Source organism: Taklimakanibacter albus (genome assembly GCF_016595235.1).
GTDB classification, from domain to species: Bacteria; Pseudomonadota; Alphaproteobacteria; order Rhizobiales; family Aestuariivirgaceae; genus Taklimakanibacter; species Taklimakanibacter albus.
This window is the reverse complement of the sequence record NZ_JAENHL010000006.1, coordinates 621,321-842,646: the sequence shown is the minus strand read 5'-3', so window position 1 is coordinate 842,646 and position 221,326 is coordinate 621,321. Positions and strand designations below refer to the sequence as shown.

The following is a 221,326-nucleotide window of genomic DNA, read 5'->3' as shown; positions in this document are numbered from 1 at the left end:
AACCGTCTATTACGGCCAGCTCGCCCGCGAGCAGCTCGGCATCGCAACGCAACCGATCCAGATCACCGGCGGCCAGCCTTCGGCGGCCGCACAGGCGCGCGTCGATGATGACGAAGTCATGCGTGCCTTCCAGATGGTGGCGCAGACCGGTCGCACCCGTGAGCTCAACATGTTCATGTGGTCGCTGTCGAGCCGCTTCAAGTCGACCGACGAGATGAGCGCGGTCGCCCGCAACGTGTCGACGGCCGGCGGCCCCGCCGCCGCGGTCAGGTTCGCCAAGCTCTCCGGCCAAAAAGGCATCGATATCGACTATTGGGGTTATCCGACCAAGGCGCTGCCCGATTGGCGCCAGATCGGCCCGCCGGTCGAACGCGCGATGGTCTTCGGCCTGTCGCGCCAGGAAAGCGAATTCGATCCCAAAGCCGGCAGCCATGTCGGCGCGCAAGGCCTGATGCAGCTGATGCCGGGAACGGCGAAGCTCGTCGCCAAGCAATATCGCCTCAGCTATTCGGCCGATAAGCTCACCGGCGACCCGGCCTATAACGTGAAGCTCGGCGCCGCGCATCTGGGCGACCTCATCGAGGAATTCGGCGGGTCCTATATCCTGACGCTTGCCGCCTACAATGCCGGCCCGCGCCGCTCGCGCGAATGGGTCGAGGCGCATGGCGATCCCCGCTCCGGCACCGTCGATCCCATCGACTGGGTCGAAATGATCCCCTTCACCGAGACGCGCAACTACGTGCAGAAGGTGATGCAGAACGTGCATGTCTATCGCTCGCGCCTGGCGCCGAAGACGATGCATGCGATGACGGCCGATCTCCGCCGCGGCTCGCCCGGTGCGATCACGCTGGCAAATTCCGGGGAACCAGGCTCGGCCAATTGCTCAGGCGGCAGCATCGTCGAACTGATCACCGGCTGCGATTGAGCCGTGGGGGCGCCCGCTTCCCATCGCGATATCCACTTCACCTCGGCGGATGGGCTCGCTCTCTATGGGCGCGACTATCCGGCGCAAAGCGACGCCACGCCGCTTCTCTGCCTCTCGGGCCTCACCCGCAATGTCCGTGATTTCGAGCCCCTGGCGCAGTGGCTCGGCGGACAGCGGCGCCTCATCACCATGGATTATCGCGGTCGCGGCCGCTCGGCCTATGCGCCCGATCCCTCGACCTACCGGCCCGATGTCGAGCTCGCCGACGCGTTGCGCCTTCTGGATGAGCTCGCGGTCGACCAGGTGAGTGTCGTCGGCACGTCGCGCGGCGGCATCATCGCGATGATCATGGCGGCGCAATATCCGCAGCGGCTCAAGGGCGTTCTCCTCAACGATGTCGGTCCCGTCATCGAAAAGGCTTCGCTGCTCCGCATAAGAAGCTATCTCGGCAAGGCCCTGTCCTTCGCGACCTGGGACGAAGCCGCCGATGCGTTGAAAAAGAACCATCCGGGCTTCGAGACATTGAGCGCCACCGAGTGGCTTGCCTATGCCAGGCGCGTCTATATCGAGAAAGGCGGGCGCATCACCAATGACTATGATCTGCGCCTCGCTGAGGCCTTTCCCACCGACGAGCAGATCCAACAGGCCGAGTCGCCGGATCTCTGGCCCCTCTTCGACACTTTGCTGACCTTGCCGGTGACGGTGCTGCGCGCCGAGCATTCCGATCTGTTGAGCGACGCGACGGTCGCGCAGATGAAGCGGCGTCACCCTCTTCTCGCAGCTCACACGATCAAGGACCGCGGCCATGTGCCGTTCCTCGACGAGCCGGACGCCCAGGCGGCGATCAAAGCCTGGCTTAAAGTGGTTTAGGTCACCGACCTAACCTTCAACGACTTCGCTGATCTGCACGATGGGGGCGATGTCCGTATAGCGGGCGACGTCCGCGGCGATCTCCGCGCGGTGGGGACCCAACGCCTCCTGGAATGTCGCCAGACTCGGCGAGTAGACGTGGCACGCCGCGACGAACTGCGGCGCGCTTCCAGGTTCGCGACCCGCAAGGCCCTTATCGATCTCGTAGCGCAGGCAGGCATCGCCGAGCCGTTCCTGGATCAGTGGCATATGGCGGGTGCGGTAGTAGTCGTGATCGAACTTCGAACCGCCATCGGCCGGATAGTAAACACTCATCTTGATCATGGTCGGGCCCCTGCCTGAACGCCTCTCCGAGCGTTCGAGGGGCCTTTCTAGTTCACCGAGTCGTAAAGCGCATCCAGATTTTAGCTGAAGCGAGTTTGACGAGAGCAAGGTAGTTTTCGCTGTGCGTTTCGAAGCGGGTGGCGACGGCACGGAAGCGCGGCTTGCTCAGTAGCAGCGGCATGAGTGCGCGACCTAGTCTTTACGGGTTCGCGTCCCCGATTCCGTCTCACCTGCCTTGTTACGAACGCCGCCGGTGCCATAGAGCCGATGGAATTCGTCTTCCTTGCCTTCGGCGAGGAGCCGAGACTGGTTGATCCATTCCTCACGCGCGATACGGCCGCCGAATTTCAGATGATCGTCGACCCAGGCGACCTCTTCGGGCGTCCAGGCGGCGATCTGATCGAAATGGAAGAAACCGAGGCTGTGCAAAGTCTTTTCGTTCTTGGGTCCGACACCGCTGATGCGCTGCAGATTGTCGGGTGTGCCGCCGCGTGCCGCGGCCATGCCGGTCGGCCGCGCCGGCGTACCGGCCAGAGCCTGAGCCTCAGCCACGATGGCGGCAGTTTCGGCTTTCACGTCGGGCGCCGGCGGCACGGGCGCTGTCACGCTAGTGAATTGCGAGGGACCGCTGGCGACGGCTGCGGCCGGCTCGCCGGCGAAGAGCCGGCGCAACAGGCACCCCAATATGCAGCCGACGAGAAAGGCGAGGAGGATCCAAAGGGCCAGTTCGATAACGAGATGTGACATGATCAGCTTCTCTCTTCACGTGAGCAACTGATCCAGCCGACGACCAGCCCGAGCCCCAGCGCCACCAGCAGCCAGACCCAGTTTTCCTTCGCCAGGAATATCGTATCGCTAAAATTCCAGAAATCCACCATGTGGCGGCCCCTTCCTATTTCACGATCTTGATCTCGATGCGCCGGTTGAGCGCACGCCCCGAGTCCGTGTTGTTGTCGGCGACGGGACTCTTCTCGCCATAGCCCACTGCCGAGAGACGCTCACGTGCGATGCCGAAACCGGCAAGCGCATTGGCAACGGCCACGGCGCGTCGTTCGCTGAGCGCCTGGTTGTAGCCGGGCGAGCCGACATTGTCGGTGTAGCCGCCAACCTCGAGGCGATCTTCGGGACAGGTCGCGGCGATCGCGGCAAGGTCCTTGATGATGGCCGCGGCAGCCTCGGTCACCGCCGATTTATCACTGTCGAAGTGAAGCGGCCGCGCCTGCAAGGTCTTGGCGAAATCATCGACGCAATTGACCTTGGGCGGCGGCGGTGGTTCCGGCGGCGGCGGCGGCTCCGGTGGCGGCGGCGGCTCCGGTGGCGCTGGCGGTTCCTTGACCAGAATCTCGAAGCGCGTCTGGTCCGACGCGGCGCGGCCATGCTTGTCGGTGGCGACGACACTCACGTCATAGCTGCCGGGCTTCAGCGCCTCGGGGATTGCGAGCGACCAGTTGCCTTTGTCGGTCGCCAAACCCGAATCCTTGCCGAGTGTCCAGCTCTTACCGTTGAAGGTGACGGCGAGGCTCGTGGCGTCACCTTCGGGCCAGGTGCCGGAGATGCTGCGCGGGCTCTCGATCATCGCATAGAGATTGACGGTCGGCGCCGCGGGTCCCAGCGCGTCGATGACGAGCTCGTCCTTCGTCGTGTCCGTCACGATCTTGCCGTTGGCGTCGGTCGTCTCGACCGCGACATCATAAGTGCCGTCCTTCAAGGGATTGGGCAGCTTCAGGCTCCATTGGCCGGCCGATGCCGTCAGCTCCTCATTGGTGCCGAGCACATAACTCTCACCCGCAACCCCGACCTTGAGCGATGTCGTGGCGCCTGTCGCAAAGGTGCCGGTGATGGTCGGACGCGCGGCCATCGCCACGAGGGGCGTCACGGTCGGGGCAACTGCCTCAGGGGGCGGCGGAGGCGGTGGCGGCGGATTGGTCGTGGTGTCGGCGGGGATCACCAGCGCCCCTTTGCCCGGATCGGCCGAGACATTGCCGAAAACGTCCACGGCTTCGACGATCACATCGTAAGTCCCCGGCGCCAGCTTCTCCTGGGGCTCGAGGGACCAGGCATCCGCTTTGGCCGTCAGAGCGGGATCATTGCCGAGCGTATAGCTGCGTCCGCCGACCGTTGCGCGCAAGAGCTTCGTGTCGCCCGGCGCGAAAGTCCCGGTCACCGGGAACCCCGTCGACTTGTTGACGGTGGGCGCCGCGGGCGGCGTGGCGTCGATCTCGAGCTCTGCCACCGTCTCGTCCTTGCTGACCTTGCCCTTGGCATCCGTCACGGTCACCACGACGTCGTAGTAGCCATCCTTGAGCGGTGCAGACGGCCGCAACTTCCAATTGCCAAAACCGTCAGAGGACAGTTCGGCATCACGGCCCTGCTCATAGGACTTGCCGCCGACCGCCACCGCCAGCTTGTCACCTTGCCGCTCGCCCCAGGTGCCCGAAATGAGCGGTGTCGGATTGTTGCCGGCATATTTGGCGACCGTCGGGGACGGCACCTCGGCCGCGATGGTCACGGCTTCCGGAAGGTTCAGGCTGGCGCTGTTGCCGGCTTGATCGGTCGCCTCGATGGTCAGGTCATAGACGCCTTCCGGCAACGGCTCGGGCAAGGCCAGTGTCCACGTGCCGGCAGACGACGTCAGGTCGGGATCACTGCCAAGCGTATGGGTCTTACCGGCAAGCCCGACCTTCAGCGACGTGGCATCGCCCTCGGCCCAGGTGCCCGACAGGCTCTGCGGCGACACGGCGCTCTTGAAGGGCGAGAAGACCGGTGCCGGCGGCGGCGCCGTGTCGATCACGACCTTGGCGGGTGAAGCGATCTTGGAACTGTTGCCGGCGCCGTCATCGACTTCGACCGAAACGTCATAGGAGCCGTCTTTCAGGGGCTCACCTGGCATCAGCGCCCAGTTGCCGGCGCCATCCGACTTGAGATCCGCGTCGGTGCCCAGAACATAGGTCCGCTGGGGCAGGATCACTTTCAGGCTTTTGGCGAAGATTTCCGGCCAAGTACCTTTAATTTCAGGACGATTGTTGTTTGTCACGATTGGAGCGAGGGTCGGCGGGGCGAGCACGACTTTGGCCGGGGAGACATCTACCCGGCGCACGCCCTCGGTACCGGCAACGGCCTTTGCCGCCTCCTCGATGGCGCGCAGGCCGGGCGCATCGCCCTCCAGGCGCGCGTCACGGCCGTCGACGCTCAGCTTGGCCCAGTCGGCCTTGAGATTGGCGAGGTTGGCGCCGGCGGCCTCGGTGAGCTTGCGCTCGATCGGCGCGCTGTTCAGCCAGAGCGCGGCCAAAAATGGCAATGCCGCCAGAGGCAGCCCATAAAGCCATTTGCGCGGGTTGCATTTCATCCGTCCTACCCCTTGCCTAGCGCGGCTCCACCCCATCGGACTTATTGTTTGCCTACGAAATCAATAGGCTTGGCGCGATTCATGTCACCGGTCCGTCAGGAATTTATGGCACCGGCAGAGGTGCAAAACAACGAGATTTCCCGGACGGGAGGCAGCTGGCTCAAAACTGTCGCCAAAAACTATTCCCCAACGGAATACACAGCCGGCATGGCCTGTAACCGTCGGACGGAACGTCACTGTTGCATGTTTGCCGCAGTCGCGGGCTTCTTCCGTTCCCTGCCTTGTTCCGGACGCAAGGCACTGATAGATGGGCTAGAAAGGGCTGGAATTCCGTCGAGGCGAGACCTTCTTTTGTCCAATAAACTCAATAAACTGGCTGTAGCGCTGCCTGTCATGGTGCTTCTGGCGGCCTGCAGCGGTCAGCAGAATGCCCTGGAAGACCGGGTCATCAACGTCGAATCGGACGCCATTCCCACGTCAGCCTCACCGACGGCCGACATGTCGGGCCTGCTCCGCCAGACCAGCCCAAGCTATGTCACGCTCACCGTCTCGCAATCCCGCCGTAAGGGAAAACCCGGCGATGGTGATGCGGGCCAGGCCGTAACCTCCGGTAGCGGCTTCATCGTGGACGATGTCGGGCATGTCCTGACCGCCGGTCACGTCGCCGTCCAGTCGGGCTATACCGTAACGGCACGCGGCGCCGACGGCCGCCTCTATGCCGGCAAGGTCGTCGCCATCAAGCCGAGCAACGACATGGCGCTCATCTCGCTCAAGGGCCTCACCGGCAAGCCGGTCGACCCTGCCGCCACCCCCTGCATGCCGCGTGGCGCCCCGGTCTTCTCGCTCGGCAAACCGCATGCGCAAGGCGATACCGCGCGCCTCGGCCAGGTCGAGTCGATGAGCTTCGGCCGGGCCGTCAGCTATAATGGCTTCGGCTACCCGGATGCGATGGTGCTCAGGATGAACACCAAGAAGGGTGAAAGCGGCGGACCGGTCTTCAACGGCTCAGGCCAGTTGACCGGCATGGTCGTCAGCACGTTGTCGGACGGCAACGGCCGGCCGCTGAACCTCGCCCATGCCGTCCCGAGCTCGAGCCTCGCCGACTTCCTGTGCACACAGGTCTCCTGCTCGGCGCGCTGGCAGTCGCTCGCCAGGCAGTCGACCCAGAGCTGCCGCTCGGCCAGCTAAAATTATCCTTGCATCGATGGGCGTAGCGGTGAAATCACGTCACCGACGCCGAGCGGATTTTCCCCTGTTTCGCAATTTTTGCGAAAATCCCTGTAGATCCCTGCAAATCCGCTGATATTCCGCTGTTAATCCGCTGCAGATTTACAGCGGAATATCAGCGGAATTCTTAAGGTATCAAAATCGTCGTGCCGGTGGTCGCGCGCGATTCCAGATCGCGATGTGCCTGGGCCACATCCGCCAGCTTGTAGCGCTGGTTGACCGGGATCTTCACCTTGCCGCTCTTCACGATCTCGATCAGATCGCGCGAGGCTGCCGCCAGCTCCGCGTCATCGGCCATGTAGGTCATCACGGTCGGGCGCGTGACATAAAGCGAGCCTTTGGCCGCCAGAAGGCCGAGGTCAAAGGACTTCACCGGCCCGGACGCATTGCCGAAGCAGACCAGAAGGCCGCGCGGCCTCAGGCAATCGAGCGACGTCATGAAGGTGGCCTGTCCGACACCGTCATAGACGACAGGGACCCCGGCGCCCTTGGTGATCTCCTTCACCCGCGCCACCACGTCATCGGTACGGTAGTTGATCACATGGGCGCAGCCATGCGCCTTGGCGACGGCAATCTTGTCATCCGAGCCCACCGTTCCGATCACCTTGACGCCGAGCGCCTTCGCCCATTGGGTGAAAATCACGCCGACGCCGCCGGCGGCGGCATGAAACAGGATCGTCTCGCCGCGCTTGACCTTGTAGACCGAGCGCAGCAAGGCTCTGACGGTCAACCCCTTCAGCATCATGCCGGCAGCGGTTTCGTCGCTGATCGACTTGGGCAGCTTGGCGACGCGGCTCGCGGGCACGTTGCGGTGACGGGCATAGGCTCCCCGGGGCCCTACGCCATAGGCGACCCGGTCTCCGACCTTCAGCCCCTTCACGCCCTCGCCCACAGCCTCGATGACGCCGGCCCCCTCCATGCCGATGCCGGCAGGCAAGGGCAGCGCATAGAGGCCGGAGCGGTGATAGGTATCGATGTAGTTCAGACCGATCGCCGTCTGACGCAACCGGATTTCGCCCTTGCCGGGTGACGGAACGTCGACGTCCACCAGATGCATGACCTCCGGTCCGCCATTTTCAGCGATCTGTATGGCTTTCGTCCGCACTTTTCACCTCTCCATGTTTGTTGAATCCTGCGAAAATTCCAATTCGACATTTTCGCAAGCTGCCCTTAAAGGCAATCGGCAACGGCGCCCAATTCCCTCCATTCCACCCAAGCGGTATGAAATGTCAAATCCTTCAATGCCTTCCGGTTCGACAGAAGACAGGAACTTTGACTCCGAGCTCGAATATACCTTCGGCTATTTCCCTTTCCTGAAGCCCGACAACCTGCTGCTCACCTGCCTCCTGCAAGGCCTCCGCCCGCCGGCCGAGATCACCGGGCTCGACAGCCCGAGCCACGGCATGACCTATTGCGAGCTGGGCTGCGGACAGGGCGTGACGCTCAACATCCTCGCCACGGGCGATGAAGGCGGGCGCTATTACGGGATCGACTATAATCCGGCCCAGATCGCCAATGCCCGCGCGCTGGCGGAGGGCGCCGGTCTCGGCAATGTGGAGTTCATCGAGGACAGCTTCGCCAATCTGCATCAGCGCGAGCTGCCGGACTTCGACTTCATCGTGCTGCACGGCATCTATTCGTGGATATCGCCGGCGCTGCGCCAGGACATCATCGACTTCATCCACCGCAAGCTGAAGCCCGGCGGTCTCTGCTTCATCTCCTACAATTGTACCGTCGCACGTGGCTCGGACCTCGCCTTCCGTCAGTTGTTGCAGGCCGGTCTCAGGCGCGAAGCCAATCCCTCGCCGGAGGGGGTAGCCAAGAGCCTCGAGATGGCCAACGAACTTGCCGCCAAAGGCTCGCGTTATTTCAACCAGAACGCCGGAACGGCGCATCGCCTCGAAGACGCCAAGCAGCGCAATCCGACCTATGTCTTCCACGAATATTTCAACCCGCATTGGAGCCCGTTCTTCTTCCATGAGGTCGCGGCCGACATGGCGAAGGCCGAACTCGGGTTTGTGGGCTCCATCAACATGGCGTCCAACAACCTGGATCTCGCCATTCCCGCCACTCTGCGCGGTGCTTTCGAGAGCATGACGACAATTGCCGATCAGGAGTTGCTGAAAGGCATTTGGGCGAACCAGACCTTCCGCCGCGATCTCTATGTCAAGGGAACGCCCGAACGGCTGCCGCTCGATGAGCAGGTCGCCGCGCTCAAGGCCCTGCATTTCGGCCTTTCGCGTTCCCGCGCGGATTGCACGCTGAAAGTCGCGGTGCCCGCCGGCTCCGCCAATCTTCCCGACAGACCTTTCGTCGCTCTCCTCGACGCTCTTGCCAAGGGTCCCGTCTCGGGTGCCGCGTTGCGCAATCTGTTGCCCGAAGGCCCGATCGGCGATCGCGACTTTGTCCGAGCGCTGATCATTCTCGCCGGCGCGGAGTATCTGGACCTCTATGCCAATCCGCAGGCGCTCGCCGCCGCGAAGCCGCGCTTTGACCGGCTGAATGGCGCGATCGCGCGGTGCGTGGCGAAGGGGCAGGATCTGTTCTATGCCGGCACGGCCAAGAACAGATCGGCGCTCAAGCTGAGCCCGATCAACTACTACCTCTACCGGGCACATCAGACCGGCCCGGACGACCGCGCGAGCAAGGCCTACAGGCTGCTCAAGGAGGCCGGGCGCCCGGTGTTCTACAAGGGCCAGCCGGTCAAGGATCGAAAGATAGCCGAGCTCGTCATCGCCGAACACGAAAAGAACTTCACCCAGAAACTCCTGCCAAGACTCTGAACTCATGAACTTCAACGCCAACAAGATCATCAAAGGCATCGAAGCCCCGCCCATCGCCGAAGCGATGAGCTGGATCAGCTCGGTGCCGAGCAACCGCCCGCTCATCAATCTCTGCCAGGCGGTGCCCAGCTATCCGCCGGCCGAGAGCCTCACCGATGAAATCGGCCGGCTCGCCAAGCGGCCGGAAACCAGCCTCTATTCCGACATTCTCGGCATCGCCCCGCTGCGCCAGGAGCTCGCCCAGAGCCTGTCGGCCGACTACCAGGCGTCGATCGCGGCCGAGAACATCGCGATCACCGCGGGATGCAATCAGGCCTTCGCGACAACGATGATGGCGCTGGCCGAGTCCGGCGACAATGTCATCCTGCCCGTCCCCTATTATTTCAATCACCATATGTGGCTCGAGATGCTCGGCATCCAGCCGCGTTATTTGCAGGCCATCAATTCGGGAAGCACGACACCGGTTGCCGCCGATGCGGCGCCGCTCATCGATGAGCGGACCCGGGCGATCATACTGTGCAGCCCCAACAACCCCACGGGCGGCATCTATCCGGCGAAGACGATCGAGGAGTTCCACGCGCTCGCCAAAGCGCGCGGCATCGCGCTCGTCGTCGATGAGACCTATAAGGATTTCCGCGCCGATCCGGCGCCGCCGCACGGCCTCTTCAAGCTGAAGGACTGGGGCGACAACTTCATCCATCTTTACAGCTTTTCGAAAGTCTACGCGCTGACCGGCTACCGCGTCGGCTCGGTGACCGCGGGTCCCGCTTTCCTCGCCGAGTTGGAGAAGATCCTCGACTGCATCACCATTTGCGCGCCCACCATCTCGCAAGGTGCCGCGCTCTACGGTCTGCGCTCTCTCGAGGACTGGAAGAACCAGAAACTCGCCACGGCGAAGGAAAAGGCCGCAGCCCTCCGCCAGGTCTTCACGCATCCGGGCCTCAGTTACAAGCTGCTGAGCGTCGGCGCCTTCTTCGCCTATATCCAGCATCCCTTCAGCGATGATGCGAAGACGGTCGCCAAGCGGCTCGCCCAGAAGCATGATCTCCTGGCTCTGCCGGGCAGCATGTTCGGCCCGGGCCAGGAGCAGTATCTGCGCCTCGCCTTCGCCAATGTCGAGGCGGGCGTCATGCCCGACGTCGTCGCCCGGCTGATCGAAAGCCAGAGCTGACAAGCAAACACGGATGGAGGAGCTGGACTGACATGAAAATCGGCTTCAATCTCCTCCTCTGGACCGGCCATGTGGGAGATGAGCATCGGCCCCTTCTGCGCGCGATCAGGAAAGCCGGATATGACGGTGTCGAGGTCCCTATGTTCCATGGCGATCCCGATCACTACGCTAGGCTTGGCGGCATGCTCGACGAAATCGGGCTCGAGCGCACCGCCGTCTCCATCATGCCCTCACTGGACAAGAGCCCTCTGAGCAGCGACTCGCAAGCTCGCAAGGCCGCCCTCGATCACGCAAAATGGTTCATCGACTGCTGTGCGGCGCTCGGCGCGCCGATGATCGGCGGGCCCATCCATTCGGTTCATGGCCACTTCACCGGCAATGGGCCGACCGCGGCCGAGCGCAAGCGCGGCATCAGCTTCCATCGCAAGGCCGGCGACTATGCCGCGCGCAAGAATGTCCTGCTGGCGCTCGAAGCGCTCAACCGTTTCGAATGCTACTTTCTGACCACCATGCAGGGCCTCGCCGACTATCTCGACGAGGTCGATCATCCGGCTGTCGGCGGCATGTATGACACCTTCCATGCCAATATCGAGGAAGCCGATCCCATCAAGGCGATCCGCACCATCCGCCCCCATATGTTCCATGTGCACATATCGGAGAATGATCGGGGCATCCCGGGCAAGGGCCATATCGACTGGGCCTCGACCTACAAGGCCCTGAAGGCCAGCAAATATGACGGCTGGCTCACCATCGAGGCCTTCGGGAGATCGCTGCCGGCGCTGGCCGCGGCGACCCGCGTCTGGCGTGATTTCTTCCCCAGTCCGGAAAGCGTCTATCGCGACGGGATCAAGCACATCCGTAAAGGCTGGGCCAGCGCCTGATGACTTTCTTTGGCGCATCGGCTTATCCGAAAAGTCTGCAACTTTTCGGGCCGATGCGTCAGGGTTCGAAAGCGAAGACACGTTTCCAGTCACGCTTCATATCCGCCACTGTCCAGCCTTTGGCATTGGCCTCGTCGAGCGCCTTGTCGAGCTTGCCGATATGCGACTGGCGGTCATAGGCCCATTCACGCTCCGCATCGGTGTGATGGACGAGGCCCATGAAACGGAGGCCGGCGCCCGCCGCCGTCCATTCCAGCATCTGCTGGTCGCCGTCGGAATTACCGAAGGCGAAGACCGGGCGCCTGCCGATGAAGCGGTTGATGCCGACCGGCTTACCCGGACCATCATCGATGAATTCGACCTTGGCCTCCTTCATCAGAGTCGGCTTGCCGTCGGCGCTCATCTCGAATTTCACGACACCGGACGAGCCCACCACCTGCTCGGGCGGAATGCCGTAGATCTTCTCGGTCCAGGGCCGCATGAACTCGATGCCGCCGCCGGACACGATGAAGGTCTTGAAGCCTTGGGCGCGCAAATAGAAGGTGAGCTCCAGCATCGGCTGATAGACGAGATCGGTATAAGGACGCTTGAAGCGAGGGTGTTGCGCGCCGGCCAGCCAGTCGGTCACCGTCTTGGTGAAGCTTTCCGTGGTCATGCCGGTATGGCTCACCGCCATGATCTCGAGAAGCCCCTTCTCACCCGACGCGACGAGGCCCTTGAGGTCGCCGGCCAACAGGCTCTTGAAGGGCTCTTCGGTTTTCCATTCAGGATGCTCCGGCGCCAACGCCTTCACCCGGTCGACGGCAAAAGCGAACTGGAAATAGATCGGCTGCTCGGACCATAGAGTCCCGTCATTGTCGAAGACGGCGATGCGCTCGGGGACCGGCACGAAATCCACCGCTCCTTCGACCGTCACGCGCTTCACGAAATCGAGGATCGCCTGCTTCGCCGGGCCGTCGTTCCATGACGGCAAGGGATCGGTCTGCGCCGTGGCGCTGGTCGCCGCAAGCGCGCTTGCGGCGGCTGTCATCACAAAGCGGCGCCGGGTGAAACCAGGCATCATGGACGGATCCTCCAGCGTTTATGACTTGTCCGCGTGGCTGTGCTTCTTGAGCCGGAAGGCGAAACCGACCAGCATGCCGCCAAAGACGATCGCATAAGCCCCGATGACCCAGATGAGCGCCAGGGCGCCCGCCCCCGGCATGATCAGGATCGCCAGGCCGAAAAGCACCGAAAGCGCGCCCGACAGAATGAGCCACCATTCATTGTCGATCTCCTTGCGGATCTTGATGGCGCCGATGATCTCGAAGATGCCATGGATGAGCGCCCAGGCGCCGATGAACATCGTCAGCACCAGAGCCGTGATGCCGGTCCAGAAGAAAGTGAGGAGGCCCGCGGCGACACCGAGAATTCCGATCAGGATCAGCCACCATCTGGATTCGGCATTGCCGCCTTTGATGGCGGCGAGAATGGCGAACAGCCCGTCGAATAAAGCATAGAAGCCGTAAAGGATGACGAGCGAGATCAAGGTGATGCCCGGCCAGGCGAAGGCCAGCAGACCGAACAGGATGGCCGCGATGCCGCGCAGCAGCAACAGCCACCAGTTTCTGGCCAGCGCATGCAGCCCCATGACCGGAATTGTCAAAGTGGAGTCGTCTTGCTTCGCCATCAGCGCCTCTCCTCGATTGAATGGTCATTCACGGCAAGCACATCACCTTCAGGCTACGCGCCGGATGCAGCGGAAGCCCAGATGACAGGTCGATGTATCGATGGGCTGCGCCATGCGCGCCGCCGGCCGGTAGCGGCGACAGTAATTCGGCGCGCAGAGATAAGAGCCGCCCTTCATGACCTTGCGCGGAATCTTCACCTGCGCCTGATCGGCGGCGATGCTCTCTTCACGCACACCGCCGCGCGGATTGTCGAGTGTGCAGCATGGGCTGTCGATGCGGTCATGCGTCTGATACCAGTCCGCCGTCCACTCCCAGACATTGCCGGCCATTTCGTGGAGACCATAGCCATTGGCAGGAAACGAGCCGACCGGCGCCGTCCATTCATACCCGTCCTCGATCTTGTTCTGCCAAGGAAACTCGCCCTGCCAGGTATTGGCCATGAAGCTTCCATCCGGCATGAGGTCGTCACCCCAGCAATAGTCCGCGCCATCGAGACCGCCGCGCGCGGCGAACTCCCATTCCGCCTCGGTCGGAATCTCCTTGCCGGCCCAGGCCGCATAGGCTTCCACGTCCTCATAGGCGACATGGACCACCGGATGAGCGCCCAGCGTCTTGATGCTGCTGGCGGGTCCACGCGGATGACGCCAATCGGCGCCACGCACATAGATCCACCAATTATAGTGATTGCCGAGATCGACGCGCTGCGCCGGCTTTTTGAACATCACCGACGATGGCGCCAGAAGTTCCGGCTTGGCGCCCGGATAGTCACGCGGATCGGCGGGTCTCTCCGCCGAGGTCACATAGCCCGTCGCCGCGACAAAGCGGGCGAAATCGTCATTGGTGACGGCACAGGCATCGATCCAGAAGCCGCCGACGCTCACTTTGTGGACGGGCGCTTCTTCAGGGTAATGACGGTCCGATCCCATGAGGAACGTGCCGCCCGGAATCCACCTCATTCCGTCGAAGGGCGCGTCTGACATGCCTTCAGGGTCGGCCGAGCCGACGGCCTCGTCAAGCGCGCTCAATCGTCGACCTCCTCCCAGCTCTTGTCCGGGTTGAAGCGCGTGATCTGCTCGGCAAGCTTCGCTGTATCGGGGCCCAGATCCTTCTCGTAGATCGTACCGTGATGACTTACGACGAAGGTCTTGATCCCGGTCTCACCATATCTCACCGGCCAGGCGACGAGCGCGTAGCCTGCGATCATATTGCCGTTGATCACATAGTCATACTGGCCGCCGGCAATGTTCTTGCCCTGGCCTTTGAGGATGCGGTAGCGATAGCCGTAATAACCTTGATCGGCTTGCGCCCCCTGAAGCTTTGCTTCGACGACGAAGGGGCCGGCGGGACTTTCCTCGTCACCGGTGCTCGGCCAATAGAGGCCGTCATGCTCGCCTTCGCTGCTCATCAGCTTCTGGGCGAATTCCAGGACATTGTCGCCGTCGCGATCATCGCTCGCATAGTCCTGCTGAGCCTCGATATAGTTACGGCAATTCCCGATCGCTTCCAGCTCGTTCTCGCCGACACGGCGGGCCAGGACCTCTTCGAGGCCGCCGACCGTGTCGAACTGCCAGCCCTTGTCGCTCTTCACCAGCGGAAAGGGAAACGGCCACAACAGATGGCCGAGCACGATCACCCGCTTGTCCGGCGCCGGCTCCTCGACGCCGACGCGCTCCTTGGCGGCCGCCTGCAACTCCGACAAGCGTGAATCGAAGTCCTCGGTCTTGGCGATCTCATCGGCATTGAGGCCGATGAGATGAGCGAGCCCAGGGATGTCCTTGGCGCTCATCTTCGTCTTGAACGCATCGACGGCCTCGGACGCTTCCTTGAAGGTCTCAGGCTCCGCCCCGATGAAGCGCTCGATCGATTTGGTTGCAGCCCAAGCCACGGAGAGGCTCGCCGTGCCGACCACAAGGGCGGCGGTGAGAAGCGAGAGGAGAGATTTGCGATACATAAGTATCCTCCTGGAGAAACAGGGCATGTCTTCCCGGCACATCAACGCCGCCTAATGCGGTGGCCACCGCCAAATCCCCCTCTTCCGCCGCCACCGCCACGGCTGATGCCGCCGCGTTGCGAGAAGGAACGCGCTTCGCGGCCACGGCCATAATCGCCGAGGCCCGACATCTGCCGCGGTCGTTTGTCGATCTTGGCGGCGGGACGGTTCGCCGGGCGATTGGCGCCGGCGCCCTTGTTGCGGGCCGGCCGGTTGATCTTTGCGGTCTGGCCGCCGAGATTGCCGGCGCCCTTGCCAGGCAGATTCTTGGCGGACTTGCCGGGGAGATTGCCGCCTTTGCCGGCCAGGTTTCCGGCGCCTTTCTGCTTCAGGCCTTGCTGGACGTCGCGCCGGACATCGCGGCCGGTGATCTTGCCGCCGCCCGGCAGGTTGGAGAGTTTCGAGCGATCGAGATTGGGCTTGCGATCGAGACGATCCAGCTTGTTCTGCTTCAGATTATTGGCAATCGAGTCGCGATCGAAATTGAACTTCTTGTTATCCCAATTGATGTTGTTGATCTTGTTCTTGTCCCATCTGAAGTTGTTGATATCGATGTCGTTGATGTCGATATCGACGTCGCCGCCCCAGGAATGCCAATTGTCCCAGTCGACGACCGCGCCGAAGACGGCGCCGGTGACGAAACCCGCCCAATAGGGCGCGTAGGGATAATAATAGGACGGGTACGGATCGCCGTAATAGATCGGTGCCGCTGCGACATAGGTGGGGCTCGTCAGGATCACCGGATCATATTGCGGCACATAGGTGACTTCCTTCTTCGCCGGCTTGATGACGATATTGTCCTTCTGCTTCTCGACGATGACCTTGTCGTCGCTCTTGATCACGCCATTGGCCACCGCCGTGTCGCGCAATTGCTGGATCGCGATCAGAACGTCCTTCTGCTGGTTGACGACCGCATCGCCCATCGCCTGGGTCCAGTCGAGGTCGTCATTCATCATCTTGACGATCTGCGGATAGTTGAGGAGCGAGACGACGCTGCCATCCCAGGAGGAATCGGGCTTGAGATCGGGCTTCGCCTTGACGTCGCCCAGATAACGCTGCGCCTGGACGATCTGCAGCGGGTAGAGGGATCCGGCCATGACCAAAGCGACGAGATCATCCGGATAGAGCGCGACACGCGCCACCAGCGTTTCGAGCTCGTCCTCGGAGAGGAGCTTGGGTTGATTGGCGGCCGGCTGTGTCGCCGCCGCCTGGTCGCCGGTCGTCTGCGCCAGACTGCGATCCCCGGGCTGAAGCGTGATGAAGGCTGAGACGGCGACGGCCGCGCCAAGAAATTTGATCCAACCGCGCAAGGGCATGTTCGGAGCCTCCTGAAAAGACGCCATTTCTCTTGGCGACGGCAGGAACGCCGCGCGGGGTGAATTTTGTCCTGAAAATGCGAGAGGCGGATAGTTGGACCAAGGCCCTACATCATCTCACGCCGAGCTCTTGAAAGGCCCACTCCGCTGGAAAATTTCGGGTTGCAAAGCGCTCAAATTGGGCGAACATGACAGTTTGATGACATAACATTTCCATAAAAATCATGTGGTTATAGCAGACTCGATATGGATCTTTCCGCACAAATGGCCCCCTTCGTCACCCTCATCAACCTTGCCGGGCTTATCGCCCTGCTGCTGTGGGGCGTCCACATGGTGCAGTCAGGCCTGCAAAAGGCTTTCGGGCCCAGCCTGAAGACCGTTCTGGGCTCGGCCTTGAAGAACCGCCTGCGAGCCTTTGCGGCGGGCGTCGGCATCACGACCTTGCTCCAAAGCAGCACCGCCGTCGGCCTCATGGCGGCAAGCTTCGTCGCCTATGGGATAGTGCCCCTGTCGTCGGCGCTGGCGGTCATGCTGGGCGCGAATGTCGGCACCACTCTCATCGTTCAAGTGCTGTCCTTCGACATCGCCCAGGCGGCCCCTGCCCTGATCCTGGTCGGCCTGATCCTCTTCCGCTCCTTTCCGACCACACGCGGCCACGACCTCGGGCGGGTCGCCATCGGCCTGGGCCTGATGCTCATCGCTCTGCACGGCCTGATCGTCGAGCTCGAGAAGATCGACAGCACGCAGACCTTCCAAGCCATCGCGAAGCTGATCAGCGACCAGCCGGCGCTTGCTCTGATCATAGCCACGATACTGACCTGGCTCGCCCATTCCAGTGTCGCGGTGATGCTGCTGGTGATGTCGCTCGCGAGCCAGGGCATAGTGCAGGTCGAGACCGCGCTCGCCTTCGTCCTCGGCGCCAATCTGGGTACCGCCCTCAATCCCTGGCTTGAATCCCGGCATGGCGACAATCCATCGGCGCTCCGTCTGCCGGTCGGCAATCTGATCAATCGCGCCGCCGCCGTGGCGATCGCCTTCCCCCTGACATCATGGCTGGCGCCGATGGTCCTGATGATCGATGACGACAAGGGACGCGCGGTCGCAAATTTCCATACGGCCTTCAATCTCGTGAACGCGCTCGTCGTGCTGCCGTTTTTGACGCCCTTCGAAAGCCTGCTGCGCCGCCTGATGCCCGACCGGCCCGACAAAGAGGCTCCCGGCACGCCGCGTTATCTGGACAAGGCAGCCTGCGCCATGCCGCTGATGGCCCTCGTCAATGCCTCACGCGAAGCGCTTCGCATGGTGGATGTGCTCCATGCGATGATCGCCGGAACGCGCGCCGTCCTCGAGGAAGGGGCCAAGTCGAAGGAGAAGGTCGCCGAGGTGAAGGAGCTCGATGACGCGCTCGACAAGCTGAACGCGGCCATCAAGACCTATCTGACCGAGATAGATCATCAGCAGCTGAGCGAAGCCGATCGCAAGCGCCTGAGCGAGGTTTTCACCTTCATCACCAATATCGAGCACGCCGGAGACGTCATCGACCACAGCATCCTCAAGCAGGCCACCAAGCGGATCAAGCGCGGCGTCACCTTCTCACCTGAGGGTTTCGCGGAGATCCGCGGCATGATGGAACGGCTGTCCTGGAATCTCCAGGCCGCAAGCACGGTCTTCATGACCGAAGACGCCGAAACCGCGCGCAAGCTCGCCGACGAAAAAGCGCGCTTCCGAAGCCTGGAGAGCTCGGCGACGGATGCGCATTTCGCGCGGTTGCGCGCGGGCAAGAAGGAGACCCAGGCGACGACGAGCATGCATCTCGATCTCGTCAGGGACCTGAAGCTCATCAACGCCCATCTCGTCGCGGCGGCGGCCTATCCGGTCCTGGAAGAGAAAGGCAAGCTTCTTTCAAGCCGCGTGGCCGACGCGTAGATCATCCGGAACGGATCAGAAGCGAAGACAGCAGAATAACCAGATCCGACTGCCGATGCGTCCCCGTCTTCACGAAGACCGCATCGAGATGAGATTTGACCGTTTCCCGTGACAGCTTCAGTTCGCTCGCCGTTTCCTGAATCGTCTTCCCGCTCAGGAGAGAACGCGCCACGCGCGACTGGGCCGGCGTGAGATCGAAGATATTGTTCAGAATGTCCGCATTGGGGTGCCGGACGGGATTGGGCAGGTTGGCGACGACCACCGCCTCTGCCCGGCCGAATATGTCATGGGCATTCTTGCGAATGGGAAGAACGTGGATGACCGCGGGGGGCAGATCGTCCTCCGGCCTGTAGGCAATGAACGAGCGAGAGGTCCCCGGACCATCACGGTCGATCGATCTTATCGCGTTCCTGAACAGGCGGTCGGCCTTGCGATCCCTGAACTGGACCGTGTTGAAGGCGCCGTGAGATACATACTGCCGCAACTCGTCCACGAGATTGTTCTCCGCGAGTTGGCGGCACGCGCCATCGACGGCGAAGGCAGGCAGTCCGATTTCAGCGAGGCTCGCAATGGCCGCTCGCATTCTTTCAAAACTCACGCGCGCCGAGATGGCGGCGGAACGCGCCAGATGCGGCCGCAATTCGTCGAGCGCTGAAACACCGGCCGGCGTGACGGGGCCTTTGTCGAAGTACTTCTCACAGGAGAAGACGAGCATGTCACCATTGATCAGGGGCACAAAGGTTCCCGTCCCCCAGCCGAAGCCCGTGGGCCGGAGGCCCAGACGGTACATGGGGTGGGTCTCGATCTCCTCGAGGGACAGGACGTCGGTATCGGTGATGAAGCCCGGATGGTTCTTCGCCAGCATCCGGCTGGCGCGCGGATTCTGGCTCAGTTCCATGACGCCGGCCTTGACGCAATCCTCATAGGTTCGAAGCAGGCAATCGGAAGCGATAAAATGGGTTTTCGCGCGCGCGGCGAGAAACATCGTGCTGCCGGCGCAGTCCGCGGTGGCGCTGATGAGATCGAGCACGCGCAGCCATTTCTCCGGAATGAAGGCCGCTTCGTAGATCTCGTCGACTATGCTGGCGAAGCGGCTGTCCAACCCCATCCCCGTCCTGTGCCGCATCAAGCCAACAACAAACCGGCGCGTCACGCAAGCGGCACGCTCGATTCACAGGATAGGATAAGAGACCGGGACGGTCGGCGCGTCACAGCATCGGATAATAAGTGAAGGCCGCCGCATTGGAGCCTGCAGGGCTCAACAGCTCTTCCAGCTTGTCCAGTGCCTTGGCGATCATCCCTGGTTGATTTTCGGCCTCCAGGTCCCGTTTGATTCCGACCAGAACCTCGTTGGTGGTGTCGAGGCGGCGCGCCAGGATCGCCGACACATAAAGCAGCGCCGCCACATTCTCCGTCAGCAGCGTGGACGCCTTGGCGACATGGAACTCACACCGTTCCACCGCCCGCACATCGGCGGTATGCGGCTTGTCCAGAATGATGGCGAGCTCGCCGAACACCACCCCCGGTTCGGAGACGGTGGCGATGCGATGGCCGTCCCTGACGATCTCGACGACGCCATGCCGGAGGATGTACAGCTGCCCGGTCGTTGAACCGGCGGCCAGGACGGTCTGTCCAGCCTCCACTGTCAACACCGGCAGAGCGGCCAGGCTTTTCTTGAACTCGGCAAGGTCCGGAATGAGCGCCATCGGGTGGATTCTTTCCTGGTTGTGAAGGCCGGCGATCCAACACCAAATCTTACCCGATGGCAATCGCGGACAGATTGCACCCTTGGGCGAGCACGCGACCGACGCGGTCTGCCGATCAGAAAAACGGGCGCACCTCGACCGGCGCCCGACACGCTATAGTGGCCTTGCGCCCCCATGCGACCGCCTCGTCCAGGTCTGCGACGTCCAGCACCCAGAAGCCGCCTATATGCTCCTTGGTCTCCAGATAGGGCCCGTCGGTGACGATCACCTTGCCATCGGATTTCGCCCGGATCGACCGCGCGCGGCGTGCCGGCTGCAGGCCGCCGACGAAAACCGTGACGCCGGCGGCCTTCATCTCGTCGTTGAGCACGTCGATATCCCGGTGCATCGCCTCGTCCTCGGCGGCGAACGGGTCGTAATCGTCCGGATGGTGAATGGCGACCAGATATTGCGGCATGGCTTCTCCTGTAGCTGTGTTTCGGCGGGCCGGTTACCCTACCTTCACTGACCAGACGAAGGACCGGACCGGAAATCGACAATTCGACCAAGAACTTTTTTGGCCCTGCTGCGTACCGCAGAAAATACCCGGCAATAGGTCGCGAAAAATGACCGCAATTGCGATAGCCTGGGCGTATGCGTGCACGGCCTTCTTCTCGACTATTGATTGTCAACGCGCTGGGGCAAGTGTTGCTCTTTCTTTTCGAACCCAAACGAGGCGGGCTCGTCGGGGAACCGTATTGGGCAACGCCGGGGGGAGCGCTCGATGAGGGCGAGAGCTACGCGGAAGCGGCCTGCCGGGAACTGCGGGAAGAGACCGGCCTCCTTGTCAATGATCCGGGGCCCGAGGTCGCTCAACGGACAGCAATATTCCCGTTGATCAATGGCGAATTTGTGCGGGCCGATGAACGCTTCTTCCTGATACGTGTGGAGGATCTGTCCGTTTCCAATGATCAATGGACCGAGGTGGAGCACAGGGTCATGACCGCACACCGCTGGTTCTCTGCTGCTGAGCTGGCCACAGCCTCAGATCCGATCTTTCCGGAGAACCTCGCCGACATGCTCAGAGATGCCGGCGCATGGGAGCGCAAAGCATGAGAAACATCCCATCCCTTGGGACACTCTGAATTTTTCTGGATATTGGCGGAGACGGAGACCGCCCAATACTTCATCTAAGTCCTTGATATCATTATACCGATAGATGTTCTGAAATGTTCTATCCCCACATTAATCCCATCAGCGCCAACCGGATGGCGCATGCGTAGCCAGCCATTGATTCCTGTGCATGACAGGTTGTCGCACCCTGGCCGCGAAGTCTCGAATTTCACCTTGCTTGGGCGCCGCGCTTTGCCTTCTGTACGGTGAGCTGCCAAGATGTCGCTATGATGAAACCCCTCCTCGTTCTTGCAGCCCTCGTGCTCCTTATCCCAGGCCCCGCCGCTCATGCCGCCGCGGCCTCTGGCAAGGCCACTATCATTGACGGCGATACCATCAGCGTCATGATGGACGGTGGCACAGTGTTTGCGAGGCCTATCGTCGTCCGCATTCATGGTATCGACGCACCCGAGACTGGTCAGAAATGCCAGCTTCCGAAAGGCACCTGGGATTGCTCGCGGGCCGCCATAAAAGCCCTGGCAGCCATGGCTGAGGGCAAAGTGGTGGTTTGCGATCCAAGAGGGCGGGACGATTACGGGCGGCTGATCGGCAAATGCTCCACCAAGGGTGAGCCCGACATCGGCGCCAAGCTCGTCGCGTCCGGCTTGGCCTGGGCGTTCATCAAATACTCGACAGATTACAGCCATCTTGAGGAGACGCCTCGCGCCAAGAGGATCGGTATCTGGCAGTCAAAGACGCAGCCGCCCTGGGAATACCGCGCCAGGCGCTGGGAGACCGCGGCGCAGATCGTCCCAACGAAGGATTGCCCGATCAAGGGGAACGTCAGCGCCAAGGGCGAGCGGATCTATCACGCGCCATGGTCACGGCACTATGCCCGCACCCGCGTCGAGCCGGCCAAGGGCGAACGATGGTTTTGCACTGAGGCGGAGGCAATAGCGGCAGGCTGGCGGGCGCCGTACCGATGAAGAAACAAGAACCCATTCGCGGGAGGAGATACCTAGTGTTTAGTCGAGTTATCTGGCTGACTATATTCGCTGTCTCTATATCAGTTTCAGCGCATGCTCAGAAACTGGTGTGCAAGTCAGTGAAGCGACACGCCTGCGCACTCGAAAAGTGTGAAACCATAGATCTGGTACAACGTGTGTTACTCGACTTACATCAGGGTATTGAAATCTGTGATGACAACTCCTGCCAGATGTTTGCGGGGGAGTTCGAAATTAGTCCTGTCATTAGCACAGCAGTTTTGAAGACCCCACGTGGCCAGCAGTATTACGCAACCTATCAGCCTCAGTTCGGGTTATTGTCGGTTGCTGTGCCGCTTTATGCGGGAAGCTTTGGAATAGTGGTCAGTCAATGCGAGCCGGCCGGCTAACAGTTTCGAAGAGACTCCGATGGGCAAGCTTCCACGAGAATAGACACATCGAAGGGCGAGAGGTGGTTTTGCACTGAGGCGGAAGCCATTGCCGCCCGATGGCGGGCACCGCATCGAGGACAACCGGCCGAGGATAGGCAGCGTGCCGCATCACTATTTGTGGTCGGTTACCGCCTATCAGCCGACAGACGACAGAATGATTCGATGGGCAAGGTTGGTGAGAACGAAGACGGCTCACACGACGTTCATGTTGGCCGACTGTATGGCGTCTCTCAGCCCTCTTACGTCCAGAGCTTGAGCCCAGACGATGGGACGAAAGTCAGGCCCCTACCCGATCTCTAGGCTGTCGAGTTGATCAAGTATCCAGGTCATTTCCTTGAGAAGTTTTTGCTCGGCGTTCTCAGCGGCCTTCATACGCCTATAGCTTTCTGAAGCATCCAGCCCGGCCGCCCTTAATTTATCAGCCTCATGGCCATGAACAACAATGCTTAAATGGGCTTGTTCCGCTCGGCTTCGTACCTCGCTTAAGCGCCGCATGAGGTGGTCCTTTCTGCCCATCGACACCTAACTCCAGTAAGCGTTCCTAGTTTCTCCCGTCCGGACAAACCGAGTCTACGCATCCTAAGACCGTCGGAACACAGGGTTAGACTTTCTCACTAGACAACTCGCGCGGACCTGCGCAAAATTTATCGCTTTCGGAAACATCGCCCTCGTTACCGAAGCGGGGCATTCGCCTCTCAAACGAAGCTCGGTCTCCCCCGGAAGGAGGCCGGGCTTTTGCATCTGCGACTGCGCCTCAGAAAAGAGGCTCGCCAGGACGAACCGAGCGAGCCTAGTTTTTGAGGGAGGGCATTGAATGCAAGCATTCTATCAACCCACAGCGTTCACGAAGGTTCCGATTAGATCCTTAAACGCAGAAAGCCCCGAGCGTGCTCAGGGCTTCCCACAAATCGCGAGAACAGAAGCCTCGCGAGGTACTACGAATTGCTAGCGAACCACGGCGACGACCCTACGGTCGCCGTCCACGATGTAAACGTGGTCGTTGAGATAAACATATTTATGCTTCTTGAACCGGGGCTCAGCCACGACGATGGAATCGGGAACGTCGTAGTATTCCACATCGCCCGGCACCACGACGCCCACCTTCACATCGCCGTCGTACTTGTGGGACTTATACTTCTTCACCTTCACCTCATCCTGAAATTTCAGGCTGATTTCTGGGGCGATTACGAAGTCGTCCGCCAGGGCGAGCGGCGCGCCAAAGAGCAAAGTGGACGCAATGAGCATTGCTGGAATCGTACGCATGAGCATGTCCTTTCTGATCCTCGAGACGAAAGTAAATAAGCTGGCTCGTCGAGGTATCGGGCCATAGGCTTTCCTAACGTCTTCTCCATGCGACTGTTCCTGCGTGGAGTATCTTGATCGAAAGGACGGAAGAAGTCAGAGAGTGCCCACATTGCGCGCATCCGAAAGAGCAAGCTGGCGTCAGTTTCCGCCAGATGCAGGACGGCAAAGGTACCTTGAGTGTCGCCTAACGGCCCCAACCGCGCATCAGCTTCATACCGGCCCGCCAGGCTTGCACCAAGGATGATTAAACGTCCCTGACCTGACGGGCCGTGCTTTGCGCAAGTTACAAATTCATCCACGCCGGGAATTGTTCCAACTAGATGTGCAGGGCGCGTCTAAGCAAGCGATCAGGGTCGCGTTCCCCCCTCTCTGCTTCCTGCAGGATCCGGGCCGCGAGTATTTCCTGATTGTTGGGCCGACGCGAGTTCCAGCACCGAAGCAAGAAGGGTGATTTCCGTCGGCTGGTAAGATGCTGACATTGACACCTCCATTCGAAAGAGACCCACCGGGGAATGCTGGCAACTGCCGGCCAGGAGTTCAAGTGAAAGTTCCACGGCACTTTTGTGACTTCCCTCCGGAAACTTTTTCCCTCACGCCGCGTTGCGGAGAAGCCGGGGCGGGGAGTGTACATGCCGAAACGCTTAAGGAAAAAAGCGAACCATTCTGACGAAATAGTAAAACGGGCAAAGGCATTTGCGGCCTCATCTGACGGCCTGGTCGCTGAGCTCTATCTAATCCACGCTGGAATCTGCGAGGCGAACCAGAAGGCGCGGCGCGATCGAAAGCGCCGTAAAAAGTGAGCGGCCATTGGTGCTGATTATCGCGCCGAAGGGTCCAGCTTCCCGCCCAGAGCAGCCCTCAACAGCGCTTCTTCGTCGTGAATGCCATCCGCCGCCGCCCGAAGAAGCCTTGCAGCCACCAAGTCGAGATCAACCGACGTCAACGCCCCATGTTGCTCCAGCGCCTTCTTCGCCCGGTCGTACACGTGGCTCAGTTGCTGCATTCCCGCTGGATCGAAGAATAGGCGTGGCATTGGTGACGGTTTCCAGTTGAGGGAACTTTCCTTGCGCGGTGCGAGAGCGCTGTCAAGAGGTGAAGACGGATATGAGCAAGGCCGCGCCGCGTGAGAGCCTGAGACGCCCGATGAATTGCAATGATGATGGGGCGGATGCGGCCCGCCATTATAAATCTGCCGTCCCTAGCCGGCGAACCGCATCCGTCGTGGTGCGAAGGGGGCACAACAGCCCAAATCTGGCCGATGGCCTCGGCGAATATCGAACGCCTCTTGCGGGCAAATAGAAAGTTACAAATCAAAGAAAAACCCGCCGAAGCGGGTTTTAGTAGTTGGGGCTGCCAATGGGGTTGGCAACGAATGGATAATTCCGGCGCTGCAAAAATGTTCCGGGACAACGATTTACTTCCCGCTGCTGGCGCCCTCAAGCTTCGTCGCCGCCTCGCGGGATGTGCCCCGCCCTCGGAAGTCGAAAATGAATGGAACTATCTGTGGCTCTCGCAACTTCCCTGCGATACCTGCGATAGAAGGAGTTTCTCAATGGCAGTGAACAAACCTCCTGGCGACAACGCCCGAAAGGGTGCAGTCCGAAAGCGCTCTCAGCTAAAAACAAAGATCGAAGGGGAGGAGCACTGGACCAAACGTGACAAAGGATCGGGAGAGTTCATGGCCCAGAAAAAGGACCGAGAAGCGCCACCCTATAAAGGGGTGCGGAAGGAGTGAAGACCCAAAAGTGCGCCTTGATGTCCGGTCGTCGCTCCACTCAGGGCCTCAAGCTTTGCAGGGCGCTCCGGTGACTACCTCCGTCAAGCAGTCGAACCATGCAGGGGATGCTTCGGCGTTTTGCCATTATTCTTGAACCGAGAGTTCCCATTTACTTCGTCCTCCCTCTTCTCCACCTTTTCCTCATGTTGACGAGCTTCAACCGCAATGGCGGCGAACTTTACCCGAAGCTCAGCCAGTTCCTTATCTGTCAGGCACTCCAGATCAATCATGGAGTTTTTCGCTCCAGATACTGCGCGAATGATTTCATCGAGCTTGATCTGCGCCGCTAGTCCATCACGGTTCTGACTGTTTTGAATAACGAAAACCATCAGGAACGTCGTTATCGTTGTGCCCGTGTTCACCAGAAGCTGCCAGCCGGTCGAATAGTCCAGGAAGGGCCCTGCAGCCGCCCACGCAGCAAGAGCCACCAATGCCACGCCGAATGTTACGGGACTCCCTGCCGCCCACGCTACCTTGCCGGCGAATCTGGCAAACGTATCTGACCAGCTGGATCTACAGGTTTTGGGTTGAGCAGACATGATGGGCATTGCTCCTCTGGCGGAACTGGGTGGTCAATAATTGAAATACCCACCACCTAGTTCCTCTGTCTCTGCAGAGCGGCAAGGTCGCGCAAAAAAGGCTCGCCAACCTTTTCAGATTGGCGAGCGAGTTTTCAGGGGAGATACTTTACATGGCTCCAATCAACGAAGTTCCGCAGGCTGAGTTCCCTCGTTGAGCCTTTTTCAGGCTGCTTCCTTTTGAGCCGCCGCGGGATTTGCAGTTTCTGCCAACCCACTCAACTTCTCGTCAGCCGCCTTCTCTTCCTCAAGGCTTTCCGTCAGCAGAGTGGCAGCATCCGGCATGTTCAGTTCATTTGCCCACGCGATGAGAGTGCCATATCGAGCGATTTCATAGTGCTCGACGGCCTGAGCGCTAGCTATCAGACCTGCGTCCATCACGCTGTCATCGTCCGCCTCTTCCATAACGTGGTCGCCTTCAGCGGAAAGGCCTTCAAGGGCTTCGCATTTCTTGGCGCGAGGCGTCTTCTCGAGCATCTTGAAGACCTGCTCGATACGAGCAGCCTGCTCGGCAGTTTCTTCGGCATGAGAAGTGAAGGCATCCGCCAGTTCCTCACTGGTCGCCTTCTTGGCCATTTTGGGAAGAATTTTGGTGAGCTTCTTTTCCGCATAATACATGTCGCGGAGCGTGTCTTCGAACAATGCACCGAGTGTATCCAATGCCATGGTGGGTACTCCTAAAAAGATGAGGGGACTACGGAGCACTAATCTCACTGCGGCCAATTGGTTCCTTACGCATGATTGATGCCGGAGACGAGCTGGAACTTGAGCCCGAGCACGCCGTTCAAGGTGGCATGACAAGCGAAATCACCGCGGCGCTAGAATGCGCTTTAAACACAGATATGGACGCCCAGAATTATCTGGTGGGCCAAGGGGTAGCTCGCGAAGCAGCCATTGAGCTGATCAAGGAAGCGGGAACCCCACAGAGCACCGAAAGTATTTCCGAGTGGGCAGACAGGGTGCTGGGACGGCCAGGGGCGCTTACGAAATGGAAACAGGAGCTAGACGAGCACCATACTTCGGGCGTTCCAACATTTGAGCCTCCTCCACGTCCTGAGATAGCTTAACGGCCGACGCCGGATCCAAGGAAATGGAACATATAAGGGGCCTGAGGTTTGGACCGATAGAACCGAGTGCTGTCCACGTTTGCGTGGATATGCAGAAGCTGTTTGCTACTGATACCCCGTGGGCCTCTGATGCGGTGGCAATTGCCCTCCCCGCCGCTAGAGAAATAACAGCCGCGAAGCCGCGCCAAACGATTTTTACTCGGTTCCTGTGCCCCCGAGAGCCCGGAGAGGTCGCGGGCCAATGGCAACGGCTGTATGCACACTGCCCCGAGATGACGCGATTGGATCCCCGTCTATTCGCAATCGTATCTGAATTGTCACGCTTGAGCCCGGAGGCAATTACAATCGACCGGCACGTATTCTCGATTTTTGCCAGCGAACAATTCCGCTTAGAGCTTCTCGCGCGCCATCCCAGGACTTTGATTTTCTCAGGAGTGGAGGCTGATGTTTGCGTCCTGGCGTCGATCTTCTCTGCTATCGACGTCGGTTACCGCGTCGTTGTAGTGGAAGAAGCTGTGGCAAGTCCCAATAAAGTCGGCCACCAGGCAGCGATTGAAGGGATACTCCCTCGCTTCGATCAGCAGATAGAACTGGTTGGGGTGAATGAGCTTCTGACTAGCTGGGGATGACCCTAATCGCTTGTCGGCAAATCGGGAGACAATTGTAGCGGCTCGTCAGACAATGGGACGGCGATGTATGAATGACGAGCCGCACCCACTGACTTAAAGCCAGAAGGCTTGAACCACTTACCTCGGACGACTTAGTAATTCTATTGGCCCTTAGGTCATCGGTTGGAACTCCGGCAGCTGCATTTAGGTTTAGATTGGGTGCACGCCCCAACTTCATATGACGCCGCATGCCTTTGTGGCCGGATTCAATTCCGCATAAACGAAAAGCCGCGTGTGCATTATTGTCACTGCACCATGTGTCAGCGCGCGACAGGCTCACCTGCGGCGGTATTGGGGTGGGTTAAGAAGACCGCCGTGTTGTGGGGCAAAGAACATCCTACCGAATATCGTTCCTCTCCTGTCGCGGTCCGTTCCTTTTGCGGCGTCTGTGGCTCACCGATATGCCTGGCATATGATGGTTCGGATGAAGTCGGCATCCACTTGGGGTGTGTTTCACTTAGCAAGGAACTTCCTCCCTACTATCATTACGGCATTGAAGGCAGATTGCCTTGGTTTGACGCGGGAAAAGAATTGGAAGGCACGGTCACTAGTGAAAAATGGTGATTCGACTTTGTTTGAAGCGGCGCCGATCTACCCATACCGAGAGGATCGAATATGGCAGCCAACGACAATAATAGTGCCGGCGAATGGGTGGTCACCTTTCTCCCAAACCGGTTCCTAGCCGCTCTTGACCGCTACATGCTGGAAGAGACGAAATTTGAAAGTCGGTCAGTGGCTCTGCGCAACGCCTTCCAAGATTGGTGCATTCATATGGGATACGTTTCGCCCAATGAGACGGACCCGGATTTGAACTAAATATGGCCGCTCACTTTCTGCCCTTCGCCTTGTTCGCCTGATAGATCGCCCAATATTCCAACGTGCTCCGCATGTCCCGTTCGAGCCTCTCCTCTATGGCCGCCTTGCATTGTTCTAGCGAAGGATAAATGTCTAGCCTTCGAGTATGAGCGGAAGCGACATAAACTCGTAATTCTCCATCCCCCTCGCGCACGAGCGTAAAGTTGATCAACGGCCCGATTTCGAGCGTGTGGCCCTCGCAGCTTCCCCGACCCCAGCGAGTCCATTTTCCATTTCCCACCATTATCTCCTATGCATTGGTGTCCTGGGCCACCAATCGTCTTTGTAGTCGCCAGTGCGGAACAGAACTTCAGCCCGATAGATGCCTCGGCAACTCCGGTGCTTGCACCGTGCCGCACATGCAATTTGCTTCATCGTGGTTTCGGGCGCCCACGTCTTCAGTAGCTGATGGACGTCCATCAACCGCTTGTGTCCGCAGCCCACGCACTCCAAGACCATGTTCAAATTGAACTGCTGCACCTGAGCGAGCGTTACCTCGTCACGGGCGATGTTGACCCCAGTCGGCCACCTCGGTGCCATCTTCTGTCAATTGAGCAGGCGCCCGCTGATTGCTGGATCTCGATGAGTTGCCGTGCCGGGCATGTCGGCCAATATCCTGTCCACAAGGTCGCTCGCGTCTTTAGCGTCTGCGTCGTGCTGTCGGAACAGCTTCGTGGCGGTAGCAAAGAGGTCGTTGTACGCCTCATCGTCTTCAATCATAAGGCCGCGCTCAAACTGATAGATATTCATGACGGCGCTTAGAATGTCCTCGGGCTTCGGGGGGCCTAGCTTCGGAAACTGCTCATCCTTGATGGCTTGGCGATAATCCAGGTTCATGGCGACCTCCTACGCAGTCAGGCATTTGAACATTTCGCTTCGGAAGACTGTCGGCTGGTTCCGGCGCATAGCGGCGGCTACCTCTTCCTCTGAGGCTGACCAATCATGAAAAAGCGCCAGGCACGCATAGATGTCCTGACCATCGGCGCCGCTCAGTTCCAAGTCATCGGCGGACCTAATGCCGGCCTCTATGAGAAGGTCCCTGCCCTCCTGCATCTGCAAGCGCTGATGAGCGATACGAGCAGCCCTCACTAACCCAGCAACGCGGCCTTGGTCATGGCGCCTATCGAGTTCCCGCAAAATGTCGCTGAGCGCAGCCACAGCATTGGCCGGAAGTCGCTCAACAGCTTCTTGGATGGTGGTCCAGTCTTTCAATACTTCCGGTGGAGCTTCGTCGGCTTCCAGCTCGTCGTAGGTGCCCACAGGGTTGGCCCCCGGTCCTTCGAGGCGGTTGAATATCGCGGCCGTGATGAATTCGGGCGACGCCTGGGTTTCCATACGCATTACGCTCTCCAGCATGTTCCTTGTTTGTTCTAAGATGCTCTGGCAGGATGAGGAGAGTCAACAGGCGAGATTTCCTATTATGTGCGGCCGGATCTTCGACCCGAATGAAGTCAGCGAAACTAAGCTCAATCCGGCTCGGCGCCGGCCGGGCGATTACTGGATCTGGCGTATCCCGCGCCGGTACAATGTGCCGCCCACGACGCCTATCCCGACGATGACTTCAAAGGATGGCGTCCGCACGGTCGAGCCGATGCGCTGGGGGCTCATTCCCTCTTGGTCGAAGGACATGAAGGGCGGCTTCAGCACCTTCAATGCGCGCTCTGATACCGTCGACAGCAAGCCGTCGTTCCGCGGTGCATGGAAGGCTGGCCGGCGCTGCCTGGTGCTTGTCGGTGGCTTCTATGAATGGCGCCGTGCTGGCGTGGCCGACAAACAACCGTTCGCCATCGCCATGGGCAATCATCAGATCATGCCGCTTGCCGGCCTCTGGGAGAGCTGGAAAAACCCGGTGAATGGTGAATGGCTGAAAAGCTGCACCATCATCACCACGGGACCGAACGAGCTGATGGAGCCGATCCACGACCGTATGCCGGTCATCCTGGATGAGGACGATTGGCCGAAATGGCTTGGCGAGGAGCCGACCAACGACAATGAGCTGAAGGCGCTGCTAAAGCCCTTCCCTGTCTCGCGCATGACCGCGTGGCCCGTAGACAAAAAGGTAGGCAACGTTAGGAACGACTGGCCGGAGTTGATCGAGCGGGCGCCGACGCAAGCCTAAATCATCTAATGCTGTGGAGCGTTTTGGTTTTGCGCTTGCGCTGCCGTTGCGCCAGCGCCTCAGTATGCCGCCTCTCGACGTGACTTGGCGGGGGCTCGATATGACCAACGAACCACCTGATGGCATAAACTCTGTGCTTAGTCCCACAGCGCCCGCAGCAACGCTTCCGCGCCTCTATAGTCTTGACGAAATCATAGAGATGTTTCCTCCGACCGCGCGGCCTGGGAGGCGATTGATGGCCGAGCGAGCCAGAGCTGTTGGCTGCTTCCGGAAAATCGGGCGACAAATGGTGTTCACCCGAGACGACGTGGAAGAATTGATAGAAGCCCTCAGACGGCGGCCACGAAACACGCCTCCTCGGTATCACGTCAAACCGCCAAAAGCGGGGTCAAGTTACGAGGCTACCCGGGCGTTGCTTCTGGCCAGAGCGGCAGCCAAGAAGCATAAGCGGCCGAAGAAGAGTCAAGCGCTGTGAGGAGCAAAGCGCGCTTCACGATGAAAGAAATCACGACGTTGATAAAGGCGGCTCAGAGAGAGGGCGCTCGCCTGGTGATTGAACTAAATGAGACGGGGAAGTTTCGCGTCATCGTCAATGACACATACAATCAAACTGAGTTAGATCACGAAATTGACTTTGGCCCTTATCCCAAGCAATCATCGAGCGTAAGCGATGCTTCCGATGCGGCCGACGAGCAGTGGCTAGCATCGTTAGCAAGCAAGCCTCTCGGCAAACGAGAGCGCGGAGTTCTGATTCAACTTGTTGCTCATGGAGCAGGCGTGCCCGTCCATTGGAATAATATAAAGAATTGCGGGTTTCAGACAGCGAATCAATTGGAGGCTCGCGGCTTCTTGGACGTTGTGTACGAAGGCGATAAGGGCGGTACTCTTGCCGTGACCGAAGCTGGCATAAATGCTTGGGAGAAGCTCGCCAAAGAACTCTGAGCGTGCAAAGCTGTGCCCGGGGCAAGCGTCACCTTCCCCATACCCACGCCGTAAGCTCCCCCAACAACCTTGCCACTGATCTTATCTTGGCTAGCAACTCGCGCGCCATCGACGTTGCGCGGCTCGATGACAAGGGCTGTCAGGAGCAGGAGCGGCGGGACAGTTCCGTGGCATCATCGCGCCAATAGCCGCCGCCACGCAAGCGAGTGTCGGTCACCCACGATGAGACATTGGCATAGGCGGCATATCCGACCGTCTCCCGCGTCCCACCGATCTGGACCATGAAGCGGCCTGCGTCCGGCGCCAGGGCGTCGAAGTGGCGGATGATGGCGCGCATGTGTTCGACAGGATCGACGGGAGCGGCCTGGCCGATGACGGCCGGCATTGTGGTGGCAGCGATGAGAGGCGCGGCCTTGGCGATGAACAGGCGACGGGAAAGCGGGCTGTCGGTCATGCTCAAGCCCTCGCTAGGAGGCGCTTAAGCGCGCGCTTCTGCTCCCATTCCTCATAGGCTTCGGTGCCCACAAGGGGGCCCTCCTCCTGGACCCGGAATGCATGGTCCTCAATCTGCACGTACCCCAGGCTGTGGCGAATGGTGATCCGATAATTTCCATTGCGCACGTTGTTCATGGCCCTGGCGAGCTCACCCGCGAGGCGCTCGCATTCCTTGATCGGATCAGGCGGGAGCGGAATGCGCGCGACTGGTGGCAGCCCTTCGGCCTCCACCGCTTTGACGGTCACGATGACAGTTGCGGCCGGGACCATGCCATTGACGGCAGCGGCCCCGGCCGCCTTCAACACTTTACGCTTACTGACCATAACTTGCCTCCTGCAGGCACTTCCATGTCCTGCCTCTTGAAATGTCGCTGACGGTGCTGTGGCTGACCTTGAACAGGCGAGCGGTTGCCTGATACGTGGCGCCGGTCCTGACGTGGGCAAGGATGGCGCGCGCCTTGGTTTCGGTGATCCAGTTGCGGCCGGCGGCGGCAAAAGGTTGCTCATGGCTCGGGGAGAAATCGGGAGGCACGGCGGCGCGCCGGCCGCCAACACTGGTAAATGTGCCGTCCAGGCTCGCCCGGATCTGCGCTTCGGTGAAGTCGCTCATGTCGAAACCTCTTTGCCGTAGGGCTCAATGCCCATCGAGCGAGCGAGGAGCGTGATGGCTTCGCTTGCCGCGCTGCATCCGTCAGTGCGCATTCGCGTCCGATGGATGCAAAGCTTGATGATGGCGCCTATGGGCCCATGGCCTTCGGCGGCCAGCATGATCCGCTCCATGTCGCGAAGCCGCGCGGGCTTTCCGGTGCCAAAGCTCGGCAGCATGGAGCCCTCGTCGTCATCCCAAGCGGCCATAGCGGCGAACCAGCGGGGATAGAGAGCGAGCAACCTTTCATCGGCCGCGCTCATCAATGTGTGCGGCTGAATGCTCTGCCATGGCGCGCTGGCGTCGACCTCTCTCAGAAGCGGATAGCTCATGCCTCCGCCTCCAATGCCCGCGCGCGATGCTCGAAAAAGCGCGGGTCGATAATGCGCACAATCCCCGTCACGTAGCCAAGGACATGAGCGCAGAACCATTCATAGGTCACCACGTCGCGTGGCGTATAAAGGGGATTGTCGCGCATAAGCCATAGCTCGCTGCGCTTCACGCTCCCGGATGACTGTACCCGGTAAAGATTGCCGTCTACGATATAGAGCCCCTCGCCCTCATATCGATCTGCGGGAACGGCTATGATGAAGTCGCCCACATTGACCGTGGGAGCCATGTTGTCAGAAATGACCGGCGACATGCGGGCGCGGCGATCAAGCTCCGGCCGAAACACCTCATAAACCGCCTGATTGTACCAGTTGATACGCTTGATCATTAAGCCTGCACTCCTTCGTCGTCGCATTGCGCGCCTTCGTCCTCGCACTGCACTTCGCGGTCATCCGCGCCGCCCCTAGCCCACACGTTTTGCGAAAACTCACTGGTGCGCTCCGGCTCGCCTCGATAAAGCTCGGGCCTCTGCTTGCGCACGATCTGAAGCGTGACGGATGAGCCGCCCTTGGGACCAATGAAAATAACCTCGGGAGCACCTAGCGAGGGCTCCGCGTCGGCTTCGTCCAGCTCCCGGTCGTCGCCGTTGGAAACTTTGTCGGGCCTGTTCTCGTCGCCGTTCAGCACGGCTTCATAGTCGGTCCAAGCAAGCGACGGCTCCATGTCGGGGTCCGGCGCCAGCAAGTCGAGAACAGCAATCAGTCGCTCAACCTCCTCCTCAATCGCGTGATATTCGGCGGCGCTGATCAATGCCCGCTTCGGGGCGAAGCTCCGCTTGCGCTTACGCATGTCACGCCTCCGCTGATTGAGCCGCGACAAGGCGACGGACATTGCGCATGAGCCTGACGACGCGGGCTTGCGCCACGGCGTGGCTACGGAACGGTGACAGCAAGTCTTCGCGCTCGATGACCTCGAATTGAGCCGCCGCGCCCGCGAGCGTTTCGGCGCGCGTCCCGATGACCTGCATGAACAGCCGCCAATGGTCACGCCACTCACGTATGTATCGCCGCTCAAAACGGTCATGCTCGCGCCATGCCTGCTTTACCGCGCGCTCGTGCTTGGCGAGGCGCCTGAGGAGGCGCCGGCAATTTGCCTGACAGTCAGGCGATGAGGGACCATTCCCCTCGTCGGCGCCTTCCATCGGGTGGTCGCCGCTCGCCATGCGGGTCAGTTCTTCGCGGCTCCAGGAGTACGGGCCGTTCACGAAAGCGCCGTTGCTCGGCAAGACAGGGAAATACCCATTGTAGTCGATCTGCTCATAGAACTCAGAGGGAAGCGCAGGCGCACGGCTCTTTGCCTCGGCCGCATAGACCCTCAGGCGCTTCTCCATGCGCTTCAGCTTCCGGCCCTGGTCCTTCCAGAGCTGGCAGCGGCCGACAAGCTCGCCATCGTTCGGCCGTCCTATCTCGCGGCCGACAAAGGCTGCGGCTGGCACGGAAGCGCCGACAAGGGCGAAGGCGATGCCGCGCAAGATCGATCGACGGGACATAGCTGGAGCGCTGGAAGAAACGCGCATAGTCGTTCTCCTGGTGAGAGGCGTTGCAATTCGGAAGTGGTGGAAGCGGGCTGGCGCACCCGTCTTGTTAGGGCGGCTGCTCCTCGGGGCATCCGGCCCGCGAATGCTGTTCAAGCTCCCGCCACTTGTCGCGGTCGTAGAGCCGAATGTCGGTCAGGATTTCATGGGCGCGAGCCGGGGCCATCTGGCGGCGGTTGCCGTCCTTGTCTTCGAAAGCGAGGGCGTGCGAGGCCGGGTCAATGTGCACGGTGAGATCAGCCACCCGGTAGCCTTGCTCGAAAATCGGAATGTACGCCGTCACCTCCATGGCTCAGGCCGCCCTGATCGAGCGGGCCGACAGCTCGTTGAAGCGGGACAGCTCGGAAGCGGTCAGGCGGGTTTTGCGGGAAAGCTCCTCAAGCTCGCGCTCTGCGGGGGTGGCGCTGTTCATCGCCGCATTCCATTCCGCGATATAGCGGGCGCGCTCGGCCTTGGCTTCTTCGGGGGAGAGAGGCGGGAGAGGAGAGGAGCGGGTAACCATGATTTCCAGTTCCGCAGGTTAGGTGATTGAAAATCGATCTCTTGTGACCTAATATCGGTCACTATAGCATGATTTGTCAACTAAAATAGTTCACTTGTGATATAAAATAGGTCAAATAGATGATTTCTGGGGCTCAAGTGCGGATGGCGCGCGGCTATTTGAAGTGGTCGGCCAAGGAGCTTGCGGAGCGCGCGGGCGTGGCGGAATCAACCGTCAAGAGGATTGAGGCCGAGGACGGGTTTCCATCGGCGCGCGGCTCAAACATCGAGGCGGTTCACCGCGTCCTTGTTGAGGCCGGCATAGTTTTCATCCCCGAGAACGGCGGCGGCGCTGGTGTGCGCCTGAAGAAGGCGTGACGCTCGGAACTCCGGCACGGGAACTTTGAAAAGAAATCCCCTGCGAGTGACTGAAGGGCGTATGGTGCCTTATCGCCAAAATTGGCCTCAGGCATTGGCGACTGAGAGCATTAAGACTCCCGCCTGAATTAAACGGGAGTGGCTTTGTGGCTATCTCAGACTTTTCACCCGACGATATGCAGATAATCTTGCTGGCGAATGAGCGCGTGATTTTCGCGCTGAAGCTCACCGATAGCGAGGAACACATGGTCATCAAGACCCGCATCAGTTCACTGATTGTTGAATGCGCGGAAGGTGGCGAACGCGATCTGCAGAAGCTCATTGATTGCGCTCACGATGGGTTGGCTAAGGACCAGGCGACTTAATCCCCGTGCGCCGAAGAGTTCGCGATAACGGCTTCGTTCCGCGCAGCTTGCAACTATGTTGGTGCAGCGTCAGTTGGCGCTAAAATGCAGAGGCGTCTTACCAGCAAAGAATTACGCGAAGCCGCAAGCCAGGCCGTTACCCTCGCTTTGTCATCAGGAGAGGAGGCTAAGGAGGGATTGTTGCAATTGGCGGCGCGGCTGTTAGCGGAGGCCGAGATTCTCGATCAGAAAGACGACCGGTGATTGAGAGCAGATAGGCACATCCCGAGCAGCGTTTAGAGGGTTCCAAATCGCAGAAAGCCCGAGCTGTAACCCAGGACCTTCCACGGTCGCGAGCGTCCATTCCGCCGAGGATGCCTGCTGCCTACAGCGGCTAAGGCTAATTCGAGGCCTCTGACGAGGCGGCTCCGGGCTACTAGCGGTTCCGTAATGGGATAAATGTGGGGATAAAAACGCATCAGCAGTTCACGCAGCGAGGAAAATCAACCGCTTGGCGGAGTTGTTTGGCTCCTATGTTATCCGCCTAACCGGGAGTTATCCCCTTCACAAATCTGCTCTTCGGTGAACGTTAGTGATTGGCGCCTTCACTAAAAGTGCTAAAGCGGAAACCATGCCCAATAAAATCGCCCGGCCATCCTTTCGGAAGCCGGGCGTTCTCTTACACCATGGTCCACAGGTGGCCTGCCAGAGTCGCACCAAGAGGGTCTGGAACCAGTTTCCTGGCGGGCCGCTGTAGCATTCCTAGAATGCGCTTAACCTGCAGATCGTTCCAACTCACGCTGCGATGGTGAGCGCTAACAGTCGCTCGGGGTCCCGCTCACCCTTGCCGGCTGCATAGAGGATGCGCATAGCAAGAACCGCTCTATCCATTCTGTTATGCGCGCCAGTCTCTAAGCATGCGCGGTCAAGAACCGCGGTGAGCAATTTGATTTCATCAGGCTTATAGATCGCGGACATTGACGACCCACTCTAGAGAGGTCCGGTCGTCGCTTTCGACTTGGCTCTGGCTATGACGCGGACAGGTTACTACCAAGCAGAAGCCGAGCTATAGGTGCGTTGGGAGCATCACACGCACTAATAACCCCCGATGATTGGCAAAACTTCCCCCGTTATGTAGCTCGAACAGGATGGCGCTGCGAGAAAAACGAATGCCGGTGCAATCTCTTCGGGCTGGGCCGCACGCTTCATGGGGGTGTCCGAGCCGAACTTACGCACTTCTTTAGCCGGCTTGTCAGCTGGATTTAATGGTGTCCAGACCGGGCCGGGCGCTACCACATTAACGCGAATACCCCGGCCTATTAGCTGGCCTGCAAGCGATCTGGCGAAGGCGTGGATTCCCCCTTTCGTCATCGAGTAGTCAAGCAGGTGCTTGCTGCCTCTGATCCCCGTCACCGATCCCGTCATGACGATGGAATTTCCAGCCTTGAGGTGAGGGACCGCTGCCCGAGCCATGAAAAAATAGCCATGAAGGTTGGTTCGGATGGTGTGATCAAAGTGCTCATCGCTGAGTTTCTCGATCTCGTACTCATGTTCTTGGAATGCCGCGTTATTTACCAATACATCCAGCTTCCCCAATTCGCGAACCGTTTGCGCAACAGCCTTTTCACAAAACTTGGATTGGCGTACGTCGCCCGGCAAAAGAACGCAGCGTCGTCCTTCGCTTTCCACAGCTTCCTGTGTGGCGACCGCGTCGGCGTGTTCATCGAGATAAACTATGGCCACATCAGCGCCTTCGCGAGCGAAGAGGACAGCGACGGCACGACCGATTCCGGAATCTCCGCCGGTGATAAGAGCGACCATGTTCCTAAGCTTGTTTGAGCCCTCATACCCTGGCGCTTCGAAGCGTGGCGGGTATTTTAGATCTCGCTCAAGACCCGGTTTATTGAGATGCTGTGCCGGCATCTTATTGGGATAGGCGCGCTTACCTGTCTGAACCCCTCGCTTTGACGCTTTCTTGACGCCTCGCTTTTTGTCGCGCTTGTCAACACTGTTCTGGATACGACGAGCAGTCCTAACTGCTGAATTGGCGCTACGCGTATTGGAAACCATTTTATCCACCCGCCCTGAAGACAACCTTGATGTTAAGGCCCGCCTCAAGCCAGTGGGCCGTTGTGAGCTATCAACCCTTGTTGCGCGACACGGTTCCTTCCGCGCACTTCAGCGAGACTCCTCCTGATTTGTGTCTGATTTCTCCCGTTCGTCGGACGGACCTACTTGTTTTATTTTTTGGAGAGGGCTCTTTCTGCGTTTTCCGCCTCGTCAGGGCGAACTGAGTTCTTCTCACTCCGCCTCTAAGGGGGGCGGTTCTGGTGGCGGAAGCCCCTTCTCATGATGTTCGGCAAGGATTTGCTTGCGGCGCTGCTTTGTAGGAAGTCCGCCCGTAATACGTTCGGACCATTCCACAAGCGACTCTCCCATCGAAGGAGTGCCCATTTCGGCAACGAGATCCAATGCCGCCTCGCGTGAGAAGCCCTTGCTTATCAGAGCTTGGAGCGCTTCGGGGTTCTGGATCGCCTCCCCCCACTCACTGGACCCGGCACTGTCGGATACCGCCTCAGAAGACGCAGGAGAAGCCATGCGTCCCGGTGCTTGGTCAATCTCTTCACCGCCTGATTCCAACTCTTTTGATTTCTCCTGGCTGAGGAGGATACGATCTGGCAGGGCATCCACCGCTTCCTCTGCGTTGAGGTCCTCACCAGTGGCACCCTCCGCGAGCACACGCGTGGCAGCGTCTTGCTTCGCCTTTGGATCTGTCGGAATGGGCTCAGTGGCTCGCGTTGCCGTGAGTCCCTTCACTCCCTCCCGCTCTCCCACCCTCGCGGTCTCGGCAAATTGGGCTAGTGCTTCTGGGCGCTCGTCTTTGCTCATGATTATCTCCCGGGAAATTCGAGGAGCTAACAGCTCAGCAGGCCCTATGTTCCTGCAGCGTCGCCCTTACTCCCGCCGCGCAAGGGAACTTTCGGGCGCAGATCGTTGTTCGTATCGCATGAGAATATCCGAGCCCCCTGCGAAATCCGAACTTCCGGCGTCCCCAATGACATCGGATCACCCCACCCAACCAGTCGTTGAGACCGCTACTGAGGCGCGCCAGGCCATCAAGGTAGGGACGATGAGGTATGTCCTTGGCTTTGGCTTGGTCGGTGCCGCGATTGGGCTTATGGCGGCATGGTTCGTCTTGGGAAGCTAGCCGAACAACTGGGTTTGCGCCGAAGCCTGGATTGAGTAATCAAACAAAAGGCCCGTGGCGCAAACCACGGGCCTTTCATCTCTCCGCTCTTACTTCTTTGGGGCTTGACCGGGTGGGTCGTCACCAGAGCGCGAACTCCGCCACTTGTCGAATTCCTCGGAGAACTTCTTGCGTCGCTCCTGCCGCCATTCGTCATAGTCGGAATCAAGCTTCTTGATCTGCTCACCTCGCCAGTGATGATAGTCGGAAAGCCCCTCCTCCTCATCGTCGCGCCCACCTTCGCCATTGCGAGCGTTTTGGCCGTACCGGTAGCCAGATCCGCGGCCGGGGCCACCGCGATAATCCTCGTACTCTCCGGTCCCACTCCGGCCACCCCAGCGCCCCGAAGAGCGTGCGCCCTCTTCGGGATAGCCGAAGCCGCCTTCCGAGCCGCCATAGTTGCGTTCGCCCCAGCCACCGCCACGTGTCAGGCCACCACCACGGAATTGCTCCTGTTCCCGATCCTGCCGGCCAAGTCCGTAGCGAGCTGAGCCGTACTCGCCAGAGCCTTCTCTGCCATATCCGCGTTCGCCATAGGCACTACGGCCATAGCGACTGCCGTTCTCTTCGTCGTCATCAACAAAGCGCCCGCGCGCATCGCGCGGATGGTCACCTTCATCAAAGTCACGACGGGCATCACGTCTATTCCTCATGGGTATATGTCCTTTATAAACAACCGTCCTTGTCGCCAACTCTGACTCGCCTGCCGCGTTCCTCTTGCGCGATTAGGTTTCACCGAGAGTAGGCCAATTGATCGGCGCGGGCAGTTCCAGGATGCCGACCATGGCGAGAGCCGCTATGCTGCATTCGGCAAAAACAAACCCGCCATTGCAGGCGGGTTTAGTATGGGCAGTTGCACCTATCAGGAGCTGGGCAGTTTGGCGCTTTTGACTAGCAGCGCTCGGTTGCATGGGCGCGGCGCCGGCTTTCTGCGGCGACAGGAGGGCAGACGGGCCGCTGACCTTCGGAGGGCGTCCAAAGGCTGAAGCAGCCTATAGGCGAGCGGAGGACCCGCCAAGGGGGCAATAGGTCCGCCGCGCCAGCCCTACAATCCTGTGTTAGGAAACGGCCCCGTTTCGGACTGAAAAGCAGCGCGGCTGGCAGCGCATCAACGTTCAGTGATGCCGACCCTTGGCAAATGCGGGCTCGAAAGCAATCAGGACCCAATCGTCAAGTCCTTCTCTCCAGGCCCAATCAGCCGGCATTATCTCATTTAGCGCGAGCGCCACGCGCACCGCTTCCGCGCTCATAGGGCCGCGTTCTCCACCGTTGGCTCGAATATACCAGGCATCCGCCATTAAAGGCCTCCTCTAGGCTCGATCTCGGGGGGGGCCCAGCGCGACCAACAGCCCGGCGGGAGAAAAGGTTCCTCCACTCAGCCACGCGGAGTTAAAAGGAAACGTCGGTATAATTGATGTTCAACGCCTTCCCATTCTTGAAGAAAATACGGAAGGCCTTGCGGTTGCAGTATTCCCTGTCGCCGCTCTTAAAGTCCCACACACGACCGACAACCCCCAACGCTTGTTTCGTGTCGGCTAATCTGGTGTACATTTCGTGGCCGGCGGCTGAGGTTTCGTAAACTTCATAGATCAAGCTTATCGATGAATTTCCGGCGTAATCGCTCTCCATTCCCAAATCTTCATAGTTGCACTTTGCCTTCGTTTTAGACGACGGATATTTCAGTCGCAGCTTCTCCTGCTCCGCATCGAGATCGAGTGTCGCTACATCAAAGTTGGTTACAAAATACTCGCCATTTCTCACCCCGAACAGGGTGTGCTGGCCTGCGATGACGGACGCCTCGATTTCGGCAAGAAGATTGTCGAGCTCTTCGGCCGGCCCAGCCTTTGCCGGGAAAATTCCAGCGGCAAGAAGAGACAGAGCCGCAATGATTGCCGCAGTTGATGATGTTCTAGAAGACACCTTTCTTTACTCCGTGTACTCGTCAGGAAAGTCGGGTCGACCTTCTACGGCGTCCTGTACCAGCCCCGCCCCGCCCTATGAAGGTAGACATGCTTCGCCTTGCCGTTGAGCGGGAATTTTATACCCAGAGCGCCATCCTTGAAGCAAGCAACGCCAAATTCGAAAGACAGAAACGCGCCGGGCTTTGTAGGATCGAGCCCATCTTTGCGCATCTTCTCCATGGTGGCCTTGGTCGGCTTCATTGTGCTCGCCATTTGGCGAGCCTTGCCTAGAAATTTATCCCAATCCGCGCGATTACACTTTTCTTCTGTGACGTTGTTCATGACGGCTATGCCGAGCCGGATGTTCAGCCCCCAGTACTTCGTATCAATGAAGCGAGATTCCGCCATCGCGGTCGCAGGGGCCAGCGTCATCAATAGGGCGACTACAAGCTTCTTCATCGCTGAGCCCCCTGAGCGGCTATCCGAATCGTATCGCACGTTGGCATCGCCTAGCCGGCATGTCTCCACCCAAATGGGAGGTCGGTGGGGCTGAAGAAGGGGACTATCCTCCTCAGCGAAAAACAAACCCGCCACGCGGGCGGGTTTGAGTATGGGCAGTTGCACCAGTTAGGGGCTGGGCGGCTCGATAACGCGCTCGCTCTCAGATGGTTCCTCACTCGGTCGTCACCGCTGTTAGTGAAGGTGCAGGCTGGTGGCGCCGATGGGATGGATGAGGGGATGAGCCGAAATTCTTGGGCCCACGGGTGTGGAATCTCAATGAGTTGCAGCGAGCATTGGGCGGACGAGAGGTCCGCCCTACGGGGAAAGGCCCCCCTCTCCCATCAAGAGGCTGGGTTGGGCTAGCGGGATGCCTTTGGGGTAGTTAGTGTACCCGCATGGAGATTCTCTTCCCGGCGCCAATCGGGTCTATCCTCAGATGCAAAGGCGCTGGAAGCGCGCGGCGTGGTCTTCGTGCCAGAGAATGGCGGGCCGGCAGGCGTCCGGTTTCGTGAGCCCTAGGCGGGTATATGCTGTACTGTTCTGTTAGTGACCCACGAATCGCGGTGTGCTAATCGCTTTATCCGAGGTTTGGCCATGAACATTAATGACGCCTGCGACTACATAATCATAAAGCTGACGGAGGACGGCGCCTTTCTCAACGCGCTGAAGCTCCACAAGCTGTTGTACTATTGCCAAGCTTGGAGTCTCGCTTTCGGGCGGGGCGCGCTGTTTCCTAACAATCATTTTCAGGCATGGGTTCATGGCCCAGTCAGCCGAGCAATCTACGACCGTTTCAATAGCACCAAATACATGTATTCGCCCGTTTCGATGGCAGACGTTCGAGGCGGTTTCGATCCACGTGCTTTGGCCGACGCCGACAGAGCGCACATTGATTCAATCCTCGAGGTTTATGGCCCCCTTTCCGGTGATCAACTCGAAGAGATGACTCACAGAGAACTACCCTGGATCGAAGCGAGGGAAGGCGTGGCGCCCGGCGCACGTAGCGAGAAAACAATCAGCAACGATACAATGCGTCAATACTATGCCGCCCGCCAACAGGCCGTCGCCTAGACCTGTCCTTGATCACTCGGTCCCGGCCAAGTCTCCTCGCCCCAATCCCGGATTTGTGCCTCCAAAAATCAAATGGCGATTTTCATTTCGTCATTGGCGTCAGATTAGCTATTTCGGCGTTGATCAGTGTGACAAGCCTTGGTTCGTGTCGCTTTTAGAACGGCTGAGTGAAGTCTCAAACCTCTACGTCGATGATGCCCTATCGGGCGCATATGGTAGGGGATTGAGATGTCATCACATTGATTGGGCGGCAAAGAACATCCCAATTTCTAGAGCTGAAATCAATTGGGTCACCGACGCCTTAAGTGAAGATGTCGAGTTTCTGCAGTTTTCAGTATCGAGGGCGAGAGGCCGCGTCGTTGGCTTTTTTGATGAGGACCAAGTTTTCAATGTGGTCCTCTTGGACCCAATGCACAACATCCAGCCTTCTCGAAAGCTGAACTACCAAGTAAGGGCCACGTACATCGGGCAATCCGAGATAACAAAGCTATCGGTTACTTTTCAAAACCTAATCATCAAGTGTCCGCACCTTAATTCGGAACAACAGAACGACCTGCTGGACTCCTTGAAAGCGCTAAACCTTCAGTACTTTGACGCCGCGGTGCATCTATCAATCTCGGAGGGGCACCTGAAGAAGGCTTATGATTTTGCTCGAATCGGCGCAATTGACGATCTAGGGGAATTGCTACAACTAACAATTGATGGCCTATCATCGTAAACGTAGGCCAGGGCCGGCAGGCGTGCGATTCCGGGAAGGCTAGGCGCTGGCGTTGACTTCATCCCCGAGAACGGGGGCAGCGCCGGGGTGAGGCTGAAGAAGAACTCGGCGCAACCGAATCGGGATGTGACTATTCAGCCACACCTTCCAACATTTGAGCCGGTGTCGTTGACTTTATGGCACGCTCACCGATACTCAAAATCGTGGGCTAAGATTCCTTCGCCCGACTTGGGGGACAAAGTGAAAAAGCTGCTTCTTGCGAGTGCCGCTATTCTGTTCGCGTCTTCGGCTGCCCAGAGCGCCGATGTCATGGAGCCGACCGCCTATGACTGGACGGGGCCCTATGTCGGCCTGCAGGCCGGCTACGGCTGGGGCGAGAATGATGTAAAGGCGACGCAACTCGATACCAGCGAGATCGATGTCGGTCGGCAGGCCGTGGGCGTGTTTCCCGAACGTGACGGTTCCATCGACATGGACGGCTTCATCGGCGGTTTGCATGCCGGCTACAATTGGCAGATGGACAGCCTGGTGCTCGGCGTCGAAGGCGACATCGAATACGCCGATCTGGATGGCGACACCGACATCGTGGGCGCGAACGATTTCAAGATCGGCGAGGCAAGCCAGGAGATTGACTGGCTGGGGTCACTCAGGCTTCGCGCTGGCTTCGCCTTCGATCGTGCTCTCATTTACGCGACGGGCGGTCTTGCTGTCGGCGGCGTCGAAGTCGAGGGTTCTCTCCCCAATGCTCTCAATTCTGAAGATGCGAGCAATAATGACACGGAATGGGGCTGGACCATCGGCGGAGGCGTCGAATATGCCCTCACGGACGATCTGAGTGCGCGCCTTGAATATCGCTATACCGATCTCGGCGATACCGATGTCGATTTCTTCGATAATGGGGCTATCGAGAAGCTAAAATTCGAGAACACGTTCCACGCTGTCCGCGCCGGCCTGAGCTGGCATTTCTGATCTCATCGAAAAGGTGGTTGCCGGCAACTCACGACAAGTCGCTCCAGGAAAATAAGGATTAGACTTCTGGTAACTTGCCTGGAAATTGGTCTCATTTTCGCCCAGTCCCTCGAATGGTATGGGGCGCAATGGATCAGGAAGTAAGGAAAACGGTAACTCGGCCGGCCGGATCGGAAAGCAAGTCGCCGGCTGCCCCTCCTGACGGCTCGGCCGATGCAGTCATGCTTGCGGAGCTGCGGGCATGGATTGAGGTTCTTAAATCTCCCCTTCGAACGTAAGTCGGAGACCGCCACAGCCCATCCGCCAAGACAAGCAGAGACTACCGCCCTGCGCGATTATTGAAGCTGCTGACGGCCTCGTTGTATTCGTTCAGCGCCTCTTCGTTTTCGCGGCGGGCCTTGTCTATTGCTTCTTGCGCTTCACGATTGTTGCAATTGGTGAAGTCTTCTATTTCAGATCGGTAGCTATCCATCTCCGACCTGCAGGAACGAAACTCGTATTCGTCCGCGAAAGCGTCGTATCGCTCGGCGCAATAGGGCGCAGATGGTTTCGAGCAAAAGGCTATCGCAGAGCCAACGCCCTGAAAGAGCAACACTAAAATCAGAACGATTAAACGCATGCCGTCCCCGCCGCCGTCACTGTACTCAATAAGAGGTCGAAGTGAAGGCCCGGTGGCGCTGTAGGATAGATGAGGGGATTTTCGCTTGGCCAAAAGTTTGGCTTTTGACCCAAGGGTTCGGTAAGAATCTCTCTAAGCGTAACCCGCCCTCTGAAACGATTCGTCATGACCGGCCTGCCACCTGCCAAAGTCGGACCTCATTACCGTGCCCCTTGGCGGCGGCACGATCCAGAGGGGATTTTCGTACATGGATCGCTCGATGACCTTTGCGGACACCCCAAGTACCAGAAGGCAAAGACTGCCTTCGACATGTCAGGCGCTGCCGCCCTGGTCGCGGCAATGTGGCGAGAGGAAGTCATTGACCGGATTGCGGATGCCATGGTCGCAGCAAACCTGCCATGCCGTATTCTCAGCCCTCATCCTGAGTTTGACTCTGGCGACGGGCCAGTTACGGCGAGCGACCCCATTCGCAACGCAATTCCAATAGCTTACGACGCCCAGCTAGCTGACAGCCTGGGATGCGCCATTGACGATGAGATCTACCTAGCCGCCCGTCCGGGGAGGACAAAACTTAAGACTATTCAAAGGTTTCTGTGGCAGCCTCGATTTTCAGGCCCTGTTCACACTGACTGCGCCTATATACTAACCGACGATGTATGCAGCATGTGTGGCACTTTTGCCGCACTTCGCAGTTATATCGTTGAGCATGGTGGAAGGGTGGTTGCCGTCACCTGCCTAGCTCATGGTAAAGGCAATCACGTCAAGTTCCCGATTGGACAGGCCACACTCGGGATGATAAGAAAACACTACGGGCCTGATATTGACGGCTTTTGGAAGCAGGAAATAGGCCATGAAATCGACGCTCTTACAGAGGCTGAGGGACTTCGGCTTGTTCACTGGTTCGACAAAAATTGCGCGCGCGGAGGATCAGCCGGCGCTTTACAGCGACTCGGAGATGAGCTTGCTCAAGCAGCGGAAAACAGAGGCGATTACGCAGGCGCGTGAAGCCGCGAAGTCCCATGGCCGTCAGCTCCATCCGAAGATTGCCGCCGCCCGCAAGGCTGGCTCAAACGTCTGACGTCTGACGGTTCGCGCCTCCCTCTTTTCAGATTCACGAATAGCTGGAGTCGCCCCCTACCTTGGGGGCCCTCTGGAATGCCGTTTCCCGCTGTAACGGTAGAACAAGGACGGCGATTTAGAGATTTTGGCCACCCAGATAGCCCCCGACAAGATCGGCCGTTCTAGAGGCGTTTTTTAGATGGGCACCTTTTGCCCCCTTCACCGGGGTGCAGAAAAGCGGTGCGGCTGGCGATCTGCGTCGAGATTGCCCCCAATGCTGGACTGACAAAAAGCGCTGGCTTACGCGCGCGTACTGCTCCGAAAACTCTGGGGGGGGGGGCGGTGCTGAAGTCCTGTCATTTCCTGTCACTTCCTGGCGCCGCTGCCCTCTGTTCTGAGGGGCTAAGCTACTGATCTGGACCGGCTTTCGCGGGAACCTCCTCCCGGCCGATTTCGACAGCGGGGGCGGGGTCGGCGGCTTCGCGAGATGACTGCAGGCCGCTCCACCGTTAAACATGGGCAACCAATTGAAAAGCCACCAATTCTCAGGACTGACTTGTCCGGTCCTCACGCGCATGTACTGGTCGCAAGAGGCTCAATTGGCCCTTCCAGCGCGACACCTCGCAAGAACGGGCGCGGCCTGGCGGTCCAAAAGCTCAACCTTCGCAAGCAACTGCTCGTCGGTCAGGTCCTCCAGGGGGTCGCGCTCAACCTTCAGCTCCTTGGGCAGAATGTCCGCCACCACCTTCAGGAAGGCGGCCGGCTTCGTCTCTATGACGCGCTGAATGGCGGCGGCGCCATCGCGCTCCCACGCCTGCAGGAGGTCGTCAAGGAATGCCTCCCCGAGCTTGCTCCTAGCGCCCTTCGGCCGGCCCTTCGGGTTACCGCTCTGGCCTGGCTTGAATGGGGTGCCGCGCTGTTCTTGCGCTGTATTAACAGCGTGGGCGCCCTGCTCGGGCTTTGGCTTCTGAGCGCTCATAGGGCGTCCTCCATCAGGACCCGGCTGACAGCGACCGGCTCGCCCTCGCCCATGGCCTCCGTGAGTTTGGTGGCGCTCTTGATCAGGGCGGCAACGTGCTTCCGGCCGGCTATGGCCTCCTTGGTGTGGAGGCCGCTGCTGTAGGCGCCATTGGCAGGGCCGCGAGGCGCGCCACCGCGAGCACCATGGAAGCGGCAGACCTTCCAGCCTGTCACGGCCGGCGCGCGGCAGGGCTTCGCGGTGCGCTTAGAGGTCGCCCGGCAACGCGGGCTAAGATGCATCGGCAGGGGCTTGTTCATGCGGTTGCCTCGCCTTCTTCCGATGCGCCCCCCGCCCCTCCGCCGTGGGTCACGTCGCCCACGATGGCCTGGCCGCCCTCGTTCACGGTCACATGCTTGACGACGATTTTCTGTTTTCCGTCGCTCCGGTATTGCTTCAGCGTCTGCATCTGAGCGGCATAGGTGCGGGCGAGCTTGTTTACGGTGCGGTCGTAGAAATCGCAGGAACGCAGTTCGCTCGCTCTTCCCAGCCGGGACGCGAACATCATGGTCAAGTATTGGACTGCCGCCATTTGGGTCAGCATCATTGTTTCTGCCGGATCCTTTGGCTTCATCGCGGCAACGAATTGAACGATGAAATTGACCCGGTCCTCGTCAATCTTTCCGTCATTGATGGCATAGCCGGCGACCATGCCCAGATAGCCCAGCACCATGCCGCGATCCGGCATCGCCAGGCCCTTCGTAAAAAGGGCAATGGCGCTGGCCTCGTCACCGTCGTGGTGCAGGTCCAAATGGCCTTTGCCGTCTTTCAGCTGATACCCGATGCGAGGCAGCATTTCCGGTGGAACAGGGCTAGGAGCCTGCTGTTGCGCAGGAGCCTGTTTCCGGCGTAGCTTCACGACCGATGAGCGAGTGTTATTTGGCATTCCTGTCTCCTGGAGGCAAAGCGCCGAGATGATGCCGGCTGAACCCTGGCAATGGGCTTTCACCATTGGCGTGTATGCGGCCCTCTATGTCGTGATTGGCCTCGGTGAAGGCTGGCTTATGCGGGCCATTCAGACGACAATCATTCTCGCGGTGATCGGCGCTGAACTGCTCTGGAAATGGACGCCCAATGGCAATGGGTATGTCACTGGAATTGTTGCCATCGGCGCCGCGTGGCTCTTGACCGTGCCCCCCGTCAAGCTTCTGGACTGGTACAGATATGGCTCGCGCAAAAGGACGCAAACCCTCCCTGTTGCCACGAGGAGTGATGAAGCCTTCACAATGCCTCAGGTTGTTCCTGGTCATAGCAATCCAGAAGCGGTCAAGGCTGAACTGCGCAGTATGCTCGAAATGGACAAATGCTAGCTGATCCATTTAGGGGAAGACCATCTTGCCGTTGGCGTCGATATAAGGTTTGCCTGGCCCGCGCGTGGCACCGAACAAATTCATTTCCATCGGCGTTCGCTTTCCGTTTGGAATTGGGCTCGAGCCGAAATCGCCTTTCCCCGTTTGATTGACGGCCTGATCCAGCGCCAGGGCGCGACGAAGCATCACCTTCACTTGCTCCGCTCTCTTTGTCTGCAGTGCGGACTGTTGCGCTTGTTTGCCAGCAAGCACCAGTTTCGTTGTCCGATCAGCCACCTTCTCGGCATTCTTCGCGGCGGCATATTTCACGCCGGATGCAATCGCAACTGTCCCCGCGCCCACGAAGGGATCGACGGCTAGGCCGGCGCCGCCGCCTGCGATGGCAGGCAAGAACGCTCCCTTTGCTGTCTTTGTGCCGATGCCAATGCCAAGGCGCCCGAATTGAGCCGCAAGGTTCTGCGTAGAAGTCCCTCGGACTATATCCTTGAAGGCATCCAACTCCACTTGCGTGAAGCCCGCTCGTGCCTTCGGATTGTTCAGAATTTTGCGGAACTCGACGCGCAAGCCGTTCTCGAAACCTGAGGCGGCGTTTCTGGCCCGCTCGATTGCCTCCTCCACGGTGCGCGCCTTGATATTGCGTTGAGCCGTGGCGCGCGCTTCCCTCATCAATGGCGCGACCTGATTTGCCGGCACGCTGCCATTTGTGATGAGCGGCGAGCGAGTGGCAAAGTTGTCCAGGGCGTCGACAATCATGCCGCCGAATTTGCGCTCACGCACATCTGCGCTTCTCAGGAGCTGGCTTGCATTCTCGCGGATCGCGGTGAAGTCACCGAAATCGGGCGACGTCCCTACCTGTTCAAACACATAATCCAGTGTGTCGGCCGCCTCCTTCGCGGTCCGCCCCCTAAAGCCAGCTTGACGAAGATTGCTCGCGAGGTTGCGGGCCATCATCTCGTAGCTGTTGGCATCGTAAGTGATACCGGCAGAGCGAAGCCTGTCATAGAGCATATCGGCCTGAGCCTTTACCGCCTGGCGCGTCGGCGCGCCTTGAGCTGCGAGCTTAGCCACATTCCCGCTACGTCCAGCGGCGACAATGCCGCCAAAGAGGCCGGCTCCAGCCCGCGCCCAGGGCTCAGCCTCAGTTCCCTTTGTGACTTGCCCGGCCGTTTCGCTTAGGAAGGCCGGCACGACTGTCATGGCTGCCTTCCGCAACGGACCGCCGGGACCGAACGAACCAGCAAGATACTCGCCAGCCGTGTTGGAGTATTCGCCAAGTGTGCTCTTTGGCTGACGATCAAGGGCGGACGCGGGCTTTTCCCCGGTGACGAGATCGGTGATGGTTGGCGCCGGACGGAAAAGCTCTTTGGCGTCTTCCCACATCTCCGGCGACGTCTTCGGCTTTTCACCGAAAGTGAAGTGCTCTTTGATCCACTCTCGCTGAGGCGTAAGGCCGAGTGCGTCGGCCGCCCTCTCGCCCAACCAGTCACCGAACTGCGCGGCATCGCCCGGCATGCCCGCAATCTGGGTCGCACCCCGAACTGCGCCAACGCCCAGGCTCTTGACCGCATCCTCGGCATAGTCGCCAAGGTTCATCGCGCCGCGCTCCCGATCCATGAAGATCTGTGCGGCCTGGGCTGCCACGGCCCTGTCTGTTGTTTGAACCTCGATTATTCTGCCGTCTGGCAGTTGGACCTCCATTATCCCGCCGGCACCGTCGCGCTCACTAACGCCGCTGTTCTGATATTTTTCCCAAGGTCCTCTCTGCCCCTGCTCAGCCATGCGTTGACGAGCGCCAGCGAGAGCCAGGGCTTTACGCTGGTCGAGGGAATGGCCCTGCCCACCGAACTGGCCGGCCAGTCGGGATTTGAAATCGTCGTAGGGCATATCCGAATAATGTTTCCGATGGATGCCCTGCAGAAGCTGCTCGTCGTTCATGTCGCTGTACTGGGGATATTTCGCCCGAATTTGCGACACAGCGGCGCTAAGCCCGTCCGCCGGCTCTTCATCCAACACAAAGCCAGGTGGCAGCGAAGCACTTGAGCCGCCCCGTTGCGTAGGCGTCATGCCGAGTTCGGACGCCATTTCTTCAACGGTCGCGTCCTGCTCTTGGGGCGAGAGCTGAAAGAAATTGTCGCTTACAGTGACGGGCCGGCCCTGAATAGTGATGGTGCGTCCTCGTCCCCGCGAGCCCGGGGCGCCGCCGCCGCTCGGTTCCTCATCGAGCACGAAGCCAGGGGGCAGTGTCGCGCGCGATCCAGATTGCTGATTTTGAGGGATCAAATCAGCAAATGGATTGGCCTGGTACTTTTCCCACGGCCCTCTTTGCGCCCGCAGCTGCTCGGCCGTCACCCCTTCAGACGCCACGTAGGCGTCAATGTCGCTTTCGGGTGCGTTCTGATCAATCATGCGCTGAACGTTGCGTTTGATTTTGGGAATGTCGGGCGTGGCGCCGCCAGTCTGAGGATAGTACCGCCGCATGACGCTCTTCATCGTGTCGTCAGAAGTGTCCGCAGGAAATTCCACGATACTGCCATCGGGCGCCTGAACCTCGATCACCTTGCCAGCCTTAGGCTGTGGCGGTGGCGACACGAGACGAAAGGGCCCTTTTGGCCTGCCCGATCCGATCGGCAACAGGTCACCTTTGCCGCCTCTCTGAGGGATCAAATCCGAAAACGGATGTGCCGGGCTTTGGCCCGGCAAAGCTACCAATTTATATCCCATGTTGAAATCTCCGTTGCTTGATGTCGTCTAGTTCCACGTCGCACCTTCCAAAGTCAGGCCCAATTCCTCCCAAGCGAAGCCAGCATGAGGTGCGAGAAAGTTGTGAGCCTGAGTGATGCCGTTTTTAATTTCAGTCGTGAGGTGCTGAATGCGGTCTTTCGTCAAGGCGCTTTCTGGAAGGTCGGCTATTGCGCTCGCGGCCTCGAGTGCAAAAAACAGAGTGATGAGACAGTCCAAGGCATTGCCAGGCTGAGTAGCGAGCAGATCGGCGCGCCCCTGATACAATGCGTCCGCGAGCACCCGTTTGCGCTCGGCATCAATGGGCGCGTTTATCCAGTTCTGGATAACCTGCAGGCCATGAGCATGTGCCAGAAAGTGATTGTATCCGGGGTCAACGTTCGCAGCGTCGGACGGATTTTCCATCGCTTCATCGGCCATGGCGTGAGCCCTCTATTCTGGACTTAAGAAATTCGGGACCCGAATGTGTTGTTGCGAGGGGCGAAATTTTTTGTGAGGTCATCATGCCGCCGGTCTCCCGTTCGGAGGGACAGAAGGGCGGCGATTTTTGAAGTCAACGACCACGGGCGAGCTCGCTACGGCGCCATGTGGTGGCGCGCTCCGCTCGCCCTCTGCCGGCGCGGTGGATGGAGGCTCCCCACCTGGTAACTTATATACTGTCCGCCCTGAGAGCCACTCAGAGACCGTTTTCGGCTCCGAGCGTCCGCCCTGAGGGCCACTTTCGGCCTTTTCGAAGGGGGTGCGTCCGCCCTGGAGGCCACTATGTCCGCCCTGAGAGCCACCTATGGCCCTGGGGGCGGACCGCGTTTTGTTTTTCCGGTGCGCTCTCTTCGCCTGCGGCTCGCCCTCCCAGCGGGTGAAATCTTTCGTGGGCAGCGCGCCAGTCATGTCGCATTTGTGCTCAGTGAGACGCCAGCGCGTGGCGCGGCCGGCCGGACCATCCTCGCTGACTTTCTGACCGAAACCGCCCGGCGCCGCGACCTGGATGAAGCCGCGCGCCACCAGTTCCTTGAGAGCGTCGGCCGCCGTCGCCCTGCCGATATTCACCAGCTTGGCAACTTCACGCGCCGACAACGATATGCGGCCATTGTTGCTGCCATTGTAGCGGCGGACAACTTCGATGAAGACGGCGCGGGGAACGGGGTTCATGGTGCGCCATGCCAGCGTGTCCATCATCCAATGCGGCAGGGCGGCGAAGCGCGAGACGCCATCCGAACGGCCCGTACGGCGGTTTAGCTTCCTGCTCATGCCGCCACCTCACCAGTAAGCACCATGGACGAAACTTCGAATTTGATGCGCTCAAGCGCTTCGGGCGTTGACAATTCGACGCCCTCCACAGGCCCGCGCCAGCGCCTAAAGGAAAGGGGGCAATGCCCCCCATCCGATACAGTCAATTTCGCGAGCCGACCGATGTCACCAGAAAGGCGCGGCACCGTGCCATCGTCGCTCCACATCTCGAGCCGGCCGCCAATGCCTTGGCTGTCGAGCACACGCGCGGCTGACAGCAAGGGCTCGGTGCTGCCGGTGATGATCCGCCAGCCATCAGGGGCAGGCCGGTTCATATAGCCGTCGAAGAGAAGGCCGCGAGCGCCAGCACGTCGACATTTGACATAGAGACGTAGCGCACCCATTAGGCCGCCTCCCTCTGCTCGTCCTCGCATTCGACCGTCAGGGAGACGTTCGAGCGCAAGACGTAACGCGCGTGATGGCCGGCGAACTGGCCACTGTGATTTTCCGTCACGGTCTCGATGTTCAGGCCCTTGCCGCGCAGCTTGTGGACGTAACCGGACCAGCGCGGGCCGGGCGTGTCGATCGGTGTGCAGCCCGTCGCGCCGGCAAGGTGGAGCTGCTGAAGCGCCCAGGCGTCCCTTCCCTTGACGGTGAACGCAAGGCCGTCAGGCAAGATGCGGGCGCGAATGACAAGGGTGTTGGCCTTCTTCCCCATTAGCGCGCCTCCGAAAAGAGAAGCGCGTCGATGGCCGCCGCATGATGGCGGGAGACGCGAGCCCGGCAGCAGATCCAGCGCACCCGCAACGGAGGGTGCTGATCGGTCTTGAAAGCGTGTGGAGTGGAGAGTATAGGGGTCATACCAGAATATTCCTTTTGCCCCGCTCGTTGCCCCAAGCTCGACGCGGGGCTTTTTCTTTTTGAGCTTGAGGATTGCGGGGAGATCAGGCGGCCAGCTTGGCGACCGGCAGCGCGCTCATGAACGCATGAGCGTCATTGGCGAGGATGATGACTCGGCGCCGTGTGATCTGGCGAGCGGTCAGCCGACCTTCCTTAATTTCGCGTCGCACAGCCGTTTTGCAGATTCCCGACCATTCAGCGAACTCATCCAGGGAAAAAGCACCACGTCGAGAGAGATCGAGGCTGGTGCGCTGTTCCGGCATTCCAATGTCCATGATATTGCTCCTTTGAAACGCAAATCAGTGCGTATCAAAGTGCATCGATGGCGAAGACTCCGCACCGTCAGACCCTAAGATTGTTGAGAGGGGGGTCTAACAGCTACCGCCAAGAAGGCAGACGGTCCCGAAGCTTAGTTACCTCGTCGTCGCCCATGGACTTTACGATTTCTCTCAAGGGACTTTGAAAGCTCTCATAGACAATGTCCGAGCCTTGCTCCCAACTCGCGGCCTGCCCCGCATCTTCCCAGGCAGCGCGAAGTAATCTGAGGAACTCACTGTCCTCACCTGTTGGCGGTCGCTCGCCGGTTACGGAAGCCCAAAACTCGACAAATACGCGAACAAATTCACGCTTATCTCGTTGACCGGTATTGGTCCGCTCCGACGCAACTCGATCTCTCTTAGCTGCCGCCGCCACCGTAAGGTGACTTAGAGCGCTGCGCGTCGACCAGAGCGCTTCAGCATATTTGGACCCGATCTCAATAGCCTGATTGACTCCCATTGGCGTCGCAGCTGCCGTCGCCCCGTGAATAATCACCTGTACTAGCGAGTACTCAAGTTCGGCCGCCTTCGTCACTGGAACGCTTTGTCCATCCCTGTCGATTGGCCCAAGCGCTCTGAACATGTCATCAAGGAGCGGACACAGTTTTTCGCATATTGCTTCGAGACGCGGCCATTGAGCAGATGCTTTTATGACTTCGTCTTGTTCATGCCTTGCCCTTGCGGCCTCGAAAACTGCGACCTCTAAGGCTCGTCTGCCGAACTCCTTCAGCCCATCCCGAACGTTTTCTCGCCGATGCACGCATTCAATCTCACGATCTATTCGGAAACAGACGTTATCGACGTCATCGACCTTATCGATTGGTGACCATGTTCTGCTGGGAAGCTGAGCTTCACGGCGTGCCTGAATGCCGCGGTTCTTCGATTGATGGCTCATCACCGCTTGGCACCCTGCGTCAGTGGTATCACTTTGCCGTCATCCGCCTTGGGCTCAACAAAGTTTGCCCATGCGGCCATTACTATCGCGCGCTTGTCCAGCATTTCACCGCGTCGGTAAGCCGCTTCGGCCTCATCTTCGATCCCATGGGCAAGGACGAGTTCGCAAACGTCACCAGGGAAACTCGTAGTCTCACCGGCCCAATCGCGGAATGCTGAGCGGAAGCCGTGAACGGTGATGTCCTCTCGTCCCATCCGACGCAACAGCATCAGCATGCTCATATTGCTCATGTGCTTATTGATTTCGTTGCCTGGAAAGAGATAGTCGCCCCACCTCAACTCCAAGAGCTTCTTCACAATCTCGACAGCGCGCGGGCAAAGGGGAACGCGGTGCTTCTTGCCCATCTTCATGCGCTCTGCGGGAACGGTCCATATCTTCTTGGCAAGATCGATCTCCGGAAACGTGCCCCCCAGGACTTCGCCAGTTCGAAGGACGGTCAAAATCGTCAGCTCGAGCGCATAGGCAGCAAGAGTGTCATTTTGCACCTGGCGCTCGCGTAATTCGGCCATGAAGGCAGGCATGTCGTCATAGTGCAAGGCGGCGTGGTGGCCGCGAGCCCCTCGTTTGCGCTTCGGCAGGAGCCCCTTGAGATTGTCTTTCCAGGCGGCTGGGTTTGGCCCAGAGCGATATTTGTGCGAGGTGGCATAGCTCAGGACGTTCTCAATGCGCCCCCTGAGGCGCCGGCCGGTCTCGGGCACTCGCTCCCATTGCGGCCTAAGCACTGCCAGTACGTCGGTCACCTCGATCTGATGCACAAACTTTTGCCCAAGCGGAGCCGCCAGCTCCTTCAGGGTGTATTTCCACTGCTTGGCGTGCTTCGCGTTCTTCCAGCTCGACTGCATGTCTCTCAGATACTCGTCCACCACCTGGGAGAAGGTGCGGCGCTTGTCCGTCTTCTGGCGCTCCTCGGCCTTTGCGGCGTGAGGATCTATGCCGGCGGCAATGTTGTCGCGCGCGGCTTGGGCGGCTTCCCTCGCCCCCTTCAAGGAGACCCGTCCGGGAGCGGCGGAACCAAATCCCATTTCCTTGAGCTTCCCGAGCCACCGATAGCGAAAGACCCATTGTCTCGTCCCGGCCTTGGTGACGACGAGATAGAGGTTGCCGCCGTCCGAATAGCGGCCCGGCTCCTTGAATGCTTCGACTTGCTTTGCAGAGAGCTTGTTGATGCTGTGCATAGGAGTGAAATCCGCCGCTGAATTTATCCCACCGCCTATCCTACCAGCGTTCGTGAGTGTCCCCAACCTCGGCTGAGCCTAGATGTGTCAGGATGATAGGAAAACCCTCGGAGAAATCGCGAGTTTTGAGCCTTGATGAAGCTAAGTGAGTTTCGATGAGATGAAAGTTGGCGGAGACGGAGGGATTCGAACCCTCGATACGCCTTTACAAACGTATAACGGTTTAGCAAACCGCCGCCTTCAGCCGCTCGGCCACGTCTCCTGCGCGGGCCACCTCTTGCCCGTATTTGGCCCGGCTGTGAAGGGAAATTTTGCGAGGAAATAAGTCACATCGAAGTGACATGGGCCCTCAGGCCAATTGCTTGGGGGCGGGAACCGTGCGACATTGGCAGAGTTAAGTGAATCTTATCGGGCGCCATGGCAATGGCGTTCCGTCGGACAGCGTAGTCAGGAGAATAAAATGCGCCGGATTATTTTGAGTATCGCTTTCGCCGGTGCGGTTTTCGGCCCCGCTCTCGCGGCCGAGAATTTCATTCCCGGCGGCCACACTTATTCGCCCGACAACATCCCCCTGCCCCAGCTCAACACCGAGCAGGACAATATCAACCGGCAAGCCGACATCATCCAGTCGGACATCTATACCAAGCAGCGCGAGCAAAAGCTGCTCGACAGCCAGTTCCGCCGCTTCACCAGCGAGCAGGAGCTGCATGGCGACGATTTCTCGCTCGACTACTGAGGCCGACTCGCTTCCTTACAGACCGTCACGGAACTTGATCGCCGCGTGACTGCCGTCGCAGAACGGCTTGTTCTTCGATTCGCCGCAGCGGCATAAGGTTACGCGGTTGCGCAGCTCATACTTGCCGCCGTCCGCAGCGACCACTTCGATTCCGCCACGCAGCCACAGCGGACCGCTGCAGCGCTGCTCCGGGTCCTCCACCAAGCCAATCGATACAGGCAAATCAGGCTCGACCGGCTTGCCGGTCTTCTTGTCCCAGGCGACCAGGCGCCCGGCCGGGCAATTGCCGACCTGACGGATGAAATCAACGCGGACGTTGGGCTTGTCCGTCTCCATCACTTGATTCCACACCTGTCCCTTGGGGTCGCAGAACCGGCCGAAGGCACACAGGCTTTCGGCGTCGGTCAGCAGCATCTCGGGTCCCTCGAAGCGCTGCGCCTGTTCGACATAGAGCGTACGGCTCGCCGTCTCCTCGCCATCAAACCCGACCTTGGCGTGCGATCCGTCGCAAAAAGGCTTCTGCTCGGAGTGGCCGCAGCGGCATAATTCGTAGCTCTCGGATACCGTGAAAGCCTTACCTTCGCGCCAGCTCTCCGAGCCGCCCACCTCATCCGCGACGATGGTCTGCTGAGCGAGCGGCACGGCGCCGCTGACTACATAAGGTCCGTCTTCGATGACGACGACTTGCGGCCTGGCTTTCGGCTGGGTCATGGCCTCCAGGCTATGGAGGGCGCCGAAGGCGATCAAGTTATATTTTGAGGGGGTTCAGTGGAGGCTGATCCAGTCACGCGCCTGGCGTTGCGCCTCGGCGATCTGAGCGATGCTCATCTCGCGTGAGATCTCGCAGCGGCAGCGCCGCGCCTCGGGGCTGCCTTTCAGCGCCGCGATATTGAACCACTTATGCGCCGTGACATAGTTCCGTTCGACCTCGCGGCCGAGGCAATACATCATGCCGAGATGATAAAGCATCTCCGCGGATGAGCCTTTCTCCACCGCCGATGCCGGCAGCGCTGTAGAGCGTATCATGCTCCCGTCCCTCTGTTTGACTGTCCCTGCCGATCCTCTTTGTGATCGTGCCAGGACCAAGATGACTCCGCGCCCGCCAAAAGGGCGTTAAGCGACAGGCTTAACAGGGGTTGAAGGCACTTCGTTCAAAGTCCCTTAAAATCAAGTCATTACAGAGTGTTAGACGAAATTTCAAAAGTCGCTTGTTTACAGGGCGCTAACCAGGCGGCGGTTTCGTCAGGGCGTGACCGGAACGGCGACGCGCACCACCAGCGGATAATGATCGGATCCCGCCCCATTGCCGATACGCACCTTTTCCAGCCCCTTCACTTCAGGACTGGCGAAGATGTGGTCGATGGCGAGCTGCGGCATCTGGAAATTGGCGGGCCAGGTCGGCAGCCAGCCATCGAGGCGGCGCAAAGTGCTTCTCTGCTCGAACGTGGAAAGCAGGCGCGAGGACGGCGTCGCGTTGAAATCGCCCATGACGACGCGAGGGCCCTCCAGCTTGCGGATGAGATCGGCCAACTCATTCAGCTGCGTGAGCTGGGCACGCATATAGGGAAAGCGGATCGTATGGGTGCCGATCACGGTCAGCCCGCCGAGCTCCTTGCCAAAGGAGGCGCGCACCATTGGCGGACCAACCCACGAGGCATGGCTTTCGAAATCGGCGATCGGGAACTTCGACACCACCGCCATGTAGCAGTGATCGAGATGGCGGCAGTCGTCCTGATAGGGCCATTGCGGCTTCAACTTGTCGAGCAAGGCGCGCTTTTCGTTGCCGAATTCGAGCAGCACCAGGATATCGGGATCGTTGCGCTGCACCTCCGCGGCGATCGCGTCCACATCGGCGTTTTCGAGCCAGGTGTTGAAGGACATGACGCGGAGAACACGATGCTCGGCCGGCGGCTTCACCTCGGGCGCTGGATAGGAAGCAGCCGTCAGATGCGGCATGATGCCGATGACGAGAAGCCCGATCACCGTAATGGCGATGCCGGTCAGGACACGCGCGAAAGGCATGAAAAAGGCGATGCCGAAGGCGATCGCGACCAGCCAGAACTGGTAGGAGAATTGTGCGAAGACGTCGAAGGCGATCCACAGATTGCCGAACCAGCCGCCCAGCACGCCGGCCAGGCCCAGCACAGCGAAGACAAAACAGGCGAAACGTCCGCGCCGGCGCTTTCTCGGGGGAGCCTCTGGGGAAGAATCATCTTCCAATTCCTCAGGCTCGAGTTCCGGCGCAATGCGGCCGGTTTCCGTGTCTACAGTCAAATCCCTAAGGCCTCAGATTCTACAGCAGCCGGCTCTCCAGCGGCAAAAGCTGCTCGGGTGTAGCAAAACCCGGAAGCGCTTCAAAGCGCTTCTTCCAGTCGGCGACCTTGGGATAAGCCTGAACATCCATGCCGGCTTCCGCAGCGAAGCGGATCACGCCATAGGCATCGATGTCGGCAATGGTGGGCTTGCGGCCGGCGAGCCATTCCGACTTGGACAGTTCGTGCTCGAGCACGTTCAGGGCCGAGCGCGCCTCGCCGTCATACATGACCTTCACCTCGTCGCCGAACTGGCGCAGGCCCCGGGCACGCTGACGCAAACGATAGATCGGGGCTGCCAGCTTGTCCCAGATCCAGAACATCCATTCACGCACGCGCTGCTGCTCGAAATCCGTCTTGCCGTCGAATTTGCCGAGCTTGCCGGCCAGATATTCGAGGATCGCCGCCGACTGGCTGAGGAAGATCTGCCCGTCGCGCAGGCACGGGACCTGGCCGTAGCGGTTTTTGACCAGGTAATCGGGCTGCTTGTGCGCCCCCTCCCGCAGATTGACATGGATGTAGGAAAAGGGATGGCGGCACAGCGACAGCATCAGGGCCACCGTATAAGTGGGGCCTGACATGGCGAAACCGTGCAGGGTGAAACGCTCCTTGTTGCCGGCGACCAGAGCTTCTGGCTTTGGGCGCGGCGACGGCTTTACCGGGCGGCGCGCCGACGTCTTGGATACAGGCTTCCTTACGGCCGCTTTCTTTACGACCTTCTTCGCAGCTTTGGCCATTCAGTCCTCCGATGGCGCGGGCCCCAGACCACGCGCCCCCCTTCTTAATCCGGGTACGGACTATAGCGCCAATCTTCGCGAATCGGAACTCTCTGATAAGTTATTGGTAAATCAATGAAAATTCTTAAGGCTATGGTTAAATCCCAAGCTTCTTGCGCAGAATTTCGTTAACGGCCTGGGGATTCGCCTTGCCGCCGGTGGTCTTCATGACCTGGCCGACGAACCAGCCCAGCATGGTTGGCTTGGCCTTCACCTGCTCGACCTTGTCAGGATTGGCGGCGATGATCTCGTCCACCGCCTTTTCGATGGCGCCGGTATCGGTGACCTGTTTCAGGCCGCGCTTCTCGACGATCTCGGCCGGGTCGCCGCCCTCTGTCCAGACGATCTCGAAAATGTCCTTACCAATCTTGCCGGAGATCGTGCCGGCCCCGATCAGGTCGACGATGGCGCCCAGCTGACCGGCAGAAACCGGTGTATTTTCAATGGCTTTGCCTTCCTTATTCAAGCGTCCGAAGAGCTCGTTGATCACCCAGTTGGCGGCCATTTTGCCGTCACGACCCCGGGCGACCTCCTCGAAATAGGCGGCGGACGCGCTTTCGGCGATCAGCACGTCGGCGTCATAGACCGACAGCCCATAGTCTTTGACGAAGCGGTCACGCTTCCCGTCCGGAAGCTCCGGCAGGCTCTGCCTGATACGTTCGATCCAATCTGCATCGAGCTCGAGCGGCAGGAGGTCGGGATCGGGGAAATAGCGATAGTCATGCGCCTCCTCCTTGGAGCGCATCGATCGCGTCTCACCTTTCCTCGCGTCAAAAAGGCGGGTCTCCTGATCGATCTTGCCACCGTCCTCGAGGACGCCGATCTGGCGCTTCGCCTCATAGACGATGGCCTGCCCCATGAAGCGGATGGAATTGACGTTCTTGATCTCGCAGCGCGTACCGAAGGCCGCGCCGGGTCGGCGCACCGAGACGTTGATGTCGGCCCGGAGGCTGCCCTCTTCCATGTTGCCGTCACAGGTGCCGAGATAACGCATGATCTGGCGCAGCTTGGTCACATAGGCCTTGGCCTCGTCGGGCGAACGCATATCGGGCTTCGACACGATCTCCATCAGCGCCACGCCGGACCGGTTCAGATCGACGAAGCTCATATTGGGATGCTGGTCGTGCAGGCTCTTGCCGGCGTCCTGCTCGAGATGCAGCCGCTCGATGCCGACATCGACGGACTGGCCCTCATCGAGGTCGATGCGGACGACGCCCTCGCCCACCACCGGCTGCTTGTACTGCGAGATCTGATAGCCCTGCGGCAGGTCGGGATAGAAATAGTTCTTGCGGTCGAAGACCGAGCGCCGGTTGATCTCGGCCTTGAGGCCGAGGCCCGTCTTCACCGCCTGCTCGACGCAGAATTCGTTGATCACCGGCAGCATGCCGGGCATCGCCGCGTCGACGAGGGAGACGTGGTCATTGGGCTCGCCCCCATATTCAGCCGAGGCGCCGGAAAACAGCTTGGACTTGGAGAGAACCTGGGCATGAACCTCCATGCCGATGACGATCTCCCAATCCCCGGTGGCGCCCTTCAGCCAGTCCTTCTTGTCGGCGATGCGCAATTCTGAATTCATAGGCCACACTCCATTTCGGGAAGCTTGGTACTGGGTTGGGAGGCCGGGTTCAAGGCCCCCAAATCCCTCCGCCATCAAGGGTTCCCGCCGTGATGATGGCCTGTTTTATATGAAGACAAATATTTTAATTGGATAAAATATTTATTGCGAGATCGGCTGGGCGCGATTAGACACGGAAGCAGCATCTTTCCAGACGAGACAGGTACAGTTCATGATCGCATACAAGGCCGGCGGAACGCGCGTCGAGCTCACCCCTCTCACCGTGAAGCCTCAGATCCTCGACGGCAATCCGCTCGAAGCGAGCCGGCGCATCATCGACGCGCCCGCCGGCGGCCCGGTGCGCAGCGGCATCTATGAAGTGAGCCGGGGCAAATTCGTCATCACTTTCGCCTTCCATGAGCTGGCGACAGTGCTCGAAGGCACGGTCGAGCTCACCGATGAGGCGGGCAACAGCGTGACCTATGGGCCGGGCGATTCCTGGTTCTGCCAGAAGGGCGAGAAAGTCACCTGGAACGTGACCAGCGAGCGCCTGCGCAAATGTTTCATGGCGGTCGATCCAGATCACGTCAATCGCGACGGCGGCTTGATCGAGCCGCTCGCCTACAAGGGCCCCGATGCTCAGGGCGCCATCCCGGTGATCGGATAAGACATGAGCGCCGACTTCCAGAACAGCCTGATCGAAAAATCGCTGTGGGTGGCGACAGTCGGCGCGGCACCCGACTTTCCCGTCCTTGAGGGCGATGCCTCCTGCGATGTGGCGATCATCGGGGCCGGCATTCTCGGTCTGTCGACGGCCCTTCATATCGCCGCGCGGGGCGGCTCGGTTATCGTGCTGGATGCGGCCACGCCGGGCTGGGGCGGTGGCGGGCGCAATGGCGGCCAGGTCAATCCGGGCCTCAAGCTCGATCCCGAAGAACTCGTCAGCCATTTCGGACCGACGGCCGGCCCGGCACTCGCCGAATTCGCCACCGTCACGGCGGATGAAACCTTCGAGACGCTCGTCAAGTTCGACATCGGCTGCGATCACACGCGGCAAGGCTGGCTGCAGCTCGCCCATGCCCCGCAGGCAATGGCCGGGCTGGAACGGCGCGCCAGGCAATGGCAGGCGCGCGGTATTGCGGTGGAGGTGCTTTCCGCCGGCGAGGCGCAGAAGCTCAGCGGAAGTGCTGCCTATGCCGGCGGCATCCTCAATCCCAAAGGCGGCAGCCTGCATCCCCTGAAGCTGGTGCGCGGCCTCGCCCAGGCGGCGCTCACGCGCGGCGCGCGGATCTTCCGCGACAGCCGGGTCATGAAGATCGAACAGGCCAAGGGCCAACATTCCCTCGCCACCGCGAGAGGCCGGGTCAGCGCCCGGCGCGTGCTTGTTTCGACCGATGCCTATACGGATGGCCTCGTGCCCGGCCTCGCCCAAAGCGTGCTGCCGGTCAGCACGTTCCAAATCGCCAGCGAACCGTTGAGCGCCGATCTGGCGCGCAGCATCCTGCCCGGCGGCCAGCATGTCTCCGATACCCATCGCTCGCTCTATTACTTCCGCAAGGACGCGCAAGGCCGCTTCCTGATCGGCGGCCGCGGCGCCTATGGCCCCACAGGAGCAGCCGGCGCCTATGCCGAGCTCAAGCATGTCGCGGCCAGGATCTATCCGGCGCTGGCCAATTGCCAATGGGCCTATCGCTGGGGCGGCATGGTCGCGGTCACTGAAGACCACCTCTTCCATGTCACCGAGCCCGCGCCCGGAGTCCTCACCGCGATCGGCTGCAATGGCCGTGGCGTGGCGCTCAGCGTTTCGCTCGGAAAGCGCCTCGCCGAGCAGCTCATCACCGGCTCGCCGGCGAGCGTGCCCTTCCCGGTCGAGCGCCTGCGGCCCGTCGCACTGCATGGCCTGAAGAAGGCCATGCTACCCGTCATCGCCAAGACCTATTCGGTTCTCGACCATCTCGACAAGGGCAGCGTGCTGCGCCGCAAGGCGTGATCGGCCTATTGCGGGACTCTGTCCGTCATGGTCATTTGCGGGGATCATAATAAGAGGAACCTTGAGTGACAGGACTTCGCGGCAAACAGAAGACGATGCGGCGTCAGCATATTCTCGACGCCACATTGAAACTCCTGTCGAAGAAGATGTTCTCCGACATCAGCCTGCAGGACATCGCGGCCGAGGCCGACGTCACAGTGCCGACGATCTATAATTATTTCGGCTCCAAGAGCGCCGTCATCCTCGAGCTGGTGCTCAGCCGGCAGGAGGAACTGTCCGAGCGCATGGACGCCTTCATCACCAAGCGCAGCCACCGCGACGCCCAGCGCGCCCTCACCGATTGGGTAAAGCTCGTCACCGACGGTTCCTTCGACACGCTTGATCGCGACGTATGGCGCTCGCTCTATCAGGAGCGTGTTCGGGATGACGATCTGGGCCCGCTCTTCGGCAAGCTCAGCTCCTTCTATGTCGACAGGTCGGTGCAGTTTCTCGACACGCTGAAGCAGAAGCAGCTCATCCACGCCGAAACCGACACGAAGGCCGCCGCCAAGCTGCTCGATGCGGTCTGCGAGCATTATTTCCGCTTGGCCATCTTCTACAATGCACAAAGCCGGTCAGGCCATGGTGACGAGATCAAGGCCATCGTGAAGGAGCTTTATCGCGGCCTGGGGTCTTCCAAATTTTTAGTCTCATAAAAAATTTTATTGCACTAAAATATGGACATGATTAAATCCCGGCGACATTCGCAAGGGAGACCGTCATGGATATGAACATCAGGAGCCGGGTCGATTGGGAGCAGCCCTTCCCGCCGGAGGAATTTGCCGAGCGTCGCGCCAAGGTGAAGAAGGCGCTCGAACAGGCCGGTTATGACGGCATCGTCATTACCGCGCCGCGCGACTATCACTACCTCACCGGCCATGATCATATCTGGCAGTATCGTCACGCGGTGGTCGGGCTCTATTTCGACACCGCCAGCGGCTCCTATGTCTTCTTCGACAATACCAGCCACAAGGTGCTGATCTCCAATACGCCCGAGATCAAGGACATCTGGTATCATTCGCGCAGCATTCCGGCGACCGAGCAGACCAAGGAGCTCGCAGGCAAGATCCTGGCTCATGGCTGGGGACGCGGCAAGATCGCGATCCAGAGCTGGGGTTATGGCGGCCATCCCGACCATGTCCGCGCGATCGGCAAATATCTGGCCGAGGCCGGCGCGACCGTCGTCGAGGATTCTGACATCATCGAGGATGTCCGGCTCTATAAGTCGCCGCGCGAGGTCGCGGTGGTGCGCGAAGCCGCCAAGATCACCCTCGCGACGATGGAGAAGGCACGCGACTTCTTGCGGGTCGGTGTCGCCGAGACCGAGATCGACGCGGTCATCTGCTATGAGTTGATGAAACGCGGCGGCGGCCATCCGGGCATCCGCACCATGATCGGCAGCGGCCCGCGTTCCGGCTGCCATCACGCCCCCGCCTCGCATCGCCGGCTCAAGAGCGGCGACGTCGTGCATCTCGATTTCAGCGCCAGCCTGCATCGCTATCACGTCAATCTCAGCCGCAGCTTCGCCATGGGCGAGATCGACAAACGCTGGCACGATCTGTTCGACCGCTCGGCCGGCTGCAGCGACGCCATCGTCAAAGGCGTCAGGCCGGGGGATCCGTTCAGCAAGGTCCAGGAAGCAGCGGATGCCTTCATCGCCAAATCGGGTGTCGACCGGGCCAAATATGAATGGTTCATCGGCGGCTACACGCTCGGCATCGCCTTCCCGCCCGACTGGGTGCATCGCCACCGTCCCAATCCGTTCGAGCCGACCAATGATCCGGTCATGAAGCCCGGCATGGTGTTCAACTTCGAGGTCCAGTACGACGTGTTCGAGGACTGGCCCGGCGGTTCGGGCGCAGGCTGGATCGATTCTTACCTCATGACCGACAAGGGCCTCGAAATCCTCACCGAGATGCCGCGTAATCTGGTAGTGGTCGGCAAATAACGACCCGGAGGCTGCCATGGCAGGTGACGACGAACAAGCCATCCGCAAGGTCGTCGACACCTGGATGACGGCGAGCCAGGCCGGCGACATCGACACCGTGCTGGGACTCATGACAGACGACGTCGTCTTCATGGTTCCCGGGCACGAGCCCTTCGGCAAGGAAGCATTTGCGGCGGCCGCCAGCAGCCTCAAGGGCATGCGCATCGAAGGCCGCAACGACATAAGCGAGATCAAGGTACTGGGCGACTGGGCCTATTTGCGCAACCATATCGACATCGCGATGACCCTGCCCGACGGGACCACCACCCGCCGGGCAGGCTACACGCTGACGATCCTCACCAAAGGGTCTGACGGGCGCTGGCGCCTCACGCGGGACGCCAATCTGCTGACGGAAAAAACATAGCGCACCCTTTCATTCCGAGCGGATGAATGGCAGCTTGCCGCGATGTCTCGCATCATCCTTCTCAATGGCGTGGGCAGCGCCGGCAAAAGCTCGATCGCCCGCGCCCTCCAGGACATCACCGTCCAGCCCTTCCTGCATGTTACGATGGACAGTTTCCTCGACATGCTGCCCGCCACCTATTGGGGGCATCCGGACGGTTTCATTTTCGAGACCGCTCTCGAGGACGAGGCGCCAGTGGTCGCCATCAAGACCGGGGCTTTCGGAATGCAGCTGATGCGCGGCATGCGGCGCGCCATGGCCGGGCTGGCAGCGGAAGGCAACAATCTGATCATCGACGATGTCATGCTTGGATCGGACTCAGAGGATTACAGAACTCAATTTGTCGACCATGAGATATCCCTTGTTGGGGTGATGGCCCCGCTTGGCGTTCTCGAGCAACGCGAGCGCGACCGCAAAGACCGGATGATCGGGCTTGCCCGCTGGCAATTCACCCGCGTCCATCAAGGCGTCGACTACGATCTCACCATCGATTCGAGCGTTGCAACGCCCGCGCAATGTGCCGCCAAGATCAAGGAAACATTCAGCCTATAACTCGACAATACAAATCCGCCACAATGTCGGACGAAAGATTCCTTACCTTTCGAGACACGACGTTGCGCTCACCGTTCTTCCGCTGGCTCCTGCTACCGCTTCTGGCCCTCGTCATTCTGACGACGGGCGCCTTCCTCTATGCGCCTTACCTGCCTACGCTTCTCGCCGAAGGTTTCCCCAAGCCCGAATGGCCGGCGCGCGGGACCTTCGCGGAATTGCCGGGCATCGCCGGAGCCGACGATCTGGGCGAGCCGGAGCAGACGAGGCTCAGCCCTGCCCTCGCCAAGCTCATGGCCGACAGCCGCGGCAAAGCCCTTCTCGTCTATCAGGGCGGCAAGCTGAAGATCGAATATTATGCGCCGGGTTTTTCGCGCGACACGCGGTTCAATTCCTATTCGCTGGTAAAGAGCCTGGTCGGCGTGCTGACATTGAGTGCCATCACCCGTGGTGAGCTGCCGGCGCTCGACACGCCGCTGCCGAAACTTGGGCTCGCCCCGCGCGAGCTTCTCGACATGAAGAGCGGCATCGTCTTCGAGACCGATGAAATGAAACACGCCTCCGGCCAGCCCGAGAAGGACCTGGAGGCGACGATCTCCAATCCCTTCGGTCCCATGGCCAGGCTGCATGTGAGCGGCCTCAAGGACTTCGAGCCGGCGCTCCATATCGATCCCACGAAACGCGGCCTGTTCAGCTACCAGAATGTGAATACGGCACTGCTGGGCGCGCTCCTCGGCGCTCCCGACCAGCGGCTGTCACGCGAGATCTGGCAACCGGCCGGCGCCCAGGGTGCCACGTGGCGGCGTTATGGTCCCGACCTCGATATCTCGGCCTATTGTTGCCTTTACGCCAAAGCACGCGACTGGGTGCACGCCGCCCGCTACGTCATGAACAACGGCACGCCGAGCCAGCCCTTGCTGAGCGCCGAGTTCCATCAGGCTTTTCTGGGCCGGGATCTCACCGATGATCAGGTCCGCCAGGGGCTTTACCGGCTCCATGCCTGGCACAATATCCTCGACCGGCCAGGTGAGGCTCTCCAGGGCCAATTCACCTATTTCATGGGCAATGGCGGCCAGGCCGTCTATCTGATGCCGGAAAAGGACCTGATCGTCGTGCGCTTCGGCGCCGAGCCGCAATTGCTCCATTCGACGCTCTATGAAGCGTGGAAACAGATCAGCGGCCGTTGATCCGTCCGCCTATTTGCGCAGTTCCCGCTCGACCGACCGGGCAAAGATGAAGGCGGCGACGCCGAGGCCGCCCACAATGGCGAGAAAAGTGTAATCCTGGCGCGTGCCGCCGATGGCGGCGGCAGAGAACCATTTCTGCCAGATCACGAGGGCGAAGATGGCGGCGAGGGCCAGCGTGGAGAATCTGGCTCCCCAGAGCATGGCGACCAGGACGAACCTGCCCAGTGGCGACATATCACTCATGACTTTTCCCCTCGCGGCCTGCCGTGCTAACCGGGAGGTTCTACCCTCTTCCATATGAATTGAGCCATGGCGAAATCCAAGACCGACCTCAAGAGCCTCAAACCGGCGACCCGCCTCGTTTCCACCGCCCGCGACTATTCCGAACATGGCATCGTCTCGCCGGCCGTCTATCACGCCTCGACCATACTCTATCCGACCTATCAGGCGCTGAAGGAACAGAAGCAGACCTATCAATACGGGCGGCGCGGCACGCCGACCTCGCGCTCGGTCGAGACCGCCATCGCGACGCTCGAGAATGGTTTCGCCAGCAAGGTCACGCCTTCCGGCCTTTCCGCCATCACCACCACGCTGCTGTCCTTCCTGAAGCCCGGCGATCACATCCTCATCCCCGACAGCATCTATGCGCCGGGACGCGCTTTCTGCGACAAAATGCTGAAGAACTGGGGCGTCGCCGTCGAATATTACGATCCGCTGCTGGGCGGCGCGGTGTCAGCCTTCATGCGGGCGACGACACGCATCGTCTATTGTGAAAGCCCCGGCTCGCAAACGATGGAAGTGCAGGACATTCCGGCGATTGCCCAGGGGGCGCACAAAGCCGGCGCCCTCGTCGTCGTCGACAACACCTGGTCGGGCGGCCACTACTTCAATGTCTTTGCCCATGGCGGCGACATCTCGATCCACGCGGCGACGAAATATATCGTCGGCCATTCCGACGTCATGATGGGCGCCGTCACCTGCAACGAGGAAACATGGCCGCGCTTCAAGGATGGTTATGAGACGCTGGGCCAGTTCGCCGGCCCCGACGACATGTATCTGACGCTCCGGGGCCTGCGCACCATCGATATCCGTCTCGAGCGCCATATGAAAAGCGCCGTCAACATTGCCGACTGGCTCAAGGGCCGTCCCGAGGTGGATGAAGTGCTCTATCCGGCCCTGCCCGGGGCGCCCGGCCATGAAATCTGGAAGCGCGACTTCACCGGCGCCAGCGGGCTGTTCTCGGTGGTGCTCAAGCCACAGAGCGATGCGGCGCTCGCCGCCTTCCTCGATGGCCTCGAGCTCTTCGGCATGGGCTATTCCTGGGGCGGCTTCGAAAGCCTCTGCGTGCCCTTCAAACCCAACCGCACAGCGAGGCCTTGGACGCGCCAGGGCACCTGCCTGCGCTTCCATATCGGGCTCGAGGATCCCGACGATCTCAAGGCCGATCTCGCGGCAGGCTTCGAGCGCCTCAAGGCGGCGTCTTGAATTCGGGCCCGGCGGGGCCATTTCTCCGGAAGCCGAAAGGAAGTTCGCCCATGCGCCTCTATGCCAAGCTTGTCGCCCTTGCCGTCGCGGGATGTGCCGTCATCGCCCCGCTCGCCGCGCAGGAAGCGGACGATCCGGAGCTCATCTTCAAGAAGACGACGGTGTGGCGCATGCTGTCGCCCGACGCCAAGCTCGCGACCTATGCGCTCGATGACCCGCTGGTCGAAGGTGTCGCCTGCCATTTCACCGTGCCGGAAATCGGCGGCTGGACCGGCTGGGCCGGCTTCGCCGAGGAACGTTCGGAAGCCTCGCTCTCCTGCAAGCAGATCGGCCCCATCACTTTCAAAGGCAAATTCGCCCAGGGCGATGACGTCTACCGGATGCGCCGCTCGATGTTCTTCAAGAAATTCCACATCTCGCGCGGCTGCGACGCCAAGCGCAATGTGCTCGTCTATCTGAGCTACACCGACAAGCTCATCGAAGGCAGCCCGCAGAATTCGACCACCACCGTGGCGGTCATGCCCTGGGGCTCGCTGCCGGCGCCCAAATGCGGAGACTTCCTGGAGTAGCCCATCGGCGCCTTGCCTTTGCCCAACTGATCGATAGAGTGAGCGCATCTTGGACGGCAATCCAATGCGCACACTCCGCTCAGGCCTGAGCGTCATTCTTGTTCTGTTCGCGAGCCTGACCGCGAGCGCCGAAGTGATTCAGCCCCGCCAGGAGCCTCAGCTCCGGCTCGAGACCGAGGGGCATACGGCGCTTGTCCGCGGTATCTCCGTTACGCCCGATGGCAAACTGCTGATTACCGGATCAGCCGACAAGACGGCCCGTCTTTGGTCCCTCCCGACAGGGCGGCTTGTCAGAGTCATTCGCCCGCCCATCGGCGGAGGGGTGTTCGGTCAGGTTGATGCGGTCGCCATTGCGCCGGACGGGAAGACGATCGCGCTCGCCGGAGATGCACGTTGCGAGTTCGACGCCGCCCTTTGTCAATTCATCGACCTGTACAACTCTTCTGACGGGACCCTTCGCAAGCGTCTGGGCCCGTTTCGGGCCATCGTCTACGAACTGGCATTCTCTCCCGATGGCAATCGCCTCGCGGCGGCCGCGGGAAAGCAGGGTCTGTTCATCTGGGAAAATCCGCTTGGCGAGCAGCCCCAACTCGCTACGGCCGCAGACGCGGCCTATTCTGCCGTCTTCAATTCGACCGGGACGCAACTGGCGACCGGAGCTGCCGATGGCGCGGTCACGCTCTATGGTACCAACCTGTCGGAGCGTGTACGACGTTCACAAGGCCGCAGCGGAGCAACCTTCGCCAAGCTCGCCTTTTCGCCGGACGGAGGTACCCTCGCCGTCGGTTATGAGAGCATGTCGAAGATCGATCTCTATCGAGTACCCGATCTCTTTCGCACCCACGAGGTGGATACCTCCTTCTCCCACCGCGATCTGACCAATGTCGCTTTCTCCGCGGATGGCCTCTTTCTGTATGCTGGCGGCAATTACGACGTGGCGGGATACAGGCATCCTGTCGTCCGGTGGACACAAGCGGGGCGCGGAGCGCCCCAGCAGGTCATGGAAGGTCCGAATGGGGCGATCACGGAGCTGGCAGGCCTGCCACGGGGCGGATTCGCCTTCGCAAGCTCCGACGGCTCGATCGGCGCCTATTCGGCGACGAATGAACCAGTGTTCTACCGTGACGCCGGCGTACCCAATATGAGTCTCAAAATCTCCAATCTCTTTGTCATCGCACCAGACGGCAAAGCCGTGCGATTCGGCCTCAAATTTGGGGATGTCGATCCGGTCAATTTCGATGCCGCTTCCCTGCTGCTCAAAACTCAAGCCACCGCTCCAGCCGACTACATTCAAGCCGATACCAAGTCGCTGGACGTCGGTGACTGGAGTAACGGCATCCCCACGCTCAATGGCAAGAAGCTGCTCGCCAGTGATCGGGAGCACTCCAGAACCCTCGCCATCGCACCCGATCACAAACGATTCTACCTCAGCACCATCTGGTCGTTGTACGGCTTCAGTGACACGGGCGCGGTACTGTGGAATCACGACACCGACAGCCCTGTCCATGGCTTGAATCTGTCCGCCGACGGGACGCTCCTGATCGCAGCGGTGGCAGATGGAACTCTTCGCTGGTATCGCGCGGCGACCGGAGAATTGCTGCTCAGCCTCTTTGTCTATGTTCCCGACCGGCGCTGGATCGCCTGGACGCCGTCCGGCTATTACGCCGCCTCTCCCGGCGGCGAGTCCCTGATCGGCTGGCATGTGAACGGGAAATCCTGGACAGCGCCGACCGATTTCTTTCCAGCCGCCCTGTTCCGCGAGAAGTTCTACCGCCCGGATATCGTGCGTCTGGTCCTCCAGACGCTGGATGAGGCGAAAGCCGTCAGCACGGCAAATGAGGCCGCGAAACGCAAGGATGATGACGCCACCTTGCCGGCCGTCGTGGAGATCATGGCCGACCCGCGCGGCCTGGAAGCAACGGGGCCGGAGCTTTCACTGAAATACCGCTTGCGCTCGCCCTCAGGCCGCCCTGTGACACGCCTCGAGCTGCGCGTCGATGGCCAGCTCGTCCAGCCGCGTGCCATGCAGGAAATCGACGAAACCCTGACGCTCGACAGCGATCTTACAATGACGGTTCCCCTGCCGCCGCGCGATGCGTCGATCTCGCTGACCGCCTTCATCCAGGACCAGCCGAGCGCCACCGTCTCCGTTCCGGTGCATTGGACCGGCGAAACACAATCGGGACCGAAGCCGAAGCTCTACGCACTCCTGGTCGGGGTCAGCAACTATGACGAGCCCCAGCTCAAATTAAATTACGCCGCCAAGGACGCCATGGACATGGATGCGGCGCTCAAACGTCAGAAAGGGCGCTTCTTCGATGACGTGCAGACCGTCCTGCTGTTGGACGACAAGGCTGACGAAGACGAAATCGAGATCCAGCTGACGCGGCTGCGCAAGGCCGTCGGTCCCAATGACTATGCCTTGGTCTTCATGGCCGGACACGGGGTGACCGACGCTCAAGGCGGATTCCATTTCCTCCCGGCCAATGCCAGCCTTGCGGAAGACGAGCTTGCCGCCCGCTCCCTCGATGGCATCATCATCCGCAACATGTTGCGCACGATGCAGGGCAAGGTGCTGTTCTTCATGGATGCGTGCAACGCCGGCAACGGTGTCGGCAACGACCAGTCGCTTGCCGACATGACGGGCTTCGCCAATGAATTCGCCCTGTCGAACGGCGTGGTGATGTATGCCTCATCGACCGGAAGACAGTTCTCCTATGAGAATGCGCAGTGGAACAATGGCGCGTTCACCAAGTCGCTCATCGCGACGCTGGACGACGCGAAGGCCTTCGGCGCGGATGGCAGGCTTTCGATCTTCGAGCTGGCCGAGGAACTCAGCACCCGGGTGAGCGACCTCACCAACGGGCTTCAGACGCCGGTCATGACCAAAAGCGCCGCTATCCCTGTTTTCTACCTGGCCTCAGCGCCGTAGCGGTTCGGGCCTTAATGTCCGGCCTTGAGCTCGATTGCGCCGATGCCGACAGCGACATTGAGGCCCTCTTCACCTGAAACGCTCAAAGGCTGAAGCGCAATGGACTTCTCGAAGCCCCCCACCAAAACATTGGCTCCGAGGCCGACGCCGATCGCCACATCGGCGGTGGCGCCCACATAGGTGCCGATCAGCGCATTCGGCTTGAGCTTCCCCGGCGCGAACACCACCCAGGTGATGTAGCTCTTCTCGGTCACTCCGATATCGATGCCGACCTTGGTGACGGTGCCATGATAGGCCGATTCAGCCCCGCCCTCGGCCGGCGCGAAATTGCATTTCATGTCCTTGGACGATCCGAAGATCAGGCCGACGCCACCATCGACCGTGCATTTGAGCACGCCGACATTCACGCCGCTCGCGGCGAGCGCCGAGCCCGCCGCCGCGTGGATGAAACCGGCGGCAAGCACGATGGCTAGAACTCCTTTGACCGTCATCGATTGGACCCCTGCTTGAGTTAAGGCTGAGCTCCCGTATCTCTTAGCATCCAAAGCGAGAATGTTGGAAGTGCGAACCGGGCCAGCATGATGCCGCGAAAGTTTAATCAATTTTGCGAGCGTCATGTCGAGCTTGCATCCTGCCCCAATTTCCGCCCTCATACGCCGATCCGATTTGCTACGTCCTGCGGCACGCCTGGTGGTTCATATGATCAATCTATACCGCATCGCATTCGCCGTCCTTGTGACGATTGCCGGCATGGGGCCCGTCACGGCGAAGCCGGTATCGCCGCTCGATGTCTTCTATACGGTGCGCGCCGAAGATCTCGCCGGCGCGCCGGGCACGCTCATCCGCCTGGCGCCGATCGACATTCTGTCGGTCTATCGCGCCAAGGCCTATCGCATCCTCTATGTCTCGCGAAACCTCAAAGGTGAGAAGATCGGCGTCTCCGGCATGATGGTGGTGTCGACGCTGCCGGGCCGCGGTGCGACACGGCCTGTCGTGGCCTGGGCGCATGCGACGACCGGCATCGCCCATAAATGCGCGCCTTCGCGGCGCTCCGATCCGCTCGCCATTCCCGGCATCAAGGACATGATCGCCGGAGGTTATACGGTTGTCGCCACCGATTATCCCGGTCTCGGAACGCCGGGGCCGGTGCCCTATCTGATCGGGCTCGGCGAGGCGCAGTCGGTGCTCGATTCGGTCAAAGCGATCCGCAGCTTGCCCGAGGCGCAAGCGGGCGACGCGTTCGTCCTCTGGGGACATTCGCAAGGCGGCCATGCCGTCCTCTTCGCGGCCAGTCTCGCCAAGACCTATGCCGCGGATCTCAAGTTGCTCGGCGTCGCCGCGGCGGCGCCCGCGACCAATCTCGCCGCCTTGCTGCATGCCGACGTCAACACGATCCCGGGCCGTATCCTCGCGGCGATGACGCTGTTGTCCTGGTCGCGCAATTTCGGCTTCCCGCTCGACGGCCTTCTCACCGAGGACACGGTCGAGGTGATGGAGCATATCGACAAAACCTGCATCGACAGCCTGTCTGGGAAACTCGATGCGCTGTCGGCGGAACAGGATCTCGGCGCCAAGTATCTGAACTATGATCCAGGCTCGCGTCAGCCCTGGCGCGGCCTCCTCGCCGACAACAATCCGTTTTATGGGCTGATCACCGTTCCCGCCTTCATCGCGCAAGGCGCGGACGACACGCTGGTGCGGCCGGAGGTCACGACGGGTTTCGTCGACTCCTTGTGCCGAAGCGACAAGTCCGTGCGTTATGTGACGATGCCCAGGGTCGATCACGGCGCCATCGCCGACAAAAGCGCGGCGCAGGCCGTCGCCTGGATGGATGAGCGGTTCAGAGGCGTTCGCGCCGTCAATAGCTGCCCGAGATAGCGCCTCGCCGCAGCGCTGATCAATTAGCTAAGCCATTGAAAAGATTTGGCGACCCCGGAGGGATTCGAACCCCCGACCCACAGCTTAGAAGGCTGTTGCTCTATCCAACTGAGCTACGGGGTCATGCCGCGAAAGGCTTTTCTGAAGCTATGAGCCTTATCGGCTCTATAATGGACGCCTTGCCTTCCGGCAACGGCCCGCGTTGCGGAACTTTGCCGAGAAGCAGTTCGTTTGCGTGTCGGAGGGGGAGGAGGACATGGTGTATCGGCTGATCCTTGCCTCAATCATGGTGCTTGGCTTCTCGCTGCCGGCGGGAGCGGATATGTCCGAGAACGAATGCGCGCGACGGTTCAACGCGTGCGCCAATGCCTGCGCCGCCCTCGAAAGCGATGCCAATGACGGCTGCCTGGGACGTTGCCTGGTGGATAATGGCTGCGAGATCGATGACGACAAGTCGGCCGGGAACGGAACTCCCCGCGGTACGCTTCCGGGTGATGAATTGCCGCAAAGCTCTCTGCCGGGTGATCGCCTGCCTACGAGCCGCCTGCCCGACAGCAGGATGTAAGGCGTATCACTGAACAGGCGGTCGCCCGCTTGCAAAAGCCATTAGCTGTCCGCGACTTAACGTTAATGTGAGTGGCCTCGGCCTTGCTTCGCTGAACCAGCGGAGCACTGCATCATGTTTCATAACAAGACACTTGCGGACAGCCTCAGCGAGAAACGGAACTCGTTCAACCTGATCCGCCTCGCCGCGGCGCTGAGCGTCCTCATTTCGCATGCCTATGTCCTCGTGGGGCAAAGCGAGATGCAGCCGCTGCGTGACTGGACCTCCTATACGATCGGCCAGCATGCCGTGAACATCTTCTTCGTCCTGTCGGGCCTGATGCTGACCCAGAGCCTCATCCGCGATCCCAATCTCTGGAACTTCGTAACAGCCCGCATCCTGCGCATCTTCCCGGCTCTCTTCGGCTTCGGCCTGTTCTTCTCGTTCCTGCTTGGTCCGTTGCTCACCACCGTCGAGCTCGGCGCGTATTTCTCTGATGCCCACACCTATTCCTACCCGATCGATCTGCTCTTCCGTTTCCATGAAGCCCAGCCGCCACACGGGATATTCACCGGCCTCCCGGTGCCCGGGGTTGTCAACGACTCGCTCTGGACCATCCGCTACGAGCTCCTGGCCTATGCCGCGCTCGTCATCATGTTCGTTCTGGGGGTCGCCAAGACGAGGCTCGGGTCCCTGCTCTGCCTGGCCGGCATGATGGCCGCTCTCGCGGTGATCAATGCCGGCTGGACCGGCGGGCTCCATACGCCCCTGGAGCAGCTCTGCCGCTATGCGGTCTGCTTCCTGATCGGCGTCAATCTGTTCCACGGGAAAGATCAAATCACCACCCGATGGTGGCCGCTGCTGGCGACATTCGCCTTCGCCTATCTCGTCTCCGGCACAGCGTTCGCCCCCTTGGGCGCGATCCTGCTCGCCGCGCATCTGACGATCTCCATCGGCAGCCGCAGCTTCGGCGCGCTCACCCGCTGGACGAGCAAGGACGATATTTCCTATGGCACCTATATTTATGGCTGGCCGACACAGCAGGTTCTCCTCACCTTCTTCCCCACCTTGACCCCAATCGTGTTCGCCATAGCCTCAATGGCGATCACGCCGATCTTCGGCGCCTTGTCCTGGATCCTGGTGGAGAAGCCCGCGCTTGGGCTCAAGAAAAGACTACGCCGGCCGACAGCTGTGGCCCGTATCGGCGCCGAGGCCTATCATTGAACCCGCTCAGTGGGTCCAGTTTTCGTTGCGGCCCCATTTGAAATTGTCGGCATAGGACTTACGGTGCGTCCGCGCCGGCGCCTCGGGCTCCAGCCAATAAGCGATGCCATTGCGCTCGGCATAGGCGACAGCCTGTTCCTTGCTCTCGAAAGTGAGCCGCAGCTGCTGCTTCATATCACCGGAAGAGGTCCAGCCCATCAACGGATCCGCCGTCAGGCGCGTCTCCGGCTCATATTCGAGCAGCCAGATGTCGGCCTTGCCTTTGCCGGACTGCATGGCGTTGCGGGCGGGCTTGTAGATCTTCGCGGTCATGCCGTTACCTTCATCTCTCCGACGCATGGTGGCGGTGGTCGGGGTGGCCAGATTCGAACTGACGACCCCCTGCGCCCAAGGCAGGTGCGCTACCAGACTGCGCTACACCCCGACATCGCCTATGCTCCGCAGGGGCTTAGCGAAATAGGCTCAAAGGGGCAAGTGATCATCCACCGGCCCCCAAAACAGGGGTCACCAGGCGGTCGCCGGGCTCCAGCCCGAGCCGGCGGGCCGAGCCTGCCTTGACCTCGAGGACGGCGTAAACTGGCATTCCGGGGGTGATGATCTCCTCCGAATAGGGAACCGTATTGCGGGCGATATAGAGGACCGCCCCCTTGTCGTCGGTGAAGATCATGTCGAGCGACAGGGGGGTGTTCTTCATCCACATCGAGACGCTGCGGGTCTCCTTGAAGTCGAACAGCATGCCGCGATTGTCGGCCAGCTCGGTGCGGAACATCAGCCCCTTGGCGCGGTGTTCGGGCGTCTCGGCAAGCTCGACGGTGAGATCGGCCTTGGTCGCCCCGTCCTTGCCCTGAATCGTCAAGGCGATCAGCGGCATGCCGGAAGGTGTCTGGGCAAAAGCGGCGTTCACCGCCGCGATCACGAAGAGGAAAGCGATAACGACGGTACGCATGGGACCTATCCGCGCTGCAGCTAGTTAGTGTGGCGCGGTCCGTTGTCGAGAGTAAGGCGAACCTCGGCCGCCATCTGGCCCTTGGGGCCGGCGCCGAAGCGCACATAGATCCATTGGTCGGGATGGAGTTCGGCGATCGCCGTCTTACGCAGGGTCTCCATATGAATGAAGATATCCGGCGAGCCGTCGCCTTCGCTGACAAAGCCAAAGCCGCGTGCGCGGTTGAACCACTTGACGCGCGCCCTGACCCAGCCGCTCGAGGCCGATACATTCACATGGGTGCGGCTCGGTCGCTCAACCGGATGGATAGCCGTAGAGGTATCCACATTCAAGACGCGCAACGCCTGATAGCCCTTCTGGCGCTCGACGGCCTCACAGAAGACACGTGTGCCTTCGAGCGGCGCGTCGAAACCGTCGCGCTTCAGACAGCTCAGATGCAGCAGCACATCCGGCATGCCGTTGTCGGGGATGATGAAGCCATAACCCCGACCGACGTCGAACCACTTCACGAAGCCGCTGATCTGGAAAATTCTTACATTGATATCAGGGGCCTGATGCTCAAGCTCCCTGTCTGCCTCGAAGGGCTCGCTAACCGCCATGACCGCATACCCGAACTAATGGCAGCCCTCAGTCATACCCCGCTGCCATGACTTAGATTGAGCGACTCTTTTGCAATTGTACAGAGAGCGGGCACGCAAGAGATGTGGAAAACACGAGAATGCGCTTGCGCGATCATTCCTTCGCATCCGCGCGCGCAGTTCTGCGATGCGAAAAAGCCCTGAAAACAAACACTGAATCGCATCATGTGGCGAATAACGCGGCGGCTGTGCCAGCGACGACGATCACAGCTCGATGCATCTCGAAGCGCTCGCAATGATCGCGCCCGCACGAGGCACGCACACGTGAATCGCGCAGATTCAGGCAAAAGTGATTCGTTCAGTGCCGCCAGAGACGCTCGGCGGCAGCACTCAGAACAGCGCCAAGCTCGCCCGAGATCACCAGATCGGCGAGCGCGTCGATGCCGGTCGGCTCGCGGTTGATGATGACCAGCTTGGCGCGGTTGCTCTTCGCCATCACCGGAAAACTCGCGGCGGGAAAGACTTGCAGCGATGAGCCCATGGCAAGAAACAGATCGGCGTCGAAGGTCGCGGCGCGCGCCCGCGCCATCTCGTCTTCGGGCATGGGCTGACCGAAGGAAATGGTCGCCGTCTTCACGATGCCGGCGCAAGCAGAGCAATAAGGTGGGCGGCTTTCGGCCAGGATGCGGGCGCGCGCCCATTCGAGCTCATAACGCTCGCCGCAGCTCAGGCACTTCACGTAGGAGCCGTTGCCGTGAAGCTCGATGATCGCGGCTTCGGGCACGCCCGACACACGGTGCAGATCATCGATGTTCTGCGTGATGACATGGCTCACCTTGCCGGCGTGATAAAGCCTGGCGATGAACTTGTGACTAGGCCCCGGTGCAGCCTGGGCCACGGCTTCGTAGATCTTGAAATAGCGCCGCCAGGCTTCGAGCCGCATTTCCTCCGAGGCCAGATAATCGTTGAACTCGATCGGCTTGTATCTGGTCCAGAAGCCGCCGGGGGAACGGAAATCGGGAATGCCGCATTCCGTCGAGATGCCAGCGCCCGTGAAGACGACGGCGCGGCGCGACGACTGGATCATTTCGGCAAGCTCGTCTATGTCATCTTCCATCATCGGCTCCCCAGGCAAAGAGGTTCAGGCAATGAAGTATCTCCACACCATGATCCGGGTCTCCAATCTGGACCAATCGCTTGATTTCTTCATCAACAAACTCGGCTTCGTCGAGCAGCGCCGCTACGAGAATGAAAAGGGCCGCTTCACCTTGATCTTCGTTGCCGCGCCGGAAAGCCCGGACGCTCCGGTCGAGCTCACTTACAATTGGGATCCGGAAGCTTACACGGGCGGACGCAATTTCGGTCATCTCGCTATCGAGGTCGATGATGTCTATGCCTATTGCGACAAACTGCAGAAGCAAGGCATCACCATCAATCGTCCGCCGCGTGACGGCCGCATGGCCTTCATCAAGACGCCGGACGGCATCTCGATCGAGATCCTGAACAAGGGTGGCGCCCTGCCCGTCGCCGAGCCCTGGGCCTCGATGCCCAATACCGGCAGCTGGTAATTGTCATTCTTTTGGCGCGTGATCTTGTCGGAAAACCGGTACCCACTTTTCCGGATCACGCGCTAGGGCATCAAGAGGCCGCCATTCACCTCGATGACCTGGCCGGTCACGTAGCCCGACGCCTGATCGCTCGCGAGATAGACGAAGGTGCCGGCGCAATCCTCCGCCGTGCCGAGGCGTCCGAGCGGCACCAGCCTGCGGGTGGCTTCGAGCTTGTCGGGTGTCGAATGGCGGTCATGGAAGGCCGTGTGGATGGTGCCGGGCGACACGGCGTTCACCCGGATATTACTGGGCGCCAATTCCTTCGCCATCGATTTGGTGATCGCCGACACGAAGCCCTTGGTGCCGGCATAGACGCCGGAACCGGCGGCGCCACCGGAGCGCGCCGCGATCGATGAGACATTGATGATGTTGCCGGAACGCTGCGCCTCGAACAGCGGTATCGCGGCGCGGCAACAATCGACCAATTGGCGCACATTCAGTTCCAGAACCTGATCGTACAGCGCATCGTCGAATTCGGCGATGCGGCGGCGCTCGACCATGCCGCCGGCATTGTTGATCAGCACGTCGATGCCGCCGAGACGCTTTTGCGCCTCCTCGATGAGCCGCCATGGCGCCTTGCGCTCGAGGAGATCGAGCTTGAAGGTCTCTATTCCTTGATTGGCGAAGGCGGCCGCCTCCTTCTCACCCGAATGATACTGCGCGAAGAGCCTGGCGCCCATTTGGGCCAAAGCGAGCGTCGCCGCGCCGCCGATGCCGGTCACGCCGCCGGTGATGACAATACGCTTGTTCTTGAGATCGCTGAACACCGGGACGCCCTCGCTTGGCTGAAAATGATCGAGGTTCGCTCATATGCGGGCCCGGCCGGCTTGTAAATCCAACCCCATTACTCAATCATAGGTTGATTCAAATTGCCGATCCGATGCGGGGCGCCCCGGGATTGGCTGCACTTCTGCGAGCCCTATTGGGGCAAAGGCTGCACGAGGAACCCGTCCCTTTTGGACGACACATGTCGGGTAAGGGGGAGTGTCAGACCAGACTTCCGTAGACCATGGGTTTACAATCACGTCATCAAGACATGCAGGATCATGCCGCATGAAACGCCGACAATGGCGCCGATCAGGATACCGATCGGTGGTGTCAGGATGAAGCTGCCCGCAAGGCCGCCAAAGGCCGCTCCGAGCGTCAAGCCCAGAACAAATCGATTATGCACCCAAATCCTCCCGGAACGGCACGCCGACACACGCCGCTAGATCGCAATCGCTGGTCCGACTTCACATTCGATTTTGTGTATTTTTTGGCGCGCCCTCAGGGGGCGGAGCGGGCTGGCTTCTAGTCCATTTCCCGGCTCGACGCAAAGCCTTTCTTTGACCCGCGGTCAAAGAAAAGGAAAACAGGCCAGCTTACGGTTATCCATCCGTTGCTTCAGGAATGAAACAAGCTTTTTCTTCGTGTGCCTTGGAGAGGAGTCCTGTACTTTTTTGAGCGTACATTTTTGGCAGCATCCGGTCAGCCGCCAGATCCTGGCGCCAATGTAAGCTTCGCGCCTTTCAGCCGTTTCGGCAGCAGCGGCGAGGACACTTCCGTTCCGAAATGACGCCTGCGGCCAAAGGCCAGGCGCAACAGCACATTGGTGTAGAGGCCTGGCCCACTCGAATAGATGCGCCACCCGCCATCGACGGCGATCGCGCCCGCCTTGACCCGGTCCCACTCCGCGCTCGCCGCATAACGATCCGGGAAGCCCGCGTCGCTGCTGCTGAAATACGTGTTGCGCTGGCGCAGCGACGCGGTGCCGAGATGCTCGGTCACCGCGACGGGATTGACCTTGAGAAGCGCATCCCACAGCGCGTCCGCCTCGCCCAGCACGGCCATCGCCTCGCCATAACGCAGATGCGCGTGTGTATACATGAGACCGATCTCGCGGCCGAAATTCGCCGCCGACTCGGCGCGACGGAAAATGCGCTCCGGTCCGCCGCGATAGGTCACCGGCCGGTCCATCAGCCGCGCGCCATCGGGGAACAGCAGATGCTTGCGGATGATTTCCAGATGATGCGCGGTCTGCTCGGGCGTGAAGAGTCCGGCGATGATCGCGCGCTTCATCGGCAGCAGTGAATAAATGAGGCCGGTCCGCTTGTCGCTCGGATGGATCAGAATTTCCGGCTTGTCATGGCCCGGCTCGAAGATCGCATAGCCGGCGACGGTTCCATCGACGACGAGATGGCGATTGAAGTCGGCGCGGATCTCCTCCGACAGGGCTTGCAGCTTCTCCGCCTCATCGCCGCGCCCGGCCCGGCGCAGCACCTCGGCATAGCGCCTGAGTTGCTGGAACAGCAGCGCCACGGTCCAGCCGCTCACCATCCAGTCGCGCAGCTTCGGATCGGCGGGCTGGAGGGAGTCGTTCCAGTCACCCTCGCCATAACGGATGAGGCTCGTTCCCGGAATGAAGCGCTCGCGCACCGTGGCGATGAGCTTGGTGATGTGGCGGGCGACCGGATCCTTGCGCGCGGTGCGCACGAAAGTGTCCTCGTCGCGCCACGCGACCGGCTCGTCGAGGAAAGCCAGATCATTGGTCCATTCGAGATAATCGCAAAGCGCCTTCAACGGCCAGACGATAACGTCGCCATGGGCGTGTTTGTCCTGGATGTTCGAATAGGGCTCGAGCATGAACCATTGCGGCCAGTCGCCCCGCTTTTCATATTGCTGGGCGAAGACCAGTCTCAGGATTTCCTTCACCGGCCGGTCATGGTCGAGCGACAGCAGGAATTCGACCGGCCCCTGGCAGACATCGCGCGTGCCCCAGGCCGCGCCCGTATATTGCTCGAGCCCATGCGGCACGCTCAGATGGATCATCGCATTGTGGGCGATCCACGGGAAAGTGGTGTCGAGGCTCTTGGCATCGGGATCGTCGCTTTCGATGCGCAGGCCGCGCGTGACATGCCGCCAATAGCGCCGGGCCGGAACGAGCAGGCTTTCTTCATCGGGACCCGCAGCGAATTTTTCCGCCAGGTCTCTGGCCGCCGCGACATCGGTCAGCGAGCCGGTGACGGCGAAACACAGCTCGTTCGTGGCACGCGTCCGTAATGCGACATAGGCGCCGCCGCGGGCTTTGCCGTCGGCGTAAAGCAAGTCATCGCCCCCCACGGCCTCGACCGCACCGGGCGTGCTGGTTACCAGGTGATAGACGCTCTCAGGATAACGCTGGCCCCACAGGAATTGCGGGTCGGGCCTGAAGCTGAAGCGCTTGTTTTCAGCGTCGATTTCGACCCGCCCGGCATGGGCGAGTTCACGTTCACCCAATACGAGATGGCCGAAGACCAGGAATCGGCAGACCTTGCCTTCGACGCTGACGCGCCATTGCATCGCAGGGTCGTCACCCGCGGCCACCGCATGAACCGTGACGGTGCGCGAGCCCAGCCGGTAGATCCAGCGGCAGTCGCTCAGGCCGATCTCGAAGACCGAGGGGACCGAGAGCAGCCGCCACCCCTCGCCCAGATCGACCAGGATGCGCAGGCCGCTGGCACGCGTGATGTTGTAGGGATCGCGCGAGATCGAGAAGAGCTTGTGGAAGGAGGTATTGCCGATGGTGAGCTGGGCGCCGAAGATGCCGTGCATCCAGCCGGTGGCGCAAAGCGTCGTCTCGTCGAGCAGCATGCCCTGCCCGCTGCGCAGGAGCGTACCGTGCCGGCGCGGGACGAGATGCTCTTTGGCGGCGAGGACGACATGGCGGTTATGGATGCCGTCGGGCACGAAAAAAGACAGGAACTCGCCGCCCTGATGTTCCTCATGCAGGCGCTGGCCATAACGCGCCGCGATCTCACCGGCGCTCATCCGATCGGCGGTGACGGGTGCCGCATCCTGCACGATGCCGCGCACGGGTTCCACGACGGCGACAGCCACCGGCTTGAAGCTCGCCTGGGCATGGCGCACGTGATCGAGTTTCGCCAGGTCGGTCTTGCCGGACGCCTCGGCATGATCCGGCTCATAGAGCCCGAAGAACGTCCATTTGGCGGAGCCGCCCGCCGCGATCGTCGCTCCATGCGACTGAAGCGCGACGCATGCCGCCTCATGCTGCAGCCTGCGGCTTGGCAGGCCTTGCGGAAAATCGAGACTGCCGCGGTCGCGATAGAGAGGACCGAATATCTGGAGCGCGTCGGTGGCGTAACCCTCGGCGCCGTCGAGGCAGCCTTGCAGGACCCAGGGAAAGCGCCCGTTCTGCTGGGCGAGATTCTGCCGGCTCATCACCACTGGTCCGAGATCGGGCGTGGGCTCGACATGATGATCAATATATTGTGAGACATAGGCTTCATTGTTGGAGATGAAGCCGCGATCGCCCAACCCCAGATCCTGGATCAGGAAGGCGTCACAGACGAGTTTGCTCTTGCCGCTGTTCGCGACCTCGATCTGCCACAACCAGATATTGCTCTTGGGCGCGAGCCAGAGCGTCGCGCGATGGCTTACGCCCGCCGTCTCGCCCTCCCAGACGAAACGGTCATCGGCGCCACCGACCCGGCATCTGGCCCCGGGGCCGGCGATCTCGATGGTCTCACCGCCGATCCGCAGCAGGAGACGTCCGATACCGCCGGCAATGGGCGAGCCCGGCACCTGGTTCAGCATAATACGGCCGCGCTCGCTCACATGCTCGATGGCGAAGAGGCAGCCATTGGGAAGCATGCTGACGGTGAGGCCGGTCTTATTGGATATCTGCCGCAAGCCCAGATCACCGTCGCGCGGGAGGGTGAAGGTGCGAACGGCGTCCTGTGTCATGCAAAGTCTCCCAAATCACAACCAACTCCCGCAAGAAGGAACGCGGAGCGGAATGTTTTGTCAATCACAGGGCCAAGTGGGGAAAGCTGACGCAACGGCGGCACCATATGCTCGGGCAGCTGCGCGTGATATGCTTGCCCGAGTTCCCGAGGCCGCGGAGCGACGATCATGATCGATGCCCCTATCATCGCTGAGATCCGGCTGCTGCATCTGTCCGGACTGTCATGGCAGGAAGCCTGCCATCACGTGATGTCGCCGGCGGGCAAGCCGCCTGCTTTGATCGAGCAGACCGCCACCTGGCTGGCAGAGACCTATTTCGATAACTGCACCGCTTACCGGGACAGTGATGGCCGACCAATGCCGCGTTGGATGTTCGATCCGGCGGCGGATCGTCCCGACGCTCTAGAATAGAGGCAACTGGCTATTTTCATTCACCACGCTTTGTTTCGGTTTTGCACCAAAGGGCGGCGAGACGTCCATGCGCTCGGCTGGATGTGGCTTGAGCAGCGCCTTCAGCTCGTCGTCCGAGGCGGCCTCTTCACCCAGCCATTTCGCCCAATCGGCACGCCCGATGATCACCGGCATGCGGTCGTGAACGCGGCCCACCAGCTCGTTCGGCGCGGTCGTGATGATCGTATAGGTCCTGAGCACGCCGCCGATCGGATTCTTCCACTCGTCCCACAGGCCGGCGAGCATCATGAGCTTCGCCTCGCGCAGGAAGAAGAAGTGTTTCCGCTCATAGAAGCCTTCGGCCGGAATCAGGCACCTCCGCCCCTTCCGCCAGGCGCCGCGATATGTCGCCGTCTCGCTGATCCGCTCGCAGCGCGCATTGTAGGTCGAATACTCAAGAAGGTCGGATTCGGACCAGGCCGGGATCAGGCCCCAGCGCATCTCCTCGGCAATCCGCTCGCCATTTTCGCAGATGATGACCGGTGCGAATTTTCCGGGCGTCCGGTCCCCGCTCAGCGCCTCGCGCCAAAAGCGGCCGCGAAGCTGCTTGAGCTTGATCTCGCTCACTTCCTCGACGTTCGGATCCCTGACGCGTCCACACATGGCTTACTCATAAACTTACCAAACGTTAAGTTCTTGATATGTTCTAATCGTAGTTCATGGGCCACGTCAAATGACAAATGGTCCGGAGACGGGCCGGGCTTGTGTGGAACTGTGCGGATGGGAAAAAGAGTGGCGCGCCCTACGGGAATCGAACCCGTCTTTACAACGTGAAAGGCTGTCGTCCTAACCGATAGACGAAGGGCGCGCGGAATGGCGGCTCTATAAGGGGCTTCGCGCGGAAGCGCAAGACGTGAAATTAATCTTTGAAATCAACGAAATCAGCCGGTGATCCGGGCCACGTCCTCGACATGGAGCGAGGGCACGCGCTCACGGCCCCAGTCGTCGACCACCAGGCGACCGGCGACATGGAGCGGGTGCTGGCGCTCGGTGAGGAGCAATTCGCCCATATCGGTGCCCAGCGCCCGGAAAGCGATGGCCTTGATGCGGGTTCCGTCGGAGGCGGCGAGCGTCAGGCGGACATGGTCGCTGCCGGCGCTGTCGGCATAGACCACGCGATGCGCCGGCAGCACGAAGACCGGCGCCGGATTGCCGGCTCCATAAGGCCCCGCCTGCTCGACCAGCTCGATGAGATCGAGCGTGGCGCCCGAGGCGGTCAAGGCGCCATCGACATCGAGATAACGCTGGTCGGCGAGCTGCAGGGCGTAAGCCAGATGGGTCTCGAGAAAGGCGCGGAAATCGCCCAGCCTGGACCTTTCGATGGTGAGGCCCGCCGCCATCGCATGGCCACCACCCTTGATGAGGATGCCGGCATCGAGTGCGGCGCGCACGGCCTTCCCTAGATCGACGCCCGCGATCGAGCGGCCGGAGCCGCTGGCTTTCAGGCCTTCCTTCTCGAAGCCGAGCACGATGCTCGGCCGGTTGAAACGTTCCTTGAGCCGCGCCGCGGCGAGGCCCAGGACGCCCGGATGCCAGCCCTCACCCGCGACGACGATCGCCGGGCTCGTCCGCTCAGCGCCCAGCGAGGCGTCGGCCTCGCGCAGGGCCTGGTCGAGCACGCTGAGCTCGATCGTCTGGCGCTCGCGGTTTAGCCGTTCGAGCTCAGAAGCGATGATGGCGCAGCGCCCACGGTCCTGGCTCGTCAGCAGCTCGAAAGCGAGATTGGCATGGCCGATGCGGCCCGCCGCATTGAGGCGTGGTCCCAAAAGGAACGCCAACGCATAGGCGTCGGGCCGGCGCTTGAGACGGGCGACGTCGGACAGAGCGGCGAGGCCTGGATTCTCGCGGCGCGCCATGATGCGCAGGCCTTGCGTGACATAAGCACGGTTGAGGCCGGTGAGCGGCACGACATCGCAGACCGTCGCCAGCGCCACCAGCTCGAGCCATTGCAACATGTTGGGCTCGGGGCGCGCCGGTCCGTACCAGCCGCGCTGGCGCAGGATGCGGTTGACGACACTCACCAGGATCATGGCGACGCCACAGGCGCAGAGATAGCCGAAGCCCGATATGTCGTCCTGGCGGTTCGGGTTGATGACCGCCGTCGCATCTGGCAGCGTGGCGCCGGCCTGATGGTGATCGACGATGACGACGTCCATGCCGAGCGCCTTGGCCTTGGCCAGGGGATCATGCGAGAGCACGCCGCAATCGAGGGTCAGCAGCAGCTGCGTGCCCTGCTCCTTGAGCGACCTGACCGCCGCCTCGCTCGGCCCATAGCCTTCGGTGATGCGGTCGGGGATATGAACGATGTTGCCGGCGCCGACGCTCGCCAGGAAACGCGTGACGAGCGCGGCGGACGAGACGCCGTCAACGTCATAGTCGCTGATCGTGCCGATGCGCTCACCCGTCATGATGGCCTGCGCCAGACGGTCGGCGCCCTTCTCCATGTCGACCAAGGCCTGAGGCTGCGGCATCAGGCGGCGGATCGTCGGGTTCAGATAGTTTTCGACATCCTCGAGGCCGACCGATCGCGCGGCGAGGACGCGGCCCAGGAGCTCCGGCAGGTCGTTTTTCTCGGAGATGGCTTGCGCATCGCGGCTCTGGAAAGCGCGCGGCCGCCATAGACGGCCGGTGACGGAGCGGCTGACGCCGAGAAAAGGAGGCGATGAATTGTTGGCCGTCCGGCTATCGAGCAAAAGAGACATGATCCTTCATTGGACACCGATTCGGCCGCGCCTTCGATGGCATCGACCGGACCGGAAAGAGGTTCCATACCCACCCCCGGAAGGGCCCGCAAGCGCGGGAACCTTACCCGCCTCCAGCCATTGATATTCAAACGGAAAGATGAAGCGGGAGGCGTGATGATCCGCAAGCTCAAATCAGGCGAATACCGTCTCTATTCGCGCAAGAAGGATCCGAAGACCGGACGGCGGCGCAATCTCGGCACGTTCAAAAGCCGCGCCGCCGCGGAAAAGCACGAACGCGAGGTGCAATATTTCAAGCACCACTGATCCCGATTACGGGAACAGCGCGACCTGCTCCAGACCTTGGCTTTCCGGCAGACCGAACATCAGGTTGAAGTTCTGAATCGCCTGGCCGGCCGAACCCTTCACCAGATTGTCGAGCGTCGAAATCAGGATAACGCGGCCAGGTACGCGATCGGCATAGACGCCGAGCATCACATTGTTCGAGCCGCGCACATATTGCGTCGAGGGCATGACGCCCTTGGGCGCCATGAAGACAAAGGGTTCGTCCTTGTAATGCTTCTCCAGCGCGGCGACGCAATCTGCCGCCGTGGCGCCGCCTTTCAGCTTCGCATAGCTGGTGCAGAGCTCACCGCGGCTCATCGGAATGAGATGCGGGGTGAAGTTGACGATCACCTGCGCACCCCCGGCGCGCGAAATCTCCTGCTCGATCTCCGGCGAGTGCCGGTGGCTCGCCACGCCATAGGGCGAGAGCCCCTCGCCCGCCTCGCAGAACAGCACATTCTGCTTGAGTGAGCGGCCGGCGCCCGAGACGCCCGATTTGGCGTCGATGATCAGATCCGACGCATCGATGAGCCCTGCCTTGACCAGCGGCAGCAGCATGATGAGCACTGCGGTCGGGTAGCAGCCCGGACAGGCGACGAGCCGCGCCGTCTTGATGTCGTCGCGGTAATGCTCGGTGAGGCCGTAGACCGCGTCCTTCTGCAGATCGAGCGCCTGATGCGCACCGCCATACCACTTCTCATAGACGGCGGCGTCACGCAGCCGGAAGTCGGCCGACATGTCGATGACCTTGAGATGTTTCGGCAGCTCGCGGATGACCGCCTGGCTCGTCGCATGCGGCAGGCCGCAGAAGACCGCCTCGACTTTCGACCAGTCGGCTTCCTCATTCTTGATGAGCGTCGGCAGCTTCAAATGCGCCAGATGCGGGAAGACCTCGGCCATCGCCTTGCCGGCATGCGAATTGGCGGTGAGCACCGCGATCTCCATGCCCGGATGACAGGCGGCCAGGCGCACCAGATCGGAACCGGTATAACCCGAAGCACCGATAACGCCGATCTTGATCCTGGCCATGAGTCTCGTCTCCTCGCGATAAATCGAAGCGCTCCTTTAAGCCACGCGCGCGCATTGTAAAGATTGCTGCGCGAACAGCTCCAAGCAACATCTCATATATTTCTTACAACTCTTTGAAATACAGATGTTAAATTCATGTCACGGGGCGACGCAGGCGGCCTCGGACGGCGGTGAGCCCGATCAGGGTCAGAAGCGTGAAGCCGGCGCCGGCGAGGAAGGTGCCTTGCGGCCCCGTCCAATCCCACAGCGCACCGGCGAGAATGCTGGCGAAAAGCAGCGCCACACCCGTGATCAGGTTGAACATGCCGAAGGCGGTGCCACGCAATTCGGGCGGCGCCGTCTCGGCGATCAGCGCCGCCAGCAGGCCTTGCGTGAAGCCCATATGCAGGCCCCATAGCACGACGCCCACCGCGAGCCCGATCATGCCCCGCGCATAGGCCAGCGCGATATCGGCGGCCAGGAGCAGTAGCAGACCGACGATGAGCAAGGTGATCTTGTCCATGCGGTCGGCGAGGATGCCGACCGGATAGGCCGAGAGCGAATAAGCAAGGCTCATGATGACCAGGACGATCGGAATGAAGACCAGCGGCAGATCGAGCGACTGGGCGCGCAGCACCAGAAAGGCCTCGCTGAACCGCGCCAAGGTGAAGACCGCGGCGATGACGACGACCCACCAATAGCTGGCACCCAGGCGGCGCAATTCGTCGCGATGCAGCGGCATGCGCACCTGGCGCAGATCCTTCGGCCGCTCCGGCTCCTTGACCGCGACGATGATGAGACCGGCGGACAGGAAGGCCGGGATGACCGCGATCCAGAACACCATCTGGAAGTCATTGGCGGTCAGCCACATCACGGCGATGGCGAGGAGCGGGCCGATGAAGGCGCCCAGCGTATCGAGCGACTGGCGCAGGCCGAAAGCGGCGCCGCGCAGATGCGGCGGCGCCAGGTCGGCGACGAGTGCATCGCGCGGGGCGCCGCGGATGCCCTTGCCGATGCGGTCGATGAAGCGCGCGGCGACGAGCCAGCCGACTGAAGGCGCCAAGGGAAAGATCGGCTTGGTCAAAGCCGCGAGACCGTACCCCAGGGCGCCCAGCGCCTTGCGCTTGCCGAGCCAGTCACTCAGGGCACCTGAGAATATCTTGGTGATCGAAGCCGTCGCCTCGGCAATGCCTTCGATCACCCCGACGGTCAGCGCCGAGGTACCGAGCACGGTCACCAGATAGATCGGCAGCAGCGCGTGGATCATCTCGGACGAGATGTCCATCAGCATCGAGACGAAGCCCAGAACCCATATTCCGGCCGGTATGGCTTGCCGGCGCGCCGGGTTCGTCTCGGTCATTTCAGCATCCGCATTATGTGGCATCACCTTAGCAAAGCCGCCCTCGCCTGCAAGATTGCGTCGGTCAGGAGGCACGTGTAGGACAGGCCATGGGAGGAAGGCGCCATGCGCCTCGAACTGACGTGACGCAGCGGTTCTTGGCACGCCCTGTCGCATGGGCCGCGTTGCTGCTCGTCCTGGCGGCGGCAGTGATCGCCTATTTCGGCAGCACGTTCGCGACAAAGACCTATTTCGACCAGGCGGCCTCGCGTGGCCAGACGACCCTGCGGCTCGCGGTCGCCGTGCTGCGCGGCCAGATGAGCCGCTATCAGTCGTTGCCCGCCTTGATCGCCGATCACTACGACATCCAGGCTCTCCTCGCGGATCCCGACAATCCGGCTCGACGTACCAAGGCCGACGCCTATCTGAAGGAGATCAACGTCCTTCTCGCCTCCTCCGACATCTATGTCATCAAGCCGGGCGGCGAGACCATCGCTGCCAGCAACTATGACGGGCCGGTGAGCTTCGTCGGCGAGAATTTCAGCTACCGGCCCTATTACCAGGACGCGATCCAAGGCCGGCAAGGCCGCTTCTTCGCGCTCGGCACGACGTCCCTCAAGCGCGGCTATTATTTCTCCTCGCCGGTCACCATCCGCGACGAGATCAAGGGGGTCGTCGTCTTCAAGGTCGATATCGACGCCATCGAAGCCTCCTGGAAGGGCGACGATTACGAGATCCTCGTCTCCGATCCGGAAGGCATCATCTTCATGACCGACCAGCTGGACTGGCTCTATTCGAGCCTGAAGCCGCTGACGGCCGACCGGCTGGCGCGCACCGAGGCGTCGCGCCGCTATGCCAATGCCACCTTGCGCGAATTGCCGATCACCCAGACGAGCATCAGCGGCGGCCACCAGCTGATGACCATCACCATGGGCGGCCAGGCGCGCGAATATCTGGTGCTCGCCGAGCCGATGCCGGAAGCCGGCTGGACGGTGAGCGTGCTGCTCGACACCGCACCGGTGCATGCCCAGGCGATGACCAGCGTCACCGCCGCCCTCCTGCTTCTGGGCCTCGCGGTGCTCGCCGCCGCCATCCTGCTGCAGCGGCGCGCCCGGCTGCGTGAGCGGCTCGAATTGCAGCGCAGCGCCCAGGCCGAGCTCGAAGAGCGCGTGGCCTTGCGCACCGCCGACCTGGCGCTCGTCAACCAGCAGCTCGGGACCGAGGTCGCCGAGCGGCGCGCCACCGAGCAGCAATTGCGCCAGACCCAGTCGGACCTGATCCAGGCCGGCAAGCTCGCGGCACTCGGCCAGATGTCGGCGGCGCTCTCGCATGAGCTCAACCAGCCGCTCACCGCGGTGAAGACTTATGCCGACAACGCCGCGATCCTGATCGAGCGCAACCGGACGGAAGAAGCGCGCGACAATGTCTCGCGCATATCGAGCCTCGCCGACCGCATGGCCTCGATCAGCCGGCATTTGCGCAATTTCGCCCGCAAGCCCAACGAGCAGCTAGGCCCGGTGGCGCTCGCCGATGTGGTGAAGGACACGCTCGAGATCGTCGCCTGGCGGCTCAAGGCGGCGCAGACAGAGGTTGCCGTCGATCTCGGGTCTCGGCCCCTCATCGTCCAGGCCGGCCAGATCCGCCTGCAGCAGGTGTTGGTCAATCTCATCTCCAACGCGGCTGACGCGGTCGAAGGTCAGGCCGTCAGACTCATCACGCTGACAGCCCGCCGCCAGGACGACAAGGTCACGATCGCGGTGGCCGATAATGGCCCCGGCATACCCGACGCGATCGCGCCGCGTATCTTCGATCCCTTCTTTACCACCAAGGGTGTGGGCAAGGGACTGGGGCTCGGACTTTCCATCTCTTACAACATAATCAAAGACTTCGGCGGTAATCTTGCGGTTATGAATCAGCTTGAAGGCGGCGCTCTGTTCACCATCACCCTCGATGCGGCCTCCCCGTCTCGACGCGAGGCGGCGGAATGAAGCCTGCGGTCGTGTTGCTCGTCGACGACGAGGAGGAACTGCGCCGGTCGACCGCCCAGTCGCTCGATCTCGCCGGTTTCCCGGTACGTGATTTCGGCACCGCCGAGGCGGCGCTCGATCTCATCACGCAAGGCTTCAACGGCGTGCTCATCACCGACATCCGTATGCCCGGCATGGACGGCATGACCTTGATGAGCCGGGTGCGCGACATCGATCCCGACATCCCCGTCATCCTCGCCACCGGCCATGGCGATGTGCAGCTCGCCGTCAAGGCGATGCGCGAAGGCGCTTATGACTTCATCGAGAAGCCGTTCAATGCTCAGGCGCTGGCCGATGTCGCGGCGCGCGCCATCGACCGCCGCCGGCTGGTACTGGAGAACCGCCGCCTGCGCGCCGTCGCCGGCAAGCGCGACGATATCGAAGCGCGGCTCCCTGGCCGCACCCAGGCGATCATCGATCTGCGCTACCGCCTGCGCGCCGTGGCGCCGACCGACGCCGATGTGCTCATCATCGGCGACACCGGCACCGGCAAGGAAGTGGCGGCGCGCGCCCTGCATGATCTCAGCGGCCGCGCCACCAAGCCCTTCGTCGTCATCAATTGCGCGGCTCTTCCTGTCCATCTGATCGAGAGCGAGCTTTTCGGCCATGAGGCGGGCTCGTTTCCCGGCGCGCTCAAGGCCCGCTACGGCAAATTCGAGCATGGGCGGGGCGGCACCGTTCTCCTCGACGAGATCGGCTCGATGCCGCTCGACCTCCAGGCCAAATTCCTGCGCGTCATCCAGGATCGCGTCATCACGCGGCTCGGCTCCAATGAAGCGGTGCCGCTCGATGTGCGCTTCATAGCCACCAGCAAGGCGGATCTCGAGGAGGAAGTGGCGGCCGGACGCTTCCGCGCCGATCTTCTCTACCGTCTCAATGTCGTGACGCTGCGCCTGCCCGCGCTGTCGGCGCGCCGGGCCGACGTGCCCCTGCTCTTCCTGCAGCTCGCCAGCGAGGCGGCGGCACGCTATCGCCGTGACGACGTGCCGGTACCGCCGCAGATTCTGGCCGACATTGCGCGGCGCGACTGGCCAGGCAATGTGCGCGAGCTGCGCAACGCCGCCGACCGCTTCGTGCTGGGCCTTGGCCTGTCGCCCGCCGATGAGGAAACATCCGCGGCGCCCGCGGCGCGTCTCGCCGACCGCGTCGCCCAATTCGAACGCGGCGTCATCGTGGGCGCCCTGGTGGCGAGCGGCGGCAATCTCAAGCCGGTCTACGAATCGCTCGGCATCTCACGCAAGACGCTCTACGAGAAGATGCAGAAATACGGCCTCGACAAGCGTGAGCTGGGGGTGAGCGAACCGGCCGATCCGGAGGCCGATGTGTGAAAGCCCACACAGTCTTGGGCACGGATGTTACCGTTTCCACCCATCTGACGATCAAAACAGTGGCAAGTTCCTGTCATCGGGCCTCTCCCTGATTGCCATCAGCCGCCGCCCGGGTTTAATGCGGGGTCATGTCCGGGCAATCGAAAGCACCGGATCCGTAGAATAATCGACTTCAAATGGGAGGACTTCATGAGAAAGCTTCTTGCTGCCTTTGCCGCCGCGACCATGCTCGCTCTGGCGAGCGGTGCCCAGGCGCAGACCTATCCCGACCGCCCCATCACCATGGTGGTTCCCTTCGCCGCCGGCGGCCCCACCGACACGGTGACCCGTCTCGTCGCCGAAGCGATGTCGAAGGATCTCGGCCAGCAGATCGTGGTGGAGAATGTCGGCGGCGCCGGCGGCACGCTGGGCGCGGCACGCGTCGCCAAAGCGGATCCCGATGGCTACACGCTGCTGTTGCATCATATCGGCATGGCGACCAGCGCCACACTCTATCGCAAGCTGCCCTATGACACGCTGCAGGCCTTCGACTATGTCGGCCTCGTTACCGACGTGCCGATGACGATCGTGGCGCGCAAGGATTTCGAGCCCGCCGACATCAAGAGCCTGCTCGACTATGTCAAGGCCAACAAAGACAAGGTCACGCTCGCCAATGCCGGCATCGGGGCCGCCTCGCATCTGTGCGGCATGATGTTCATGAGTGCCATCCAGACCCCGCTGGTCACCGTCCCCTATAAGGGCACCGGCCCGGCGATGACCGACCTTCTCGGCGGCCAGGTCGACATGATGTGCGACCAGACCACCAATACGACCAAGCAGATCAAGGCCGGTACCATCAAGGCCTATGCGGTGACCTCGGCCAAGCGCCTCGACGTCCTTCCCGATCTGCCGACCGCCGAGGAAGCGGGGCTCGCCGGCTTCCAGGTCGGTATCTGGCACGGCATCTATGCGCCCAAGGGCACGCCGGCGGAGATCACCGAGCGCCTGTCGAAATCGCTGCAGCTGGCGCTCAAGGATGCCAATGTCGCCGCCCGCTTCGCCGAGCTGGGCACGGCGCCCTCGACCGAGGCCGAAGCGACGCCCGCCGCGCTCAAGGCCAAGCTCGAAAGCGAGATCGCGCGCTGGAAGCCGGTGATCGAAGCGGCCGGCCAATTTGCCGATTAGGGTGAGTGAGAGATAGGGGTACCGGAAACGGTGCCCCTTTTTCTTACTGTCGATACTCAAGCGTGAGGACCCACGCCATGAAATCCATTCGCATCGATTCCACCAACGGCCTGTGCGGCGCCTTCTTCATCGCCTGCGGCCTGTTCTTCGCCTATCAGTCCTGGATCCTGGATATGGGCACGGCGTTGCGCATGGGCCCCGGCTATTTCCCGTTGCTGCTCGCCGCTGTCCTGGTCCTGCTCGGCATCTTCGTGCTCGTCCAGGCGACACGCGTCCAGGGCGAGCCGATCGGGCCTCTCGCCTGGCGCGGCATGCTCCTGATCCTGCCGGCGCCAATCTTCTTCGGCCTCACCGTCAGAGGCCTGGGCTTCGTGCCCGCCATCTTCATCACCGCCTTCACCGCATCCTTCGCCAGTGTCAGGATGAAGCCGCTCGCCGCTCTCACCCTGTCGGTCGGCGTCACGTTCTTCTCCTATCTCGTCTTCAGTAAGGGATTGAACCTACCTTTCCGACCCTTTGGTCCATGGCTCGGCTTCTGAGGGAGACAGGAAGATGGAACTCATCGACAATCTGATCCTCGGCTTCACCACCGCCTCGACGCTGTGGAACCTGCTTTTCTGCCTCATCGGGGTGCTGCTCGGCACCTTGATCGGCGTGTTGCCCGGCATCGGCGCCACCGCCACCATCGCCATGCTGTTGCCGATCACCTTCCAGATCGGCGATCCGGTCTCGGCCCTCATCATGCTGGCCGGCGTCTATTACGGCGCCCAATATGGTGGCTCGACCACCGCCATCCTGATCAACATGCCGGGCGAGTCCTCCTCCGCCGTCACCGCCATCGACGGCTACCAGATGGCGCGCAATGGGCGTGCCGGGGCAGCGCTCGCCACAGCGGCGATCGGTTCCTTCTTCGCCGGTACCGTGTCGACCTTCCTGATCGCGCTGTTTGCGATCCCGTTGACCGCCATAGCGCTCAAATTCGGCGCCGCCGAGTTTGTCTCACTGATGGTCGTCGGCCTCATCTCCTCGATCGCGCTCGCCCATGGGTCGGTCATCAAGGCGATGGGCATGGTGGTGCTGGGCCTCCTCCTCGGCCTCGTCGGCACCGACGTCATCAGCGGCGCGCCGCGCTTCAATCTCGGCATCAGGGAATATGCCGACGGGCTCAATTTCGTGGCCGTCGCAGTCGGCGTCTTCGGCATCGCCGAGATCCTGCGCAATCTCGAAAACGAGCATGACCGCTCGGTGCTGATCAAGAAGGTGCACGGCTTGATGCCAACGCGCGAGGATTTCCGCCGCATGGCGGCGCCGATCCTGCGCGGCACGGCGCTCGGCTCCGTGCTCGGCATCCTGCCGGGCGCCGGCGCCATCCTCGGCTCCTTCGCCTCCTACACGGTCGAGAAACGCATGTCCGCCCATCCGGAGGAATTCGGCAAGGGCGCCATCGAAGGCGTCGCCGGTCCGGAATCCGCCAATAATGCCGGGGCGCAGACCTCCTTCATCCCGATGCTCACTTTGGGCATCCCGACCAATCCGGTGATGGCGCTGATGGCCGGCGCGATGATCATCCAGGGCATCGTGCCGGGCCCCAATGTGGCGACCGAGCAGCCCTCGCTCTTCTGGGGCATCATCGCCTCGATGTGGATAGGCAACCTCCTGCTCATCGTCCTCAACCTGCCCCTGATCGGCCTGTGGGTGAAGCTGCTGACGGTGCCTTATTACATCCTCTTTCCGATCATCATGGCTTTCTGCTCGATCGGCGTCTACAGCGTGAACTCCAATGTCTACGACCTCTATGTCGTCGCCTTCTTCGGCATCTTCGGCTATGCGCTGATGAAAATGCGCTGCGAGCCGGCGCCGCTGCTGCTCGGCTTCGTGCTGGGCCCGCTGCTCGAAGAAAATCTGCGCCGCGCGATGATCCTGTCGAAGGGCGATCCCACGACCTTCATCACCCGCCCGATCAGCGCCACCCTTCTCGTCCTGGCTGCGGCGGTGCTCGTCATCGTCTTCCTGCCGGCCGTGAAGAAGAAGCGCGCCGAGGTCTTTGTCGAGGAGAGCGCGTAACGGTCAGGCCGGAGACGCTCTCGAATCTGTGCTAGGATAGGCCGGATGAAACAGACCTGGCGCTGGTTCGGCCCCGATGATCCCGTGACACTCGCCCATGCCCGTCAGGCGGGCGCCACCGGAATCGTGTCGGCCCTTCATCATCTCAATGACGGCCGCGCCTGGCCTGAAGATGAAGTCTTGAAACGCAAGTCCGAGATCGAAGCCTCGGGCCTCAGCTGGGATGTCGTCGAAAGCATCATCGTGCATGAGGACATCAAGACGCGCAGCGGCCGCTTTCGCGATCTCATCGCCAATTACAAGGCCTCGCTCGGAGCGGTCGCGGCGGCGGGCATCAAGACGGTCTGCTACAATTTCATGGCGATCACCGACTGGACGCGCACCGATCTCGATTTTCCAATGCCGCATGGCGGCACGGCGCTGCGCTTCGACATCGTGGATTTCTGTGCCTATGACGTGCTGGTCCTGAAGCGTCAGGGTGCCGAGAACGATCATCCGCCGCAACGGATAGCGGCGGCGCGGCAAAGACTGGCACCGATGAGCGAAAGTCAGCTGGCGCGGCTCGAGGCCAATCTCATCGGCTGGGTGCCGGCGCGCGAATTCATCTTCGACCGCGAGAGTTTCCGCACGGCTCTCGCCCGCTACCACGACCTTACCGTCGAGGGCCTGCGCGCCAATCTCATTGCGTTCCTGCGCGAGATCGCGCCTGTCGCCGAAGAGGCCGGTGTGCGCCTGGCGATCCATCCCGATGATCCGCCTTTCCCGATCTTCGGCCTGCCGCGCGCTGTCTCCACTGCCGCCCATGCCCGGGCCTTGCTCGAGGGTTGTCCCTCACCCGCCAACGGGCTCACGCTCTGCACCGGCTCCTATGGCGCCTCCGCCCAGAACGACCTGGTCGCTATGGCGAAGGACTTCGGCAAGGACATCCACTTCGCTCACCTGCGCAACGTCAGCAAGGAACCGGACGGGTCCTTCCACGAGGCCGAACATCTCGACGGCGACACCGATATGGTCAAGGTCGTCGCCACCCTCCTCGGCGAGGAGAAACGGCGGCGCGCCGAGGGCCGTTCCGACTGGGAGATCCCGATGCGGCCCGATCACGGCCATGCCATCGTCGATGACATCGGCAAGAAAGTGAATCCCGGCTATTCCTGCATCGGTCGCCTCAAGGGCGTGGCTGAGCTACGCGGCATCATGCGCACGCTCGATCGTCTCGACTGAACATGAAAAAAGGGATGGTGTTTCCACCATCCCTTTTCGCTTGCAGCCAGTAGGCTCGCTGAGCGCTTAGCGCTTCGAGAACTGGAACGAACGACGGGCTTTGGCGCGGCCGTACTTCTTGCGCTCGACGGCGCGCGGGTCGCGGGTCAGGAAGCCGTTCTTCTTGAGGATCGCACGCAGCTCCGGCTCGAAATAGGTCAGAGCGCGGGAGAGGCCGTGACGGACCGCACCGGCCTGGCCGGAGAGACCGCCGCCGACGACGGTGCAGTCGACATCGACCTGGTCGCGGCGCAGAGCGGCGACCATCGGCTGCTGGACGAGCATCTGCAGCACCGGGCGGGCGAAATAGAGATGGATCGCCTTGCCGTTGATGGTGATCTTGCCGGCGCCACGCTTCACCCACACGCGGGCGATCGCGTCCTTGCGGCGGCCGGTGGCGTAAGCGCGGCCCTGGGCGTCGAGCTTGGGCTTGGCGGGCGCGGAAGCGGCCTGCGCCTGGATGGCGACCTGGCCCAGCGCTTCGCCGAGATTCGAAAGAGTTGTCTGTTCAGCCATGGTCTTAGCCTCTCAGCGTGTTCTTGGGATTGAGCGAAGCGATGTCGAGCTTCGTCGGGTTCTGAGCCTCATGCGGATGAGCCTCGCCCTTGTAGATGCGCAGATTGGACATCTGCTGGCGCTTCAGCGGGCCGCCGGGAAGCATGCGCTTCACCGCCGCCTCGAGGACGCGGTCCGGGAACTTGCCGTCGAGGATCTTCTCGGCCTTGCGTTCCTTGATGCCGCCCGGGAAACCGGTATGCCAATAGTAGGTCTTGTCCTTGCGCTTATTGCCCGTGAGGACCACTTTCTCGGCATTCACGACGATGATATTATCACCGCAATCCATATGGGGCGTGAAAGTGGGCTTGTGCTTGCCGCGCAGGCGATTGGCGATGATCGTGGCGAGACGCCCGACGATCAGCCCATTCGCGTCGATCAGCACCCACTTTTTCTCGATTTCCTTGGCTTTCGCCGAATAGGTCTTCATCTGGAGGGTTCCAATGCTTGTTCAGATGGCGCGGAAATACCGATATCGCGCGCCGAGGTCAAGAAAAACCTGCGATTTCAGCCAGATTCGTGATGCGGTATCATAATACCTGAAAATGTTGTTTTGCTGCCACAGTTTAAGCATCTCATGTGCTACCCCCTTTTCCTAACTGCTTGTATTTCATAAGATTCGAGACCTAGAGGGTGCGTCTGATGGTTCGTTTCGCTGTAGTTCTGCTGTTTGCCGGGGTTCTGGCTGCTGGTTCCGCTTGGGCCCAGACGCCCAAGGACCAGGATCAGCTTCCGCAAAGCGAGGAACAAAGCCAGACACCGAAGCCGCAAGCGCCGGCCCAGGGGACCGAGCAGACCCCGGTTCAGCCTCCTGCCGCGGGGGCAGGTGAGGATCTGACGGAGCCCCCGCCTCCCGACACCGGCGATGAGACCGATACCGAAGACTCCTCCCCCGATGATCTGAGTTTCGGCGAAATACCTGACGTGACGGTCATCGAGCTCACCGTCGACATCGCCCGGCGCTCGATCGACGCGCTGGCTCTGGTGCGCGACAAGTACAAGGACGCCAATCTCGAAAATTACGAAAGCCTGCAGGACTTCGTCGACCAGACGGACGAAGGCAAACGTTTCGAGGCCGACCTCAAGGCGGCGGGTTTCAACACCGTCGATGAGTGGAACGTCGCCGTCACCAGCGTCAGCTTCGCCTATTCGGCCATCACCGACAATCTCACCGATGACCTCACCAATCAGATCGCCGAGATCGAGAAAGACACCGCCCTCGCCCAGGACATGAAAGACCGCATGATCAAGGGCCTCAAGGCGATGATCCCGTCGGAGAACAACAAGAACGTGGTGCAGAAGCTGATCGACGACCCGGCCTATTCCGAGAAGCTCAAGCTGCTCGCTGAAGAAGGCGAATGAGCGATATCCTGCTTCAGGAGCGCCAGGCCGGCATTGCGCGGCTAACGCTCAACGATCCCAAGACCCGCAACAGCCTCAGCGAGGCGATGATGGCGGAGCTTGTAGTCGCCCTCGACGATCTCCGGCGCGACGACACGGCGCGCGTCATCGTCATTGCCGCCGAAGGCCCCGCTTTCTGCTCGGGCCACAATCTCAAGGAGATCACCGCGCATCGCCAGGATGACGATCGCGGCGCCGCTTATTTCACCAAGCTGATGGCGCAATGCGCCACGCTCATGCAGGGGATCGTGCATCACCCGTTGCCGGTGATCGCCGAGATCCAGGCGGTGGCAAGCGCCGCCGGCTGCCAGCTCGTTGCCAGCTGCGATCTCGCCATCGCCGCGGAACCGGTGCGTTTCGCCACACCCGGCGTCAATATCGGCCTCTTCTGCTCGACACCGATGGTCGCCCTGTCGCGCAACGTGACGGCCAAGCACGCGATGGAGATGCTGCTCACCGGTGATCTGATCGATGCCGAGGATGCCCGGCGCATCGGCCTCATCAACCGCATCGTGCCCAGCCAGTTCCTGCGTCAGAGCGTCGATGAGCTGGCGGCGAAGATCGCGAGCAAGTCCAAGGCGGTCACGAAGATCGGCAAGGAAGCCTTCTACCGCCAGCGCGAGATGACGCTTCCCGATGCCTATGACTATGCCGCGCGCGTAATGGTCGAGAACCTGCTCATCCGGGACGCCGAGGAAGGCATTGGCGCCTTTGTCGACAAGCGCCCGCCCGAGTGGCAAGATCGCTAGCCTATCATGGATCACGACAACTATTCGGCGGACTATATCCGCGACATCCTGCGCAGCGTCAAAACCATCGCTCTGGTCGGCGCCTCCAGCAACGACGTGCGTCCCTCCTATTTCGTGCTGAAATACCTGCTCGACAAAGGTTATGACGTGACGCCGGTCAATCCCGGCCTCGCCGGCCAGGAGATTCTCGGGCGCCGCGTCTATGGCACGCTCAAGGACATTCCCTACCCCATCGACATGGTGGACATCTTCCGCAATTCGCAGGCCGCCGGTGTCGTCACCGACGAGGCGCTGGCGCTGACCCCGTTGCCCAAAGTGATCTGGATGCAGCTCAACGTGCGCAATGACGAGGCGGCGGCACGCGCCGAGACCGCCGGACTCAAAGTGGTGATGAACCGCTGCCCCAAGATGGAATATGGCAAGCTCTCCGGCGAATGGAGCTGGGTTGGCGGCAATTCCGGCCTCATCTCGTCCCGCCGTCAGCGCCTCCATGAAAGCGGCAAAGTGCAAAGCCTAGGGCTGGGCCTCGGCATCAAGCGTTAGGCGCGCCTTCCGCCTATTCGCCCGCCGGCCGAGCAGGAAGGGCAGCACCGCCACGGCGATGGCGAGCCCCCACAGAACCAGGCTGATCCAGCTCTTGAAGAAGATCGAGATGTCGCCGCCGCTGATCGCCAGTGCGTTGCGCATATTGATCTCCATCACATCGCCCAGCACGAAGCCCAATATGATCGGCGCCATGTCGAAGCCAAGCTTGCGCAGGAGCCAGCCCATCAAACCGATGGCGAGCATCAGATAGAGCGACAGTGTCGAAGCATTGGTGGAATAGACACCGACGATCGACAGCACCAGAATGCCGGGCACCAGCAGCCAGTTCGGAATGGTGAGCACACGAGCGAACAGATTGACCAGCGGCAGATTGAGCGCCAGCAGGAAGAAGTTGCCGATGAACAGCGACGCCACCAGGCCGCCCACCATTTCAGGATGCTGGCTCATGAGCAGCGGGCCGGGCTGGATATTGTAGAGCATCAAGGCGCCGAGCATGACCGCCGTGGTGCCGGAACCCGGCACGCCCAAGGTCAGCATCGGCACGAAGGCGCCACAGGCAGTGGCGTTGTTGGCCGCCTCCGGTGCCGCGAGGCCGCGCACATCGCCCTTGCCGAAGGTCCCATCGCGGTCGGAAATGCGCTTCTCCGTCGTATAGGAGATGGCGCTCGCGACCGAGGCACCGGTCCCCGGCAGGACGCCGATGACGAAACCGATGGCCGACCCGCGCAAGGTGGGCACGACGCATTTGCGCAGGTCGTCGAGGCGCGCCATCATCCGGCCGAGCTTGCGGATCATCGTCACGCCGGCGCTCTGATTCTCCAGGATGATAAGCGCCTCCGAGATCGAAAACAGACCGATCACCAGCACGACGAATTCGATGCCGTCGCCAAGCTCCGGCTCGTTGAAGCTGAAGCGATAGGCGCCCGATGTGGCGTCGAGGCCGACGGTCGCCAGCATCAGCCCCAGAACGCAGCCGATCAGCGTCTTGACCGGCTGGCTGCCGACCATGGCGCCGAGCGTCGCCAGCGCGAAGATCATGAGAACGAAGTATTCTGCCGGTCCGAAGCCGATGGCGAGGCTCGACAGGATCGGGGCGAAGAGCGCCAGCCCGATGGCGCCGATCACGCCGCCGACAAAGGACGAGATGCCGCTGATGGCGAGCGCCTCGCCCGCGCGCCCTTGCTTGGCCAGCGGATAGCCGTCGAGCGCCGTCATGACGGCGCCGGCATCGCCCGGCACATTGAGCAGGATCGAGGAGATGCGGCCGCCATATTCGGCACCGCAATAGACCGCCGCCAGGAGGATCATCGTGCTCTCGGGTGGCAGGCCCATCGTATAAGCGATGGGCAGCAGCAGCGCGATGCCGTTGATCGGGCCGATCGCCGGGAGAGCGCCGATCAGCGTGCCGAGAAAACAACCGATCAGACCGATGAGCAGATTCTGCCAGGTGAGGGCTATGGCGAAGCCACCCCAGAGATAATCGAGATTCATAGCCACCCCTCTTCAGGCGAAGAGCCAGCCCGGCGGCAGATAGACCGCGAGCAATTTGACGAAGACGATCCACCATAAAAGCGCATGCCCGATGCCGCCGATCAGGCTGGCGCGCACCGATGCGCCGAAGATCCAGGCGACACCTGCGGTGAGCACGAAGATCGACACTACGAAGCCAGCCGGCTCGAGCAGCAGCACCGACAGGAGCACGAGGCCCGGCACGGCGAGTATGCGCAGCAGGAGCACGCCGTGCGGAAATTCCTCAGCTCCGCCAGGACGGCGCCAGTACAGGAGCGCCAGCAGCGCAAGCGCACCGGCGAGCGCCACGGGAAAGACACGTGGCCCCAAGGGATCCGATGCGAAGGCATAGTGGATGGTGGCGCCGCCCAGACCGAAGGCGAGCGCCAGGATCAGAAGGGCGGCCGCGCCGATACGGCCGGCCACCCCGTCTTTGGTCGCGGGCGTTGTCATGACGACGTCAGAGGCCGGCTTCCTTGGCGAGCACCTTGAAGCGCGCCACATCCGCCTTCACCTTGGCATCGAAATCCTGCCCGAACATGTTGAACTCGAACAGGCCGCGCGCCTGGCGCTCGGCCAGGAACTCAGGTGTCGCCGACAGTTTCTTGAAACCTTCCACCCACCAGTCATAGTCGGCTGCGGTCACGTCCTTGCCCATGTAGTAGCCACGCCAGACGATCCAATCGATGTCGATGCCCTGCTCGCGCGCCGTCGGAATCTGCGCTAGGTCGCCCGGGAGTCGTTCAGGCGCCATGACCGCGAGAATGCGTACCTTGCCGGCCTTGTGATGCTGACCCATCTCCGCCGCATCGCCGGAGCCCACCTTGATATGGCCGCCTTCCAGCGCCGTCAGCACCGCGCCGCCGCCTTCCAGCGCCACATAACGCATGGCTTTCGGGTCCTGCTCGGCGGCTTTGGCGAGGAGCGACGCCTTCATCCAGTCCTGCGAGCCGACGGCCCCACCACCACCAATGGCGAAATCGGCAGGCGTTGCCTTATAGGCCGCCACCAGTTCGCCCAGCGTCTTGTAGGGCGACTCTGCCGCGACTACGAGCACGCCATAGTCGGCGCCGAGCGCCCCCAGCCATTTCACCGCACTCTCGTCATACTGGCCGAATTTGCCCTGCGCGATCAGCAAGGCGGAGCCCGACGACGCGGCGGTGATCAGATTGCCGTCGGTGCCGCGTTTGCCGATCACATGATTATAGGCGACCGCACCCACGCCGCCTTCCATATAGGTGACCTGCATGGGTGTGCCGATGATCTTCGAGGCGAGCAGCGAATTGGCGGCAAGCCGGCAGGTGAGATCGAAGCCACCACCCGGCTTGGCACCGGCCAGGCATTCGGGCTTGGTGGGTTCCGCCATGGCAGCTCCATTGGCCACAATAAAGGCCAGCAGCGCCGCCGCGGCGGCGCGCGTCACATTCAACATCATCTATTTCCTCCCAGAACGAGATCGAGACTTCACGCCGACGTTGCAAAGCGACGACATCGCCAGCGCCGCCAATTGAGATTGGCGCGCCTGCAACAGCACTCGGGAGTGCTCATCGCTTCATCGGACTGATATTGGTCCACCGCTTTTCTTCGTGGTGGCGGACGGTAGCATCCTCGCACATGAAACTGTCACGGCGCTGTCACGGCGGCGGCTCGGCGCAAAAAGATGCCGCTTGAAGCGCAAAATCACGCATGCGAAATCTCCCCTATGCGCATTCTGCTCGTCGAGGATACGCTGGATGTCGGCGAGGCGATCGCCCGCCGCTTCAAAGCGATCGGCCATTCCGTCGACTGGGAAACCAGTGGCGCGGCAGCGGCGGACATTCTCGATTCGACCGGCTACGACCTCATCATTCTCGATGTCATGTTGCCGGAGCTCGACGGCTTCGAGATATTGCGGCGGCTGCGCCGCGCCAAGAGCCCTGCCCCGGTGCTCGTCCTCACCGCACGCTCCGAGATCGAGGACCGGGTCGAAGCGCTCGATCTCGGCGCCGACGACTATCTGGTGAAACCCTTCGACTTCCGTGAGCTGGAAGCCAGGGCGCGCGTCCTGATGCGCAGGCATGCTGGCGAGCCGACCAATATCATTCAATGCGGTGACATCATCCTCGACCGCGCCAGCCGGTCGGCGCGTGTCGGCCGGCGCGAGATTCAGCTGAAACGGCGGGAAATCTCGCTGCTCGAGATCCTCGCCAGCCGGCCGGGCCGCGTCTTCAGCAAGGACGAATTGCTGCAGAGCCTGTTCGGCTTCGATGAGGATGTCAGCCCGAACGCCGTCGAGCTCTATATCGGCCGGCTGCGCAAGAAGCTCGATTGCGCCAAGGCGCGCATCGTCACGTTGCGCGGCGTCGGCTACCAGCTGGTTCCCGATGACACGGAATGACTCATCCCTGTTCACCCGTCTGGCGGTGCTAGTCTCGCTCGTACTGTGTGTCGGCGCCACGGCGCTTGCGATCGCGGCCTGGTATTACGCCCGCGCCGCCGCCGATGATGCCTATGACCGCGTGCTGAAGGGCGCCGCGCTGCAGATGGCCGACAGCCTCACCGTCGATGGCGGCGAGATGATCGTCGACCTGCCGGCTTCGGCCTTCGAACTGCTCGGCCTCGCCGAGCGCGACCGGCTGTTCTACCGGATCGTCGATCCGGAGGGCAAAACGCTCACCGGCTATGCCGACCTCGCGAACGGCAGCGATCTATCCGCCGTGCGCTCTGAGCCGATCGTCCAAAATGGCAGCTATTCGGGTGATCCGGTCCGCATCGTCGTCGTGGCGCGCGCGTTCTCCGATCCGGCCTTGTCGGGCTGGGCCCATGTGATCGTCGCCCAGACGACGGAGGCGCGCCGGGCGCTCGCCGCCGAGTTGACCACCCGCGCGGTCCTCCTCGTCCTGATCATGAGCGTGATGGCGCTCGCCGGCACGGCGCTTGCCATCCGTTACGCGCTGCGGCCGGTCTGGCGGCTCGGCGCCGCGCTCAACAGTCGTGACTCGCAGGATCTCAAACCGATCGAGGTCGACATGCCGCGCGAGATGCGTCCCTTTGTCGGCTCGATCAATCATTTCATGGGCCGGCTCGAAAGGCGGGTGTCGCAGCTCGAGCGTTTCATCGCCGACGCCGCCCATCAGATCAGAACGCCGCTGACCGCATTGACGGCGCAGGTCGATCTCCTCGGCCAGGATAAGCTGGGCGCGGGGGCCCGCCAGCATCTCGAGCGCGTACAGCAGCGCGCCGAAGAGCTCGCCCGCCTCACCAATCAGCTTCTTAGCCATGCGATGGTCATCCACCGCGCCGACGCGGTCCGGCTGGCGCCTGTCAATCTCGTCGACATTGCGCGGCGCGCCTTCCGCGCCGCCGTGCCGATTACGCTCTCACCTGACATCATCGTATCCTTCGAAGCCGATGAGAGCGATCCGAAAGTGCTGGGCGATGCGGTCAGCCTGCGTGAGGCCATCGTCAATGTCATCGACAACGCGCTGCGTCACGGCACGCTGTCTCGCCTCGAAGTCAAGGTGTCGAGCGAGGCGGGTAATGCCGTGATCGAGGTGGAAGACGATGGCCCCGGTATTCCCCGCGAAGCCTGGGAAAGCGTCACCCAGCGCTTCGCAACGCCCAAACAGAACGGCGGCACCGCCGGCCTCGGCTTCTCCATCGCCGCCGAAGTGGCCTCGGCCCATGGCGGCACGCTTGGCTTCCGTGAACGCAACGAACGCGGCTTCGTCGTCGTTCTGAAGCTGCCGCTCCTCACCGGCGAAGGAGACTGATCATGCGGCACCTGATCTTCCTCCTGGTCCTGTTCATGAGTGCGCCGGCGACGGCACAGGCCATCGGCAAAAAGCCCGTCATTTTTCCGGCCCTGTCAACGGCAAGCGCTACACTCGACATCCATGCCGCGACCGATCTCCCAGCGATGGAGCCGTTGCTGCGCGATTTCCAGCAAGCCGCTCCCGACATCACGATCAACTATTTCGAGTACGTCACCAACGATCTCTACAAGGCGGCTGACGAAGCTTGCCGCGCAGGCCACCCGATAGGCGACATCCTGCTCTCCTCCTCGGTCGACCAGTTGATGAAGCTCGCCAATGACGGTTGCGCCGGCGCCCATCGCTCGCCTGAGACGAAGCGCACGGCGCGCTGGGCGAATTGGCGTGATGAGGTATTCGGTTTCACCTATGAGCCGTCGATCTTCGTCTACGATTCACGCATGGTGCCGCCCGAGGACGTGCCACGCTCGCACGCCGATCTGGCCGAGCTCCTGCGCCGGCGCATCGATTTTTATCGCGGGCGCATCGGCACCTATGACATCAGACTGTCCGGCATCGGCTATCTTCTCGCCTACAGCGATGCGCGCCAGACCACCACCGTCTATGGCCGCCTGCTCGAAAGCATGAGCCGGGCCGATGTCGTCACCCGCTGCTGCAACAGTGAGATCCTCGAGCTGATCACCGGCGGGCAACTCTATATCGGCTACAATATCCTCGGCTCCTATGCCTATGCCGCCATGCTCAAGAACCCTCATCTCAGGATCGTCGTACCGCAGGATTATACGCTGGTGCTGCGCCGTGGCGCCCTGATCTCGAAGGATGCACCGAACCTCGCTGCGGCGAAGCGATTCCTCGATTATCTCTTGTCGGAGCGCGGGCAGCGCGTCTCGCGCGAGAAGGCGTTCTTCTTCGCCGAGGACGGCACCTTGCCCAAGGGGGTCGATGGGCCCGAGACTCTCAAGGAGTCGGGCGTGGCGCGCCCGATCAGGATCGGCCCCTCTCTCCTCGCCGCGCAGGACCAGGCGCAGCGGCTGCGTTTCATCGCCGATTGGGCGGATGTCCTGTTCGGCTCGGCGCGGCGGCCGGATGATCCTCCCAAATAGGATACCCTTCGCCCCGGCCGGAAGGGAGGTGCCGGCCGGGGGAAGGTTTCGCCGTCCGCTAGACGCCAGATGCCATGGTGGAATAGCTGAGGCGCCTACTCTCTATTCGCGCGTCGGAAATCACATTTTGACGAACTTGCCGCCCTTGATTTCCACCTTCTGGACGCTCGCATCATAGTTGGACTTGAGCGCACCCATGCGCACTTCACAGCCCTTGCTGCAGTCATAAGTGCCACTGGCGCTCGCCTTCAGAACCACCTTCGCCGCTTTGCCGCCCATCGGCGTCAGCATGAAAGTGTGGCTCGTCTTGTCGGCATTGGTGACGGTGAGCGCGCTGGCGGAACTGATGGAAGCGGCCAGGGCCAGGCCGGTCAAAGCGAGGATACGCATATTCATGTCACAACTCCTTTTTGATGATGCAGTGATGTTGGATCGATGTCAGGCCGAGACGAATTTGCCGCCCTTGATCCAGATCTTGTGGACCTTGCCGTCGAAATGCGTCTTGGCCACGCCGAGTTGCAGCTCGCAGCCTTTGGTGCAGCTTATGTGGCCGGTATGCCGCGCCTTGATGACGAATTCATGCGTCTTGCCGCCGTTGGGCGTCGCCATGATGGCGTGGTTGGCTTTGTCGGTGTTGACGATGCTCAGGGCATTCGCCGATGTCACGGTCGCCGCGAGCGCAAGCGTCGCCGCAACGAGAAGATGGGCTCTCATGGCTGGTCTCCAATGAAATGATGTTGGTTCAGGGGCGAACGCAACAAGAGCCGAGGCGGTGGAAAGCGGGCCTGCCTGTCGCGCACAACTACTCATGGCGGCTCGATGAGAGCCACTTTGTACGGGTGGTTTTGGGCGCCCCCCGCTCTTTCCTTTTGTGCTGTTTTCACCTCATCCGAGTCATCGACCGGATGGTGAAACGCTAGTCCCGAAGCCTGAGGCCCACCAGTTAAATCGAGGTAATCCATAAACATTGTGGCGCCCGCGTCACTCGGCTAACTTGCCGGCCCTGGAGCTTCACAGGAGACCATGATGACCGACAAGACACCGGGCTTTGATACTCTCGCCATTCATGCGGGAGCGCAGCCCGACCCGGCGACGGGCGCGCGCGCGACCCCCATCTATCAGACGACGGCTTATGTGTTCGAAGACGTGAAACACGCCGCCGATCTGTTCGCGCTCAGAGCCTTCGGCAACATCTATACGCGGATCATGAATCCGACGCAGGCCGTGCTCGAATCCAAGGTCGCGGCCCTCGAGGGCGGCACCGCGGCGCTCGCCGTCGCCTCCGGCCATGCGGCGCAGATGCTCATCTTCCACGCCATGATGCAGCCGGGTGATGAATTCGTCGCGGTGCGCCAGCTCTATGGCGGGTCGATCAACCAGTTCGCCCATTCCTTCAAGTCCTTCGGCTGGCATGTGGTGTGGGCGGATGCCGATAATCTCGCCTCGATCGAAAAGGCGCTGTCGCCCAAGACCAAGGCGATCTTCATCGAGTCGATCGCCAATCCGGGCGGCCTCATCACCGACATCGCGGCAATCGCCAAGATCGCCCAGAAAGCCGGTGTGCCGCTGATCGTCGACAACACCCTGGCGACACCCTATCTGTGCAAGCCTTTTGATCACGGTGCCAATATCATCGTGCATTCGCTGACCAAGTTCATGGGCGGTCACGGCAATTCGATGGGCGGCGTCATCGTCGATGGCGGCAATTTCGACTGGTCGAGAAGCGGCCGTTATCCGCTGCTCACCGAGCCCAACGACTCCTATCATGGCCTCAAGCTGCACGAGACCTTCGGCAATATCGCTTTCGCCATCGCCTGCCGGGTACTGGGCCTGCGCGATCTCGGTCCCGCCATCGCGCCGCTCAATTCCTTCCTCATCCTGACCGGCATGGAGACCTTGTCATTGCGCATGCGCAAGCATTGCGACAATGCACTCGCCGTCGCCAAATGGCTGAGCACCCATCCGCAGGTCTCGTGGGTGAATTATGCCGGCCTCCCCGGTCATAAGCATCATGAGCTCGCCAAGAGATATTGCCCCAAGGGTGCCGGCTCGATCTTCACCTTCGGCTTGAAGGGCGGCTATGAAGCAGGTGTGAAGGCGGTGTCGAGCACGAAGCTTTTCTCACATCTCGCCAATCTCGGCGACACGCGTTCGCTCATCATCCATCCGGCCTCGACGACGCACAGTCAGCTGTCGCCCGATCAGCTGAAACAGGCCGGTGCCGGACCCGATGTGGTACGCCTGTCGATCGGCATCGAAGATGTCGAGGACATCATCGCCGATCTCGATCAGGCGCTTTCCTGACTAAGCTGAAACCCTCTTACAGCTGGATCACGATCACTTCAGGCCTTAATGGCCTGAAGTGATAAACGTGATCGAAGTCTTGGGTTAGCGCGTGATCGGACGGAAAACCGGCGTCCACTTTTCCTGATCACGCGCTGGTGAGAGGGCTTCATGCATCACCCAGATGGCGGAGGCGAAGACGATCATCGCGCCGCCTTGGTGGGCAAGCCCCAGATGCAAAGGCACCTGCGCCAGAAGCGTCCAGATGCCGAGGCCGACCTGCAGCAGAACGGCGATGAGCACGGCATAGGCCGCCTTGCTCTGCACCCGCCAGGCATAAAGCGCCGCACACAGCGCCACGACATAGGCGATGAGGCGGTGATCGAACTGCACCGTCATGGCGTTCTCGAAAAAGTTGCGCCACACGGGCTGCATGATCAGAAGGCCCTTGGGCATCCACTGGCCATCCATCAAAGGCCAGGTATTGTAGCCCATGCCGGCATCGAGGCCGGCGACGAAGCCGCCGGCGGCGACCTGCAGCAGGATCAGCGCCGCCAGGCCGAATGCGGCCCAGCCTCTTCTGTCCTGTGGCGGATGGCGCGGCGTGTGGCCGACGCCCAGCGCCGTCCACACGATGGCGCCCAGGATCACGGTGGCAAGGGTGAGATGGGCGGCGAGACGGTATTGGCTCACATCGACCCGGTCGACGAGCCCGGACTTCACCATGTACCAGCCGAGCGCGCCCTGCAGCCCGCCGAGGAGGATGAGCGTCACGAGGCGCGGCGTCAGGCGCGGCTCGATGCGGCGCGTCGCCCAGAAAAACAGGAACGGCACGATCATCACAAGACCGATGAAGCGTCCGAGAAAGCGATGCGCCCATTCCCACCAATAGATGAATTTGAACTCCTCGAGCGACATGCCATGATTGACGAGGCTGTATTGGGGGATGAGCTTGTATTTCTCGAAGGCCGCCAGCCAATCGGCCTCGGTGAGCGGCGGAATGGCGCCGAGCAAGGGCTGCCATTCGGTGATCGACAGGCCGGAATCGGTGAGCCGCGTGGCGCCGCCGACGATCACCATGATGAACACCAGGAAAGCGGCGAACCATAGCCAGGCGCGGATATAGGGGCGCGCCCTGCGCTGGCGCTCGGTCATCTCGATCATGGGAGCGGGATAGCGCCGGGGGCCCTCGCCCTCAAGGCTCCAAACGCCGCAGGACCTTGCGCCCGGCGCGCGGGCCGAATAGGTCATTCGGCATGACCCTCAGGCAGCGCAAGTTCATCGGCATGGTCGCCATCGTGACCTTCCTCATCGTCTATTGCCTTATCGCCATGGCGATCGGCGGCATGGTGGCGGTGGGCCTGCCGCTGCCGCTCGAGATCGGCTTCTTCGTCCTTGCCGGCATCGGCTGGCTGCCGGTGGTGATGATCATCATCCGCTGGATGTCACGGCCGGCTTAGCCGCATCGGCCCAAAGAGCCTAAAGATCGAGTTCCCAATATTGGCCGACGAGTTTGTGGCCGAAGCTTTCATGCGGCTCTTCGCTGACCAAGCGGAAGCCGGCTTTTTCGTAAATGTGCCGCGCCGCCGCGAGCAGGTCATTCGTCCATAAGGTCATGCGGCGGTAGCCCGCTGCCCGGGCGAAATTCAGCGCCTCTTCCACCAGCCGCCGTCCGAGGCCTTCGCCGCGCGTGTCGGGCTCCACATAGAGAAGGCGCAATTTGGCGGTCTCGGCATCGGCCTCGACAACGAAGACCGATCCCACCACCCGCCCGTCCTTGTCGGCCACACGGCAGAATTCACGTGCCGGCTTGAACTCCCGGATGAACTTCGCGACGATCTCGGCGACCAGCGCCTCGAAGTCTTCGTTCCAGCCATATTCCTGTCCGTAGAGCGCGCCGTGGCGATGGATGATCCAGCCGAAGTCGCCAACCGTCGGCGGACGCAGGATGGCCGGCTCTCGGTGTTTCGCTTCCTGGCCGAGCACCTCCTCGATGACCGCCATGGCCTGGATGAGCCGCTCCCGGTCGACGGAAGACAGGCCTTCAAGCTGGCGGCCGACGGCTGCGGCGCTTGCCTCATTGAGCGGCCGGAATGTCGCCTCGCCTTTCTCGGACAAGGCCAGATTGATCTGCCGTCCATCCGCCGCCGAGCGTTCACGCGTGATGTAACCCGATCTGGCGAAGTCCTTGAGAATACGGCTCAAATAGCCGGCATCGACGCCCAGCCCGGCAATCAGGTCGCTGGCGGTGATCTCCTTGTGCTGGGCGAGCTCGTAGAGAATGCGCGCCTCGGTCAGGCCAAAGCGGCTGGCATGGAGATGCTCGTCGAGAAGCCCTGTCCATTTCGTGTAATTGCGGTTGAAGCGCCGCACCGCGGTGACTGCGTCCTGCATGGACACAGAGTGGTGCATATAGTTGACTTTGTCAACTATCTATCAGGCGACCGCAACCCGCTTGAAGCCGTTCCACAGCGCAAAGGCGCTGCCCGACAGGAGCACGTCGACATAGCGCAGCTTCTGGTACCCGCCATTGAGGGATAACCGCGGCAGAGCGGTCAGATGATCCTTGTGGGCCGGGAAGATCAGGCCCTTGCGGGTGGTGACCGCGGCGGCGAAGCCCGCCTCGCGGATGAGGTCGAAGTCGCGGGGGCCCGCCGAGCCCGGATCGCCATAAGGATAGGCGAAGACTTCCGGCACCCGGCCGATTTCGTCGGCGATGCGGCTGCGCGACAAGGTGGCTTCGGCCAGCGCCTCATCGGCCGGTAGCCGGGCCACGGCGAAATGATTGATCGTGTGTGCGCCGATCGTGCAGAGCGGATCCGCCGCGATCTTGCGGACGTCGTCCCAGGTCATCGCCTCGCTGCGGCACTGCACGTCGAGATCGACGCCATGATGGGTACAGAACTGCCTGATCCATTCGCGCTGCCGGTGCTCTTCCATATTTCTGACCGGCCAATAGAGGCGTTTGAAGGCGGCCTGCTTGCTGGCATCGCTGCGGGTGTCGAGCTCGAAACCGCTGCCGTCGAGAACGCCTGAGACCTGGAGAGCGCCGGCAATGACAGCTTCGAGGCCGCGCCACCAGAGCTCACAGGTTCCATCGATGATCTTGGGGGCGACGAAGATGGTGAACGGACAGCCATGGCGCCGGAAGACCGGCCAGGCATGAACGAAATTGTCCTCATAGCCGTCATCCAGGGTGAATACCGCGAAGGGCCGCTCGGCCGGCGCCTCACCACTGAGGCGTGCGGCGGCCTCCGTCAGCGAGACGAGTTCATACCCTTCCTTAACGACATGGGCGATAACCATGTCGAGGAAAGCTGGGGTGATTTCGAGGCCGGAATTGGGGGCGAAACCATGGCGGGCGACTGCTGTCGGGCGCACATGATGCAGCATGAATATTGCACCCATGCCTCCCAATGCTGAACGCAAGGCGCGCGATGCTCCAGAATAATACAGGACATCAAGACTTGTTTTCAGAGCGGCGGACAACGGCATTACCCAGGGAACAACGGCTACAATTTCTCGTGACTACAGAACTATCAGCCAAAACTTGACGAACATTTGCTAGCCGTAAGGCAAAATTCGCACCAACAGGAGTTCCGTTTGAACATAGCGTCCCTCGCTCCTTTCGGGGATAAAGCGCGCCGGGTCCCTGCCCCGGCGGCGGCGAGGCCGTCGATGTTCCGTGTCGAGATCAATTCGACCCGCGATGTTCGGGCTCTGGAAACGGAGTGGCTGCGCTTTCAGGATCAAGCGGCCGGCACCTTCTTCCAGACCTATCAGTGGTGCAGCGCCTGGCTCGCAACCGCGGGCGCCGCCCAAAATGCCACGCCGTTGATCGTCACCGGGCGCGATCCGTCCGGCGCCCTCCTGTTCATCCTGCCCTTCTGCGTGCGCAGGCGCCAAGGCTGCCGCGTCCTCGAATGGATGGGCGGCCAGCAGATGACATATGGCTACGGCCTCTATGACCGCGCCTTCCTGCGCGACGCCGCTTCCTGGTTCGCCACGCAAGGCTGGGCCATCTTCTCGGAACTGAAAGAGGTCGACGCCATCGATCTCGCGGAGATGCCCGCCCAATGGGAAGGCAGCGCACACCCGCTCACCAGCTGGTTCACCCTCGCCGGCCCGAACTGTTCCTACCTGCTGCGGCTCGATGGCGATTATGAAAAAGTCTATGGGCGCAAGCGCTCCGGCGAAACGCGGCGCGGCAACCGCAAGCGCGACGCCAAGCTCAACAAGGCGGCAAAGATCGAGGTCGGGCTGCCGCGCGATCGCGACCATGCGCATCGGCTGATCGAGCAGATGTTCGAGCAGCAGCGCGACCGCCTTGCCGAAAGCGGCATCCACGGCGTCTTCAACGAGCATGAGCGGCAGTTCGTGCATCACCTCATCGATCTGCCCGATCACATGCAGCCGGTGCTCCTGCCCTGCTACATGACGGCCGACGGCGAGCTGGAGGCGGTGGCGCTCGGCGGCCTCCATGGCGGCGGGTTCTGGGCCCTCATCTCGTCGCTGGGCTCGCCGAGACTGCGGCGCTACTCGCCGGGTGACGCGCTGTTGCGCCGTACCATCGAAACCTGCTGCGGCATGGGGCTGACCTTCTTCGACTTCTCCTCCGGCAGCTTCGACTACAAGCTCGCCTGGGCGGATGAGGAAGTCCGCCTCCATCACGCCATGCGCGGGCTCACCCTGCGCGGTTATGGCTGGGCGCTGACGCGCATAGCGCGCCTCGCAGTGAAGCGTGGCGTCAAACGCACACCATTTCTCTGGAACGCCGTGCTCGCGGCGCGGCGGACCCTGTTCGGACAAGCCGCCTGAATCAGGCGGCGCGGCGAACGGGCTGGCCGATACGCACGAACTGCACCGCCCGCAATCCCGACTGGCGCCAGGACTCGATCGTGCGCGCGGCATCGAGGATGCGGGTCCCGGGCGCCATCAGCAAGGCCGCGTGACACTTGCGGACCAGCATCGGGGCGGACGTCGACTGCCCGCCGCAATGGATGATGATCACCGGATAGATCTGGGCGAAGGCTTCGATCAGGGTATCGAAGCGCGGACCTGACGCCGCTTCGGCAAGCTCGCCTGCCCGCGTTCCCGCCCGCAGAATATGGGCGAGCGAGCCCGTATCGCGCTGAACGGCGGCTTCGATCGTCGCCTCGTCCAGCAATATGTCGGACAGGCCCTTGCCGGCCTCGATACCGCAAATCGTATGGATGGACGGGCGCGTTTCGTCGGCGTCGATCACCAGCGTGCCGATGCCCTGGGTCGCGACGATGCGGGCCAAAGCGACGGCGGCGGTGGCGCTGTCGGGTCCGGTTTCACCAATGGCCGTGATGGCGAGCTTCTGCACGCCCAGCGACTGGCGGATATTGTTGAGCCAGGTGACGATCCGGCCGGCGGCGATCGCATAACTTCCGGAAGGATCGTGCAAGGGCTGATGGGCATGTGCCGACGCTTTGCCGAGATCCGGCGTTTCCGGAATCTCGCTCAGGATCGCCTGATTGCCAGGCGGCGCGTTGCCGAAATTCGGCATTTGCGGCGGCACCGCGTGGAGTGGCGGACGCGCAACGGGCGTCATTTCGACCGGCGCCTCTTCGACCGGTGCCGGCAAGACCAGAGGTGCCGCAAGAGTGGGCTCGCGCGCCTCGGCCGGCGCCATGGGACGGCTGCCGCCGGCCATTCTCAGCACCTCGGCCAGGAAGGCCAGGCCGATGCCCAGGGTCAAGCCGGCGAGCATTGCCAGGATGATCGTCGGCCCTTTCAGCGGATAGCTCGGATTGGTGGGCGGAACCGCGCGCTGGATGATACGAGCGAAGCCCGGCTGTGCTGTGACTTCCTGGCGCGTGCTCGCATCGGCATAGCGGTTCAGGAAGGATTCGAGCAGCGAGCGGTTGGCGGCCGCGTCGCGTTCGAGCGCTCTGAGCTTCACGTCGTCGAGATTGCTGGTCGAGGCCTTGGCCTTGGCGGCATTCAGGCTGGCGCGCAGGGTCGCTTCCCGCGTCGCCGTGGTCCGGGCCTGGTCCTCGAGACCGGCGACGATCTTCAAAGCCTCGGAACGCAACTGCTGATCGACATTGGCGAGCTCGTTGCGCACCGAGACCATCTTGGGGTGTCCCGGCAGATAGGTGACGGAAAGCTCCGCGATGCTTCGCTGCAGAGTGATCTGCTGCTCGCGCAGCCGCTGAATGAAGGGGGAGTTCAGCACGTCCGAGGAGACATCGACGGAGCCGCTGCTGTCGAGCATCTCGCGGATGGCTCTTGCTTTGGCCTGGGCTTCGGTGCGCGCCGCTTCCGCCAATGTGATCTGAGTGTTGAGCTCGGACAATTCCTGGGTGCCGAGCGTCGACTGGGGTCCCTTCAGCAGTCCGGCCTGGGCGCGGAACTCTTCGGCCGCGGCTTCAGAGTCCACGACCTTTTTCTGCAAGATCTCGATCTGCTCGGCCAGCCAGTCGCGGGCTCGCTCGGTCGGCTCCGACTGCATCTCGCGGGTCGAAACGACGTAAGTCTCCGCCAGCTTGTTGGCGACATCCGCGGCGACCTTGGGATCGAACGCGGAATATTTGATGACGATGACCTTTGATTCCTTGATCTGGTAGATATTGAGCTGCGAATTGTAACGGTCGTAGGCGCGCTCCTCGAGCGACTTCAACCGCGGATCGGGCTTGAAACCGAGATCGATCATGATCTGACTGATCTTGCCGATGCCGTTGCGCGCCGGATCGAACTCGCCCTTGCCGGCGAGGCCCAGATCCTTGATCACGCGATCGCCCAGATCGCGCGAGTTCAGCACCGAAACCTGGCTTAGAATATCGCGGTCATCGAAGGTCGGACGCGAGTCGGTCCCTTCCCCAGGCTGCGCGCGGCTGAAGGGAGTTTCGAGATTGTCGACCAGAAGCTGGGCTTCCACCGTGTAGGTCGGCTTGTCGCGCAGCACGACGAAGGCGGCCGCCGAGGCGAAGAGCACAGTGATGAGAAGGATCATCCATTTGCGCCGCCACAATCCGCGCAGGAGATCCATCATGTCGACCGATGACGCGTTCATTCCGGCTTGCTCGAGATCTTTCATCAGCGGGCTTATGCTTAATAAAGGGTTTCCAGGCCGTCACAATGCCCTGCCTGTGGTAAGGATTTTCTTAACAGCCACCAAAGGTTACCCGCCATGTCGGCGGCTTAAGCGATTGCTAACCATAAATCCCTATCGTCGCTCGCAACGCCGCTCCGCCCAGGCCCTTGCGAGGCGGATCGGCGCTGTTATGGAGTGTTGCCCCAGTGCGTATGCGTCTTTTGATCCTCATGGTCCTGCCCTTCCTGCTCTCGGCTTGCGCGGAGACCTGGGACGCCAATCCGCCGACCGCGGCCACAGGTGGCATGGGCGTGATGGCAGACGGCAATATCGCGCAAGGACCGGGTGCCGTCGCCAGCGTCACCGAACTCGCCTCGGCCACACCGGAAGGCATTCAGCCGCCTTATGGCGCGCAGGGTTCCGCAGCTGCCTATGAATATGATTCCGGTTATCGCATCGGCGCCGGCGACAAGCTGACGATTCGCGTCGCAGGCGAGGCCGATCTCACCAACGACTATCTGGTCGACGGTTCCGGCAATATTTCGATGCCCTATATCAAGACGACCTATGTCGGCGGCATGTCGGCGCAAGATGTCGAGAAGCTCGTCGCCAAGCGACTGCGCAACGGCTTCCTGCGCAACCCGAATGTATCGGTCCAGGTCACGACGCTCAGGCCCTTCTTCATCATGGGCGAAGTCTCGTCAGCCGGCAGCTTCCCCTATCAGCCGGGCATGACGGTGCAGAATGCGGTTGCGATCGCCGGCGGTTACACGCCACGCGCTCATCAGGGACCGGTCATGCTCACTCGCAAAAATGTGAACGGCACGCAGACATTCAAGGTCCCGGTCACCACCCAGATCTATCCGGGCGACATTGTCTATGTCCGCGAGCGCTGGTTCTAACCGGATCCGGACCGACCCGATGCGCATCCTGCAAGTTTTCCGCACGCCAGTGGGCGGCCTCTTCCGCCATGTCCGCGATCTCGTCCGTGGCCTGAGCGACCTTGGCCATGAGGTCGGGATCGTCTGCGATTCCACGACCGGCGGCGGCGCGGCGGAAAAAATGCTGGCCGATCTCGCCTCTTCCTGCCATCTCGGCATCCATCGCCTGCCGATCGGCCGCATGCCGGGCCTCGCCGACGTCAAGGCGGCATCGGCGATCGCGCGGATCGCTGCGACGGCCAATCCGGACATCCTGCACGGCCATGGCGCCAAGGGCGGCGTCTATGCGCGGCTAGCGGGTTCCCGCCTCAAGCTCCCTTCCCTCTACACGCCCCATGGCGGCAGCCTCCATTACGCGTGGGCATCCCCACGCGGAGCGCTTTTCCTCACCGCCGAGAGGCTGATGCTGCGGCGTGGGTCCGGGCTCGTCTTCGTCTGCGACTATGAGCGCCGGATCTTCGAAGAGAAGGTCGGACTGGCGGGCCTCCCGCATCGCGTCGTCCATAACGGGCTATGGCCGGAAGAGTTCACCGCCGTGCCGCTTAGCCCCGATGCGCGCGATCTGATCTTTCTCGGCGAGATGCGGCATCTCAAGGGTGTCAGCGACCTGCTCGAGGCCCTGAGCCTGCTTGGCGCCGCAAGTCCGGTAACCGCAACGCTGGTCGGCGATGGGCCGGATCGGCAGGAATTCGAAGCCCTGGCCGGGCGCCTTGGACTGGCGGAGCGGGTGCGTTTCACCGGCGCACTGCCGGCCCGAATGGCCTTTGGTCTCGGCCGGGTAATGGTCATGCCGTCGCGGGCAGAATCCCTGCCCTATGTCATTCTGGAAACAGTGGCGGCCGGCAAACCGCTCATCGCCACGAATGTCGGCGGCATTCCGGAGATCCTGCCGCCCCGGAGCCTGGTGCCGCCTTGCGATCCAAAAGCCTTGGCCGCGGCCATCACGGCAGCGGTTGCGAGCCCGGAACAGGTTTTGGCACAAGCCCACACGCATGCCGAGCACGCCCGCACGCGGTTCTCCGCCGCCGCCATGTGCGGCAAGATCGCCGACTTCTATGCCGAGATGCTGAAAACGGCCCGTTAAGCGCGCGTTAAGCACGTTCCTTCACTTTGGTTAACGATGAGGTCACGCTAGGCCCCAAAGTTGCTCCCCATGCAGTTCGGGAAAAAATTCTGTGTCAATTTGAAACGAACCTGCAATGCGCAACGAACAGCTGTACCGGCATACACTCGCGGCGAGCGGCCTTCTCGCCAAACTCGGCCTTGAAGACAATGCGGCGCTTCACTCCGAGGTGCTCAAGGCTCCTCTCATTTCGGCGCGGGTCGTCGCGATGATCGTCCGCAGCGGCGAGTTCATCCTGATCAGCGCGCTCGGCGCCCTGCTCCTCGCCGCCTATGTCTCGCCACGGCATGCCATATCGCTCACCGTTTATGCGCCCCTCATCGTGACAGCGGCGCTGGCATTGGTCATTCTTCTGCAGATCGGCGGCCTTTACAGCATCCATGCGCTGCTGCGGCCGGCCGACTACATCGCCCGTCTGGCCGGCGCCTGGCTCGTCATCGCAGGACTGGTGATCAGCTATTTCTTCTTCAGCAAGAGCGGCGACGACTTTTCGCGTGTCTGGGCGGCGCTCTGGTTTGTAGGCGGGCTCGGCCTCCTGGTCCCGTTTCGTATCTTCGTCGCCCGCCGCACGCGCGCCTGGAACGCCAAAGGCCAGCTTGACCGGCGCTGCGTCCTGGTCGGCGGCGGTGAACCCGCCGCCCGTCTCATCGAGGCCTTCGAGTCGTCCAAGGACGACGTGTCGGTGATCGGCATCTTCGACGACCGCGATGACAATCGCTCACCCGCCTCCATCGCGGGCTATCCCAAGCTCGGCAATGTCAACGAGCTCATCGATTTCGTGCGGCGCAACCGTGTCGACCTGCTCATCGTCACCCTGCCGCTGACCGCCGAGGCACGCATTCTCCAGATGCTGAAAAGGCTGTGGGTACTGCCCGTCGATATCAGGCTCAGCGCTTATGCGCAGAAGGTGCGCTACCGGCCGCGCGCCTATTCCTATATCGGCAATGTTCCCTGCCTCGACGTTTTCGACAAGCCGCTGACCGACTGGGGCCTGTTCGCCAAATCCATCGAGGACAAGCTGCTTGCCGGCCTGGCACTCCTGCTGCTGTCGCCGGTGATGCTGCTGGTGGCCCTCGCCATCAAGCTCGAAAGCCGTGGGCCGGTGTTCTTCCGCCAGCACCGCTACGGCTTCAACAACGAGCTCATCGACGTCTACAAGTTCCGCTCGATGTACACCGAAATGACCGACCGGGCGGCGACGAAACTGGTGACGCGCGACGACCCGCGTGTGACCCGCGTCGGCCGCTTCATCCGCAAGACCAGCCTCGATGAGCTGCCGCAGCTCTTCAATGTGCTGAAAGGCGAATTGTCGCTTGTCGGCCCAAGGCCGCACGCCACCCACGCCAAGGCACAGGAGCATCTCTACCCGGATGCGGTAGAGGGCTATTTCGCGCGCCATAAGGTCAAGCCGGGCATCACCGGCTGGGCCCAGATCAATGGCTGGCGCGGCGAGACCGACACACTCGACAAAATTCACCGGCGCGTCGAACACGATCTCTATTATATCGAGAACTGGTCGATCGCCTTCGATCTCTATATTCTGTTCTACACGCCGATCTCGCTGTTCTCGACGGAGAATGCCTATTGACCGCCAGCGCTGCCCAATCCTCTCTTACCGGTCCGCAAAGGACATTGGGCAGCCTCGAGACCTGGCGCAATGCGGTGCTGTGGCTGCTGGTCGCGTCGGCATGGTTCGTGGTCATCGAGCCGTCGCCCTATGAGCTGATCTTCATCCTGGTTTTCCTGCTGTTCCTGCCCGGCGGCGGCCTGAAGGTGCCGCTCGTGGCGCTGCCCTTCTTCGCCTTCCTGATCCTCTACAACCTCGGCGGCGCTGTCGGGCTCGAAGGCGCCCTCGATGACAAGATATCGGTCTGGTTCACCATCATCTCCTACTACATGGCCGTCACCGGCCTGTTCTTCTGCTTCCTGCTGACGAGCGATACCAATAAGCGGATGGAGATCATTCGCAGCGGCTATATCGCGGCGGGCGTCATCGCTTCCATCATCGGTATCCTGACCTATTTCGACGTGGGTGGGACAGCCGGCGCCTGGGCGCCCATGGGCCGCGCGCAAGGCACGTTCAAGGACCCGAATGTCTTTGCACCGTTTCTCGTGCCGCCCTTCGTCTTTCTGGCCCAGGACATCCTGCTCCGCAGAAGCCGCCGGCCGGTTCTGACCATCGTCAATATTCTCATCATCTCACTGGCGATGCTCCTCGCCTTCTCGCGCGGCGCCTGGATCAACATGGCGGGCTCGGGCATCCTGCTCGTCGTCTTCACCCTTCTGCTGGCGCCGAGTCCGGCCTTGCGCAACCGTGTCATCTTCCTGTCGGTGAGCGGCGCCGTTCTGCTGAGCGTTGCCGGTGTCGCCGCGGTACAGGTTCCGCAGATTCAGAAGCTCTTCGAAGTCCGCGCCAGCCTCAGCCAATCCTATGATGTCGGCGAAGAAGGGCGTTTCGGGCGTCAGATCGCCAGCATTCCCCGTGTCCTGACCCAGCCTGGCGGCATGAATCCACGTCACTTCCGCTATATTTACGGACAGGATCCGCACAATGTCTATCTCAACGCCTTCGCCTCCTATGGCTGGCTCGGCGGCTTCACATTCTTCGCGCTGGTGATCATGACATTCTGGGCGGGCTGGCGCGCCATGCGCACCAGGACGCCGTGGCAGCATCATGCCATCGCCATCTACTGTCCTCTCGTCGCCGTCATGCTGCAGGGTGTGCAGATCGACATCGACCATTGGCGCCATTTCTATCTGCTACTCGGCTGCATGTGGGGATTGCTGGGGGCGACGCTCGCTTACGAACGACAGCAGGCGAGCTTCCCGTCACCTGCGCCATCGAAGCTGTGAAGTTACATTAGAGCTTGGCATCCCCAATTCGGCCGCTAATCTTGCTCGCATGGATGCCGACTATCTGACTTTCGACACGGCCTGGGCGCCGCAATTCGATGCCCATGACACTCCTCCCAAGGCAGCGCTCGCCATTCTCAGCACACCGCGCACCGGTAGCCAGAGCCTGTGCCGGCTGCTTTACGCCATGGGCCTGGGCGTGCCGGCGGAGTACTTTCTTCAAAGAGTGACGGAACGCTACGGTGAGCGATTTCTCGGCGGGGCTCCGTCGATCGATGGCGCCTTCATGAAGGATTATGTGCGGGCCATACAAACCTATCGATGCCGCAATGGGTATCTCTCCTACAAGATCCACGCCGATCAGCACAGACAACTCAGCGCCGATCTCGGCGGGGCTTGGGAGGATGCGCTTCCGAATGTGACGATCATCCGGCTGCGCCGGCGCGACATCGTCGGCCAGGTCGTCAGCCTGGGAGCCGCCCTCCAGACCGGCATATGGGATGATGCGTCAGGGGTACTCCTGAAGAAACCCAGCGCCCTGAATGAAGCCATCGCAGAAAAGTGGGTGGAATACGTCTTCCGCGCGGAGCAATATTGGGACCGGTATCTGAAGAACAGGAAGCAGCGGATCCTGTCCCTATACTGCGAAGACCTGGCCGATGCGGAGAAGATTCAAGCGACGCTGAGCGTGCTCGGAACAGGGCATTCGAGCGGAGACATCGGCAACATCCTCAAACTGCTGCCGCGCTCTTCCCACAATAACCAACTCGCGCGCGAGCTGGCGCAGCGTTTCGGTGCGCATATATCGCGGCACTGGCAACGCCTGCTGGCCAAAGCCGGCGCTTGATTATGGCGGTGGGGGCGGCGGCAGCTCGATGCCGCTCAATACGTCAAGCGCCGCGGCAATCTCGGAGGAGAACCAGTTCGGCAGCTTCTCATTGAAAGTGCTGGTATTGTCGATCAGGCCAGTGCGCTGACGATCCATCAGCGACCCGTCCTGCCCGAAATAGAATTTCAGGCCGGCATAGACCTGGGTGTCGTTGAATTGGACATCCCCCTCCTCGCCGGTATCCAATGTACGTTCGGCGTAACGGGCGCCGCCGAATATCGAAAGCCCTCTGTCCCATACGAGATATTCAGCCTCACCGGTAACCGCCCAACCGTCGAAGTCGGCGTCGTCCCCGCCTGTACCAGGTTCAATTGTGGACAGGAGAGCATCGCCACGCAGCATGAGCGACAGATCCGGCATCGCATAGAACCGGCCGTAAGCGGCAAGCTCGAAGCCGTCGTGCTCGGACTCCTGAATGAAATCACCATTAAAATAATGCGCCGATGCGCCAAAGGTGAAGGCATCGGCAAAGAACTCGCCGAAAACGCCGAAACGGAAAAGATCAACGTCCTTGGAGAACACGTCCTGGTTTACCCAGGATGCCGAGAGTCCGAGCGCGGCCGAGGAAGGATCGCGCCAGAACAAAGCGCCCCCGAAATGCGAGTTTGCGGCGTCCAGATCACCGAGATCCTCCTTCCCGAAATTGCCCAGGTCGGCGAGGTCGGTCGAGTGATCGTAGTAAGCAAAATCAGCCTGGATATTAAACTCGCCACAAGTCACGAGGCCGCCGGCCTCGCCAAAGGGCGTGTTCCAATCGACGTCGCCTGAGAAATTCTCAAAGAGGCTGCCGACGCCGTCGAACTCCACTTCCTGCCAGTCGAACATATAGCCGACACCGGCGGCGCCGGAGATCGTGCAGCCCGGCTCTTCATAGTCGGCCGCCTCAACCGGAGTGGCGCCTACAACCCAAAGAAGCGCCAAGACAGAAGCACTTGCGGAAAGTTTCGACCTGCCGATCATCCCAGTCCCCCCTCCAAAGCCTCGGCGGAAACTGTTGCACCGACGAACACGCCGATCAATCCGCCGGAGACTTTACGAGCGGGAATTTTAGCAAGTGTGGCAGTAAAGACACAGTCTATGGTGTGAAACTGCCACCAGACTACGTCTTGGCAAAATGGGCGGCCAGCTGATTTACGGTCGGATTTTCAATAAGCTCCTCGACCTCGATCTCGCGTCCGACCTCTTCCTCCAGCCCGACACACATATCGACGACCTTCATACTGTCGATCCCGAGCCCGGCCAGCTCGATGTCCGCAGCCCGCCCGGAAAGCACGTCGTCCTTCTGCTTTCCATCGATAAGCTCAAGATTCTGCAGGATATTCAGGATCATGACTTTAGCTTCATCGGCCGTCATCGAACGTCTACCTCTACCAATTTGTGCAAGATGATGAAGTGGGAAGGCATGAGCTGATAGTCGGTTATACCGGCCTTCAGATCGAGCCGGTCGAATTCGCGTTTGAAACTGTCCCAGATCCGCAACGACAGCTGCTTGCCGACGCAGGAGTGCATCCCGGCGCCAAAGATGAAGTTCCGATGCTCGGCTAGGTCGGAATAGCCAAAAGCCTGCAATTGCAGGCGAATCAAGTCGCCGGCCTTGAACGAGCAGCCATCCATCTCGAAATCGGCCTTGGCGCGCCTGAAGGTCACCGGAACTCCGGTTTCAATCGGAAATTGTGGCAGCCTGATACCCTCCGGATGGGCCGAAGCGCCGCCCGTGGCAGTTACGATGCTCTCGGTCAGCATCATCGCCAGGGAGTCGAGACCGAAGACCAGGCACGTGAACTTCCACGCAATATCGGCCTCGTTCGGCGTCGTCGCGCGCAGGAACGCCAGCGTCTTGGCGATGCGCGCCTCGAGGCTCTTCAAGCGCGCGAGATTGGTGTTGAAGGACAGAATGTCTCCGACATGCATCGCCAGGAATTCCGCCGGCAGGTCGCATTGCAGAAAGACCGAAAAGACCCGGTGGATGAAAGGGTCGACGACTTCCGACACGATGTCGACGCGCCCTGGCCGGCTCAACGGAGAGAGACAGGCCTTCGAAAGCTCGGGCAGTTCTCCTTCGAGCTCAGCCAACCTTGCGGCGAGGAATGTCGCGAAGCCCTTGCGTGCCGCGGGATGCGCCTCGTCCGCCACCAGCAGCGGGAGAACGCTGCAAGCATAGGCGACATTGGGAAGCTCGGTCCCGTAGTTCTCCTTTATTGCCTTCATGACGTCGGTCAGGCTTGAAACGATCGCCAGCGGGCTGCGCAGTACCCGCAGGATCACGGCGGGGTCGGTGATGACCCAGGCGCGCAGCAGATCGTTCTCCAGCCAGACGCGTGGAGATAATTGCGCAAACAGGGCCTGCCGGCGATCGGCCGAATGGAGCTGATAGGATTTCACGGGCTCACGCGGCAGGACGCGGCGCGCGGGCGGTGCGCCAATCATCCGCCATCATGCCCAGCACCAGCATGTCCTTACGCTCGCCGGTCGCGGCGTCGCGCAAATGCCGCACAAGGCGCGCCTCCTTGCGCCAAATCTTGTCGCTGAGCATCAGCCAGAGCATCGGACGGTTCTGCGGCCGCACATTTGCCTTGGCCTTGGCATAGCCGAGCTTATCGAACAGATATCCATAGATGGCGTCGGACGTTTCGGTCGTGAGGTCCTTGCCGCGCCAATTGGCGTCGCCGATCAGATGCGAGATCGTAAAGACCCCGATGCGAGGCTGCAGATGAAGGGTGTAGAAACCGATCGGATGCGGCTCTCCGCGCGGGAGAATGGCCAAGGCCAATTTACCCGGCTGGTTCTCGAACTTGGCAAAGAAGGCGGTCTGCTCGCGGACGGCCCATTGCCGCCGCTTCGTGTTCAGCATTTCGGCGGCCAGTTCGTCATCGGCCCAACCCGAAAGCCGCTCCCCCAGATCGGCGCCTGAAATCGGCCGGATGAGAAAGTTCTTGGTTTCGAGCGTAAGTGAAGGCGGAGGAAGAGTGGCCATTGGCTCAAAATCACATGCGGAGGCCTTGTACTATAGGGCTTTGCCGGCCCGGTCAAAGCCAAGCAAAAGGGGAAGGAAGCGGTGGCTTCCTTCCCCTTTCAAGCCTTCAAGGTCTATCAGAGACCGCCACCGCCATTGGCCTGGGCGAGTGTCGACGAGGTCAGTATGTTGGGCAGCTTCTCGAGGAAGGTGCTGGTATTGTCGACGACACCCGTCCGCTGACGATCCATGAGCGAGCCGTCCTGGCCGAAGTAGAACTTCAGACCGGCATAGACCTGCGTATCGTCGATGTCGAGTTCCTGGTCGCCCTCGTCCGGGTCGATACTCCGCTGGGCATAACGCACGCCGCCGAAGACCGACAAGCCCTTGTCCCAAGCGAGATATTCGGCCTCGCCGGTGATCGCCCAGCCATCCACGTCGGCGTCCGCTCCCTGATCGCCGTCGATGCTGGAGAACAAGGCGTCGCCGCGCAGCATGAGCGACAGGTCGGGCGTCGCATAAAAACGAGCATAAGCGGCCAGCTCGAAACCATCCTGATCGGAATCAAGGACACCAATGTCAAGGAGCTCGCCGTTAAAGTAATGGGCTGAACCGCCCAGCGTAATGTTATCGAGATAGAACTCGCCAAACAGGCCGACGCGGAAGACGTCCGAATCCTTCGTCAAAACGTCCTGGCTCACCCAGGAGCCGCTGACGCCGAGAGCCGCGTAGGACGGGTCACGCCAGAACAGCGCGCCGCCGAAATGCGAATTATCGGCGTCGACGTCCTCGAGCTTGCCTAAACCGATGTCGGCGTCGCCCTGATGATTATAATAGGCAAAGTCGGCCTGGACGTTGAAACCGCCGCAGGTCACGAGGCCGCCGGCCTCACCGAAGGGTGTGTTCCAATCGACATCGCCGTCGAAGTCCTCGCTGCCGAAGTCGAAGTCGCCCTTCTGCCAGTCGAACATATAGCCAATGCCGACGGCGCCCGAGAGCGTGCAGCCTTCGTCGATCACGTCAGCCGCCTGGGCGGAGGAAAGAGCTCCAGCCACCAGCAAAGCCAGAGCAGCGGCGCTTGCGGAAAGTTTCAGTTTGCCGATCATTTTTGTCAGTCCCCAATTCATTTGGCCCGTCGCCTATCGAATACATCGGCGGGCGGCATCAGTTCAATTCCTTGGAGGAAAATTGGCGGGAAAGAACAAGAGTATTTTCCGACTGTTGCCGATCGGCCACAGTCGAACGAACACAATGTAATCTTTAGGTTGAACCGCTCATCCCGTGAACGGCACGTCGCACGACCACATGCTGCATTCGCGCAGCCGCGCCCGGATAAGTTGCGGACGCACCGGTATCGCCGATTCGACGGATACGCAAAAAAAGAGGAAGGAAGCACATGGCTTCCTTCCCCATCATTTCATTGGTTCAGGCTTAGTTGATGTTGCCGCCGGCAGCGTTCGCGAGGCCGAGGATGCCCGAGGTCAGAGCATTCGGCAGCTTCTCGAGGAACACGCTGGTGTTGTCCACGGTGCCGGTGCGCTGACGATCCTGCAGCGTGCCGTCCTGGCCGAAGTAGAACTTCAAGCCGGCATAGACCTGGGTGTCGTCGATATCGACATCGAAATCCTCATTGTCGACGTCGAGCGAACGCTGCGCATAACGCACGCCGCCAAACACCGAGAGGCCCTTGTCCCAAGCGAGGTATTCGGCTTCGCCGGTGATCGCCCAGCCATTGAGGTCGACGTCTTCATCGGTGATCTGACTCGGGACATCGATATTGGAGAGCAAGGCGTCGCCGCGAAGCATGAGCGACAGGTCGGGGGTGGCATAGAAGCGGCCCCAGGCTGCGAGTTCGAAGCCGTCCTGATCGATGTCGAGCGGGCCGATATTGATGACTTCACCATTGAAGTAGTGCGCCGACGCGCCGAGGGTGAAGTTTTCCATGTAGAATTCGCCGAACAGACCGACGCGGAACGTGTCCGAGTCCTTGGACAGAACGTCCTGGTTGACCCAGGAACCGCTGACGCCCAGAGCGGCGTAGGAAGGATCGCGCCAGAACAGCGCACCACCGAAGTGCGAGTTGTCAGCATCGACGTCCTCGAGCTTGCCGAGACCGACGTCGGCATCGCCCTGATGATTGTAATAGGCAAAGTCGGCCTGGACGTTGAAACCGCCGCAGGTCACGAGACCGCCGGCCTCGCCGAAGGGCGTGTTCCAATCGACATCGCCATCGAAGCTGTCTTCGCTGCCGAAATCGAAGTCGACCTTCTGCCAGTCGAACATATAACCGATGCCCACGGCGCCCGAGATCGTGCAGCCTTCATCGGCTACGACATCCGCCGCCTGCGCCGACGAAACGGCGCCCGCCACGAGCAAAGCCAGCGCAGCAGCGCTCGCCGAGAGTTTTAACTTACTGATCATGCTTGTTGTCCCCAAACCTTCAATTCAATTCACGTCAAGCGCCCCTGCCCGACCGCCCTTACATCACTGTTGGATCGCCGTTCAATGTCATGAAGGGACATTTCGGGACATTGCGGAGAGTAATTTCTTAGTGTTGCCCGACGGCCACAGGCGATCCACAGCCGTCATAACCTTAGGTGGAAATCCACAGCCCGGGCCGCAACCGTGGCCTCGTACCTTACCGATCAGCAACCCTGAGGCTCAGAAAAGCTTGCCGAACTGGATCACATCGAGGCGTCCGATTCCCGAAGCCGCGGGGTTTTCCTGGCGCAGAACGCCTTCTTTAAGCCAGCCGGTCTGCTCGAAATGGAGAATCAGAGGCTTATAGGTCTCGACGACCTTGGCGACCGCCTTCTCCAGTCCGAATCGGCCCGCGAGATATGTGAGCAAAGCCGGGTCGGTTTCGCGCAGGACATTGGCGAGGTCGTAGCGCCCCTGATCGACCAGAATATCGATCGTGACGTTCCTGTGCTCCTGGGCGATCTCGGTCTCATAGAGGCCGATATGCACGCCGTCCTTGCGACCATAAATTCCTACAATGGCACGCTTCTGCCGCTGCGACTCGACCAGATAGCGCTGGAGATCCGTCCGCGTCAGCTTGGCGACGCGGGCATTCATCTGCCCCATAAGCTGGGGGTCGCCCGTCCAGCGCAGCCACTCGTCGCTCACCATCTCGGGGGTGATCGGTGTCAGGCGGAAGCGCTTGGTGAGGATTTCCGGCGCGTTCGACATCGTACGGATTTTCGTGATGGGTGGCCCAACTGGCCCATTGGGGAAGTAGACTGGTCGGAGCGACAGGATTCGAACCTGCGACCCCTACCCCCCCAGAGTAGTGCGCTACCGGGCTGCGCTACGCTCCGACGGGCGCGGATATAACACCGGCCTCCCCCGAGTTAAAGCCTTATTCTCTCACGCCAGGGTATCTAGTCGTCGGCCCCCAGGAGCTTGCGGGCGGCCCCCAATTCGGAGAGCGCCAGCCGCAGCGACTGTACCTGGGATTCGCTCATACGCGGCGCCGCTGCCGGGGCCTGAACCTGGGGCGACGGTTCGCCGCCGCGGGCGAAGGGTGCCGATCCCAAAGCCGGGGCCGGACGCTTGATGCGCGGCGCCTGCAAAGCCCGCCCGGGCGCCGGGACGCCATCAAGCTCGAGGTCGCGGGCGTCGCGCTTGCGCGCCGCCGTCTCGCCGCGGCCGATGCTCGAAACATGCTGAAGGCCTTCCTCGCGCAGAATACGCTGGACGCCGCGGATCGTATAACCTTCGCCATATAGAAGTGCGCGGATGCCCTTCAGGAGGTCGACGTCATTGGGCCGGTAGAAGCGACGTCCGCCGCCACGCTTCATCGGTTTGATCTGGCCGAATCGGGTCTCCCAGAAACGCAAGACATGCTGCGGAACATCGAGTTCCTCAGCCACCTCGCTGATCGTTCGAAATGCCTCTGGCGCCTTATCCAACATCATCGTCCTTAGAGCATTTCAGCCCGGCCGGTGATTCGTCCAGCCAGGAGAAAAAACTCGTTTGCCCCTAACCGGAACGCTCTTCTCGCCGGGATCCGCCAATCCGGGCGGGAAGTACGCTATCCGTGCGGTCGGGCGCCCGACTCGCTAGTCTTCCGACCCACCTTCTACACCGTTAATCTGATTCTTCATAACCTGACTTGGTCGGAAGACCAGCACGCGCCGCGGCGTGATCGGCACTTCCTCCCCCGTCTTCGGATTCCGGCCGATGCGGCCGGTCTTGCTGCGGACCATGAATGTCCCGAAGGAGGACAGCTTCACGGTCTCTCCCGTGATCAGTGTATCGGTGATGATGTCCAGAACCGATTTGACGAGATCGGCAGACTCGGTTCTCGACAGGCCAACATTACGATGCACGGCTTCGCTCAGGTCAGCGCGCGTGAGTGTCTTACCAGCCATCTGTTTCCCCTGCTTGCCCAAGGGCTAGGGTAAGATGGATGGAAATCGCGGTCAATAAAAAACTACGTGTGAACTCAATAGCTTAGGGTTTTAACCGAAAGTATTACCAGCGGACGAGAACGGCGCCCCAGGTAAAGCCCCCGCCCATCGCCTCCATCAGGACAAGATCGCCACGCTTGACGCGCCCGTCCTTCACCGCCGTATCGAGGGCCAGCGGAATGGAGGCGGCAGAGGTATTGCCATGCTTATCGAGGGTCATGACAACGCGATCCTCGGTGACACCGAGTTTTTTCGCCGTGCCCTCGAGAATGCGCCGATTGGCCTGATGCGGCACGAACCAGTCGATGTCCTTGGGTTCGAGGCCGGCATCCTTGATCGTATCGGCCATCACTGTCGCGATATTGACGACCGCATGCTTGAACACCTCGCGGCCTTCCATGCGCAGATGACCGACCGTCATGGTCGAGGATACGCCGCCATCGACATAAAGCTTGTCTCGATAGCGGCCGTCAGACCGCAGGCGCGCGGCGAGAATGCCGCGATCTTCGATCGTTCCCTTCCCGTCAACGGCGCGCATCACGACGGCGGCGGCGCCATCGCCGAACAACACGCATGTGCCGCGATCCGTCCAGTCCAGGATGCGCGAATAGGTTTCAGCGCCGATGACGAGCGCGCAGGTTCCCTGCCCCGCCTTCAGCAGGCTGTCGGCTACCGTCAAGGCATAGACGAAGCCCGAACACACTGCCTGCAGATCAAAGGCCGCGCCCTTCTCGATGCCGAGCGCTGCCTGCACCTTCACCGCCGTCGCCGGAAAGGTGTTGTCGGGCGTCGTCGTCGCCACAATGATGAGATCGATCTCGGAAGCCGCCACCCCTGAACGCTCGAGCGCATCGCGCGCCGCGTTGATCGCGAGGTCGCCAGTCGTCTCGTTCTCGGCGGCGATACGCCGCTCGCGGATGCCGGTGCGCTCGACGATCCATTCGTCGCTGGTGTCGACCATGCGCGCCAGATCCGCATTACTCATGATGCGGGCCGGAAGATAAGAGCCCACTCCCTCGATCACCGAACGACGCTGCACGCCAGACCTCATTCCCATCACGCGTCGACCGCCGCGCGCGGCGCAAACGCATCCATATGTTTGTTGATTTCGGCGACGTCGGCCGCGATCTTGGCGACGAGCCCGTTGCGGATCATTTCAATCGCCACATCGACCGCCGTCGCGAAGCCCAGCGCATCCGTGCCGCCATGCGACTTCACCACGATGCCATTGAGGCCCAGGAAGACTCCACCATTGTGCTTGCGTGGGTCCATACGCTCGCGCAAGGTCGCGAAGGCGCCGGTCGCGAGCAGCGCGCCAAGCTTCGAGAGAAGCGTGCGGGTGAGCGCCAGCTTCAGATAGGTCGAAAGCTGTTTGGCGGTGCCTTCCGCCGTCTTGAGCGCGATATTGCCGGTGAAGCCTTCGGTGACCACGACGTCGACCGTGCCTTTGCCGATGTCGTCGCCCTCGATGAAACCCTTATATTCGAGCGGCAGGCCCAGATCGCGCAGCAGCCGGCCCGCCTCCTTTACTTGCTCGAGGCCCTTCACTTCCTCGACACCGATATTGAGCAGACCGACGGTCGGCCGGTCGAGGCTCATCAGCGAACGCGCCATGGCCTCGCCCATCAGCGCGAATTCGACGAGCTGGCGGGCATCGGCGCCAATGGTGGCGCCGACATCGAGAACCACACTCTCGCCACGCAAGGTCGGCCAGATGGCGGCAATGGCCGGCCGCTCGATGCCGGGGATGGTCTTCAGCACGAAACGCGCCATCGCCATCAAGGCGCCGGTATTGCCGGCCGACACGACACCTTGCGCCTCACCGGTCCGCACGGCCTCGATGGCGAGCCACATGCTGCTCTTGCCGCGGCCGCGCCTGAGCGCCTGGCTCGGTTTGTCCTCCATGCCGACCGCGATCTCGCTATGGCGGACTTCGCTTCTGCCCTTGAGGCGCGGATATTTGGTCAGGATGGCTTCGAGCCTGGGTCCGTCGCCGAACAGAAGAAAGCGCAAGTCTGGATGGCGGACGCTGGCGAGTTCGGCGCCTGGCAGCACCATGTCCGGCCCCGCATCGCCCCCCATCGCGTCAAGCGCAATCGTCATCTTGCCTGTCATGAATGCTCAGGGACCTTCGGTTCGCGCCTAGTTTCGACAATCTAGCATGGGCGGGCGGACAATAGCCGCTGGCGATGGCGAAACAACCGAAAAATCAGCCCTTCCCCTCCTTGAGACGGCTGAGGCCGGCAAACGGGTTTCGCGATGATTCGCCCTCGGACGGCGCCAATTCGGGCTCCACCTGATCGATGAAATCAACCCCCGGCTTCTTCGGATAGGGGTCGAGCGCCAAGGCCATGGCCTCGGCGACCACCTCGCCCATGTCGATGATGCCGTTCTCGAAAGGCTCGGCGTCACTTTCCTCGATGGCCGCCTCATCCGCCCCCGCCATGGATCTCGCGGGCAGGAAGTAGCTCTCGAAACGGTCATCGAGCAGCGCGCGGAAGACGTCGAGAGACACCACGCAGGTCTGATCGATATCAGCCTTGATATGCCCCTTGAATTTGAGGCCCTCGCCGCGCCAGCGCGACACCTTGAGCTCGGCCGTCAGGCTGTGGATAGCCGGCAGCCCGAATCGTCCGGCGAGCGCCTCGCACTCCTGCGGCTCGGCGGCAATCGTCTCGGTACAGCCCTGGGGCGGAACCCGGGTCACATCAAGTGGGCGGGAGAATTCGATCAGTCGGGTCTGCATCAAGGGTCTCAAGGTTCCGGAAATTCGACGGTGCCCGACAAGATGGGCTCAATCGGACGTTCGTGCAAATGAGCGAGTGCCGCTACGGCATAGGCGGCCAGAAGCCCGGGGCCCTCACCGCGGTCCGAGCCGGCAAAGACATTGCGGGCCAGGGCCTCCGCCAGGCCGGCCTGATCTCCGGTCTGGAGCAGTGGCCGATACGCCTGGGCCCGGCCGTAAAATATCTCGGCCATGCGGCGAACCTTCTTGCCCACCGATATGTCGCCGACCCCCATCTCCCGCAACGAGCGGTCCATATCGGCGAAAACCTCGTCCGTCAGTCCCTGGGCGAAGGCCTGGGCGGCTTCGTCCCCGCTGCTCAGCCTTTCGAGCACCAGGACGGCATGGAGGATGATCATGTCGTAACGCCCGTCCACGCTGTCCGGCACCCCCCATTCGGCATAGGGTTTCTCATGCCGCGCGGCAGCCACAATTGCCCCGTAGACCGCTCGGACGGAATTGCGGGACGCCTTGCGCTTGAAAAGGGACAAAATCATCGTTAACGGCTCCCAAGCTATTCCCGCCTATAGTCGGGAAAATCATCCTTTGTTTGAACGCTGCCGGAAAGACATGCGCCGTATTCTCGCCTTCTCAAGCCGTCTTCTGCTCCCCGCCGCAATGGCCCTCACCGTCGCAGCCTGCTCCTCCAACATCGCCCATCGCGGCTATCTCGCCAAACCGGGCGCCTTCGGCCAAGTGCGCGAAGGGATGCCAAAGTCGGAAGTCGAAGGCATTCTGGGCTCGCCCTCGACCACCGCGAGCGTCAACTATCAGGGCGACAGCTACTACTATATTTCGAGCACCACCGAACAGACCGCCTTCCTGAACCCGAAGGAAGTCGAGCGCCAGGTGATCGCCATCCGCTTCGATCAGAACGACCAGGTCGCGAGCCTCGGCCAATATGGGCTCGAGGACGGCAAGATCGTCGACATCAATTCGCGCACCACGCCCACCAAGGGCCGTGAGCTGACGATGCTGCAGCAGCTGTTCGGCAATATCGGCAAGCCTGGCCCTGGCGGCGCCATCGTCCCGGGCCGCACCCCCGGCAGCACCGGCCCCGGAAAGTCCGGCCCGTAAGCGCGGTCAGCGCGACCGCTTGGCGTCGGGCGAATATCGGCGCTCGAGCTTGCGCACGAAATAGGCGGCGACCAGGCTGACGCTCAGCAGGATCACCGCTACGGCCGTATAGGGTTCGTTGTAGCGATAGCTGAGGCCGGCCACATTATTGGCGGCACCGAAGACATCGACCACCGTGATCGCGGCGAGCAGCGGCGTCTCCTTGAACAGGCCGATGAGAAAATTGCCAAGCGGCGGAATCATCGGCGGCAAAGCCTGCGGCAGGATCACCCTGAGCCACAGCGGCACCGGCTTCAGCCCGAGCGACTTCGCAGCCTCCCATTGGCCATCGGGGACTGCGTCAATACCGGCGCGATAGACCTCGGCAATATAAGCACCGATATGCAAGCCGAGGCAGAGAATGCCGGTGAAGAGCGCGGAAAAGCGTATGCCGTAGGACGGCATCACGTAGAACACGAAATAGAGCTGAACCAGGAGCGGCGTGCAGCGCATGAAGGCGATGTAGCCGTCGCAGAAGAGACGAAGCGGCTTGACGCCGGAGCGCCGCCCGAGCGCCAGGAGCAGCCCGACGACGAGCGCCAGCGCGAAGCCGCCGAAGGTCGCCTGGACCGTCACCACGAGCCCACGCATCAGATCCGGCAGGATGCGGATGAGGAACTCAAAGCTGAACATGGTCCCTCCTCACCGGTAGCGCGCCGCATAACGCTCGGCGCCGCGCACGATCCAAGTGAGCGGATAGGCCATCACGAAATAGAGAATGAGCACCAGCGTCCAGATCTCCATGGTCTTGCCGGTGGTCACGACCATCTGGCGGCCGGAGAAGGTGAGCTCGGTGATGGTGATGAGCGAGACGAGCGAGGTCGCCTTGACGAGCTCGATCAGGAGATTGCCGAAGGACGGCAGCATCGCGACCAAAGCCTGCGGCAGGATCACCAACCGGTAGGTCTGGACCCGCGTGAGACCGAGGGCGGCCGCCCCCTCATGCTGACCTTTGCCGATCGCAAGGATGCCGGCTCGCACAATCTCCGAGCCATAGGCCGAGAGATTGAGGCCTAATCCCAAGACCGCGGTGGTGGTGGGCGGCAGCGAGATGCCGAAGGCCGGCAGGATGAAGAATAGATAAAAGAGTTGCACGATCGCCGAGGTGCCGCGCAGGATCTCGACATAGGCGGTCGTCACCCGCCGCACCCAGACATTGGGCGCGAGTCTGAGAAAGCCGACCACGAAAGACAGGACGAAAGCGAGAACGGCGGTAATGAGCGTCAGCTTGAGCGTGACCGCAGCCCCTTTGAGGAGCTGCGGCAGCACGTCCAAAGCCAGAAGTTGATTGAGATCCACCGGGCCCGTCAGGCCTTGCAGATCTGCTCGGCGGTCTTCACGCCGTCCGGCAACTCTTCCTTGCCATAGCCATAGGCCGAGATGATCTCGAGCAGCTTGCCGGACGAGATCAGCTTGGCGAGCTCGGCATCGAGCGCATCCTTGAGATCCGTGTCGGCCTTGCGCAGGCCAAGACCCGCATAGCCATATTCGGGCTCGTTATTGGCGCCCATGATCTGCTGGAATCCGTCGACACGCTCGAAAGTGGGATCATTCGCGGTCTTGAGCAGCTCGTTGAGCTCGAGAGCGGGGAAGTAGATGACATCCACGCGACCGGCCTTGAGTCCGGCCAGCGCTTCCGTCGCATTGGCGAAGAGCACCACACGGTCGGTGGGCACGCCCGCTTTGGCGAGCTCCTCGACCTGGGCCGCGCCATTCTGCGTGCCGACGATCGCATCGGCATGGGCCGCCACTTCGGCAATGCTCTTGACGCCTTTCGGATTGCCCTTGAGCGCGGCGAAGCCGGCGCCGGTGCGCGTCACCGGATTGGTGAACAGCACCGCCTCGCAGCGCGCCGGGCGGATATACATGCCGGCGCCGATGATGTCGAAACGATCGGCATTGATGCCGGGGATCAGCGCGTTGAACTCGACGATATCGGCCTTGAGCTCCTTGACGCCATGCGGCGCCAGGAGGGCCGCGATCACGTCCGGAATGGCGCCCTTCACCTTGCCGTCGGTGTCGACGAAGCCATAAGGCTTCTCATTGGCGATGCCGACGCGCACGACGCCGTCCTTCATGATGCGGGCCATGGTGCCTTCGGCCCGCGCGATAGAGGGGAGCACCAGAGAGGTGGCGCCTAATGCGGCGGCGCCGAGGAAATGGCGGCGGGAAAGAGAGTGGCGCAGAGCAGGCATGATGGAAACCTCCTTGTTTTTTGCTTAGCTTTCAGCCCATTGAAATCGGCGCGATATTCGGTTCAGCCGCCCCGTGAGTCAATGCAATGGCGGTTGAAATTAGCGAAAACAAGAAAGAAATACTTCTCATGGAAGCAGGCCTTTACAAACGCGAGATCACTTTCGACTACCCGGCTCTCGCCGGCTGGCGCTGGCCCACCGTCGATATTGTCGGACAAAGGCCCGGGCCTCGCCTCGCCATCATCGCCGGCGTCCATGTGAACGAGACCTCGAGCATCGAGGCGGTGATCCGGCTGCAGCGGGCGCTCGATCCCGCCAAGCTCAAGGGCCGCGTGTCGATCATCCCGATCGTCAATCTCCCGGCGGTGCCGCTGCGCTCGCAATATGTCTGCCCGCTCGACGACAAGAACATCAATTTCAGCTTTCCTGGCCGGCCTGACGGCACCTTCTCGGAAGCGATCGCCTATGCCCTGCTCAACGATTGGGCACACGACGCCGAATGCTTCGCCGATCTCCACGGCGGCGATCTGTGCGAAGAGGTCTCGCATTTCATGGTGGTGCAGCGCACCGGCGATGCAGACTTCGACCGGCGCAATCTCGAAATCGCCCAATGCTTCGACGCCCAGATCATCGCGTCGATCGACCCGTCGCATATGGACCACCCGGCGCGCAGCGTGACCGGCCGGGCCAAGCGCGGCCAATATGCGGCCTTTGCCGAGGCCGGGCGCATCGGACTCATCGAAGAGGCCCATGTCGCTTATCACTTCGAGGGGTTGCTGCGGCTCCTGCACAATCTCGGCATGACCGACAACGCGCCGCCAAAGCAGCGCGAGGCGGTCATCATCACACGCTATCACTGGGTCCCCGGCCCGATCGACGGCTTCTACCGCTATCATGTCGAGCCCGGCCAAAAGGTCGCCAAAGGCACGCTGATGGCCACCGCCGAGAATACCTATGGCGAGACCATCGCGCAGGTGACGGCGCCCGAAGACGGCCACATCCTCTGGCGGATCACCCATGCGCTGTCGCCCAAGGACAGCTTCATCATCGGGCTCGGCACGAAGGACTGACGGCGCGCTCAGTATCCGAGTGCGATCCCGTCCTTGCGATGGTCCGAGGATCGATGGGTTGGGATCTCTGACCGTCACGATCGGTGCCAACGCCACCTGATGACGACCTAGCCCTGCTCCTGCAGGATCGCCGCGATGATCGCCTCGGGCGCATCATCCTGGACGAGATGGCCGGCGGCTGGAACGCGCAGCAGCCGGCCGCCTGTCAACGCGGCCGCCAATCGCACTCCGGTGGCGATTGGTATCCAGAGATCCTCCTCGCCCCACAGGATCTGGGCGGGAAAATCAAACGCGCCGTAACGAGGCTCGATCTCGTCGGTGAATTTGACATCCATCTGGGCGATCTGGCGGTAGAATGCCGCCTGCCCCTCCGCGCCCCGCCAAGGGCTTGCATAGGTCTCCAGAGCCTCATCCGAGAGGCCCCGAAAGGATGCACCTTGCAGGTAAGCCTTGAGCAGCGCCTCATGCGCATAATCCGGCAGGCCGGCAAAGGCCTCTTCATATCGTCGCACATGCTGGACGAAGGGCGAGCCCCAGGGCGCCAGAGCCACCGGGTCGATCAGTGTCAGCCGCCGATAGCGCAGCCCTTGCAGGTAATGACCGCGCAAGACCGTGGCGCCGCCGAAATCATGGGCGACGACTTCCGGCCGCTCGAGCCCCCAATGCTGCAGCATCTCGGCTAGCACGAGATTCTGGATGCCCAGCGAGACATCCTGGCCGGCAGTCTTTTCGGAGGCGCCATAGCCCAAGAGATCGAAGAAATAGACCTGCCGGCGTCGGGCAAGCCACGGCGCGATACGACGCCACACTTGCGAGGAGAAAGGCGTGCCATGCACGAGGACGATCGGCTCTCCCTCCCCCAGCCTGCCCCAGGCGATACGCTGACCGCGGAATTCATGGGCACAGTCGAGGTGAAGACGCTCTGACGTAAGGTTCGGATGACTCACAAAAGTTGCTCCAACCGCCAGCCCGGACATCTCCGGCACATCGGCTCAGGACCGCAATATGAACACAAATTGGATCCAGAACAGCGCAATTCCTGCCACAGCGTGATACTTTCAAGCGAGCCGCATATGCATAGTTTCGCAGGCGTCAAACCCCTTCTACTCGCCCTCCTTATTGGCCTCCTCGGCGTTCAACTCCTCCCGGCGGCGGCACAACCGGCGAATGTGCCCATCCGCGCGATCATCGAGACGATCGACAGCAATTCAATCGTTTTTCGGGAAGAGGTCGACGGCGTGGCGTCGGTCGCGCTGGATGCCAAGACGGTGATATATACGAGCGAACCGTCGAGCCTGAATGACATCAGCCCGGGCGATTTCGTGGCTTCCGCCGCCGTCAAACAGGCGGATGGAAAACTTCACTCGACGGAGCTCCGTATATTTCCCGACGCCCTGCATGGCATGGGTGAAGGACAAAGGACGATGAAGGATTCCAATAACGTTATGACGAATGCGACGGTGTCGCAGGTCGTGCGCGTGCCGGAGGGGGGCCAGATCCTGAAGGTCAAGTACCAGAATGGAACGGCCGAGCTCATCGTCGATCCGCAGGTCCCCGTTACGGCCCTCGTCTGGTCGGACGCGAGCACTCTGAAGCCGGGAATGAATGTGGTCGTATTTGCCGCCAAAGGGTCGGATGGAGTGGTCAAGGCGCATACGATATTGGCGATCAATTGAAACTGCGGCTTCGATAATGATCACTTGCCGGCGGGCATGTCTTGCGGCCCGGTGATCGTATGCGGGCAGTCGAATGTGTCCCAATGCAGATCATGCGGTATCCAGGATGGGCGCCGTCCACAGGCGTTGACCGGTGGCGAGCAATCGCTGCACTGGAAGGCGCCGAAGCTGTTCAGCACGATCTCGCCCGCCGAGTCGGCGGGATCGACAATCGCAGAGAAACCGCCTGAGCGGTAGGCGAAGACACGCAGACGCCCCTTGCCATCGCGCCCGACCCAGCTGAGGCGTGTGCGCGTCGTACTCCCCTTGCTTTCGGTCGCTTCCGCCTTGCCTCCTGTTCCCACCACCTTCTCCACATCCGCCAGCTCATGCGCCGCGCGCAGTCGCTGCGTCCATGCAGTGGTGATCTCCACTGCGGCGACGCCCTTGGGCTGCGCCTGACAAGTCGCCGAAACGGAAAGGCTGGCCAGCACCACCACGCCACGAAGCACCTGCAAGAGAACTCCACCGGTCACATCCCGCCTCCCACGCAAAATTGTTCCTGGCATATTTCAGTGGATGGGGCCGGCGCGCAAGTCCGGCCCCACGTGGTTCAGGCTGATTTCTGCAAGCGCAGGTGCGGTGACTCTCCGGCGACTTTGCGGCGTTGCTGCAGTTCGTGGGCGCTGTGCAGAAAGTGCCGCAGGATGCGCCGATAGAGCTCGTCGCCCAGGGCGGCATCCTCCATGCCGACATCGATATTGGGGTTGTCATTGACCTCCATGACGAAAACGCCGGCCTTCGTCTGCTTGAGGTCGACGCCATAGAGGCCGCGCCCAACGAGGCGGGCCGCCTTGAGCGCCGTTGCCAGGACCATGGCCGGCACCTCCTTGATCGGTACGGCCTGGGTCGGCCCTTCAAGATGGCTGCCGTCATCGCCGTGTTTCATGATCTGCCAATGCTTCTCGAACATGAAATAACGTGCCGCGAACAACGCCTCGCCGTCGAGCACGCCGATGCGCCAGTCGAATTCGGTCGTCACGAAATCCTGCAGCAGGATCACCTCTGAGCGCTTCAGCATCCGCTCCGCGATGCCGGCAAGCTCACTACGGCTCTCCGCCTTCTCCACGCCGATGCTGAAGGAGCCATCGGGAATCTTGACGACGCAGGGAAAACGGTGCTCGTTCTCGATCCGGTCGAGATGGCGACGGGTGAGAATACGCGTGCCGGGGGTGGGCACATCATGACCCCGCAACAACTCCGCCAGGAACACCTTGTTGGTGCAGCGCACGATCGATGAGGGATCGTCGATGACCGGCATGCCCTCGCGCTCGGCCCGGCAGGCGAAGCGGAAAGTATGGTTCGGGACCGCGGTGGTCTCGCGGATGAACAAGGCGTCGAACTGGGCGAGCCTCGGATAATCCTTGCGCTCGATCAGCACCACATTCACATCCATCTCGCGACCGACATCAATGAGCCGTTCGAGGGTCTTCGGCTTTGACGGCGGCAATGGGTCCTCAGGATCGCGCAACACCGCCAGATCGAAACGTGACGACAGCGGCTTCGGCTGATGCCAGCGGCGGTGCAGATAGGCATCGAGGCCGGCCAGGAAGACCTCATCGTCGCCGGCCGGAATGTCGCGCGGGTCGAGAACCTCGACGGCGGCGATGCGCCAATGGGTCTTCCGTTCCAGATCGATGCGCAGGAGCGGCGTCCGCAGACGCTCGAAGGCGGCCTGCGCCAGCTCGCTGAAGCGTTTGTCCTCGGTCTCCCCGAAATAGACATTCAGGCTGAGCGCCTTGACCGAGCGCGGCATCTTTGGGGCTTTGAGCAACAGGCGCTCGAGAACCGTCGCATGGCGCGCATGGAAATCGCGGCGGTCCATTTCTGAGAAGGCTCGGACATCGGGAATAACGCGCTCGCCCCGCGCCTCGCCCAGAAGCGAGACATAATAGCCGGCGCTCAGATAAGCAAAGTCCCGGCAGAGATTGACGATCCGGCGTGGCGATGGCGAGACCGGCTCGGCGAGATAGGCCTCGGCCGTCATCACCCGGCAACTCGGATCGGACCAGCGGAAATCCTTCTCCTTCTCGACAATAATCATATGCGAGGGCATGGCCTCGTCCTCCTTTGCGTTGGGAATGAAGTTGAGTTCGGCGCCCAGGCGGCGCGCCGATCCGGAGCGCAAGCGGCTCCTCTATCAGCCGTTCGGCGTCCTGAGGCACTTGCGGAACCGCAAAGCTGGAGTGCCATCGGCATAATAGTTTTTGCGAACCGCCCCGAACTCGGCAAAACCGAGCCCCTGAAAGAGACGATGCGCCGCGAGATTGTCGACCCGACTCTCGAGGCGCATCTCGGCATAGCCGCGCTGGCGCGAGGTGTTCATGAGCTGTGTCATTAATGCACGACCGAGGCCAGCACCGCGCGCAGCGTAGTTGACGGCAATCGAATAAAGCCGCGCGATACGCGTCCCGCGTCTCGTCAGCAAGACCGCGGCTGCGAGAACCGCACGCCGATGCGCCGCGACGAGGACGATCGCGGATGGGCGTCCGATCAGCGCCCGCCAGCTCCGCTCCGATATCCGGTCGCCGGGGAAAGAGCTCTCCTCGAGATCAAGGAGCTGGGGTACGTCCCCTTCGCGCGCAAGCCGCAGTTTCATCTCAATCTGGCTCCACCAATGTTTTGCGATGGAGTTAATGAGGCCGCCATAAGGATTCGAGAGGCATCCGGCCACCCCGACATAAGGAAACCATAAGCTTGCCGCAGCGTGACGATGTCGCTCTTGCCAGGCCCTCTCATCCGGCGCATGAGAGGGCCATGAGCCGTCAGCGGAGCCTGCGTGTCACCGTGGCAGTGGCGATCCTGGCCGCTGTCCTCATGATTTTCATGCCTCTCGCCAATCTCTTTGCCGGCAACACTCCTGGGAACGGCCCAGAGATGTCCGCCATGAGCGACTGCGGCATGTGCCCGAAATCCGATATGGTCATGGTCAATTGCGCGCAAGCCATGTGCGGATTACCGGCAATGGAGGCTTCCGGCCCCGCTCCTCTCGCCATTGCGCCGGTGCGCTATAGTGCCGTCTTCATGAGCATTCCCGACGGCCGGCACACCATACCGCCCGTTTCGCCTGGATAGGACCGGCTGTTCGTACAGCCTTCATCCTTACGCTTCACTCCAGGAGTATTTCATGCGCATTCCGCTCTGGGCGACGCTGTTCGCCACCCTGTTTGTTATCCCCGCTTCCGCCGAGACTCTGGCCGAGCTCGGCCGCAAGACCCACTATCACGGCATCGCTTTCGCCCGCTCGGGCACGGCGGCGCTGATGATCGCCACCCATCACGGTCTCTATGCCGTCGACAAGGACGGGTCCGTCACGCGGGTCTCTCCCGTTCAGGACTTCATGGGTTTCTCGCCCGACCCGGCCAACGAGCTCGGCTACTTCGCCAGCGGCCATCCGGCGACGGGCGGCAATTCCGGCTTCCTGCGCTCTGTCGATGGCGGCGCCAACTGGACGCAGCTCTCACCCGGTGTCGACGGTCCCGTCGACTTCCATCAGATGGATGTGAGCGGCGCCGATCCCAAAGTGGTCTATGGCGGCTTCGGCCAGATCCAGGTGAGCCGCGATGGCGGTGCCACCTGGGAGATCGCCGGTGACGCACCGGAGCGGCTCATTGCACTCGCCGCATCCAGCCTAAAGGCGGAGCGCCTCTATGCGGCGACCGAGAATGGTGTGCTCGTCTCCGAAGATGGCGCGCGGAGCTGGGCACCACTCGCCTTTGCCGGCGAAGTGGCGAGCACCATCCAGACCGGCCCCGACAAGGCGCTCTACGCCTTCGTGGTCGGGCGCGGTCTCATGAAAGCGAGCGAGGACAAGCCCGATTCATGGTCGGTGCTGACCAATGATTTCGGCGAGGCCATTCCACTCCATCTCGCCACCAATACCAAAGATGGTCAGCAGCTGGCGCTCACCATGCAGAACAACGAGGTGCGCGAAAGCCGCGATGGCGGCAAGAGCTGGCGACTTTTCGGCCAGACTTCGCCGTGACGATCGGCAAGGCGTGGATGATCGCAGCCCTGATCGGGGCTGCGATCATCGCGGCTCTTCTTGTTCTTGAGTTTCCGCGTCTGCGCGAGGCGCGCCAGATCGCGCTTGGCCAGTCGGTCTATGCCGCCAACTGTGCGTCATGCCACGGCAAGCAACTGGAAGGACAGCCCGACTGGCAGACGCCGCTTCCCAGTGGCCGCCTGCCCGCCCCGCCGCATGACGCGTCGGGCCATACGTGGCACCACAGCGACGAAGTGCTCTTCAACGTGACCCGGAACGGGTTAAAGCCTTATGCGGGCGAGAATTATGAAAGCGACATGCCAGCCTTTGCCGGCACTCTGAAGGACGACGAGATCAGAGCCGCGATCGAATTCATCAAGAGCACCTGGCCCGAGCGCGAGCGCGAATATCAGCGACAGATGACACGATGAACCCCGGATGAACCGGCCCTTCATTTACAGTTCACAGCAAATTACGTAACGCTATCAATTCATCGGGCGGATGTTGCAACCGTGGGAGATCGTGCATGCGATACCTGGGCTTGCTTCTCGTCCTCGTGACGGCGTTCACTATGTCCGCGGCCAATGCGCAGGACAATGCCGTTGTCACACGCGGCACCGCGGTGGTGACCGGGTTCTCCGGCACAAAGGTCGACAATCCGCCCTCCGGGGCCGGCGATACGCTGGATGAAACCTTCATTGACCCGGACGGCGCCTCGGCCCGGCTTTTGCAGCTCCAGCCGGGTGCACCGGCCCAGGGGCAGGCCGTTACGACGCCCCCTGTCCTCACGATAAAAGCACGCGATATCGGCCAGGTTTTTTCGATCGCGCTCGATGATGCGGAGCGTATCGAGACGACGAATGCCGCGCCGAACATCTATCTCGGCGCGAGCTCGGCCTTTGGATTGCAGATCGTATCGCCCGACTCCGACAATGACGGACGCCCGGAGCGCGCGAAGAAGGGCCGTCCCGATGCACAGTGGATGGCAGGCCAGTTTGGCGCCGGCGGAGGCCCCGGCTCGATCTACGAAATCGACGGCAAGACCGGCGCCGTCGCGCTCTTCGCCACGATACAAGGCAATACCGGACCTGGCCTTGGTGACATCGTTTTCGACAGGGCCACCAGGCAGTTTTTCGTATCTGATCTCGACACGGGGCTGATCCACCGGTTGGATGAGACAGGAAAGCCGATCGATACGTTCGATCACGGTGTGACGGGACGGCCCGTGGCCGGCCTTTCCTCAGTCGCCGATGACGGCGTGGTCATCGACATCAAGTCGCCCGCCTTTGACAGCGAGAATTCCTCGACATGGGGCTTCACCCAGCCGGAACGGCGCGTTTGGGGCCTCGGCCTCAGAGCCGGACGCCTCTATTACGCCGCCGATGCCGGCCCTGAAATCTGGTCGGTCTCCATCAATCTCGATGGGACTTTTGGCGACGATCCGCGTCGCGAGATCACGGTATCGGGAACTCCCGGCAATCATCCGATCTCGGATATCGCCTTCGATGCCCAGGATCACATGTATGTCGCGCAGCGCGGCGGCATAAGGGGCAGCTACGATTATTCCATCTTCACCGAGGCGAAGCAGTCCGTCGTGTTCCGCTTCAAGCGTGAAATACCGGACGATCCGGCCACGCCCGGAATCTGGGTACCGATTCCCGATGAATATGCGGTCGGTTTCCCGCCCGATCATCGCAATGGCTCGGGTGGTGTAGCGCTCGGCTATGGCTATGACGATGCCGGGGTCACGCGCCCCGGTGCGTGTGATATGACGGTGTGGGTGTCGGGCGACAGCTTGCGCGACGACCCCGTTTTGCATGGCCTGCAGGGTAATGACCGCGCGCTGACACGGCCCGACAATGAGCCGCCGGCGAGTTCCTATTTCATCGATTACGATGGCCGTGTCGATGATCCACGCCAGTACGGCCATGTCGGTGATGTCGAGATCTGGCAGCCTTGCGACCAGCGCGCCGAAATCGACACGTTCACACCGGCCGCCGATCTGCCGCCCGATTATGTGCCGCCACTCTATGTACCGCCCGGTGAAATTCCGCCGGATGGCTGGCAGCCTGACGACACGCCGCCCGTCGGCACGCCCGACTGGGCATATAATCTGCGCCTCGACAAGATGGCCGTCGGCAATTCCTGCACCGCGGGCGGACTGGGATTCCTGTGTGACTACGTCATCCGGGTGACGAATATCGGCCCGGACGCCTATTTCGGTCCGGTCTTGGTGAATGACAAGCTGCCTGCGGCTCCCGCCGGCGCGGTCATGACAGTGACCAACGCCCCGCCCTGGCTTTGCTTTGCGATCTCGCCAAGCGAGCAGCAATGCACATATGCCCCCGCAGCACTATTCCCGGGCGAAAGCGTCGATCTCCACATGAGCGTCGACCTCGCGGCGCCCGCCCCCGTGTGTCATCTCGACAATCTCGCCGGCCTCGTCTGGCCGCCGGGCTTTGGCGACACCGATCCGGCCGACGACTTCGATCTCGCGACGGCGACGATTCCGGCCGACCATTGTCCGCCGCCGGAAGGCACCACGACCAATCTGAAAATCTCGAAGGATCCGTTTGCCGAACTGTGCACCGACAAGGGCCCCTACTTCGAATGCCGTTACTCCGTCACCGTCCGCAATATTGGCGCAGGCGTCTATGATGGACCGGTCAAGGTCGAAGACACTGTCCCGGCGGGCACGACGGCGAGCTTCCCACAGGCATCGTGGAACTGCGCGGGACCTGCGCCAAGCTATAGCTGCGAGATGGGACCCGTCATGCTGCTTCCGGGTCAGGCCGTGAATCTGAGCACGGTGCTGAAGGTTCCCAAGGACCTCGCCGGGCCATTGAGTTGCAAGGCCGAGAACAAGGCCAAGATCGTCGCGGCGCTGGGTGGCACCGAGCAGAACACCGATGCGACCGACGATGAGGCGGAAGCCACGATGATCCTGCCGGGCCAGATCGCGCAGTGCCCCGGGCTGCCGGCTCTAAGCAATCTCAAGCTCAAGAAGACCGGGCCGAACGGCAAATGCCCGATCTCCGGCACGGACTGGGAATGCAAGTTCAAGCTGACGGTCCAGAATTTCGGCGCCAAATATACGAGTCCAATCCAGGTCCTCGACGCGCTGCCTTTCGGCACGCCCGCCGGCGCCACCGTCACATTCCAACCTCCCGCCGGCTGGAATTGCGGCGGCCCGGTGTTCTTCCCCACTCTGTATCAGTGCAGCAGCAACAATCCCGATCTTGCCCATCTGGCGAAAGTCGAAATCCCGGTCACCGTCAGGATTCCGGTGGCGCCCGTGGCCAAGTGCGAGATCACCAACAACGCACTGATCATCAAGGCTCCGGGCGGCACGCTGCTCAACTCCTTCGCCGGCGATGATACGAGCTCGGCGAAAGCGCAACTTGTGACCGTGGTCCCGTTGGATGGCGGCCAGCCGATCTGCGTCGCGGCAGCCATGCAGCAGCCCGAACCACCCCTTACGGCGCCCAAGGCCAAAGAGAGCAATCTCGCGATCAGCAAGACAGCTGCCGCGAGCCAGGCCACCGCGACCGGACAGAACACGAAATTCACCATCACGGTCACCAATGAAGGGCCAGGCATATTCAACGCTCCGATCGAGGTCCGTGACACATTGTTCGACGGCGCCATCGTCGAGCCGTCGAACGGAAGCTGGTCGGCTCCCTGGGTCTGCGAAGGCCAGTCCGCTTTGGGCCATCCCGAGCAGGGACTCTGCACACATCCGCAGGTCGAGCTCGACCCGGGTGAAAGCGTCGTGCTCGAGCTCACGATCGAGGCGCCCAACAGCTTCGTCGCGCCCTCTGCTTCGCAGGTGAAGTGCGGCTACAAAAACAAGGCCGAGATCACCAGGCCGGCCGGAGGCAGCCCGAAGAATGTCGACGCGGCCGATGACACAGCCGTCGCGGAAGTCAAATTCGCGCCCTTCGAAATGCACGGCACGAAATTCTGCGAGCTCGGCCTGACGACGCCGCCCGATCGAACCGAAACCAATCTCGCGATCAGCAAGACGGCCGGCGCCTGTGCGGCGACGGCGGGTGGCCAGAACTGCCCCTTCACGATCACCGTTACAAATGCGGGGAGCGAGGCTCACAACGGCCCGATCGAGATCCGCGACACGTTGTTCGGCGGCGCCATCGTCGAGCCGTCCAACGGCAGCTGGTCGGCGCCCTGGGCCTGCGAAGGCCAGTCCGCCATGGGCCATCCCGAGCAAGGGCTTTGCACGCATCCGCCGGTCAATCTCGACCCGGGCGAAAGCGTCGTGCTCACTCTCACGATCGAGGCGCCCAACAGCTTCGTCGCCCCGTCCGGCTCGCAAGTGAAGTGCGGCTACCAGAACAAGGCCGAGATTCTCGATCCGGCGGGCGGCACGCCGAACAATACGAATGCCGGCGATGATACGGCCACTGCCGACGCAAAATTCGCACCGTTCGACCTGCATGGAACGACGTTCTGCGGCCTCGGGCTGACGACCCCGCCCGCGTCAGATAAGTGCCCGCAAGGCTGGTCGCGCACGCCTGTGGCGGGCAAGTGCTGCCCGCCCAATTCCGGCTGGGACGGCAAACGCTGCAAGCGTGACGTAAAAGCGCCCGAGGATGTGTGCCCGGCTAATTCGGTGGGCACCTATCCCAACTGCCGCTGCAAATCGGGCTTCTCCGGCAGCCCGCCCAATTGTCGCGAGATCAACATGCCCGAACGCTGCACCGGCGGCATGGAGCGGATCGACGGCGCATGCCGGTGCCCGAAAGGAACCAAGCTGGCGGATGGCCGATGCCGCACGCCGACATCGCAACCCAAGACCTGCGGCGCAAATGAGATCGGCACCTATCCGAACTGCCGGCCGATGGCCTGCCCGCCGGGAACGACCGGCAAATATCCCAATTGCCGCCAGATCGACTGCCCGTCGAACCAGCAACGGATCGACGGCGCCTGCCGTTGCCGTGCGCCGCTCAAATGGAACGGCAAACGATGCGTCGCCGAAACGCCCAAGACGTGCCCCGCCGACTCCATCGGCAAATACCCGAATTGCCGCTGCAAGCGCGGCACCGAGGGCGCGCCCGGTAACTGCAAACGCATTGACGTGCCGCAGAGGGTATGTCCGAAGGGCTTCCGCGGCACGCCGCCCGATTGCAAGCGCATCGTCCCGCCGCGCTCGCTGTGTCCGGAAGGCTTCCGGGGTGTGCCGCCCAACTGCAAGCGGGTCGTTCCGCCGCGCTCGGTATGTCCCCAGGGCTTCCGGGGCACGCCGCCCGACTGTAAACGTGTCGTCCCACCGCGCAGATTGTGCCCTGCCGGCTTCAGAGGCACGCCCCCGAATTGCGTAAGGGCGGGGGTCAATCCTCAATAGATCAGCTAAGATAACGTCGCTTGAGGTGCTGGATGAAATATTTGGTCTGCAGTCTTTCGCCGGTGGCGCGTTCGAGCAGGTCGGGTGTCGACCATAGCGAAGCCTGGCTCCAGATGTTTCGCCGGCGCCAGTCATTGAGGCCGACGAAACGTCCGTTGCTGATGTCGTCGCGGGCCGAAGGCTGATCTCTTTCGAGTGCCGCCCAGAGCTGCGCTGCGGTCAAGGCCCCCAGCGTGTAGCTCGGGAAATAGCCGAAGGCGCCCGACGGCCAGTGAACATCCTGCATCGGCCCGTCCTTGGGATTGTCGAGGGTCGACAGCCCCAGATAGTCGGTCATCTTGGCGTTCCAGGCTTCCGGAATGTCCTTGGCCGCGAGCTTGCCCGAAACCAGATCCTGCTCCATCTCGAAGCGCAGGATCACATGCAAGGGATAGGTCGCCTCGTCGGCATCGACGCGGATGAAGCCCGGCTTGATACGATGGACATAGGACAGGACGTCATCGACGTCCCAGCCTTTCAGCGCCTCCTCACCCAGATGCTGGGCGACGACCGGCATGGCCCAGTGCCAGAATTCGGGGCTGCGTGAGACCTGCATCTCGACGAACAGGCTCTGGCTCTCATGCATGGCCATGCCACGCGCTCTGCCGACCGGCATATGCGACCATTCGGACGGCAGGCCCTGCTCATAGAGCCCGTGGCCGGTCTCGTGCAGAATGCCCATGAGGGCCGAGAGGAATTCACCCGTCACATAACGCGTCGTCATCCGCACATCGCTCGGCACGCCACCGCAGAAAGGGTGATGCGAGATATCCAGACGGCCATGGGTGAAATCGAAGCCGACCGCCTCCATCATCGCATGCCCCAGCGCCTTTTGCCGCTCGATCGGGAATGGCGCGTTGAACGGCTTGAGGGGCCGTTTCGCCAGCCTCTCATCCTGATGCGCCATGGCTTGCGGGACGAAGTCCTTGAGGAACGCCTTCAACTCGGCGAAGACCGGCGCGATGTCGGCCGCGCGGTTGCCGGGATCATATTGCTCCATCAGCGCATCATAGGGAGCGAGCCGCAACGCCGCCGCGCGCAAAGCCGCCTCCTCGCGCATCAGCGCGACGACCCCTTCGAAAGCGGGCAGGAAGCCGGCCCAGTCGCCCTTCGGCCGCAACTCACGCCACAGCTGCTCGCAGCGCACCCGGGCATTGACCTGGCGGCGCACGAAATCGGCGGAGAGGCAGGTCATGTTGGTGTAGACCCGCCTGAACTCGCGCACGGACGCCTGCCCATTGGCATCGAGCGATCCACGCTCCGCGGCGTCGATCCAGTCGGCGACTTCCGGAGCCGTGGCCAATTCGTGATAGAAGCCGGCCAGCATGGACAAGGCTTCGGCGCGCTTCTCGCCGCCGCCGACCGGCATCTGCACGGCCTCGTCGACGCCAAGCATCGCCTGGGCATGATCCAGCGCCTCGAGCTTACGTCCGAGGTCTTCGATTTGAGCGAATGACATGATCACCTGAGAGAGTTGCGAGGACACTCTCTCTTGTCACAAGAGAACCGCGAGGGAAAGAACCACGCCGCGGAGACAGAAAGCCCCGGATGCGAACATCCGAGGCTTTCCGTCGGTCGCGAGATTAACCGGGGGCTCTCGCTTCCAATCTGATGCTGCGCTCAGGCGAGGAGGATCTCTCTCGCCTTGCGATAGCGCTCCATGCGCTCGTGATCCTTTGGCCCCGGCGTCTTGATCCGCGTGAGCTCCATATTGTCGGCAAGGTCGGCGAGCTTGACACGTCGGCCGATCTCGTTCTGGCCGGCGCGGCGGACAAAGGACTCGTAATCCTCGTCCTCGCGGCGGGTGACCGCATCGATCGCCACGAGGATCGCTTCGGCGAAACCTTCCGCCCGCAAGGCGGCGAGCGGCCAGGTTGCGTTGTCCTCGACGACGTCATGAAGGACGCCGACGATCCGGTCGTCGTCCGTCTCCAGCCTCATCATCACGCGCAAGGGATGCAGGATGTAGGGCTCGCCGGCCTTGTCGACCTGCCCCGCATGCGCTTCCGCCGCGATCGCGATCGCGCGCTCCAAAGTGCTCATCGGCACTCTCACTCCATCGATTTCAGGTGAATGGTCCGCCCCGCATCGCGGCAGCGAGACTCTTGGCCCGGGGCCAACGCCCCCAACGGCTCTATGATCAAAACAGGTACAAAATTATATCTGCGCGCGCAAGGCAATTGCACTGCTCCGCGCTAAGTTCCGCATGAGGGAACTTCAGTCGCCCTTGAGGCTGCACACACCATTCGCGCCACCCTTGCCCGTATAGGAGATCGAGGGTGTTCCATCGGGATTGATGGCCAGCGAGATGGTGACGCCGCCACCTTTCGCCTCATAGTAATTATTGTTGAATTTCTTGAGCTTGCCTTCCTTGCCGTTGATGTAGACGGGGCCGCCCTGATCGGCGTGGACCTCGATCTTGCCCGGACATGTCGCGTTGAGAAGCGGAATGTCGGCATGAGCGCTTGCGGCAGATGCCAGCAGGAAGGCGGAAAAGACCATCGTCACGCGCATCGAAAGCACTCCCCTCGCTACGGCCGATGCTTGTGATGTTCCAGTTTTGCTACCCCGAAGTAAATAGGCCTTAGGTCCAACCGCGTCCTTAAAAAGCGAAACGGCCGGGCAGATCGCCCGGCCGTCCCATCATTCAGTGTCTCAAGATCAGTGCGCGAGCACAGCCAGCAGCAGCAGCGCCACGATGTTGGTGATCTTGATCATCGGGTTCACGGCAGGGCCCGCCGTGTCCTTGTAGGGGTCGCCGACGGTGTCGCCGGTGACGGAAGCCTTGTGCGCCTCCGAGCCCTTGAAGTGCTTCTGGCCCTTCGAGTCGGTGAAGCCATCCTCGAAGGACTTCTTCGCATTGTCCCAGGCACCGCCGCCGGCGGTCATGGAAATGGCGACGAAGAGGCCGGTGACGATGACGCCCATGAGCATGGCGCCGAGAGCGGCGAAGCCCGCCGCCTTGTCGGCGATAGCCCAGATCACGAGGAAGACCACGATCGGCGACAGGACCGGCAGCAGCGACGGAACAATCATTTCCTTGATCGCGGCCTTGGTCAGCATGTCGACGGCGCGGCCGTAATCCGGTTTCTCCGTGCCCTTCATGATGCCCGGCTTCTCCTTGAACTGGCGGCGCACCTCGACCACCACGGCTTGCGCCGCGCGGCCGACCGCCGTCATCGAGATACCGCCGAACAGGTACGGCAAGAGGCCGCCGAAGATCAGGCCGACCACCACATAGGGGTTGGACAGATCGAAGGTGACATTGACGCCCTCGAAGAAGCTTCCCGGCGTCGCATTGGCCGCGAAGAACTTGAGGTCCTGAGTGTAGGCAGCGAAGAGCACCAGCGCGCCGAGGCCCGCCGAACCAATGGCATAACCTTTGGTGACGGCCTTCGTCGTGTTGCCTACGGCGTCGAGCGCGTCGGTATTGTGGCGCACTTCCTTGGGCAAGCCCGCCATTTCGGCAATGCCACCAGCATTGTCGGTGACGGGGCCGAAGGCGTCGAGGGCCACGACCACACCGGCAAGCGCCAGCATGGTGGTCACCGCGACCGCGATGCCGAACAGCCCGGCAAGGTTGAAGGTCGTGAGGATGCCGAAGATGATGACGAGCGCCGGAAGCGCCGTCGATTCAAGCGACACCGCAAGGCCCTGGATGACATTCGTGCCGTGGCCGGTGATCGAGGCCTCGGCGATCGAATTCACCGGACGACGTCCGGTGCCCGTGTAGTATTCGGTGATCCAGATGATGAGACCGGTGACGATGAGGCCGATGACGCCGCACCAGAAGAGCTTCATCGGGGTGAAGCCGCCGAGATCGACGCCCATGCCGCCGAACACAAAGTTGATCACCGGATAGAGGACGATGAGCGACAGGACGGCGGTGGCGATGAAGCCCTTGTAAAGAGCGCCCATGATGTTGTTGGAGGCGCCAAGCTTCACGAAGAAGGTGCCGATGATCGAGGTGACGACGCAAGCGCCGCCGATCGCGAGCGGCAGCACCATGCCGGCGAGCTTGTAGGCATCCGGCAGCACGATGGCCGAGAGCACCATGGTGGCGACCGCGGTCACCACATAGGTCTCGAACAGGTCGGCGGCCATGCCGGCGCAGTCGCCGACATTGTCACCGACATTGTCGGCGATGGTGGCGGGGTTGCGCGGATCATCCTCCGGGATGCCGGCTTCGACCTTGCCGACCATGTCGCCGCCGACATCCGCACCCTTGGTGAAGATACCGCCGCCGAGACGGGCGAAGATCGAGATCAGCGAGGCGCCGAAGGACAGAGCCACCAGAGCGTCGATGACGGTGCGGCTCGTCGGCGCGAGCGCCAGCGGACCGGTCAGGAAGATGAAATAGAGGGTGACGCCCAGAAGGCCGAGACCCGCAACCAGAAGACCCGTGACCGCGCCCGCCTTGAAGGCGAGGTCGAGGCCGCCTGCCAGCGACTTGGTGGCAGCCTGGGCGACGCGCACATTGGCCCTCACCGACACGTTCATGCCGATAAAGCCGGCAGCGCCCGACAGAATGGCGCCGATGGCGAAGCCGATGGCCGAGGTCCAGCCGAGGAGGAAGAAAGCGATAATGAAGATAACGACGCCGACAACGCCGATGGTCGCATATTGACGCTTGAGATAGGCCTGGGCGCCTTCACGCACGGCGGCCGAGATCTCCTGCATGCGGGCCGTACCGGCATCGGCGGCCAACAGGCTACGGGTGGTGAGAATGCCGTAGACGATGGACAAAGCACCGCCGAGCACAATCAGCCATAGGGTTGAGCTCATGGATATTCCTTTTGTTTCCTAATGTTTTTATTCTCCCCGAAGGCGGACGTTAGGAATTTCCCCCCTCCTCCCGCAACTCGGACCTATGGCTCGGGTATGCCAAAATGGCGAGATCATGGCAACCAAGAAGAAACCATCCCAAGGGCAGGTTAGCCATGCTAGGGCTGCGTCCCATAATCGCTTCTGCGCGGGTAGTGACCATGCTGACCAGCTCCTTCGTGGCTTTTCTCGGAATATCGGTCCTGGTGATCGTGACGCCCGGTCCCGACACCACCATGACCATCCGCGGCGTGATGCTGGGTGGACGGCACGGCGGAATCGCCACCGCAGCCGGTGTCGCGCTGGGCCAGATCATCTGGGCGCTAGCGACGGCGGCGGGCCTCGTGGCGGTGCTTCTCGCGTCCGAGCCGGTATTCCAGGCCGTGAAGCTCCTCGGCGCTGCCTATCTGGTCTATCTCGGCGCGCGGATGCTGTGGAGCGCCTGGCGGCCAACCGGTCCGGGCGAGACGGCCGTCATGATCGGCGTCAGGCCATCTCCCCTTGTCCTCTTCCGGCAAGGCCTGGTCAGCGACCTGGGCAATCCCAAGATGGCCGTGTTCTTCGCCAGCATCCTGCCGCAATTCGCAAGCGCCGGCCACGGCATGTTCTCCGAGCTCGCCTTGCTCGGCGTCGTCTTTTCGAGCCTCACCTTCCTGTGGCTCTGCCTTTATGCCGTCGCGCTGGCGCGACTCGGCCAGTTTCTCGGCCGGCCGCGCATCAAGCGGTCCTTCGAGACGATCATGGGCGGCCTGCTGATGGCGCTGGGGTTGCGCCTCGCGGTGGAACAGCGCGGCTGACTATTTCATCACCCGAGCCAAGGTGAAGCCGTCATAACCTTTCACCCCGACGGTCTGGATCGTGGTGGCCTCCACCCGCTTCTCCTTCTTCAGCATTTCATTGAAGCGGCGCACGCCCTGGACACTGTGGTCCTTGCTCGCGGCATCGATGACCCTGCCGCCGCGCACGACATTGTCGACGACGATCAGACTGCCCGGCCGGGTGAGCTTCAGCGACCATTTGAAATAATCCGGGATGTTCTCCTTGTCGGCATCGATGAAGACGAAGTCGAAGGGCTTGCGCTTCTCGGCCGCGAGCTTGGGCAGCAGATCAATGGCCTTGCCGAGCCGGAGATCGATCATGGCGCCCAGGCGGGCGCGCTTGAAATTGGCAGTTGCGACTTCGGCATGACGCGGCACGGCCTCCAGGGTCACGACGCCGCCCCCTTTCGGCAGAGCGCGGGCGAGCCAGATGGTGCTGTAGCCGCCGAGCGTGCCGATCTCGAGAATGGTGCGGGCATTGATCGACTGCGCCAGCAGCATCAGGAGCTTGCCCTGATTGGGCGCCACCGCGATCTCCGGCAGGCCGCTATCGGCGCTCGCCTGGAGAACAGCGTCGAGCACCTTGTCGGGGGGCACAAGCGCCTCGCTCACATAATTGTCGACGGCAGTCCAGGTCTTCTGAGTCATCGCGCGCTCACTGAAAGAGGACAGAGAGCGCGATGAGATCAGAAATGCTGCGGTGCGGCAAATGAAAAGGTCTACAGGACCTGAAGGAGCTGCTGGCGCAAGCCGGCCGGATCACAGACCGGAACCTCCGCCACACCCGCCGTTCCGGCGAGACCACATTCCGGCGTGGCGATGACCGGCAGACCGTGCGCCAGCGCCTTGAGGAGCGCCCGGGGCTCGTGCTCGATGAGCGCCGGCAGAATCACGGCGGCGATCTTCTCCGGCCACTCCGCGCCGTCCAGTTGATGCGTCCTGACCTTGCCCCAGAAATCGCCCTCCCCCTCGCGCGCCTTGCCGGCGACGACGATGTCGAGATCGAGATCCTGGGCGGCCTCGCGCAAGGCATAGGCACCCTTGCGCGCCAGAGCCGAGGCCGGGAAGAGAACAGACTTGCCGCCGCGCGCGATGCGGCTGCGCGGCGCGGGCTTGAGCCAGTCGATGAGCTGGGTGCGGGCGGGATCGCCGGCAGCGATACCGCTATGCGGGGTATAGAGGGTGCGGGCGGCGGCCAGGGCGGCGCGCTCCGCCACGACGATTTCCTGAGGCGCGCGGAAGTCGCCGAGCGTCGGGCTCATCGGATAGACCGCCTTGGCGGCATCGAGCTTGGCCTCGAGTTCCGCCATCGGATGGCGGATCATCAGAACGTCGAAGCTGCGGCCCTGCAATTCGCCGAGCCGCCACAGATGCGGCAGCAGATTCTGCGAGATCACCAGATGCTCATGAACGGGCGAGAGCTTCTTCGCATAATGGCAGGCCAGCGCCCCGTCGTAGCGCAGCAGCATGTCCTGCAAGGCGCGCCCTTGCCGCGGCGCGTGGCGCAAGGCCAAGGCGCGGCGCAGCGCCACCAGGGTCGCGCAGCTTTCCTCGGCCACCACATGGCGCGGCCAGGCATAACGCGGCGTCTCGCGCAGGCGCTGTGGCAGTAACAGCGCATCCTCGGTGCGCGCGATAGCCGAGAACAGGATCGAAAATTCCGGCCAGCAGGCATCGACGAGCCAGGCCGTCGAGCCAATGTCGTTCGGCAGGAATGGCCGCTCGGGATCATGGCGGCGACACTCCGTCTCCCCGCAGCTCGTGCAGTCATTGGCGCCGAGGCGCTCCTCATCTACGCTCAGATCGCCATCCTTGCGGGTGACGAGGCCACCCGGCCCACGCAGGACGATCTCGAGCGAGTCGCGCCGCAAGGTCGCCTCGATGCGGAACGGCCGGGCCGCGCGGAAGCGCAGGTCGACATAATTCCAGAAGACGGTGGCGTCGCGCCCGAGCGACGCGCGCGAGCCCGGCACCACGCGGCTATGGGCGTGGCGTTCGACGATTTCGAGGCCGGCATCGAGGGCCGCCTCGTAAAGCGCGTTCGAAAGCTGGCACAGGCCGCCGCCGACATTGGCGATGAGACAGCCCTCGCGCAATTCGCGGCCTTCGACGAAGCCGCGGCGCCTGGTGGTGCGCCCGACCTGGCGCCAGAAGCTGAACAGACTGCCGGCCGGAACCTCGACACCGTCGAGATGGCGGATGGCGCGGCGCAGATTATGGATCTTGCCGAGGGTGAGCGCCCGATCCTGGCTTCCCTGCAGATGGTGCCAGAGCGGGGAAGAAATACGGGCCAGAATGGGGGCCGAAGTGAGGGCCTTGCCTTGGCCATGCCGGCACACGGCCTTGCGGCTCAGAGTTTCCTGCGTCTTACGCTTGAGGCGAAAAGCCGTCGCCTTCGCTTCGAAAAGAGCCATGTCCCAGAAACTCGGAACCTGGCTCAAGGCACGATGCGTCATGTCGCGCGTCCCGTTCGTTTCACGCACAAACTGCTCCCACCAAACTGAATGGAGCATGAACAGCGAAGTGAACTTCATTTCGACGGGATCGTGGTCTTCTTGCGGCACCACTCCTCCGTACCAGGACGAGTTGGGCCGGGTCCCTCGGGTCAATCGTCTTTCAATTGCCACCAGGCCATGCGAGAAGCCTCTTCCTTGCAAACCGGAGGCTCCATGATCATCCGCCCACTGCTGCGCGTCTTAACCATCCTCATCCTGTGCGCCGCCCCGGCCTGGGCCCAGGCCGACGACAAGACCGAAAGGCTCGGCGTGCCGGGCCCCATCTCCTTCGAGGGCCAGGACTATGGGCTCGTCTGGACCTCGCATCCGTCCGCCGACTACTACAAGCAGGAATACCTCCCGGCTGGGCAGTCGGTCCAAAGCTACACGCATATGTTCATCCTGGAGGCGGTCACTTCGGGCCTCGCGCCCAAGGATGCGGCGGGGGCGCAGATCGCGAGCCTCAACCAGCGCAAGGCCACCGATCCCCTCGTCTTCTATGATGCGATCGTCAATGAGGCGACAGGCGACGTCATCCTCGATTTCCTGATCAGCGCGGCAGGCCCGGACGGCAAGCTGATCGTCGAATGGAACGGCTACCGCTATGCGCCGCATAAGGGCGCCAAGCCGGGCGTCGTGCTTTATGCCATCAGCCGGCGCGCCTATGGCGACGACGCCAAGGCCTTCGTCACCGCGCTGAAAGATTGGCGCACAAAAACGGTCAACGAGCTGGCAGGCTTCCCGGCGCCAACGGTAACCCCGCAGCCCTAATTCGCAACGGCTCTACGGCGGCGTTTCAGCATGATCCACAGGATCAGGCTGAGCGCCACCACCACCGTCGGATAGACGGCGATGTTGACGCTCGCCCAGCCGAACCAGTCGAGCAGCTTGCCCGAGGTGAGCGAGGCGATCGCGACCGTGCCGAAGACGGCAAAGTCGTTGAGCCCCTGCACACGCTCGCGCTCGGCAGGGCGATAGCATTCGGTGAGCAGCGTGGTGCCGCCGATGAAGCCGAAGTTCCAGCCGAGCCCGAGCAGGATGAGGTTCACGGCGAAATGACCGAAACTGATGCCGAGCAGCCCGGCGGTTGCCGCCGCCGCGAGAAGCAGCAGGCCCGCGGCGCAGACCCGCTCGGCGCCGACGCGGGCGATGATCTGGCCGGTGAAAAAGCTCGGCACGAACATCGCCATCACATGCCACTGGATCGCCCAGGCCGCCGTGGTGGTGGTGAAGCCGCAGTCGATCATGGCGATGGGCGCGGCCGTCATCACCAGATTCATCATGCCGTAGCTCAGCGTCGCCGCGATCACCGCCACGATGAGGCGCGGCTGTTTCACTATTTCGGCAAGCGGACGCGTGTCGCCCGCCGAGACGGTTTCCTCCTTGCGCGGAATATCGACGAAGGCGAGGACGCCGATCGCCAGCGTACAGATCACCGCCATCGCGGCGTAACAGCCGGCGAAGGTGACCGGCGCCAATAGATCGGTGGTGAACATCACCAGCGACGTGCCGAGAAGACCCGCGGCCACGCCGCCGGTCATCACCCAGGAGATCGCCTTGGGGCGGAAAGCCGGGCTCGCCATATCGGCGGCGGCGAAGCGCGAATGCTGGGCGAAGGCCTGATAGACGCCCTGCAGCACCGTCGCCAGGATGAAGAGCTGAAAATCACGGGTGTAGATGGCATAGACGCCGATCAGCGCGCCTATGGTCCCGGCGAAGGCGCCGAGCATGAAGCCCGGCCGCCGGCCGATGGCGCGCATCAGCATGGCGGCCGGGATCGTCGAAACCGCGGTGCCGATGACGAAGGCCGAGATCGGCAGCGTGGCCCAGGCCTTGGACGGAGCGATTTGCACACCGATGAGGCCCGCGGTGGTGAACATGATCACCGTGGCCGAGCCATAGAGCGCCTGGCCGATCGCCAGCACGATGGCGTTGCGCCTGGCGCGCAGATCATCGAACTGGGCGGTGATTTCGGCAGTGCTCATGGCCTTCTGGGTCCCCCGGGCGTGCTGGCCATGCGTCAGCGCAACCAGCCCTTCTTCTTGATATACAGCAAGGGCAGAAGGGCGGCGAGCAGCGTCTGGATGATGGTCGCGGTGAAGCCATGCTTCCAGGTCAATTCAGGCATGACGGCGAAGTTCATGCCGTAGAAGGTGGCGACCAGCGTCGGCGGCAGGAACACCGCGGTGATGATGGTGAACACCTTGACGATCTGGTTCTGCTTGACGTTCAGCGAGGTCATCACCGACTGTTGCAGATAGCGCACTTTCTCGTGCTCAAAGCTCGCATGCTGCTTGACCCCGTCCATGTCGGACAGGAGCGTCTCGACCATGTTCTTGAGCTCATGATCGCTGCCGTTGATCTCCATGCGCAGATAGCGCGCGGCGCGGGCGAGCGAGAGTTGGCATTCGAGACAGCGCGAGATGAGCTCTTCCTTCTCGTTGAGCTCGATCATCGTGTCGTTGATGTCGCTGACGCCGATCTCGCGGCCCGACGAATCGAGGCCGCTGGTGATCACCCCGATCTGGTCATTCATCGTTTCGAGCGCCTGGCTGATCATGTCGATCGTTTCCGCTGCGGCATCGTTCATCGCCTGCAGCAGGGTGCGCATGATCGAGTAGGACGACTGGACCAGGCCCGGATGGCGCTTGAAGCGCGCCAGCGCCTTGTCGAAGGGCGCGAAATGGCCCTTCGGCTCGAGCGTCACGACAACCTTGTCGCTGAAGGCGATGACGATCGTCTCGCGGCGGAAATCCTGCGCCTCCGGCATCATGTGGGTGATGTTGAGGCAGACCGAATCATGGTCCTCGAACACACCTTCGGAACTCGCCGGGAACTCGACCTTGTATTTCGCGGCGATGCGCGCGACTTCGGCCTTGTTCTCGGCGTCGACGCGGATCCAGATATCCTCCAGCGTGGCGGCGGGCGACAGCGTGGTGATGATGTTGTTGTTCATTGTTCTGTCTCCGGATCACTGGGTTTGAGCGGGCTTGGCTGCGCCGGCGCGCAGGGTCTCATGCGCCGGTGAGGTCGAGGACGTCTCGGTCCCCTGGCCGACCGGCTGCAGATAGTGAATCGCCAGCATGGCGATGCAGATGAGCGCGTAGAGGATCATCACGGCGTTGATCACTTCGCGTTCGAGATTCGACGCCTTCCTCTTCATGGGTCTGGTCATCGGTGGTCTCCATGGATTTCATAGATGAGCGCCCGCCATGCGGCTCGCATGACGGATGAACGCGATCGGACCCGCGGAAGCGGGCGCGGACGCGCCAAATCAGAAACTGATCGTGCTACTCATGGGCTTGCCTTTCCCGGTGTGCCGACGGCCCGGGAGGCAAGCGGACCGGGCTGTTAGCCCATCACCGCTGGCCCGGCCGAGATGCCGGTAACCAATTCATTTGCTATCTGGACCGGTCCGCGAGACCGGCCGCATCTAGGGTGATTGTCCATTGTTCCTATTTGCGTTGAGGCGTGCGGCGCACAGGCGCCGACGCAAAAGTGGTCGTGCGCCTTGACGCGAAATGAGTCAAGGCGAAAGCGATGCACGAATCGGAGAAAAGCTAGAACTCGTCCGGCCGGCGCTGGCGGGCCAGCGTGTTCAGCACGCCATTGAGCAGCTTCGGCTCCTGCTCATGGAAGAAGGCGTGCGCGACATCGAGATATTCGGTGATGGCGACGCGGGCCGGCACGTTCTCCATGAACATGACCTCATAAGCCGCCGCGCGCAGGATGGCGCGCAAGGTGGCGTCGAGCCGCGCCAGAGGCCAGCCGGTATCGAGAAGCCGGTTGAGAACGGGATCGATGGTGAGCTGCTCACGCACGACACCGTCGACGATCTCCTTGAGGAACGGGAAATCGGCCGGGCCGCACTGGCCCTCCTCGAACGCATCGCCCGTGGCACGGGCGGAGAACTGGGCCAGAACTTCGCCGACATCGGTGCCGGCGAGATCCATCTGATAGAGTGCCTGAACGGCGCCCAGGCGCGCTGCGGAGCGCGCCACTGGCGGTTGGCGGCGGGGAGTCGTCAAGATTTACGCTGCCTCTTCTTGATGGACCGGGCGAAGCGGATCATGGCGAGCGCCGTATCGGCGGCCCCTCCTCCCTTGTCCATCTCGGTCACCCGGGCGCGTGCCCAGGCCTGAATTTCGTTCTCGCAGGTGAGGATGCCATTGCCAATGATGAGCCCTGTCATGGTGAGATCCATGATGCCGCGAGCCGATTCACCGGAGACGATTTCATAATGTGTCGTCTCGCCGCGCAGCACGCAGCCCAGGGCCACGAAACCGTCGAAGCGCTTGGACTTGGCGGCGAGAGCGATGCCGCCCGGAATCTCGAGGGCGCCCGGCACGTCGACCCGCTCCCAGGTGGCGCCCGCCTTCTCGATGGCCGCGATGGCGCCCTTGGCGAGCTCATCGCAAATATCCGCGTAGAAGCGCGCCTCGATGATGAGGAGATGCGCCTTGGTCTTGACGGCCGCCGCCGTGGTCTTGTCGCGTTTCACAATCTCGTCTCCGAAAGACGGGCGACATAGCGCGCCAGCATGTCGATTTCAACATTCACCCGATCGCCGGGTTTGGCTTTGCCCCAGGTGGTCACCATCTGGGTATGGGGAATGATATTGACCCCGAATTCATTGCCCTCGACCTCGTTGACAGTCAGGGAGGTGCCGTCGAGTGAGACCGAGCCCTTGGGGGCGATGAACCGGGCAATCGCGGGCGAGACTCGGAAACGGAAGCGCAGCGAATCCCCTTCCGGCACGATCGAGACGATCTCGCCCACGTCGTCGACATGGCCCGAGACGACATGGCCGCCCAGTTCGTCGCCCATCTTGAGCGGCCGCTCCAGATTGATCCGCGCGCCGACGGCCCAGTTCCCGAGCGTCGTGCGGGCGAGCGTCTCGGCAGACGCATCGACCGCGAAAAAGCCCCGTCCGTCCTGCAGGCGGCCGGTCTCGACCGCGGTCAGGCAGCAGCCCGAACAGGCGATCGAGGCGCCGAGCGCGATCGTGTCGGGATCATAGGCCGTGGCGATGGTGAGGCGCGTATCGCCGCGCTGCTCGATGGCGATGACCTCGCCCATATCGGTGACAATGCCGGTAAACATAAGACTCTCTAGGGATATTCAGCCGCGTACATAGACGCTCAGACGGTCATCCCCAAGGGTTTCCTCGGCCCCCGGCCGGAACCCTGCCATGACTTGAGCGAAGGGCATTCCGGCAAAGCCGTCGACGCCTTGCGGACCCAGAAACTTGGGCGACTGGAAGAGCTGCAGCTCATCGACCAGGCCGGCTTCGATCAGCCCGCGGGCCAGCCTTGCCCCGCCTTCTGCCAGCACCCGGTTGATACCCCGCGCGGCGATCTTGGCCAGGCCGTCGGCCAGATCGACGCCACCCGTGGCGCCGGGCGCACAGGCAAGGATATCGACGCCCTCGGGCGCCGGCGTACCGGCGAGCGACAGGAGCCACAGGGGCACCTTCCCGGCCGTCCGGACCAGGTGCGACCCTGGCGGGATGGCGCCCCTTGAATCCGCTACCACCCGGATGGGCGAACGGACTTCCAGCCCCGGCAGACGACACGTCAGGTCGGGATCATCGGCCAGCACGGTGCCGAGCCCGACCAGGATGGCATCGGCCTCGGCGCGCAACAGATGGGTGCGGGCCTTGACCTCGGGGCCGGTGATCGCGGTGCGTTTGCCGGCCGCTTCGGCGATCTTCCTATCGGCGGAAAGCGCAAGTTTAAGAAGGACATAGGGACGCTTATTGACAATCCGAGTCAGGAAGCCGGCAAGATCCGAAAGGGCTTCCTCCCGGCCGAGCCCTGTCACCACGCTGATTCCGGCCTGCCGTAGAATGGCAAAGCCACCGCCCGAAACCCGCGGATCCGGGTCCTCGACCGCCGCCACCACCCGGACGACGCCAGCCTTCGCCAAAGCCTCGGCGCAAGGCGGGGTGCGGCCGTGATGGGCGCAGGGTTCGAGCGTCACATAGGCAGTAGCGCCTCTTGCCGCCGCGCCCGCCATGCGCAGCGCCGCCACCTCGGCATGGGGGCGGCCGCCGGGCTGCGTCCAGCCCAGACCGACAATGACGCCATCCTTGACGATGACGCAGCCGACCGGCGGATTCTCCGCCGTTGTTCCGAGAGCCCGATGACCGAGCCGGACGGCGCGGGTCATGAAAGCGAGATCGGCGGTCATGTGAGTATCTTGTGGAAGTGGACGATCGTGCCGCCTTTGAAGGCCTCCTCGCGCTCGACCTCATAGCCTTGCGCAACATAGAAACCGAGATTGGCGGCGAAGAGCTTGTTGGTATAGAGCCGGATCACGGCGTGGCCGCGGCGACGCGTCTCCGCTTCCGCATGGGCGACGAGCTTACGGCCGATGCCGCCGCCCTGCCCGTCCGGATCGACGCAGACATTCTCGATCAACAGATCGTCGGCACGCGGAATCATCTCCACGAGCCCGACCAGCCGGCCATCTAGGTAAGCGAGGTCGATGACGTGACTGCGCACGGCGTGATCATAATCGGCGGTCATCGGCAAGGGCTCGCGGCCAATGACGGCGCACCATTTCGCATAGGACTTGCGGGTGAGCTCACGCACCGTCGCCGCATCGGCGGGACCGGCGCGGCGAAACTCCAGGACGGCGGACATGGTCAGTCCCGCTTCGGGCTCGGCTCGCCCTCTTCGCCGGTCAATTCGCCGAGCAGCTCCTCGAAGTCCTTGGCCTCGCGAAAATTCTTGTAGACGGAAGCGAAGCGCACATAGGCGACGTCGTCGAGGACCTTCAGCGCCTCCATGATGAGCTTGCCGACGGTCTCGGACTTGATGTCGCTTTCACCCAGACTTTCGAGCCGGCGCACTATTCCGGAGACCATGCGCTCCACCCGCTCGGGGTCGACCGGGCGTTTGCGCAGCGCGATCTGCACCGAGCGCATCAGCTTGTCGCGGTCGAACGGCACGCGCCGGCCCGACCGCTTGACGACGGTGAGCTCGCGCAACTGCACACGCTCGAAGGTGGTGAAGCGGCCGCCGCAATCCGGACAATAGCGGCGGCGCCGAATGGCGGTCCCGTCCTCGCTCGGACGGCTGTCCTTCACCTGCGTTTCTTCATTGTTGCAAAAAGGGCAGCGCATGGAGCCTTAGGGGTCAGGGATAGATGGGGAAGCGGTTGGTCAGTTGGCCGACCTTCTTGCGGACGGCCGTCTCGACCTTAGCATTGCCCTCTTCGCCGTTCTTCGCAAGCCCGTCGAGCACCTCGGTGATGAGGGCGCCGATTTCCTTGAATTCCTTGACGCCGAAGCCGCGGGTGGTGCCGGCCGGGGTGCCGAGACGGACGCCCGAGGTCACCATCGGCTTTTCGGGGTCGAAGGGAATGCCGTTCTTGTTGCAGGTGATCCAGGCACGCCCCAGGGCCGCCTCGGCGGCCTTACCGGTCAGCCCCTTCTTGCGCAGGTCGACCAGCATCAGATGGGTGTCGGTGCCGCCCGAAACGATATCGCAGCCGCCGGCGATCATGCTGTCGCTCAGCACCTTGGCATTGGCGACGACCTGAGCCGCATACTTCTTGAAGGAGGGCTGCAGCGCCTCGCCGAAGGCCACCGCCTTGGCGGCAATGACATGCATCAGGGGGCCGCCCTGGAGACCCGGGAAGACCGAGGAATTGATCTTCTTGGCCATATCCTCGTCATTGGTGAGCACCATGCCACCGCGCGGACCGCGCAGCGTCTTATGCGTCGTGGTGGTCACGACATGGGCGTGGTCGAGAGGATTGGGATGGACGCCGCCGGCGACGAGGCCGGCGATATGGGCCATGTCGACCATGAACACGGCGCCGATCGAATCGGCGATCTTGCGGAAGCGGGCGAAGTCGATGAAGCGCGGATAGGCGGAGCCGCCGGCAAGGATCAGCTTCGGCTTGTTCTGCTCGGCGAGCTCGGCGACGAAATCATAGTCGATGCGCTGGTCGTCCTGGCGCACCCGATACGGCACGACGTTGAACCACTTGCCCGACTGGTTGACCGGCGCACCGTGGGTCAGATGCCCACCCGCTCTCAGATCGAGACCCATATAGGTGTCGCCCGGCTTCATACAGGCGAAGAAGACGGCCTGGTTGGCCTGGGCGCCCGAATGCGGCTGCACATTGGCGAAGCCGCAATTGAACAGCTTCTTGGCGCGCTCGATGGCCAGAATCTCGACCTCGTCGACATACTGGCAACCGCCATAATAGCGCCGGCCCGGATAGCCCTCGGCATATTTATTGGTGTTGACGGACCCTTGAGCCTCGAGCACGGCACGCGAGACGATGTTCTCCGACGCGATGAGCTCGATCTCATGCTGTTGGCGGCCGAGCTCGCGCTTGATCGAGGCGGCTACCGCCTTGTCGGCCTGGGCGAGTGAAGCGGTGAAGAAGCCATTGCCGGTGACCTTCGGCGTGGCGGCTTTCTTGGCGGTTTTCTTCGCTGGCTTGGCGGCTTTCGCGGCCTTGCGGGGTTGAACCTTCTTCTTCGCCGGCTTGATCTTCTTAGCAACCTTACGGGCCATGATCCTCTCCTGTTCATCCGCGCAGAGGATGCGACATAAGCGGAATCACGCTCAGGGTCCAGAGTTAGACCGGCATGCGACAATCCGTTTACGCCACCGGATATGGCGCGCCCGCAAATACCTCGTCGTGATAGCCTTTGCTGCCGACCTCGCGGGCCAAAGGACTGCGAAAATCAGTGCCCTGGGCGAGGCTGTCCAACATGTTACGAAAATCGTATCGCGGCCGCCAGCCGAGCTCCTTCAGCGCCCGCCGGTTCACATAGACCCGGTCGATCGCGGGGAAGAACCGCCAGCCGCGCTTGGCGAAGAGCGCCGGGCAATCGGGGAACAGCCGATTGACGACACCCGGCGCGTCATGGCGTAGCGCCGCAAGGTCGTCCTCGGCGAAGGGCGTCGTGGCCGAAATGATATAACGCCCAAAGCCAATGGCCTTCGCCCGCTCGGCAGCCAGGATATGCGCGTCGACGATATCGGCGATGTCGGCCCGCCGGTTCAGCAGCTCATTGGCCTGGGCGTTGGCCGGCTCATAGGCATCGCGGATCGCCGCGTCGTCATCGGCTTCGGGGAAGAAGCGCGAGGTCCTGAGCACGATTGTCGGCAGGCGATGCTTGCGAGCGAACAGCTCGCACAGGCCCTCGGCGGCGACCTTGCTCGCGCCATAGATGTTTTTCGGGATGGGCAGGACGTCCTCGGTCACCCAGGCCGCCGGCTCGTCCTTCGCGGGCGTGAGGGCCGCGCCGAAGGTGCTGGTGGTGCTGGTGAAGACGAAGCTCTCGACACCCGCCTTCACCGCCTCCTCGAGCAGGACCAGCGTGCCCGTGACATTCGTGTCGAGGAAGTTTTGGTAGGAATGAGTGGCGACATGCGGCTTGTGGAGCGTTGCGGCATGGATGACCGTGCGCATGCCCGCCATGCACCGCCTGACGACACCACGTTCGGCTATGGAACCGACGCAATGGGTAAAGGGCGACGGCTTTATATCAAGACCGCGCGCCGCCTCCCCCTGCTGGTGGAAAGTCCGCATGAGAGCTTCACCGAGATGCCCGGCGCTGCCCGTCACAAGGATCGTCATTGGTTAGGCTGCCCGCTTCAGCGTCATCGCCGTCCACAGCTGGTCGAGCGCCGACACCAGTCGGGCGATTTCCAGCTCGCCATGGAGCGGGCCAGGCGTCAGCCTGATCCGCTCGCTGCCCTTTGGCACGGTCGGATAATTGATCGGCTGCACATAGATCTGGAACTCGGCGAGCAGCCGGTCGGTGAGCTGCTTGCACAGAACCGGATCGCCGACGATGACCGGCACAATGTGGCTGGGCGACAGGACGACGGGCAGGCCCAGGCGGGCGAGCTCGCGCTTGAGCAGCGCCGCGTGCTTGTGCTGCAGCGCCCTCTCCTCGCCGCTCTCCTTCAGATGCCGCACACTCGCCACCGTGCCGGCAGCAAGCACCGGCGCCAGCGACGTGGTGAAGATGAAGCCTGCCGCGGTTGAGCGGACGGCATCGATCAGCATCGTGGAGGCCGCCACATAGCCGCCCATGACGCCAAAAGCTTTAGCGAGCGTGCCCTCGATGATGTCGACATGGTCCAGCAGACCGTCACGTTCGGCGACACCGCCGCCACGCGGTCCGTACATGCCGACGGCGTGCACTTCATCCAGATAGGTCAGCGCGCCATAACGCTTGGCGAGATCGCAGATCTGGGCGATGGGCGCGATGTCGCCATCCATCGAATAGACCGACTCGAAGGCGATGATTTTCGGCCGGGCGGGATCGAGGGCTTTCAGTTTCGCCTCGAGATCGGCGAGGTCGTTGTGGCGCCAGATGACCTTGTCGCAGCGGCCATGCCTGATGCCCTCGATCATCGAGGCGTGGTTGAGCTCGTCCGAGAGCATCACACAGCCGGGCAGCAGACGGCCGAGCGTCGACAGCGTCGCCTCGTTCGCCATGTAGCCGGAATTGAAGAGAAGTGCGGCTTCCTTGCCGTGCAGATCGGCGAGCTCGGCCTCGAGCAGGACGTGATGATGGTTGGTGCCGGAAATGTTGCGCGTGCCGCCCGACCCTGCCCCGATCTCGTCGAGCGCCTCATGCATGGCGGCGAGCACCTTCGGATGCTGGCCCATGCCGAGATAGTCGTTTGAGCACCAGACGGTGACTTCGCGCTCGCCGTCGCGGCCACGGTAAAGCGCCCGCGGGAAACGCCCGCGGATGCGGCAGATGTCGGCGAATTCGCGATAGCGGCCTTCCTGGCGCACTTTGCCAACGGCTGCCGCGAAAGCCCCGGAATAGTCAAATGTGTTCGTCATGATGTCGTCATTACGCCCGAAAGCCCGGCCTTAAGCCATTGACGAATAGCCGCATGCGCAGATGCGTCGCAGGCGCCTCATTTGGGAGCCCAAGAGCCCCAAAAATCTACCGATTCTCGTCCCGACGCGTTTTCAATTCGGCCGGTTTGCCCGAAGCGGATGCAACCTCTTCGGGCTAGGTTTGACGCTTACGGCTTCTGCTGGCCGAACTCCGGACCTGCCGTAGCGGTGGCCTCTTCGACCTTTTTCTTCTTCAGCACCGGCTGAGTCGTGGTCGCCCCGGCAGGCGCCGGCTTCTTGGTGGCCGTGGCGGTCGCCTGCTCGACCTTCTTTTTCTTGGCGTTGGCCGCATTCTTGGCGTTGGCCGCAGCCGGCTTCTTCTTGCCGGCGGCGGATGCCTGCAGAGCCTTCGTCTTGGCGTCGGTCTTCTTGGCGACCGGCTTCTTCACCTTCGACGCGCCCGACTTGTTGAAGTTGAACAGGACGTCATCGTCGTCCTTGATGTCGGCGAGCGACTTCTTCGCTTTCGCCTTGTTGGTGGAGAAGATGGAGTTGTTCGTCGTGCGACGGTCATCCGTCTTGCGGCGCAGGTTGAAGAAGCCGAACGGCTTGTTGCGGCTGTCGTCGTCGCTGTTGAACGACGCCTTCTCGGTCTTGGCCTTGCGGCGCGAATTGAAGAAGCCGAAGGACTCCGGCTGCTCCGGCACGTCCTCGACCTCATAGACCTTGGCCTTCAGCACATAACGCTTGCCGTCGTCGCTATATTCGCCGGGCGCCAGAGGCTGGCCGACCACGAAACCGGTGTCGTCGAGATCATAGACGTCGGGACGGAAATTCACCTGCCCCGCGCCATTGACCCAGGAGGTCAGATAGACGGTGCGCACTTGCGGCGCATTGGCGACCTTTACGTCGAGGCGCTCCCTGTTCTGCTTGTACTGCTCGATGCGGCCGGGACTCCAGCCGTCCTGGCCGTTGAGGATCCAGTTGATCAGCACCGAGACCTGGTCGACGCGCACGCAGCCCGAGCTCAGATAGCGGGCCGCCGTGGTGAACAGGCTCTTGGTCGGCGTGTCGTGCAGATAGATGCCGAAGGGGCTCAGGAAGTTGATCTTCACCGAGGCCATGGAATTGTCCTCGCCCGGGTCCTGGCGGAAGAAATAGCGGTTGGCCGCCACATAGTCCCAGTCGACGGTGCGCGGATCGACTTCCGGCCCGTTATAGCCGTCATAGATGCGCATCTTCATGTCGCGGAAGACGCTCGTGCCTTTGGAGCGGATGCGCGGCAGGAGATCGCGCTCGACGATCGATACCGGCACATTCCAATAGGGATTGAAGTTGATGTCCGACACCTGGCTGATGGTGACGGGGGTCGGCCGCTTCTGGCTGCCGGCGATGACATTGTGGCGCGAGAAGACGGCGCCCGAGTTCACCGCCTCGAGCTGAAGCGCCGGCACGTTGACGATGATATAGCGATCGGCCAGGCCCTTGCCGTATTCCTGCAGGCGCGGAAGATTGGCGCGCATGGTGGCGAGGCGCTGGGAGACCGAAATATTGAGCGCATTGACGGTCGCCTTGTCGGTCTTGCCGGTCACGGCGAGGCCGTTATTGGCCTGGAACTGCGCCACCGCCTTTTCGACCCCGGCGGTGAACCACTGGGCGGTGTCGCCGGACAGCGCATCGGCGCTGAGATAGCCCTCGGCGATCAGGCGACGCTTCAAGGCCACAACCGCCTCGCCGTCATCGCCCTTGGAAAGGCCCTTGCTCGATATCGAGCCCCAGCCGCCCTGGGCGGCAATCGCCTCATAACGCGAAATGGCATTGGCCATGGCGCCGCCGCTCGCGACCGACACCATCGGGGAGACGCTCTTGTCGGCGAAAACTTCGGTCTTGGTGACCGCTTTGCCGGATTTGTTGCCGGCGACGTTGCTGGTCGTCTGCGGCACCATGATGGAGCTGCTGTTCGACGAGGGGGATGGACCGGCGTCATCCTGCGTCTTCTTGCGCCAGGAATTGCCCTCGCCCCGCTCGGCATAGGCCGCTAGCGGTGTCATGGCGGTGAAGGACGCGAGGAGGACTGTCGTCAGGACCAGTTTACCGAGGCGATTTCCAGACATAATGCTCTGCTTCTGCTGCCGTTGCCGAAAGATGGGCGAACACATCATCTCATACCCAGGGGCAGGAACCAAGACCATAGCTCCCCCGCCGCGTGGCTAAACCACGAATCCGTAAGACGAATCAAGGGAATTGACGCCGTGCCCACAAGGCTTTCCTAGCCATCAAATGGGGCGCGACTTGGAAAGCCCGAAAATTCTCGGCCACTATGGCAAAAAAGCCACACCGGTAGATACCGGTGCGGCTTTTGCAATTGAGCCAGATTTGTCGGTTCTTAGAGCCGGTACAGGATCTGGTCGGTCCAGAAGCGCTCCAGGCGGGTCAACGCCTTGTTGATGCGTTCGAATTCCTCGACCGACAGGCCGACGACTTCCTCGACCGAATGGAGCTGGCGGTTATAGAGCTGGTCGACCCGCTCGCGGATCGCCTGGCCCCTGGGCGTCAGGCGGACCCTGACCGACCGCTTGTCCGAGTTCGAGCGCTCATGATTGACATAGCCCGCCTCGACCAGCTTCTTGAGGTTGTAGGAGACGTTCGAGCCCTGATAGTGCCCGCGCGTCTTGAGCTCGCCGGCGGTGAGCTCGGAATCGCCGATATTGAACAGTAAAAGCGCCTGGACCGGATTGACCTCGGGCGCGCCGGCACGCTCGAAATCGTCCTTGATGACGTCGAGCAGCCTGCGATGCAGGCGCTCGATCAAGGTAAGAGCCTCCAGATAGCGATGCTTGATCTGTTCACGTCCGGGTTCGACCCCAGCAGGGCGCACGCCCCCCACAGTTTGAGTACGCATTTTACCACCTCAGCCTTGTTAGCGGAGACGGCTTCTTTTGGCCGTTCTCCTTATGCGCGAGACTAGGCTTCGGCTCTTAAAATCGGATCAAAAAGGTGGGTAAATTTGTTCTTATATTTCGACGCTTTTGCCGCTTTGTCGATTAGAGTTGACGGAGTCTTGTTAAAGACTTTCCCTAGTCTTAACAGCCATTTGTACCCAGTCTTGGGGATTCTCTATTGGGTAAGGTAAACAGTCTTACCCTGATTGCGCGGGCGATTACAGTTCTCACCCGTCGCCCAGGCCGGTTTGCTCATGGCGGCGTCCTTCGCCGTCACATTTTCTGACGCAGGGACAGATTGCGCCGCAGGCTCGATGACGACCTTGGGCGGAGGGGGCGAAACCTGCTCGGCGGTCTTGAGGGCGGCATGGGACTGGTGCTGCTCACAGGCGAGCACCGGACTTGCGAAAGTGGCCACGGTGATGAGGGCCAGAAGAGGAAGCATGCTTTTCATGGGCAGAACTCCTTTCCGTTGTCCGAGACTAACGCAGAATGATGTGCTGGGAAACTCATTCCACCTTCACAACAGCGTGCATGTTCGGGTGCCGCTTGCAGAAATAGGTGAAGGTGCCAGGCGCCGCGAATGTGTGGGCGTAACTTCCGCCCTTGGTGAAGAAGCCTGAATCGAAGGCGTCCGACGGCTTGCCCGGCGCGCCCGCGGTCACCGAATGCTCGATCGCATCGCCATTGGTCCAGGTGACGGTGGTGCCCGGCTTGACGACGAGCTCCTTCGGCTTGAACTGAAACAGCTTGATGTCGACCTTGACCGCATCATCGGCGAATGCCGGCGCGATCGAGACGCCGCTGATCAACGCGGCGAGCGTAATTCTGACAAGCATGGAGAACTCCCGAAGCGGGCCGGAGCAACGCATGCCGCTCCGGTCATTTCACGTTTTCACTTGGCCGCGAATTTGTCGGGGAACTGGGCGGCGATCGCATCGGCCAAGGGATCGGCGATCATCTGCATGTGATGCGAGGCGGCGCGGATCTTCTCGAAGGCAAGCTTGTAGTCGCGCGCGGCCTGCGCATCGACCACGTCCTTCAAGCTCACGATGTGCATCTTCACCAGATCCGCAACAGCATCCTTGGGCAGCGCCGGCGTCGCCGAATTGAGGAAGGCGCCGAAATCGGAGGCGTATTGCAGAAGGTCCTGCACGGCCTTGTCCTGCTTCTTCTTCGAGCCCGTCGCCTTGCCGGTCGTATAGTCGACGAAGAAGCCGATATGCTTGCGCCACAAGGGCAGGAACGCATCACCCGCGTCCTTGCCGTAAACCGAACCAATGGCGCCCGCGATATCCTGCGAATTCATGTCGAGCGCGCCGGCGGCCGCCTCGAATTCCGATTTGCGCCCGCGCAACGCGGCCTGCGTGGCGGCCGCCGCAAGCGTCACATGCTCGGACAGAAGCTCGTTCAGCGCGAGGCGCAGATCAGCGGCCTTGCTCGGTGCGGCTTGCGCGGTGGCGATGAAAGAGAAATCCGAGCCGGTTATTCCCGTGACGGCGATGGCGGTACCGAGCGCCAATGCCGCGAAGGTCGATTTGAATCTCTTCATGATCCTCTCCTGATGATCCGGTGATGTGCTGTCGTTGCGCACATCGTCGATAACGGATCGCTCGGGAGCGGGGACGCAGAAACGCCGGTCACAAAGATGTGCGCGTGATGCGCGCAACCGGAATCGGTTTCATGCGTATGGCTTGAAAGCGGTGCGCGGAGCCCGTCCCCCCGGACGGACCCCGCGCTACTTCCCCGCTCTCCCCTTGGAGCTTCGTTATTTAGTAGCCGGCGAGCCTCGTGTATTCGGCCCGTACGATCTGGCGGCTTCTGGCGCCGCATTCCATGCGATCGGCTTCCGCCTCGGCACGCCTCACGGTGCGCACCACGGCGCGGCGGCCATAGGCGCTCAGCGCCGCGCGATGCTCGCGCACCACCGCGGCCCAGAAGGCCCGCACGTCGCGATGCGAGAGATACTCGCAGCGCCGCTCGACGAAATAGGCGAAAGCCTGCTGACCATATTCGGCAAGGCTCGCATTACGCGGTTTGGGCGCGGCGATCAGCCGACTGCGATCGGTCGCCACCGGCGCCTCGACGATCGTGTCCTCGTCCGCTTCTTCTGCAGGCTTGGCCGTCGCTGCCACGACCTGACGGGCGGCATCGAGCGTCGCCTTGACCTCATCCGATGTGTTGGCCGAACAGGCGGCGCTGCCACCCAGCGTCTTGCCGAGCGAGATCGCGGAGCGGGCCTCGCCCACCGATTGGCGGCTGGCGGCGGCGATTTCGGCGCGGGCGAGATAGCCGGAGAGTTCCTCGGCCTCGGGCGCCGGCAGGAAATGGCATTTGTTGTTGGCGGCGCTGCTCTTGGCGAGCTGGCGCAGGGCGTCGATCTGGCTCATCACGACTTCCGCTCGCGCCTGAGGCGCCGCGTCCCAGAGCGGGAGCGTCAATATTGGCAGGGAGATGAAGAGTTTCACGAACCGCAGCATCGTCCGATCTCGAAAAGGCCCCATTCAATTGCGACGGAAAGGCTAACGGGCATCGGTTAATTCGATTCAAAGACCAGGGGCAAGTTCGGGCATTGGTTAACGAATTTCACGGGCGGAAGAGCCTGGGCGGGATCGGTCTTATCCTGCTGACCGCAACTCTTGCCGTAACGACAGCCCACGCCAGTGCCCCTATCCCGCGCGCCAAGCCGGCGCCGCCCTCTGCGGAAACCTCGCTCGCCAATGCTCCAGTAGTGCCACTGCCACGCGCCAAGCCCGGCCGGGCCGGCAAGCCGGGCACGACCGCTATTCCCCGGAAGGCCTGGCCCCAGAGCACCGGCGCCTGGCCTAAAGCGGATGTCCTGGCCGCCCGGGCAGCCTGCGAGAAGATGCTGGCCGGACTGGATCTGATCTGGCGCCCCGACCAGCCGATCGGCGAGCCGGGCGGCTGCGGCACCCCCGCCCCCATCGCCATCGCCGAAGTGGCGCAGATCCGCATTGATCCGCCCGCCACCGTCAATTGCGACTTCGCCGTGGCGCTCAACGCCTGGTTCACCCAGTCGGTGCAGCCCGAGGCGAAGAAGCGGGTGGGTGCCAGCGTGATCGGGGTGCGCAATGCCTCCTCCTATGCCTGCCGGCGGCGCAATAATGCCAGCACCGGCAAGCTCTCCGAGCATGCGCGCGCCAATGCGCTCGACATCGCTGCCTTCGACTTCAGCAAATCGGCGCAGGTCACCGTCGCCGGCGGTGCCAGCGGCCTCCTGCAGAAGATCGGGCTGTCGGCCAAGGGCAATTTCATGAAGGCGCTGCGCAAGAGCGCCTGCAGCTACTTCAACACCGTGCTGGGTCCCGGCGCCGACCGCTATCACGGCGATCATTTCCATGTCGACCTGATGAAACTGCGTCCGGGCCGCTTCAAGATGTGCCGTTGAGGCCCACGCGAAACCTCTCTATTTTGCGCGCCACCATGTCCAACGCCCGTTTCCCCACCACCCGCCTGCGCCGCAACCGGCGCACCCCCTGGTCGCGCAAGCTCGTCGCCGAGAACACCCTCTCGCCCGCCGACTTCATCTGGCCGATCTTCGTGACCGAAGGCACCAAGGCACGTGTTCCGGTCCCCTCGATGCCCGGTGTCGAGCGGCTTTCGGTCGATCTCGCCGCCCAGGCCGCCAAAGAGGCCGCGGAGCTCGGCATCCCGGTCATCGCCCTCTTTCCCTATACCGACCCCTCCTTGCGCAGCGAAGACGGCGATGAGGCGCTCAATCCCGACAATCTCGTCTGCAAGGCGGTGCGCGCCATCAAGCAAGCGGTGCCGGAGATCGGCGTGCTGTGCGATGTCGCCCTCGACCCCTATACCAGCCACGGCCATGACGGGCTCTTGCGCAATGACACGATCGTCAATGATGCGACCGTCGAGGTCCTGTGCCGGCAATCGCTGGTCCAGGCTGAAGCGGGCTGCGATATCATCGCACCCTCCGACATGATGGATGGGCGCATCGGCGCCATCCGCGAGGCGCTCGATGCTCGCGGCTTCGCCCATGTGCAGATCATGGCCTACAGCGCCAAATACGCCTCGGGCTTCTATGGGCCCTTCCGCGATGCGGTGGGCTCGACGGGCGCGCTCAAGGGCGACAAGCGCACCTATCAGATGGACCCGGCCAATGGCGACGAAGCCCTGCGCGAGGCCGAGCTCGACATCGCCGAGGGCGCCGACATGATCATGGTCAAGCCCGGCATGCCCTATCTCGACATCGTCACGCGCATCAAGCAGACCTTCCGTGTACCGACTTTCGCCTATCAGGTGTCGGGCGAATATTCGATGATCATGGCGGCGTGCCAGAATGGCTGGCTCGATCCCGACAAGGTGATCCTGGAAAGCCTCATGGCCTTCAAACGCGCCGGCGCCGACGGCATCCTAACCTATTTCGCGCTCGACGCAGCGAAGCGGCTGAAGAATCTGTAGACTCCTGCATTGTTGACCGCGACCGCGGGCGGGAGGATACTCGGGGACATCCGGCACGGGTGCCCCTATGAAGCAGCAACCCGCTGTGCAGCGCCGTCTGATGGCGATCCTCGCCGCCGACATGGTCGGCTATAGCCGACTCATGGAACTCGACGAAGCGGGAACGTTGGCGCGGCTCAAGACCCACCGGCTGGAGCTCATCGATCCCGCCATTGCCAAGACGCATGGCCGGATCGTCAAAACCACTGGCGACGGCATGCTGGTCGAATTCGCTTCCGCCACCGATGCGGTCGAATGCGCGGTCGAGATCCAACGGCGGATGGCAAGGCGCAATTCCGATGTAGACGCCGAGCGGCAGATCCGCTTCCGCATCGGCGTCAATCTCGGCGACATCATCGTCGAGGAGGACGATGTGCTGGGCGACGGGGTCAATATCGCGGCGCGGCTGCAGGTGCTCGCCGAGCCGGGCGGTATCGCCGTCAGCCAGGCCGTCAGGGACGAGCTTGCGCACAAGCTCGATCTCACTTTCGAGGATCAGGGCGAGCAGCCGATGAAGAACATCTCGCGGCCGCTCCGGGTGTTCCATATCGCGCTCGACGAGACCCTGGTGCCGCCCCTACCCTTGCCCGCCCCGTTGGCGGGCGACGGCGGCGCCACGTCGATTGCCGTGCTGCCTTTCGCCAATATGAGCGGCGATCCCGACCAGGAGTTCTTCGCCGACGGGCTGACCGAGGACATCATCACCGCGCTCTCGCGCTTCCATGACCTGCTCGTCATCTCGCGCAACTCCACCTTCGTCTATAAGGGCAAGGCGGTGAATGTTCAGGAGGTGGCCAAGGCGTTCGGCGTGCAGTATGTGGTCGAAGGCAGCGTGCGCAAGATCGCCAACCGGGTGCGCATCACCGTGCAGCTCATCGACGCCCGCACCGACCGCCATGTCTGGGCCGAGCGTTATGACCGCGAGCTCACCGATATCTTCGCCATGCAGGACGAGGTCACCGCCTCGATCGTGGCCACGCTGTCGGGGCGGGTCGAGGCGGCGGCGACCGAGCGCGTGCAGCGCAGCCCGACGAGCAATATGCGCGCTTATGAATATCTGCTGGCGGCCAAGGTGCTGCATCACCGCTCGACCCTCGACGCCAATACGGAGGCGCAGAAGATGGTCGAGAAGGCACTCGCCCTCGATCCCAATTACGCCCATGCGCATGCCTGGCGCGGCTGCATCGTCGGCCAGTCCTGGATGTATAATTGGTGCCCCGACCGCGAGACGGCCTGGAACACGGTCGTCGCCGAGCTCGGGACCGCATTGAATCTCGACGACAATGACAGCGACGTGCACCGCATCCTGGCGGCGATCAGCCTCAATCGCGGCGAACACGAGGCGGCGCGCTATCATCAGGAGCGCGCCCTCGGTCTCAATCCCAACAATGACCTCATCGTCGTCCAGCAAGGTGAATATCTGACCTGGGCCGGAAAGCCCGAGGAAGGCATCGACTGGATCAGAAAGGCGATGCGGCTCAACCCGCACCATCCCGAGCGCTTCTGGAACCATCTCGGCCGCGCTTATTTCGCCGCCCGCCAATATGCCGAGGCCATCGAGGCCTTCCGCCATATCAGCAAGCCCGATCAGTTTCACCATGCCTTCCTTGCCGCAGCGGCGGCAATGACCGGCGATCCAGCGTCAGCCGAGCTGCACCGCCGCCAGACATTGGCCCTCAACCAGAACTTCACCGTCGCTGCTTATCTGGCGACCCTTCCCTATAAGCGCCCGGAGGATGCCGAGCATCACCGCGAGGCGCTGATCCGCGCCGGCTTGCCGCAATGAGGTCAATCTGCGCGGGTGAAGTTCATGATCCAATTGGTCTCCCAGTTCTGTCCCTCATCCCGGGAGAACGCCTGTTCCCAGCGCGGAGCGGTTTCGCTGGCAAGCCATAGATAGCGGACTTTCACCGGCACCCCGTCGTCGGTGTCGTCGGCATAGAATATGCCGCGCCCGCCCTTGAAGCGGCCATGCGCCGGTGGAAAGAACACGCGCCGCTGGCTGTCCATCCAATGCAGCGACCAGCTTCCGTCACTGGCATCGAAAGCCCCCAGATTGATGCCCGACAGAGACAGGGCCGGAATATCGATCTCATCGATATGCGCGGCACCACCGAGGAGCGCGCGGCAATCCGATGTGGCGGCGAAGGTCTCCCATTCATCCGATCCCACGAAGCGCTTCTTCAGACGCTCATTGACGACATTCCACCGGCCGATGAAGAAATCGAAATCACGTACACCATTCGCCTCGCCCATCGTCGCTCTCCCTTGCTGCGCACATGCGCAAGGCATAGCGCCCGCTCTTGCCAAGGGAGTGTCAGTTGTGACTAGCCAAGTGCAGCGTCATAGACGAGCTTCAGCGACACCAGGAAAAGCGCCCCGATCACCAGGCGGTAGAAGAGATCCTGCGGGAGGATGCGGGTGAGCTTGACGCCGACGAAGGTGGCGGCGATTGCGAAGGGAAACAGCGCCGCGACGGTCTTGAGATTGGCGAGCGAAAGCTGGCCCAGCGCCCAATAAGGCACGAGCTTCACCGCATTGACGACGGCGAAGAGGATCGTCGTGGTGCCGGCATAGATCATCTTGTCGAGGCGCTGCGGCAGCACATACATCTGATAGGGCGGTGCTCCGGCATGGCTGACGAAGCTGGTGAAGCCCGACACCGTGCCCCAGAACACGCCGCGCGGGACATCGGCCCGGTGCGGCGTGACCGCGTGACGACCGCGCAGCCAGTAGTTCAGGCAGAAGGAAAGGCCGATCACGCCGACCAGCAAGGTGACCAGCCGGTCGGAGACCAGGGACGCGGTGGCCCAGCCGATAGCGACGCCCAAAGTCGCCGCCGGGATGAGGATCATCAGGTTGCGGCGGTCGAATTCACGCCGATAGACCCACAGGCCGAAGACATCCGTCACCACGAAAATCGGCAGGAGCAAACCGGCGGCATGGACCGGCGAGGTCGCCAACGCCAGCACCGGCACGCCCAGCATGCCGACGACCGGCAAGCCGCCTTTCGAGGCGCCGACGAGAACGGCGGCCACCAAGGCCGCCGCATAGAAAAACAATCCGCCGTCGACCACGGGACTGGATCAGCGCTGCAGCCGGGCGATCAGGCTCGACGTGTCCCAGCGCTTGCCGCCCATCTTCTGGACGTCGGCATAGAACTGGTCGATGAGCGCCGTGATCGGCAAAGACGCGCCATTATTGTTCGCCTCGGCGAGACAGATGCCGAGGTCCTTGCGCATCCAGTCGACGGCAAAGCCGAAATCGAACTTGCCGGCGATCATCGTCTTGTGCCGGTTCTCCATCTGCCAGGAGCCGGCCGCCCCCTTGGAGATCACCTCGACCACCGCCTCCATATTGAGGCCGGCCTTCATGCCGAAATTAACCGCTTCCGAAAGCCCCTGGACGAGGCCGGCGATGCAGATCTGGTTGACCATCTTGGCGAGCTGGCCCGAACCCGTCGGTCCGAGCAGCCGGCACATGCGCGAATAATGGGCGATGAGCGGCGCCGCCTTGTCGAAATCGCCCTGCTCACCCCCGCACATCACGGTGAGCACGCCATTCTCCGCTCCCGCCTGGCCGCCCGAGACCGGCGCGTCGACGAAGCCCAGGCCCTTGGCCGAGGCGGCGGCATGGAGCTCGCGGGCGACGTCGGCCGAAGCCGTGGTGTGGTCGACGAAGACGGCGCCCTTCTTCATGGCCTGGAAGGCGCCATCAGGCCCGGTCGTCACCTGGCGCAGATCATCGTCATTGCCGACACAGGCGAAGACGAAATCGGCATCGCGGGCGGCTTCCGCGGGCGTCGGCGCGGTCTTGTCGCTGAACTGTGCCGCCCATTTCTCCGCCTTGGCGCCGGTGCGGTTATAGACCGTCACGGGAATGCCGGCCTTGCTCTTGAGGTGGCCGGCCATCGGATAGCCCATGACGCCCAAGCCGATCCAGGCTGCTCTTTGGCTCATTCTTACACTCCATGTCGCGGGTTGACGCCGGAACGGCGGATAGAGGTGGTGGCGAGCGCCGATAAATATTAGAAACGGGCGACAAAGACAAACGAGCAATGTGAGACGCAATGGCGGTGACATTCAAGGACATCGAGAACGCGCGGACCGTCCTCGCGGGCAATGTCGTGCGCACGCCGCTCATCAGGGCGGACAAGCTGTCCGACATCACCGGTGCCGACATCTATGTGAAGTTCGAGAATCTCCAGGTCACCAGCTCGTTCAAGGACCGCGGCGCCTATAATAAGATGTCGAGCCTGACCGATGCCGAAAGAGCGCGCGGCGTCATCGCCATGTCGGCCGGCAACCATGCCCAGGCGGTCGCCTATCACGCCAAGCGGCTCGGCATCCCGGCCACCATCGTGATGCCGGAGACGACACCCTCGACCAAAGTGGAGCGTACCCGCGCCCATGGTGCGCATGTGATCCTCTCCGGCGAAACGCTGGCCGAAAGCCAGGTGACCGCCGAGACGCTGGTCAAGGACAAGGGCTACCTCCTCATCCATCCCTATGACGACGACAAGGTCATCGCCGGGCAAGGCACCATCGCGATCGAGATGCTGGAGGACCAGCCCGATCTCGACGTCATGGTGGTTCCGATCGGCGGCGGCGGCATCATCGGGGGCACGGCGATCGCCGCCAAGCATATCAAGCCCGATGTCGAGATGCTGGGGGTCGAGGTGAAGCTCTACCCGTCGATGTATCATGCGCTGCGCGGGCAGCCGGCCAAATGCGGCGGCTCGACACTGGCCGAAGGCATCGCGGTCAAGAACGTCACCGAGCGCACCATCACCATCGCCAAGCAATATGTCGACGATGTGCGCCTCGTCGGCGAGAGCGATATCGAACGCGCCGTCATGGCCTATCTCACCCATCAGAAGACGCTGGCCGAAGGCGCGGGCGCTGCCGGGCTCGCCGCGGTGTTTGCCGATCCAGGACATTTCCGCGGCCGCAAGGTGGGGCTCATTCTGTGCGGCGGCAATATCGATCCGCGCATCCTCGCCTCCATCATCCTGCGCGAGCTCGAGCGCGAACACAGAATTGTGAACCTGCGCATCCAGATCGACGATCGGCCGGGAGTGCTCGGCCGCATCGCCACGCTCCTGGGCCAGCTCGGCGCCAATATCCTCGAAGTTTCGCACCGGCGCATGTTCCTCGACGTGCCGGCCAAGGGCGCCGAACTCGAGATCATGGTGGAAACCCGCGATGGTCCGCATGCCGATGAAATCGTGGCACGGATCGAGGCGGAGGGCTTTTCGACCCGGGTTCTCGACGCGCCGGGCGGACGCGAGACCGTCCGGCGGGGCTGACCCCTCCCCCGACATTCAGGCTTGTGCCGAACGGCAAGGGGGCGCAGATTTCCCCTGCTACCGCCTACTGATTCAGAAATGAACTTAAGGGGTAAAAATCATGGAAGGAATGGGCTGGATCATGTCCATCATTCTCGGCGCCCTCGCGGGATGGATCGCCGAGAAGGTGATGAAGTTCGATACGGGCCTCATCATGAACATCGTGCTCGGGATCGTCGGCGCGCTCGTCGGCAATTTCCTTCTCGGGCTCGTCGGCGTGGGCTTGGGGGGTTGGCTCGGCCAGTTGATCGTCGCGATCATCGGCGCCTGTGTCCTCATCTACGTATACCGGCTGATCAAGGCCAACCAGGGTTGATCTCCCTCTCTGGGGGGGCCCGGCGGGTACCCCCGGAGAGCCAAAACATGTCAAGCCTTGCTTCTGCCAAAAGCGGCGGCATGATAGGGGCATGAGCAAGAGTGCAGGACGGCCAGAGTGACGATCGAGCGGCGCAATTTTCCGCAGTTCTTCATTACCGCGCCGGCGCCGTGCCCTTATTTGGCCGGCCGCGTCGAACGTAAGGTCTTCACCCATCTGATCGGCACCGAAGCGCGCCAGCTCAACACCCAGTTGTCGCAAGCCGGGTTCCGGCGCAGCCAGAATATCGCCTATAGGCCGGCCTGCGACGGCTGCTCGGCCTGCGTGTCGGTGAGGGTCTGCGTCAAGGAATTCATCCCCACCGGGTCTTTCCGCAAGATCATCAAGGCCAATACCGATCTCACCGGCACGGTGAAGCCCGCCAAGGCGACGGCCGAGCAGTATTCCCTGTTCCGCGGCTATATCGACGAGCGCCATGCCGATGGCGGCATGGCCGACATGACGGCGCTCGATTTCGCCGCCATGGTGGATGACAGCTTCGTCGACACGCGGGTCGTCGAATACCGCTCATCGACCGACATCGGCGAAAACGCGCTGGTGGCCTGCGTCATCACCGACGTGCTGTCGGACGGGCTGTCGATGATCTACAGCTTCTATGAGCCGGATCTCGCCCATAGGAGCCTCGGAACCTATATGATACTCGATCACATCGAACGTACCCGGAAGCTCGGCCTGCCCTATCTTTATCTCGGCTACTGGGTTCAAGGATCGCGCAAGATGAGTTATAAAGCGCGCTTCCTCCCGCAGGAACGGCTGACCATGGATGGCTGGGTACGCCATAACTGACCGCGAGTGCAATCTTGAAGAGCCTTTACTTCCTGTTACGATTTTAGCCTGTAGTAGAATTACGCCAAGTGAGCGACCGGGATAGTGCATGCGACCGTCTCTTCCATCGCCCAGCGATGATCATCGCCGGGGCCTCTTGCTGACCGCCATCGGGGCGGTGCTGTTCACTTTCGACGTTCCGCTCATCCGGCTCGCAGCCTCCGACAAATGGACCCTGATGTTCTCCCGGGGCCTCCTGCTCTTTCTCGCCATGACCATCCTGTGGATGGTCTTCCAACGCGGCTGGCGCGGCAGCGTCTCCTATATCAGCGGCGGCGCCGGCATCATCGCCGCCATCTCGAGCACGCTCGCCAATCTCATGTTCCTGGCGGCAGTGACCGAAACCACCGCGGCCAATCTCGTTTTCATCATCGGCCTCAATCCGGTGATCTGCGCCGTGCTCGCCTGGATCGTGCTCAAGGAGCACGTGCCCTGGCAAACCTGGCTCGCCATCGCCCTGGCGCTCTCTGGCGTCGGCATCATCGGATGGAGCGGCCACAAGTCCGGCACCAGCACCGGCGACCTCCTGGCCTTCGGCGTCGCCTGTTGCATGGCTGTCACACTGACGGCGGCGCGCTGGAGCGGCAAGAACATCATGACCAGCCTCGCCATCGGGTCGCTCGCTTCCGCCTGCATCGCCGCCTTCTGGGCCACGCCCGCGGCGCTTCCCCCGATCAGCTGGGGTTGGCTCGCCATCAATGCGCTGATGGTCGTGCCGGTCGCCATGGCGCTGCTGATCATCGGACCGCGTTACCTGCCGGCGTCGGAAGTCGCGATGTTCTTCCTGCTCGAGCTGATCCTGACCCCGCTCTGGATGTGGCTCATCTTCGGTGAGACTCCGACGAAAGAAGCCTGCCTTGGCGGTGCGATCATCTTCTGCACATTGCTCGGCCACAGTATCTGGCGGCTGACGTCGGGCGCGCGCAGCCGCGTCGCCACCGCCGGCGCATGATGATCGTCACGTCAGGTGGAAGCCATCTGAAACGGCCGCGATCCGGGACAGCTTGACGGCAGAACCGTCAGATTTTACCAAAATTTTCATGACTCCTTGCACCGATTGATTAATCGGCCCGATATATTGCGTCGTGAAAGGGGAATCATGACAACCTGCCTGACCGATCCGCTCGGAGCCGCCCGTGTCGTCGTCCATATGTTGGATAAGGCGGAGGAATTCGGCCTCACCATCACCTGCTCCTCCGACTTCGACGACTTCATCGAGGTCCGGCAGAGCAAGCGCGGCACCGCGGTCTCGCCGATGTTCGACCCTTCCATCACTCAGCTCGACAATTCGCGCGCCTTCTGGATGATGGCGAAGCTCAACGGTACTGATGTTGTATCTCTGCAAGCCTTCCGGCTCGACATCGTCCATACCAATCTCGCCGAATGGGCGCTGGGCTGGATGGCCGGCCTCTATATCAAGCGGCAGGAGCTGGTGATGCCCTCCTCGATCGAGCCGCCCGAGCACTCCCGCTCACGCTTCCTCAAGGGCGGCCTCGTCTATCACGGCGAGGCGTGGATCGATAACAAAGCGATGAAGAAGCGCGAATGGTTCGATCACTTCCTCAAGCTCGGCATGCTGATCGCGCTGGTCAAATGGCATCCCGACGCCGTATGGGCGCTGACCAGCAAGGCGTTCGTGACCCATGGGCATGCGGCGCGCGGCGGCTATGCGTTACAGGAACGCGGCTTCCTCAAATGGCATGACGAATGGCAGCCGGCGGGTGCAGAGCCCACGGAATGGCTGATGCTGGCCGAGCGCACTCACCTCGAATTCATGATCGCCGAGGAAGCGTCTAAATTACCTTGATATCGACCGGGCCGATCTTGGAGACGACCACGACGCCCTTGCGGTTGCCGTCGAAGCGGTGCGGAAGGATGACGCGCTGATAAGGGCACCAGAAGACGGTCGAGTCGGGTGCCGACATGGCCGCGATGATATGGTCGTAATGCGGCCGGTCGGTGAGCACGACCTTACGATAGGCGGCGCTCACAACCTGGTCATAGGAATGACCGGTGAGACAGGGGAAGGACACCGGGTTCATGCCCCAGAGCCGTGCGATCTCGGATTTCTGCCCCACCCGCTCGACGCTGAATTTGCCCGAGGTCTCGTCGAGAATACAGTCGACGGCGAATTTCGGATTGACGGCGCCGTCATCGAGCGCGGTCTTGAGAAGATCCGGGATATTGGCGCGATGCGGATCGGCCTCGGTGACGAAAGTATGCCGGGTGAGATGGATGTCGCTCTTGCCGATGATGATATCGATGCGGTTGCGGGCCGCATTTACATCATTATACTTCTCGTCGAACCAGCCAGAGAGATAATAGCGCAGGTTGTAAGGGCCCGGATAAGTGTGCAGCCACTCCATGGCGAAATAGAGCGAGGCCCAGTTGGGCGAGAAAACCGACCATTCGATCTTGGTGCCGCGGGCTGAGCTTTCGATCTTGACGAAGCCCTGGCGGTCGAGAAGCTCGAATTCAGGCGTCTGCGCATGGGCGAGCATTTCCTGCGCGGCCAGAGGCTGGCCCCGATAGATCCAGGAAACTTCCGTCTCGGTCGCGCCTGTTGTGCGCATGCGGCGGCTACTCCAATCCCTTTTCGCGCCTTTTCCACTATGCCTTATAGCTGTAGTAAATACCCACGCTTTTCAAGCAACGGATTGAAGAATCCATTAATGGCTAGTCCTTGAGGAAATCTTAACCAAACTTGTTGGCCTTAGGGAAGCCCTTGGGCGGCAGCCTGCCGGCCTGGGCCCGTTCCCCGATCCATTCCTTGAGGTCGCTGACATTGAAGTTGCGGCCCGACGCATCCACCCAGGACAACCCTTCCTTCAGTTTGAAGCCGACAGCGTCGGACAGTCCGCCATCCTTGTATTTCTGCAGCCGGACGCCCTTTCCGCGTGACATTTCAGGGACTTCGGCGCGCTTGAAGATCAAAAGCTTGCGGTTCTCGCCGATCGTGGCGATGTGATCGGCATTGTCCTCGATAAAACGGCAGACCTGCGCCTCGACCGGCATCTTCACATTCATGACCTGCTTGCCCTTACGGGTATTGGCCAGGCATTCGTCCTCCGGCACGACGAAGCCAGAGCCATCGGTTGCCGCCAGCAACAGCTTGCGGCCTTCTTTGTGGACGAACAATGCGACGATGGTGTCGGTCGCCTCGAGATCGGCCATCAGACGCACCGGCTCGCCATGACCACGTCCGCCGGGCAATTTCGCCGCGTCCAAGGTGAAGAACTTCCCCGATGAGGAGAACAGCATGATGCTGTCGGTCGTCTCGCCCTTGACGACGAACTTGGCCGTATCGCCCTCCTTGTAGACGAGGCCGGACGTATCTTCGAGATGGCCCTTCATGGCCCGGATCCAGCCCTTGTCGGAGCAGACCACGGTGACAGGTTCCTTCTCGATCATCGCCTGCTCGAGGTCGAGATCGATCTCGGGCGCCTGCGCGAAATCGGTCCGGCGTTTGCCGAGCGGGGTCTTCTTGCCGTACTTCTCCTTGGTCTCCTTGATCTCGCCGGTGATGTGCTCCCATTGCGCATCCTCGGACTTGACGAGCTTCTTGAGGCCCGCCTCCTCCTTCTTGAGCGCGTCGTTCTCGCGGCGGATCTCGATTTCCTCGAGCTTGCGCAGAGCCCTGAGGCGCATATTGAGAATGGCTTCCGCCTGCGTGTCGGTGAGCGTGAAGCGCTTCATCAGGACGGCCTTCGGCTCGTCCTCGGTGCGGATGATGCGGATCACCTCGTCGAGATTGAGATAGGCGATGAGATAGCCGCCGAGGATCTCGAGCCTGCGGGCGATCTCGGCCAGGCGGAAGTTGGAGCGCCGGATCAGCACGTCCTTGCGGTGGTCGAGCCATTCGCGCAGCACATCGCGCAGCGACATGACCTTCGGCACCCGGCCATGCGAGAGCACGTTCATGTTGAGCGGAATGCGCGCCTCGAGCTCGGTGTTGCGGAACAGCTGCTCCATCAGGAGCTGCGGATCGACCGTGCGGCTCTTCGGCTCGAAGACGATGCGGATGTCCTCGGCCGATTCATCGCGCAGATCGGCCAGCAGCGGCAGCTTCTTCGCCGTGATCAGCTCGGCAATGCGCTCGATGAGCCTGCCCTTCTGCACCTGATAGGGAATTTCGGTGACGATGATCTGCCAACCGCCGCGGCCGATATCCTCCTGCGTCCAGCGGGCGCGCACGCGGAAGGCGCCGCGGCCGGTCTTATAGGCCTCGAGCATGGTCGGGCCGTCATCGACGATGATGCCGCCGGTCGGGAAGTCCGGCCCCGGCACGAATTTGACCAGCTTGTCGACGGTCGCGTTGGGGAATTTGATCAGATGCAGCGCGGCGTCGCAGAGCTCGGCGGCGTTGTGCGGCGGGATCGACGTCGCCATGCCGACCGCGATGCCGGAGGATCCGTTGGCGAGCAGATTGGGGAAGGCGCCCGGGAGCACGATCGGCTCGCGGTCCTCGCCATTATAGGTATCGCGGAAATCGACGGTGTCGTCGTCGATCCCCTCGAGCAGCGCCATGGCGACATCGGTGAGGCGCGCCTCGGTGTAACGATAGGCGGCGGCGAAGTCGCCGTCGATATTGCCGAAATTGCCCTGCCCTTCGATGAGCGGATAACGCACCGCGAAATCCTGGGCGAGACGCACCAGCGCGTCATAGACGGCCTGGTCGCCATGCGGATGGTATTTACCGATCACGTCGCCGACCACGCGGGCGCATTTCTTGAAGCCCGAGGCCGGGTCGAGCTTGAGCAGCCGCATCGCATAGAGCAGCCGGCGATGCACCGGTTTCAGGCCGTCGCGCACATCCGGCAGCGCCCGGTGCATGATGGTCGAAAGCGCATAGGCCAGATAGCGCTCTTCCAGCGCGTCGCGCAGATTGATGGCTTCAATGTCTTTCGGGCCTTGCGGCGGAGGGGCGTGTTTGCTCATGATTCGGACAGTATAGCAGAGGGTGGATGGCGGGATTCAGTATGGATTTCGGGGCCCTTTTACATCGGGCACTCAGTTGTGTTAAGATGTGTACATATAATCACAAGGCTTTCTCGATGACCGCAAGTACGACAATGACTATTCGGGTCAGCACAGAGGTCAAGCGAAAGCTGGACCGCTTGGCCAGCAATACGCGGCGCAGCAAGTCGTACCTAGCGGCAGAAGCGGTCTCCGCTTATGTCGACCGGGAACTCGAAATCATCGAAGGCATCAAACGCGGCTTGGCCGACGTCCAGGCAGGCCGTGTCGTCCCGCATGATGCCGCAATGACAGAGATCTACGACGCGATCAAGGCGGTCAAGAGCGGCCGGAAGTGACGCGGCCTGTCCAGTGGTCGCGCGCGGCGCTGGACGATTTCAAGGCACAAATCGCCTATATCGCGGCGGACAATCCGGCCGCCGCCACGCGCGTGGCGGATCGTATCCGCGATGTGGCGACGGCACTTGGGCATATGGCCACGGGACGACCGGGCGCATCGCCGGAACCTACGAAAAGCTTATTACGCGCCTGCCCTATGTCGTTGCCTACGCCGTCACGACACAAGCCGGGCATGAGACAATCTCGATCCTGCGGGTGATCCATACCTCGCGCGACTGGCCACCTGGCGAATGGCCAAAATGATCGAGTGAAGTTTACAACCGGTGCAAAAGTATGCGGCAGATGGGCTTTTTACCCCATTCGGCATCGGCGGCACGCCGGATCGCGGTGCGTAGCGTTTCGGTCACCGTGTCGTCGCTCGCCCGGCGCGGCCGCGGCATGCTTTCGAAGGCGGTTTCCGCCGCGTCGCGCAGCCGCTCCTCGAGACCGGCGGGCAGGCCGTCGGCGATGATCTCGATGTCGGAGACGAGCGAGCCCTTGCGGTCGACAACGAGGCTCGCCACCACGATGCCGACGAACGACAGCTTACGGCGGAACTTGGCCGGCCCCTCGACCACCGGCACGATGAGCTTGCCGTCGACATGCAGGCGGCCGGCGGGCGCCTCATCGACGATCTGCACGGGGCCTGGATAGAGGCGGATGAGATCGCCATTCTCGGCCATCACCGTCTCTTCGATGCCGGCCTCTTCGCCAAGCTCCAGATGGCGCAGCAAATGGCGCGGCTCGCCATGCATCGGGATCAAGGCGCGGGGCTTCAGCCAGCTATAGAGAAGCTTCAGTTCGTCCTGGCGTGGATGGCCCGAGGTGTGCACCAGGGCATCGTCCGAGGTGATGACGTCAATGCCGAGGCGGGCGAGATTGTTATGGACGGCGCTCACCGCCTTCTCATTGCCGGGAATGGTCTTGGAGGAGAAGACGACGAGATCGCCGTCATCGAGCGCGATCGCCGGATGGGTATCCTCGGCGATGCGGGCAATGGCGGCGCGGGGCTCGCCCTGGCTGCCGGTGCAGAGCAGCATGATCTTGTCGGGCGGCAGATAGCCGAAGGCCTCTTCATCGAGGAAGGCGCCGGCATCGCGCAGATAACCGCAGGTACGCGCCGCCTCGATCGTCTGGCGCATGGCGCGCCCGGCGATGACGACCTCGCGGCCGGCCTTGCGTGCTGCCGCCACGGCCGAGGAGATGCGCTCGACATGCGAGGCAAAAGTGGTGATGGCGATGCGGTTCTTGGCTTCCGAAACGATACGGTCGAGGGTTGCCGCCACCTCGGCCTCCGAGACCGAAAACCCTTCGCGGAAGACATTGGTCGAATCGCAGACCAGCGCGTCGACCCCCATTTCGCCGATCTCGCGGAAGCGCTTCTCGTCGAAATGCCCCCCCATCATGGGGGTGCGGTCGATCTTCCAGTCGCCGGAGTGAAGGACCCTGCCCTGCTTCGTCTCGATGAACAGCGCCGCCGGTTCCGGGATGGAATGGTTGACGCTGACCATTTCGACCGTGAAGGAGCCGACCTCGAAGCGCGAGCCCACCGGCTTGACATGCACCGGCACGTCCTCGTCGAGACCACGCTCTTTCAGTTTTCCGGCGAGGATCTGGGCGGCGAAGGGCGTGCAATAGACCGGGCATTTGAGCTGCGGCCACAGCCAGGCGACGGCGCCCAGATGGTCCTCATGGGCATGGGTGAGCACGAGGCCCGACAGGCGGCGGCGCTCGCCGATGATATAGCCGAGCTCGGGCAGCACGATATCGATGCCGGGCTCGGTCTCGTCGCCGAACTTCACGCCGAGATCGACCATCAGCCATTCGCGATCGTCGGCTGGCCCGATGCCGTAGCAATAACAGTTCATGCCGATCTCGCCGACACCGCCCAAGGGCAGCAGCACGAGATCGTTGCTGTGATCGAATTTCTTCTTTGCGTTCATGCGCGCCGGACCTGAACCTCGCCGGAATGAATGGATTTCAAGCTGCCGTCGGCGAGCGCCAGGATCATGGCGCCGTCCTCGCCCAGGCTCTCGAAGCGGCCGTGGATCTCGCTGTTGTTGACAGTGGCGGTGAATTCCTGGCCGAGCCCCGAGGCATCCTTGAGCCAGCTTTCGCGGATCGCGGCAAAACCCCGGCCTTCCTGCCACACCGACCGCCAATAGGACAGTGAGCCGTCCAGCACGTCGAGACCCTCGCGCGGCGTGACACTGACGCCATGACGGGCGAGCGCCGTCGCCGGATAGGGTGTGCCTTCAGGCGCATGGGCGAGATTGAGCCCCATGCCGATCGCCACGGTGATGCGCCCATCACTTGGCTGCGCTACCGTCTCGACCAGAATGCCGGACAGCTTGGCGCCGCCGAGTTGGACGTCATTCGGCCATTTGATCATGACCGGCGGCGCTTTTTTCGGCAGCAGTGCCAGCGCCGTGTCGCGGATGGCGAGCGCGGCCACGAAACCGACCTGGCTCGCGGTCAGCGCCGTACCCTGAAACGTGAAGACGAAGGTGGCATAGAGATTGCCGGGCTCGGACACCCAGTGGCGCCCGAGACGGCCGCGGCCCTGCGACTGGAGGTCGGCGACGATCCACAAAGGCCCCCGCTCGCCGTCAGCCGCCAGGCGATGAGCTTCCGCATTGGTCGAGTCGATCGCCTCGAATTGGAGGAGTCTGACCTTCAATCCCATCAGAACAGAGACGCTGCCGCCGCTTCGGCGAGCGCGCTCAAGGGCTGCGGGAACAGCACGAAGAAGATCACGAAGAGCCCGGAGAGCACGGCAACCGCCTTGACCTCCGTCACCATCGGCTCGAAGCGCTCGACCGGCTCGTCGAAATACATGAGCTTGATGATGCGGATGTAATAGACCGCACCCACCACGCTCGCCAGCACACCGATGACGGCGAGCGTGATCATGTTCGCCTTGATGGCGGCCATGAAGATGAAATACTTGGCGAAGAAGCCGGCGAGCGGCGGGATGCCGGCCAGCGAGAACATGAAGACGGCGAGGAAAAAGGCATGCAGCCCGTTGGTGCGGGCGAGGCCCGCCAGATCGCTGATATTCTCGACCTGGCCATCCTTGCGGCGCATCGCCAGGACGCAGGCGAAGGTGCCGAGGGTCATGATCAGATAGATCGTCATGTAGATGACGACGCTCTTCACGCCTTCCGGGCTGCCGGCGGCGAGGCCGATCAACGCATACCCCATATGGCCGATCGAGGAGTAAGCGAGCAGCCGCTTGATGTTGGTCTGGCCGATGGCGGCGAAGGCGCCGAGCAGCATGGAGGCGATCGAGATGAAGACCAGGATCTGCTGCCAGTCGGGCAGGATCGACGGGAACGGCGCCAGCATGGCGCGCACGAAGAGCGCCATGGCGGCGATCTTGGGGGCGGCCGCAAAGAAGGCGGCGACCGGCGTCGGGGCGCCTTCATAGACGTCGGGCGTCCACATATGGAACGGCACGGCCGAGACCTTGAACGCGAGGCCGGCGATGAGGAAGACCAGGCCGAAAGTCAGGCCGAGGCCCGGCTCGCCCGCCTTGATCGACTGGGCGATCTCGGCAAAGCCGACATGGCCGGTAAAGCCATAGATCAGCGAAGCGCCATAGAGCAGCATGCCGGAAGACAGAGCACCGAGGACGAAATATTTGAGGCCGGCCTCGGAGGACTTCGCCTTGTCGCGGTCGATGGCGGCGACGACATAAAGGGCGAGCGACTGCAGCTCGAGGCCCATATAAAGCGCGATCAGGCCGTTGGCCGAGATCATGATCATCATGCCGGTGGTGGCGAGCAGGATGAGGATGGGATATTCGAAACGCTCGATCTTCTCGGCCTTCATGAAATTGACCGAGAGCACGATGGCGACCGCCGAGCCGAACAGCGTCAGCACCTTCATGAAACGGGCGAAGGTGTCGATAACGAGCACACCGCCAAAGGCTTCCTGGCGCCCGCCTGCCCCGCCCAGCACCAAAGCCACGGTGATGCCGAGCACGATGATGGCGGCGATATTGACGATGTCGGCCGACTTGTCACGGAAGACGCCGAACATGAGCAGGGCCATGGCGGCAACCGCCAGGAAGATTTCCGGCAGTGCGGCGGCGCCCTGAATGTGATCGAGAAGTGACATCATGGTTTAAAGTCCCGCCGCCGTGATTGCGCCCGCCGCGGCAAGCGATTTGTTGACGCCCGCCATCAGGCTTTCGACCGAGGCGCCGAAGACATCGAGAATGGGCGATGGATAGACGCCGAAGAAGATGGTGAGCACGATCAGGGGCACCAGCGCCAGCGCCTCGCGCGGCGTCATGTCGGTGATATGCTTGAGGCTCGCCTTCTCGAGCTTGCCGAAGACGACGCGGCGATAGAGCCAGAGCGCGTAGCCCGCCGACAGGATGACGCCGGTGGTGGCGAAGAAGGCGACCCAGGTATTGTTCTGGAAGGCGCCCATGAGGGTCAGGAATTCCCCGACGAAGCCCGACGTGCCCGGCAGGCCGACATTGGCCATGGTGAAGACCATGAAGGTCAGCGCATAGAGCGGCATGCGGTTGACGAGGCCGCCATAGGCCTTGATCTCGCGGGTATGCATGCGGTCATAGACGACGCCCACGCACAGGAACAAGGCGCCCGACACGATGCCGTGCGAGATCATCTGGAACAAGGCGCCGTCGATGCCCTGACGGTTCAGCGTGAAGATGCCCATCGTGACGAAGCCCATATGGGCGACCGACGAATAGGCGATGAGCTTCTTCATGTCCTCCTGCATCATGGCCACGAGCGACGTGTAGACGATGGCGACGACCGAGAGGGTGAAGACGAATGGCGCGAAGAGATCGGAGGCGATCGGGAACATCGGCACCGAGAAGCGCAGGAAGCCGTAGCCGCCCATCTTGAGCAGGATCGCCGCCAGAATGACGGAGCCGGCGGTGGGCGCTTCCACATGCGCGTCCGGCAGCCAGGTATGGACCGGCCACATCGGCATCTTCACCGCGAAGGAGGCGAAGAAAGCGAGCCACAGCCAAGTCTGCATGCCGGCCGGGAAGTTCGGGTTCTTGTAGAGAACCGCGATGTCGGTGGTGCCCGAATACCAATACATGGCGATGATGGCGAGCAGCATCAGCACCGAGCCGAGCAGCGTGTAGAGGAAGAACTTGAAGCTCGCATAGACGCGGCGCGGGCCGCCCCACACGCCGATGATCAGGAACATCGGAATGAGGCCGCCTTCGAAGAACAGGTAGAAGAGAACCATGTCGAGGGCGCAGAAAACGCCGATCATCAAGGTCTCGAGCACCAGGAAGGCGATGAGATATTCGCGCAGGCGCTTGTCCACCTGCCAGCTCGCCAGGATGCAGATCGGCATCAGGAAGGTGGTCAGGATGACGAACAGCATCGAAATGCCGTCGACACCCATGTGATAGGACGCGGTATCGCCGAGCCAGGACAGTTTCTCGACGAACTGGAAGTCGGGATTGGCCGTGTCGAAATAGTGCCAGATCAGGAGCGACAGGACGAAGGTGACGATCGTCGTCCACAGAGCGGCCCAGCGCATGTTGCGCAAGGCCACCGCATCGTTGCCGCGAATGGCGAGAACGAAGGCGGCGCCGACGAGCGGCAGGAAGGTGACAACGGAGAGGATCGGCCAGCCGGACATCAATGGACGCTCCCAAACATGAACCATGTCACGAGGGCGGCGACACCAATCAGCATGGCAAAAGCATAATGGAATAGATAGCCGGTCTGCAGCCGGACAACTCTCTGGGTGACGTCGACCACCCTGGCCGACACGCCATCGGGACCGAAGCCGTCGATGAACCAGCCGTCACCACGCTTCCACAGGAAGCGCCCCAGCCACTTGGCCGGATTGACGAAGATGAAGTCGTAGAGCTCGTCGAAATACCACTTGTTGAGCAGGAACTGGTAGAGCGGCCAATGCTGCTGGGCGAGCTTGCCCGGCAGATCGGGACGGCGGATGTAGAACTGGTAGGCGAGCGCGAAGCCCAGCACCATCGCGACGAAGGGCGACCACTTCACCCAGGCGGGGACGTGATGCATCTCTTCGACGATCTTGTTCTCAGATCCGCGGAAGATCGCACTTGCCCAGAACTGCACCTCGTCATGGCCGATGAAGTAAGGCGCGAAGACGATGCCGGCGAGGAGCGCGCCGATAGCCAGCAGATAAAGCGGCACCAGCATGACCTGGGGCGATTCATGCACATGGCTCATCACGTCCTCAGAAGCGCGCGGCTTGCCGTTGAAGGTCATGAAGGCCAGGCGCCAGGAATAGAACGAGGTGCAGAAAGCGGCGATGATGAGGAGCACGAAGGCGAAGCTCGCGGCGCCGGCATGCGAGACGAATGCCGACTCGATGACCGCGTCCTTGGAGAAATAGCCGGCCGTATAGGGGAAGCCGGTAAGCGCCAAAGTACCGATCAGCATCAACACCCAGGTGACGCGGATATGCGGGGCGAGACCGCCCATCTTGCGCATGTCCTGCTCGCCCGACATTGCGTGGATGACCGAACCCGAGCCCAGGAACAAGAGCGCCTTGAAGAAGGCGTGGGTGAAGAGATGGAAGATGGCGACGCCATAGGCCCCTACCCCCAGCGCCACGAACATGTAGCCCAGCTGCGAGCAGGTCGAATAGGCGATGACGCGCTTGATGTCGTTCTGGACGAGGCCCACGGTCGCCGCGAAGAAAGCGGTGATGGCGCCGACGACGATCACCACTTCGCGGGCATGCGGCGCCAGCTCGAACAGCGGCGACATGCGCGCCACCAGGAAGACGCCGGCGGTGACCATCGTCGCGGCATGGATCAAGGCCGAGACCGGGGTCGGACCTTCCATGGCGTCGGGCAGCCAGGTGTGCAGCAGGAACTGCGCCGACTTGCCCATGGCGCCCATGAACAACAGGAGGCACATGAGCGTCAGCGCGTCGACCTGCCAGCTCAGGAACTGCATGGTCTTGCCGACCTGGGCGCCGGCCTGCGAGAAGATCGTGTCGAACTCGATCGAGCCGAAGGCGACGAAGACGGCGAAGATGCCGAGCGCGAAACCGAAGTCGCCGACGCGGTTGACGATGAAAGCCTTGATCGCCGCGGCATTGGCCGAGGGCTTCTGATACCAGAAGCCGATCAGCAGGTAGGACGCGAGACCGACGCCTTCCCAGCCGAAGAACATCTGCAGGAGGTTGTCGGAGGTCACCAGCATCAGCATCGCGAAAGTGAACAGCGACAGATAGGCGAAGAACCGCGGCTGATGCGGATCGTGGCTCATATAGCCGATCGAATAGATATGGACGAGCGACGAGACGGTGTTGACCACCACCAGCATCACGGCGGTGAGCGTGTCGATACGGAAGGCCCAGTCGGCCGTGAGGGCGCCCGAGCTCACCCAGCGCAGCACCTCGACTTTGACCGGCGTTGCCTCATGCATGAACTGCCAGAAGGCGACCCAGGAGAGCACCGCCGAGATGACCAGGAAGCCGGACGTCAGATAAGCGGCCCAAGGTGTGGGATAAGCATGATGCGCATGGTCGTCGTCATGGCCGTGATCGTCATGATCGCCGCCGCCATGCGCGCCATGGCCGTGATCGTCGCCATGGCCGTGACCATGACCGGCATCGATCGTCTTGCCCATCATGCGGAAGGCGTTGGTGCCAAGAAGGCCCGCCAGGATGGCGCCGATCAAAGGGAGGAATACGATGAGCTGATACATGGTGTGGCGTCAGCCCTTCATGAGATTGATGTCCTCAACCGCGATGGTGCCGCGGTTGCGGAAATAGACGACGAGGATGGCGAGGCCGATCGCGGCTTCCGCCGCGGCGACGGTGAGCACGAACAGCGCAAAAACCTGGCCCATGAGATCGTTCAGATAGGCCGAGAAGGCAACGAAGTTGATGTTGACCGCCAGCAGCATGAGCTCGACCGACATCAGGATGATGATGACGTTCTTGCGATTGAGGAAAATGCCGAACACGCCGATGGTGAAGAGGATGGCGGCGACGGTGAGGAAATGTCCAAGCGTGATGGTCATTGTCAGATCCCCTGCCCCGGCTTGACCTGGCGGACTTCGATAGCGGTCGCGGGGTTGCGCGCTACCTGGTCGGCGATGTTCTGGCGCTTGACGCCCTGCTTGTGGCGCAGTGTCAGCACGATGGCGCCGATCATCGCGACGAGAAGCACGAGGCCGGCGACCTGGAAGTAGAAGAAGTTCTTCGTATAGAGGATGAGGCCGAGCGCCTCGGTATTGGTCGTCTTGCCGCCGGCGAGGATCGGCTCGGAGACCGCGCCCGCTCCCGACGAGAAATGCCACGAGCCCAGCACCAGGATGAGCTCGACCAGCAGGATCACGCCGATGGCGCCGCCGATCGGCAGATAGCTCAGCATGCCGCGGCGCAGCTCGGTGAAGTCGACATCGAGCATCATCACGACGAAGAGGAACAGCACCGCGACGGCGCCGACATAGACGACGACCAGGATCAGCGCCAGGAACTCGGCGCCCGCCAGGATGAACAGTCCCGCCGCATTGAAGAAGGTCAGGATCAGGAACAGCACCGAATGGACGGGATTGCGCGATGAAATGACCATCACCGCGGAGGCGCAGGCCACCACGGAGAACAGATAGAAGAACAAGCTCGCGACCGTCATAGTCCCCTCAAATCCTCAGCTCGCCGCCCTTAACGATAGGGTGCGTCGAGCGCAATGTTCCTGGCGAGTTCGCGTTCCCAGCGATCGCCATTGGCCAGAAGCTTCTCCTTGTTGAAGAGCAGCTCCTCGCGCGTTTCAGTGGCAAATTCGAAATTCGGCCCCTCGACGATGGCGTCGACGGGGCACGCTTCCTGGCAGAAGCCGCAATAGATGCACTTCACCATGTCGATGTCGTAGCGGGTCGTGCGGCGCGTGCCGTCATTGCGACGCGGCCCCGCCTCGATGGTGATGGCCTGGGCCGGGCAGATCGCCTCGCACAATTTGCAGGCGATGCAGCGTTCCTCGCCATTGGGATAGCGGCGCAGCGCATGCTCGCCCCGGAAGCGCGGCGACACCGGCCCCTTCTCGAAGGGATAGTTCACCGTCGCCTTGGGCGCAAAGAAGTAGCGCATCGCCATGATGGTGGCGGATACGAATTCGCGCAGGAACAGCGCGCGACCTGCTTGAGCCAGTCTCATGACATCACCAATTCAACGCCAGGCCGCCGAGCAGAAAACCCAGCGCCGGCAAAAACAGCAAGCTCACCAGATAGACGATGCGGGTGAGCCGAGCGGGATCCTTTCCCTGCGTGGCGGTCGCCTTCGCCTTTTCGTATTTGGCGCTCAGCAGCGGATAGACGAAGCGCTTGAAGAAGGCGAGCCCGAGCATGCCCAGCGCCAGGAAGATCAGGACGCCCAAAATATTGCCGAAGGAAAAGATCATGGTCCTTGATCCTCATGGCAGCCATCCGAAGGTCACGAGCACGCCGGCGGTGAGCGCCACCCAGAACAGCGAGATGGGCAGGAACACCTTCCAGCCGAGGCGCATCAGCTGGTCATAGCGATAGCGCGGCACGATCGCCTTCACCATGGCGAACATGAAGAAGACCAGGCAGACCTTGGCCAGGAACCAGATAACGCCCGGCACCAGATTGAGCGGCCAGATGTCGATCGGCGGCAGCCAGCCACCCAGGAACAGGATGGTCGTCATCGCGCACATCATGATGATGGCGATGTACTCACCCAGCATGAACAGCAGATAGGGGGTCGAGGAATATTCGACCATGAAGCCGGCGACGAGCTCCGATTCCGCTTCGCCGAGGTCGAAGGGCGGACGGTTGGTTTCCGCCAGCGCCGACACGAAGAAGATGACGAACATCGGCAGCAGCGGCAGCCAGTACCAGTTGAGGAAGGCGAGCCAGGGCAGACCGATGGCGGTGGCGAGGCCGGTCTCCTGCGACTTCACGATGTCGGTCAGGTTGAGCGAGCCGACGCAGAGCAGCACGGTGATGATGACGAAGCCGATCGAGACTTCGTAGGACACCATCTGCGCCGCGGCACGCAACGCCGACAGGAACGGATATTTCGAGTTGGACGCCCAGCCGCCCATGATGACGCCATAGACGCCGAGCGACGAGATGGCGAGCAGATAGAGAATGCCGACATTGATATCGGCGATCGCCCACCCCTCGTCGAGCGGGATCACCGCCCAGGCGGCGAGCGACAGAAGTGCGGTGATCAACGGGGCGATGATGAACACGCCCTTATTGGCGCCATCGGGAATGATGACTTCCTTGAACACGAATTTCAGCAGATCGGCGAAGGACTGGAACAGCCCCCAGGGACCGACGACATTAGGTCCGCGGCGCATCTGCACCGCCGCCCAGATCTTGCGGTCGGCATAGAGCAGGAAAGCGGTCACGATGAGCAGCGCCACCAGCAGAGCCACGCTCTGCAGGACGATCAGGCCGACGGTTAGGAAGATCTCGTTCATGTTACTCCGCCGCCTCGAGCTTGGCCCCGTGACGCAGGGCCGAGCATTCACCCATGATGCGCGACGCGCGCGCGATCGGATTGGTCAGATAGAAATCGGTGATCGGCGACGCGAAAGCCTCGCTCGTCATGTCGCCCTTGGCTGCGACCTTGGCGAGCTCAGCCGGGTCGGCCTTGGCCACCTGGTCGAGGCGGGCGAGATGCGGCACCGCCTGATACATCGCCTTGCGCAATTCGGCGAGCGAGTTCCACGGCTGGGTGGCGCCCAGCGCTTCCGACAGAGCGCGCAGGATGGCCCAGTCCTCGCGGGCCTCGCCCGGCGGGAAAGTGGCGCGGCGCGTCATCTGCGGACGGCCTTCGGTATTCACATAAGTGACCGACTTCTCGGTATAGGCGGCCCCCGGCAGGATGACCTCGGCGCCATGCGCGCCCTTGTCACCGTGGCTGCCCTGATAGACGACGAAGCTCGTGCCGAGCGGCGGGAGATCCACCTCATCGGCGCCGAGCAGGAAAAGCATGTCGATGTCGCCCGCCTGCGCCGCCGCCAGGATCTCACGGGTGGACTTGCCGCCCTGGCCCGGGAGCGCTCCGGCATCGAGTGCCCCGACGCGGCCCGCCGCGGTATGGAGGACGTTGAAGCCGTTCCAGCCATCCTTGATGACGCCCAGCGCCTCAGCGGCCTGCTTCGCGGCGGCGAGCACCGCCGCGCCGTCGGGACGCGCCAGAGCGCCCTGCCCGACGATGATCATCGGCTTCTGCTTCTGGCTGAGATCGAAATCCTTGAGGTGCTTCAGGCTGTCAGGGCCGGCGCCCAGATATTTATAGGCATAGGTGAGATCGGCCTTCTCGCCGATCACGCCCACGGTGAGGCCGCCTTTCAGCCAGCGCTTGCGGATGCGGCCGTTGAGCACCGGCGCCTCGAGGCGCGGATTGCTGCCGACCAGCAGGATCGCATCCGTCTCTTCGAGGCCGGCGATGGTCGAGTTGAACAGATAGCCGGCGCGGCCGCCGGTGTCGCCCAGAGGCGTCGCGTCCTGGCGACAGTCGATATTGGTGATGCCGAGCGCAGTGGCGAGCTGCTTGATCGAGAAGGCCTCCTCGGCGCCGACGAGGTCGCCTAAGATGATGCCGACGCGCTCCGGCTTGGTGCCCTTCAGCTTCTGCGCGATGCGGGCGAAGGCTTCCGGCCAGGTGGCGGGGCGCAATTTGCCGATCTCGCGGATATAGGGCCGGTCGAGGCGCTGCGTGCGCAGGCCATCCCACACGAAGCGCGTCTTGTCGGAGATCCACTCCTCATTCACGTCCTCATGGGTGCGCGGCAGAATGCGCATCACTTCACGCCCGCGCGAGTCGACGCGGATATTGGAGCCCACCGCGTCCATCGCGTCGATGGTCTCGGTCTTGGTCAGCTCCCAGGGCCGCGCCTTGAATTCGTAAGGCTTCGAGGTCAGGGCGCCGACCGGGCAGAGATCGATGATATTGGCCTGCAGCTCCGAGGTCATGGCGCGTTCGAGATAGGAGGTGATCTCCATATCCTCGCCGCGGCCGATGGCGCCGAGCTCCTCGACACCGCCCACTTCGGTGGTGAAGCGCACGCAGCGGGTGCACTGGATGCAGCGATTCATCGAGGTCCTGACCAGCGGCCCGATATATTTGTCCTCGACGGCCCGCTTGTTCTCATGGAAGCGGTTCTTGTCGATGCCATAGGCCATCGCCTGGTCCTGCAGGTCGCATTCGCCGCCCTGGTCGCAGATCGGGCAATCGAGCGGATGGTTGATCAGCAGGAATTCCATCACCCCTTCGCGCGCCTTCTTGACGACGGGGGTGCGGGTATTGACCTCGGGCGGCTCGCCATTGGGGCCGGGCCTCAGGTCGTTGACCGACATGGCGCAGGACGCCTGCGGCTTCGGCATGCCCTTCACCTCGACGAGGCACATGCGGCAATTGCCGGCGATCGACAGGCGCTCGTGATAGCAGAAGCGCGGCACTTCGGCGCCCGCCGCCTCGCAAGCCTGCAGGAGCGTCGTGCCGTTTTCGACTTCGATCTCGGTGCCGTCGACTTTCAGTTTCGGCATCTTGTCCTCACTCAGCGGCCTGCAGGCGCACCGCGCCGGCATGATCAGGATTGGCCGAATATTGATCGAGGCGGTCCTCGATCACATGGCGGAAATGACGGATGAGGCCCTGGACCGGCCAGGCCGCCGCATCGCCCAAGGCGCAGATCGTGTGGCCTTCGATCTGGTAGGTCACATCGAGCAGCATGTCGATCTCGCGCTTCTCGGCGCGGCCTTCGGCCATGCGGGTGAGCACGCGCCACATCCAGCCGGTGCCTTCACGGCATGGCGTGCACTGACCGCAGCTCTCATGCTTGTAGAAATAAGCGAGCCGCGCGATGGCGCGGATCATGTCGGTCGACTTGTCCATGACGATGACCGCCGCGGTGCCCAAGCCCGATTTGAGATTGCGCAGCGAATCGAAGTCCATCGGGCAATCGATGATCTGGTCGGCCGGCACGCAGGGCACCGAGGCGCCGCCGGGGATCACGGCCAGGAGATTGTCCCAGCCGCCGCGGATGCCGCCGCAATGCTTGTCGATCAGCTCGCGGAACGGAATGCCCATCGCCTCTTCGACATTGCAGGGCTTGTTCACATGGCCCGAAATGCAGAACAGCTTGGTGCCGACATTGTTCGGCCGGCCGATGCCGGAGAACCAGGCGGCGCCGCGGCGCATGATGGTGCCGGCGACGGCGATCGATTCGACATTGTTGATGGTGGTGGGCGCGCCATAGAGGCCGACATTGGCCGGGAATGGCGGCTTCATGCGCGGCTGGCCCTTCTTGCCCTCGAGGCTTTCGAGTAGTGCCGTCTCCTCGCCGCAGATATAGGCGCCCGCGCCATGGTGGACATAAAGATCGAAGTCCCAGCCATGGATGTTGTTCGGACCTATGAGGCGCGCCTCATAGGCCTGATCGATGGCGGCCTGGAGTCGCTCGCGCTCGCGGATGAACTCGCCGCGCACATAGATGTAACCGACATGGGCGCCCATCGCGGCGCCGGCGATGAGGCAGCCCTCGACCAGGAGATGCGGATCGTGCCGCATGATCTCGCGGTCCTTGCAGGTGCCGGGCTCGGACTCGTCGGCATTGACGACGAGATAATGCGGGCGCTCGCCGATCTGCTTGGGCATGAACGACCATTTGAGACCGGTCGGGAAGCCGGCGCCACCGCGCCCACGCAGCCCCGAGGCCTTCATCTCATTGATCATCCAGTCGCGGCCCTTCTCGATGAACGATTTCACGTCCACCCAACAGCCGCGCTTGCGCGCGCCATCGAGGCCCCAGTCATGGAGGCCATAGAGATTGGTGAAGATGCGGTCTTTATCTGCGAGCATTATATGCCATCCTCATGCTGAGGTGCGAGCGTAGCGAGCCTCGAAGCATCCTTCAGGATAGAGTGAGACTGCTGATGCAGCCCCTTCGAGGCACCGCCTTCGGCGGTGCACCTGAGGGTGAGGATTGAGTATGTGGCGCCCATCTCCCTCCTCCTCACTGCGGTTTCTCGCCGACGGCATTGTCGGGCCGCCAGCCCGTCGCAAGCTTCTTTGCCTGCTCTATCCACTTGTCACGCTCGGCGCGGCCATGAAATCCTTCGAGCCGCTGGTCGACCCAATTGAGCTCGGGCTCGTTCCAGGCCGCGATCTGGTCGAAATGCCAGACGCCCATTTCGTGCAGCATCTGCTCGAGCTTGGGGCCGACGCCCCAGATGAGCTTGAGATCATCGCCCTTGCCGGCCTTGGGCTCCGTGAACAACTGCGGCTTGCTCTCCGCCTTGACGGCGGGCGCGTCGGCCTTCGCGGCCGGAGCGGGCGATGCCGGCGGAGCGGCTGGTGCCGGCGGCACCGCTGCGGCGGGTGCTGCCGGCGGTGCTGCCGCGGCGGGCGCTGCCGGAGCCGCGGGCGGCGCCGGCGGCGGCATCTCGATGCGGGTGAAGGTGCGGCCGGCGCTGTAGATCGAAGCGTCGGTCAGGGTCGTGAGCTCGCCTTCCGGTGCGGAGAGCTGGCGGCCATTCTGCGGCCCGGGCTTCACCGGCTTGCCCTTGGCGAAGCTGTCGAGAACCTTCTCGAAGGTTTCCGGCGTCAGATCCTCGTAAGTGTCGCTCCAGATCTGCACCATCGGCGCGTTCACGCAGGCGCCGAGGCACTCGACCTCTTCCCAGGAAAAATTGCCGTCGGCCGAGAGATGATGCGGCTCGGCATGGATGCGGCTCCTGCAGACCTTCATCAGGTCTTCCGAGCCCCTGAGCATGCAAGGCGTCGTGCCGCAGACCTGCACATGCGCCTTCTTGCCGACCGGCGAGAGCTGGAACATCGTGTAGAAGGTCGCGACTTCATAGACGCGGATGAAGCTCATGCCGAGCATGTCGGCGACATATTCCATCGCCGGGCGCGACACCCAGCCCTCATTCTGCTCCTGAACGCGCCAGAGCAGCGGAATGACGGCGGAAGCCTGCTTGCCTTCCGGATATTTATTGATCGTCTCCTTGGCCCAGACGAGATTCGCCGGTGTAAAGGCGAAATTGTCGGGCTGAACGGGATCGAGACGGCGAACGCTCATCTATCAACCTCACCAAACACGATATCGAGCGAACCCAGCACGGCGCTCACATCAGCCAGCATGTGGCCGCGGCACATGAAATCCATCGCCTGCAGATGCGCGAAGCCCGGCGCCCTGATCTTGCAGCGATAGGGTTTGTTGGTGCCGTCGGAGACGAGATAGACGCCGAATTCGCCCTTAGGCGCCTCGACCGCCGCATAGACCTCGCCGGCCGGCACCTTGTAGCCCTCGGTATAGAGCTTGAAATGATGGATCAGCGCTTCCATCGAGCGCTTCATCTCACCGCGCTTCGGCGGCACGACCTTGCCGTCGGCGGACGAGATCGGCGTCTTGCCGTCGGCCGAATTCAGTTTCTCGATACACTGCTTCATGATGCGCACCGACTGGCGCATCTCTTCCATGCGGATCAGATAACGGTCGTAGCAGTCGCCGTTCTTGCCGATCGGAATATCGAAATCGAGATCGGAATAACATTCGTAAGGTTGCGATTTGCGCAGGTCCCAGGCGGCGCCGGAGCCGCGCACCATCACGCCCGAGAAGCCCCAGGCGAAGCAGTCCTCGAGCTTCACCACGCCGATATCGACGTTGCGCTGCTTGAAGATGCGGTTGTCGGTGAGCAGTCCCTCGATATCGTCGAGCACCGCGGGATGATGCTCGCAGAAGGTCCAGATGTCGTCGACGAGCTGCTGCGGCAGGTCCTGGTGGACACCGCCCGGACGCACATAGGCGGCGTGCATGCGCGAGCCCGAGGCACGCTCATAGAAGACCATGAGCTTCTCGCGCTCCTCGAAGCCCCAGAGCGGCGGGGTGAGCGCGCCGACGTCCATGGCCTGCGTCGTCACGTTGAGCAGATGCGAGAGCAACCGGCCGATCTCGGAATAGAGCACGCGGATGAGCTGGCCGCGCTTCGGCACCTCGATGCCGAGCAGTCGTTCGACGGCCAGCGCATAGGCGTGCTCCTGATTCATCGGCGCGACATAATCGAGCCGGTCGAAATACGGCACCGCCTGCAGATAGGTCTTGTGCTCTATGAGCTTCTCGGTGCCGCGATGCAGAAGACCGATATGCGGGTCGACGCGCGTCACCACCTCGCCGTCGAGCTCGAGCACGAGGCGGAGCACGCCGTGGGCGGCCGGATGCTGCGGACCGAAATTGATGGTGAAGTTGCGGATATCGGCTTCAGCGGTGGTGGTGGTCATGGCTTCACCGCCTTTTCATCGCCCGGCAGCACATAATCGGTGCCTTCCCAAGGCGAGAGATAGTCAAATTTACGGAATTCCTGGACCAGCTTGACCGGTTCGTAGACGACGCGCTTCTGCTCGTCGTCGTAGCGCACCTCGACATGGCCGGTCAGCGGGAAGTCCTTGCGCAGCGGATGGCCGGAGAAGCCGTAATCGGTGAGGATGCGGCGCAGGTCCGGATGGCCGTCGAACAGCACGCCATAGAGATCGAAGGTCTCGCGCTCGAACCAGTCGGCGGCCGGGAAGACGTCGATCACGGTCGGCACCGGTGTCGCCTCGTCGGTCTTCACCTTCACGCGGATACGGAAGTTCTTGTAAGGGCTGAGCAGATGATAGACGACATCGAAACGCTTATCGCGCTCCGGGTAGTCGGCGCCGCAGATGTCGATGAAGCAGACGAAACGGCAATCCGGGTCGTCGCGCAGGAAGCGCAGGACGTCGCCGATCCTGGCGGGATCGGCCCAGACAGTCAGCTCGCCAAAGGCGATTTCGCTCGACAGCACGGACGAGCCCAGCTTGCCAGTGATGTGAGCGCCCAGGTTCTTCAGCATTTCCGACATCAGGACTAGCGCTCCAATGTGCCGACGCGGCGGATCTTCTTCTGCAGCTGCAGAATGCCGTAGAGCAGCGCCTCGGCGGTCGGCGGGCAGCCCGGCACATAGATGTCGATCGGCACGATGCGATCGCAGCCCCTCACCACCGAATAGGAGTAGTGGTAGTAGCCGCCGCCATTGGCGCAGGAGCCCATGGAGATGACGTAACGCGGCTCCGGCATCTGGTCATAGACCTTGCGCAAGGCCGGGGCCATCTTGTTGGTGAGCGTGCCGGCGACGATCATCACGTCCGACTGACGCGGTGAGGCGCGCGGCGCGAAGCCGAAGCGCTCGACGTCGTAGCGCGGCATCGACACCTGCATCATCTCGACGGCGCAGCAGGCGAGACCGAAGGTCATCCACATCAAGGAGCCGGTACGGGCCCAGTTGATGAGCTCATCGGTCGAAGTGACCAGGAAGCCCTTGTCGGCCAGCTCGGCGTTGATGCTGGTGAAATATTCCTGCTGGGCGGGTGTCACGAGCCCCTGCCCCGCTTTCGGAGTCTCGATCAATCCCATTCGAGCGCTCCTTTGCGCCATTCATAGATGAAGCCGATGGTGAGGATGACCAGGAAGATCATCATCGACCAGAAGCCAAAGACGCCGATCTCGCCCAAGGACACCGCCCAGGGGAACAGGAAGGCCACTTCGAGGTCGAAAATGATGAAAAGAATGGAGACGAGGTAGAATCGCACGTCGAATTTCATGCGGGCGTCGTCGAAGGCCTTGAATCCGCATTCATAGGCCGAGAGCTTCTCGGGATCAGGCTTCCTGACCGCAATGATGATCGCGGACGCCATGAGCGCCAAGGCGATCGCGCCGGCTACCGCCATGAAAATGACGACAGGCAGATAGTCTTTGACCAGTTCGGGCATGTCCCTGTGCCTCTTATGCCCACAGCAAAGCGGGCCTATTTTCGCTGCCGTGGTAGCGCACCAAATGCTGCACTGCAAGCCAATTAGACCAATTCCAAAACTGGCGCCGGGAAAGGTCGATTGCGGCACTTTGTCATGACCGGACAACGATTTGGTGAAGCGGTTCCCGCAGCCGGCAAGGCCTCGGGCCGCGACCGTCCGATCCTTCGGACTATAAAGGGAGAATCACCGGCGGGCGTGGCGCCGAACGCCGCACCACCGGGCCAGGGCGGCCATGCGCGCCTGCCCTGTCCCCATGTGGCCACGGTATGGCGGGCGTTCCGCCAGGCCCCTCAGAACTGGTAGTTCACCGTGGCCTTGCCGCCATATCCCTCGACGCTGTCGGAGAACTGGCCGGTGCCGGTGACCGTGACCGACAGGCCGTGCTCGGTGCCGCCGAACTTGAAGCCGCCCAGCACCTCATACACCGTGTCGTCGATATCATCGCTCAACGGCAGCGTGGCGCCGCCGCTCACGACATCGGCCGTGGTGCCGTCCTCGAACTGCTCGGCAACCCCGCCGCCGACAAAGACCTTGGCGTAATCCGTGTTGCCGTAGAAATCGGCGCCGACCCTGAGACCCAGGCGGCCGACGAGGCTGTCATTGTCGTCGAGGTCGAATTCGGTCCCCAGCACATCGAAGCTGTCCCAGGAGCTGTCGGTATAGGTCAGGTTGCCATAGGGCTCGATCCAGGGCGCTTCGCCGAGGGCGATCTTATAGGCGGCCTCGACCCTGCCGCCCCAGGTGTCGACATCGGCATTCTCCTTGATGTTGAGGCTGGAAGAATCCCAGCCGAATTTCAGGAGATCGACCTTGCCGACGGCGCTCAGCGTCAGGCCCTGCCACAGATAGGAGCCATAGGCGCCGACGGTGCCGCCCTCATAGTCGCCGGAGACGGCGACGGCGTCGGGATTGACGGATGAACTCAGATAACCGCCGAAAACACCACCCATGACAGCCTGGTCGTCATCAATGATCGAGATGACGTCGATGCCGCCGAGGAGGCCCCAGACCGTCTGGTCATAGTCCATGCGGGCCGAGAACGTGTCCTCGAAGAACGACAGGACGGAATCAGCCTCGACCTCGCGATAGAGGCCGAAGGGTGCCGCCCACAGATCCACGAAGGTGCCCTTCATCGGCACCGGCTGGCCGATATCCGCCGTCGGCGTGACGTGCCGGTTCATGGCCAGCGTATCGTGCAGCGTATATTGCCGGTCGATCCACGGTTCCAGCGAGGTCTCGAAGATGGTCAGCGCCGCCGTGGCGAAATAAGGTGTGAACTGGGTGATCTCGTCCGGACGGCTGTAGAGCACATGGACATCGGCATTGGCGCGGCCGGGATTGGCGCGCGTATTGTCGAGACCCAGATCATAGGTCCACAGCCCCTTCTCGATCGGCCCGGCGGTGAGGAAGAAATCTTCCGCCGCCGTGCTGCCGGCCGGCCCCTCGACCCGCACCAGCTCGATGCCCTGCGGCGTGAAGGCGCCGGCGCCCGGATTGGTGTCGAAGATCACCAGTCCGGTCGGATCGCCGGTGGTGGCGCCGCCGACCCGCAGCAGATCGGACGGCGAGCCATCGGCGCCGAGGAAGGTGTCGAACGACGCCAGCGCGCCAGTGGTCGCCCGGTAGTCGCTGGTCACCGCGACCTCGTCATAGAAGGCGCCGCTGTCGCTCATCGCGAGGCCGCCTTTGTTGTCGAGGATTCCGGCGATCGTATAGACCTGCCCGCCGACGCCGGCGCCGGCGATCAGGGCCGACGTCGCATCGATGGAGAAGATCTCGGTGGTGATGGTGCGTGATGTGGTGCCGAGATCGCCGCGGGAATTGTCGACGAGATTGATGAACTCCCAATTGTTCATCTGGGTCAAAGTCTCGACCACGCCATGCAGGTTGAGCGTGTCGACCTGGCCGTCGGCGCTCGAGGCATCGTCGCCACCGTCGAGCGAGGCGAGTGCCGCCTGAAGCGCCGCGCCGCCATTGGCCGTGCCGTGAATATCGAGCACGTCGGTATCGGCGCCCATATTGATGTTCTTGCCGGCCGCGATGCTGCCCGCGGTCCAGACCATCGTGTCGTTACCCGCCTGGGTCAGGACGTCGCCGGACACGGCCGTTCCATGCAACGTCACCTCGTCGGCATCGGCGCCGGTATCGACATTGAGCGCAACCGTGCCGCCGCCGAGATCGACCTCGTCCAGCCCGGCGCCGCCCAGCACATTGCCGCCGACGCTGCCGCTGGTGATGAAGATCTTGTCGTTGTCCTCCTCGCCCGAGACATCGCCGGTGACGCTGCCGCCATTCACCGTCAGGCTGTCGCCGCCCGCGCCGCCGAGAACATTGGCGCCCACGCTGCCACCCAGGATGGCGATCGTGTCGATGCCGCCCTCGCCATCGACATTCGCCGCGACGGTGCCGCCATTCATCGTGATCGTATCGGCGCCATCGCCATTGGCGTCGTTGCCGTCATTGTTGTCGCCGAAGACATTGCTGATATTGGCACCGGCATTGATGGTCATGCCATCGTCGCCATTGCCGCCCAGGACATTCGCGGCGCTCGTGGCCACCGACATGGTGTCGTTGCCGTCCTCGCCATCGATATTGCCGGTGATCGCCGCGGCACCGCTGGTGGTGATCGTGTCGCCGCCGCCGCCGCCCAGAACATTGCCGCCGATCGTGCCGCCGGAAATGAGCAGCTGGTCGACACCGCCCTCACCATCGACATTGCCGCTGACCGCACCGCCCGTCATGTTGATCGTGTCGGCACCGTCGCCATCGGCCTCATTGCCGTTGCCGTCGTCGCCATAGACATTGACGACGATCGCACCGGTCAGAATGTTGACGGTGTCGTCGCCGATGCCACCCAGGACGTCAGCCGGATCGGAAGCGATGGTGACCGTGTCGTTGCCGGCGCCGCCGTCGACATTGCCGGCAATCGTGGCGGGCTCCTTGGTTTCGATCTTGTCGTTGCCGGTGCCGCCCAGGACATTGCCCGCGACCGAGCCACCCGAGATCAGTATGTCGTCATCCCCACCTTCGCCATTGATGTTGCCGCCCGTGCCGTGCAGGTCCGAACCGACCTGGCCGCCCGTCATTCTGATGGTGTCATTGCCGTCCCCGTCGGCCTCGTTGCCATTGCCGTCGTCGCCAAAGACATCGCCATAGATGATCGAGTCCGATTCGATCTTGATCTCGTCATTGCCGATACCGCCCAGAACATCGCCGTCGTTCCAGCCGATCTCACTCGCATCGGATACGAGGATCTTGTCGTCACCAGCGCCGCCATCGAGATTGCCGAGAACGAAGCTCGTGAGCGTCACATTCAGCGTGTCGTTGCCTTCGTTGCCGCTCATATTGCCCATGACAAGCGCGCCGCCGGCGAGGCTCATCGTATCGTTGTCGGCAAGGCCTGAGAAATTCTGGCAGACATCGCCATTGCCCTTGGTCAGGGTATCGGGACCAGCCGTTCCGTTGCAGTCGACCGCCGCCTGGACATAACGATCCCTGATCTCGGTGATCTGGTCATTGGTGAGCTTGTCGAGATCGTCGCCATTGGGATTGATGTCGCCGACCCCGTCCGGGATATCACGCGTGCTGCCCGCGGTCATCAGATTGTCGGCGCCGCCGGCCCCGAGCGTGTTGTGATCGAGCCCCAGATTGTGGCCGAGCTCATGCGCGAATGTATCACGGCGGCCATTGCCGCCATTGAAATTCGCCACCGCGCTGGCATTGATGATGACGCCGTTGCCGTCGACCCACGCCTCGCCGAAGAGATTCGTGTTGGGATCAACATCGCCGTCGTCGAGTGAATTGACGAACCAGGCCTCGATGACGGTCTCACTGCCGCCGGCATCGTCACCGTCGATCGGATCGACGCCGGTGAGGCCGTTGAGCGAGGCGGTGCTGTTGAGCTGGGTCGGGGTAAGGAAAACCGGGAACACGCCGGCCTGCGCATAGATGGCGCGGGTTTCCGGGGGGAAATTGGTAATGGTGGCGCAATTGGCGCCGCCGTCGTCGCAAACCTGGATGGGCTGGATAAGAATGAAGCGGTCGACAGTTTGTGAGACCGCCGGCATCGCGGCCAACAGCGCCGCGGCAGAGACCGTGGCCAATGCCAAACCCGTTTGCGTCAGAAGTTTAAGCGCAATAATAGAGCGAGCGACATGCACCATAGCATCCCCCCAGAGCTGGCCCTCACCTGTTCTTTATAATCGACAAGGCTACGCAGGGACAATCACGCGTTCCACCGAGTAATCTCCGTTCGACCCGACAATATTCCCTTCAGGAAGCTTTTGACTCGTCCGATCAGTCACTTGCGGCCACTGTATCCCAAAGGCCACAATCGCGAATTATCTGCCATTCTGTTCCAATTTCGCACAGGACCTCCGCGTGGCTCTTCAGCAACGCACGCCCTCTGCCTCGCGATAGGTGGAATCAGCTTGCCTTGCCGAGCGCCTGCTTGAAGGCCTTGGCCATGCCGTCGGTGGTGATCAGTACGACAACGTTCTTGCCGAGCAGCGTGAAGCGCATGCTGGCCTTCTTCGCCTTGTCGATCTCAGCCGCCACAGCCGCCGGCAATTCGATCTCGGCGCGGCAGAACCGGCCGGTACAGATGAAGTAGCGCCCGGTATATTCCGCAGTTTCGCCGATGATGAGCATCGGCGGCTTGGTCAGATCTACGCCCATCGGCACTTGCAGCACGGCGCGCGGCGTGTTGGACTTCGGCAATCGCCCGATCGCTACCTGGGCCACGATCTTGCGATCCTTCTCGGTGCCGGTGGCCAGCGTCTGCAGCATCTCGCAGAGATTGAGATCCTTCTCCCGCTTGCAGCGGACCATCCAGGCGCCATAGGTCTCGGTGCTGTTGGCCGCTTCCTGGGCGACGGTCACGCGCGAAGAAGCGGGATCGAGCAAGGCGGAAAAAGAAAGTAGGGCGGCGACGAGGACCTGCGAGAGTTTCATCTCTTCCACTCTGTCAAAGGATGCCTGCCCCTATTCTATCGGCCATCTGATCGATCACGACAAGCGCCCCGCCGCGGTGTCTCGCGAAACTGGACTTCCCAGATTCGCCCGTCAGTGAGGAATCTCACTTTTAGCCCGATCACGAACGTGCCCTTACGTCATCAAGACGGGCGAAGAATGGGCAATCAACAAAAGGTTGGACGGAAACGTTGGGAAGCCGGATGCGGATTTGTCCAAGTCTTTGAAAAGACTGGCGCGAGTGACGGGGCTCGAACCCGCGACCTTCGGCGTGACAGGCCGACGCTCTAACCAACTGAGCTACACCCGCATCTGGCGTGGGCGGGGTGATAGTGCAGCGCCTGCCGGGTGTCAAGCAAAGCGATACTTATTTTAACGGGCCCAAGGCGATACCCGCCTCTTTCAGCGTATCCCACACCAGGAAATGGACATCCGAGCCATAACCATTGGAGCCGGTGACCCAATAAGTCAGGCCAAATTGGATACCTTTGTCGCCAAACTGCTTGATATCGCAGGACGGGCCCGAGGGCCTCGCCAGGATATAGGGGTGCTTGGCGGCGGCGGCCTGAACGAGGTCCGGAATCTTATGGATATCGGTGTCGTAGGGCACCGTGAAGGCCACCTCGAAGCGCTGCAGGGGATCGGATTTTGTCCAGTTGACGAAAGCCGAGGTGATGAACTTCTCGTTCGGCACCATGATCTCCTTGCCGTCGCCGGTATGGAGTGTCGAGGAGCGCATATTGATCTCGCGCAGCGTGCCGGCCATGCCGCCGCCGACCTCGACATAATCACCCACCTTCATCGAACGCTCGAACAGCAGAATCATGCCGGAGATGAAGTTGGAGGCGATCTGCTGCAGTCCGAAACCCAAGCCGACGCCCAAGGCGCCGCCGAAGATGGTGAGCGCCGTCAGATCGAGGCCCAGCACCTGCAGGAGCAGGATGAACAGCAGCACGAACAGACCGATCTGGAAGATCTTGGCCAGCAATTCGCGCGTCGGGATATCGAGGGCTTCCTGCTTGCGGATGACCTTCTGGCCGGCATCGTTGGAGAGGCGTCCGAGCCAGAACAACACGCCGCCAAACACCGCCGCCTTGGCCAGGGTGTAGAGCGAGAGCCTGATATTGCCGGCCTCGAGCGACACCGAATCGAGATAGAGCGATACATTGTCGAGGACGCCGAAAACCTGCAGCGTCGCGATCGGGATGCCGATCCAGCGCGCCGCGGCATTGATCAGCGGGTGGCGGACGAAGCGCTTGATCGCCGCATAGAGCACGCCGATCACCGCGATGCTCTGGGCGAAACGGACGAGCCAGGAGGAGCCCACCGAGCCTTCCGCCACCTGGACGGCGATGGCCAGCATCAAGACGCAGAAAATGGGAAACAGAAGATCGCGGCAGCTATAGAGCCAGCGCCGAGCCTTGAGCAGCGGTCCCTGCTCCGGCTGGCTCTTGAAATAGGGCGTCTTCGCCTTGATCTGACGGTTGACGAAATGGGCGATCGCCACGGCCAGGATGATGGCGCCGATCTGAGCGTAGAATTGCGAGCTGACCAGCCAACCCAGCAGAATATCCAATACCTTCGTCGCTTCGATTTCTGCCTGGTCGATCGTCATTGCTTCCCCGTCACTCCTATTGGCACCACATCCACGCGCCAAAGCCCTCGCAGCCTTGTTGGGCTACGCCAACTTTATTCAAGCGAATGTGATCAAAACTGATTCTTTAAATAACTGATCGAACAAGGTTTTTTCTTGACGCTCTGGGGCTTTTACCGCAAAACCTGACAGCAATAGTCAGGAATTAGCTGGCATGGGGTCAATGGCCGGCAGAACAAGAGGAGCAAGTACATGAAGTCTATCGGGAAATTGGCGTATCTGGCGCTCGCGGCACCGTTTGCCGCCGCCCTTCTGGCGACCAGCGCGCTGGCCGACGGAGTCGTCAATGTCTATTCCTATCGGCAGCCCGAACTGATCAAGCCGCTCCTCGACGCATTTACCGCCGACACCGGCATCAAGACCAATGTGCTCTTCCTCGACAAGGGCCTCGAGGAGAAGATCGCCGAGGAAGGCGCCAATTCGCCGGCCGACGTGATTCTCACCGTCGATATCGGCCGGCTCCAGGCCGCCGAGGACAAGGGCGTCACCCAGCCGCTCGCGAGCGAGATCATAAACAAGGACATCCCGTCGCAATATCGCGATCCGGAAGGCAACTGGTTCGGCGTCACCACCCGCGCCCGCGTCGTTTATGCGTCGAAAGAGCGGGTGAAGCAGGACGCGATCACCTATGAAGAGCTCGCCGATCCCAAGTGGAAGGGCAAGATCTGCACGCGCTCCGGCCAGCATGTCTACACGATCGGCCTCATCGCCTCGATGATCGCCCATAATGGCGCCGAAAAGACCGAGGAATGGCTGAAAGGCGTGAAGGCCAATCTGGCGCGCAAGCCCGACGGTGGTGACCGCGACCAGGCCAAGGCGATCTTCGCCGGCGAATGCGACATCGCTCTCGGCAACACCTATTATGTCGGCCAGATGCAGACCGCCGAGAAGGAGCCCGAGCAGAAGGAATGGGCGGCCTCGATCAAGGTGCTGTTCCCCAATGCCAATGACCGCGGCACGCATGTCAACATCTCCGGCATGGCGCTGGCTAAATATGCTCCCAACAAGGACAACGCCGTGAAGCTCATGGAATTCCTGGCCAGCGACAAGGGCCAGACGCTTTATGGCGAGCGGGTCTTCGAATATCCGGTCGAACCCGGCATCAAGCCGTCCGACATCGTCTCGGCCTGGGGCACGCTCAAGCCCGACACGTTGCCGCTCGCCGACATCGCCAAGAACCGCAAGGCGGCCTCCGAGCTCGTCGACAAGGTCGGCTTCGACGAAGGCCCGGCGAGCTGAGCAGGCCGAGCGTGACGGCAAACACCATAACAAAGGGGCGCACGCGCCCCTTTTTCTCGTTCAGGGAGCATCGCGGGCTCACCATCGGTGCGGCCTTGACGGCGCTCGCCGTCCTCGTTCCCCTTCTCGCCCTCATTGCCTTGTCGCTGTCGGGCGGTGGTGCCGACTGGCCGCATCTCGCCCGCAATGTGCTGCCGGTGGCGCTGAAGACCACTCTTCTGGTGATGACGGGCGTCGCCCTCCTCACCGCCAGCATGGGCATCGTCCCGGCCTGGCTCACCGCCTATTACGAGTTTCCCGGCCGGCGCGTGCTTGCCTGGGCGCTGGTTCTGCCGCTCGCGGTGCCGACCTATCTCGCGGCCTACGCCTATGCCGAGTTCTTCACTTTCACCGGTCCGGCGCAATCGCTGATCCGCGCCTTGTTCGGCTTCAAGACCTCGCGTGACTACTGGTTCCCCGATATCCGTTCGCTCTGGGGCGCCGTAGTGATCCTGTCCTTCGTGCTCTATCCTTATGTCTATCTCACCACCCGCGCCGCCTTCCTGATGCAGGGCCGCAACGCCACCGATGTGGCGCGGACCCTTGGTGCGTCCCCCATCCGCGCGTTCTTCCAGGTGCTGCTGCCGATGGCGCGGCCCGCCATCATCGTCGGCGTGACGCTGGCGCTGATGGAAACACTCAACGATGTCGGTGCCGTCGAATTCCTCGGGGTGAAGACCCTCACCTCGGCCGTCTACACGACCTGGCTCAATCAAGGCAGCCTCAACGGCGCCGCGCAGATCGCCTGCATCATGCTGGTGGTGGTGCTGGGCGTCATCCTGGCGGAGCGCTGGGCCAGGCGCCGGCAGCGTTTCAATCTCGGCCGCAGCACGTCGATGGCCCGGCGCAGCAGCCTCCAGAAACTTTCCGGCTGGCGCGGGGCGCTCGCCTTCTTCTCGTGCCTGATGCCGATCGTCGCCGGTTTCGGTCTGCCGGTCTATGTGCTGGGCGGCTATGCGGTGAAGCGGCTCGACCAGTTGCTCGATCCGACCTTGCAGGAGGCGATCCTCACCAGCGTGCTGGTCGCGGGGGCCGCGGCTTTGGTCACGGTCGGCCTCGCTTTCCTCCTCACTTATGCGCTCCGGGTCACCCGCAGCCGCAACATGCTGCTGCTCAACCGGTTCGCTGCCTTGGGCTATGCCATTCCGGGCACGGTGCTGGCGCTCGGCATCCTCATTCCGCTGGCGCGCTTCGACAATTTCCTCGATCACTGGATGCAGAGCGCGTTCGGCATCAAGACCGGGCTGCTGCTCACCGGGTCGGCTCTGTGCATCATCTATGCAATGAGCGTGCGCTTCCTCGCCATGGCGGAAGGCGCCATCGAAGCGGGCTTCCATAAGATCCCCAGTCATATCGACATGGCGGCGCGCACCTTGGGGCGCAATCCGCGCGAGACGCTGACCCAGGTGCTGATCCCGATCCTGAAGCCCGCCTTCCTCACCGCCGGTCTCCTCGTCTTCATCGACGGCATCAAGGAGCTGTCGGCGACGATCCTGCTCCGGCCCTTCAACTACAATTCGCTCTCGACCTATGTCTATGAGCGGGCGTCCCGCGCCGCCGTCGAGGACGCTTCCGTCGCCGCCCTCCTCATCATGCTGGCCGGCATCCTGCCGGTGATCATGCTCTCACGCAGCATCAATGCCGGCGTGGCCAGGGCGGAAACGTAGCTGTAAACAGCACGCTTGCCGTCGGGACAAATTGGCCTAATCTGGCCTGAGACCTCTCTGGGTGGCGGTAACAATGCGCAGCGTACTGATCGTCATTGCGCTTCTTGTCGGTGCAATTCCGGCCTGGGCTGAACGCGGCCATGAGAACGAACGCGCCAAGCCGCCTCAGAGGGAGAACGGCCCGACGCCCCTCGTCAAGGCGTGGTGGCAGACTGTCGGCGATCCGGCAGTCTATGCCTTCCGCGATTGCGCCATCGTTCATATCACGATCGACCCTGACGCCACATCGCCAGGATATCTGGCCGGTCGGGAGGTATTCCGCGCCTGCGCGAAAGAATTCGATCATCTCCACGCCGTCCTCACCAGCGCCTATGGCGATGATGACAAGGTCAGAGCCGCCTTCGACAGTATCTCGCAGAACACCATCCTGCCGGCACTCGATGACGCGATCCAACGTAAGCTCGCCGTAGAGCCCCACCAACGGTCGCCGCAGGAGGAGGAATCCTGGACGGCGCTGGACCGGCTGTTCGACTGTGGGGCCGACTCGTCCCGGAGCCAGGCCACCACGACGACCGAAAGTGCCGAGGCCATCGTGAAGGCCACGCTCAGCCAATGCGCCCCGTTGCTGATGGACTACGTAAAACTCGCGGCGCCGACCGCGGCGCAAAAGCGGGAGGTGGAGCGAAAGGTTATCGCGAAATTCAAGCCTTTCGTCGTCCAGCAGATCGCGGAGATGCGCGCTGGTGAACAGCCACCGGCAACCGCTGCAAAGCCAGAAGCCGCCCCCTTGGTAGCGCCGTAATCCGAGGAGCGCACCTCCTGCGAAAATGCGCTTCCCGGCGCAGTCACCTCAGCACTGATATTCCCAGCGGCAGTAGCCTTGGTAATCGCAGGTCTGGATCCAGGCACCGAGCGCGCAATAGCTCGCCACCATGCCGGCCTTGGGCGACATTTCGAGCTTGGCCGCCTTCTCGTCGGGCTTGGCGCCCATGCTTTTCGCCGCCTCGACCATCTTCTTGATGTCATAGTGCTCAGGCTTGCCGTCGGCTTTTTTCTTGCCGCGCAGCTCGACCGGTCCGACGGTCGAGAGAAGCTTGGCGGCGACGAGCATCATCTCGCCGTCCTTCTCGTGCTCGGCGATGGCCGCAAGCGCCGTGCCGGTCTCGACGCGCATGCGCAGATTGGCGAACTGCTCAGGGCTCATCCTGTCGCCGGCAAAAGCGAAGGTCGAGGCTCCCACGAGCACCGCCAGGGCGCCCGCGCAAACAGATTTCCGTCCCAGATTCATGAGGGTCTCCCAGTTCAAGGTTGCAGATAAATCAGGCACATAAGGCCCGCCCGGCTTCCGGCTCTACGCCGATCCCCTGTCTTTCTCGTGGTGATAGCGCGCAGACAAAATGGCGTCTCGGGGCATCTCGGGACATTGCGGGGCAATTACCCGTCAGCCTTGCCCAACTGTCCCTCTGATGTATTCTCAACATCTGCTGCGCCGTTAAGGGGGAACTGTCATGGCCATATCGGCAAGACCGGCCTGGGTCGCCGGTTTAATCCTTGTCCTGACGATCGCTGCCCCGGTTTCGGCCCGGGCTCAAGATGGCGATGATCGCTTCATCGACCATGCCGTCCGCCAGATCGCCTGCGCCTATCCGCCCGATCCGACGGCGATGCTGCTTTATCTCAACAAGACCAAGCGTATCGATCTCAAGAAGGGCGCGCGCGTCGACAGCGAGACCTGCTGGAGCCTGCGTCCGCCGCTCGCAATCGAGGGCGTCCGCTTCACACATATCTGCGCTTCGGCCGAGGATCCCCTCCTCATCGAGCTCTTCCCGCGGCTCTATTATCGGGGCCCCGGAACATCGGCCGGCACGGGCCTGCGGCTCATCACCAATGCGGAGCGCCCCGCTCTCGATGAATGGATCAAGCGGATCAACGAACGCGCTATGGTCAAAGGCGATACCAAGCTCGTCGTCGGGGCTCCCTCCTTCGCCGAAGGCAAAGCGGAAGTCTCCTGCAACAGCAGGAGTTTCCTGGGCGACTGAGTCCCTATGGTCTACTGACCCTTCAGAATCGTATTCGCCGCACTTCCTTCGACCTGATCGATCACCAGCAGCTTGACCGCGTCACTCCCGATATTCTCGGCGCGGTGCCACTGGTTGATCATTTCAACGACGAAATCACCGGTCTTGTAGATCTTGGCTTCATTGGTCTCGACATTGATGACCTTCAGCGTTCCCGCCTGAACGACGGCATAACGCGCGAAAGGATGCTTGTGGACCGGCAGCGTGGCGCCCGGCGCGATATCAAAGGTGGAAACAATCACCCTTACGTTGTTCTGCGGGAGGACGATCGGCTTTCCGGATGCCGTTTCGGTTTTCTCGTAGAGCGGCGTGACCGTCACCGCCTCGAGTGCCAATGCCGCGCCGGCCGAAAGGGCTACGGCCATCATCGCCAGAACTATTCTTGTTGTTGTCACGCGCTTTCTCCCAAGCCAAACCGCAGGCGACCTTACACATATCGAATATTCCGACAAGGAAGTTCGCAAGCGGGCAAGACGGAAGTCTCACGCGGCAATACGGGTTTCCGGAGCGGGCGAAGCCGGACGGCGCAGGATCATCAGCCGGTTGACCCGCCTGCGCTGCAGAAGCGCCATGACGGTGCCGATCGTATCGCCGATGCGGAAGTTCAAGCGGATCGGGCCTGGCACCAGGCGCGCCGGAATGGGCTCGAAGCCCCAGCGCTTATAGTGATGCGCGTGACGCTTGCGGGTGATCACGTGAACGGCGTTCGTTTCGCCGCCGAGAAGGAAGTCAATGATGCGCGCCGAAACTCCGCAGCCGCGCCAGAGAGGCGCCACGACGACCGATCCGAGCTCGCGCGAGCCGTCGCGGTAATGACGTATCTGGCTGGCGCCGATGAGCTCGCCGCCACTGACGGCGACTGCGAAGTTGCGGAAATGGAGGTGATGCGGATTGAGCCGCTCGCGGCGTACCATCGCGTGAATGGCCGGCTCGTCTTCGGCCATGGCGCGACGGATGACGATGGCGGGATGGGCGGTGATCATGGAACCTCCACGAGGCCAGTTGATCACGCACATACGCGCGAACCCGCCGTTCCATGCCGGGTGAAATCATATTGCCGCCGAGAGAGAACTGGTGGGCGATGAGAGACTCGAACTCCCGACATCTTCGGTGTAAACGAAGCGCTCTACCAACTGAGCTAATCGCCCGCTCCAGCCGGGGTATTAGCTGCCGGGGCCCCTTAAAGCAAGCCTGTCAGGCCGGGCGCCTTCCGGTCACCAGCCGGAACATGTTCCGCAGTCTCACCCGGCCGTCATCGGCGCCGGCAAAGGGGGCCAGCGCCGCATTGAGCGCGCCCCGCACCTTCGCCTCTCCGGCATGGCGCACCGTGCTCTCCGAAGCCGCCAGGATGGCGTTGGCGGCGGCGTCGCGGTCGGCATAGATCAAGGTCGCGATGAGATCGCCGCAGACTTCGAGATCGAGCCCGGCGGCGCGCATGAACCCCTCCGCGGTCTCGGCGAGCGGCGGTCGTGCCGGCGGCGGCTTCGGCGGGTCGAGTGCCCAGACGGCCGGCATCACCTCGCTCATCAATTCGCATTTGTCGCGCTGGCCCCAGACCAGCATCGTCACCGCACCACCGGCGCGTGCCACGCGCCTCGCCTCGGCAAATGCCTTGGCCGGATCATCGGCGAACTGGAAGACATTGATTCCGGTCACCGCATCGAAGCTCTCATCGGCAAAAGGCAAAGCCTGCATGTCGCCCACCCGGATGTCGACCGAGCCCAAGCGCTCGCGTGCGATGGCGGCCAGATTCTCCGCCGCGTCGAAGCCTGAAACCACGGCGCCGCGCTCCTGCGCCAGAACCAGGGTACCGCCCGCGCCGCAACCAATGTCGAGATGGCAGGTGCCTTGCCCGATCCCCGCCTGATCGAGAACGGCGGTGAAGACGTCGCGCCAAGCCGGTTCGCCACAGCGCGCCCAATCACGCGCCCTGGCGCCCCACAGCTCGCCCTGTTCCTTCGCAGTAGCCATCATCCCCCCTTTACGCGCGGCGGCGCTATTTGGTGTCAGGAGATGAAAGGACGGATCGGGCGGGATGATGGCGGAAGGCTGAAACCGAACCACTGACCAATTCAAATAAAATGCCCCGCATGTTCTGAAGGGCATGCGGGGCCGATGTGATTTGAGTAGCTGGAGTGAAATGTTCTAGCCGTTCACCGCCTTCTTCAAGTTTTTGCCGGCCTTGAATTTCGGCCGCTTCGATGCCGGAAGCTTGATCATCTGGCCGTTCTGCGGATTACGCGCCTGGCCCGCTTTGCGGCGCGTCACCGAAAATGTGCCGAAGCCGACCAGCCTGACATCGTCGCCGCCACGCAGCGCCCGCATGATGTTGGCGAGGGTGGCGACGACCGCCTCGCCCGCTTCGCCCTTGGTCAGCTTGGCATCCTTTGCCACTTTGGCGATGAGTTCGTTTTTGTTCATGACCTCGATCCTCGTTTTGATGAGTGAGCTCACGCACTACGCAACACGCCATTGACCGGCATGGTCGTCCAACGAACCGGCATTGCAAGGGCTATTCTCCGGCCCCTGAATTCGCGGTTCAATTCAAGCGCTTATTGGCACCCCGCAATAAAAACGCGGCGCCTCCTGACGGAGACGCCGCGCATTTTTTGATCAGACTGATTCGCCGAAACCCTTGATTCCTATGGGAATCCGGTGGCGTTTCAGTGGGCGGTCATGGCCTCGCCGGCATCATCGCCCTTGCGGGCGGCGGCGCGGGCGGCGGCCTCCTCGGCCTCCTCATCCCAGGTGATGGGATCGGGGTAGCGCGTCAGAGCGTGATGCAGCACCTCGTCCATCCGGGCGACCGGAATGATCTCCATCTCGGACTTCACATTGTCCGGGATGTCGGCCAGATCCTTGGCATTTTCTTCCGGGATCATGACCTTCTTGATGCCCGCGCGGAGCGCTGCAAGGAGTTTCTCCTTGAGCCCGCCGATCGGCAGGATGCGACCTCTGAGTGTGATCTCACCCGTCATCGCCACATCCTTGCGGACCGGGATGCCGGTCATCACCGAGACGATTGCCGTAACCATCGCGATGCCAGCCGAGGGACCGTCCTTCGGCGTAGCGCCTTCCGGCACATGCACGTGGATGTCCTTCTTGTCGAACACCGGCGGCTTGACGCCGATATCGGTGGCCCTGGAGCGCACATAGGAGGACGCAGCAGAGATCGATTCCTTCATCACGTCGCGCAAGTTGCCGGTGACGGTCATCTTGCCCTTGCCCGGCATCATGAGCGCTTCGATGGTGAGGATCTCGCCGCCGACCTCGGTCCAGGCGAGACCGGTGACCACACCCACCTGATCTTCCTGGTCGATTTCGCCATGGCGGAACTTCGGCACGCCAAGATACTTCTCGACGATGTCGGGTGTCGCCTTGATCTTCTTCTTGACGTTCTTGGACATCATGATGTCCTTGATCGCCTTGCGGGAGAGCGAGTTGATCTCACGCTCGAGATTGCGCACACCGGCTTCCCGCGTATAGCGGCGGATCACTTCCATGATGCCGGCATCGGTGAGCTCGAACTCCTTCTTCTCCAGGCCGTGGTTCTCCATGGCCTTGGGGAGCAGATGGCGCTTGGCGATCTCGAGCTTCTCCTGCTCGGTATAGCCGGCGATGCGGATGATCTCCATGCGGTCCATCAGGGCCGGCGGGATATTGAGCGTATTCGCCGTGGTCACGAACATCACATTCGAGAGATCGTACTCGACCTCGAGATAGTGGTCCATGAAGGACGAATTCTGCTCAGGATCCAGCACTTCGAGAAGCGCCGATGACGGATCGCCGCGGAAATCCATGCCCATCTTGTCGATCTCGTCGAGCAGGAAGAGCGGGTTGGACTTCTTGGCCTTCCTCATCGACTGGATGACCTTGCCGGGCATCGAGCCGATATAGGTGCGGCGATGACCACGGATCTCGGCCTCGTCGCGCACGCCGCCAAGCGACATGCGGATGAATTCGCGACCCGTCGCCTTGGCGATCGACTTGCCGAGCGAGGTCTTGCCGACACCCGGAGGGCCGACGAGGCACAGGATCGGCCCACGCAGCTTGTTGGTGCGGCTCTGCACGGCGAGATACTCGACGATGCGCTCCTTCACTTTCTCGAGTCCGAAGTGATCGGAATTGAGTGTGTCATCGGCGAATTTGAGGTCGCGCTTGATCTTGCTCTTCTGGCCCCACGGTATGTTGAGCAGCCAGTCGAGATAGTTGCGCACCACCGTCGCCTCGGCCGACATCGGGCTCATCTGACGGAGCTTCTTCAGTTCCGCATCAGCGCGCTCGCGCGCTTCCTTGGAGAGCTTGGTGTTCTTGATCTTCTGGTCGAGCTCGTTCAACTCGTCGCGCTCGTCGCCATCGCCGAGTTCCTTCTGAATGGCCTTCATCTGCTCATTCAAATAGTACTCGCGCTGGGTCTTCTCCATCTGGCGCTTGACGCGCGAGCGGATGCGCTTCTCGACCTGAAGGACCGAGATCTCGCTTTCCATGAGCGCATAGACCTTCTCAAGACGCTTCGAGGCCGAAGTCAGCTCGAGCAGTTCCTGCTTCTCGGGAATCTTGATGGCGAGGTGCGCGGCGATCGTGTCGGCGAGCTTCGCATAGTCGGTGATCTGCGACAAAGTCGCCATCACTTCCTGCGGCACCTTCTTGTTGAGCTTCACATAGCTCTCGAACTGCGCCATGGCGGTGCGCGACAAAGCCTCGGTCTCGGCCTGGTCGTCGGTGTCGTCGGGCAGGACATTGACCTTCGCCTCGAAGAATTCGGCGCGGTCGGTGAAGCTTTCGATCTTGGCGCGCTCCAGCCCCTCGACGAGGACTTTGACGGTGCCATCCGGCAGCTTGAGGAGCTGCAGGACCTGGGCGAGCGTGCCGACCTCGTAGATGGCATTGGCCTGCGGATCATCGTCCGCCGGGTTCTTCTGCGCCACCAGCAGAATGCGCTTCTCCTCGCGCATCACGTCCTCGAGCGCGCGGATGGACTTCTCGCGGCCGACGAAGAGCGGCACGATCATGTGCGGGAAAACGACGATATCGCGAAGCGGGAGGACAGGGAGCGTTTCGGGTCCGGCTGAAGAAGCTGGCCGGGAGGGAGTCGAGGTCATTTTGTTTCCTTTCGCGGGTTAGGCCACGCGTGAAATCCGCACTCTGGATACGCTTCCCGCTGGGCAAACGCATCAACTTTAAGCCACGGACTTTCGGTGCCGGGATCCAAGCTGTACCTATCCGCAATTACGCAGTTTACGCGGAACTCGACGGACGGACAGCTTAAATCCGCTCCTCACATGGAGGCAGCGTTAACGTATTTCAATCCCTTGACAAAAGGGCCCGCTCTACCGGTTCCCGGCCCGCTTCAGGCCGAGACCGGGGCGGCTTTGACCGGCTGCTTTTCGCGATCGGCATAGATCAGCAAGGGACGCGCGTCGCCTTCGACGACATCCCTCGAAATGACGACCTCCTGGACCCCGTCCATGGCCGGCAAATCGAACATCGTGTCGAGAAGGATCGCTTCCATGATGG

At 61.9% G+C, this 221,326-nt stretch carries 235 protein-coding genes and 7 tRNA genes (2 of these 242 only partly in view); 82 read left to right on the top strand and 160 right to left on the bottom strand.

All coding sequences use genetic code 11. The features are described from left to right. Both JHL16_RS08780 and JHL16_RS08775 read left to right on the top strand, forming a co-directional pair. Positions 1–925 carry the end of a transglycosylase SLT domain-containing protein gene (locus tag JHL16_RS08780; RefSeq protein WP_200184469.1) on the top strand. The gene continues 1,151 nt to the left of window position 1, outside the view, so only the last 925 of its 2,076 coding nucleotides appear in the window; its start codon lies beyond the left edge, outside the window; its stop codon occupies positions 923–925. Positions 926–928: 3 nt separating this feature from the next. Next, positions 929–1,795: an alpha/beta fold hydrolase gene (locus JHL16_RS08775; RefSeq protein WP_200184468.1), complete on the top strand. Its 867-nt coding sequence runs from the start codon at positions 929–931 to the stop codon at positions 1,793–1,795. Between the two features lie 9 nt (positions 1,796–1,804). On the opposite strand, the gene JHL16_RS08770 is transcribed toward JHL16_RS08775, so the two are convergent. The 4 genes from JHL16_RS08770 to JHL16_RS08760 all read right to left on the bottom strand — a co-directional run bounded on the left by JHL16_RS08770 (position 1,805) and on the right by JHL16_RS08760 (position 5,465). Continuing rightward, positions 1,805–2,119 (bottom strand): EthD family reductase, encoded by a 315-nt coding sequence (locus JHL16_RS08770; RefSeq protein ID WP_200184467.1) that lies wholly within the window; start codon positions 2,117–2,119, stop codon positions 1,805–1,807. 192 nt (positions 2,120–2,311) lie between these two features. Beyond that, a complete protein-coding gene (locus JHL16_RS08765) occupies positions 2,312–2,866 on the bottom strand; it encodes a hypothetical protein (RefSeq protein ID WP_200184466.1) in 555 nt (184 codons plus the stop codon). Between the two features lie 2 nt (positions 2,867–2,868). Next, positions 2,869–2,997 (bottom strand): hypothetical protein, encoded by a 129-nt coding sequence (locus JHL16_RS35220; RefSeq protein ID WP_281435996.1) that lies wholly within the window; start codon positions 2,995–2,997, stop codon positions 2,869–2,871. A gap of 14 nt (positions 2,998–3,011) precedes the next feature. Next, positions 3,012–5,465 (bottom strand): Ig-like domain-containing protein, encoded by a 2,454-nt coding sequence (locus JHL16_RS08760; protein ID WP_200184465.1) that lies wholly within the window; start codon positions 5,463–5,465, stop codon positions 3,012–3,014. 351 nt (positions 5,466–5,816) lie between these two features. On the opposite strand from JHL16_RS08760, the gene JHL16_RS08755 reads away from it, so the two are divergent. Continuing rightward, a complete protein-coding gene (locus JHL16_RS08755; protein WP_200184464.1) occupies positions 5,817–6,653 on the top strand; it encodes a S1 family peptidase in 837 nt (278 codons plus the stop codon). A gap of 166 nt (positions 6,654–6,819) precedes the next feature. On the opposite strand, the gene JHL16_RS08750 is transcribed toward JHL16_RS08755, so the two are convergent. After that, on the bottom strand, positions 6,820–7,797 hold the full coding sequence (locus JHL16_RS08750; protein WP_348647182.1) for a quinone oxidoreductase family protein: 978 nt from the start codon (positions 7,795–7,797) through the stop codon (positions 6,820–6,822). 121 nt (positions 7,798–7,918) lie between these two features. Between JHL16_RS08750 and JHL16_RS08745 the strand changes: the two genes are divergently transcribed. From JHL16_RS08745 to JHL16_RS08735, 3 genes are read left to right on the top strand one after another with little or no spacing between them, the layout of a single operon-like run. After that, entirely contained in the window at positions 7,919–9,475 is a 1,557-nt protein-coding gene (locus JHL16_RS08745; RefSeq protein ID WP_200184463.1) for a class I SAM-dependent methyltransferase, read from the top strand. A gap of 4 nt (positions 9,476–9,479) precedes the next feature. Further along, a complete protein-coding gene (locus JHL16_RS08740; RefSeq protein WP_200184462.1) occupies positions 9,480–10,646 on the top strand; it encodes an aminotransferase in 1,167 nt (388 codons plus the stop codon). Positions 10,647–10,678: 32 nt separating this feature from the next. After that, positions 10,679–11,527, top strand: coding sequence for a sugar phosphate isomerase/epimerase family protein (locus JHL16_RS08735; RefSeq protein ID WP_200184461.1), 849 nt, complete (start codon positions 10,679–10,681; stop codon positions 11,525–11,527). 58 nt (positions 11,528–11,585) lie between these two features. Here the strand turns inward: JHL16_RS08735 and JHL16_RS08730 are convergent, their stop codons facing one another. Genes JHL16_RS08730 through JHL16_RS08710 form a run of 5 tightly spaced genes read right to left on the bottom strand, consistent with a single transcriptional unit; the run spans position 11,586 to position 16,503 of the window. Next, positions 11,586–12,557 (bottom strand): HAD family hydrolase, encoded by a 972-nt coding sequence (locus JHL16_RS08730; RefSeq protein ID WP_246770896.1) that lies wholly within the window; start codon positions 12,555–12,557, stop codon positions 11,586–11,588. Positions 12,558–12,608: 51 nt separating this feature from the next. Continuing rightward, positions 12,609–13,196 carry an HdeD family acid-resistance protein gene (locus JHL16_RS08725; RefSeq protein WP_200184460.1) on the bottom strand — a complete coding sequence of 196 codons (588 nt, stop codon included), beginning with the start codon at positions 13,194–13,196 and terminating at the stop codon, positions 12,609–12,611. 48 nt (positions 13,197–13,244) lie between these two features. Beyond that, complete coding sequence (locus tag JHL16_RS08720; protein ID WP_246770895.1) at positions 13,245–14,177, bottom strand: formylglycine-generating enzyme family protein; 933 nt, start codon at positions 14,175–14,177, stop codon at positions 13,245–13,247. Positions 14,178–14,218: 41 nt separating this feature from the next. Continuing rightward, entirely contained in the window at positions 14,219–15,148 is a 930-nt protein-coding gene (locus JHL16_RS08715) for a DUF2950 domain-containing protein (protein ID WP_200184459.1), read from the bottom strand. Positions 15,149–15,189: 41 nt separating this feature from the next. Continuing rightward, positions 15,190–16,503: a DUF3300 domain-containing protein gene (locus JHL16_RS08710; protein ID WP_200184458.1), complete on the bottom strand. Its 1,314-nt coding sequence runs from the start codon at positions 16,501–16,503 to the stop codon at positions 15,190–15,192. Positions 16,504–16,749: 246 nt separating this feature from the next. Between JHL16_RS08710 and JHL16_RS08705 the strand changes: the two genes are divergently transcribed. Beyond that, positions 16,750–18,429, top strand: coding sequence for a Na/Pi cotransporter family protein (locus JHL16_RS08705; protein WP_246770839.1), 1,680 nt, complete (start codon positions 16,750–16,752; stop codon positions 18,427–18,429). Between the two features lies 1 nt (position 18,430). Here the strand turns inward: JHL16_RS08705 and JHL16_RS08700 are convergent, their stop codons facing one another. The 3 genes from JHL16_RS08700 to JHL16_RS08690 form a co-directional block, all read right to left on the bottom strand. Further along, complete coding sequence (locus tag JHL16_RS08700) at positions 18,431–19,531, bottom strand: helix-turn-helix transcriptional regulator (RefSeq protein ID WP_200184457.1); 1,101 nt, start codon at positions 19,529–19,531, stop codon at positions 18,431–18,433. A 106-nt stretch (positions 19,532–19,637) separates the two neighbouring features. Next, complete coding sequence (locus tag JHL16_RS08695) at positions 19,638–20,135, bottom strand: Crp/Fnr family transcriptional regulator (RefSeq protein ID WP_200184456.1); 498 nt, start codon at positions 20,133–20,135, stop codon at positions 19,638–19,640. 115 nt (positions 20,136–20,250) lie between these two features. Continuing rightward, a complete protein-coding gene (locus tag JHL16_RS08690; protein WP_200184455.1) occupies positions 20,251–20,592 on the bottom strand; it encodes a YciI family protein in 342 nt (113 codons plus the stop codon). 176 nt (positions 20,593–20,768) lie between these two features. On the opposite strand from JHL16_RS08690, the gene JHL16_RS08685 reads away from it, so the two are divergent. Next, positions 20,769–21,230 (top strand): NUDIX hydrolase, encoded by a 462-nt coding sequence (locus JHL16_RS08685; protein ID WP_200184454.1) that lies wholly within the window; start codon positions 20,769–20,771, stop codon positions 21,228–21,230. A 284-nt stretch (positions 21,231–21,514) separates the two neighbouring features. Continuing rightward, positions 21,515–22,213 carry a thermonuclease family protein gene (locus JHL16_RS08680; RefSeq protein WP_246770838.1) on the top strand — a complete coding sequence of 233 codons (699 nt, stop codon included), beginning with the start codon at positions 21,515–21,517 and terminating at the stop codon, positions 22,211–22,213. 734 nt (positions 22,214–22,947) lie between these two features. Here the strand turns inward: JHL16_RS08680 and JHL16_RS08675 are convergent. The 3 genes from JHL16_RS08675 to JHL16_RS08665 form a co-directional block, all read right to left on the bottom strand. Further along, positions 22,948–23,178 carry a hypothetical protein gene (locus JHL16_RS08675; RefSeq protein WP_200184453.1) on the bottom strand — a complete coding sequence of 77 codons (231 nt, stop codon included), beginning with the start codon at positions 23,176–23,178 and terminating at the stop codon, positions 22,948–22,950. Between the two features lie 429 nt (positions 23,179–23,607). Then, positions 23,608–23,925 carry a DUF1236 domain-containing protein gene (locus JHL16_RS08670; protein WP_200184452.1) on the bottom strand — a complete coding sequence of 106 codons (318 nt, stop codon included), beginning with the start codon at positions 23,923–23,925 and terminating at the stop codon, positions 23,608–23,610. An 859-nt stretch (positions 23,926–24,784) separates the two neighbouring features. Then, entirely contained in the window at positions 24,785–25,000 is a 216-nt protein-coding gene (locus tag JHL16_RS08665; RefSeq protein WP_200184451.1) for a hypothetical protein, read from the bottom strand. A 120-nt stretch (positions 25,001–25,120) separates the two neighbouring features. Between JHL16_RS08665 and JHL16_RS34920 the strand changes: the two genes are divergently transcribed. Then, positions 25,121–25,702, top strand: a complete 582-nt coding sequence (locus JHL16_RS34920) for a hypothetical protein (protein WP_246770837.1) — start codon at positions 25,121–25,123, stop codon at positions 25,700–25,702. 83 nt (positions 25,703–25,785) lie between these two features. Here the strand turns inward: JHL16_RS34920 and JHL16_RS08655 are convergent, their stop codons facing one another. Both JHL16_RS08655 and JHL16_RS08650 read right to left on the bottom strand, forming a co-directional pair. Beyond that, positions 25,786–26,283, bottom strand: a complete 498-nt coding sequence (locus JHL16_RS08655; protein WP_246770836.1) for a low affinity iron permease family protein — start codon at positions 26,281–26,283, stop codon at positions 25,786–25,788. Positions 26,284–26,487: 204 nt separating this feature from the next. After that, positions 26,488–26,988 carry a YciE/YciF ferroxidase family protein gene (locus JHL16_RS08650; protein WP_200184449.1) on the bottom strand — a complete coding sequence of 167 codons (501 nt, stop codon included), beginning with the start codon at positions 26,986–26,988 and terminating at the stop codon, positions 26,488–26,490. 424 nt (positions 26,989–27,412) lie between these two features. Between JHL16_RS08650 and JHL16_RS08645 the strand changes: the two genes are divergently transcribed. The 3 genes from JHL16_RS08645 (at position 27,413) to JHL16_RS08635 (ending at position 28,873) form a co-directional block, all read left to right on the top strand. Beyond that, a complete protein-coding gene (locus JHL16_RS08645) occupies positions 27,413–28,018 on the top strand; it encodes an isochorismatase family protein (RefSeq protein ID WP_281435995.1) in 606 nt (201 codons plus the stop codon). Between the two features lie 198 nt (positions 28,019–28,216). Further along, positions 28,217–28,621: a GFA family protein gene (locus JHL16_RS35510; protein WP_420884530.1), complete on the top strand. Its 405-nt coding sequence runs from the start codon at positions 28,217–28,219 to the stop codon at positions 28,619–28,621. A 51-nt stretch (positions 28,622–28,672) separates the two neighbouring features. Beyond that, on the top strand, positions 28,673–28,873 hold the full coding sequence (locus tag JHL16_RS08635; RefSeq protein WP_200184446.1) for a ribbon-helix-helix domain-containing protein: 201 nt from the start codon (positions 28,673–28,675) through the stop codon (positions 28,871–28,873). 585 nt (positions 28,874–29,458) lie between these two features. On the opposite strand, the gene JHL16_RS08630 is transcribed toward JHL16_RS08635, so the two are convergent. Further along, positions 29,459–29,749 (bottom strand): hypothetical protein, encoded by a 291-nt coding sequence (locus JHL16_RS08630; protein ID WP_200184445.1) that lies wholly within the window; start codon positions 29,747–29,749, stop codon positions 29,459–29,461. A gap of 9 nt (positions 29,750–29,758) precedes the next feature. Next, a complete protein-coding gene (locus JHL16_RS08625; protein ID WP_200184444.1) occupies positions 29,759–30,253 on the bottom strand; it encodes a hypothetical protein in 495 nt (164 codons plus the stop codon). On the opposite strand from JHL16_RS08625, the gene JHL16_RS08620 reads away from it, so the two are divergent. Continuing rightward, positions 30,219–31,031, top strand: a complete 813-nt coding sequence (locus JHL16_RS08620) for an SOS response-associated peptidase (RefSeq protein WP_200184443.1) — start codon at positions 30,219–30,221, stop codon at positions 31,029–31,031. The two genes, JHL16_RS08625 and JHL16_RS08620, sit on opposite strands and share 35 nt — an antisense overlap. Before the next feature lie 495 nt (positions 31,032–31,526). Beyond that, complete coding sequence (locus tag JHL16_RS08615; RefSeq protein WP_200184442.1) at positions 31,527–31,973, top strand: hypothetical protein; 447 nt, start codon at positions 31,527–31,529, stop codon at positions 31,971–31,973. A 139-nt stretch (positions 31,974–32,112) separates the two neighbouring features. Here the strand turns inward: JHL16_RS08615 and JHL16_RS08610 are convergent, their stop codons facing one another. From JHL16_RS08610 to JHL16_RS08570, 9 genes are all read right to left on the bottom strand, one after another. After that, a complete protein-coding gene (locus JHL16_RS08610; protein ID WP_200184441.1) occupies positions 32,113–32,427 on the bottom strand; it encodes a hypothetical protein in 315 nt (104 codons plus the stop codon). A gap of 2 nt (positions 32,428–32,429) precedes the next feature. Beyond that, on the bottom strand, positions 32,430–32,792 hold the full coding sequence (locus JHL16_RS08605) for a hypothetical protein (RefSeq protein WP_200184440.1): 363 nt from the start codon (positions 32,790–32,792) through the stop codon (positions 32,430–32,432). After that, the gene (locus JHL16_RS08600; protein WP_200184439.1) at positions 32,782–33,078 is read right to left on the bottom strand and encodes a helix-turn-helix domain-containing protein; all 297 of its coding nucleotides are present in this window, start codon (positions 33,076–33,078) and stop codon (positions 32,782–32,784) included. The genes JHL16_RS08605 and JHL16_RS08600 overlap by 11 nt, the downstream gene beginning before the upstream one ends. Next, on the bottom strand, positions 33,075–33,446 hold the full coding sequence (locus JHL16_RS08595) for a hypothetical protein (protein WP_200184438.1): 372 nt from the start codon (positions 33,444–33,446) through the stop codon (positions 33,075–33,077). Before JHL16_RS08595 ends, JHL16_RS08600 begins: the two co-directional genes overlap by 4 nt. Further along, positions 33,443–33,832 carry a S24/S26 family peptidase gene (locus tag JHL16_RS08590; RefSeq protein ID WP_200184437.1) on the bottom strand — a complete coding sequence of 130 codons (390 nt, stop codon included), beginning with the start codon at positions 33,830–33,832 and terminating at the stop codon, positions 33,443–33,445. The genes JHL16_RS08595 and JHL16_RS08590 overlap by 4 nt, the downstream gene beginning before the upstream one ends. After that, positions 33,832–34,293: a hypothetical protein gene (locus JHL16_RS08585; protein WP_200184436.1), complete on the bottom strand. Its 462-nt coding sequence runs from the start codon at positions 34,291–34,293 to the stop codon at positions 33,832–33,834. The genes JHL16_RS08590 and JHL16_RS08585 overlap by 1 nt, the downstream gene beginning before the upstream one ends. A 1-nt stretch (position 34,294) precedes the next feature. Further along, positions 34,295–35,020 carry a hypothetical protein gene (locus JHL16_RS08580; RefSeq protein WP_200184435.1) on the bottom strand — a complete coding sequence of 242 codons (726 nt, stop codon included), beginning with the start codon at positions 35,018–35,020 and terminating at the stop codon, positions 34,295–34,297. 67 nt (positions 35,021–35,087) lie between these two features. Continuing rightward, positions 35,088–35,327, bottom strand: a complete 240-nt coding sequence (locus JHL16_RS08575; RefSeq protein WP_200184434.1) for a hypothetical protein — start codon at positions 35,325–35,327, stop codon at positions 35,088–35,090. 3 nt (positions 35,328–35,330) lie between these two features. Beyond that, a complete protein-coding gene (locus JHL16_RS08570; protein ID WP_200184433.1) occupies positions 35,331–35,540 on the bottom strand; it encodes a hypothetical protein in 210 nt (69 codons plus the stop codon). Positions 35,541–35,683: 143 nt separating this feature from the next. Here JHL16_RS08570 and JHL16_RS08565 point away from each other — a divergent pair, with 143 nt between their 5' ends. Together JHL16_RS08565 and JHL16_RS08560 are read left to right on the top strand one after the other, a co-directional pair. Beyond that, positions 35,684–35,896 carry a helix-turn-helix domain-containing protein gene (locus JHL16_RS08565; protein ID WP_246770835.1) on the top strand — a complete coding sequence of 71 codons (213 nt, stop codon included), beginning with the start codon at positions 35,684–35,686 and terminating at the stop codon, positions 35,894–35,896. Between the two features lie 146 nt (positions 35,897–36,042). After that, positions 36,043–36,261: a hypothetical protein gene (locus JHL16_RS08560; RefSeq protein ID WP_200184431.1), complete on the top strand. Its 219-nt coding sequence runs from the start codon at positions 36,043–36,045 to the stop codon at positions 36,259–36,261. A gap of 774 nt (positions 36,262–37,035) precedes the next feature. On the opposite strand, the gene JHL16_RS08555 is transcribed toward JHL16_RS08560, so the two are convergent. The 7 genes from JHL16_RS08555 to JHL16_RS08525 form a co-directional block, all read right to left on the bottom strand. Next, a complete protein-coding gene (locus tag JHL16_RS08555; protein WP_200184430.1) occupies positions 37,036–37,218 on the bottom strand; it encodes a hypothetical protein in 183 nt (60 codons plus the stop codon). Between the two features lie 117 nt (positions 37,219–37,335). Then, positions 37,336–38,310 (bottom strand): SDR family oxidoreductase, encoded by a 975-nt coding sequence (locus JHL16_RS08550; RefSeq protein WP_200184429.1) that lies wholly within the window; start codon positions 38,308–38,310, stop codon positions 37,336–37,338. Between the two features lie 231 nt (positions 38,311–38,541). After that, positions 38,542–39,129 carry a hypothetical protein gene (locus JHL16_RS08545; protein WP_200184428.1) on the bottom strand — a complete coding sequence of 196 codons (588 nt, stop codon included), beginning with the start codon at positions 39,127–39,129 and terminating at the stop codon, positions 38,542–38,544. 408 nt (positions 39,130–39,537) lie between these two features. Continuing rightward, positions 39,538–40,140 carry a hypothetical protein gene (locus JHL16_RS08540; RefSeq protein ID WP_200184427.1) on the bottom strand — a complete coding sequence of 201 codons (603 nt, stop codon included), beginning with the start codon at positions 40,138–40,140 and terminating at the stop codon, positions 39,538–39,540. A gap of 462 nt (positions 40,141–40,602) precedes the next feature. After that, positions 40,603–40,785, bottom strand: a complete 183-nt coding sequence (locus JHL16_RS35505; RefSeq protein ID WP_200184426.1) for a DUF4339 domain-containing protein — start codon at positions 40,783–40,785, stop codon at positions 40,603–40,605. A 91-nt stretch (positions 40,786–40,876) separates the two neighbouring features. Then, entirely contained in the window at positions 40,877–41,407 is a 531-nt protein-coding gene (locus tag JHL16_RS08530) for a hypothetical protein (RefSeq protein ID WP_200184425.1), read from the bottom strand. A gap of 44 nt (positions 41,408–41,451) precedes the next feature. Then, positions 41,452–41,847 (bottom strand): hypothetical protein, encoded by a 396-nt coding sequence (locus JHL16_RS08525; RefSeq protein ID WP_200184424.1) that lies wholly within the window; start codon positions 41,845–41,847, stop codon positions 41,452–41,454. A 636-nt stretch (positions 41,848–42,483) separates the two neighbouring features. Here JHL16_RS08525 and JHL16_RS08520 point away from each other — a divergent pair. From JHL16_RS08520 to JHL16_RS08510, 3 genes are all read left to right on the top strand, one after another. Further along, positions 42,484–42,960, top strand: coding sequence for a Panacea domain-containing protein (locus JHL16_RS08520; RefSeq protein ID WP_200184423.1), 477 nt, complete (start codon positions 42,484–42,486; stop codon positions 42,958–42,960). Continuing rightward, entirely contained in the window at positions 42,932–43,678 is a 747-nt protein-coding gene (locus JHL16_RS08515) for a hypothetical protein (RefSeq protein WP_200184422.1), read from the top strand. Before JHL16_RS08520 ends, JHL16_RS08515 begins: the two co-directional genes overlap by 29 nt. A gap of 240 nt (positions 43,679–43,918) precedes the next feature. Continuing rightward, complete coding sequence (locus JHL16_RS08510; RefSeq protein WP_200184421.1) at positions 43,919–44,647, top strand: outer membrane beta-barrel protein; 729 nt, start codon at positions 43,919–43,921, stop codon at positions 44,645–44,647. 319 nt (positions 44,648–44,966) lie between these two features. Here JHL16_RS08510 and JHL16_RS08505 read toward each other — a convergent pair whose 3' ends face one another. Beyond that, positions 44,967–45,266, bottom strand: a complete 300-nt coding sequence (locus JHL16_RS08505; RefSeq protein ID WP_200184420.1) for a hypothetical protein — start codon at positions 45,264–45,266, stop codon at positions 44,967–44,969. 850 nt (positions 45,267–46,116) lie between these two features. On the opposite strand from JHL16_RS08505, the gene JHL16_RS08500 reads away from it, so the two are divergent. Beyond that, entirely contained in the window at positions 46,117–46,344 is a 228-nt protein-coding gene (locus JHL16_RS08500) for a hypothetical protein (protein ID WP_200184419.1), read from the top strand. Between the two features lie 576 nt (positions 46,345–46,920). On the opposite strand, the gene JHL16_RS08495 is transcribed toward JHL16_RS08500, so the two are convergent. The 3 genes from JHL16_RS08495 to JHL16_RS08485 are packed head-to-tail and all read right to left on the bottom strand — an operon-like array spanning position 46,921 to position 48,229. Then, a complete protein-coding gene (locus JHL16_RS08495; RefSeq protein ID WP_200184418.1) occupies positions 46,921–47,304 on the bottom strand; it encodes a DUF5681 domain-containing protein in 384 nt (127 codons plus the stop codon). Then, positions 47,301–47,603 carry a hypothetical protein gene (locus tag JHL16_RS08490; RefSeq protein ID WP_200184417.1) on the bottom strand — a complete coding sequence of 101 codons (303 nt, stop codon included), beginning with the start codon at positions 47,601–47,603 and terminating at the stop codon, positions 47,301–47,303. Before JHL16_RS08490 ends, JHL16_RS08495 begins: the two co-directional genes overlap by 4 nt. Next, a complete protein-coding gene (locus tag JHL16_RS08485) occupies positions 47,600–48,229 on the bottom strand; it encodes a hypothetical protein (protein WP_200184416.1) in 630 nt (209 codons plus the stop codon). Before JHL16_RS08485 ends, JHL16_RS08490 begins: the two co-directional genes overlap by 4 nt. Before the next feature lie 28 nt (positions 48,230–48,257). Here JHL16_RS08485 and JHL16_RS08480 point away from each other — a divergent pair, with 28 nt between their 5' ends. Beyond that, a complete protein-coding gene (locus JHL16_RS08480; protein WP_200184415.1) occupies positions 48,258–48,653 on the top strand; it encodes a hypothetical protein in 396 nt (131 codons plus the stop codon). A 9-nt stretch (positions 48,654–48,662) separates the two neighbouring features. Here the strand turns inward: JHL16_RS08480 and JHL16_RS08475 are convergent, their stop codons facing one another. The 9 genes from JHL16_RS08475 to JHL16_RS08435 all read right to left on the bottom strand — a co-directional run bounded on the left by JHL16_RS08475 (position 48,663) and on the right by JHL16_RS08435 (position 56,228). Continuing rightward, a complete protein-coding gene (locus JHL16_RS08475; RefSeq protein WP_200184414.1) occupies positions 48,663–51,374 on the bottom strand; it encodes a hypothetical protein in 2,712 nt (903 codons plus the stop codon). A gap of 27 nt (positions 51,375–51,401) precedes the next feature. Next, positions 51,402–51,812: a hypothetical protein gene (locus JHL16_RS08470; protein ID WP_200184413.1), complete on the bottom strand. Its 411-nt coding sequence runs from the start codon at positions 51,810–51,812 to the stop codon at positions 51,402–51,404. 81 nt (positions 51,813–51,893) lie between these two features. Then, entirely contained in the window at positions 51,894–52,640 is a 747-nt protein-coding gene (locus JHL16_RS08465; RefSeq protein WP_200184412.1) for a helix-turn-helix domain-containing protein, read from the bottom strand. Then, positions 52,637–53,023, bottom strand: coding sequence for a hypothetical protein (locus JHL16_RS08460; protein ID WP_200184411.1), 387 nt, complete (start codon positions 53,021–53,023; stop codon positions 52,637–52,639). Before JHL16_RS08460 ends, JHL16_RS08465 begins: the two co-directional genes overlap by 4 nt. Beyond that, complete coding sequence (locus JHL16_RS08455) at positions 53,023–53,337, bottom strand: winged helix domain-containing protein (RefSeq protein ID WP_200184410.1); 315 nt, start codon at positions 53,335–53,337, stop codon at positions 53,023–53,025. The genes JHL16_RS08460 and JHL16_RS08455 overlap by 1 nt, the downstream gene beginning before the upstream one ends. Before the next feature lie 226 nt (positions 53,338–53,563). Continuing rightward, complete coding sequence (locus JHL16_RS08450) at positions 53,564–53,794, bottom strand: hypothetical protein (protein ID WP_200184409.1); 231 nt, start codon at positions 53,792–53,794, stop codon at positions 53,564–53,566. Between the two features lie 103 nt (positions 53,795–53,897). Further along, positions 53,898–54,731, bottom strand: coding sequence for a hypothetical protein (locus JHL16_RS08445; RefSeq protein WP_200184408.1), 834 nt, complete (start codon positions 54,729–54,731; stop codon positions 53,898–53,900). Beyond that, complete coding sequence (locus JHL16_RS08440) at positions 54,731–55,966, bottom strand: tyrosine-type recombinase/integrase (protein WP_200184407.1); 1,236 nt, start codon at positions 55,964–55,966, stop codon at positions 54,731–54,733. The genes JHL16_RS08445 and JHL16_RS08440 overlap by 1 nt, the downstream gene beginning before the upstream one ends. Positions 55,967–56,134: 168 nt before the next feature. After that, positions 56,135–56,228: transfer RNA gene (locus tag JHL16_RS08435), tRNA-Ser, on the bottom strand. Positions 56,229–56,426: 198 nt separating this feature from the next. Between JHL16_RS08435 and JHL16_RS08430 the strand changes: the two genes are divergently transcribed. Then, entirely contained in the window at positions 56,427–56,702 is a 276-nt protein-coding gene (locus JHL16_RS08430; RefSeq protein ID WP_200184406.1) for a hypothetical protein, read from the top strand. Between the two features lie 15 nt (positions 56,703–56,717). Here JHL16_RS08430 and JHL16_RS34915 read toward each other — a convergent pair whose 3' ends face one another. From JHL16_RS34915 to gatB, 5 genes are all read right to left on the bottom strand, one after another. Beyond that, positions 56,718–57,413, bottom strand: coding sequence for a CDGSH iron-sulfur domain-containing protein (locus JHL16_RS34915; protein WP_246770834.1), 696 nt, complete (start codon positions 57,411–57,413; stop codon positions 56,718–56,720). Positions 57,414–57,467: 54 nt separating this feature from the next. Continuing rightward, entirely contained in the window at positions 57,468–57,728 is a 261-nt protein-coding gene (locus tag JHL16_RS08415; RefSeq protein ID WP_200184405.1) for an SEL1-like repeat protein, read from the bottom strand. 216 nt (positions 57,729–57,944) lie between these two features. Continuing rightward, a complete protein-coding gene (locus JHL16_RS08410) occupies positions 57,945–58,847 on the bottom strand; it encodes an endonuclease/exonuclease/phosphatase family protein (protein ID WP_200184404.1) in 903 nt (300 codons plus the stop codon). A 148-nt stretch (positions 58,848–58,995) separates the two neighbouring features. Next, positions 58,996–59,751 carry a glutathione S-transferase family protein gene (locus JHL16_RS08405; protein WP_200184403.1) on the bottom strand — a complete coding sequence of 252 codons (756 nt, stop codon included), beginning with the start codon at positions 59,749–59,751 and terminating at the stop codon, positions 58,996–58,998. A gap of 136 nt (positions 59,752–59,887) precedes the next feature. Then, entirely contained in the window at positions 59,888–61,366 is a 1,479-nt protein-coding gene (gene gatB, locus JHL16_RS08400; RefSeq protein WP_200184402.1) for an Asp-tRNA(Asn)/Glu-tRNA(Gln) amidotransferase subunit GatB, read from the bottom strand. A 211-nt stretch (positions 61,367–61,577) separates the two neighbouring features. On the opposite strand from gatB, the gene JHL16_RS08395 reads away from it, so the two are divergent. The 7 genes from JHL16_RS08395 (at position 61,578) to JHL16_RS08365 (ending at position 67,500) form a co-directional block, all read left to right on the top strand. Then, positions 61,578–62,012: a cupin domain-containing protein gene (locus tag JHL16_RS08395; RefSeq protein ID WP_200184401.1), complete on the top strand. Its 435-nt coding sequence runs from the start codon at positions 61,578–61,580 to the stop codon at positions 62,010–62,012. 3 nt (positions 62,013–62,015) lie between these two features. Beyond that, positions 62,016–63,335 (top strand): NAD(P)/FAD-dependent oxidoreductase, encoded by a 1,320-nt coding sequence (locus tag JHL16_RS08390; RefSeq protein ID WP_200184400.1) that lies wholly within the window; start codon positions 62,016–62,018, stop codon positions 63,333–63,335. A 65-nt stretch (positions 63,336–63,400) separates the two neighbouring features. After that, the gene (locus JHL16_RS08385; RefSeq protein WP_200184399.1) at positions 63,401–64,030 is read left to right on the top strand and encodes a TetR family transcriptional regulator; all 630 of its coding nucleotides are present in this window, start codon (positions 63,401–63,403) and stop codon (positions 64,028–64,030) included. Positions 64,031–64,095: 65 nt separating this feature from the next. Continuing rightward, positions 64,096–65,322: a M24 family metallopeptidase gene (locus tag JHL16_RS08380; RefSeq protein ID WP_200184398.1), complete on the top strand. Its 1,227-nt coding sequence runs from the start codon at positions 64,096–64,098 to the stop codon at positions 65,320–65,322. 16 nt (positions 65,323–65,338) lie between these two features. Next, on the top strand, positions 65,339–65,725 hold the full coding sequence (locus tag JHL16_RS08375; protein WP_200184397.1) for a YybH family protein: 387 nt from the start codon (positions 65,339–65,341) through the stop codon (positions 65,723–65,725). Positions 65,726–65,767: 42 nt separating this feature from the next. Beyond that, the gene (locus JHL16_RS08370) at positions 65,768–66,316 is read left to right on the top strand and encodes a chloramphenicol phosphotransferase CPT family protein (RefSeq protein WP_200184396.1); all 549 of its coding nucleotides are present in this window, start codon (positions 65,768–65,770) and stop codon (positions 66,314–66,316) included. Positions 66,317–66,378: 62 nt separating this feature from the next. Then, positions 66,379–67,500, top strand: coding sequence for a serine hydrolase (locus JHL16_RS08365; RefSeq protein WP_200184395.1), 1,122 nt, complete (start codon positions 66,379–66,381; stop codon positions 67,498–67,500). Between the two features lie 9 nt (positions 67,501–67,509). On the opposite strand, the gene JHL16_RS08360 is transcribed toward JHL16_RS08365, so the two are convergent. After that, positions 67,510–67,743: a hypothetical protein gene (locus JHL16_RS08360; protein ID WP_200184394.1), complete on the bottom strand. Its 234-nt coding sequence runs from the start codon at positions 67,741–67,743 to the stop codon at positions 67,510–67,512. 66 nt (positions 67,744–67,809) lie between these two features. Between JHL16_RS08360 and metC the strand changes: the two genes are divergently transcribed. The 3 genes from metC (at position 67,810) to JHL16_RS08345 (ending at position 72,486) form a co-directional block, all read left to right on the top strand. Next, a complete protein-coding gene (metC, locus tag JHL16_RS08355; protein WP_200184393.1) occupies positions 67,810–68,985 on the top strand; it encodes a cystathionine beta-lyase in 1,176 nt (391 codons plus the stop codon). 50 nt (positions 68,986–69,035) lie between these two features. Next, positions 69,036–69,554 (top strand): CreA family protein, encoded by a 519-nt coding sequence (locus tag JHL16_RS08350; protein ID WP_200184392.1) that lies wholly within the window; start codon positions 69,036–69,038, stop codon positions 69,552–69,554. Positions 69,555–69,618: 64 nt separating this feature from the next. Beyond that, complete coding sequence (locus JHL16_RS08345; RefSeq protein ID WP_200184391.1) at positions 69,619–72,486, top strand: caspase family protein; 2,868 nt, start codon at positions 69,619–69,621, stop codon at positions 72,484–72,486. Between the two features lie 11 nt (positions 72,487–72,497). On the opposite strand, the gene JHL16_RS08340 is transcribed toward JHL16_RS08345, so the two are convergent. Continuing rightward, a complete protein-coding gene (locus JHL16_RS08340) occupies positions 72,498–72,977 on the bottom strand; it encodes a DUF992 domain-containing protein (RefSeq protein WP_200184390.1) in 480 nt (159 codons plus the stop codon). 208 nt (positions 72,978–73,185) lie between these two features. Between JHL16_RS08340 and JHL16_RS08335 the strand changes: the two genes are divergently transcribed. Then, positions 73,186–74,364, top strand: a complete 1,179-nt coding sequence (locus tag JHL16_RS08335) for an alpha/beta fold hydrolase (protein WP_200184389.1) — start codon at positions 73,186–73,188, stop codon at positions 74,362–74,364. A 46-nt stretch (positions 74,365–74,410) separates the two neighbouring features. Here JHL16_RS08335 and JHL16_RS08330 read toward each other — a convergent pair. Then, positions 74,411–74,487, bottom strand: a tRNA-Arg gene (locus JHL16_RS08330). 133 nt (positions 74,488–74,620) lie between these two features. On the opposite strand from JHL16_RS08330, the gene JHL16_RS08325 reads away from it, so the two are divergent. Beyond that, the gene (locus tag JHL16_RS08325) at positions 74,621–74,929 is read left to right on the top strand and encodes a hypothetical protein (protein WP_200184388.1); all 309 of its coding nucleotides are present in this window, start codon (positions 74,621–74,623) and stop codon (positions 74,927–74,929) included. 114 nt (positions 74,930–75,043) lie between these two features. Further along, on the top strand, positions 75,044–76,132 hold the full coding sequence (locus tag JHL16_RS08320) for an acyltransferase family protein (protein WP_200184387.1): 1,089 nt from the start codon (positions 75,044–75,046) through the stop codon (positions 76,130–76,132). A gap of 6 nt (positions 76,133–76,138) precedes the next feature. Here the strand turns inward: JHL16_RS08320 and JHL16_RS08315 are convergent, their stop codons facing one another. From JHL16_RS08315 to JHL16_RS08295, 5 genes are all read right to left on the bottom strand, one after another. Beyond that, positions 76,139–76,444 (bottom strand): ETC complex I subunit, encoded by a 306-nt coding sequence (locus tag JHL16_RS08315; protein WP_171028246.1) that lies wholly within the window; start codon positions 76,442–76,444, stop codon positions 76,139–76,141. A 35-nt stretch (positions 76,445–76,479) separates the two neighbouring features. Beyond that, positions 76,480–76,556, bottom strand: a tRNA-Pro gene (locus JHL16_RS08310). Between the two features lie 54 nt (positions 76,557–76,610). Beyond that, positions 76,611–77,078 (bottom strand): DUF192 domain-containing protein, encoded by a 468-nt coding sequence (locus JHL16_RS08305; RefSeq protein ID WP_200184386.1) that lies wholly within the window; start codon positions 77,076–77,078, stop codon positions 76,611–76,613. Between the two features lie 20 nt (positions 77,079–77,098). Then, positions 77,099–77,677: a cold-shock protein gene (locus tag JHL16_RS08300; protein WP_200184385.1), complete on the bottom strand. Its 579-nt coding sequence runs from the start codon at positions 77,675–77,677 to the stop codon at positions 77,099–77,101. Positions 77,678–78,014: 337 nt separating this feature from the next. Beyond that, positions 78,015–78,776, bottom strand: a complete 762-nt coding sequence (locus JHL16_RS08295) for an SIR2 family NAD-dependent protein deacylase (RefSeq protein WP_246770833.1) — start codon at positions 78,774–78,776, stop codon at positions 78,015–78,017. A 28-nt stretch (positions 78,777–78,804) separates the two neighbouring features. Here JHL16_RS08295 and JHL16_RS08290 point away from each other — a divergent pair, with 28 nt between their 5' ends. Then, a complete protein-coding gene (locus JHL16_RS08290) occupies positions 78,805–79,224 on the top strand; it encodes a VOC family protein (RefSeq protein ID WP_200184384.1) in 420 nt (139 codons plus the stop codon). Between the two features lie 62 nt (positions 79,225–79,286). On the opposite strand, the gene JHL16_RS08285 is transcribed toward JHL16_RS08290, so the two are convergent. The 3 genes from JHL16_RS08285 to JHL16_RS08275 form a co-directional block, all read right to left on the bottom strand. Then, positions 79,287–80,033, bottom strand: coding sequence for an SDR family oxidoreductase (locus JHL16_RS08285; RefSeq protein WP_200184383.1), 747 nt, complete (start codon positions 80,031–80,033; stop codon positions 79,287–79,289). A gap of 254 nt (positions 80,034–80,287) precedes the next feature. Beyond that, complete coding sequence (locus JHL16_RS08280) at positions 80,288–80,437, bottom strand: hypothetical protein (RefSeq protein ID WP_200184382.1); 150 nt, start codon at positions 80,435–80,437, stop codon at positions 80,288–80,290. Between the two features lie 296 nt (positions 80,438–80,733). Further along, positions 80,734–83,988, bottom strand: a complete 3,255-nt coding sequence (locus tag JHL16_RS08275; RefSeq protein WP_200184381.1) for a GH36-type glycosyl hydrolase domain-containing protein — start codon at positions 83,986–83,988, stop codon at positions 80,734–80,736. A gap of 168 nt (positions 83,989–84,156) precedes the next feature. On the opposite strand from JHL16_RS08275, the gene JHL16_RS08270 reads away from it, so the two are divergent. Further along, positions 84,157–84,399, top strand: coding sequence for a hypothetical protein (locus tag JHL16_RS08270; protein ID WP_200184380.1), 243 nt, complete (start codon positions 84,157–84,159; stop codon positions 84,397–84,399). Here the strand turns inward: JHL16_RS08270 and JHL16_RS08265 are convergent. From JHL16_RS08265 to recJ, 3 genes are all read right to left on the bottom strand, one after another. Continuing rightward, positions 84,391–85,041, bottom strand: a complete 651-nt coding sequence (locus tag JHL16_RS08265; protein ID WP_200184379.1) for an SOS response-associated peptidase — start codon at positions 85,039–85,041, stop codon at positions 84,391–84,393. The two genes, JHL16_RS08270 and JHL16_RS08265, sit on opposite strands and share 9 nt — an antisense overlap. 130 nt (positions 85,042–85,171) lie before the next feature. Beyond that, positions 85,172–85,246, bottom strand: a tRNA-Glu gene (locus JHL16_RS08260). A 73-nt stretch (positions 85,247–85,319) separates the two neighbouring features. After that, a complete protein-coding gene (gene recJ, locus JHL16_RS08255; protein WP_200184378.1) occupies positions 85,320–87,140 on the bottom strand; it encodes a single-stranded-DNA-specific exonuclease RecJ in 1,821 nt (606 codons plus the stop codon). A 156-nt stretch (positions 87,141–87,296) separates the two neighbouring features. Between recJ and JHL16_RS08250 the strand changes: the two genes are divergently transcribed. Further along, positions 87,297–87,446 (top strand): hypothetical protein, encoded by a 150-nt coding sequence (locus JHL16_RS08250; RefSeq protein WP_137855156.1) that lies wholly within the window; start codon positions 87,297–87,299, stop codon positions 87,444–87,446. A gap of 6 nt (positions 87,447–87,452) precedes the next feature. On the opposite strand, the gene argC is transcribed toward JHL16_RS08250, so the two are convergent. Further along, positions 87,453–88,493, bottom strand: a complete 1,041-nt coding sequence (gene argC / locus JHL16_RS08245) for an N-acetyl-gamma-glutamyl-phosphate reductase (protein WP_200184377.1) — start codon at positions 88,491–88,493, stop codon at positions 87,453–87,455. Between the two features lie 133 nt (positions 88,494–88,626). Then, the gene (locus JHL16_RS08240; RefSeq protein WP_200184376.1) at positions 88,627–89,832 is read right to left on the bottom strand and encodes an MFS transporter; all 1,206 of its coding nucleotides are present in this window, start codon (positions 89,830–89,832) and stop codon (positions 88,627–88,629) included. Between the two features lie 89 nt (positions 89,833–89,921). Between JHL16_RS08240 and JHL16_RS08235 the strand changes: the two genes are divergently transcribed. From JHL16_RS08235 to uxuA, 6 genes are all read left to right on the top strand, one after another. After that, on the top strand, positions 89,922–91,799 hold the full coding sequence (locus JHL16_RS08235) for a sensor histidine kinase (protein WP_200184375.1): 1,878 nt from the start codon (positions 89,922–89,924) through the stop codon (positions 91,797–91,799). Beyond that, positions 91,796–93,166 carry a sigma-54-dependent transcriptional regulator gene (locus JHL16_RS08230; protein ID WP_200184374.1) on the top strand — a complete coding sequence of 457 codons (1,371 nt, stop codon included), beginning with the start codon at positions 91,796–91,798 and terminating at the stop codon, positions 93,164–93,166. Before JHL16_RS08235 ends, JHL16_RS08230 begins: the two co-directional genes overlap by 4 nt. A 189-nt stretch (positions 93,167–93,355) precedes the next feature. Beyond that, on the top strand, positions 93,356–94,330 hold the full coding sequence (locus JHL16_RS08225; protein WP_200184373.1) for a tripartite tricarboxylate transporter substrate-binding protein: 975 nt from the start codon (positions 93,356–93,358) through the stop codon (positions 94,328–94,330). A 77-nt stretch (positions 94,331–94,407) separates the two neighbouring features. Further along, complete coding sequence (locus JHL16_RS08220) at positions 94,408–94,869, top strand: tripartite tricarboxylate transporter TctB family protein (RefSeq protein ID WP_200184372.1); 462 nt, start codon at positions 94,408–94,410, stop codon at positions 94,867–94,869. 13 nt (positions 94,870–94,882) lie between these two features. Continuing rightward, positions 94,883–96,394, top strand: coding sequence for a tripartite tricarboxylate transporter permease (locus JHL16_RS08215; protein ID WP_200184371.1), 1,512 nt, complete (start codon positions 94,883–94,885; stop codon positions 96,392–96,394). Positions 96,395–96,439: 45 nt separating this feature from the next. Continuing rightward, a complete protein-coding gene (gene uxuA / locus JHL16_RS08210) occupies positions 96,440–97,615 on the top strand; it encodes a mannonate dehydratase (RefSeq protein ID WP_200184370.1) in 1,176 nt (391 codons plus the stop codon). Positions 97,616–97,681: 66 nt separating this feature from the next. On the opposite strand, the gene rpsI is transcribed toward uxuA, so the two are convergent. Together rpsI and rplM are read right to left on the bottom strand one after the other, a co-directional pair. Then, a complete protein-coding gene (gene rpsI / locus JHL16_RS08205; protein ID WP_200184369.1) occupies positions 97,682–98,170 on the bottom strand; it encodes a 30S ribosomal protein S9 in 489 nt (162 codons plus the stop codon). Between the two features lie 4 nt (positions 98,171–98,174). Next, positions 98,175–98,639 (bottom strand): 50S ribosomal protein L13, encoded by a 465-nt coding sequence (gene rplM / locus JHL16_RS08200; protein WP_137855165.1) that lies wholly within the window; start codon positions 98,637–98,639, stop codon positions 98,175–98,177. Positions 98,640–98,851: 212 nt separating this feature from the next. Here rplM and JHL16_RS08195 point away from each other — a divergent pair, with 212 nt between their 5' ends. Genes JHL16_RS08195 through JHL16_RS08185 form a run of 3 tightly spaced genes read left to right on the top strand, consistent with a single transcriptional unit; the run spans position 98,852 to position 100,902 of the window. Continuing rightward, on the top strand, positions 98,852–99,571 hold the full coding sequence (locus tag JHL16_RS08195; protein WP_200184368.1) for a hypothetical protein: 720 nt from the start codon (positions 98,852–98,854) through the stop codon (positions 99,569–99,571). Further along, positions 99,568–100,359 carry an enoyl-CoA hydratase gene (locus JHL16_RS08190; protein ID WP_200184367.1) on the top strand — a complete coding sequence of 264 codons (792 nt, stop codon included), beginning with the start codon at positions 99,568–99,570 and terminating at the stop codon, positions 100,357–100,359. Before JHL16_RS08195 ends, JHL16_RS08190 begins: the two co-directional genes overlap by 4 nt. A gap of 6 nt (positions 100,360–100,365) precedes the next feature. Continuing rightward, the gene (locus JHL16_RS08185) at positions 100,366–100,902 is read left to right on the top strand and encodes a CoA-binding protein (protein WP_200184366.1); all 537 of its coding nucleotides are present in this window, start codon (positions 100,366–100,368) and stop codon (positions 100,900–100,902) included. Here the strand turns inward: JHL16_RS08185 and JHL16_RS08180 are convergent. From JHL16_RS08180 to JHL16_RS08170, 3 genes are read right to left on the bottom strand one after another with little or no spacing between them, the layout of a single operon-like run. Further along, complete coding sequence (locus JHL16_RS08180; protein ID WP_200184365.1) at positions 100,873–102,396, bottom strand: tripartite tricarboxylate transporter permease; 1,524 nt, start codon at positions 102,394–102,396, stop codon at positions 100,873–100,875. The genes JHL16_RS08185 and JHL16_RS08180 overlap by 30 nt on opposite strands. Before the next feature lie 12 nt (positions 102,397–102,408). Next, positions 102,409–102,867, bottom strand: coding sequence for a tripartite tricarboxylate transporter TctB family protein (locus JHL16_RS08175; protein WP_200184364.1), 459 nt, complete (start codon positions 102,865–102,867; stop codon positions 102,409–102,411). A gap of 7 nt (positions 102,868–102,874) precedes the next feature. Then, a complete protein-coding gene (locus JHL16_RS08170; protein ID WP_246770831.1) occupies positions 102,875–103,849 on the bottom strand; it encodes a Bug family tripartite tricarboxylate transporter substrate binding protein in 975 nt (324 codons plus the stop codon). Positions 103,850–104,116: 267 nt separating this feature from the next. On the opposite strand from JHL16_RS08170, the gene JHL16_RS08165 reads away from it, so the two are divergent. From JHL16_RS08165 to JHL16_RS08155, 3 genes are read left to right on the top strand one after another with little or no spacing between them, the layout of a single operon-like run. Then, positions 104,117–104,791 carry a response regulator transcription factor gene (locus JHL16_RS08165; protein WP_200184363.1) on the top strand — a complete coding sequence of 225 codons (675 nt, stop codon included), beginning with the start codon at positions 104,117–104,119 and terminating at the stop codon, positions 104,789–104,791. After that, a complete protein-coding gene (locus JHL16_RS08160; RefSeq protein WP_200184362.1) occupies positions 104,778–106,166 on the top strand; it encodes a sensor histidine kinase in 1,389 nt (462 codons plus the stop codon). Before JHL16_RS08165 ends, JHL16_RS08160 begins: the two co-directional genes overlap by 14 nt. A gap of 2 nt (positions 106,167–106,168) precedes the next feature. After that, positions 106,169–107,269 (top strand): ABC transporter substrate-binding protein, encoded by a 1,101-nt coding sequence (locus JHL16_RS08155; protein ID WP_200184361.1) that lies wholly within the window; start codon positions 106,169–106,171, stop codon positions 107,267–107,269. Between the two features lie 120 nt (positions 107,270–107,389). Here the strand turns inward: JHL16_RS08155 and JHL16_RS08150 are convergent, their stop codons facing one another. After that, on the bottom strand, positions 107,390–107,665 hold the full coding sequence (locus JHL16_RS08150; RefSeq protein WP_200184360.1) for a hypothetical protein: 276 nt from the start codon (positions 107,663–107,665) through the stop codon (positions 107,390–107,392). Positions 107,666–107,707: 42 nt separating this feature from the next. After that, entirely contained in the window at positions 107,708–107,983 is a 276-nt protein-coding gene (locus tag JHL16_RS08145) for a hypothetical protein (RefSeq protein WP_200184359.1), read from the bottom strand. A 312-nt stretch (positions 107,984–108,295) separates the two neighbouring features. Between JHL16_RS08145 and JHL16_RS08140 the strand changes: the two genes are divergently transcribed. Then, positions 108,296–109,573 (top strand): O-acetylhomoserine aminocarboxypropyltransferase, encoded by a 1,278-nt coding sequence (locus tag JHL16_RS08140; protein ID WP_200184977.1) that lies wholly within the window; start codon positions 108,296–108,298, stop codon positions 109,571–109,573. An 84-nt stretch (positions 109,574–109,657) separates the two neighbouring features. Here JHL16_RS08140 and JHL16_RS08135 read toward each other — a convergent pair whose 3' ends face one another. Continuing rightward, positions 109,658–110,716 carry a COX15/CtaA family protein gene (locus JHL16_RS08135; RefSeq protein WP_200184358.1) on the bottom strand — a complete coding sequence of 353 codons (1,059 nt, stop codon included), beginning with the start codon at positions 110,714–110,716 and terminating at the stop codon, positions 109,658–109,660. Positions 110,717–110,808: 92 nt separating this feature from the next. On the opposite strand from JHL16_RS08135, the gene JHL16_RS08130 reads away from it, so the two are divergent. Further along, on the top strand, positions 110,809–111,012 hold the full coding sequence (locus tag JHL16_RS08130; protein WP_200184357.1) for a DUF2842 domain-containing protein: 204 nt from the start codon (positions 110,809–110,811) through the stop codon (positions 111,010–111,012). A gap of 19 nt (positions 111,013–111,031) precedes the next feature. On the opposite strand, the gene JHL16_RS08125 is transcribed toward JHL16_RS08130, so the two are convergent. After that, a complete protein-coding gene (locus JHL16_RS08125; RefSeq protein ID WP_246770830.1) occupies positions 111,032–111,946 on the bottom strand; it encodes a bifunctional helix-turn-helix transcriptional regulator/GNAT family N-acetyltransferase in 915 nt (304 codons plus the stop codon). A 42-nt stretch (positions 111,947–111,988) separates the two neighbouring features. Beyond that, positions 111,989–112,960: a polysaccharide deacetylase family protein gene (locus JHL16_RS08120; RefSeq protein WP_200184355.1), complete on the bottom strand. Its 972-nt coding sequence runs from the start codon at positions 112,958–112,960 to the stop codon at positions 111,989–111,991. Between the two features lie 270 nt (positions 112,961–113,230). On the opposite strand from JHL16_RS08120, the gene JHL16_RS08115 reads away from it, so the two are divergent. Continuing rightward, positions 113,231–114,370 (top strand): GNAT family N-acetyltransferase, encoded by a 1,140-nt coding sequence (locus JHL16_RS08115; protein ID WP_200184354.1) that lies wholly within the window; start codon positions 113,231–113,233, stop codon positions 114,368–114,370. A gap of 1 nt (position 114,371) precedes the next feature. On the opposite strand, the gene JHL16_RS08110 is transcribed toward JHL16_RS08115, so the two are convergent. After that, complete coding sequence (locus tag JHL16_RS08110) at positions 114,372–116,594, bottom strand: GumC family protein (RefSeq protein WP_200184353.1); 2,223 nt, start codon at positions 116,592–116,594, stop codon at positions 114,372–114,374. Positions 116,595–116,827: 233 nt separating this feature from the next. Between JHL16_RS08110 and JHL16_RS08105 the strand changes: the two genes are divergently transcribed. From JHL16_RS08105 to JHL16_RS08085, 5 genes are all read left to right on the top strand, one after another. Next, complete coding sequence (locus JHL16_RS08105; protein WP_246770890.1) at positions 116,828–117,517, top strand: polysaccharide biosynthesis/export family protein; 690 nt, start codon at positions 116,828–116,830, stop codon at positions 117,515–117,517. 19 nt (positions 117,518–117,536) lie between these two features. After that, positions 117,537–118,640 (top strand): glycosyltransferase family 4 protein, encoded by a 1,104-nt coding sequence (locus JHL16_RS08100; RefSeq protein WP_200184351.1) that lies wholly within the window; start codon positions 117,537–117,539, stop codon positions 118,638–118,640. Between the two features lie 115 nt (positions 118,641–118,755). Continuing rightward, entirely contained in the window at positions 118,756–120,267 is a 1,512-nt protein-coding gene (locus JHL16_RS08095; RefSeq protein WP_246770829.1) for an undecaprenyl-phosphate glucose phosphotransferase, read from the top strand. After that, a complete protein-coding gene (locus tag JHL16_RS08090) occupies positions 120,264–121,532 on the top strand; it encodes an O-antigen ligase family protein (protein WP_200184350.1) in 1,269 nt (422 codons plus the stop codon). Before JHL16_RS08095 ends, JHL16_RS08090 begins: the two co-directional genes overlap by 4 nt. Before the next feature lie 49 nt (positions 121,533–121,581). After that, positions 121,582–122,379 (top strand): Stf0 family sulfotransferase, encoded by a 798-nt coding sequence (locus JHL16_RS08085; protein ID WP_200184349.1) that lies wholly within the window; start codon positions 121,582–121,584, stop codon positions 122,377–122,379. Here JHL16_RS08085 and JHL16_RS08080 read toward each other — a convergent pair whose 3' ends face one another. From JHL16_RS08080 to JHL16_RS08015, 14 genes are all read right to left on the bottom strand, one after another. After that, the gene (locus JHL16_RS08080) at positions 122,380–123,381 is read right to left on the bottom strand and encodes a hypothetical protein (protein WP_200184348.1); all 1,002 of its coding nucleotides are present in this window, start codon (positions 123,379–123,381) and stop codon (positions 122,380–122,382) included. Positions 123,382–123,520: 139 nt separating this feature from the next. Further along, positions 123,521–123,775, bottom strand: coding sequence for an acyl carrier protein (locus JHL16_RS08075; protein ID WP_200184347.1), 255 nt, complete (start codon positions 123,773–123,775; stop codon positions 123,521–123,523). Next, positions 123,772–124,848: a cytochrome P450 family protein gene (locus JHL16_RS08070; RefSeq protein ID WP_200184346.1), complete on the bottom strand. Its 1,077-nt coding sequence runs from the start codon at positions 124,846–124,848 to the stop codon at positions 123,772–123,774. Before JHL16_RS08070 ends, JHL16_RS08075 begins: the two co-directional genes overlap by 4 nt. Continuing rightward, positions 124,808–125,395 (bottom strand): GNAT family N-acetyltransferase, encoded by a 588-nt coding sequence (locus JHL16_RS08065; RefSeq protein ID WP_200184345.1) that lies wholly within the window; start codon positions 125,393–125,395, stop codon positions 124,808–124,810. The genes JHL16_RS08070 and JHL16_RS08065 overlap by 41 nt, the downstream gene beginning before the upstream one ends. Before the next feature lie 116 nt (positions 125,396–125,511). Continuing rightward, positions 125,512–126,480 carry a hypothetical protein gene (locus JHL16_RS08060; RefSeq protein ID WP_200184344.1) on the bottom strand — a complete coding sequence of 323 codons (969 nt, stop codon included), beginning with the start codon at positions 126,478–126,480 and terminating at the stop codon, positions 125,512–125,514. Positions 126,481–126,805: 325 nt separating this feature from the next. Next, positions 126,806–127,795 carry a hypothetical protein gene (locus JHL16_RS08055; protein ID WP_200184343.1) on the bottom strand — a complete coding sequence of 330 codons (990 nt, stop codon included), beginning with the start codon at positions 127,793–127,795 and terminating at the stop codon, positions 126,806–126,808. Positions 127,796–128,035: 240 nt separating this feature from the next. Next, a complete protein-coding gene (locus JHL16_RS08050; protein WP_200184342.1) occupies positions 128,036–128,566 on the bottom strand; it encodes a GNAT family N-acetyltransferase in 531 nt (176 codons plus the stop codon). Between the two features lie 51 nt (positions 128,567–128,617). Continuing rightward, positions 128,618–128,694 (bottom strand) — tRNA-Pro (locus JHL16_RS08045). A gap of 63 nt (positions 128,695–128,757) precedes the next feature. Beyond that, positions 128,758–129,291, bottom strand: a complete 534-nt coding sequence (locus tag JHL16_RS08040; RefSeq protein WP_420884529.1) for a MerR family transcriptional regulator — start codon at positions 129,289–129,291, stop codon at positions 128,758–128,760. A 147-nt stretch (positions 129,292–129,438) separates the two neighbouring features. Next, positions 129,439–129,750, bottom strand: coding sequence for an integration host factor subunit alpha (locus JHL16_RS08035; protein ID WP_119391590.1), 312 nt, complete (start codon positions 129,748–129,750; stop codon positions 129,439–129,441). 103 nt (positions 129,751–129,853) lie between these two features. Next, on the bottom strand, positions 129,854–130,840 hold the full coding sequence (locus JHL16_RS08030) for a beta-ketoacyl-ACP synthase III (protein WP_200184341.1): 987 nt from the start codon (positions 130,838–130,840) through the stop codon (positions 129,854–129,856). Positions 130,841–130,845: 5 nt separating this feature from the next. Continuing rightward, complete coding sequence (gene plsX, locus JHL16_RS08025) at positions 130,846–131,904, bottom strand: phosphate acyltransferase PlsX (RefSeq protein WP_200184340.1); 1,059 nt, start codon at positions 131,902–131,904, stop codon at positions 130,846–130,848. A 94-nt stretch (positions 131,905–131,998) separates the two neighbouring features. Continuing rightward, complete coding sequence (locus JHL16_RS08020; RefSeq protein ID WP_200184339.1) at positions 131,999–132,535, bottom strand: YceD family protein; 537 nt, start codon at positions 132,533–132,535, stop codon at positions 131,999–132,001. An 8-nt stretch (positions 132,536–132,543) separates the two neighbouring features. Next, complete coding sequence (locus JHL16_RS08015) at positions 132,544–133,071, bottom strand: ubiquinol-cytochrome C chaperone family protein (RefSeq protein ID WP_200184338.1); 528 nt, start codon at positions 133,069–133,071, stop codon at positions 132,544–132,546. 73 nt (positions 133,072–133,144) lie between these two features. Between JHL16_RS08015 and JHL16_RS08010 the strand changes: the two genes are divergently transcribed. Then, on the top strand, positions 133,145–133,651 hold the full coding sequence (locus JHL16_RS08010) for an outer membrane protein assembly factor BamE (protein WP_200184337.1): 507 nt from the start codon (positions 133,145–133,147) through the stop codon (positions 133,649–133,651). A 6-nt stretch (positions 133,652–133,657) separates the two neighbouring features. On the opposite strand, the gene ehuD is transcribed toward JHL16_RS08010, so the two are convergent. Genes ehuD through ehuB form a run of 3 tightly spaced genes read right to left on the bottom strand, consistent with a single transcriptional unit; the run spans position 133,658 to position 135,885 of the window. Beyond that, on the bottom strand, positions 133,658–134,323 hold the full coding sequence (gene ehuD / locus JHL16_RS08005) for an ectoine/hydroxyectoine ABC transporter permease subunit EhuD (protein WP_200184336.1): 666 nt from the start codon (positions 134,321–134,323) through the stop codon (positions 133,658–133,660). 9 nt (positions 134,324–134,332) lie between these two features. After that, positions 134,333–134,989 carry an ectoine/hydroxyectoine ABC transporter permease subunit EhuC gene (gene ehuC / locus JHL16_RS08000; protein WP_200184335.1) on the bottom strand — a complete coding sequence of 219 codons (657 nt, stop codon included), beginning with the start codon at positions 134,987–134,989 and terminating at the stop codon, positions 134,333–134,335. 8 nt (positions 134,990–134,997) lie between these two features. After that, positions 134,998–135,885: an ectoine/hydroxyectoine ABC transporter substrate-binding protein EhuB gene (gene ehuB, locus JHL16_RS07995; RefSeq protein WP_200184334.1), complete on the bottom strand. Its 888-nt coding sequence runs from the start codon at positions 135,883–135,885 to the stop codon at positions 134,998–135,000. Positions 135,886–136,013: 128 nt separating this feature from the next. On the opposite strand from ehuB, the gene JHL16_RS07990 reads away from it, so the two are divergent. Next, complete coding sequence (locus JHL16_RS07990; RefSeq protein ID WP_200184333.1) at positions 136,014–136,955, top strand: M14 family metallopeptidase; 942 nt, start codon at positions 136,014–136,016, stop codon at positions 136,953–136,955. 107 nt (positions 136,956–137,062) lie between these two features. On the opposite strand, the gene JHL16_RS07985 is transcribed toward JHL16_RS07990, so the two are convergent. Beyond that, positions 137,063–137,902, bottom strand: coding sequence for an alpha/beta fold hydrolase (locus JHL16_RS07985; RefSeq protein ID WP_348647181.1), 840 nt, complete (start codon positions 137,900–137,902; stop codon positions 137,063–137,065). A 69-nt stretch (positions 137,903–137,971) separates the two neighbouring features. On the opposite strand from JHL16_RS07985, the gene JHL16_RS07980 reads away from it, so the two are divergent. Next, positions 137,972–138,631, top strand: coding sequence for a hypothetical protein (locus JHL16_RS07980; RefSeq protein ID WP_210345966.1), 660 nt, complete (start codon positions 137,972–137,974; stop codon positions 138,629–138,631). A 20-nt stretch (positions 138,632–138,651) separates the two neighbouring features. On the opposite strand, the gene JHL16_RS07975 is transcribed toward JHL16_RS07980, so the two are convergent. The 3 genes from JHL16_RS07975 to JHL16_RS07965 form a co-directional block, all read right to left on the bottom strand. Next, positions 138,652–139,146 (bottom strand): hypothetical protein, encoded by a 495-nt coding sequence (locus JHL16_RS07975; RefSeq protein WP_200184330.1) that lies wholly within the window; start codon positions 139,144–139,146, stop codon positions 138,652–138,654. Positions 139,147–139,223: 77 nt separating this feature from the next. Beyond that, positions 139,224–140,726 (bottom strand): RimK family protein, encoded by a 1,503-nt coding sequence (locus tag JHL16_RS07970; protein ID WP_200184329.1) that lies wholly within the window; start codon positions 140,724–140,726, stop codon positions 139,224–139,226. A gap of 84 nt (positions 140,727–140,810) precedes the next feature. Next, positions 140,811–141,269: a GNAT family N-acetyltransferase gene (locus tag JHL16_RS07965; RefSeq protein ID WP_200184328.1), complete on the bottom strand. Its 459-nt coding sequence runs from the start codon at positions 141,267–141,269 to the stop codon at positions 140,811–140,813. A 158-nt stretch (positions 141,270–141,427) separates the two neighbouring features. On the opposite strand from JHL16_RS07965, the gene JHL16_RS07960 reads away from it, so the two are divergent. From JHL16_RS07960 to JHL16_RS07945, 4 genes are all read left to right on the top strand, one after another. Continuing rightward, positions 141,428–141,745 (top strand): hypothetical protein, encoded by a 318-nt coding sequence (locus tag JHL16_RS07960; RefSeq protein ID WP_200184327.1) that lies wholly within the window; start codon positions 141,428–141,430, stop codon positions 141,743–141,745. 52 nt (positions 141,746–141,797) lie between these two features. Further along, entirely contained in the window at positions 141,798–142,655 is an 858-nt protein-coding gene (locus tag JHL16_RS07955; RefSeq protein WP_200184326.1) for a WD40/YVTN/BNR-like repeat-containing protein, read from the top strand. Continuing rightward, positions 142,652–143,086 (top strand): c-type cytochrome, encoded by a 435-nt coding sequence (locus tag JHL16_RS07950; RefSeq protein ID WP_348647180.1) that lies wholly within the window; start codon positions 142,652–142,654, stop codon positions 143,084–143,086. The genes JHL16_RS07955 and JHL16_RS07950 overlap by 4 nt, the downstream gene beginning before the upstream one ends. A gap of 95 nt (positions 143,087–143,181) precedes the next feature. Further along, the gene (locus tag JHL16_RS07945) at positions 143,182–148,017 is read left to right on the top strand and encodes a DUF11 domain-containing protein (protein WP_200184325.1); all 4,836 of its coding nucleotides are present in this window, start codon (positions 143,182–143,184) and stop codon (positions 148,015–148,017) included. A gap of 1 nt (position 148,018) precedes the next feature. Here JHL16_RS07945 and JHL16_RS07940 read toward each other — a convergent pair whose 3' ends face one another. The 4 genes from JHL16_RS07940 to JHL16_RS07925 all read right to left on the bottom strand — a co-directional run bounded on the left by JHL16_RS07940 (position 148,019) and on the right by JHL16_RS07925 (position 152,841). Further along, the gene (locus JHL16_RS07940; protein WP_200184324.1) at positions 148,019–149,515 is read right to left on the bottom strand and encodes a carboxypeptidase M32; all 1,497 of its coding nucleotides are present in this window, start codon (positions 149,513–149,515) and stop codon (positions 148,019–148,021) included. Positions 149,516–149,676: 161 nt separating this feature from the next. Continuing rightward, a complete protein-coding gene (locus JHL16_RS07935) occupies positions 149,677–150,099 on the bottom strand; it encodes an HD domain-containing protein (RefSeq protein ID WP_200184323.1) in 423 nt (140 codons plus the stop codon). Positions 150,100–150,273: 174 nt separating this feature from the next. Continuing rightward, positions 150,274–150,570 (bottom strand): hypothetical protein, encoded by a 297-nt coding sequence (locus tag JHL16_RS07930; protein ID WP_200184322.1) that lies wholly within the window; start codon positions 150,568–150,570, stop codon positions 150,274–150,276. Positions 150,571–150,717: 147 nt separating this feature from the next. Continuing rightward, positions 150,718–152,841, bottom strand: coding sequence for a sodium-translocating pyrophosphatase (locus JHL16_RS07925; RefSeq protein ID WP_200184321.1), 2,124 nt, complete (start codon positions 152,839–152,841; stop codon positions 150,718–150,720). 200 nt (positions 152,842–153,041) lie between these two features. On the opposite strand from JHL16_RS07925, the gene JHL16_RS07920 reads away from it, so the two are divergent. Then, complete coding sequence (locus JHL16_RS07920) at positions 153,042–153,677, top strand: LysE family translocator (RefSeq protein WP_200184320.1); 636 nt, start codon at positions 153,042–153,044, stop codon at positions 153,675–153,677. Here JHL16_RS07920 and JHL16_RS07915 read toward each other — a convergent pair whose 3' ends face one another. Next, positions 153,678–154,346 carry an O-methyltransferase gene (locus JHL16_RS07915; protein WP_200184319.1) on the bottom strand — a complete coding sequence of 223 codons (669 nt, stop codon included), beginning with the start codon at positions 154,344–154,346 and terminating at the stop codon, positions 153,678–153,680. It abuts the gene before it with no gap. 71 nt (positions 154,347–154,417) lie between these two features. Continuing rightward, positions 154,418–156,181 (bottom strand): VanW family protein, encoded by a 1,764-nt coding sequence (locus tag JHL16_RS07910; protein ID WP_200184318.1) that lies wholly within the window; start codon positions 156,179–156,181, stop codon positions 154,418–154,420. A gap of 186 nt (positions 156,182–156,367) precedes the next feature. Here JHL16_RS07910 and JHL16_RS07905 point away from each other — a divergent pair, with 186 nt between their 5' ends. Further along, the gene (locus tag JHL16_RS07905) at positions 156,368–156,964 is read left to right on the top strand and encodes a hypothetical protein (RefSeq protein WP_200184317.1); all 597 of its coding nucleotides are present in this window, start codon (positions 156,368–156,370) and stop codon (positions 156,962–156,964) included. Here the strand turns inward: JHL16_RS07905 and JHL16_RS07900 are convergent. The 18 genes from JHL16_RS07900 to JHL16_RS07815 all read right to left on the bottom strand — a co-directional run bounded on the left by JHL16_RS07900 (position 156,961) and on the right by JHL16_RS07815 (position 172,361). Continuing rightward, positions 156,961–158,178: an MFS transporter gene (locus JHL16_RS07900; protein ID WP_200184316.1), complete on the bottom strand. Its 1,218-nt coding sequence runs from the start codon at positions 158,176–158,178 to the stop codon at positions 156,961–156,963. The two genes, JHL16_RS07905 and JHL16_RS07900, sit on opposite strands and share 4 nt — an antisense overlap. 35 nt (positions 158,179–158,213) lie before the next feature. Further along, a complete protein-coding gene (locus JHL16_RS07895) occupies positions 158,214–159,149 on the bottom strand; it encodes a CorA family divalent cation transporter (protein WP_200184315.1) in 936 nt (311 codons plus the stop codon). A gap of 15 nt (positions 159,150–159,164) precedes the next feature. After that, on the bottom strand, positions 159,165–159,368 hold the full coding sequence (locus JHL16_RS07890) for a hypothetical protein (RefSeq protein ID WP_200184314.1): 204 nt from the start codon (positions 159,366–159,368) through the stop codon (positions 159,165–159,167). A 385-nt stretch (positions 159,369–159,753) separates the two neighbouring features. After that, positions 159,754–160,221 (bottom strand): transcription antitermination factor NusB, encoded by a 468-nt coding sequence (gene nusB, locus JHL16_RS07885; RefSeq protein ID WP_246770828.1) that lies wholly within the window; start codon positions 160,219–160,221, stop codon positions 159,754–159,756. After that, positions 160,218–160,694 (bottom strand): 6,7-dimethyl-8-ribityllumazine synthase, encoded by a 477-nt coding sequence (gene ribH / locus JHL16_RS07880; protein WP_200184313.1) that lies wholly within the window; start codon positions 160,692–160,694, stop codon positions 160,218–160,220. The genes nusB and ribH overlap by 4 nt, the downstream gene beginning before the upstream one ends. Continuing rightward, positions 160,691–161,296, bottom strand: coding sequence for a riboflavin synthase (locus tag JHL16_RS07875; RefSeq protein WP_200184312.1), 606 nt, complete (start codon positions 161,294–161,296; stop codon positions 160,691–160,693). Before JHL16_RS07875 ends, ribH begins: the two co-directional genes overlap by 4 nt. Positions 161,297–161,314: 18 nt before the next feature. Beyond that, positions 161,315–162,385, bottom strand: a complete 1,071-nt coding sequence (gene ribD, locus JHL16_RS07870) for a bifunctional diaminohydroxyphosphoribosylaminopyrimidine deaminase/5-amino-6-(5-phosphoribosylamino)uracil reductase RibD (RefSeq protein WP_200184311.1) — start codon at positions 162,383–162,385, stop codon at positions 161,315–161,317. Next, positions 162,382–162,840: a GNAT family N-acetyltransferase gene (locus tag JHL16_RS07865; RefSeq protein WP_246770827.1), complete on the bottom strand. Its 459-nt coding sequence runs from the start codon at positions 162,838–162,840 to the stop codon at positions 162,382–162,384. The genes ribD and JHL16_RS07865 overlap by 4 nt, the downstream gene beginning before the upstream one ends. 2 nt (positions 162,841–162,842) lie before the next feature. Beyond that, positions 162,843–163,322: a transcriptional regulator NrdR gene (nrdR, locus tag JHL16_RS07860; protein WP_119391568.1), complete on the bottom strand. Its 480-nt coding sequence runs from the start codon at positions 163,320–163,322 to the stop codon at positions 162,843–162,845. A 13-nt stretch (positions 163,323–163,335) separates the two neighbouring features. Further along, a complete protein-coding gene (glyA, locus tag JHL16_RS07855; protein WP_200184310.1) occupies positions 163,336–164,730 on the bottom strand; it encodes a serine hydroxymethyltransferase in 1,395 nt (464 codons plus the stop codon). Between the two features lie 88 nt (positions 164,731–164,818). Then, positions 164,819–165,802, bottom strand: coding sequence for an NAD-dependent epimerase/dehydratase family protein (locus JHL16_RS07850; RefSeq protein WP_200184309.1), 984 nt, complete (start codon positions 165,800–165,802; stop codon positions 164,819–164,821). 3 nt (positions 165,803–165,805) lie between these two features. Further along, a complete protein-coding gene (gene hemA, locus JHL16_RS07845) occupies positions 165,806–167,029 on the bottom strand; it encodes a 5-aminolevulinate synthase (protein WP_200184308.1) in 1,224 nt (407 codons plus the stop codon). Between the two features lie 188 nt (positions 167,030–167,217). Next, complete coding sequence (locus tag JHL16_RS07840; protein WP_200184307.1) at positions 167,218–169,143, bottom strand: L,D-transpeptidase family protein; 1,926 nt, start codon at positions 169,141–169,143, stop codon at positions 167,218–167,220. A 272-nt stretch (positions 169,144–169,415) separates the two neighbouring features. Continuing rightward, complete coding sequence (ldtR, locus tag JHL16_RS07835; protein ID WP_137855229.1) at positions 169,416–169,931, bottom strand: transcriptional regulator LdtR; 516 nt, start codon at positions 169,929–169,931, stop codon at positions 169,416–169,418. A gap of 215 nt (positions 169,932–170,146) precedes the next feature. Further along, positions 170,147–170,425, bottom strand: coding sequence for a hypothetical protein (locus JHL16_RS07830; protein ID WP_200184306.1), 279 nt, complete (start codon positions 170,423–170,425; stop codon positions 170,147–170,149). Positions 170,426–170,480: 55 nt separating this feature from the next. Beyond that, the gene (locus JHL16_RS07825) at positions 170,481–170,810 is read right to left on the bottom strand and encodes a cupredoxin domain-containing protein (protein WP_200184305.1); all 330 of its coding nucleotides are present in this window, start codon (positions 170,808–170,810) and stop codon (positions 170,481–170,483) included. 56 nt (positions 170,811–170,866) lie between these two features. Next, positions 170,867–171,523 carry a hypothetical protein gene (locus JHL16_RS07820; RefSeq protein WP_200184304.1) on the bottom strand — a complete coding sequence of 219 codons (657 nt, stop codon included), beginning with the start codon at positions 171,521–171,523 and terminating at the stop codon, positions 170,867–170,869. 220 nt (positions 171,524–171,743) lie between these two features. Beyond that, positions 171,744–172,361, bottom strand: coding sequence for a hypothetical protein (locus JHL16_RS07815; protein WP_200184303.1), 618 nt, complete (start codon positions 172,359–172,361; stop codon positions 171,744–171,746). A 341-nt stretch (positions 172,362–172,702) separates the two neighbouring features. On the opposite strand from JHL16_RS07815, the gene JHL16_RS07810 reads away from it, so the two are divergent. From JHL16_RS07810 to JHL16_RS07800, 3 genes are all read left to right on the top strand, one after another. Further along, positions 172,703–173,380: an extensin family protein gene (locus JHL16_RS07810; RefSeq protein ID WP_200184302.1), complete on the top strand. Its 678-nt coding sequence runs from the start codon at positions 172,703–172,705 to the stop codon at positions 173,378–173,380. A gap of 35 nt (positions 173,381–173,415) precedes the next feature. Further along, on the top strand, positions 173,416–174,411 hold the full coding sequence (hemB, locus tag JHL16_RS07805) for a porphobilinogen synthase (RefSeq protein ID WP_200184301.1): 996 nt from the start codon (positions 173,416–173,418) through the stop codon (positions 174,409–174,411). 85 nt (positions 174,412–174,496) lie between these two features. Further along, entirely contained in the window at positions 174,497–176,236 is a 1,740-nt protein-coding gene (locus JHL16_RS07800) for an adenylate/guanylate cyclase domain-containing protein (RefSeq protein WP_200184972.1), read from the top strand. A 2-nt stretch (positions 176,237–176,238) separates the two neighbouring features. On the opposite strand, the gene JHL16_RS07795 is transcribed toward JHL16_RS07800, so the two are convergent. From JHL16_RS07795 to JHL16_RS07785, 3 genes are all read right to left on the bottom strand, one after another. Further along, entirely contained in the window at positions 176,239–176,706 is a 468-nt protein-coding gene (locus JHL16_RS07795; protein WP_200184300.1) for a hypothetical protein, read from the bottom strand. Positions 176,707–176,777: 71 nt separating this feature from the next. Then, positions 176,778–177,527 (bottom strand): TSUP family transporter, encoded by a 750-nt coding sequence (locus JHL16_RS07790; protein WP_200184299.1) that lies wholly within the window; start codon positions 177,525–177,527, stop codon positions 176,778–176,780. Between the two features lie 9 nt (positions 177,528–177,536). Continuing rightward, positions 177,537–178,409: an NAD(P)-dependent oxidoreductase gene (locus JHL16_RS07785; RefSeq protein WP_200184298.1), complete on the bottom strand. Its 873-nt coding sequence runs from the start codon at positions 178,407–178,409 to the stop codon at positions 177,537–177,539. A gap of 110 nt (positions 178,410–178,519) precedes the next feature. Between JHL16_RS07785 and JHL16_RS07780 the strand changes: the two genes are divergently transcribed. The 5 genes from JHL16_RS07780 (at position 178,520) to JHL16_RS07760 (ending at position 182,805) form a co-directional block, all read left to right on the top strand. Beyond that, a complete protein-coding gene (locus JHL16_RS07780; RefSeq protein ID WP_200184297.1) occupies positions 178,520–179,758 on the top strand; it encodes a threonine ammonia-lyase in 1,239 nt (412 codons plus the stop codon). Between the two features lie 121 nt (positions 179,759–179,879). Further along, entirely contained in the window at positions 179,880–180,113 is a 234-nt protein-coding gene (locus JHL16_RS07775; RefSeq protein ID WP_420884522.1) for a GlsB/YeaQ/YmgE family stress response membrane protein, read from the top strand. Positions 180,114–180,230: 117 nt separating this feature from the next. After that, on the top strand, positions 180,231–180,959 hold the full coding sequence (locus tag JHL16_RS07770) for an arginyltransferase (RefSeq protein WP_137855241.1): 729 nt from the start codon (positions 180,231–180,233) through the stop codon (positions 180,957–180,959). A gap of 88 nt (positions 180,960–181,047) precedes the next feature. Further along, positions 181,048–181,950 (top strand): DMT family transporter, encoded by a 903-nt coding sequence (locus JHL16_RS07765; RefSeq protein ID WP_200184295.1) that lies wholly within the window; start codon positions 181,048–181,050, stop codon positions 181,948–181,950. Positions 181,951–182,097: 147 nt separating this feature from the next. Then, a complete protein-coding gene (locus JHL16_RS07760) occupies positions 182,098–182,805 on the top strand; it encodes a hypothetical protein (protein WP_137855243.1) in 708 nt (235 codons plus the stop codon). On the opposite strand, the gene JHL16_RS07755 is transcribed toward JHL16_RS07760, so the two are convergent. After that, positions 182,792–183,571 (bottom strand): hypothetical protein, encoded by a 780-nt coding sequence (locus JHL16_RS07755; protein WP_200184294.1) that lies wholly within the window; start codon positions 183,569–183,571, stop codon positions 182,792–182,794. The two genes, JHL16_RS07760 and JHL16_RS07755, sit on opposite strands and share 14 nt — an antisense overlap. 121 nt (positions 183,572–183,692) lie before the next feature. Continuing rightward, positions 183,693–185,936, bottom strand: a complete 2,244-nt coding sequence (gene parC / locus JHL16_RS07750) for a DNA topoisomerase IV subunit A (RefSeq protein ID WP_200184293.1) — start codon at positions 185,934–185,936, stop codon at positions 183,693–183,695. A 116-nt stretch (positions 185,937–186,052) separates the two neighbouring features. On the opposite strand from parC, the gene JHL16_RS07745 reads away from it, so the two are divergent. Together JHL16_RS07745 and JHL16_RS07740 are read left to right on the top strand one after the other, a co-directional pair. Further along, positions 186,053–186,313 (top strand): CopG family ribbon-helix-helix protein, encoded by a 261-nt coding sequence (locus JHL16_RS07745; protein ID WP_200184292.1) that lies wholly within the window; start codon positions 186,053–186,055, stop codon positions 186,311–186,313. After that, positions 186,310–186,573: a type II toxin-antitoxin system RelE/ParE family toxin gene (locus JHL16_RS07740; RefSeq protein ID WP_478140737.1), complete on the top strand. Its 264-nt coding sequence runs from the start codon at positions 186,310–186,312 to the stop codon at positions 186,571–186,573. Before JHL16_RS07745 ends, JHL16_RS07740 begins: the two co-directional genes overlap by 4 nt. 55 nt (positions 186,574–186,628) lie before the next feature. Here the strand turns inward: JHL16_RS07740 and JHL16_RS07735 are convergent, their stop codons facing one another. The 21 genes from JHL16_RS07735 to JHL16_RS07635 all read right to left on the bottom strand — a co-directional run bounded on the left by JHL16_RS07735 (position 186,629) and on the right by JHL16_RS07635 (position 210,747). Continuing rightward, the gene (locus JHL16_RS07735; RefSeq protein ID WP_200184291.1) at positions 186,629–188,296 is read right to left on the bottom strand and encodes a ribonuclease J; all 1,668 of its coding nucleotides are present in this window, start codon (positions 188,294–188,296) and stop codon (positions 186,629–186,631) included. After that, positions 188,293–189,039, bottom strand: coding sequence for a biotin--[acetyl-CoA-carboxylase] ligase (locus tag JHL16_RS07730; protein ID WP_200184290.1), 747 nt, complete (start codon positions 189,037–189,039; stop codon positions 188,293–188,295). The genes JHL16_RS07735 and JHL16_RS07730 overlap by 4 nt, the downstream gene beginning before the upstream one ends. Beyond that, positions 189,039–190,475, bottom strand: coding sequence for an NADH-quinone oxidoreductase subunit NuoN (gene nuoN, locus JHL16_RS07725; RefSeq protein ID WP_200184971.1), 1,437 nt, complete (start codon positions 190,473–190,475; stop codon positions 189,039–189,041). The genes JHL16_RS07730 and nuoN overlap by 1 nt, the downstream gene beginning before the upstream one ends. Before the next feature lie 6 nt (positions 190,476–190,481). Then, a complete protein-coding gene (locus JHL16_RS07720) occupies positions 190,482–191,993 on the bottom strand; it encodes an NADH-quinone oxidoreductase subunit M (protein WP_200184289.1) in 1,512 nt (503 codons plus the stop codon). Then, positions 191,993–194,056, bottom strand: a complete 2,064-nt coding sequence (gene nuoL / locus JHL16_RS07715; protein WP_200184288.1) for an NADH-quinone oxidoreductase subunit L — start codon at positions 194,054–194,056, stop codon at positions 191,993–191,995. Before nuoL ends, JHL16_RS07720 begins: the two co-directional genes overlap by 1 nt. Positions 194,057–194,065: 9 nt before the next feature. Further along, positions 194,066–194,374, bottom strand: coding sequence for an NADH-quinone oxidoreductase subunit NuoK (nuoK, locus tag JHL16_RS07710; protein WP_200184287.1), 309 nt, complete (start codon positions 194,372–194,374; stop codon positions 194,066–194,068). 2 nt (positions 194,375–194,376) lie between these two features. Continuing rightward, positions 194,377–194,988, bottom strand: a complete 612-nt coding sequence (locus JHL16_RS07705; RefSeq protein WP_200184286.1) for an NADH-quinone oxidoreductase subunit J — start codon at positions 194,986–194,988, stop codon at positions 194,377–194,379. 29 nt (positions 194,989–195,017) lie between these two features. Next, on the bottom strand, positions 195,018–195,506 hold the full coding sequence (gene nuoI / locus JHL16_RS07700) for an NADH-quinone oxidoreductase subunit NuoI (RefSeq protein WP_137855252.1): 489 nt from the start codon (positions 195,504–195,506) through the stop codon (positions 195,018–195,020). Positions 195,507–195,510: 4 nt separating this feature from the next. Next, on the bottom strand, positions 195,511–195,750 hold the full coding sequence (locus JHL16_RS07695; protein WP_200184285.1) for a hypothetical protein: 240 nt from the start codon (positions 195,748–195,750) through the stop codon (positions 195,511–195,513). A 12-nt stretch (positions 195,751–195,762) separates the two neighbouring features. After that, positions 195,763–196,800: an NADH-quinone oxidoreductase subunit NuoH gene (nuoH, locus tag JHL16_RS07690; RefSeq protein ID WP_200184284.1), complete on the bottom strand. Its 1,038-nt coding sequence runs from the start codon at positions 196,798–196,800 to the stop codon at positions 195,763–195,765. A 1-nt stretch (position 196,801) separates the two neighbouring features. Then, positions 196,802–198,874 (bottom strand): NADH-quinone oxidoreductase subunit NuoG, encoded by a 2,073-nt coding sequence (gene nuoG / locus JHL16_RS07685; RefSeq protein ID WP_200184283.1) that lies wholly within the window; start codon positions 198,872–198,874, stop codon positions 196,802–196,804. Positions 198,875–198,881: 7 nt separating this feature from the next. After that, on the bottom strand, positions 198,882–200,189 hold the full coding sequence (gene nuoF / locus JHL16_RS07680) for an NADH-quinone oxidoreductase subunit NuoF (protein ID WP_200184282.1): 1,308 nt from the start codon (positions 200,187–200,189) through the stop codon (positions 198,882–198,884). 154 nt (positions 200,190–200,343) lie between these two features. Further along, positions 200,344–201,411, bottom strand: a complete 1,068-nt coding sequence (gene nuoE / locus JHL16_RS07675) for an NADH-quinone oxidoreductase subunit NuoE (protein ID WP_200184281.1) — start codon at positions 201,409–201,411, stop codon at positions 200,344–200,346. Then, the gene (locus JHL16_RS07670; protein ID WP_200184280.1) at positions 201,408–202,610 is read right to left on the bottom strand and encodes an NADH-quinone oxidoreductase subunit D; all 1,203 of its coding nucleotides are present in this window, start codon (positions 202,608–202,610) and stop codon (positions 201,408–201,410) included. Before JHL16_RS07670 ends, nuoE begins: the two co-directional genes overlap by 4 nt. Then, complete coding sequence (locus JHL16_RS07665) at positions 202,607–203,212, bottom strand: NADH-quinone oxidoreductase subunit C (RefSeq protein ID WP_200184279.1); 606 nt, start codon at positions 203,210–203,212, stop codon at positions 202,607–202,609. Before JHL16_RS07665 ends, JHL16_RS07670 begins: the two co-directional genes overlap by 4 nt. A 5-nt stretch (positions 203,213–203,217) precedes the next feature. Then, positions 203,218–203,763 carry a NuoB/complex I 20 kDa subunit family protein gene (locus tag JHL16_RS07660; protein ID WP_137855260.1) on the bottom strand — a complete coding sequence of 182 codons (546 nt, stop codon included), beginning with the start codon at positions 203,761–203,763 and terminating at the stop codon, positions 203,218–203,220. Continuing rightward, positions 203,754–204,119 carry an NADH-quinone oxidoreductase subunit A gene (locus JHL16_RS07655; protein ID WP_137855261.1) on the bottom strand — a complete coding sequence of 122 codons (366 nt, stop codon included), beginning with the start codon at positions 204,117–204,119 and terminating at the stop codon, positions 203,754–203,756. The genes JHL16_RS07660 and JHL16_RS07655 overlap by 10 nt, the downstream gene beginning before the upstream one ends. 332 nt (positions 204,120–204,451) lie before the next feature. Continuing rightward, complete coding sequence (locus tag JHL16_RS07650; RefSeq protein ID WP_200184278.1) at positions 204,452–208,264, bottom strand: autotransporter domain-containing protein; 3,813 nt, start codon at positions 208,262–208,264, stop codon at positions 204,452–204,454. Between the two features lie 322 nt (positions 208,265–208,586). Beyond that, positions 208,587–209,114 carry an invasion associated locus B family protein gene (locus tag JHL16_RS07645; RefSeq protein ID WP_200184277.1) on the bottom strand — a complete coding sequence of 176 codons (528 nt, stop codon included), beginning with the start codon at positions 209,112–209,114 and terminating at the stop codon, positions 208,587–208,589. 251 nt (positions 209,115–209,365) lie between these two features. Then, a tRNA-Asp gene (locus tag JHL16_RS07640) sits at positions 209,366–209,442 on the bottom strand. A gap of 57 nt (positions 209,443–209,499) precedes the next feature. Next, entirely contained in the window at positions 209,500–210,747 is a 1,248-nt protein-coding gene (locus JHL16_RS07635) for a mechanosensitive ion channel family protein (protein WP_200184276.1), read from the bottom strand. A gap of 231 nt (positions 210,748–210,978) precedes the next feature. On the opposite strand from JHL16_RS07635, the gene JHL16_RS07630 reads away from it, so the two are divergent. From JHL16_RS07630 to JHL16_RS07620, 3 genes are all read left to right on the top strand, one after another. Next, positions 210,979–212,025, top strand: a complete 1,047-nt coding sequence (locus JHL16_RS07630) for a Fe(3+) ABC transporter substrate-binding protein (RefSeq protein ID WP_200184275.1) — start codon at positions 210,979–210,981, stop codon at positions 212,023–212,025. A gap of 11 nt (positions 212,026–212,036) precedes the next feature. Then, positions 212,037–213,731, top strand: coding sequence for an ABC transporter permease subunit (locus JHL16_RS07625; RefSeq protein WP_200184274.1), 1,695 nt, complete (start codon positions 212,037–212,039; stop codon positions 213,729–213,731). A 73-nt stretch (positions 213,732–213,804) separates the two neighbouring features. Then, positions 213,805–214,533, top strand: coding sequence for a hypothetical protein (locus JHL16_RS07620; RefSeq protein WP_200184273.1), 729 nt, complete (start codon positions 213,805–213,807; stop codon positions 214,531–214,533). A gap of 48 nt (positions 214,534–214,581) precedes the next feature. Here JHL16_RS07620 and JHL16_RS07615 read toward each other — a convergent pair whose 3' ends face one another. Next, positions 214,582–215,019, bottom strand: coding sequence for a hypothetical protein (locus JHL16_RS07615; RefSeq protein ID WP_200184272.1), 438 nt, complete (start codon positions 215,017–215,019; stop codon positions 214,582–214,584). A 220-nt stretch (positions 215,020–215,239) separates the two neighbouring features. Between JHL16_RS07615 and JHL16_RS07610 the strand changes: the two genes are divergently transcribed. Next, positions 215,240–215,770 carry a hypothetical protein gene (locus tag JHL16_RS07610; RefSeq protein WP_200184271.1) on the top strand — a complete coding sequence of 177 codons (531 nt, stop codon included), beginning with the start codon at positions 215,240–215,242 and terminating at the stop codon, positions 215,768–215,770. A gap of 11 nt (positions 215,771–215,781) precedes the next feature. Here the strand turns inward: JHL16_RS07610 and JHL16_RS07605 are convergent, their stop codons facing one another. From JHL16_RS07605 to clpX, 7 genes are all read right to left on the bottom strand, one after another. Continuing rightward, positions 215,782–216,177, bottom strand: a complete 396-nt coding sequence (locus JHL16_RS07605) for a cupin domain-containing protein (protein WP_200184970.1) — start codon at positions 216,175–216,177, stop codon at positions 215,782–215,784. A gap of 114 nt (positions 216,178–216,291) precedes the next feature. Next, positions 216,292–216,792: a GNAT family N-acetyltransferase gene (locus JHL16_RS07600; RefSeq protein ID WP_200184270.1), complete on the bottom strand. Its 501-nt coding sequence runs from the start codon at positions 216,790–216,792 to the stop codon at positions 216,292–216,294. An 89-nt stretch (positions 216,793–216,881) separates the two neighbouring features. Continuing rightward, positions 216,882–216,957: transfer RNA gene (locus tag JHL16_RS07595), tRNA-Val, on the bottom strand. 46 nt (positions 216,958–217,003) lie between these two features. Next, entirely contained in the window at positions 217,004–217,783 is a 780-nt protein-coding gene (locus JHL16_RS07590; protein WP_200184269.1) for a class I SAM-dependent methyltransferase, read from the bottom strand. Positions 217,784–217,954: 171 nt separating this feature from the next. Beyond that, positions 217,955–218,230, bottom strand: coding sequence for an HU family DNA-binding protein (locus tag JHL16_RS07585; protein WP_200184268.1), 276 nt, complete (start codon positions 218,228–218,230; stop codon positions 217,955–217,957). A 242-nt stretch (positions 218,231–218,472) separates the two neighbouring features. Next, entirely contained in the window at positions 218,473–220,911 is a 2,439-nt protein-coding gene (lon, locus tag JHL16_RS07580; protein WP_200184267.1) for an endopeptidase La, read from the bottom strand. Positions 220,912–221,159: 248 nt separating this feature from the next. Beyond that, positions 221,160–221,326: the final stretch of an ATP-dependent Clp protease ATP-binding subunit ClpX gene (clpX, locus tag JHL16_RS07575; RefSeq protein ID WP_137855274.1), read on the bottom strand. It continues 1,111 nt past the right edge of the window; the window shows 167 of its 1,278 coding nt (coding positions 1,112–1,278); its start codon lies off the right edge, out of view; it ends in the stop codon at positions 221,160–221,162.

Bases quoted from the DNA above. Each gene is read 5' to 3' on its own strand.
- JHL16_RS08770 (WP_200184467.1), bottom strand. From the start codon at position 2,119: ATGATCAAGATGAGTGTTTACTATCCGGCCGATGGCGGTTCGAAGTTC.
- JHL16_RS08765 (WP_200184466.1), bottom strand. From the start codon at position 2,866: ATGTCACATCTCGTTATCGAACTGGCCCTTTGGATCCTCCTCGCCTTT.
- JHL16_RS35220 (WP_281435996.1), bottom strand. From the start codon at position 2,997: ATGGTGGATTTCTGGAATTTTAGCGATACGATATTCCTGGCGAAGGAA.
- JHL16_RS08760 (WP_200184465.1), bottom strand. From the start codon at position 5,465: ATGAAATGCAACCCGCGCAAATGGCTTTATGGGCTGCCTCTGGCGGCA.
- JHL16_RS08745 (WP_200184463.1), top strand. From the start codon at position 7,919: ATGTCAAATCCTTCAATGCCTTCCGGTTCGACAGAAGACAGGAACTTT.
- JHL16_RS08740 (WP_200184462.1), top strand. From the start codon at position 9,480: ATGAACTTCAACGCCAACAAGATCATCAAAGGCATCGAAGCCCCGCCC.
- JHL16_RS08735 (WP_200184461.1), top strand. From the start codon at position 10,679: ATGAAAATCGGCTTCAATCTCCTCCTCTGGACCGGCCATGTGGGAGAT.
- JHL16_RS08730 (WP_246770896.1), bottom strand. From the start codon at position 12,557: ATGACAGCCGCCGCAAGCGCGCTTGCGGCGACCAGCGCCACGGCGCAG.
- JHL16_RS08725 (WP_200184460.1), bottom strand. From the start codon at position 13,196: ATGGCGAAGCAAGACGACTCCACTTTGACAATTCCGGTCATGGGGCTG.
- JHL16_RS08720 (WP_246770895.1), bottom strand. From the start codon at position 14,177: ATGTCAGACGCGCCCTTCGACGGAATGAGGTGGATTCCGGGCGGCACG.
- JHL16_RS08715 (WP_200184459.1), bottom strand. From the start codon at position 15,148: ATGTATCGCAAATCTCTCCTCTCGCTTCTCACCGCCGCCCTTGTGGTC.
- JHL16_RS08710 (WP_200184458.1), bottom strand. From the start codon at position 16,503: ATGCCCTTGCGCGGTTGGATCAAATTTCTTGGCGCGGCCGTCGCCGTC.
- JHL16_RS08705 (WP_246770839.1), top strand. From the start codon at position 16,750: ATGGATCTTTCCGCACAAATGGCCCCCTTCGTCACCCTCATCAACCTT.
- JHL16_RS08695 (WP_200184456.1), bottom strand. From the start codon at position 20,135: ATGGCGCTCATTCCGGACCTTGCCGAGTTCAAGAAAAGCCTGGCCGCT.
- JHL16_RS08690 (WP_200184455.1), bottom strand. From the start codon at position 20,592: ATGCCGCAATATCTGGTCGCCATTCACCATCCGGACGATTACGACCCG.
- JHL16_RS08685 (WP_200184454.1), top strand. From the start codon at position 20,769: ATGCGTGCACGGCCTTCTTCTCGACTATTGATTGTCAACGCGCTGGGG.
- JHL16_RS08680 (WP_246770838.1), top strand. From the start codon at position 21,515: ATGATGAAACCCCTCCTCGTTCTTGCAGCCCTCGTGCTCCTTATCCCA.
- JHL16_RS08675 (WP_200184453.1), bottom strand. From the start codon at position 23,178: ATGGGCAGAAAGGACCACCTCATGCGGCGCTTAAGCGAGGTACGAAGC.
- JHL16_RS08670 (WP_200184452.1), bottom strand. From the start codon at position 23,925: ATGCGTACGATTCCAGCAATGCTCATTGCGTCCACTTTGCTCTTTGGC.
- JHL16_RS08665 (WP_200184451.1), bottom strand. From the start codon at position 25,000: ATGCCACGCCTATTCTTCGATCCAGCGGGAATGCAGCAACTGAGCCAC.
- JHL16_RS34920 (WP_246770837.1), top strand. From the start codon at position 25,121: ATGATGATGGGGCGGATGCGGCCCGCCATTATAAATCTGCCGTCCCTA.
- JHL16_RS08655 (WP_246770836.1), bottom strand. From the start codon at position 26,283: ATGTCTGCTCAACCCAAAACCTGTAGATCCAGCTGGTCAGATACGTTT.
- JHL16_RS08650 (WP_200184449.1), bottom strand. From the start codon at position 26,988: ATGGCATTGGATACACTCGGTGCATTGTTCGAAGACACGCTCCGCGAC.
- JHL16_RS08645 (WP_281435995.1), top strand. From the start codon at position 27,413: ATGGAACATATAAGGGGCCTGAGGTTTGGACCGATAGAACCGAGTGCT.
- JHL16_RS08635 (WP_200184446.1), top strand. From the start codon at position 28,673: ATGGCAGCCAACGACAATAATAGTGCCGGCGAATGGGTGGTCACCTTT.
- JHL16_RS08630 (WP_200184445.1), bottom strand. From the start codon at position 29,749: ATGAACCTGGATTATCGCCAAGCCATCAAGGATGAGCAGTTTCCGAAG.
- JHL16_RS08620 (WP_200184443.1), top strand. From the start codon at position 30,219: ATGAATTCGGGCGACGCCTGGGTTTCCATACGCATTACGCTCTCCAGC.
- JHL16_RS08625 (WP_200184444.1), bottom strand. From the start codon at position 30,253: ATGCGTATGGAAACCCAGGCGTCGCCCGAATTCATCACGGCCGCGATA.
- JHL16_RS08615 (WP_200184442.1), top strand. From the start codon at position 31,527: ATGAAAGAAATCACGACGTTGATAAAGGCGGCTCAGAGAGAGGGCGCT.
- JHL16_RS08610 (WP_200184441.1), bottom strand. From the start codon at position 32,427: ATGACCGACAGCCCGCTTTCCCGTCGCCTGTTCATCGCCAAGGCCGCG.
- JHL16_RS08605 (WP_200184440.1), bottom strand. From the start codon at position 32,792: ATGGTCAGTAAGCGTAAAGTGTTGAAGGCGGCCGGGGCCGCTGCCGTC.
- JHL16_RS08600 (WP_200184439.1), bottom strand. From the start codon at position 33,078: ATGAGCGACTTCACCGAAGCGCAGATCCGGGCGAGCCTGGACGGCACA.
- JHL16_RS08595 (WP_200184438.1), bottom strand. From the start codon at position 33,446: ATGAGCTATCCGCTTCTGAGAGAGGTCGACGCCAGCGCGCCATGGCAG.
- JHL16_RS08590 (WP_200184437.1), bottom strand. From the start codon at position 33,832: ATGATCAAGCGTATCAACTGGTACAATCAGGCGGTTTATGAGGTGTTT.
- JHL16_RS08585 (WP_200184436.1), bottom strand. From the start codon at position 34,293: ATGCGTAAGCGCAAGCGGAGCTTCGCCCCGAAGCGGGCATTGATCAGC.
- JHL16_RS08580 (WP_200184435.1), bottom strand. From the start codon at position 35,020: ATGCGCGTTTCTTCCAGCGCTCCAGCTATGTCCCGTCGATCGATCTTG.
- JHL16_RS08575 (WP_200184434.1), bottom strand. From the start codon at position 35,327: ATGGAGGTGACGGCGTACATTCCGATTTTCGAGCAAGGCTACCGGGTG.
- JHL16_RS08570 (WP_200184433.1), bottom strand. From the start codon at position 35,540: ATGGTTACCCGCTCCTCTCCTCTCCCGCCTCTCTCCCCCGAAGAAGCC.
- JHL16_RS08565 (WP_246770835.1), top strand. From the start codon at position 35,684: ATGGCGCGCGGCTATTTGAAGTGGTCGGCCAAGGAGCTTGCGGAGCGC.
- JHL16_RS08555 (WP_200184430.1), bottom strand. From the start codon at position 37,218: ATGTCCGCGATCTATAAGCCTGATGAAATCAAATTGCTCACCGCGGTT.
- JHL16_RS08550 (WP_200184429.1), bottom strand. From the start codon at position 38,310: ATGGTTTCCAATACGCGTAGCGCCAATTCAGCAGTTAGGACTGCTCGT.
- JHL16_RS08545 (WP_200184428.1), bottom strand. From the start codon at position 39,129: ATGAGCAAAGACGAGCGCCCAGAAGCACTAGCCCAATTTGCCGAGACC.
- JHL16_RS08540 (WP_200184427.1), bottom strand. From the start codon at position 40,140: ATGAGGAATAGACGTGATGCCCGTCGTGACTTTGATGAAGGTGACCAT.
- JHL16_RS35505 (WP_200184426.1), bottom strand. From the start codon at position 40,785: ATGGCGGATGCCTGGTATATTCGAGCCAACGGTGGAGAACGCGGCCCT.
- JHL16_RS08525 (WP_200184424.1), bottom strand. From the start codon at position 41,847: ATGAAGAAGCTTGTAGTCGCCCTATTGATGACGCTGGCCCCTGCGACC.
- JHL16_RS08520 (WP_200184423.1), top strand. From the start codon at position 42,484: ATGAACATTAATGACGCCTGCGACTACATAATCATAAAGCTGACGGAG.
- JHL16_RS08515 (WP_200184422.1), top strand. From the start codon at position 42,932: ATGCCGCCCGCCAACAGGCCGTCGCCTAGACCTGTCCTTGATCACTCG.
- JHL16_RS08505 (WP_200184420.1), bottom strand. From the start codon at position 45,266: ATGCGTTTAATCGTTCTGATTTTAGTGTTGCTCTTTCAGGGCGTTGGC.
- JHL16_RS08500 (WP_200184419.1), top strand. From the start codon at position 46,117: ATGAAATCGACGCTCTTACAGAGGCTGAGGGACTTCGGCTTGTTCACT.
- JHL16_RS08495 (WP_200184418.1), bottom strand. From the start codon at position 47,304: ATGAGCGCTCAGAAGCCAAAGCCCGAGCAGGGCGCCCACGCTGTTAAT.
- JHL16_RS08490 (WP_200184417.1), bottom strand. From the start codon at position 47,603: ATGAACAAGCCCCTGCCGATGCATCTTAGCCCGCGTTGCCGGGCGACC.
- JHL16_RS08485 (WP_200184416.1), bottom strand. From the start codon at position 48,229: ATGCCAAATAACACTCGCTCATCGGTCGTGAAGCTACGCCGGAAACAG.
- JHL16_RS08480 (WP_200184415.1), top strand. From the start codon at position 48,258: ATGATGCCGGCTGAACCCTGGCAATGGGCTTTCACCATTGGCGTGTAT.
- JHL16_RS08475 (WP_200184414.1), bottom strand. From the start codon at position 51,374: ATGGGATATAAATTGGTAGCTTTGCCGGGCCAAAGCCCGGCACATCCG.
- JHL16_RS08470 (WP_200184413.1), bottom strand. From the start codon at position 51,812: ATGGCCGATGAAGCGATGGAAAATCCGTCCGACGCTGCGAACGTTGAC.
- JHL16_RS08465 (WP_200184412.1), bottom strand. From the start codon at position 52,640: ATGAGCAGGAAGCTAAACCGCCGTACGGGCCGTTCGGATGGCGTCTCG.
- JHL16_RS08460 (WP_200184411.1), bottom strand. From the start codon at position 53,023: ATGGGTGCGCTACGTCTCTATGTCAAATGTCGACGTGCTGGCGCTCGC.
- JHL16_RS08455 (WP_200184410.1), bottom strand. From the start codon at position 53,337: ATGGGGAAGAAGGCCAACACCCTTGTCATTCGCGCCCGCATCTTGCCT.
- JHL16_RS08450 (WP_200184409.1), bottom strand. From the start codon at position 53,794: ATGGACATTGGAATGCCGGAACAGCGCACCAGCCTCGATCTCTCTCGA.
- JHL16_RS08445 (WP_200184408.1), bottom strand. From the start codon at position 54,731: ATGAGCCATCAATCGAAGAACCGCGGCATTCAGGCACGCCGTGAAGCT.
- JHL16_RS08440 (WP_200184407.1), bottom strand. From the start codon at position 55,966: ATGCACAGCATCAACAAGCTCTCTGCAAAGCAAGTCGAAGCATTCAAG.
- JHL16_RS08430 (WP_200184406.1), top strand. From the start codon at position 56,427: ATGCGCCGGATTATTTTGAGTATCGCTTTCGCCGGTGCGGTTTTCGGC.
- JHL16_RS34915 (WP_246770834.1), bottom strand. From the start codon at position 57,413: ATGACCCAGCCGAAAGCCAGGCCGCAAGTCGTCGTCATCGAAGACGGA.
- JHL16_RS08415 (WP_200184405.1), bottom strand. From the start codon at position 57,728: ATGATACGCTCTACAGCGCTGCCGGCATCGGCGGTGGAGAAAGGCTCA.
- JHL16_RS08405 (WP_200184403.1), bottom strand. From the start codon at position 59,751: ATGGCCAAAGCTGCGAAGAAGGTCGTAAAGAAAGCGGCCGTAAGGAAG.
- gatB (WP_200184402.1), bottom strand. From the start codon at position 61,366: ATGAATTCAGAATTGCGCATCGCCGACAAGAAGGACTGGCTGAAGGGC.
- JHL16_RS08395 (WP_200184401.1), top strand. From the start codon at position 61,578: ATGATCGCATACAAGGCCGGCGGAACGCGCGTCGAGCTCACCCCTCTC.
- JHL16_RS08390 (WP_200184400.1), top strand. From the start codon at position 62,016: ATGAGCGCCGACTTCCAGAACAGCCTGATCGAAAAATCGCTGTGGGTG.
- JHL16_RS08380 (WP_200184398.1), top strand. From the start codon at position 64,096: ATGGATATGAACATCAGGAGCCGGGTCGATTGGGAGCAGCCCTTCCCG.
- JHL16_RS08375 (WP_200184397.1), top strand. From the start codon at position 65,339: ATGGCAGGTGACGACGAACAAGCCATCCGCAAGGTCGTCGACACCTGG.
- JHL16_RS08370 (WP_200184396.1), top strand. From the start codon at position 65,768: ATGTCTCGCATCATCCTTCTCAATGGCGTGGGCAGCGCCGGCAAAAGC.
- JHL16_RS08360 (WP_200184394.1), bottom strand. From the start codon at position 67,743: ATGAGTGATATGTCGCCACTGGGCAGGTTCGTCCTGGTCGCCATGCTC.
- metC (WP_200184393.1), top strand. From the start codon at position 67,810: ATGGCGAAATCCAAGACCGACCTCAAGAGCCTCAAACCGGCGACCCGC.
- JHL16_RS08350 (WP_200184392.1), top strand. From the start codon at position 69,036: ATGCGCCTCTATGCCAAGCTTGTCGCCCTTGCCGTCGCGGGATGTGCC.
- JHL16_RS08345 (WP_200184391.1), top strand. From the start codon at position 69,619: ATGCGCACACTCCGCTCAGGCCTGAGCGTCATTCTTGTTCTGTTCGCG.
- JHL16_RS08340 (WP_200184390.1), bottom strand. From the start codon at position 72,977: ATGACGGTCAAAGGAGTTCTAGCCATCGTGCTTGCCGCCGGTTTCATC.
- JHL16_RS08335 (WP_200184389.1), top strand. From the start codon at position 73,186: ATGATCAATCTATACCGCATCGCATTCGCCGTCCTTGTGACGATTGCC.
- JHL16_RS08325 (WP_200184388.1), top strand. From the start codon at position 74,621: ATGGTGTATCGGCTGATCCTTGCCTCAATCATGGTGCTTGGCTTCTCG.
- JHL16_RS08320 (WP_200184387.1), top strand. From the start codon at position 75,044: ATGTTTCATAACAAGACACTTGCGGACAGCCTCAGCGAGAAACGGAAC.
- JHL16_RS08315 (WP_171028246.1), bottom strand. From the start codon at position 76,444: ATGACCGCGAAGATCTACAAGCCCGCCCGCAACGCCATGCAGTCCGGC.
- JHL16_RS08305 (WP_200184386.1), bottom strand. From the start codon at position 77,078: ATGCGTACCGTCGTTATCGCTTTCCTCTTCGTGATCGCGGCGGTGAAC.
- JHL16_RS08300 (WP_200184385.1), bottom strand. From the start codon at position 77,677: ATGGCGGTTAGCGAGCCCTTCGAGGCAGACAGGGAGCTTGAGCATCAG.
- JHL16_RS08295 (WP_246770833.1), bottom strand. From the start codon at position 78,776: ATGATGGAAGATGACATAGACGAGCTTGCCGAAATGATCCAGTCGTCG.
- JHL16_RS08290 (WP_200184384.1), top strand. From the start codon at position 78,805: ATGAAGTATCTCCACACCATGATCCGGGTCTCCAATCTGGACCAATCG.
- JHL16_RS08275 (WP_200184381.1), bottom strand. From the start codon at position 83,988: ATGACACAGGACGCCGTTCGCACCTTCACCCTCCCGCGCGACGGTGAT.
- JHL16_RS08270 (WP_200184380.1), top strand. From the start codon at position 84,157: ATGATCGATGCCCCTATCATCGCTGAGATCCGGCTGCTGCATCTGTCC.
- JHL16_RS08265 (WP_200184379.1), bottom strand. From the start codon at position 85,041: ATGTGTGGACGCGTCAGGGATCCGAACGTCGAGGAAGTGAGCGAGATC.
- recJ (WP_200184378.1), bottom strand. From the start codon at position 87,140: ATGTCTCTTTTGCTCGATAGCCGGACGGCCAACAATTCATCGCCTCCT.
- JHL16_RS08250 (WP_137855156.1), top strand. From the start codon at position 87,297: ATGATCCGCAAGCTCAAATCAGGCGAATACCGTCTCTATTCGCGCAAG.
- argC (WP_200184377.1), bottom strand. From the start codon at position 88,493: ATGGCCAGGATCAAGATCGGCGTTATCGGTGCTTCGGGTTATACCGGT.
- JHL16_RS08240 (WP_200184376.1), bottom strand. From the start codon at position 89,832: ATGACCGAGACGAACCCGGCGCGCCGGCAAGCCATACCGGCCGGAATA.
- JHL16_RS08235 (WP_200184375.1), top strand. From the start codon at position 89,922: ATGGGAGGAAGGCGCCATGCGCCTCGAACTGACGTGACGCAGCGGTTC.
- JHL16_RS08230 (WP_200184374.1), top strand. From the start codon at position 91,796: ATGAAGCCTGCGGTCGTGTTGCTCGTCGACGACGAGGAGGAACTGCGC.
- JHL16_RS08225 (WP_200184373.1), top strand. From the start codon at position 93,356: ATGAGAAAGCTTCTTGCTGCCTTTGCCGCCGCGACCATGCTCGCTCTG.
- JHL16_RS08220 (WP_200184372.1), top strand. From the start codon at position 94,408: ATGAAATCCATTCGCATCGATTCCACCAACGGCCTGTGCGGCGCCTTC.
- JHL16_RS08215 (WP_200184371.1), top strand. From the start codon at position 94,883: ATGGAACTCATCGACAATCTGATCCTCGGCTTCACCACCGCCTCGACG.
- uxuA (WP_200184370.1), top strand. From the start codon at position 96,440: ATGAAACAGACCTGGCGCTGGTTCGGCCCCGATGATCCCGTGACACTC.
- rpsI (WP_200184369.1), bottom strand. From the start codon at position 98,170: ATGGCTGAACAGACAACTCTTTCGAATCTCGGCGAAGCGCTGGGCCAG.
- rplM (WP_137855165.1), bottom strand. From the start codon at position 98,639: ATGAAGACCTATTCGGCGAAAGCCAAGGAAATCGAGAAAAAGTGGGTG.
- JHL16_RS08195 (WP_200184368.1), top strand. From the start codon at position 98,852: ATGGTTCGTTTCGCTGTAGTTCTGCTGTTTGCCGGGGTTCTGGCTGCT.
- JHL16_RS08190 (WP_200184367.1), top strand. From the start codon at position 99,568: ATGAGCGATATCCTGCTTCAGGAGCGCCAGGCCGGCATTGCGCGGCTA.
- JHL16_RS08185 (WP_200184366.1), top strand. From the start codon at position 100,366: ATGGATCACGACAACTATTCGGCGGACTATATCCGCGACATCCTGCGC.
- JHL16_RS08180 (WP_200184365.1), bottom strand. From the start codon at position 102,396: ATGAATCTCGATTATCTCTGGGGTGGCTTCGCCATAGCCCTCACCTGG.
- JHL16_RS08175 (WP_200184364.1), bottom strand. From the start codon at position 102,867: ATGACAACGCCCGCGACCAAAGACGGGGTGGCCGGCCGTATCGGCGCG.
- JHL16_RS08170 (WP_246770831.1), bottom strand. From the start codon at position 103,849: ATGATGTTGAATGTGACGCGCGCCGCCGCGGCGGCGCTGCTGGCCTTT.
- JHL16_RS08165 (WP_200184363.1), top strand. From the start codon at position 104,117: ATGCGCATTCTGCTCGTCGAGGATACGCTGGATGTCGGCGAGGCGATC.
- JHL16_RS08160 (WP_200184362.1), top strand. From the start codon at position 104,778: ATGACACGGAATGACTCATCCCTGTTCACCCGTCTGGCGGTGCTAGTC.
- JHL16_RS08155 (WP_200184361.1), top strand. From the start codon at position 106,169: ATGCGGCACCTGATCTTCCTCCTGGTCCTGTTCATGAGTGCGCCGGCG.
- JHL16_RS08150 (WP_200184360.1), bottom strand. From the start codon at position 107,665: ATGAATATGCGTATCCTCGCTTTGACCGGCCTGGCCCTGGCCGCTTCC.
- JHL16_RS08145 (WP_200184359.1), bottom strand. From the start codon at position 107,983: ATGAGAGCCCATCTTCTCGTTGCGGCGACGCTTGCGCTCGCGGCGACC.
- JHL16_RS08140 (WP_200184977.1), top strand. From the start codon at position 108,296: ATGACCGACAAGACACCGGGCTTTGATACTCTCGCCATTCATGCGGGA.
- JHL16_RS08135 (WP_200184358.1), bottom strand. From the start codon at position 110,716: ATGATCGAGATGACCGAGCGCCAGCGCAGGGCGCGCCCCTATATCCGC.
- JHL16_RS08130 (WP_200184357.1), top strand. From the start codon at position 110,809: ATGACCCTCAGGCAGCGCAAGTTCATCGGCATGGTCGCCATCGTGACC.
- JHL16_RS08125 (WP_246770830.1), bottom strand. From the start codon at position 111,946: ATGCAGGACGCAGTCACCGCGGTGCGGCGCTTCAACCGCAATTACACG.
- JHL16_RS08120 (WP_200184355.1), bottom strand. From the start codon at position 112,960: ATGGGTGCAATATTCATGCTGCATCATGTGCGCCCGACAGCAGTCGCC.
- JHL16_RS08115 (WP_200184354.1), top strand. From the start codon at position 113,231: ATGTTCCGTGTCGAGATCAATTCGACCCGCGATGTTCGGGCTCTGGAA.
- JHL16_RS08110 (WP_200184353.1), bottom strand. From the start codon at position 116,594: ATGAACGCGTCATCGGTCGACATGATGGATCTCCTGCGCGGATTGTGG.
- JHL16_RS08105 (WP_246770890.1), top strand. From the start codon at position 116,828: ATGCGTCTTTTGATCCTCATGGTCCTGCCCTTCCTGCTCTCGGCTTGC.
- JHL16_RS08100 (WP_200184351.1), top strand. From the start codon at position 117,537: ATGCGCATCCTGCAAGTTTTCCGCACGCCAGTGGGCGGCCTCTTCCGC.
- JHL16_RS08095 (WP_246770829.1), top strand. From the start codon at position 118,756: ATGCGCAACGAACAGCTGTACCGGCATACACTCGCGGCGAGCGGCCTT.
- JHL16_RS08085 (WP_200184349.1), top strand. From the start codon at position 121,582: ATGGATGCCGACTATCTGACTTTCGACACGGCCTGGGCGCCGCAATTC.
- JHL16_RS08080 (WP_200184348.1), bottom strand. From the start codon at position 123,381: ATGATCGGCAGGTCGAAACTTTCCGCAAGTGCTTCTGTCTTGGCGCTT.
- JHL16_RS08075 (WP_200184347.1), bottom strand. From the start codon at position 123,775: ATGACGGCCGATGAAGCTAAAGTCATGATCCTGAATATCCTGCAGAAT.
- JHL16_RS08070 (WP_200184346.1), bottom strand. From the start codon at position 124,848: ATGATTGGCGCACCGCCCGCGCGCCGCGTCCTGCCGCGTGAGCCCGTG.
- JHL16_RS08065 (WP_200184345.1), bottom strand. From the start codon at position 125,395: ATGGCCACTCTTCCTCCGCCTTCACTTACGCTCGAAACCAAGAACTTT.
- JHL16_RS08060 (WP_200184344.1), bottom strand. From the start codon at position 126,480: ATGATCGGCAAACTGAAACTTTCCGCAAGCGCCGCTGCTCTGGCTTTG.
- JHL16_RS08055 (WP_200184343.1), bottom strand. From the start codon at position 127,795: ATGATCAGTAAGTTAAAACTCTCGGCGAGCGCTGCTGCGCTGGCTTTG.
- JHL16_RS08050 (WP_200184342.1), bottom strand. From the start codon at position 128,566: ATGTCGAACGCGCCGGAAATCCTCACCAAGCGCTTCCGCCTGACACCG.
- JHL16_RS08040 (WP_420884529.1), bottom strand. From the start codon at position 129,291: ATGTTGGATAAGGCGCCAGAGGCATTTCGAACGATCAGCGAGGTGGCT.
- JHL16_RS08035 (WP_119391590.1), bottom strand. From the start codon at position 129,750: ATGGCTGGTAAGACACTCACGCGCGCTGACCTGAGCGAAGCCGTGCAT.
- JHL16_RS08030 (WP_200184341.1), bottom strand. From the start codon at position 130,840: ATGAGGTCTGGCGTGCAGCGTCGTTCGGTGATCGAGGGAGTGGGCTCT.
- plsX (WP_200184340.1), bottom strand. From the start codon at position 131,904: ATGACAGGCAAGATGACGATTGCGCTTGACGCGATGGGGGGCGATGCG.
- JHL16_RS08020 (WP_200184339.1), bottom strand. From the start codon at position 132,535: ATGCAGACCCGACTGATCGAATTCTCCCGCCCACTTGATGTGACCCGG.
- JHL16_RS08015 (WP_200184338.1), bottom strand. From the start codon at position 133,071: ATGATTTTGTCCCTTTTCAAGCGCAAGGCGTCCCGCAATTCCGTCCGA.
- JHL16_RS08010 (WP_200184337.1), top strand. From the start codon at position 133,145: ATGCGCCGTATTCTCGCCTTCTCAAGCCGTCTTCTGCTCCCCGCCGCA.
- ehuD (WP_200184336.1), bottom strand. From the start codon at position 134,323: ATGTTCAGCTTTGAGTTCCTCATCCGCATCCTGCCGGATCTGATGCGT.
- ehuB (WP_200184334.1), bottom strand. From the start codon at position 135,885: ATGCCTGCTCTGCGCCACTCTCTTTCCCGCCGCCATTTCCTCGGCGCC.
- JHL16_RS07990 (WP_200184333.1), top strand. From the start codon at position 136,014: ATGGAAGCAGGCCTTTACAAACGCGAGATCACTTTCGACTACCCGGCT.
- JHL16_RS07970 (WP_200184329.1), bottom strand. From the start codon at position 140,726: ATGCCCTCGCATATGATTATTGTCGAGAAGGAGAAGGATTTCCGCTGG.
- JHL16_RS07965 (WP_200184328.1), bottom strand. From the start codon at position 141,269: ATGAAACTGCGGCTTGCGCGCGAAGGGGACGTACCCCAGCTCCTTGAT.
- JHL16_RS07960 (WP_200184327.1), top strand. From the start codon at position 141,428: ATGAGCCGTCAGCGGAGCCTGCGTGTCACCGTGGCAGTGGCGATCCTG.
- JHL16_RS07955 (WP_200184326.1), top strand. From the start codon at position 141,798: ATGCGCATTCCGCTCTGGGCGACGCTGTTCGCCACCCTGTTTGTTATC.
- JHL16_RS07945 (WP_200184325.1), top strand. From the start codon at position 143,182: ATGCGATACCTGGGCTTGCTTCTCGTCCTCGTGACGGCGTTCACTATG.
- JHL16_RS07940 (WP_200184324.1), bottom strand. From the start codon at position 149,515: ATGTCATTCGCTCAAATCGAAGACCTCGGACGTAAGCTCGAGGCGCTG.
- JHL16_RS07935 (WP_200184323.1), bottom strand. From the start codon at position 150,099: ATGAGCACTTTGGAGCGCGCGATCGCGATCGCGGCGGAAGCGCATGCG.
- JHL16_RS07930 (WP_200184322.1), bottom strand. From the start codon at position 150,570: ATGCGCGTGACGATGGTCTTTTCCGCCTTCCTGCTGGCATCTGCCGCA.
- JHL16_RS07925 (WP_200184321.1), bottom strand. From the start codon at position 152,841: ATGAGCTCAACCCTATGGCTGATTGTGCTCGGCGGTGCTTTGTCCATC.
- JHL16_RS07920 (WP_200184320.1), top strand. From the start codon at position 153,042: ATGCTGACCAGCTCCTTCGTGGCTTTTCTCGGAATATCGGTCCTGGTG.
- JHL16_RS07915 (WP_200184319.1), bottom strand. From the start codon at position 154,346: ATGACTCAGAAGACCTGGACTGCCGTCGACAATTATGTGAGCGAGGCG.
- JHL16_RS07905 (WP_200184317.1), top strand. From the start codon at position 156,368: ATGATCATCCGCCCACTGCTGCGCGTCTTAACCATCCTCATCCTGTGC.
- JHL16_RS07900 (WP_200184316.1), bottom strand. From the start codon at position 158,178: ATGAGCACTGCCGAAATCACCGCCCAGTTCGATGATCTGCGCGCCAGG.
- JHL16_RS07895 (WP_200184315.1), bottom strand. From the start codon at position 159,149: ATGAACAACAACATCATCACCACGCTGTCGCCCGCCGCCACGCTGGAG.
- JHL16_RS07890 (WP_200184314.1), bottom strand. From the start codon at position 159,368: ATGACCAGACCCATGAAGAGGAAGGCGTCGAATCTCGAACGCGAAGTG.
- JHL16_RS07875 (WP_200184312.1), bottom strand. From the start codon at position 161,296: ATGTTTACCGGCATTGTCACCGATATGGGCGAGGTCATCGCCATCGAG.
- ribD (WP_200184311.1), bottom strand. From the start codon at position 162,385: ATGACCGCCGATCTCGCTTTCATGACCCGCGCCGTCCGGCTCGGTCAT.
- JHL16_RS07865 (WP_246770827.1), bottom strand. From the start codon at position 162,840: ATGTCCGCCGTCCTGGAGTTTCGCCGCGCCGGTCCCGCCGATGCGGCG.
- nrdR (WP_119391568.1), bottom strand. From the start codon at position 163,322: ATGCGCTGCCCTTTTTGCAACAATGAAGAAACGCAGGTGAAGGACAGC.
- glyA (WP_200184310.1), bottom strand. From the start codon at position 164,730: ATGGCCCGTAAGGTTGCTAAGAAGATCAAGCCGGCGAAGAAGAAGGTT.
- JHL16_RS07850 (WP_200184309.1), bottom strand. From the start codon at position 165,802: ATGACGATCCTTGTGACGGGCAGCGCCGGGCATCTCGGTGAAGCTCTC.
- hemA (WP_200184308.1), bottom strand. From the start codon at position 167,029: ATGACGAACACATTTGACTATTCCGGGGCTTTCGCGGCAGCCGTTGGC.
- JHL16_RS07840 (WP_200184307.1), bottom strand. From the start codon at position 169,143: ATGTCTGGAAATCGCCTCGGTAAACTGGTCCTGACGACAGTCCTCCTC.
- ldtR (WP_137855229.1), bottom strand. From the start codon at position 169,931: ATGCGTACTCAAACTGTGGGGGGCGTGCGCCCTGCTGGGGTCGAACCC.
- JHL16_RS07830 (WP_200184306.1), bottom strand. From the start codon at position 170,425: ATGAAAAGCATGCTTCCTCTTCTGGCCCTCATCACCGTGGCCACTTTC.
- JHL16_RS07825 (WP_200184305.1), bottom strand. From the start codon at position 170,810: ATGCTTGTCAGAATTACGCTCGCCGCGTTGATCAGCGGCGTCTCGATC.
- JHL16_RS07820 (WP_200184304.1), bottom strand. From the start codon at position 171,523: ATGAAGAGATTCAAATCGACCTTCGCGGCATTGGCGCTCGGTACCGCC.
- JHL16_RS07815 (WP_200184303.1), bottom strand. From the start codon at position 172,361: ATGAGCCAGATCGACGCCCTGCGCCAGCTCGCCAAGAGCAGCGCCGCC.
- hemB (WP_200184301.1), top strand. From the start codon at position 173,416: ATGTCCAACGCCCGTTTCCCCACCACCCGCCTGCGCCGCAACCGGCGC.
- JHL16_RS07795 (WP_200184300.1), bottom strand. From the start codon at position 176,706: ATGGGCGAGGCGAATGGTGTACGTGATTTCGATTTCTTCATCGGCCGG.
- JHL16_RS07785 (WP_200184298.1), bottom strand. From the start codon at position 178,409: ATGAGCCAAAGAGCAGCCTGGATCGGCTTGGGCGTCATGGGCTATCCG.
- JHL16_RS07780 (WP_200184297.1), top strand. From the start codon at position 178,520: ATGGCGGTGACATTCAAGGACATCGAGAACGCGCGGACCGTCCTCGCG.
- JHL16_RS07775 (WP_420884522.1), top strand. From the start codon at position 179,880: ATGTCCATCATTCTCGGCGCCCTCGCGGGATGGATCGCCGAGAAGGTG.
- JHL16_RS07765 (WP_200184295.1), top strand. From the start codon at position 181,048: ATGCGACCGTCTCTTCCATCGCCCAGCGATGATCATCGCCGGGGCCTC.
- JHL16_RS07760 (WP_137855243.1), top strand. From the start codon at position 182,098: ATGACAACCTGCCTGACCGATCCGCTCGGAGCCGCCCGTGTCGTCGTC.
- JHL16_RS07755 (WP_200184294.1), bottom strand. From the start codon at position 183,571: ATGCGCACAACAGGCGCGACCGAGACGGAAGTTTCCTGGATCTATCGG.
- parC (WP_200184293.1), bottom strand. From the start codon at position 185,936: ATGAGCAAACACGCCCCTCCGCCGCAAGGCCCGAAAGACATTGAAGCC.
- JHL16_RS07745 (WP_200184292.1), top strand. From the start codon at position 186,053: ATGACCGCAAGTACGACAATGACTATTCGGGTCAGCACAGAGGTCAAG.
- JHL16_RS07735 (WP_200184291.1), bottom strand. From the start codon at position 188,296: ATGAACGCAAAGAAGAAATTCGATCACAGCAACGATCTCGTGCTGCTG.
- JHL16_RS07730 (WP_200184290.1), bottom strand. From the start codon at position 189,039: ATGGGATTGAAGGTCAGACTCCTCCAATTCGAGGCGATCGACTCGACC.
- nuoN (WP_200184971.1), bottom strand. From the start codon at position 190,475: ATGTCACTTCTCGATCACATTCAGGGCGCCGCCGCACTGCCGGAAATC.
- JHL16_RS07720 (WP_200184289.1), bottom strand. From the start codon at position 191,993: ATGTCCGGCTGGCCGATCCTCTCCGTTGTCACCTTCCTGCCGCTCGTC.
- nuoL (WP_200184288.1), bottom strand. From the start codon at position 194,056: ATGTATCAGCTCATCGTATTCCTCCCTTTGATCGGCGCCATCCTGGCG.
- nuoK (WP_200184287.1), bottom strand. From the start codon at position 194,374: ATGACCATCACGCTTGGACATTTCCTCACCGTCGCCGCCATCCTCTTC.
- JHL16_RS07705 (WP_200184286.1), bottom strand. From the start codon at position 194,988: ATGACGGTCGCGAGCTTGTTCTTCTATCTGTTCTCCGTGGTGGCCTGC.
- nuoI (WP_137855252.1), bottom strand. From the start codon at position 195,506: ATGAGACTGGCTCAAGCAGGTCGCGCGCTGTTCCTGCGCGAATTCGTA.
- JHL16_RS07695 (WP_200184285.1), bottom strand. From the start codon at position 195,750: ATGATCTTTTCCTTCGGCAATATTTTGGGCGTCCTGATCTTCCTGGCG.
- nuoH (WP_200184284.1), bottom strand. From the start codon at position 196,800: ATGAACGAGATCTTCCTAACCGTCGGCCTGATCGTCCTGCAGAGCGTG.
- nuoG (WP_200184283.1), bottom strand. From the start codon at position 198,874: ATGCCGAAACTGAAAGTCGACGGCACCGAGATCGAAGTCGAAAACGGC.
- nuoF (WP_200184282.1), bottom strand. From the start codon at position 200,189: ATGCTCGCAGATAAAGACCGCATCTTCACCAATCTCTATGGCCTCCAT.
- nuoE (WP_200184281.1), bottom strand. From the start codon at position 201,411: ATGAGCGTTCGCCGTCTCGATCCCGTTCAGCCCGACAATTTCGCCTTT.
- JHL16_RS07670 (WP_200184280.1), bottom strand. From the start codon at position 202,610: ATGACCACCACCACCGCTGAAGCCGATATCCGCAACTTCACCATCAAT.
- JHL16_RS07665 (WP_200184279.1), bottom strand. From the start codon at position 203,212: ATGTCGGAAATGCTGAAGAACCTGGGCGCTCACATCACTGGCAAGCTG.
- JHL16_RS07660 (WP_137855260.1), bottom strand. From the start codon at position 203,763: ATGGGATTGATCGAGACTCCGAAAGCGGGGCAGGGGCTCGTGACACCC.
- JHL16_RS07655 (WP_137855261.1), bottom strand. From the start codon at position 204,119: ATGCCCGAACTGGTCAAAGACTATCTGCCTGTCGTCATTTTCATGGCG.
- JHL16_RS07645 (WP_200184277.1), bottom strand. From the start codon at position 209,114: ATGAAACTCTCGCAGGTCCTCGTCGCCGCCCTACTTTCTTTTTCCGCC.
- JHL16_RS07635 (WP_200184276.1), bottom strand. From the start codon at position 210,747: ATGACGATCGACCAGGCAGAAATCGAAGCGACGAAGGTATTGGATATT.
- JHL16_RS07630 (WP_200184275.1), top strand. From the start codon at position 210,979: ATGAAGTCTATCGGGAAATTGGCGTATCTGGCGCTCGCGGCACCGTTT.
- JHL16_RS07620 (WP_200184273.1), top strand. From the start codon at position 213,805: ATGCGCAGCGTACTGATCGTCATTGCGCTTCTTGTCGGTGCAATTCCG.
- JHL16_RS07615 (WP_200184272.1), bottom strand. From the start codon at position 215,019: ATGAATCTGGGACGGAAATCTGTTTGCGCGGGCGCCCTGGCGGTGCTC.
- JHL16_RS07610 (WP_200184271.1), top strand. From the start codon at position 215,240: ATGGCCATATCGGCAAGACCGGCCTGGGTCGCCGGTTTAATCCTTGTC.
- JHL16_RS07605 (WP_200184970.1), bottom strand. From the start codon at position 216,177: ATGATGGCCGTAGCCCTTTCGGCCGGCGCGGCATTGGCACTCGAGGCG.
- JHL16_RS07600 (WP_200184270.1), bottom strand. From the start codon at position 216,792: ATGATCACCGCCCATCCCGCCATCGTCATCCGTCGCGCCATGGCCGAA.
- JHL16_RS07590 (WP_200184269.1), bottom strand. From the start codon at position 217,783: ATGATGGCTACTGCGAAGGAACAGGGCGAGCTGTGGGGCGCCAGGGCG.
- JHL16_RS07585 (WP_200184268.1), bottom strand. From the start codon at position 218,230: ATGAACAAAAACGAACTCATCGCCAAAGTGGCAAAGGATGCCAAGCTG.
- lon (WP_200184267.1), bottom strand. From the start codon at position 220,911: ATGACCTCGACTCCCTCCCGGCCAGCTTCTTCAGCCGGACCCGAAACG.